We start from the raw sequence: 224,691 nt of genomic DNA, 5'->3' as shown, positions 1-224,691 counted from the left end.
CGGGCGTGCTCGCCACCGCCGTGCCGGTGTGCGGGGTGGTGAGCTCGGCGGTCAGCCGAGCGAGCTGGTCGACGTCGGGGGCAGGCGACGCTGCAGGCACCTGCAGCCGGCGCTGCAACTTTTCCCTCTCCCAGCCGGCGAACGAGGCCGACATTCTTGGCCGCATGGAACGATTCGACGTCATCGACACCTGTGTCAGGATGGCTTGGCACGCCGATCAGCGGCAGTGGGCCGAGCTGGCCGAGGTGTTCGCCGACAAGGTGACCCTGGACTACACCAGCCTCGACGGGGGCGAGCCCGTCACGCTCACCCCGGCGCAGATCATCGACGGCTGGCAGGCCGTGCTCGGCGGCTACGCGGCCACCCAGCACCTGCTGGGCTACCCCCTGGTCGCCCTCGACGGCGACACCGCGTCGTGCACCGCCCCCTTCCAGGCCACCCATCTCAAGAGCGATGACACCTCATGGACGCTGGGCGGCACGTACCGCTTCGAGCTGGCCCGCACCGACGACAGCTGGCGGATCACCGCGGTCGTGATGATCGCGGGCTGGAACGACGGCGTCCGATGAAGACGGGTCTCGCCATCGCAGGTACGGCGGCGGCCGTCCTGGCCGCGGGCGTGATCGTGGTCGTGGCCGGCGGCGGCTTCCCGCGTGCGGGCGCCGGAGCGACCGCGGACGGCGGCGACTTGCCGGCCGCGGACACCACCGGCTCCACCCGGCCACTGCCCCCACCGGCCGCCTCGACCGGTTCGCTGGCCCCGGCGGCGCGGCGCTACCTGGACGCGGCGGCGGCCGGGGACGCCGACGCGCTGGCCGCCGCCTTCGCGCCCGACGGCCTGGTCATCGACGTCGGCAGGGAGATCCGCGGTCGCGACGCCATCCGCCGGTGGGCGGCCGGCGAGGTCATCGGGGGCGTGTACGAGCTGCTCGGCCACACGTCGCGCGCGGGCGGCGTAAGCATGCTGGTCCACTTCCAGCCCGGAGGCGTGGGCGGTTTCCGCGCGAACTACCACTTCGACATCACCGATGGACTGATCACCAGAGCGACCTTGGAGTACGCGTGAACGTGAGTTTCGACAGCGACGGCGTCACCCTCGCGGGCAACCTGTTCCTGCCCGAAGGGGTGGAGCGGGCGCCGGGCGTGGTGGTGGCGGGCACCTGGACCAGCGTCAAGGAGCTGATGGCCGACCGTTACGCCCAACGCCTGGCCGAACGCGGCTTCGCGGCGCTGTCGTTCGACTTCACCGGCTTCGGCGCATCGGGCGGCGAGCCGCGGGAGGTGGAGAACCCGGCGCGCAAGGTCCGCGACATCCGCCACGCGGCCGGCTTCCTGGCCGCCCATCCGGCCGTCGAGGGCGACGGGGTGGGTGCTCTGGGCATCTGCGCGGCCGCGATGTACATGGCCGACGCCGCCGCCCACGATCCCCTCATCACCTCGCTGGCGCTGGTGGCGCCCTGGCTGCACGACGCCGCCATCTGCGAGGCCGCCTACGGGGGCACGGAGGCGGTGGCCGGGAAAATCAAGATCGGGCGGGAGGCTCGTTCACGCTACGACGAGACCGGCGAGATCGACTACGTGCCGGTGGTGAGCGCCACGGACCCCCGCGCGGCCATGCCGTACGCCATCGACTTCTACCTCAACCCCGCCCGCGGGGGCATCCCGGCCTGGCCCAACCGGTTCGCGGTGATGGCCTGGCCGGACTGGCTCACCTACGACTCCATCGCGCTGGCCCCGCGGATCACCCGGCCCACCCTGCTCGTGCACAGCCAGGACGCCGCGATCCCCGACGGCGCGCGCCGCTTCCACGCCGGGCTGGCCGGGCCCAAGGACATCCTGTGGACCCAGGGCACCCAGTTCGACTTCTACGACCAGGAGCCGCAGGTGACGGTCTCGGCCGACACCGTGGCCGCGCACTTCCGCAGGACGCTGCGGTGATTCTCGTCACCGGAGCCACCGGGAACGTCGGCCGCGAGGTGGTCGCGGAGCTCACCGCGGCCGGCGCCCCGTTCGCGCCCTGTCGCGGACCGCCGGAACCGACCTGAACGAACCCGCCTCGCTGCGTCCCGCGCTGGACGGGGTACGAGCGGTGTTCCTGCTGCCCGGCTATCGCGATATGCGAGGGCTGGCCGCCGAGTTCGCCAGGGCCGGCGTCGAGCGGGTGGTGCTGTTGTCCGGTCAGGCCGCCGTGGCCACCGACACCGGCAACGCCATCTCGGCCTACATGATCGACTCTGAGACGGCCGTCCGCGAGTCCGGCCTGGCCTGGACGTTCCTGCCGCCGGCCGCCTTCATGTCCACCACCCTGCGCTGGCTGCCTCAGCTGCGGACGGGCGACGTCGTGCGTGACGCCTTCGGCGACGTGCCGATCGCCGGCATCGACCCGGCCGACATCGCGGCGGTGGGCGCCAGGGCGCTGCTGGAGCCAGGGCACGAGGGACGCGCCTACTCCCTCAGCGGACCCGAGACACTGTTGCCCGCCGACCGCCTCCGTATCCTCGGTCGTGAGGGCGTTCTTCAGCTTCTACCGCGACCACACCATTGGATCGGCAAGACCGGTGGCCGCTTCCTGCAGGAGACCACCGAAGGCACCCTCGGCGGCAAGCCGTACTACCGCCTGGGCGTCCTCGGCTTCTCCAACATCGACCGTCGCTACGAATGGACGACCTTCGACAACGTCACCCCGACCGCCATGACCTACCGAGGCGACCCGATCAAGGGCAAGGCCACGAAACTGTCCATCCCGGGCGAATTCACCGACCCCGGCATCCTGGGCCCGAAATACCAGGGCAAGTCCATCCCGATGCGCACTGTCATCACGAGGTCTGCGTCTCTTGCGCGTCCGGGTGGTTCAGGCCGGCCGGTAGGCCAGGTCGGCGACGCCGGTGGTGAACACGGCGGAGCCGGTGAGTTCGAGGGGGGCACCGGGCCGGTGTCCCCGGCGAAGAGCTGCCGCCCGCTGCTGCTGCTTGAGGCCGGCCAGGGTGTCGACGACGTCGCTCTTGATGAGGGCCGAGTTGTTCCACTTGGCCGGCCGGTTCGCCTGTCTGATGCGGCCAGACTGCGGCGAAGGCCTCATAGGTGGCCCGTCCCAGCAGTACGGACAGTTCTGTGGCCTGCCGCATGAGCGACTTCGCGCTCCGCCCGCAGATCACCGATGGCGCACTCATGGTCGGCATCGGCCCGCACCCCTCCCCCGGCCTCATCATCGAACGGCTGGCTACGGAGCTGAGTCGCCCAAGATGCCGAGCCACCGTCACTCGAACTTCGATGAGAATCGCTCAACCTTCACTGCGATGGGACATCCGAGGTCTTGGGGCCACTGAACGGGCACTCCGTCAGGCCGATCGGCTGCATGATCATCGGCGCCGTAGCTCGGGTCGGGACCGGTGTTCCCGCACCCTTCTCGGGCGGCTGACGCACCCTCAAGGCGTTCGATGTCGTGCCGGCCGTTCAATACCCGCTGCGGCGAGGGGCGGCGGTGGGGCGGCGGGAGGGATTGGTCCGGCCCGTGGGCTTGAGATCGCGCGCCGGGTGTTCGTGCTGGTGCGGCGATCGGGTCTGGCGGCCGTACCTGGCCTGGTTGATCGAGGCTGGGAGTTTGATATGCATGCTTCTCCTTGTGGTTCTACGCCGTGGTTCTACGCCGTGGCTCTAAGCCCTGGTGAGCCAGGTGACCTGGGCGCCGTTGTCGAAGGACTCGCGCCGGGTGGGGGTGAACAGGGTCGGCTGGAACCGCCCGGAGAACATGGGGATGCCCGCGCCCGCCACCACGGGGTAGCTCTTGAGGATGATCTCGTCGATCTCCGGGAGCAGCGAGGCGGCCAGCTTGCCGCCGCCGCACAGGTAGATGTCCATGCCGGTGTCCTCGGCCTTGAGCCGCCGGACGAGCTCGGCCGGGTCGCCGGCCTCCACCCGCACCGTGGGGTCGTCGATGGTCAGCGTGCTGGAGACGACGTACTGGCGCAGGTGGGAGTACGGGCTGGTGGTGGGGACGTCCAGGGCGGGCTCGTAGGTGCCGCGGCCCATCACCAGGGTGTCGAAGACCTGGTTGGGCACGCCGTCGAGGCCCACGAGCTTGCGGATGTGGGTGGGCAGCGTCTCGGGGTAACGCGCGTTGATCCAGGCGGCCATCTGGTCCGACAGGGGGTAGAAGTCGAACTCGGCGTTGGGGCCGGCGATGTAGCCGTCGAGCGAGACACCGACGTAGTAGACAAGCTTTCGCATACGAACTCCTGATGTAGTACTCTGCTTGGAGTGGTCTGAACGTAGTACTACAAGCGGAGTGGTGTCAAGTGCGGAGAAATCCCGAACGGCGGCAGGCGCTGATCGACGCGGCCATCGAGGTGCTGGCCAGGGAAGGAGCCAGAGGGCTGACCTTCCGGGCCGTCGACACGGAGGCGGCCGTGCCCCCGGGCACGGCCTCCAACTACTTTGCCAACCGCGACGACCTGTTCACCCAGGTCGGCGGGCGGATCTACGAGCGGCTGCTGCCCGACGAGGCCACGATCGCCCGCAACCAGGAGGGCGTGCAGGACCAGACCCGCTACGCCGAGCTCATGCACGAGCTGGTGGACCGGGTCTCCTCCTTCAACTCCGGCTACCTGGCCCTGCTGGAGCTGCGGCTCGAATCCACCCGGCGCCCCGAGCTGCGCGCCGTGCTGACCAAGCGCATCCGCCAGGACATCGACGCCAACATCGGCTACCACGCCGCCTCGGGCCTGCCCGGCGACTCGACCTCGGTGGTGCTCCTCTATCTCGCCCTGAACTGGCTCATCGTGGAACGGCTGACGCTGCCCGGCATCTTCACCGAGCAGGAGATGCACGAGCTGGTGGACGCCGCCGTGCAAAGATCGCTGAATGCCTGACGCGTGAGGCCACCCAACGGTTGCAGAAAACGATCACTCGTCGTGCTCGCGGTCGGGCAGTGGCGGTTGCGCACGGCCCGTGCGCCCGGTCAAGGCCGCCAGAGTCGGCGCGGGCAGCGGCCGCAGGTGACCGAGTGGAAGGTGCCCCGCCGGTGTGAGCCGCGGTGGCGCCATCGAGCAACCAATGCCCCACCTCGGTCTATCCGGAGGCGGGCGCAGGCCCTTCAAAAACCGAGAAGCCCCGGCTCAGCACGCTGAGCCGGGGCTTCTCCATGGTGCGCCGCCAGGGACTCGAACCCCGGACCCGCTGATTAAGAGTCAGCTGCTCTGACCAACTGAGCTAGCGGCGCGCCGACAGAGAGGAATATACCGGTGATCCGCATCCTGGTCGAATCGGTATCCGAGGCACATCACCGGCTAGAATAAAGTTCGGCTCACAGGCTCCGGCAGACAGGATCATGCATGTTCGACTCGCCCGCCGACGTGACGGAGCGGCTCGCCGCCGTGGACTACCTCTCCGACGACGCCATCTCCACCTCGGTGTTCCTGGCCGCCGCGCTCGGCAAGCCGCTGCTGGTCGAGGGCCCGGCGGGCGTCGGCAAGACGCAGCTCGCCAAGGCGGTGGCCATGACCACCGGGGCCGAGCTGATCAGGTTGCAGTGTTACGAGGGGCTCGACGAGGCCAGGGCCCTGTACGAGTGGAACTACAAGAAGCAGCTCCTCAGGATCCAGGCCACCAGCGACGACGACGACATCTTCACCGAGGAGTTCCTGCTGGAGCGGCCCCTGCTGAAGGCCATCAGGGCCGATGGGCCGACCGTGCTGCTCATCGACGAGACCGACAAGGCCGACGTCGAGGTGGAAGGGCTGCTGCTGGAGCTGCTGTCCGACTTCCAGGTGACGATCCCCGAGCTGGGCACGATCGCCGCCACGCGCAGGCCGTACGTGGTGCTGACCTCCAACGCCACCCGCGAGCTGTCGGAGGCGCTCAAGCGGCGCTGCCTCTACCTGCACATCGAGTACCCCACCCCGGAACGCGAGCGGGACATCGTGCTGGCCCAGGTGCCCGGCCTCCGGGCCGAGCTGGCCGAGCAGCTCGCCAGGACGGTGGCGACGCTGCGGGCGCTGGAGCTGAAGAAGGCGCCGTCCGTGGCCGAGACCGTCGACTGGGCCAACACGCTGCTGGCGCTGGGGCGGGAGGAGCTGGACGAGGCGACCGTGGCCGGGACGCTGGGCGTGGTGCTCAAGCACGCCTCCGACCACGAGCGGGCGGCCAAGGAGCTGGGGCTCCCGGATGCCTGAGCCGCGGGGGTCGCTCGTCGACCGGCATGTCGGGTTCGTGCACGCGCTGCGGGCGGCCGGGGTGCCGGTGTCGGTCGCCGAGGGTCTGGACGCGGCCGGCGCGATGCGTGTGATCGAGCTGGCCGACCGCGAGTCGCTGCGGGCCGCGTACGCGGCGACGCTGGTGAAGAAGCCGGCGTACCGGCCGGGGTTCGACGTGCTGTTCGACCTGTGGTTCCCGGCCAGCACGACCGGGCTGGCGGCCGTCCGCACGGACAGCCGGATCGATCCGGCGACGGCCGAGCTCAAGGAGCTGCGCGAGCACCTCGCCGGCCTGCTCACCAGCTCCACCGACCAGGAGCTGCGCGAGTTCGCCCAGGCCATGGTGGAGCGGTTCGGCAGGCAGGAGGCGGGGCCCGGCCGGCAGAACTGGTTCTCCTACAGCGTCATGCGCGCGCTGTCGCCCGAGACGCTGATGGCCTCCATCCTGCGCAACGTCCTCCAGGGCCGCGAGCGCGGCGGGCTGGCGGAGAAGACCGTGCGCCAGCAGGTCAACACCGGGATCAGGCGCTTCGAGGACGCCGTGGCCACGGACGTGCGCCGCCGCATCGCCGAGGAGTCGGGGATCGAACGGATCGCCCGTTCCGCCGTGCGCCCGCCGCTCGACCAGATCGACTTCCTGCGCATCACCAAGGCCGACCTGGCCAGGCTGCGCAGGGAGGTGTACCCGCTGGCCAGGCGGCTGGCCGCGCGCCTGACGATCAAGCATCGCAAGGGCAGGCGGGGCAGGCTCGACTTCCGCAAGACCATGCGGGCCTCGCTGCAGAGCGGCGGCGTGCCGCTGACCACCCACTTCAAGCCGCCCCGCCCGCACAAGCCGGAGCTGGTCATCCTCTGCGACACCAGCGACTCGGTCTCGTCGTTCGCGCACTTCACGCTGCTGCTGACGTACGCGCTGCGCGAGCAGTTCACGAAGGTGCGGGCGTTCGGGTTCGTGGACACGGTGGATGAGATCACCCGGTTCTTCCTGCCGGGCTCGGACGTGGTCGAGGCCATGACCAGGCTGGCGAACGAGGCGGACATGGTGCGCTTCGGCCGTACCAACTACGGGCACAGCCTGGAGCGCTTCGCCGAGCGGTACGCCGACGCGCTCGGCCCGAAGACGTCCCTGCTGATCCTGGGCGACGCCCGCTCCAACTACCAGCCACCCGCCCTGGACGTGCTGAAGTCGCTGGTGTCGAGGACCCGCTCCGCCTACTGGCTCAACCCCGAGCCGCGCCAGCAGTGGGACACGGGCGACTCGGTCGCGAGCGAGTACGGCACGGTCGTCCCCATGTCGGAGTGCCGGAACGTCTCCCAGCTCACCGCGTTCATCGAGACCCTGGCCTGACCCTCAGCGCCTGACTCTCAGACGCGCTGGAGCTCCCGCGCCGCGGTGCGGGCCAGCAGCTCGATCTGCGAGTCGTTCAGCACGCCCGCGTCGGCCCCCTTGATCAGGCGGGCCGCCGTGCGCGGCTTGAGCAGGGTGAGGCCCTCGGCGGCCACCACGCCGTTCCTGGGCAGCACCCCGCAGTGGACCGCGATCATGGGGTTGATCGCGACCGGGACGCCGGTCTCCCGCGTGAGCAGGTCGGCGAACGCCTCGGCCTTCTCCACCAGCGCCTTGGCGGTCTTGCTGCCGTACTTCTCGCCGAAGAACAGCCGGCCCACGTAGCACGCGATCTCGACGTCGGGCGCCCAGGACTCGTTGTCGACGATCCACACGCCGCCCGGGCCGATCACGAGATGGTCGATGGAGGCCTGGCCGCGGATGGCCCGGCCGTCGAGCACCTGGTAACCGTGGCGGCGCAGCGACCGGCGCAGGACGCGACCGGTGATCGCCTCGCCGCGCCTGGCACCACGCCACACGGCCGTGCGGTGGAAGGAGTACCAGTCGAGGAACCAGTCCCCGCCGTAGACGAGCCCCGCGAGCAGCAGGCCGGTCAGCGCCGATGCGCCGGAGAGGTCGAACCTCAGGCCGAGCGCCACGCCGATGATGAACCCCACTCCGGCCTTCACATAACGGTACTTACGCCGGTTCGGCGCGTCCTCGCGCCAGAACTTCTCGTACCACCACTGCGGGGAAGATCCTGTGTACTTCTCGTTGGGCTGCACGTAGATAGAGCCACCGGGCACGGCAAACTCCCCGAATGAGTAGATGTTGTGCAGGATCTGCCACGCCGAAGATCCCTCGCCGGTCAAGAGATACCCGCTTCCCAACCAAGGCGAGCCTAAGGTGACGGAATTAGTACCCGCAAGACCATCAACCGACCAGTCGGTATGCTAAGGCGGTGACAAAGGGGGACGATGTGAAAGACGAACCGGTCAGACAGCGGCTGCTGGCCGAGGCGACCAGGCTGTTCGCCGAGCGGGGCTTCGAGAGCACCTCGGTGCAGGAGGTCGTCGTGGCGGCGGGTGTCACCAAGGGCGCCATGTACCACTATTTCGACTCCAAGGATGATCTGCTGCACGAGATCTACGCCCGGGTCCTGCGCATGCAGATGGACCGGCTGACGCAGATCGCCGACGGCCCCGGCACCGTCCAGCAGCGGCTGCACAGGGCCGCGGCCGACGTCGTGGAGACGACGGCCGCCAACCTCGACGACTCGAAGATCTTCTTCAGGTCGAACCACCTGCTCGCGCCCGAGACGCAGAAGACCGTGCGCGCCGAGCGCCGCCGCTACCACGAGCGCTTCCGCGGGCTCGTGGCCGAGGGGCAGCGCACCGGCGTCTTCAGCGACCGGGTGCCGGCGGAGCTGGTCGTGGACTTCTTCTTCGGCTCGGTGCACCACCTGGGCTCCTGGTTCCACGCGGAAGGCCCGCTGACCGGCGCCCAGGTGGGCAGGCACTTCGCCGACCTGCTCCTGACGTCCCTCGACGCCCCGCTGTCAGGAGGGTCCGGGCACGTCGACGAGTGAGGCCAGCGCCTCCCGGTGGTCGCCTGGCGTGCCCAGCGCGAGCTCCGTCGCCTTGGCCCGCTTGAGATACAGGTGCACGGGATGCTCCCAGGTCATCCCGATCCCGCCGTGCAACTGCAGGGCCTCCTCGGCCGCGTGCACGGCCACCCCCGCGTTCCACGACTGTGCCACGGCCACCGAGATCGACGAGGCGTCGGCGACGGCGTTCCTGGCGGCGGCCCTGGCCCGCACCACGTCCAGCCAGAGATCGGCCAGCCGGTGCTTGATCGACTGGAACGAGCCGACCGGCCGGGCGAACTGGTGCCGCTCCTTGACGTAGGCCAGCGTCGTCTCCAGGCACCACTCGGCCACCCCGAGCTGCTCGGAGGCCAGCAGCCCGGCCCCGAACCCGAGCACCGCGGCCAGGTCGCACCCGCCGACGCGCCGCCCCTGCGCCTGCTCGAACGTGACCGTGGCCACCGGCCTGGTCAGGTCCAGCGAGGGCACGACCTCGACCGAGGCGCCCTCCACCGCGTACAGGTCGCCGCCGACGGGCACCAGCAGCACGTCGGCCACCTCCGCCCCGGCCACGCCGGTGACGGTGCCCGACAGCCGCCCGTCGCCGTCCACGGTCACGGACGAGCCGCGCCCGGGCGCGTACGGGGAGGCGGTGAACGACACGGCCAGCGCCGCCGTCTTCCGCCCCTCGGCCAGCTCGCCGAGCAGCGCGTCACGGGTCGGCAGCAGCGCCTGGGTGGCCAGCACCGCGCTGGTGAAGAACGGCACCGGCGCCACCGCCCTGCCCAGCTCCTCCAGCACCACGGCCGCCTCGCTGGCCGACGCGCCCGCGCCGCCCAGCTCCTCGGGGATCAGCAGCCCGGCCACGCCGATCTCGCCGGCCAGCGTCTTCCACAGGTCCAGGTCGTAGGGCTCGGACTCGACGCGCTTGAGCACCGCCGCGGGCGGGCAGCGGTCGGCGAGCAGCCCCCGTACGGAGGACCTGAGCTCCTCCTCGACCTCGGAGTACAGCAGGGTCATCGCGGCAGGTCCTTCCAGGGCACGTCCTTGTCGACACGGGGTTCCGAGGGCAGGCCGAGCACCCGCTCGGAGATGATGTTGCGCAGGATCTCGGAGGTGCCGCCCTCGATGGAGTTGCCCTTGGCCCGCAGGTAGCGGTAGCCGGGGCCGCGGCCGTAGAAGTCGACGTCCTCCGAGCGGCGGAAGGCCCAGTCGTCGTAGCCCAGGTCGCGCCGCAGCTCGACGTCCAGCCCGGTCAGGGCCTGGTTGAGCCGGGCGAACGAGAGCTTCATCCCCGACCCCTCCGGCCCCGGCTGCCCGGCGGCAAGCTGCTCGCGCAGGCGTGCCCCCGACAGGCGGGTGACCTCGGCCTCCACCCACAGCGACAACAAGCGGCCGTGCAGGTCGTGGGTGCGCAGCTCGGGGTGCTCGCGCCAGGCCGACAGCACGGTGGCCATCACGCCGCCCCCGCGCCGCGTGGGCGCCCCGCCGATGGCGACGCGCTCGTTCATCAGCGTGGTCTGCGCGACCCGCCACCCGTCGCCGACCTCGCCCAGCCGCAGGTCGTCGGAGAGCCGCACGCCGGTCAGGAACACCTCGTTGAACTCGGCCTCACCGGTGATCTGCCGCAGCGGCCGCACCTCGACGCCGGGCGCCTGCATGTCGCAGACGAAGTACGTCAGGCCGCGGTGCTTGGGCACGTCCGGGTCGGTACGGGTGACGAGGATGGCCCACCGGGAGTGGTGCGCGCCGGACGTCCACACCTTCTGGCCGTCCACCACCCACTCGTCGCCGTCCCTGACGGCCCGCGTCGCCAGCGTGGCCAGGTCGGAGCCGGCGCCGGGCTCGCTGAAGAGCTGGCACCAGATCTCCTCGCCCGTCCACAGCGGTCGCAGGAACCGGCGCTTCTGCTCCTCCGTCCCGAACGCCAGGATCGTCGGCGCCGCCATGCCCAGGCCGATGCCCTGCTTGCCGCCGTTGATCTGTGGCGTGTCGGCCAGCTCCCGCTCGACCACCTGCTGCAGCTCGCGGGGAGCCGCCAGCCCGCCTAGCCCTTCGGGGAACCACACCCACGCCAGCCCGGCGTCGAACCTGGCCCGCAGGAACTCCAGCCGGTCCCCGCTCGGGTCGTGCTCGCCGAGGAACGCCGCAACGCGCTCCTTGATCTCCGCTTCGTTCACATCCACCTCTTGAGCTCGCGATAGGCCAGCGACCGCTTGTGCACCTCGTCGGGGCCGTCGGCCAGGCGCAGGGAACGCGCCCCCGCCCAGAGGCCGGCCAGGGGGAAGTCCTGGGAGACGCCGCCCGCGCCGTGCACCTGTACGGCCTTGTCGAGGATCCACTCCACGGTGATGGGAGTGGAGATCTTGATGGCCTGGATCTCGGTGTGGGCGCCCTGGTTGCCCACCGTGTCCATGAGCCAGGCCGTCTTCAGCACGAGCAGGCGCGCCTGCTCGATCCTGATCCTGGACTCGGCGATCCAGTCCTGGACCACGCCCTGCTGCGCGACGGGCTTGCCGAACGTCGTCCTGGCCAGGGCCCGCTTGCACATCAGCTCCACCGCGCGCTCGGCCATGCCGATCAGGCGCATGCAGTGGTGGATGCGGCCGGGGCCGAGCCTGGCCTGCGCGATGGCGAAGCCGCCGCCCTCTTCGCCGATGAGGTTGCCCGCCGGGACGCGGACGTCCTCTAACACGATCTCGGCATGGCCCCCGTGGTCGGCGTCGGTGTAGCCGAAGACGTGCATGCCGCGCTTGATGTTCAGGCCCGGGGTGTCGCGGGGCACGAGGATCATGCTCTGCTGGCGGTGCTTGGGCGCGTCCGGGTTCGTCTTGCCCATGACGATGAAGATCTTGCAGTCGGGGTTCATGGCGCCGGAGATGAACCACTTGCGGCCGTTGATGACGTACTCGTCGCCGTCGCGGGTGATGGAGGTGGCGATGTTGGTGGCGTCGGAGGAGGCCACGTCGGGCTCGGTCATCGCGAACGCGGAGCGGATCTCGCCGTCGAGCAGCGGCTGGAGCCACTCCTTGCGCTGCCACTCGTTGCCGAACATGGACAGCACTTCCATGTTGCCCGTGTCGGGGGCCGCGCAGTTGGTGGCGACCGGGGCGATGGAGGGACTCCGGCCCATGATCTCGGCCAGCGGGGCGTACTGGAGGTTCGTCAGGCCGGCGCCGTGCTCGCCCGGCAGGAACAGGTTCCACAGGCCGCGCTTCCTGGCCTCGTCCTTGAGGTCGCTCAGCAGGGGTGGCGGGCTCCACCCGCTGGTCTGGGCCTGTTCCTCGAACGCCGGCTCTGCCGGGTAGACGCATTCGTCCATGAAGCGGAGCAGGCGCTCGCGCAGGTCCTCGGTGACGGTGTCGAAGGCGAAGTCCATGGGCGTGAGCCTACCGACCGGCCGGTATGAGTGTCGACAGGTGGTTCCCCGCAAAAAGGGGCATGTGGCCATAAAAGTGGTACATGGGGTCTCATAGGGTTTCGCCATGACCGCGAAGCTGCCTGCGCCTGTGGTGCTCGAGAACGGCGTCGTCCGCCTCGAGCCCCTCACCATGGATCACGTACCCGACCTGTTCGCCGCCGGTGGCGGTGACGAGGAGCTGTGGCGCTGGCTGCCCATCGACGCCCCGCGTACCGAGGAGGAGCTGGGCAAGGTCGCCAGGAAGCTGATCGACGACGACGTGCACGTGCCGCACGCCGTGGTGCTGAAGGAGAGCGGGCGGGCCGTCGGCTGGACCACCTACGCCGACGTGCCCGGCTTCGACCTGAGCGTCGAGATCGGCTGGACCTGGTACGGCAGGGCCGTCTGGCGCACGGCCGTGAACACGAGCTGCAAGCTGCTCCTCATCGACCACGCCTTCTCCCTGGGCTACAACCGCGTCCTGCTCAAGACGGACAACCTCAACCTCCGCTCGCAGAACGCCATCAAGCGCATCGGCGGCGTGCACGAGGGCACCCTGCGCCGTCACCGCAAGCGATCGGACGGAACCTGGCGCGATACCGTCTGTTTCGGCATCCTCGAAGAGGAGTGGCCGCAGCACCGGGATCGGCTGGCGGCCCGCTTGAACCTTTCGTAGAAGGGCGGCGTCTCACCCCGCATGACCGACCGGCTGGGGGGCTACTGGCTCGGCGCCCGGCTCGACGGCGGCGGGCAGGTCGTCGTGCGCGAGGCGTACGACGAGTCGGGCGCCCGCCACGCGCTGGGCGTGCCGTGGCTGCCCGACGCCGACGCGCGGGCCAGGCTGGCCGCCTCGGCGGAGGCCGCGGAGCACGTCCGCTCGCTGTCGGTGGCCAAGCTGACCGCGGTCTGCCTGGACGGGGAGCCGCCCTACCTGGTCAGCGAGTACATCGAGGGGCCGACGCTGCGCCAGGTCGTGGAGCGGCACGGGCCGTACGCGGGCGACGACCTCTACCGGCTGGCCGCCGCCACCGCCACCGCGCTGGCGGCCGTGCACGAGGCGGGCGCGGTGCACGGGGCGCTCACGCCGGAGAAGGTCGTCCTGGGGGGCGAGGGGCCCCGGCTGGTCGGGCTGGGGCTGGCCGGCGACGGCGGCGGGCCGCCCGCGGACGTGCACGCCTGGGGCCGCCTCCTCGTCTTCGCCGCCTACGGGCCGGACGCCGGTCGATTAGACGGCGGCGTGCGACTAGACGGTGGTGAGCGTTTCGAGCGGCCGTTGCGGGGGCTCGTGGCCGCCGCGCTGCGCCCGGACCCGGAGCGCCGGCCGAGCGCCCGCCAGCTCCTGATGTCCCTCCTGGACGTGCCGCAGTCGCAGCAGGGCCGCCTGCTGCCTCCCGAGCCCATCGACGACCCGCCGCTCGGAGCCCGCGCCGAGGCCGTGTACGCCGCGCTCAGCCCGGCCGAGCAGGACCTGGTGCCGGACGTGTTCCTGCGCCTGGTGGGCCTCGACGCCGAGGGCGCCGACGCGGTCGTGAGCGCCGGCAGGGACGAGCTGGTCGCCGGGCGCGGGCCCGACGAGGTGGCGGCGATCGACGGGGTGCTGGCGGCGTACGGGGAAGCAGGGCTGATCGGAGAGCCCCCGGCGATCACGCACGGCGCGCTGCTGCGGGCCTGGCCGCGGCTGCGGGAGTGGCTGGACGGCGAGCGGGCCGGGCTGGCCGTGCACAGGGAGCTGGCGGAGGCGGCCCGGCGGTGGGAGGCGGGCGGGCGCAGGGAGTCGCAGCTCTTCCAGGGCGAGCCGCTGGACAGGGCGCTGGCGTGGGCGGCCGGCGCGCGGCGGCGGGTGACGCTCAGCGCGGGCGAGCAGACCTTCCTGGACGAGGGGCTCGCGAACACCAGGAGGCGCGCCCGCAGGCGGCGCACGGTCATGGCGGCGCTGCTGTCGGCCGCCATGGCGGCCGTGCTGCTCGCGCTCTGGCAGCGCGGCGTGGCCGACGAGCGGCTGGACGAGACCATGGCCAGGGTGGCGGCCTCGCGGGCCGAGGCGCTGCGGGTGGCCGACCCGGTGACGGCCCGCAAGCTCGGCCTGGCCGCGTGGTCGCTGGCGCCGATCCCCGAGAGCAGGCGGGCGCTGGCGGCGCACGACCCGGCGGTGGAGGTGTTCGCCGACCCGCACGCGGGGCCGCGCACGCTGCACGCCATCACCGCCGACGGGGCCACGCTGGCCGCCCTGGACGAGGGCACGCTGCGGCTGTACGACCTGAACGCCGGCGGCCGCCCGCTGGCCACCACGGGAGGCCCCGCGCAGAGCGTGCGGGCGATGGCCTGGTCACCGGACGGCCGGACGCTGGCGCTGGTCGGGGTGGACCGCTCGTACCTGTACGACCTGCGTACCGGGATCCTGGGCCGTCCCTTCGGCCGGGGGCTGGGCACGCCAGGGGAGCAGTCGGCCTGGTTCAGCCCGGGAGGCGGGCTGCTGTTCGCGGCGGCCAGGCAGTCGGGCGAGCGGTGGGCGTGGGACCTGCGGGCGGGGCGGGCCGCGTACGTGGGCGAGTACGCGGTGATCGGCCCGGGCGACCGGGTGGCGCTGGTGTTCGACGGGAAGGACTCGCAGATCAGGCGGCCCGGCCGCGCGTCGCCCGCGCCGTGGCTAGACAGGATGCCGTGGGAGTACACGACGTTCGCGCCCGACGGCGTGCGGGTGGCCATCGCCGAGGAGACCGGCATCCAGATCTACGGCCTGGACGGCGTGCCCACCCACAACAGCCGTTACCGCCCCTCCCCCGGCCACCTGCGGTTCAGCTGGGACGGGCGGCTGCTGGTCAGCACCGACAGCGACCGCGTGCGGGTCTGGCGGCTCGACCACGGCACCCGGATCGCCGACCGGCAGGTGCCCGCCGCCGCCGACCGGCACGCGCAGGCGGCGATCTCGGCGGACGGCCGCTGGCTGCGCGTGCTGGCCGGGCGCGGCACCGTCCTGACCATCGACCTGGCGGCGCCGTCCGCGCCCGCGCGGCCGGAGTCGTGGGTGTGCGAGCGGTACGGCCCGCTCTCGGCCGCGGAGTGGCGGCGGCACCTGCCCGAGGTGCCCTACCAGGAGACGTGCTGAGGGGCCTACTCCCCGGCCGACTTCATCAGCTTCGCGTAGGCGAGCTGCAGCCAGTCCGACACCGCCACCGCCGTCATCGTCGCCCCCACGAGCCTGGTCACCCGGGGGGCCAGCACGAGCCCGGCCGCGTACGCGGTGGCCACCCACTGGGCCAGGCAGAACGGGCAGGCCAGCAGCTCGCCCAGCGCCCCGCGCGGCTTCTCCTGCACCTCCGACGGGCCGCCCTGCCCCTCGTACTGCGTGAACGGGGCCCGCAGCGGGCTGGTGACGGGGTCCTTGGCCAGGCGACGCGACACCTTGTGCGTGCAGGCCGCCATCAGCGCCAGGTCCATCACGCCGACGTGGTCGGGCGCCTTGCGCCCCGCCAGCATCGCCACGGCGGCGGCCACGCCCACCGTTCCGCCGTACGCGCTGAGGAGTCCGACGTAGCCCCCGAGCGGCCGGTCGTGCCCGTTCTCGTACGCCCGTTCCGTCTTTTCCAGAATGTCGGTCATAGCTTCCCGGGCTACCCGGAGCCCCCGACATCCAACGTCTAGTTGACGATCGTTTGGGTAGCCCGTTCACATGAGTAGCCACGGTCACGCGGTCACCGACGCCATCCTCGACACGCTCAAGCGTGCCAGCTCGGGGCTGAAGGAGGCCGGAGTGAAGTTCGCGCTGGCGGGCGGGTGCGCGGCGTACGCGCGGGGCGCGGCTCCCTCACTGCATGACGTGGACTTCGTCCTCACCGAGCACGACGTGCCGGCCGCGCTGGAGGCCCTGCGCGGGCTGGGGTTCCAGACGGCCAAGCCGCCGGAGGACTGGCTGGTCAAGGCGTACGACGACGGGCGGCTGGTGGACCTGATCTTCCGGGTCTCCGACCTGGCGATCACCGACACGCTGCTCGACCGGGCGGAGCCCCTGAAGGCGTCCGCGGTAATCGTCCCCGTGCTGGAGGCCACCGACCTGGTCATCTCCTGGCTGCTGCCGCTGTCGGAGCACGCCTGCGACTACGGGGCCCTGCTGGCGCAGGTGCGGGCGCTGCGCGAGCAGGTGGACTGGCCGCGGGTGGCCGCCGTGACGGCCGACTCGCCGTACGCGACCACGTTCATCACCCTGCTGGAGCGGCTGGGCGTGCTGAGCGGGCCGGTCGTGCCGTCCGGCGACCCCAAGTGGCCCTGACCCCCGAGCGGCCCTGACCCCCGAGCGGCGCTGATCAGCCCCTTCGGGTGGCCGCCGTGACGCGCTTGAGGATGCGGTCCCATTCGGTGCCGAACGGGTTGTCCTGCACCAGGTACGTCCACGTCGCCGTGGGCCGCTTCAGATCCGGCTCCGGCGCCTCGAACGACTCCAGCGAGCGCTTCTCCACCTCGGCCAGCAGCGACTTGTACTCCGCCACCGCCTCCCGGTGGAACTCGTCGATCGGGCTCATCCGGCCCAGCGCCCGCAGGTGGATGCCCTCGCGCAGGTCCGTCAGGAACGCCAGGTGCTCGGTCCAGCAGCGGTCGATGGCGTGCAGCACGATCTGGCGGGCCGTCTCGTCCCTGGTGTCCTCGGGCATCGACGCCCAGCGCTCGGGGTCGGCCTCGGCCAGCGCCTTCGCGGCGGCGTCGCCGTGCAGCACCTTGTCGCGCCACTCCAGGATGAGCTCGCGCTGGTGCTCCAGCAGCCGGGTGTAGCGCCACGTGTTGCGGTGGATCTCCAGGTTGACGCCCTCGGCGACGCGCTGCGCGTGGCCCACGAGGTACGCGCCGCGCCGGTGGCGTACGATCCCGTCGGCGTCGGCGGCGGGCGGCCGCTCGTCGGGGACGAACTGCGTGATCAGGTCGTCCTTCGTGCTCACGAAGAAGACCGAGCCGCCCGGATCGCCCTGGCGGCCGGCGCGGCCGCGGAGCTGGTCGTCGAGGCGGCTGCTGGCGTGGCGGCCGGAGCCGATCACGTAGAGGCCGCCGAGCTCGGCCACGCCCTCGCCGAGGCGGATGTCGGTGCCGCGGCCGGCCATCTGGGTGGAGACGGTGATGGCGGAGCGCTCGCCCGCCTTGGCGATGATCGCGGCCTCTTCGGCGTCGTTCTTGGCGTTGAGCACGACCGGCTCCAGGCCGCGCCGCTGCAGCAGCTTGGCGAGGTTCTCCGACTCGGCCACGTCGAGCGTGCCGATGAGGATGGGCCGGCCGGTCTCGTGCACCGACTGGATCTCCTCCACCAGCGCCGCGTCCTTGTCGGGCACGGTCGGGTAGATGCGGTCGGGCTCGTCCACCCGCACGCACGGCCGGTTCGGCGGGATGACCGCGACCTTGAGCCCGTAGAACTCGCCGAGCTGCTCGCTGACGGCCACGGCCGTGCCGGTCATGCCGCAGATCTGCGGGTAGCGGCGGATCAGGCCCTGCACGGTGATCGAGTCGAGGATCTCGCCCTTCTCGCTGGGCGCCAGCGCCTCCTTGGCCTCCACGGCCGCCTGCAGGCCGTTGGGCCAGCGCTGGAGCAGCGCCACGCGGCCGCGGGAGGGGTTGATGAGCTGCACCTTGCCGTCGCGCACGATGTAGTCGACGTCGCGGGTCAGCAGCGCGTGGGCGTGCAGGGCCAGGTTGAGCTCGATGAGCGTGCCGGGCTCGTGCTCGTCGTAGAGGTCGACGCTCAGCAGGTTCTCGACGCTGTCGGCGCCCTTGGGGGTGAGGTAGACGTTGCGGGCCTGCTCGTCGATCTCGTAGTGGTAGCCGCGGACGAGCTGCCGCACCAGCGCCGCCATCTCCGGCACCGCGTTGCCGGGGTCGGCCGCCCCCGCCATGACCAGCGGCACGCGGGCCTCGTCCACGAGCACGGAGTCGGCCTCGTCGATCAGGGCCACCTCGGGCGCGGGCACGATGATCTCGCTCGCGTCCGTGCGCAGCCGGTCGCGCAGCACGTCGAAGCCGATCTCGCTGACCGGCCCGTACGTCACGTCCTTCGCGTACGCCTCGCGCCGCTCCTCCGGCGTGGAGTTCTGGTCGATCCAGCCCACGCTGACGCCGAGCGCCTCGTAGAAGGGGCCCATCCACTCGGCGTCGCGCCTGGCCAGGTAGTCGTTGACCGAGATGACGTGTACGCGCTTGCCCTGCAACGCGTACCCGGCCGCCGCCATGGCCCCCGACAGGGTCTTGCCCTCACCGGTGGCCATCTCGGCGATCTTGCCGTCGAGCAGCGCGAGCGTGCCCAGCAGCTGCACGTCGTACGGCCGCAGCCCCAGGGTCCGGTCGGCGGCCTCGCGCGCGACGGCACAGAACTCGGCCAGATCGCTCATGTCCGGCCTGGGCAGCTCGTCGAGCTTGCCGATCCGCTCCGCCCGGCCGTCCGCCGCCTTGACGGTCTTCTGGTAGGGCGTCAGAGGGACACCTCCCGGACGGTCCAGGAGGTTCCTCAGTATTCCCTTAAACGAGGCCACAGTTCCTCCAACGCACGCTTCGCCGACACCGTTCCCTTCATTCGTCGGGGCCCGTCGCTTGGCCTTGGGGCCGGGGAGCGGAGCGACGATTCGGCAAGCGTCGCCGTACCGGACCTTAACTCATCCGGCGGCCAGGACCGTCACATCACGCGGTTTCGGCTCGTGCGGCGAGCACCGCGACCGCCGCCAGCAGCAGCACGCAGCCCGACCAGGCCAGGGGCGTGAGCCGTTCGCCGAAGAGCAACACGCCCAGCAGCGCCGCACCCACCGCCTCGCCCAGCGAGATGATCGACACGGTGGTGGCCCGCAGGGCGGTCAGGGCGCGGAAGAACAGGCCGTAGGCGAGCGCGGTCGGCACCGCGCCCAGGTAGACCAGCAGCGCCACGGAGGACCAGCTCACCTCGGGCACCACCCCTTCCGCCAGCGCGAACGGCGCCAGGCACACCGCGCCGACCACGAACCCGCCGACCGCCGTGGCCCGCGGGTCGTCGTCCCTGCCCTGCCGGGACAGCAGCGTGACCCCGGCGTACCCGGCGGCCGAGACCAGCGCGAAGGCGAGGCCGGCGGACGAGCGGGCCTGCAGCGCGGCCTCGCCGGTGAGCAGGAGCAGCCCGGCCAGCGCGGCGGCCAGGGCGCACAGCGCCAGCCTGCCGAGCCGTTCGCGCAGCAGGAAGCGGCTGCCGAGGGCGGTGAAGATCGGGGTGGCGCCCATCGTGACGACGGTGGCGACGGCCACGCCGGAGTGGGCGATCGCGGCGAAGTACGCGGTCTGGTAGACGGCCATCCCGGCGCCGACGAGCACCGTCCTGCCGTTCCAGGCAATCGTGGTGCCTCTCGGCAGCGGGCCTCGCGACAGCGGGCCTCGCGACAGCAGGCCTCGCGACAGGAAGAGGAGGAAGGCGGCGCCGAGGAGGTAGCGCCACAGGGAGACGCCGACGGGGCCGAGGCCGCCGGTGTCGAAGAGGAGGGATCCGGCTGCGCCGCCGGTGCCCCAGGCGGTCGCGGCCACGGAGACGTACAGGGCGCCCCGCCGGGCGGAGACATGGGTCATGACAGGAGTTCTCCGGGTGGAGTGGTCGGAATGGGCCCGGTGTGCGGGCAGCAACCACCCCCGGATCGGTAGGACCCGGAGATCTCAGAAAACGCCGCCCGCTAGCGGGCGGTGGGCGGGGAGCAGATCAGACGTCTCGGCACGGGTGACAGCTTACGGGCCTGGCGAGCCGGGCTCCCACCGGATTACGGCTTGCGGGCGACGCCACCCAGCAGCACTTCCTCCCAGGACGCGAGCGGGCCGGGGATGCGCTCGTCCGGATGCCACTCGGGGAGGTGCACCACGCCGGGTTCCACCAGCTCCAGGCCGTCGAAGAAGCGCTCGATCGCCGGGCGGTCGCGGAAGTGGCCGGTGCCCATCGTGGCCTGGAGCATCACCTCCAGCGCCTTGGCCTTGGGGTTCTCGGAGGATAGGAAGTTGGAGACGGCCAGGTAGCTGCCGCGCGGCAGCGCGTCCGCGTAGGCCCTGATCAGCGCGTGCGGGTTCTCCCTGTCGGAGAACAGGTGCAGCAGGCCGATCGCGATGACCGCCGTGGGCTGCGACAGGTCGATCAGGCGGCGCACCGCCGGGTGATCGAGCACGCCCGCCACGTCGCGGGCGTCGGCGGTGATGGCGTCGGCGCGGGGGTTGCCGCTGAGTATCGCGCGGGCGTGCGGCTCGACCATGGGGTCGAGGTCCACGTACACCACTCTGGAGTCGGGGGCGGCGAACTGGGCGACCTCGTGGGTGTTCTCCACCGTGGGCAGCCCGGCGCCGAGGTCGATGATCTGCCTGATGCCGGCCTCCCGTACGAGGAAGTCGACGACCCGCCCGATGAAGGCGCGGTTGCACCAGACGAGATCCACCACCTCGGGCACCGCGATCTTGAGCTTGCGCGCCACGGAGCGGTCGGCGGCGAAGTTCTCCATGCCGCCCAGCAGCGCGTCGTGCACCCGTGCCACGCTCGCCTGCTTCGGATCCACCCCTGGAGGCGCCCACTCAACGCTCATCCGACCTCCTCGCGCGGATCGTATCCACACCCGGGGCTCCAGCGCCCCGGCTGGCGGGCGGTTGTCAGGAGAGTCAGACCGGCATGTCGGGCAAGGATCGCCCAAGCCAGTCTCACAGGTTTATCCCGAAAGCGATGGGTAGTTGAGGGCCTGCCCGAGAAGACGGAAGAAGAGAGGAAGAGAGCCCAATGGAGCTCTGGGACTATCGACCTGACGTCTACAACCGCGGGCAGGCTCTGGACTTGGCGGGATACCACGTCCAGGCCACCGACGGCAAGATCGGGTCCGTCGACGAGGCGACGTACGAGGTCGGCGAGAGCTACATCATCGTCGACACCGGTCCGTGGATCTTCGGTAAGAAGGTCATGCTCCCGGCACGAGTGGTCACGCGCATCGATCCCCAGGAACGCAACGTGTACGTGGCCCGCACCAAGGCCGAGATCAAGGACGCGCCCGAGTTCGACGAGGGCACGTTCAAGGAGCCCGAGTACCGGACGCGGCTGGGGGACTACTACGGCCGCCTCCCCGGGTGACTTGACGCCGTAAGCGGAGGGCCGCGCCGCAGAGGTGCGGCCCTCTGGCGTACCTGACAGAAGGTGGCAGGTACGGGTGGGAGGCTCTTTCACATGACGACGAGAGCAAGCCTCATGGCCTTCACCATCGACTGCGACGACCCCAGGGCGCTGGCCGCCTTCTACCACGAGGTGACCGGGATGGAGGTGACGTACGCGGAGGACGAGTACGCCGCCATCTCGGACGGGACCGTCAACATCTACTTCGGCCGCGTCCCCGACCGCAAGCCGGTCTCGTGGCCGAGCCCCGACAAGCAGTTCCACCTCGACCTGCAGGTGCCGGACGTGGAGCGGGCCGCGGAGGAGTACGTCGCGCTGGGGGCCACCAGGCCCGAGTTCCAGCCCGGCATCACCGAGGAGGGCACGCGGTGGATCGTGCTCCAGGATCCGCAGGGGCACCTGTTCTGCGTCTGCCGCAAGTCGTAGGCCGCGGGCCGCGGACTCCCCGCCGCGCGTGTCGCGGGCGTCGTGCTGAGCGTGTCGCGGGCGTTGTGCTGAGCGTGTCGCGAAAGCGCGGACGCCTCGGCGCCGGCCACCGTCGGCTCAAGGATGCGCCACATGTTCGTGCAGGTCGGAAGCAACATATGCGGACTTTTCGGCCGAAAGGATGATTCTGGAGGGTCTGCTGCCTCTTAAGCTGGAGCAATGCTCCTGAAAGGATCCCTGCTCCTGCGCGGGCCGCGATGACCTGGGTCGGCATGCTGATCGCCCTGGCCGGAGCGCTGGGATACGCGCTCGGCGCGGCGATGCAACAGTTCGAGGTCGCGGCCGAGGGCGCCTCGCTCAGCCTGGTGAGACGCCCTCGCTGGTGGGTCGGCGGCATCATCTCCTTCAGCGGTGCCTGCCTGCACGCCGTCGCGCTGAGCTTCGCCCCGCTGGTCGCCGTGCAGCCGATCAGCGTCGCGACGCTGGTGTTCGCCGTGCCGCTGGCCGCGTTCATGTACGGGCGCAGGCCGTACCGGGCCGAGATCCTCGGCTCGATCGCGGTGGCCGTCGGCCTGCTCTGGCTCATGCTGCTGGTGCCGGCGCACAACGTGACACCCGTGCTGAGCGACGGCGCGGCGCTGGCCTTCATCGCCGTGATCGCGGCGATCGCGCTGGTCACGCAGGTCATCGCGAGCCGGGTGCACGGGCCGGCGAAGGCCATGCTGCTCTCCGTGGGAGCGGGGGCCGTGACGGCGAGCGTGTCCACGTTCGTACGGGTGGTCGGCGGCGGGATGCAGGGTGACTGGGGGCGGTTGATCCACTGGTTCAGCCTGGCCGTGCCCGTGCTGCTGGTCTGCGCGGTGGTGCTGCTGCAACGCTCGTACGCCGTGGGCTACTTCGGCATCGCCTACGCCGGAGTGCAGGTCATCGACCCCATCACCTCCGTGCTGGCAGGAGCGATCCTGCTCGGCGAGCCGCTGCCGACCTCGCCCTCGACGGCCGTGCCCGCCATACTGGCCGCCGCGCTGACGATCGGCGGCACGATCACGCTCGGCCGGCTCGCGCCCGACCATCACCCCAAACCGGCACCGGCAGGGTCGCCCAAGCCGCCGGTCCCGCTGGAGCGCCCGGCGGCGGAGCCGGTCAGCGTGCAGGCGAGCCTTCAGACCACCACGCAGGTCACCGTCCAGCCTCCGCCGGTGGACGCCAGCCCAGCACCTCGTCCATCGACCGCAACATCAGATCTGGGCTGAGCCGCGCCGCGGCCGACAGCCCGAAGTCGCGCAGCCCCACCGCCAGCGGATTGCGGAGCTTGCTCATGCGGCACAGGGTCCAGGAGCGCTGGACGATCTTCGCGGTCCGCTCCACGCGCGCGGCGCTGTAGGCCGCCAGCGCGCCCCCGGGCAGCGCGCCGCCCGAGGCGTGACCGGCGTGGTGGCCCGCGTGGTGGGCCAGGACCACCCCGTCCTCGATCGCCTGGCAGGCGCCCTGCCCGAGGTTCGGCGTCATCGCGTGCGCGGCGTCGCCGACCAGGGCGACACTCCCCCGGTGGAAGGCGGGCAGCGGCTCGGCGTTGTAGTGGACGTCGTTGCGGATGATGCGGGCCGGATCGGCCGCCCGCAGCAGGGCCGGGATCGGGTCGTGCCAGTCTCCGAACCTGCGCAGCAGCTCCGCGCGCTCGTCCGCGTGCACGGTGCCGGCGGGCAGCACGTCGGTGGCGTAGAAGTAGACGACGTCGCCGGCCAGCAGGTGGATGCCGAACACCGTGCCCCGGCCCCAGCTCTCGGAGCGCGGGATCTCCAGCCCGCCGCGCGGGACGAGCCCGCGCCAGGCCGTCACCCCCGAGTACACCGGCCCCGGGTGCGCGGGGAAGAGCGTGCGCCGGACGGCCGAGTTGATCCCGTCGGCGCCCACGACGAGGTCGGCGTCCAGATCGCCCGCGTCGGTCCGTACGAGGCCCTTGTCCGGGTCCACCTCGGTGACGGTCGTGCCCAGGTGCAGGTGCTCGCGGCCGAACGCGTCCATGAGCACCTCCATCAGCGTGGCCCGCGACATGAGCACCACCGAGTCGCCGTACTTGGCGTCCGCGACGGCCTCGGTGGTGTGCGTCAGCCACCTCCCGTCCGACCGGCGCAGGCCGAACCGGCCCTCCACGGTGGCCAGCTCCCTGACCCGGTCCCCGACACCGATGACGTCGAGCGCCTTGAGCGCGTTGGCCGCGATCGCCAGCCCCGACCCGACCGGCTCGATCACGGGAGCGCGCTCCAGCACGGTCACCTCCCACCCCTTGCGCCGCAGCGCCGCCCCGGCGGCCAGCCCGCCGACGCCTCCGCCGATCACCACAGCCCTTGCCATCTCGGCCTCTCCTTCACTACGTCTGTAGTGTCACCATACTACGCCTGTAGTTCGGTATCACTACCGCTGTAGTATCGGGTTCCGTGAAGCGCTCCGACCTCGTCGCCGACACGGCCATCACCCTGCTCGCCGAGCGGGGCATGCGCGGGCTCACCCACCGGGCCGTGGACGAGGCGGCGGACCTGCCGCCCGGCTCCACGTCCAACCTCGCCCGCACCCGCGCGGCGCTGCTGGAGCTGACGCTGTCCCGGCTCACCGAGCTGGAGACCCTGGCCCTGGCCGGGGCGTACGGCAGCGGCCCCGACGAGCCGGACCTGCCCGCGCGCATGGCGCAGGCGCTGCACGTCCAGCTCACGGACCGGCGCCGCACGCTGGCCCGCTACGAGCTGGCCCTGGAGGCGACCAGGCGGCCGGAGCTGCGCAGGATCTACGACGAGGCCGGGCGGCGCTTCCGCGACCCGGCCGTCGCCATGCTGGCGGCCCTGGGCTCCACCGACCCGGTACGGCACGCGCGCACCCTGGTGGCGTTCGCGGACGGGCTGCTGTTCGACGCCATCGCCGGGGCGGGCAGCGTGCCCACGCCGGAGGAGCTGGAGGTCGCGCTGAGGGAGCTGCTGGCGGGCATGCTGCGGCCCGGCGGTCAGCGGACCAGCGGCAGGACCTCGCGCCGGTAGAAGTCGAAGAACGCGTCCTGCCCGGTCCCGATCTGGTTGACGTAGACCTCGTCGAACCCGGCGTCCACGTACTCCCTGATGGCCTGGGCGTGCACCTCGGGGTCGGGGCCGACCGGGCTGCCGGCGACGGCCTCGTCCTCCGTCACCATTCCCGCGAGCTGCTCGAAGTGCCGGGGCAGCGGCAGGAGCTGCGACGCCTCGCCCTTGACGCCCTGCGTGGGCCACAGGCGGTGCACGGTCCTGCGGGCCTCGGCCTCGTCGGGGGCGTAGCAGGCCTTGAGCCCGCCGAGCGCGGGCTTGCCGGCGCCGCCCGCGTCGCGGAAGGCGCGTACGGCATGGGCGTCCGGCGCGACCGAGACGTACCCGTCGCCCAGCCGCCCGGCCAGCGACGTGGACTTCTCGCCCAGCCCCGACACCAGGATGGGCGCCGGCTCGTCGGGCAGCGTGTAGAGCCTGGCGGTGTCCACGCGGTAGTGGCGGCCCCGGTGGGTGACCAGCTTCCCCGTGAACAGCTCGCGCATCAGCCCGATCGCCTCCTCCAGCATCTCCAGCCGCTCGCTCAGCGGCGGCCAGCGGGATTCGATCACGTGCTCGTTGAGCGCCTCTCCGGTGCCCACGCCGAGCCGGAACCGGCCGCCGGTGAGCGCGGCCGTGGTGGCGGCGGCGTGGGCGATCACCACCGGATGCGTACGGATCAGGGGGCAGGTCACGGCGGTGGTGATGGGCAGGGACGTGGCCTCGGCCAGCGCGCCGATCACCGACCAGACGAACGGCGCCTCCCCCTGCGCGTCCAGCCAGGGGTGGAAGTGGTCGGAGATCCACAGGGCCTCGAAGCCGGCGCGTTCGGCGGCCTTGGCCTGACGCACCAGCTCTCCGGGGCCGTGTTCCTCGCACGACAGGAAATAACCGAAGGTCGTCATGAACTTTTCCTGCCCTGAACGCTTATGTTATGCGGCGCTTCCTGAGGGCAGATGCCAGCGCATGGCTACTTTGCTCTGGATCATCGCAGTAATTCTCGTCATCTCCGGGATCTATGTGATCCTGGCCCGGCGCGACCTGCTCTGGGGGATCGTGCTCATCGTCCTCGGTTTCCTGGTCGGGCCTGGCGGGGTCAGTATCTTCAATGTCTAGGGGCGCCGTTCGATCCGTTCATCGCCCCTTCTCCGCCGCTGGGCCGATCCCCGAGAACGGTCCAGCGGCCGCTACGTTTTGCTGAAATATCGCCGGTGACGCTCCTCGATTCCCGCCCGCCGGGCATGAGGAGCGTGTGAGTAGATTTCCGCCGTTCAGCCGCTACGAGTCAGGCGCTGTCTCGGCGAGGCTGCGCGACCTGCTCGTACGGCTGCGCCTGCACATGCGTGACGAGGCCATCCTCGACGAGGCCGTCGCCCGGCTCGCCACGGAGCTGAACGTGCGGCCGGGCGAGGCGGCCGAGCGGCTCTCCAGGATGGCCCGGCACAGCGGCCTGGACCTCGTCGAGGTGGCCAAGGGCATCGAGCGCCCCCCTGACGAGCCCAGGCAGCCGCTGCACGTGCCCGGCTGGGTGACCGGCATGCTGGAGGCCGTCCACGCCTCCGCGCTCTACCTCACCCCCGTCAAGGACGCCACGGGCCGCGTCGTGGACTTCCTGATCCTCGCCGCCAACCGGCACGCCAGGACGGTGGCCGGGCGTACCGCCTCCGAGCTGGCCGGGCACCGGCTCCTGGCGGCCAGCCCCGGCATGGCCGGCTCGGGACTGCTGGACGACTACATCGGCGTCTTCGAGTCCGGCGAGCCCATCCACCGGGAGGGGCTGGAGTTCGTGGAGGTGCTCGACTACCTGGTCTGGCCGGCCACGCTCAACGTGCGCGCGGCCCGCGTGGACGAAGGGCTGCTGGTGAGCTGGCGCGCCATGGACGACGAGGAGCTGCTCGTCTCCGGCTGGCAGCGCGCGCAGCGCCTGGCCCAGCTCGGCTGGGGCGAGTGGAACCTGGCCACGCAGCGCGCGTTGTGGACTCCCGAGATGTACGAGATGTTCGGCCGCGAACGCGACGCGGGGCCGATGCCGCTGGAGGAGCTGCCGGCCGTGGTGGTGCCGGACGACCTGCCGATCGTCGAGGACCAGATCCGTTCCCTGCTGGAGCACAGGGAGGCGGTCGAGACGGAGTTCAGGATCCAGCACCGGTACGGGGTGCGGCACCTGTGCGTGTTCGGCGAGCCGATACTCGACGCCGACGGCGTGCCGGTCAAGGTGCGCTGCCTGGCCCAGGACGTGACGAAGAACCGGCGCAGGGAACGCGCCCTGGCGGTGGCGCACGAGCAGGCGACCAGGCAGCGCGAGCGGGCCGAGGAGGAGCACCGGGTCACCGTCCAGCTCCAGAACACGATCCTGCCGATCCGCCGCGGCCTCATCCACCTGCCCGGGCTGACCGTCGGCGTGCGTTACCTGCCCGGCGAGGAGCTGATCCGGCTCGGCGGCGACTGGTTCAAGGCCCGCCTCATCCCCGACGGCAGGGTGCTGCTCGCCATCGGCGACGCCATGGGCCATGGGCTGACCGCCACCGGCATCATGTTGCAGATGCGCTCGGGGCTGGCCGGGCTGGCCTACACGCAGGCCTCCGCCGACCGGCTCGCCACCTGGCTGAACGACCTGATCGTGCACTCCAACGAGGGCATCACCGTGACCGGGACCGCCGTCATCGGCCACTTCGACCCGCAGGACTGCACGTTCCGCTGGACGAACGCCGGCCATCCCGCCCCGCTGCTGATCAGGGACGGCCGGGCGGAGCAGATCGACGGCGCGCAGGGGATGATGCTCGGCGCGTTCGACGTGACCGAGTACCAGCTGACGACCACGCGGCTCCGGTCGGGCGACGTCCTGCTGCTCTACACCGACGGGATCGTCGAGCGGCGCGGGCGGGACCTGGAGGCGGGGGTGGAGGCCCTGGTCCAGGCCACGGACTTCTGCGCCGACGACGACCCGGAGCAGATGATCAACTGCCTGCTCACCCGGCTGGGCGGCGACGCGGCCGAGGACGACGTGTGCGTGCTCGCCGTACGGGTGCTCTAGCGGGGCCCGCGGCTAGTGCTCGTGCAGCAGCATGTCGTCGGAGCAGTTGAGGCAGTACACGCTGTACGCCCTGCCGAGCACCGGCAGCGCCACGTTGCGCACCCGGATGCCGCCGGGCGTCATGCCCTTCTCGCTGCCCTTGTGTGCGTGCCCGTGCAGGATCAGGTCGGCGCCGGCCGTGTCGACCGCCTCCGCCAGCAGGTAGCTGCCGAGGAAGGGGTAGATCTCGTGCGGCTCGCCCTCCAGCGTCTCCTTGATCGGTGAGTAGTGCGACAGCACCACCCGGTGGTCGGCGACGATCTCCTTCAGCGCCACCTTCCACGCCTCGGCGATGTAGCGCGTGTGGGAGACGAAGTTCTTGATCTCGCGCTCGCCGAACTCGCTGGCGCACTTGCCCGCGAACCCGCCGCCGAACCCCTTCCCGCCGACGACGCCCAGCTTCTTGTCGCCGCACTGGACCACGACGCCGTCGTCGTCGAGCACGATGACGCCGGCGTCACGCAGCTCGCCGGCGATCTCGTACTGCAGGTCGGAGTGATAGTCGTGGTTGCCGAGCACCGCGACGACCGGGATCGGCAGCCCGCGCACCTCGTCGGCCACCACCCGGCCCTCCTCCAGCGTGCCGTGCCTGGTGAGGTCCCCCGCCAGCATGAACACGTCCGCGCGGTCCTCGATGCCTTCGAGCTTCTTCCTGTACTGGCCTCTGACGTCCTCGCCGAGGTGGATGTCCCCCACGGCGGCTATGCGCAGGTCAGTCAAGATGCTCATCCTCCCCTGGCGCGGTCGCCTCAACGACGTTGATCTCGTTGTGCACATGGAGCTCGGGCGCGACCTCGTGCGCCACCTGGCCGAGCCGCTCGCGCTGCTCGGCCCCGCTCACCTGTCCGCGCAGGAAAAGCTGGTCGCCTCTGATGTCGACGCGAATTCCGAGCTCGTGCGTGCGTCCGTCCTCGGCCAGCGCCTGCTGGACACGGGCCGCGACGTACTGCGGAGCTTCCATCGCTCGCCTCCTTCTTCTGTCGGCGCATGCCCGGGTTCGAACAGCTCAAACGGCACGAATCAGCTCGATGACCGCCCGTTCGACGGGGCCCGCCGTGGCGAGCTGCCCGAAATCCGCATCCGCCCCGAGCTCCGTCAGGGCCGCCGCGATCGTCCTGTCCTGGTCGTACGCCTCCACCACGCGCGGATCCACGTACGACGCCCGCGCCACCGTCGGCGTGTTGCCGAGATACTCGGACACCTCGCGCATCACCCGCGTGACGGCGCGTTTCTTGCTGGTGACGCCCGCGCGCGCCGGCCGGGACACCGCGAGGCCCACCGCCGCCAGGACGGTGGCGTGCCAGGTGCGGAAGTCCTTGGCCGTGACCTCGTAGCCGATGATCTCGCGCAGATAGTCGTTGATGTCCTCGCTCCTGATGTCGCTCCACCCGCCCTGGTGCCGGTAACGCAGCAGCTCGCCGTCCACGCCCAGCGCCTTGAGCGAGCGCAGCACCTTGCACGCGGCCGGGTCGGCCACCTCCACCTCGCGCGCCACGTCGCCCTTGGCCTGGTAGGAGCAGACGACCAGGCCGCCCGAGCAGGTGACGTGCTCCATCCTGAGCGTGGCCAGGCCGTAGGTGTCGTAGCTCTCGCCGCCGATGCGGAAGAAGCCGATGTCGAGCAGCCTGGCCGCGGCGGCCAGCACCCGCTGCCTGGTCAGCCCGCGGCCCTGGAGCTGGTCGTCCACGGCCTTCCTGAACGCGGGCAGCCGCTCGGCCACCTCCAGCACCCGGTCGAACTTGGCCCGGTCCTGCTGCTCGCGCCACAGGTCGTGGTAGCGGTACTGCCGCCGGCCCGCGGAGTCCGTGCCGACGGCCTGGAGGTGCCCTCTGGGCGACGTGCAGATCCACACGTCCTGCCAGGCAGGGGGGATCGCCAGCGCCCTGATCCGGGCGAGCGTGGCCGCGTCGCGCACCGGGCGCCCGTCGGGGCGCTCGTAACCGAACCCGCGCCCGCGCCGCCGCCGCACGATGCCCGGCTCGCTCTGGTCGCTGGGGTGCAACTCCTCGTCCGTACGTCGATCTCGCTCGGGCACGCAGGCGGGCTACCCCGGACGTTAGGCGGCAAACGGTACGGGCAGGTGAGCCGCATGTCTGACAACGGAGAATGGCGAGAGGAACGGGATCGCAGCGGCCACGCCATGGTGCCCGCCACCCCGCGTGACTACATGCACATCAGGGTGGGCTCCTTCATCCTGGTGTTCCTGTTCGCGTTCGCGGTCCTGGGGCTCCTCACCGGGGCGGTGCTCATGACGGTCATCGCCGTCGGGCTGGCCATCGCCACGGCGGTCGACATCGTCCTGGCCGTACGGCGCCAGAAGCAGCGGCGAGGACCGGACAGAGAGGCGGGCTGATCACGACATGGCACCACTTCGTGGACGCGTGGTAGTGGTGACGGGCGCGAGCGGCGGGGTCGGGCGCGCGGTGGTACGCGAGCTCGGCGCGCAGGGAGCCAAGGTGGCGCTGATCGCCCGCGGCACGGCCGGCCTGGGCGCGGCCGCCGTGGACGTCGGGGTGGAGGGCGGCACGGGGCAGGTGTACGAGGCCGACGTGGCCGACTACGAGCAGGTACGCGCCGCGGCCGAGCGCATCGAGAAGGAGATGGGGCCGATATCCGTCTGGATAAACACCGCCTTCTCCTCTGTCTTCGCCAAATTCACTGATATTTCCCCAGATGAGTACGAACGCACCACCGCTGTGACCTACCTCGGCTACGTCTGGGGCACCAAGGTCGCCCTCGACCTGATGCGGCCGCGCAACGCCGGCGCCATCGTCCAGACCGGATCCGCCCTGTCACAGCGCGGCATCCCCCTGCAATCGGCCTACTGCGGGGCCAAGCACGCCATCAAGGGCTTCACCGAGTCGGTGCGCACCGAGCTCATGTCCGACGGCAGCGGCGTCCGGATCACCCTCGTCCAGCTCCCGGCGGTCAACACCCCCCAGTTCGACTGGGTCCTGAGCAAGCTGCGCCGGCACCCCCAGCCGGTCCCTCCCATCTACCAGCCCGAGGTGGCGGCGCGGGCGATCGTGTACGCCGCCACGCATCCGGAGCGCAAGGAGTACTGGGTCGGCACCAGCACGGTGGCCACCCTGCTCGCCCAGCGCGTCGCGCCCGCCCTGGTGGACCGGTATCTGGCCAGGACGGGCACGCAGTCGCAGGTGACGGACGAGAAGGCGCCCACCGGCGTGGCAAACCTGTGGGAGCCCGCCGACGACAGCTCCGACTACGGGGCGCACGGGTCGTTCGACCACCGCTCGCACGGGCGCAGCCCGCAGGTCTGGCTCTCGCAGCACCGGCTGCCCGTCCTGCTCGGCCTCGCCGGCGGCGCCGCCGCGGCGGCGCTCACCGCCGTACGGCGGGCCCGCCGGGCCTGACCTCCCAGCCCCGCCCGCCCCGGCGCGGCCCGCGTTAAGCGGCTTCGCCGGGGTAGACGGGGCTGAAACCATCTCAGGGGAGGTCATGATGCCTGACCGCGATCTTCAGTACCTGGCCGAACTGGCGGCGCAGTTGCGGGTGGACTCCGTACGGGCGGCGGCGGAAGCAGGTTCCGGCCACCCGACCTCGTCCATGTCCGCGGCCGACCTGATGGCCGTGCTGTTCGCGTGCCACCTCCGCTACGACTTCGACGACCCGGACAACCCGGCCAACGACCACCTGATCTTCTCCAAGGGACACGCCTCGCCTCTGCTCTACTCGCTCTACAAGGCGGCCGGCGTGATCAGCGACGAGGAGCTGCTGTCGTTCAGGCGAAGAGGCAGCCGCCTGGAGGGCCATCCCACGCCCCGGCTGCCCTGGGTGGACGTCGCCACCGGGTCGCTGGGGCAGGGGTTGCCCGTTGGGGTGGGGGTGGCGATGGCCGGGCGGCTGGAACGCATGCCGTACCGGGTCTGGGTGTTGTGCGGCGACAGCGAGCTGGCCGAGGGCTCCATCTGGGAGGCGGCCGAGCACGCGGGCGGCGAGGGGCTGGCGAACCTGACCGCCATCGTGGACGTGAACCGCCTCGGCCAGCGCGGCCCCACCAGGCACGGCTGGGACACCGGGGCGTACGCGCGCAGGTTCGGCGCGTTCGGCTGGCACACGATCGAGATCGACGGGCACGACCCCGGCCAGATCGACTACGCCCTGGGCGACGCCTGCAACACGCGGCGGCGGCCGACCGTGATCCTGGCCAAGACCCGCAAGGGCGAAGGGGTCCTGGAGGTGGAGAACCGCGAGGGCGCCCATGGCAAAGCGCTGAAGGACCCGGGCAAGGCCGTCGAGGAGCTGGGCGGGGCCAGGAGCGTGCGGGTCGAGGTGCACAGGCCGGAGCCGGGCGCGGCGCCGTTCCGGTTCGGGAGCAACGGGATGAAGGCGCCGTCGTACCCGGTGGGTGAGAAGGTGGCGACGCGGACGGCGTACGGGGCGGCGCTGGCGGCGCTCGGCTCGGCGCGCGGGGACGTGGTGGCGCTGGACGGCGAGGTGGCGGACTCGACGAAGACGGAGACGTTCGGCAAGGAGCATCCCGAGCGGTTCTTCGAGATGTACATCGCCGAGCAGCAGCTCGTCGCGGCGGCCGTCGGGCTGCAGGTGCGAGGCTGGAAGCCGTACGCGGCCACGTTCGCGGCGTTCCTGACCAGGGCGCACGACTTCATCAGGATGGCGGGCGTGAGCGGGGCGGACATCCGGCTGGTCGGCTCGCACGCCGGGGTGGCGATCGGCGAGGACGGGCCCTCCCAGATGGGCCTGGAGGACCTGGCGATGATGCGGACGGTGCACGGCAGCACCGTGCTCTACCCGTGCGACGCCAACCAGACGGCGGCCCTGATCGGCGAGATGGCGGACCTGGAGGGCGTGTCCTACCTGCGGACCACGCGGGGCGACACGCCGGTGATCTACCAGCCGGGTGAGCGGTTCTCGGTGGGCGGGTCGCGGGTGCTGCGGCACACGCCCGGCGACCGGGCCACGATCGTGGCGGCGGGCGTCACCGTGCACGAGGCGCTGGCGGCGGCCGACGGTCTCCAGGCGGACGGCATCCCCGTGGGGGTGATCGACCTGTACTCCATCAAGCCCGTCGACACGGCGGCGCTGGTCGAGGCGGCGACCACCACCGGCAACCTGATCACGGTGGAGGACCACCGGATCGAGGGCGGGCTGGGCGACGCGGTGATGGACGCGGTGAGCGAGCTGGGGCCGCGGGTGGTGAAGCTGGCCGTGACCGACCTGCCCGGGTCCGCGACGCCGCAGGAGCAGCTGGCCGACGCCCGGATCGACCGCCACGCCATCGCCGACGCCGTCAAGCGGCTGGTGTGAGGCGGGGGTGGCGGGCATGAGTGAGGGCCGGCGATCCGGATAGATCGGCGGCCCTCTGGTCGGTGGCGGATGTGGCCCCGTCCTGTCAGCGGGACTTCCTCGCCGTGGAGCTCTTCTTGGAAGCGGACTTCGTCCTGGACGCCGATTTGGGCGCCGGCTTCGACTTGGAGGCCGACTTGGGCGCCGACTTCACCTTGGACGTCGTCCTGGTGCCGGACCTCGACGAGGTGGCCGCCCTCGTACCGGACTTGGTACCCGACTTGGTGCCCGACTTGGTGCCCGAAGACTTCGTGCTCGAAGACTTCGTGGCCGTGGACCTGGTGCTCGAAGACCTCGTGCTCGAAGACTTCGCGGCCGAGGACCTCGTGCTCGTGGACTTCGTGCCGTTGGACTTCGTGCCGTTGGACTTCGTGCCGTTGGACTTCGCGCTCGGGCGGGACTTCGCCGTGGCGGTCCTGTTGGCCTTCTTGATGGCGCCGACCAGTTCCTGCTTGGTCATCTTCGACCGGCCGGTCACCCCCAGCTTCGCGGCCACCTTCTGCAGGTGTTCCTTGCTGGCGTTGGCGTCCACGCCCTCGGCCGTCCGGCCGGAGCGGTCGGTGGCGCCCTTGTCGGAAGGGCCCTTGCCGTTCTTCGACTCCCAGTGGTCTCCCACCTTCTCGAAGGAGTGTTTCAGCGCGGCGAACGCGGTCATGTGGGCGCGCCGCCCCTCGCCGTACTCCTTGACGGCCGAGTCGTGCGCCTTGATCCACGTGTTCTGCGCCTTCTTCGGAGAACGCTTGATGGTCGACGGCAGCTCTTCAACAGCTGGCATGTCGGTTCACCTCCTACAGCGGTGGTTCGTCGTAGTGGCGGCGCTCCTCGTAGACCGTGGTCCTACGGGCCTCGGGCTCCTCGTAGACCTCGTGACGGTGCACCGGCTCGTCGATCGGGCCGACCGCCCGGCGCGTGACGGTGATCCTGTATATGCCGAACAGGAGCCCGACCAGGCCACCGAGCATGAGGATGACGCCCACTACGTTGATGTCGAGGCCGGCGAGGTCGAACTCGACGGCCCAGGTGAGGATCGCACCGAGCATGATGAGGATGATGCTTCCGGCGATGGTCATCAGATTTACCTCCTTGACACGAAGGAACCTCTATCCACATGTCGAAAAACAAACCAGTCGTGATGATCGGGCTCATGGGCGCGGGTAAGACGACGTCCGGCCGCTTGATCGCGGAGGCGCTCGGGCTGCCGTTCACCGACAGCGACGGGTACCTCCAGGACAAGTACGGCGCCCCCTCCGCGCCGATCGCCGCCCGCGAGGGCAGGGAAGCGCTGCACCGGTACGAGGCCGAGCACGTGCTGGAGGGGCTGGCGGGCGAGCCGAAGGTGATCGCCGCGGCGGCCAGCGTGATGGAGAACGCCGAGGTGCGCGCGGCGTTGCGCCAGGCGTTCGTGGTCTGGGTGGACGCCGACGACGAGGTGCTGGCCGAGCGCATGCGCACCAGCAAGCACCGGCCCGACTACGACCCGAAGGAGATGCGGGCCCGCCGCGAGGCGTACTTCCGCGAGGCGGCGGACGTCATCTGCGACGTCGGCGTGCTCACCCCGGAGCAGGTACGCGACGCGGTGCTGCGCAAAATGGGTTTGCCCCGCGTTGATCGAGACTGATAGCCAGAAAGGATGTTCGCCGAGAAACCCACACTGAAGGGTGCGCGCGTGACGCTGCGCCCGGTCGGTCCCGAGCACGTCGAGGGACTGCTGGAACTGGTCTCCGACCCTGACGTGCGCCGGCTGACGGGCTCGCACGCCGGGTTCGACCCCGACCAGCTCCGCGTGTGGTACGCCACGCGCGGCGACCACCCCGACCGGCTCGACCTGGCGATCATGGCGGACGACGAGTACGTCGGCGAGGTGGTGCTCAACGAGCTGGACACCGCCAACCTGTCGTGCAACCTGCGCATCGGCCTGATCGGCCCCCGCGTGTTCGGCAAGGGCTACGGCAGCGAGGCGATCGAGCTGGTGCTCCGCCACGCCTTCGAGACCACGCCGCTGCACCGGATCAGGCTGGGCGTCTACGCCTTCAACGAGCGGGCGCGGCACGTCTACAAGAAGCTGGGGTTCGTGGAGGAGGGCGTCGAGCGCGACGCGCTCCTGTGGGACGGGGAGTGGCACGACTGCGTGCTCATGGCCGTGCTCCGGCACGATTGGCGGGCCGCTTCGCGAAGCCTGGCATAATGATCATGACGCGCGGGTCCCCCGAGGCGCGCGGGGGACCTGTGGCGTCCCTCCCGGAAACGTGGTCCCGGACAACCAATGGGCGGTGTCGTGCATCTAAGCTCCAGTGACGATGCGCTTGGTGCCCGGTGACCCAGAAAGGCTTGGCGGCTATTGGCCGGCCGCCAGGCTGGGCGCCGGCGGGCGCGGTGTCGTCTACGACGCCTACGACGACGAGGGCCGCAGGTTCGCGGTCACGGTGCCGCGGGGCGAGGTCGGGCACCGGTACGAGCGGGTGACCTGCCGCCATCTGGCGGAGGTGGTCGCCGTCGGGTCCGACGGAGGCGTCCCGTACGTGGTGAGCGAGTTCGTCGACGGGCCCGACCTGCGGCAGGCCGTCGCGCTGCACGGGCCGTACACGGGTGACGAGCTGGTCGCGCTGGCCGGGGCGCTGGCGGAGGTGCTGCGCGCGCTGCACGAGGCGGGGCTGACCCATCGGGGGCTGAACCCGGAGAGCGTGCTGCTGGCCGACGACGGGCCCAAGGTGATCGAGCTGGGGCTGCCGGTGTCCGGGCCGGTGGGCGCGTACACGTACCAGGCGCCCGAAATGCTGACCGGCCAGGCGGCCGGGTCGGCGGCGGACGTGTTCGCGTGGGGCGCGGTGGTGCTGTTCGCGGCGACCGGGCACGACCCGTTCCGCGGGGAGAGCCTCGGCGGCATCATGCACCGGCTGCTGACCGTCGATCCCGACGTGAGCTGCCTGCCCGACTCCCTGTGCGAGCTGGTCGGGCGGGCGCTGGCCAAGGACCCCGCCGACCGTCCCACGGCGGCCGAGCTGCTGGTGGACGGCGGCGCCGAGCTGCGCCCGCCGCCCGCGTACGTGCGGCAGCGGTCGCTGGGCGAGGTGGCCGAGGAGGTGTACGCGGGGCTCACGCCCGCGCAGCAGCAGGAGGTGCCCGGCCTGCTGCTGCGCCTGCTCGACGGCGACACCCCGCACGACGAGGGCGACGTGCTGCGGCCGCTCATGGAGGCCGGGCTGCTGGTACGCCGCAGCGTACGCGTGCCGGGGGTGGAGACCGCCGTCGGCAGGCTCGTGGCCGTCAGCGACGACCGGGTCGCGCCGGCCAGCGCCGCGCTCTACCGGGCCTGGCCGCGGCTGCGCGGCTGGGTGGCCGACGAGCGCGAGGGCATGCTGGTGCACCGCCGCATCCGCGAGGCCGCCAGGCACTGGTCGGAGCACCGGCGCGGGCGTGGCCACCTGCTGCGCGGGCAGGAGCTCGACACGGCGCTCGGCTGGGCCGCGACCAAGCGCCGCCACGTGCGGCTGAACCAGCTAGAACGCGACTTCGTCAACGAGAGCGTGGCCCTGTCCAAGCAGCGCAGGAAGCTGCTCGTGCCGTCGCTGGCGACGGTGGCGGCGGTGCTGGCGGTGGCGGTCACGATGACCGTCGTGGCCGTTCACGGGCAGAACGACCTGCGCGAGCGCCTTCTCGAGGCCGACGCCCGCGCCGTGGCCGCCAGGGCGGAGTCGCTGCGCACCTCCGACCCGCGTACCGCGATGCGGCTGAGCGTGGCCGCGTGGCGGCTGGCGCCGGTCTTCGAGGCGCGGGCGGCGCTGCAGGCCTCGCTGGTGCAGCCGGAGCTGGCCGTGTTCACCGATCCCGGGGCCGACGCGCGGGCCCGGTACCTGCTGCGCGGCGACACGCTGGTCAGGTGGGACACCGGTGCGCTCACCGTCTGGGACGTGCGGTCGAGGCGGCGGGCGGTGACGTACGCGCTGCCTGCCGGGGTGACGGCGCTGAGCGACGACGGGCTGTACGCGGACGTGAGCGGCGCCGGGCCGATCGACGTGACCACCGGGCGCGCGCCCGCCGCCGGCGTCTACACGATCAGCCGGGGGAACAGGACGCGGGTCTACCAGGGGACGCGCGTGCTGTTCGACGTGACGGACGCGAAGGTGGCGCTGTCGCCCGACGGGACGCGGGCGGCCGTCTCGCGGCCGGCCGGGCGGGTCGAGCTGTGGAACCTGGCTGCGCGCCGCACCAGGACCGGGGTGGTCGAGGTCGAGCCGCTCACGGGCGCTGACGCGGCCGCCCCCGCCGTGGCCTTCAGCCCCGACGGGCGCATGCTGGCGGTGGCGGGGCGCGACGGGGTGACGCTGGTGGGGGCCGGGGGCAGTCGGTCGCGTACGGGGGCCGAGGAGACGTTCGGCGCGGCCGTGGAGCCGGGCCCCGACACCCCCGCCGACCTCGCCGGCAGCCCGGCGCCCGCGCCGACCACCGCCGCGCAGAGCCCGGGCGTGCTCGCGCTCCCCACCCCCGCCCAGACCTCGGCCCCGTCCCCCGCGACTACCGCCTCGCAGGCCCCCGCGGCGGGCACGCCCGAGAGCACGACCGGGCCTGACCGGGTCGAGACCTTCAGCACCGACGGCGGCCGGACCACCGAGCCGCAACCCCGCACGACCGCCCAAACGGGCACCACGCAACCGCAGTCCCGCACGACCGCCCAAACGGGCACCACGCAACCGCAGTCCCGCGCAACCTCCGGGGCGGGCACCGCTCAACCACAGGTCCGCACGACCGCCCAGGCGGGCACCGCTCAACCACAGGCCAGCATGACCGCCGGGGCGGGCACCGCTCAGCCGCAGGCCCGCGCGACCGGAGCGCAGCGGGGGGACGCCGACGAGGCGGGTGCCGGGCGGCCCGGCAGCGGTGATCCGCAGTCAGGGCAAGCCCGTGACGGCGAGGCGACGCGGACCGGCCAGGCTGCCCGGCCGGGCGACGGCACCGGGGACGCGCCGGGCACGGGCCGGGAGCGCGAGGCCGGGCAGCCCGAGGACGGGGCCGGTCCGCCGGAGGACGGGGCGTGGGGTGTCGAGGTCGTGGACGGGCTGGAGACGACCCCGGGCGCGTCGGCGGGCCCGCTGGTCTTCAGCCCCGACGGCCGCCTGCTGGCACTCCCCGGCGACGGCGAGGTACGCGTCTGGAACGTCGCCGAGCGCCGCCTGGCCGGTTCCTACCCCCTCCAGGACCCCGGCCACGGCCTGGCCTTCTCCTCGGACGGCCGCCAGCTGCGCTACCTCAGCGGCACCGGCTCCGTCGTCTCGCTCGACGTGTCCGGCCTGCCGGCGCCGTCCGACGACGGGCACGTCGCCGCGTTCTCCGGCAACGGCCGGGTCGCCGCCAAGGAGGTCGGCAACGCCATCGAGCTCACCGACACCGAGGAACGCAGGAAGCTGGGCCGCATCGCGGCGGCCGGCGACCTGGCGTTCGACGCGGGCGGGCGGCTGCTGGCGGTGGCGGGCGACCCGGTGACCGTATGGGAGGTGGCCGGAGGCAGGCAGGTGTCCGCGATCGACGCGGGCGGCGACGTGCCCGCCGTGGCGCTCTCCCCCGACGGCGGCACCCTGGCCACCGCCCGCAGGACGCTGCTGGAGACGTGGGAGGTGCGCACCGGGCGCCGGATCAAGGCGTACGCGGGCGCGGGCGACCTGGCGCTGGCCTTCAGCCCCGACGGCTCCACGCTGGCCGCCGGCCCGAACCTGCTCGACCTGCCCACCGGCCGGATCACCCCGCTCGACCTGGCCGATGGAGCCGCCCCGACGGCGCTGGCCTTCTCCCCCGACGGCGGCAGGCTGGCGATCGCGCTGGACGCCGGCCGGGTGCTGCTGTGGGACGTGCACGAGCGCGAGCCCATCGGCACGATCGAGACCGGCTCCGCCCCGGTGGACGAGCTGCGCTTCTCCCCCGGCGGCGACCTGCTGGCCGTGGACGCCGGCCGTACCTCGCTCTGGGACACCGCGGCGCTGCGCGAGGTCGGCCAGGTCGGTTCGTGGGCCTCCGGGCCAGCCTTCAGCCAGGACGGCAGGCGGCTGCGCGGGGTCACGCTCGACGGGACCGTACGGGAGGTCGCGGTGGACCCGGGGCTGACGGCGCGCGAGGTGTGCGCGCGGGCGGGCGGTGCGCTGAGCAGGGCGGAGTGGGCGCGCCTCATCCCGGAGAGCGGCTACCAGGAGAGTTGCTGACCCCGATCCGGCTCGCTCAGCTGACGACCTTGAGCACCCGCCCCTGAGGGGAGGCCACCAGGTAACCGCCGCGCCCGTACTCGTCGGAGCCGTAGACCAGCAGGACCTGCTTCGTCGAGGTGAACGAGTAGTTCGGCTCCACGATCAGGTGGTGGGAGATCGGCGGGCGCGCGCCGAGGTCCTGCTTCGCCTTCTTGAGCAGGTTCGGCAGGGCGTTCCAGTTGAACTTGGCCAGGTCCACGAGGGGGGTGTCGAACGTGCTGCCCTTCCTGGGGCCGGTGACCTCGCCGTCGCGGTAGTCGTAGCTGTCGTAGACCTCCGGGTCGTCCTTGCGGGGGACGTCCACGGAGGCGTGGGTGGGATGGATCGTCATTCTGACGATCTTGGTTCCGCCGATGATCCGCTTCAGGTCGACGATCATGCCGCGCATGCCGGTGGGGGTCAGCAGGTCACTCGGGGTGGGCTTCTCCGTGGGCTCCTCCGTGGGCTCCCCTGTGGGCTCTTCGGCCTGGTCGTCGGCCGGTTTCGTGGTGGCGGTGGGATCGTTCCCGAGGCTCAGGGCGGTGGGTCGCGGGTCGCCCTGGGTGGCCGGCGGGAGGAACCGCCACACCAGCACGCCCACCACCACGATCGCCGCCACGGACACCGCCGCCGCCACCGCCGCTCCCCTGGCACCGCGACGGCTGCGGCGCGTGTTCGCGGTGTCCGCGTTCGGAACCGGCCCCGGGCCCCACGGCGGCTGCTGCGGCGCCTTCCCGTACCCGGGCGGGACGGTCTGCCCACCGCCGGGCGGATAGGCGGGCGCGGGCGGCAGGGTCTGCCCACCACCGGGCGGGAAGACGGGCTGCCCGGTGGCGTACCCAGCACCGGGCGGGAAGGCGGGGGCCATGGGCTGGGGGATCGCGGGGCCGCCGGCGTACGGGCCGGGTGGCGGGGGTGTGCGGCCGGCTTCGGCGTCCGCGAACATCCGGTCCAGGGTCTCGGGGTCCGGCCGGGCGGACGGATCGCGGACGAGCAGGGCGCTCAGCACGGGCGTGAGCGCCCCGGCGCGCTCCGCGGGCGGCACGTCCTGGTTGAGCACCGCGGCGAGCGTCGCCAGCGTGGTGCCGCGGCGCAGCGGGTGCCGCCCCTCCACCGCGACGTACAGCAGCATGCCCAGCGACCACAGGTCGGAGGCGGGATCGCCCTCGACCCCGTTGATCCGCTCGGGCGCCATGTACTCGGGCGAGCCGATGAACGACCCGGTGGCCGTGAGGCTCGTGGACTCGCGCATCGCCGCGATGCCGAAGTCCGTCAGCACCGAGCGGCCGTCCTCGCGCAGCAGCACGTTGGCGGGTTTGACGTCGCGGTGCTGGATGCCGACCGCGTGGGCGGCCCGCAGCCCGGACAGCACCTCCCGCCCCAGCCGCGCCGCCTCCCTGACCGGTAAGGGGCCGTGCTGGAGGTGGTCCTGGAGCGAGCCGCCGGTGACCAGCTCCATGACGATCCAGGGATAGCCCTGCTCGCCCGGGTCCACGATGTGGTGGATGGTGGCCACGTGCGGGTGGTTCAGCCGGGCCAGGGCGCGGGCCTCGCGCAGCACCCTGGAGCGCAGCTCGCGGGCGAGGGTGGGGTCGTGCTCCTCGATGGCGGGGTCGGGCGGGCGTACCTCCTTGAGCGCGACCTCCCGGTGCAGGGCCACGTCCCAGGCGCGCCACACCAGGCCCATGCCCCCGCCGCCGAGCCGCTCCACGAGCTCGAAGCGGCCGTCGATCACCCTCTTGTCCATGCGGAGAGCGTAGGGCCGGGCCGCGGGGGCCCGCTACGCGCCCGGCCTGTCCTCCAGGCGCGGGAAGAGGATCGCGCCCTTGGTGATCACCGAGCCGGCCGGGAGCCTGCCCCACTCGCCGGCGTCCTGGACCCGCTGGCCGGCGAGGGCGCCGAGGCCGGGCTCCGCGCCGAGCGACTCCCAGAGCCGCTGGGAGCTCTCGGGCATGAACGGGTTCAGCAGCACCGCGACCGCGCGCAGGGACTCGGCGGCGGTGTAGAGGATGGTCGCCAGGCGGGCCCGGCCCTCCGGGGAGCCGTCCTTGGCCACCTTCCACGGCTCCTGCTCGGAGATGTAGCCGTTGACCTGCTTGACGAAGTCGAAGATGGCCACGATGCCGGCCTGGAAGTCCACGTCGTCGCCGATCTTCCTGTCGGCGTCGGCGACCGTCTTGGCCAGGGCGTCCTGGACGGCCTGCTCGGCCCCGCCGTCGGCGGTCGCCTCGGGCAGGACACCGTCGAAGTACCTGCCGACCATGGCGGCCACGCGGGAGGCGAGGTTGCCGTAGTCGTTGGCCAGCTCCGAGGTGTAGCGGGCGGCGAGGTCCTCCCAGGAGAACGAGCCGTCCTGGCCGTAGGCGATCGCGCGCAGCAGGTACCAGCGGAAGGCGTCCACCCCGAAGTGGGAGGTGATGTCGCGCGGGCTGATGCCGGTCAGGTTCGACTTCGACATCTTCTCGCCGCCGACCAGCAGCCAGCCGTTCGCGACGACGCGGCCGGGCAGCCGCAGCCCGTTGGCCATGAGCAGCGCCGGCCAGATGACCGCGTGGAAGCGGAGGATGTCCTTGCCGATGAGGTGCACGTCGGCCGGGAAGCGGGACTCGAACGTGTCCTGGTTCTGGTTGTAGCCGGCCGCCGTGGCGTAGTTGAGCAGCGCGTCCACCCAGACGTAGATGACGTGCCGGTCGTCCCACGGGACGGGCACGCCCCAGTCGAAGGTCGAGCGGGAGATGGACAGGTCCTGCAGGCCCTGCCGGACGAAGTTGACCACCTCGTTGCGGGCCGACTCGGGCTGGATGAAGTCCGGGTGGGCCTCGTAGTGGGCGAGCAGCCTGTCGCCGTACTCGCTCAGCTTGAAGAAGTAGTTCTCCTCCTTGAGGATCTCCACCGGCCGCTTGTGGATCGGGCAGAGCTGCCTGCCCGCGTACTCGCCCTCGCCGGCGATCAGCTCGCCGGGCAGCTTGTACTCCTCGCAGCCCACGCAGTACGGGCCCTCGTAGCCGCCCTGGTAGATCTCCCCCTTGTCGTAGAGATCCTGGACGAACTCCCGCACCCGGTCGGTGTGCCGCTGCTCCGTGGTGCGGATGAAGTCGTCGTGGGCGATCTCCAGATGCCGCCAGAGGGGCTTCCACGCCTCCTCCACGAGCCTGTCGCACCACTCCTGCGGGCTCACCCCGTTGGCCTCGGCGGTGCGCAGGACCTTCTGGCCGTGCTCGTCGGTGCCCGTCAGGAACCACACCCGCTCGCCGCGCTGCCGGTGCCAGCGCGTGAGCACGTCGCCCGCGACGGTCGTGTAGGCATGGCCCAGGTGCGGCGCGTCGTTGACGTAGTAAATGGGAGTGGTGACGTAGTACGCCTTCCCACTCCCGGATCCGGTGGCCACCATGGGCGAGATCCTACTGGCCTGGTGACAGCCGGTTCACGCGAATAACGGGACGGCGGTCTCACCTCGGGAGAGGGGAGATCCGGCTCTCAGGCGAGCGTGGCCAGCTCCTCCGCCGCCACGCCGTGCGCGAACGGCAGGCCCCGGGCGTACCTGTCCAGCTCGTCCACGGCCAGGTCGGCGATGCGGGCCAGCTCGCCGCCCAGCGAGCCGGCGATGTGCGGGGTGAGCAGGACGTTCGGCAGGTCGTACAGGGGCGAGTCCGCGGGCAGCGGGTCGGGCTCGGTGACGTCGATGACCGCGTACAGCCGCCCGGAGGCCAGCTCGGCGACGAGCGCGTCCTGGTCGACGAGCGAGCCGCGGGCCGTGTTGATCAGCGTGGCGCCGTCGCGCATGCGGGCCAGGCGGGCGGAGCTGACGAGGTGGTGGGTCTCGGGCAGCTCGGGCGCGTGCACGCTGACCACGTCGCACCGCTCGAACAGCTCGTCCAGCCCGACGTGCGGCACGCCGAGGTCATCGGTCAGGTACGGGTCCGCGACCAGCACGTCCAGCTCGAACGGCCGCAGCAGCTCGATCACCCGCCGCCCGATCTTGGACGCGCCGATGATCCCGACCGTGCGCCGGTAGTTGCCGAACCCGGGGAACATCCGGTCGAGGTCGAGCCGCACCCCCCGCTGCTCCCGGTAGAGCCGGGCGATGTCGGTCACCCGCTTGTTGGCGAACAGGATCGCGGCCAGCGTGTACTCGGCGACGGGCTCGGCGTTGGCCGCCGCCGCGGAGGAGACGAGCAGGCCGCGCTCCCAGCACGCCTCGGTGACGTGGTGCTTCACCGAGCCGGCCGCGTGCACGACGGCCCGCAGCCGCGGCGCCGCGGCCAGCACCTCGGCGGTGATGGGCGGGCACCACCAGCTCGTGTAGAGCACCTCCGCCTCGGCCAGCGCCCCGGCCACGGCCGGGTCGGCGAAGTCGGCGGCCACCAGGCCGGGGTCCACGTCGGCGATCGTGACCAGGCGTTCGCGCACCGGGCCCGTGACGAGCCGGGCGGCGATGTGCGGTGCCATCGCGAGCAGGGTCTTCGGCCGCGAAACGGTCATCACGCTCCCCCGAACGACAATACGGTCAATGCGATCATAACGATCACTCACCGAGATCGCTCAGCTTCCCGATCAGCGCCGTGCGGGAGGTGATGCCGAGCTTGGTGTAGATGTGGCTGAGGTGGTACTCGACCGTCTTGACGCTCAGCACCAGCTTGCGTGCCGCCTGCCGGTTGGTCAGCCCCCTGCTGATCAGCACCGCCACCGTGTGCTCCTGAGGTGTCAGGCCGAGCCTGGCGGTGTCCTGCGGGCGCAGCACCGCCCGCCCGCTCGCGGCCAGCTCCAGGTCGCACTGCTCCAGGTACGGCAGCGCGCCCAGTCTGGAGAGCGTGAGCTGGGCCGCTTCGAGCTGCTCCGCGGCGGCCGAGCGGCGGCCCCTGCGGCGCAGGAAAGTTCCGTACGCGAGCTGGATCCTGGCCTCCTCGAACGGCGTCTCGATCTTCGCCGTGTGCTCCAGCGCCACCTGGTAGCAGGCCTCCGCCTCGACCGGCTCGTGCCTGGCGGCGTGCAGCCCCGCCCTGGCGCGCGCGGCGGCGGCCAGCACGCTGCGCCGTTCCCTGTCCAGGGCCAGCAGCTCGCACGGTACGAGCACCTTCTCGGCCTCCTCCGGCCTGCCGGCGTTGACCAGCGCGTCGGCCAGGAGCGTGCGCCAGAGCACGGCGGCCGGCTCGTCGGGCAGGTCCGTCCTGGTGAGCGGGGTGAGCGCGGTGACGACCGCGTCGTGGTCGCCGCGGGCCGTGGCCACCAGGGCCTCGGCGGCGGCCGTGCTGACCTGGGCGGAGACGTTGCCGGGCGCGCAGGCGGCGCGCGCGGCGCGTACGTGGGCGGCGGCCCGCTCCCACTCGCCGCGCGCGGCCGGCACGAGGGCGGCCACGGCGTGCGCGTAGCCGGCCAGCCACGCCTGGCCGAAGTCGTCGGCCGTCGAGGCGCCGAGCTCGGCGTGCCCGGCGGCGTCGTCCCACCTGCCGAGCCGGTACTCCGACTGGGCGAGCGTGCTCGCCACCAGGAGCTGGAACGGCGCCGACCTGCCGGCGCCCACGGCGAGCAGGCCGAGCAGGTCCGCCTGCGCGCCTGCCAGGTCGTCGGCCCACAGGCGCAGGGTGGCGCGGCCGAGCAGCGCGTCCAGCTCGCCCGCCGTGGCCTGCGCCGGGGCCGGCAGCTCCGCGCTCTCCGCCGGCCCTCTCCCGACGTCCCCCGCCAGCCCCGGCCCGACCAGCCGGGCGAACCGCACGAACTCCCGCCCGCCGCCGTCCGGCGCCGTCGTGGCGCGCTCCGCCCAGCGGGCCGCGTCCCCGCCACAGCCGCGCAGCAGGCCCGCCATCGCCTGGCGGGCGGCGACGGCCGAGGCGAGCCATCCGTCGCCACCCCCCTGCCCGCCCGCGTGGGTCCAGGCGTTGTCGAGCAGCCGGGCCGCCTCCGCCACCCGCCCCGCCACCAGCGCCACCGACCCCTGCACGTACCCGTGCACTTCGGGGTCCCCGCCGGGCGACACGCGGGCTGCCAGGGCCCCGGCGTCCCCTGGCCGGCCGGCGGCCAGCAGGGCCTCCACCGCCTCGGCGATCAGCCTGTCCCGGTCCGGCCCTCCCTCCGTGAGCTGCACGGCCCGGGTCAGGCATCCGCACGCCTTGGCCCACTGCCCGGCCGCCGCCTGCCGCCGCCCCATCAGGGCGACCTCGCGGACGAGCTCGTCGTCCACCTGGTCGGCGGCGGCGAGCCGGTGGTGCAGCCGGTGCACCACGTCGTCCACCAGGGACGCGGCCAGCAGGTGCAGCCGCCGCCGGGTGGCGGGCCCGAGGTCGTGGTAGACGGCGGCCCTGACCAGCGGGTTCGGAAAGCCCACCGAGACCCCGGCCCCCGTACGCCACTCCACGAGCAGCCCGGCGGCGGTGAGCTGCTCCAGCGCGGGCAGCGGCTCGGCCAGCTCGGCCATGCGGGCCACGAGGTGCAGCGGCGCGGGCGTGCCGAGCACGGCGGCGGCCGTGAGCAGCCGCTGCGCGGTGGCCTCGCATCCGCCGAGCCGCCCACGCACCAGCGTGGCGTACGCGCGCGGCGCCGGCAGCGGGGCGTCCACGTCGGCCAGGGTCTCGGCGCGCACCTGCTGGAGCAGCGCCCGCGCGTGCAGCGGCACGCCCTTGGTGTGCTCGTGCAGCCGCTCGGCGGCCTGGGGCGTCAGCCGTACGGGACCGAGCCGGGCGCTGAGCGCCTGCAGCTCGCGCGCGCTCAGCCCGCCCAGCGGCAGCCGCAGCGCCGCGCTGCTGCGCAGCAGCCGCCGCAGCCCGTCGGGCAGCCTGGGGTGGTCGCTCTCCCTGACGATCACGATGGCGAGCACCCGGTCGGTACGCAGCCGCCGCAGCGCGAACGTCAGCGCCTGCAACGAGGGCAGGTCCGCCCAGTCCGCCCCGTCGATGGCGACGACCACGGGCGTGCCGAGCTGGAGCTGGGCCAGCAGCTCCAGCAGCGCGGCCCCCACGGCCAGCGGGTCGGGGACGGCCCCGGCGGCCAGCCCGGCGAGCGTCTCCGGCACGTGTTGTGCCTGCGGTCCGAGCTGCGCCAGCACCCCGTACGGCAGCTCGGACTCGCCGTCGTCCCCGCTGACCTCCAGCACGACCGCGTTCTCGATCGCGGACAGGAACTCCCCTGCCAGCGCCGTCTTGCCGATCCCGGCCGGCCCCTCCAGCACGACGAGGCTCGACCGTCCTTCACAGACCCGCCCGAGCTGGGCGTGGAGCACCGCCAGTTCCCGGCACCGGCCGACGAACTGTTCGTCCCGGGAGCGCTCGGGTCCCTTGCGAAGGGCGCGGGCTGCCATCGGACTCACCCCCTCGCCGGATGTTCCCTAGGCCAAAGTTCATCGTGTGCCTTGGCCCGGCGGGCGTCCAGTGTCCTTGACCCGAGTCAGCTCTTTCGGTCATTAGGGAAACGCCCCGGGGTTATCCCCAGGGCGTTCCCTGATGCTCGCGGCAAGACCCGTTCATAGCGTCCAACGTGGACGAATGCCGCAAATAGCCGGGAGAACATCATGCCGTCCTACATCGCAGAGGAGCAGCGGGGAGCGGAGGCACGGATTCTCAACGTGCTGTTCCCCACGATCCTCCAGGGACTACAGCTGACCCACCAGGCAGCGGACCAGTTCGGCGCACGTCCGCAACAGGCTCACCTGCTGCCGATGGGACCGCGCATGGAGCACCGGCCCGTGGAGTACCAGCAGCCACGCCACGCAGGTCCGGAGATCTTCGCCCAGCTCGCCGCCGACCGGTCGTTCATGGACGTGGCCGCCGTCCTCATGCCGGTCGTGCAGGCCATCATCCCGCCGCTGGTGGAGCAGCTCCTGTCCTTCGGCCCCGCCAAGGCCGACACGGACCAGAACGAGGAGGACCGCTTCCTGCAGTTCGTGCCGCAACTGCTCGGCACGGTCACCCCGATCATGATGCAGGTGCTGCCCGGCCTCCTCCAGGCCATGAACGGCACCCGGGCCGAGCATCCCGTACGCGTGACCGACCGTGAGCTCAACCAGCGCTACTTCGGCCCCATCGTGCAGGCCACGCTGCCCGCCATCGTCTCGCAGCTGCCCGAACTGCTGGCCATCGTGCACGGCGACCAGCGCTCCCCCATCCGGTACGAGCGCATGCCGGGCCGCGGCCCGATCCAGCTCATGCGGATCACCAGGACAGAGCTCGTCAACGCCCACCGGCTGCGCGACGGCGACGTCCTGCACCTGACCGAGACCCCGGCCCAGCCCGGCACCACCGAGATCCGCATCTCGACGGCGCCGCACAGCAGCTGGTGGAAGGGCATCCAGGTCACCGACGAGACCGACAGGCAGCTCTGCTTCGTCGAGATCGACGGCGACCGCCACGCCGTCTTCGAGTCCAGGGCCGTGCAGGCCGGCGGCTCGATCGTGCTGTGGAAGGCGCGGATGTTCGGCGAGCACGCGCCGATGTACGTCATCCCGATCGGCGACCTGTCGCCCGACGGCAAGTGCTTCGACTTCCACTGGGCCGCCGACTGATGGCCGGGCCCACGCCGCGGCCCACGTTGCGGCCCACGATGCGGCCCACGTTGCGGCTCGGCAGCAGAGGGGAAGAGGTCAGGCGGCTCCAGGAGCTGCTGCGCGCCCGCGGCCACCGGGTACGGGCCGACGGGTACTTCGGCGGCACCACCTACGGCGCCGTGCTGAGCGTCCAGCAGCGCGCGGGGCTGCCGGCCGACGGCGTGGCGGGCCCTGCCACGTGGCGGGCGCTCGGCCGGACCGGGACGGCCACGGCGGACGAGCCCCGCCCGGACGAGCCGGCCGACTGGAACGTCATGATCTACATGGCGGGCAACAACAACCTGTCCGACGCCGCGGGACGCGACCTGGAGGAGCTGCGCGCGGTCCAGTCGTACAACGGCGTCCGGGTCACCTGCTTCGTCAAGCGGCAGGACGCCGGCGGCCGGGCCCAGCACCTGGAGATCAGGGCGGGCGGCGCGCCCGACGTGGTCGAGGAGCTGCACCCGCCCGTCGACTCCGGCCACCCGCAGACGCTCCTGGACTTCGTCCGCTGGTCCGTCGCCCGCGCGCCCGCCAGGCGGTACGCGCTGGTGATCTGGAACCACGGCGGCGGCTGGACCCCCGACGACCTCGACCAGATCTACACCCAGGTCAGGGGCCGCGCGGTCCGGCGCGACGTGGAGAGCGGCTACGTCCGCAGGGCCCCGCGCGCGTCGATGGCCGACGGCGAGCCGGCCTTCTCCGAGCTGTCCAGGCTGACGGAGTCGCAGGAGATCACCAAGGCGCTGTTCACCACGTCGCTGACCGAGGTGCTCCGCCTGCCGACCGGGCACGACCGGGCGATCGCCAGTGACGACGGCACGCTGCACTCGCTGGACACCATCGAGCTGTGCAACGTCATGCGGGCCGTCCACCAGGACCTGGGCCGGCCGGTCGACCTGCTCGGCATGGACGCCTGCCTGATGAGCAACCTCGAGGTCTGCTACGAACTCCGGGAGCACGCCGGGGTCGTGGTGGGCTCGGAGGAGCTCGAACCCAACGAGGGCTGGCCGTACACCGAGATCCTCACCGCCGTGGCGGCCGACCCGCGCATGGACGCGCGCGAGCTCGGGCGGATCGTGGTGGACGAGTACGTCAAGTCCTACCGCGGCACGCACCAGACCGTCACCCAGTGCGCGGTGGACGCGACGCGCATCGAGGAGTTCATGCGCGAGTTCCAGACGCTGGCCGAAGGCATGCGCCGGCAGGTGCAGGTCAACCGGTCCGTGGTGGACAGCGTGCAGTCGGTCGCGACCCGCTTCCACCTCGACCGGTCGCTGACGGACCTGCGCACGATCTGCCTGGCGCTGGTGGCCGACTCGCGGACCGACCCGACGCTGGCCTCGGTGGCCGACAAGCTGCTGGCCATCCACGGGCCCGGCGGCTTCGTGGTCAACGAGGGGCATCTGGGCGAGAAGGTGGAGGAGTGCGGCGGGCTGAGCGCGTACTTCCCGATGGAGCGCACGATCTCGCGCTACTACGGGGACCTCCAGATCGCCCAGCACACCGAGTGGGACGAATTTCTCAGGGAGTACGCGAAGGCGCGTACCATCAGGCGGTAAGAGGCCACATGCCGGCGTTCCGCCGGCGTCGCTGGGGCTATTGCGGCCCGGGACCGGCCGCAATAGCCCCTACCTTTACTGTCATGGATCCCCTCATCAGCCGCAGGGCGCTCAACCGGGCCACGCTGGAGCGGCAGCACCTGCTGCGCCGCACCGGCCGTACCGTGATCGAGGTCGTCGAGGACCTCGGCGGGCTGCAGGCGCAGACCCCGCACACCTGGTACACCGGCCTGTGGAACCGCATCGCGGGCTTCCAGCCCGCCGACGCGGCGGAGCTGCTGCTCTCGCGCGGGCTCGTCCGCATCGCGCTGCAGCGCTCCACCATCCACCTGGTCTCCGCCCGCGACTGCCTGGCCATGCGGCCGCTGCTGCAGGTGGTGACCGAGCGGATGACCCGCACGACGTTCGGCAAGCGGCTGGCGGGGGTGGACCTCGACGAGCTGGCGGCGGCGGGGCGGGCGCTGCTGGAGGAACGGCCGATGACGTTCGCCGACCTGGGGCGGGCGCTGGCCGAGCGCTGGCCGGGCAACGACCCGCACGCGCTGGGCCAGGGCGTGCGGTGCCTGGTGCCGCTCGTCCAGGTGCCGCCGCGCGGCGTGTGGGGGAAGAGCGGGCCGATCGCCCACACGAGCGCGGAGTCCTGGATCGGGTTCGACGTGCCGCCGATGACGCCGGCGGAGCTGGTGCGGCGTTACCTGGCCGCGTTCGGTCCCGCGTCGGTGCAGGACGTGCAGACGTGGTCGGGGCTGACCCGGCTGGCCGAGGTGGTCGAGCCGATGGACCTGGTCAGGTTCAGGGACGAGGCCGGCAGGACCCTGTACGACCTGCCGGACGCGCCCAGGCCCGGCGAGGACGTGCCCGCCCCGGTACGGCTCATGTACGACTTCGACAACCTCTTCCTCTCCTACGCCGACCGTTCCAGGGCGATCACCGAGACCGGGGCGGCGGCGCTCCAGGGCTTCATGGGCACGAACGTCATGCCCCGCGCGATCCTGGTCGACGGCGTCACGGCCGGCGACTGGACGGTCACCAGGGCCAGGGGCGTCTCCACCCTCAACGTGCACCAGTGGGAGCCGATCAAGGTCCTGGACGAGGTCGAGGAGGAGGGCCGGCGGCTGCTGGAGTTCCTGGCCCCGGGTGACGAGCACGACATCTCAATCCTTGACCGCCCCTCCAAGCCCTGACACCAGCCGCCGCTGCACGGCCACGAAGAAGATCAGCACCGGGATCGTCATCAGCGTCGAGGCGGCCATGATCCCGCCCCAGTCGTTCTCGTCCGGCTTGAAGAAGACGAGCAGCGCCGCGGGCAGGGTCTGGTTGTCCTTGGCGGAGATGATGAAGGTCCTGGCGAAGACGAAGTCGTTCCAGGCGGTGATGAAGGAGAACACGCTGGTCGCCACCAGGCCGGGCGCGACCAGCGGGAACAGGATCCGCCACAGCACGGTCGCCCGCCCGGCCCCGTCGATCATCGCCGCCTCCTCCAGCGCCTCGGGTACGGCGGCGACGAACCCGCGCATCATCCAGATCGCGAACGGCAGCGTGAACGCGAGCTGCACGACGACCAGCGAGGCCAGCGTGTTCAGCAGCCCCAGGTCCCGCACCACGAAGAAGAGCGGGATCGTCAGCGCCTCGACCGGCACCATCTGCGCGATCAGGAACATGATCAGCACGGTCGTCCTGAACCGGAACCGGAACCTGGTCACCGCCACGGCCGCGAGGAACGCCACCGCGGCCGACAGCACGACCACGCTCAGCGCCACGCCCGCGCTGTTGAGCAGGTACCGCCCGAAACCCTCCCCGGTCAGCACCCGGACGAAGTTGTCCAGGGTCGGGTGGAGCGTCCACAGCCTGACGTCCAGCGACTGGATCTCGCCGTCGGGCTTGAGCGCCGACAGCACCATCCAGTACAGCGGGAACGCGGTCAGGAACGCGACCACGCAGGCCACCGTGTTGGGGACGATTCTCCTCATAGCCGTTCCCCTCCGCGATGCAGCGCCCGGATGTAGAGCAGGGTGAACACGAGCAGCACGAGCGTCATGACCACGGCGATGGCCGAGCCGAGCCCGTACTCGGAGGAGCCGAACGCGGTCTGGTAGGCGTAGACGTTCAGCACGGTGTTCTGCCCGGCGACGCCGCCGCCGTTGGTCATCACGTAGATCTGGGTGAACACCTTGAAGTCCCAGATCACCGACTGGATGACGACGATGGTGACCAGGGGCCGCAACATCGGCACGATCACCCTCCAGAACGTGTGCCAGGCCGAGGCTCCGTCGAGCGCCGCCGCCTCCAGCACCGAGCCGGGGATGGCCTGGATGCCCGCGTACAGCGTGAGCATGACCAGCGGGAACGAGTGCCACACGATCGTCGCCCCGACCACCAGGAAGGTGACCCACCGGTCGTAGAACCAGTTGAAGCCGTCCAGCCCGAGCACCTGGTTGACCAGCCCGAGATCGGCGTCGAACAGGAACATCCACACGGTCGAGCCGGTCATCGCGGGCGCCGCCCAGGCGCCCAGCGCGGCCAGCGACAGCGCGGCCCTCGGCAGCGGCCCCGTGCGGGTCAGCAGCACCGCCAGTGCCGCCCCGACCGCCAGCGTGGCCAGCACCAGCGCCGCCGCGAACCCGATGGTCTGCAGCAGCACCTCCCAGAACCGGCCGTCGCCCAGCAGCGTCGCGTAGTTCCCGAACCCGACGAACGTGCTCGGCTGCCCGCCGCTGACCTGGGCCTGCCGGTAGTCGAAGACCGACAGCAGGCCCAGCATGTAGAGCGGGTAGCCGAACAGCGGCACGAGCACGGCCGCGGCGGGCAGCAGGTAGAGCCACGGCCGGCGGCCGGACCGGGCTCTCACGAGCGGCCGAAGGCCGTCTTGACGGCGGCGGCCGCCTCGGTGGTGGCGGCGTCCACGGTGGCCTGGCCGGTGGCGATCTTCTGCAGCATCGTGGGGATGACCTTGCCGTTGTCGATCTTCACCCAGGCGGGGTCGATCGGCACGAACTTCGTGCCCCTGGCGACCGTGTCGAGGAACGGCTTCAGGAACGGGTCCCTGGCCGCCAGCTCGTCCCGCGCGGAAGTGAGCGTCGGCAGGTTGCCCATGGCCTCGTACATCTTGGCCTGGTACGCCTTGCCGCCCAGCAGCTCGACGAACTCCACGGCCAGCGTGCGGTGCCTGGCGTGCCTCATGACGCCCAGGTTGTTGCCCCCGGCGAAGGCCGGCGCGATCGAGCCCTCGGCCGAGCCGGGCAGCGGGACGACCGCGTACTTGCCCGCCGCCGCCCCGGCGTCCACGGCCGAGCGGTTGAAGTTGCCCAGGATGCCCATCGCGGCCTTGCCGCTCGCGAACAGCTCGACGGTCTTGCCTCCGGTGAGCGACACGCAGGACTGGGGCGGGCAGATGTCGTCCTTCAGCAGGTCCGTGTACGCCTTGACGCCCTTGCGCGAGGCCGGGGAGTCGAGGGCGGTGATGTCGCCGCCGGCGTCCCAGACGAAGGGCAGGGCGCCGAAGGTGTACTCGCCGCCGACGGCGATGCCGTACAGGCCGGGCTTCTTCGCGCGGATCGTCCGGGCGGTCTCGGTCAGCTCGGCGATCGACGACGGCGGCTCCAGCTTCAGCTCGTCGAAGACGTCGGTTCGGTAGTACAGGGCGCGGACGCCGATGAACCAGGGCAGGCCGTACTGCTTTCCGTTCACGGTGGCCGACTCGACCAGGTCGGGCGTCAGGTCCTGGGCCGGGAGGGCGAGCTCGGCGAACCCGCCGGCGGCGGCGTACTCGGCCAGGTCGGTGTTGCCGTACTCGGCCACGTCGGGCGAGCTGGCCGGGTCGTTGAAGGCGCCCTTGAACTTCTCGTGCCTGGCCGGCGTGGTCGGGATGTAGGTCACCTCGACCTGGACGCCGGCGTGCGCGGCGGTGAACTCCTTGACGGCCTCGCCGACGACCCGCTCCTTGGGGGCGCGGTTCGGCTCGTCGAAGAGCCAGACGCGCAGCGTGCCGGTCTTCTCGTCGGCGCCGCCGGAAGCGGGGGCGGTCGAGGGGGCGCAGGCGGCCAGCGCGAGCAGGGCGGCGCCGGCGGCAACATAGTTAAGAAACTTCACTATTACCTCCCGAGCGCGACCCTAGAAAGCCCCGCGCGGCACGGAAAGCACTCCCGCACGTTGTTGTGCAATGCACAACAGCATGTTGCAAAAAGGATTCGCCGGTAGGGTGGTCCACGTGCAGGAACGCAACCAGTCCGCCTCGCTCAGGCGTGCGCTGACCGTGCTCGACCACGTACGCGAGCACTCGGGCCTGACGCTCACCCAGCTCGCCGAGGCGGTCGGCCTGTCCAAGAGCACGGTGCTGCGGCTGACCGTGCCGCTCGTCGAGGCCAAGCTGCTCGACCGCGACCGCAGGACGGGCGTCTACCGCCTGGGCCACGGCACGCTCAGGCTCGGGCAGGCCTACCTCGCCACGCTCAACCTGCGCGCCGTGGCGGCCGAGGAGTCGCACCGGCTGATGAGCGAGGTGCGCGAGACCGTGCACCTGGTCGTCCACGACCACCCGCACGTCGTCTACATCGACAAGGTGGAGAACGAGGCGAACGTGCGCATGGCCTCGCGCATCGGCAGCCGCGGCCCCCTGCACTCCACCGCCGTCGGCAAGGCCATCCTGGCCTGGCTGCCCGAGGAGCTGCTGGCCGAGCTGGCCCTGGAGCCCAGGACCAGGCACACGATCATCGACGCCGACCGGCTGCGCGCGGAGCTGGCGCACATCAGGCGCCGCGGCTACGCCGTGGACGACCGCGAGAACGAACCCGAGGTGCGCTGCGTCGCGGCGCCGATCTTCAACCACCACGACGCCGTCGCCGCGGCCATCTCCGTCTCCGGCCTCACCTCGCGCATCACCGCCGCGCGGGTACGGGAGCTGGGGCCGCTGGTGGCCGGGGCGGCGGCGCGCATTTCGAGAAAGCTGGGTAGCACGAGCCGATGACTGAGCTGGTGACCTTCGGCGAGACCATGGCCCTGTTCGCCGCCCGCCGCACGGGCCCGCTGCGCTTCGCCCGCGACTTCGACCTGGGCCTGGGCGGCGCCGAGTCGAACGTCGCGATCGGCGTGGCCCGGCTCGGCCACGACGTGACGTGGATCGGCAGGGTGGGGGCCGACGAGTTCGGCGACCTGATCAGGGCCACGCTGGCGGGCGAGGGCGTGCACGCGCGCGCGATCCCCGATCCGGGCGCGCCCACCGGGCTGATGATCAAGGGCAGGCGCACGGCCGACCTCATCGACGTGCGGTACTACCGCAGGGACAGCGCGGGCTCCCGGCTCACCGCCGCCGATCTCGACCCGGAGCTCATCCGCTCGGCCCGGCTGCTGCACGTCTCCGCCATCACGCCCGCGCTGTCGGAGTCGGCGCGGGAGGCCGTCCACCACGCGATCTCCGTGGCGCGCTCCGCCGGGGTGACCGTCTCGCTCGACGTCAACTACCGGCGCGCGTTGTGGACGCCCGAGGAGGCCGGGGCGTGGCTGCGGGAGGTGGTCGGCGAGGTGGACGTGCTGTTCGCGACCGAGGCGGAGGGCCGGCTGATCGCCGACGTCGAGGGGGCCGAGGCGCTGGCCGGGGCGCTGGCGCGGCTGGGGCCGCGGCACGTGCTGATCAAGTTCGGTGCCGAGGGGGCGATGGAGCTGTCCGGCGGCGTGGTGCTGCGGGCGGAGCCGTACCGGGTGACGGAGGTCGACTCGGTGGGCGCGGGAGACGCCTTCGCGGCCGGCTGGCTGGCCGACTGGCTGGCGGGGGCGGAGCCCGAGCAGCGGCTGGCCACGGCGTGCGCGGCGGGCGCTTTCGCCGTCACCAGCCAGGGCGACTGGGAGAGCCTGCCGCGCCGCGGCGACCTCGACCTGCTCCGCCGCCCCGCCGACGGCGTCAGCCGCTGATCGCCGCACGCCACGCCCTGATATGTCGTAGCCTGCCGGAATGCTTGATCACCATCTCGACGCGCTCTTCCAGGCGGCCGCCGACCGTGACCCCGACCGGCTGTTCGGCCACGCCTCGCAGCTCTACGCCGCCACGGAGGACGCCGACGAGGCGACCCTGTCGGCCGTGGCGGCCCGCTTCGGCGAGGTCTTCGACCTGGTGCCGCCCGGCATCGGCGCCCGCCTGGGCATCGTGGCCGGCGCGCTGGCCGAGCGCGGCGCCGACCCGGCCCCGCTGGCCGAGCCCCTGGTCGGCCAGCTCACCGGGCTGCTGGAGCAGTCGGCCGCGTTCGCCGCGGCCTGGCGGTCCGCCACCGGCGAGGCGCCGCCCGAGCCCGACGACGACGATCCCGACTGGCTGCGGAACACGGCCGGACGCCTGACCGGCCTGCCGGAGCACGAGGCGTTCGAGCTGGCCGACGCGTGGGCGAGCGTCTACATGGCGCACATGCCGATCCTGTCCATCCTGCAGCTCTCCCCGAAGCTGCGGGCCGCACTGCCCGGCCGCGAGCGCCTGGTGGCGGCCCTGTCGGCGGTGTCCGGCGACCGCGACGACCTGGAGTGGCTGGCCGGCCTGCTCGCGGTGCTGGAGGACGAGCACCTGATCGTCCTGCACCGTGAGACCGGCCGCGGCTACGAGGTCGTCATCGGCGGGATCGGCGACAACTTCCAGCTCCACACCCTGCTGGCCGACGTGGTGAGCGGCCCGGAAGACCACGGGCTGATCGAGGGCGTGCAGCCGGACCCCGGCTGGGTCATGGCCGCCTCCGACGGCGACGTGGACCCGGAGGACGGCCCGGTCCACGGCCAGTTCAACCTGGTGGACGCCTACGGCAAGTGGATCTGGAACGAGGGCGTGCCCGCCGACGTCCCCAAGCTGGACGGGGTACGGGTCGTCGTCCTCGACCCGCCGCCGTACGCCCGGTCGTGGAGCCCCGGCAGGCGCTACCCCATGATGCCGGGCACCATCCGGCTGGAACGGATCCTGCCGGCCGGCGAGGCCGCGGCCTGGATGGCCAGGATCGCCCCCGAGGGCGGCTCCGAGTAATCCGCCCCGATCGGCGCAGAGGGCCGGGCGGGGCTCAGCCCTTACCATGTGGGGCATGAAGCGCCCGCTCGGAGAGCTCGAAGCCACGATCATGGACAGGATGTGGTCCTACCGCAGGCCCGCCTCCGTCCGTGACGTGCTCGAGGACCTCCGTACGGAGCGCGAGATCGCCTACACCACGGTCATGACCGTGATGGACAAGCTGCACACCAAGGGCCTGCTGCGGCGCGAGCCGGTCGGCCGGGCCTACGTCTACGAGCCGGTGGCCACGAAGGAGGCGTACACGGCCGAGCTGATGCGGCACGCGCTGGCCGCCAGCGGCAACCAGGCCGCCACCCTGGTCCACTTCCTCGAACGCCTCACCCCGGAGGAGGCCACCGCCCTGGAGGCCGCGCTCCAGGTCGTCCCGCCCGGCAGCCGCCGCCCGTAGGGAGCAACCTTTGCCCGTTTCCGCTCCGGCCTTGAGGGCAGGCGGGGAAGATCTCGTCCGGGGGAAGGAACGGTGCGATGACAGACGTTTCGGGCATGGGTTCGGGTCCTGAGGACCAGCGCGAGGTGCTCACCAACCGGCAGGGGCATCCTGTCTACGACAACCAGAACCAGCGCACGATCGGCCCGCGGGGCCCGGCGACGCTGGAGAACTACCAGTTCCTGGAGAAGATCAGCCACTTCGACCGGGAGCGCATCCCCGAGCGCGTGGTGCACGCCAGGGGCACGCTCAGCTACGGCTACTTCGAGGCGTACGGCAGGCTCGGCGACGAGCCGATCGACCGCTACACCCGCGCCAAGCTCTTCCAGCAGGAGGGCAAGCGCACGGAGGTCGCGGTGCGCTTCTCCACCGTGATCGGCGGCCGCGACTCGGCCGAGACCGCCCGCGACCCGCGCGGCTTCGCCATCAAGTTCTACACCGAGGACGGCAACTGGGACCTGGTCGGCAACAACCTGGCGGTCTTCTTCATCAGGGACGCGATCAAGTTCCCCGACGTCATCCACGCGCTCAAGCCGGACCCGGTCACCTTCCGGCAGGACCCGAACCGGATCTTCGACTTCATGTCGCAGACCCCCGAGTCCCTCCACATGCTGGTCAACCTGTTCAGCCCGCGCGGCATCCCGGCCGACTACCGGCACATGCAGGGCTTCGGGGTGAACACCTACAAGTGGGTCAACAAGGACGGCCAGTCGTTCCTGGTGAAGTACCACTGGATGCCGAAGCAGGGCGTACGCAGCATGACCGAGGCGGACGCGGCGGCCGTGCAGGCGCACGACCTCGGCCACGCCACCAAGGACCTGCACGACGCGATCGAGCGCGGCGACTACCCGGAATGGGAGCTGCTGGTCCAGCTCATGAGCGACGACGAGCACCCCGAGCTGGACTTCGACCCGCTCGACGACACCAAGGTGTGGCCGGAGAACGACTTCCCCGCGCTGCCGGTGGGGCGGCTGGTGCTGAACCGCAACGTGGAGAACCAGTTCGCCGAGAACGAGCAGTCCGCGTTCGGCACCGGCGTGCTGGTGGACGGGCTCGACTTCTCCGACGACAAGATGCTGGTCGGGCGGACGTTCTCCTACAGCGACACGCAGCGTTACCGGGTCGGCCCGAACTACCTGCAGCTGCCGGTCAACCAGACGAAGGCGCCGTGCCGTACCAACCAGCGGGACGGCCAGATGACGTACTTCGTCGACACGGCCGGCGAGAGCCCGCACATCAACTACGAGCCCTCGGTCCGCGACGGGCTGCGGGAGGCCCACTACCCGCACCCGGACGAGGTGGGCCCGGTCGTCACCGGCCGCCTCACCCGCAAGCGCCTTCCGCGTACCAACGACTACGTGCAGGCGGGCCAGCGTTACCTGCTCATGGAGGAGTGGGAGCGCGACGACCTCGTCCACAACCTCGTCACCAACCTCAAGCAGTGCGACCGGGTCATCCAGGAGCGCATGGTGTGGCACTTCCTGCTCGCCGAAGACGACCTGGGGCTGCGCGTCGGCGAGGGGCTGGGCATCACGCCGGACGACGTGGCGGGGCTGGAGCCGCTGCGCAGCCAGGACCTGACGGACGAGGACCGCGGCCGGCTGTCCAAGCTGGGCAGGAACGGCCCCCGCGACGTCGACAATCTCAGGATGACCCACTGCGTGCCGAATGAGCGCGCGGCCCACGGCGACCGCTGACCGCTCACCTTTACGCCGGCCCCTCCGAGAGAGAGGCTGGAGGTAGGGAGGTGGTCGTCATGGAGTACAAGCAGTGGAACGTGCAGATCTGGATCAGCGAGGATGACGACGACGCTCTGACCACGGCCACGGCCGTGCTGTTCACGCCCGACGGTAAACGCCACGAGAGCGTGGCGCACGCCCGCCGCAACCCGGGTGACCGGCCCGTGCCCGGCATCGGGGACGAGCTGGCCGCCGGGCGGGCACTGTCGGACCTGGCCTCGAAACTGATCGAGGACGGCGCCAAGGACGTGGCCGAGCTGGCGAGTCCCGTCTGACCCAGAAGGTCCCGTGGGATCAGAGGAGCCCGGCGGCGGCGAGCAGCTTGCCGATCCGGGCGACCTCGTCCTCGTTCAGCGGGATCTGCGGCAGCGCGGTGATCGGGCAGTCGATGACGCCGCGCAGGTGCAGCGCGGCCTTGAACGCCCCGAGGCCCGACGAGCTGCCGCCCATGCGGCCGCCGCCCACGTGGACGATCTCGAACAGCCTGACCAGGCGCTCCTGCTCGGCCCTGGCCGCCTCCCAGTCGCCCTGGGAGGCGCAGCGGTACAGCTCGGCGTACCCCTGCGGGTCCACGTTGCCCAGCCCGGGGACCACGCCGTCGGCGCCCATCCACAGTGCGGAGTCGACGGTCACCTCGGAGCCGGTGAGCACGCTGAACGGTGCCTCGCGGCCCATGACGACCGCGCGCAGGCCGCCGTCGTCGCCGCTGGAGTCCTTCAGCCCGGCCAGCACCCCCTCTGCGGCCAGCTCCAGCACCAGCCCGGCGCTGAGCTTGGTGTGCACGGACACCGGCAGGTCGTAGGCGTAGACGGGCAGCCCGGCACGCTGGGCGATCGTCCGGAAATGGGTGCGGATCTCGTCGGGATGCGTGCGCGTGTAGAACGGCGCCGTCGCCACCAGCCCGGACGCCCCGGCCTCGGCCGCGACGCGCGCGTGTTCGAGCACCCGGGGCGTGGTCATGTCGATCACCCCGGCCAGCACCGGCACCTGGCCGCCCACGTGCCCGGCCACGGTGTCCAGCACCGTCCGCCGCTGCGCGTCCGTCAGATACGCCACCTCCGACGAGGAGCCCAGCACGAACAGCGCGTCCACCCCGCCATCGATCAGATGATCGACCAGCCGCACCAGTGACGCTGTGTCCACGTCGTATTCGGGGGTCATCGGGGTGCACACCGGTGGGATCACACCGGACAAACTCATACTCGCTCCTGGATCAGTTCGATGTCGGTCGCCCCGGCCGCCACCGGATGGTGGCAGTGGAACAGGTGGTCGCCCTCGACCGTCGCCTCGGGCATCTCGGCCGCGCACACCTCGTCCGCGCGCCAGCACCGCGTGCGGAACGGGCAGCCGCTCGGCGGCCTGGTGGCCGACGGCACGACGCCCACCAGCGGGATCGGGTTGATCGGCGAGATCAGCCCGGGCGTGGCCGAGAACAGCGCCCTGGTGTACGGGTGCCGCGCGCCCAGCGGCACCGACGGCGCGGGCGTGCGCTCCACGATCCTGCCCAGATACATGGTGACCACGCGGTCGCTCATCCGGCGGACCGTCTGGATGTCGTGCGAGACGAACACCAGCGCCAGCCCGAGCCGCTCCTTCAGATCCAGCAGCAGGTTGAGTATCTGCGCCCGCACCGACACGTCGAGCGCGCTGGTCGGCTCGTCGGCCACGACGAGGTCGGGTTCGAGTGCCAGCGCCCTGGCCACGGCCACGCGCTGCCGCTGGCCGCCGGAGAGCTGACCGGGCAGCGCGTCGGCCGCTCCCGCGGGCAGCCCGACCAGGTCGAGCAGCTCCCGTACGCGGGCGTCGCGCTGGGCGGGGGTGCCGCGGCCGTGCACGTTGAGCGGGTCGCGCAGCACCTGCCTGACGGGCAGCCGCCGGTTGAGCGCCGTGGACGGGTCCTGGAAGATCATTCCCACGCTGGAACCGACCAGCTCGCGCCGCTCGGACTCCCTCATCCCCCACAGGTCCCTGCCGCGGAAGGTCACGGTGCCCGCGGTCGGCCTCTGCAGCCCCACGAGCACCTTGGCCAGCGTGGACTTGCCGCATCCCGACTCGCCCACCACGCCGACGGTCTCGCCGGGGCTCACGGTGAGGTTCGCGGCGGTCAGCGCGTACACGCGGTCGCGCCCGAGCAGGCCGCCCGAGCGGGCCTTGTGCACGACGTGCACGTCCTTCAGCTCAAGCATGCTGCTCGCTCCTCACCGGCGTCTGCGCGGGATGGTGGCAGGCCACCTGGTGCGTGGCCGTCCCTTCCAGCACCGGTTTCTCGGTACGGCACACGTCCGTGGCCATCGGGCACCGGTCGGCGAAGCGGCAGCCGGGCGGGAAGTCGGCCGGCGCCGGCACCACGCCGCGGATCTGCGTGAGCCGCTCGGCCCCCGACTCCAGCGACAACACCGAGCCGAGCAGGCCGCGGGCGTAGTGGTGGGCGGGCCTGCCGACCAGGGACGCGGTGACGCCGGTCTCGACGATCTGGCCGCCGTACATGACGACCACGCGATCGGTCACGTCGGCCACCAGCGCCAGGTCGTGCGAGACGAGGATCAGCGCGAACCCCAGCTCCTCGCGCAGCTTCAGCAGCAGCTCGATGACCTGCGCCTGCACGGTCACGTCGAGCGCGGTGGTGGGCTCGTCGGCGACGATCAGCTTGGGGTCGCGCGAGAGCGCCATCGCGATCAGCACGCGCTGCCGCTGCCCGCCCGACAGCTCGTGCGGGTAGGCCGACAGAGTGCGGCGGGCGTCGAGGCCGACGAGTTCGAGCAGCTCGGCGGGGGTGCGCCGGCCGCCTCGCCGGGTGAGCTGCTTGAGCTGGGCCTTGATGGTCATGGCCGGGTTCAGCGAGGAGAGGGCGTCCTGGTAGATCATCGCCATCTCGTGGCCGAGCAGGCGGCGGCGGGCGCGCCTGGACTCGGCGAGCAGCTCCCGCTGGTCGAAGCGGACGTGGCCGCTGACCCGGGCGTCGCGGGGCTGCAGGCCCATGATGGTCAGCGCGGTCAGCGACTTGCCGCAGCCGGACTCGCCGACCAGGCCGAGCACCTCGCCGGGGCGCACCTCGAAGCCGATGCCGTCCACGATGTCCACGCCTTCGGTGAACCCGATCCGCAGCCGCTCGACGGCGAGGATCGGCGGGCCCTGCGGCAGCGGGCGGGCCCGCTCGGCGAGCCTGCGCGCGGCCTCCTCCAGCCCCGGCAGCTCGACGACCTCGCCGGAGCCCGGCTGGGCCTGCTCGAACGCGTCGTCGTCCCTGCGCACCTGCGCCTTGCGCGCCGCCGGGGCGGCCCAGGCGTCGGAGATGCCCTCGGACAGGATGTTGAGCGCCAGCACCGTGATGAGGATGAGCAGGCCGGGGAAGACCGTGGCCCACCAGCCGCCGAGCAGCACCAGATTCTTGCCGTCGGCGATGACGCTGCCCCAGGACGGGTTCGGCGGGCGCACGCCGGCGCCGATGAACGACAGCGACGCCTCGAACACGATCGCGTCGGCCACCATCACCGTGCAGAACACCAGGACGGGCGCGGCGCAGTTGATCGCGACGTGCTTGACGACGATGTGCGGCGTGCGGGCGCCGATGATGCGCTCGGCCGCCACGTAGTCCTCGCCGTACTGCGCGATCACGTTGGCCCGCACGACCCGGGCCACGGACGGCATGTAGAGGAACGCCATGGCCATCACCAGCACCGGGATGCTGCCGCCGAACACGGCCACGAGCACCGCGGCCAGCGCGATGCCGGGGAAGGCCATGATGACGTCGAGCACCCGCATCAGGGTCTCGTCCACGGCCCTGCGCGAGGTCGCCGCGACGGCGCCGATGACCGCGCCGGCCACCAGGGCCAGCCCGGTGGCGCCGAGCCCGATGATGAGCGACCAGCGGGCCCCGTACAGCAGCCGGGACAGGATGTCCCGGTTGGCGCTGTCGAGCCCCATCCAGTGCTCGGCCGAAGGGCCTCCGCCCGCCGCCGTGCCTCCTGTCGCCGGGTCCGCGACGACCTGGTAGTACGGCGAGTGCGGCGCGATCCACGGCGCCAGCAGCGCGGCCACCACGACGACCACGATGATGCCCACCGCGATCCACGACAGCGGCTTCAACCGGCGGAAGCCGAGCCCGGGCCGCGAGAGGCGCTCTGTCAGTCCACGTCTCATGTGGCACTCCTGAGGCGGGGGTTGACCAGCAGGTACAGGATGTCGACGACCAGGTTGACGACCATGAAGCCGATCGCGATGGTCAGCACCACGCCCTGGACGACGGCCGGGTCGCCGTCGCGCACGGCGTTGATCATGAGCTGGCCCATGCCGGGCAGCCCGTAGATCGTCTCGATCACGACCGTGCCGCCGATCAGGTAGCCGATGCGCAGGCCCAGCACGGTCAACGGGTTGATCAGGGCGTTGCGCAGCACGTTCCGGCCGACGACCACGATCATGGGCAGGCCGCTGCCGATCGCGGTGCGTACGTAGTCGCGGTCCAGCTCCTCCACCATCGACGTGCGGATGATCCGGGTGAGCTGGGCGGCGATCGGCAGAGACAGCGACAGGGCGGGCAGCGTCATCGACTGCAGCCAGCCGGCCAGCGAGTCGGCCGGGTTGATGTAGCCGCCGGTCGGGAAGAGCCCCTCGCCGACGGCCAGCCACTGGATCATCAGCAGCGCCAGCCAGAACGCCGGAGCCGCCACCCCGATCAGCGACACCATGCGGATCACCTGGTCGGGCCACCGGTCGCGGAACAGCGCCGCCGTCACGCCGAACACCAGCGACAGCACCACCGCCACGGCCAGGCCGAGGAACGTGAGCTGCAATGTCAGCGGCAGCGCCGTCGTCACGGACTCCAGGACCGGCTTCTTGGTCAGCACGCTGGTGCCCAGGTCCCCCTGCGCCAGGTCGGCGACGAAGCGCACGTAGCGGACGGGCAGCGGGTCCAGCAGGCCGTTCTCGACCTGGAACTGGCGGATCTGCTCGGGGGTCGGGTTCGCGCCCTGGAAGTAGGCGTACTCCGGCTTGACGCCGGAGAAGCGCATCACGATGAACACGAACGCGATCACGCCGAGCACCAGCGGGATCAGGATGAGGAGCCGCCGCAGCAGCATCCGGGCGACGAGCGTCATGTCCTCTTGGCCTGCAGCAGGTTGATGCCGGGGTACGGCTGGGCGCGGATGCCCGAGAGCTTCTTCGGGTCGTAGGCCGTCATCAGCTCGTTGTGCACGACCGGGTAGAGGATCGCCTGCTCGGCCACGAAGTCCAGATATTTGTGGATCAGCTCCGTGCGCCGGGCCTTGTCCGTCTCCTTGGCGGCCTCGTCCATCATCGCGAACAGCTTCTCGGCGTCGTCGGTGCCGTCCCAGTGGGCGTACTTCATCCACAGGCCGCCGGGCACGTAGTTGTAGTGCAGGATCAGGTCGGCGTCCATGCCGAACTGGTTGGGGTTCGAGGCCGCCGCGACGACCTGGTACTCCTGGAACTGGTCCATCTTCGTGAACAGCGCGGCGGTGTCCTGCGGCTCCAGCGTCGTCTTGATGCCGACGGCCTCCCAGGAGGAGGCGATGGTGGGCAGGCAGTCGGCGATCCAGCTCACGTTGACGGCCATGAGGTTGATCGTCAGGTTGCCGACGCCGGCCTCCTTCAGCAGCGCCTTGGCCTTCTCCGGGTCGTAGTCGTAGACGACGGAGGCCCGCTTGTGGTCGGGGTGCCCCTCGTTGAGGAAGGAGCTGGAGGCGGTGCCGTGGCCCTTGAGCGCCACGTCGATCATCTTCTGCTTGTCGATGGCGTAGTGCAGGGCCTGGCGCACCCGTACGTCGTCGAACGGCTTGGTGGCCGTGTTGAACATCAGGAACATGTGGTTCATGCCCTTGCCGCCCTCGACCGTCAGCCCCTGCTGCTTGAGCTGGTCGACGTTGGCGTACGGGATGTTGTCGGCGATCTGCGCCTCGGCGGACCCGCCGGAGATCTTGGCCACGCGGGCGGCGGCGTCCACGATCGTCAGCCAGTTCATCTGCTTGACGGTGGCGGGCCGCGGGCCGTTGTAGCCGTCGAACGCCTCGAACGAGGTGTTGGACTTGGGGTTGTGCGCGGTCAGCTTGTACGGCCCCGACCCCACCGCCTTCCCGCCCTTGGCCTGGTCCCACGCGCCGGCCTGGCTGAAGACGTGCTTCGGCATGATCTTCGCGATCGTCAGGCGGGGCGCCGCGTCCGGGAACGGGAACTTGAACACCAGCTCCACGTTCCTGTCGTCCACCTTCTTCACCTCCTGCAGCCAGGACTTGAAGAAGTTGCCGGTCAGCACGTTGTCGGGGCCCAGGATCCGCTCGAAGGTGAAGACCACGTCGTCGGCCGTGACGGGCTGCCCGTCGTGCCACTTGGCGCCGTCCCTGAGGGTGAACTTCCACGTGGTGGCGTTCGGGTCGGCGGGCAGCGCGGTGGCGAGCGCGGGGTAGGGCTCGCGCGTGATCGGGTCGGTGTCCAGCAGACCCTCGTAGACGTGGTTGATGCCGGCCATGGCGAAGGCCGAGGCGGTCTGCGTCGGGTCCCAGCTCTGGTCGTTGCCGTACCCGATGACGGCGGTGATGAGGTCCTTGTTGGATCCGGCGCCGACCGAGCCCGTCGAGGCCGGGCCTCCGGAGCAAGCGGAGAGCGTGGCCGCGACGAACGCCGCCGCACCGGTCGCCCCGGTGTAACGCAGGAAGTCGCGGCGACTGAACTCAGAGCTCACGGTTGCCTCCTGAAGAGGGGATAGGACGTGGGACATCCCATGTCCTACGATGTGCGTAAAGTGGACGCTAATTGCCACCCCGGCTTGAGGTCAACGGAAGATTTCCGGATTGTTACCTGTGATGAAAGGATTCTTCATGACCACAGTCCCGCGTCCGGCGCGCCCGAGCCGCGCCGTCGAGGCCCAGGAGGGCGTCAAGGACCTCATCGTCAGACGCGGGCTGGTGGCGGGCGACCCCCTGCCCACCGAGTCGGAGCTCATGGAGGAGCTCCAGGTCAGCCGCAACTCGGTCAGGGAGGCGCTGAAGGCCCTCCAGGCGGTGGGCATCGTGGACATCCGCCACGGCTTCGGCATGTTCGTCGGCCGCATGTCCCTGGCCGGGCTGGTGGACGAGCTGACCTTCCACAGCCGCATCACCCTCCAGAACGGCGCGAACCACCTCGCCCACCTCGTCGAGATCCGCGAGATCCTGGAGAGCGGCCTCGTCCAGCGCCTGATCGAGCTGGGCCCCGAGGTGGACCTGGCGCCGGTCGCCGACGTCATGGCCAGGATGGAGAGCGAGGCGCAGGCCGGGCTGGTCTCCCCCGAGACCGACCGGCTCTTCCACGACGTCCTCTACCGCCCGCTGGGCAACCCCCTGGTGAGCCGGCTGCTGGGCGCGTTCTGGGACGTCTACTACCAGCTCCGCGACGCGCTCGGCGCCCCCGACGAGCCGCCCGCCGACGTCGCCAGGCGGCACCGCGACATCTACACCGCCGTGCTCAAGGGCGACGTGGACGCCGCCGTGGCCGCCGTGCACGCCCACTTCGAGGGCGTACGCAACCGGACGGCCAGAATCGGCGGCTGACTCACGACGCCGGCCAGCGCTCGACGCGCCGCCACCGCCCGCGCCACTCGGCGAACCACTCGGCGAACCACGGATGCCCCCCGGCCAGCGGCATGACGTACGCCACGGTCTCCAGGTAGTAGCGCCGCTGGAACCGCCACGCCATCCGGTGCAGCTCCTGCACGTTGCTGACCCGATCCGACAGCTTCACCAGGATGGCCCGCGGCGGCGCCTTGACCAGCGAGGCCAGGTAGTCGGCCTTCGAGCCGCCGCGGGGCTTGGTCACCCACCGCACGAGCGCCGCCACCTCGGGCCCGAAGCGCCGCGCGACCTCGCCCTCGGTGCACGGCGTGTCCTCCAGCACGTCGTGCAGCACGGTCGCCACCAGCACCTCCCTGTCGCTCAGCCCCGCGCCGGACACCGCCACCTCCAGCGCCTCCAGCAGGTGCTCGACGTACGGCCGCCCGGTCGGCCGCTGCTGCGAGCCGTGCATGCGCCGGGCGAAGGCGACCGCGTCGCGCAGGGAGGCCACGGTGGGCGCCGGGAGCGCCCGGGTCAGCGGGCCTTCCGCGTGCGCCCAGGACGGCCAGCTCGTGAAGATCTGCATCCCGCTCCTTCGCATGGGTGGTGCCGCGAGCGTGTCCTAGGCTGAGAATATGGCCGAGATCGCTGTCCCAGACGGGTCATGGACGTTCAATGGGGAAATGCTGCGGATCGTCCCCGGTAGCGACAAGGACATCGACGAGCTGCGCAGGACCCTCGGCGAGGTCCGGGTGCCGCTGGAGGCGATCGCCGGCGTGGCCTTCGAGCCCGCGCGCAAGGGCGGCCACCTCCGCCTGCGGCTGCGCAAGGGGGCCGACGCGCTGTTCGACGTGGCGGCCGGAGCGCTCGGCCCGCCCGCGGACCCGTACCGGCTGGCCGTGCCGAAGGCCCGTACGGGCGCGGCCGAGTACTTCGCCGACGAGATCCGCGACACCATGGCCGTCTACCAGACGCCGAGCGGCCCCTGCGACGGCTACCTCCTGCCCGTCCCCGACGTGCCGATCTCGGCGACGGCCGGCGACGGCGCGGCGCTCTTCGACGGCGAGCGCGTCCGGCTGGAGTGGACCGGATGGGCGAGCACGGAGAAGGAGAAGGCGGGCCCGCAGGAGTTCCCGCTGTCCGACATCTCCGGCGTGGAGTGGAAGCCGCAGTCCGGCATGGGGTACGGCACGCTGCGCTTCCGGATCAAGGGCGAGGCGCCGAGCGCCAGGTCGCCGCAGAAGGACCTGCGCTGCGTGTCCTGGGGCATCCAGCGCTTCGGCGGCGCGACGGCCCTGGTCGCCGCGGCCGTGCTGGCCCGCCTGCCGCGCGAGCAGCCCGAGCTCCCCGCCGCCGCTCCCCCGCCGGTCGCCGACGACGTGCACGACGCGGTCCTGCGCCGCCTGGCCGAGCTGGGCCAGCTGCACCGCAGCGGGGTGCTGACGGACGAGGAGTTCGCCACGGCCAAGCAGGCGATGATCCGCCGGCTCCAGGAGTCGTAATCCGCTTTTCCTGTCGCCACTTCTTGCGTACGCTCGACCACGCAGAGTGACTTCGGGAGGGGCAATGATCGGAAGCTCACACCTCGCGGCGGCCGCGGCAGGGGCGGCCTTCGCACTCACGTCGGCGGGGCTGCCGACCTCGGCGTCGGCGGCGGCCACGGTGCTGCGGTGCGACACCTACGTGCACGCCAACGACAACGACCTCGGCATCGCCGCCTGCAGCAACCCCACGGGCCAGACCTGGATCTTCCGGGCCGTGGTGGTCTGCGGCCGGGCGCCGGACGTGGTGGGCGAGTGGGTGACGCTCCCGCCGGGCGGCTACGGGGAGTCGCAAGGGTACTGCGGCGGCATCTTCACCAGCGGGGTCGGGGCCGTCGGCGTGGACGAGCGGCCCGCCTGAGCGGAAAGACGAAGGGCACCGTCATCGGACGGTGCCCTTGTCATGGATGGTGCGCCGCCAGGGACTCGAACCCCGGACCCGCTGATTAAGAGTCAGCTGCTCTGACCAACTGAGCTAGCGGCGCAACAAGAGAAACTCTATCAGCCGCCGGGCAGTGGTCGCGCCGGGTCATCCGAGCCGGGTGGCCAGCTTCTCGTACGCCCCGATCACCAGGTCCCAGAACGCGGGCACGTCCACGGCCGTCGCCACCAGCGCGTTCGGCTCCCGGCCCGCCACCTTGAAGTCGGTCACGGTCATGCCCCGGGTGAACTCCCCGGCCGTCTCGACGTTCACCACGGCCGGCACGCAGGTGAACAGCGCCGGGTCCAGCACGTACGCCACCGCGCACGCGTCGTGGATGGCCGGGCCGCCCTCCGCCGTCACCGTCCCGTAGAACTGCGCGGCCGGCACCAGCAGGTCGGCCAGCCGGCCGAGCGGCCGCATCCGGTCCAGCACCGCGGAGTTGACCACGGCCTTCAGCGTCACGTCCAGGCCGAGCATCGTGACCGTCCACCCGGCCTCGAACACGATCGCGGCCGCCTCGGGGTCGGCCAGCATGTTGAACTCGGCCGCCGGGTTGTGGTTGCCGCGGGTGTAGGAGCCGCCCATGATGACCAGGTCGCGGGCCCACTCCACGACGCGCGGCTCCCGGCGTACGGCGAGGGCGACGTTCGACAGCGGGCCCACGGCCACCAGCGTGATCTCGCCGGGAGCGGCCTTGAGCGTCTCCACGATGAAGTCGACCGCGTGCCCTTCGGACGGCCCCCGCGCCGGCACGGGCAGCACCACGTCGCCGAGTCCGGTGGTGCCGTGCACGGTGGCCCTGACCGTGCGGCGCAGCAGCGCGCCCGCGCTGCCCGGCGTCACGGGCACGTCCCCTAGCTGGAGGAAGTCGCGCAGGGCCAGCGCGTTCGCGGTGGTCAGCTCCAGGTCGACGTTGCCGCCGACCGTGGTGACGCCGACGAGGTCGAGGGAGTCGGCGGATCCGGCCGCCAGGGCGAGGGCGAGGGCGTCGTCGATGCCGGGGTCGCAGTCGATGAGAACTTTCTTCACGTAACCGGAGGATACGCATGGATCGGGCCGGGCAGTTCCCCCAAAGCTGCCCGGCCCGATCACTGGCGGTCCAGGCCGGCGCTTTCCCCCAAAAGCGCCGGCGGTCCCGCACTTGCGAACCGCGGTCCCCCTCCGCGTCCGCATCGGTGAAGGTCCTTCGGCCAGTAGCAGAGCTCCTGACCTGCTACAACGCTACCGAGACGAATGCAACGCTCGCGTCATAACGGGGTCGAATATCTGTCTTATCCGCCTACGGAAGCTCCAACCGCACCTCAGTGCCCTCCTCCAGCGACCGGCTGACCGTGCAGTACTTCTCGTGCACCCGGCCCGCCACCGCCCTGAACACCTCGTCGGCCTCGTCGGAGGGCAGCTCCACGTCGTACGTGATCGTCACCGGGCCGAGCTTGTTCGGCTCGACCTTCTCCGCCTGCACCGTCATCGCCAGGCGCACGAGGCGATGCCCGCGCTTGGCGGTGAGCGGCTCGACGGTCACGATGTTGCACCCGCCCACCGCCGCCAGCAGCAACTCGACCGGGGTGAACACCCCGTCCTCGTCGCCGCCCCCGATGAGCACCTCGGCGCCACGGGCGTTGGTGGCCCGGAATCCGCCCTCTTCAGTCCGCTCGACACGTACGTTAGCCATGTTTCAGACCTTACTCAGGAAGCTTTAATGTTCGTTCAGGATCGTGAAGTCATGGCTAGCGAGGTGAATGTTCGTCAGGGCCCGATCCTCTTCTGGAGCGGGGTCGCGGTGGCCGAGTTCGGCGCGATCGGGCCTGGTTTCGGTTACCCGTGGTCCCCGGCAGCCCTGGCGGCGGCGGCGCTGCTCGTGGCGCTGGGCTTCCTCAGCGTCAAGGCCGCCGACTACCTGCGCACCGAGGAGGCCAGGCAGCGCCTGCGGCTCGGCGGTTACCTCGCGGGCGCGCTGCTGGTGGCGCACCAGTTCAGCTCCACGGCCCACGTGACCAGCCTGAGCCGGGTGGGCTCGCTGCTGCTGTACGCCATGGCGGCGGTCATGGTCGTCTGGAGCCACCAGGTCCCCCAGGAGACGCGGCCGGCCCTGCTGATCGCGGCCGGGCTGGACCCGGGCTCGCTGCGGGAGCGCCTGGCCGGCGCGACGGACACCGTGGCCGTCTACCGCGCCGAGCGCGTCACCGACGAGCTGCGCGACCTGGAGCGGCACTACGGCGTCATCCTCGTGGTGGGCGACGAGCACGACCCTCGGGCCAAGGAGCGCGTGAGCGCCTCCGGGCTGAGCCGCGAGATCCCCGACATCGCCGAGCGCGAGGTGGTCGTGGCGGGACCGCGGCGGTTCAAGCGGTACGTGGGAGGCGCGTTGTCACGCCTTGCCATCCCCAAGTCACAGATTCATTTCAAATCAGGGCAAAAGGTTTAGGCTCACCATACGCCTCACCTGACAGCGTGGGTCACAGGACAAGGAGGCAAGGTGACGACTACTCAGATCGCCCAGTCCGCGACGACGTTCCCAGGCAGCACCCGGGTCGAGATGATCATGGGCCGGCCTGTCAGCGTGGACATCCGTACGGCGCTGCCTGCTCGTGAGCTCACCCCCCTGCTCGATGACGCGTTCGCCTGGCTGAGGTGGGTGGACGACACCTTCAGCCCGGCCAGGCCCGACAGCCAGATCTCCCGGCTCAACCGCGGCGGGACGATCAGGCAGGTGCCCGAGCTGATCGAGGTCCTGCACCGCTGCGACGAGCTCAGCGAGGCCACCGGCGGCTGGTTCGAGCCCCGCATCGGCGGCGTGATCGACCCGTCGGGCTACATCAAGGGCTGGGCGCTGGAGCGGCTGTCGCGGGCCCTGTCCAACGCCGGCGCCGGCGATCACCGCATCACCGCGGGCAACGACATCAGGGTGCGCGGCTCCTCCGCGCCCGGCAGGCGCTGGCGTGTCGGCATCCGCGACCCGCGCACCGACGCCGTACGCAAGGTCGTCTTCGCCCACGACCTGGGCGTCGCCACCTCGGGCGGCTCGGCCGTCGTCGACCCGCACACGGGGCGGCTCGCCGACGGGCCCGGCTCGGTCACCGTGATCGGCCCCGACCTCGGCCTGGCCGACGGCTACGCCACCGCCATCTACGCCATGGGGCCCGTCCGGGGCCGCCGGTTCGCCGCCGACCTCGCGGGGGCGGGGCCGTACGAGACGATGATCATCACCAGGGACGGGCAGGAGATCACCACGCCCGGCTTCCTCGGCCACAGCGGCACGCAGGCCCGCCTCGCCGGCTGACCTCCGCCCGGCCGGCGCTAGGCGTCGGGATGCTTGCGCAGGTAGTCGATGTAGACCGGCCGCAAGGCCTCGCCCAGCTTGCCCTCGCCCGCCGCGATGGCGTCGCTGAGCAGCGCGGAGACCTTGCTGAGGTCGTTGGCGGTCTCGTTGGTGTGACCGCTGGCGGCCTCGGCCGCCGGGATCACCTTCAGCAGCTCCCACAGGAACCCCAGGTCCCCATGGCGTACGGCGTACCGCACCGCCCGCTCGTGCAACTCGTTGGCCGGCAGCGACTCGAGCCCGTTCGCGTCCATTTCGCTCCCTCCCCTGCACGCCTGTTCCCCCGTTGGCGCGACGATAACCGGGACTACGCACAGTGACGGCCGGGCATCGTTCTGACTGCGCCCTCTATCGAGCGCCGATCTCAAGTGGGAGGATCAACCAGCGTGAGATTCATCATCAGAACCCTCGCCGCCGCGGTGGCACTGTGGGTGGCCGTCCAGTTCATCGAGGGCATCGACGTCGACGCCCCCACCAACTCGGCCAGGTACTGGGGCGTACTGCTGCTCGTGGCGTTGATCTTCGGCATCGTCAACGCCATCGTCAAGCCCATCGTGAAGGCACTCGGCTGCGCGGTCATCGTGCTGACCCTGGGCCTGTTCCTCCTCGTGATCAACGCGGCCATGCTGTACCTGACGAGCTGGATCGCCGGCGAGTTCGACATCCCGTTCCACGTCGACAACTTCTACCCGGCGGCGTTCTGGGGCGCCGTCATCGTCAGCCTGGTGAGCTGGCTGCTCGGCCTGTTCATCCCCGACAAGGACTGACCGTCCCTCCATGGAGCTCGACGGTGCCGGCCTGACCTGCGCGCAGGTCCACGAGGTCGCGTACGGCGGGGCCCGGGTCACGATCGCCTCCCTCGATCGGGCCCGGGCCGCGTGGGCCACCGCCAGGGAGCTGACCGGCCCCGTGTACGGCAGGAGCACCGGCGTGGGCGCCAACCGCGACGTCGTGGTGGCGGGCGCGGGCCTCGACCTCGTGCGCAGCCACGCGATCGCCGCCGGGCCGCCCGTCCCGCCCGCCCGGGCCAGGGCCATGCTGGTGGTCCGGCTCAACCAGCTCCTCGCGGGCGGCTCCGGCGTGGACCCGGCCGTGTGCCTCGCGCTGGCCCGGGCGATCAACGACGGCTGCACCCCGCCCCTGCACACGTACGGCGCCATCGGCACCGGCGACCTGACCGCCCTGGCCACCACGGCGCTGTGCCTCCTGGGCGAGCTGCCCTGGCACCACGAACCCTCCGCCGGACCGCTCCCGCCCGGCCCTCGCCACGCCCTCACCTCGGACGACGCGCTGCCGTTCATCAGCTCGGGCGCCGCCACCCTCGCCGACGCCGCCCTCGCCTGTCACCGCCTGGGCCATCTCCTCGACGCGGCCATGGACGTGGCCGTGCTGTCGTTCACCGCCGTGGACGCCTCGCCCGAGCCGCTGGCCGCCGTCGTCCAGGAGGCCCGCCCGCAACCGGGCCAGGCCGCCGTGGCCGCCCGGCTGCGCGGCCAGCTCGCCCACGAGCCCACCATCCGCATCCAGGACCCGTACGGCTTCCGCGCCTTCGCCCAGGTGCACGGCGCCGCCCTCGACACGCTCGGCAGGGCCGTCACCACGATCGAGACCGACCTCAACGCCGCCACCGAGAACCCGCTCTTCGCCGCCTCCCTCGCCTGGCACAACGGCAACTTCCACTCGGCCCCCGTCGCACTGGCGCTCGACGCGCTGCGGGCCGCGCTCGTGCAGACGGCGCAGCTCAGCACGGCCCGCCTGGCCACGCTCATGGACCCGGCCTACACCGGCCGCCTGCCGTTCCTCGCCGACCGGCCGGGCGCCTCGGGCGCGCTGATCCTCGAGTACGTGGCCCAGGACGCCCTGGCCACCCTGCGCCACCTCGCCAACCCGGTGACCACGGGCACGGCGACGATCTCGCGCGGCGTGGAGGACCACGCGGGTTTCGCCACCCAGGCCGCCCGGCACGCCCTGCGCTGCGTGGAGCCCCTGGAGCTCGTCCTGGCCTGCGAGCGCACCGCCGCCATGCGCTCCCTGCACGACCCGGCCCCCGACCGCCCCCTCACGGCGGACCTGGAGGACTCCCGCGCCGCGCTGTCACCCGGCTAGCGGGGCCTCAGGGGACCCGCGCCACCGAGCCGCGCTCCCTGAGCGTGGGCTTCTGCATGACGCGCCGACGCCGGGCCCCGCCGTCGGCCGCCGCCGAGATGAGCCGCACCGCCGCCCGCACGATCCCGTCGATGTCCCAGTCGACGGTGGTGAGCCCCGGTGACAGCAGCCCCGACATCGGGTGATCGTCGTAGCCCATGACGGACACGTCGCCGGGGATCGACAGCCCCAGCTCCTGCGCCGCCGCGTACACGCCGTAGGCGATCGAGTCGGCGAAGCAGAACACGGCGCTCGGCTTGTCGCCGCTGAGCAGCTCGTGGGCGGCCGCGGTGGCCCCTGCCAGCCCGAGAGGGGCGGTGGTGACCTCGATGTCCAGCTCCAGCCGGTCGGCCTCGGCCGTGACGTACACGTCGGCGGGCCGGTCGGGCGTGCTGGCCTGGGTGGAGGTGAGCACGGCGACGCGGCGGTGGCCGAGCGCGCGCAGGTGCTCCAGGGCGAGCGTCACCCCGCTGCGGTTGTCGAAGACGACCTCGCCGGCCGTGCCCGCGATCGAGTCGCCGATCGCCACCACCGGCAGCGACTCGCACAGCTCGGGCCAGAACGCGGCTGCCGGGTCGATCGGCTGCACGATCATGCCGTCGACCCGCTGGTCGCGGAGCTGCTGGGCCAGGGCCCGCTCCCTGGCGGGGTCGCCGAACGCGTCGAGGATGAGGGCGTAGCGGTCCTTCTCCCGCAGCCCCCTGCTGATGCCGACCGCCAGGGACTGCTGCCAGAGATCCTCCAGCGAGCCGCACAGCAGGCCGATCATGCCGGTGCGCCCGCTGGCCAAGGCCCTGGCGATGGGATCGGCCTCGTAGCCGAGCTCGGCGGCGGCGGCGCGCACCCGCTCCATGGTCTCCTCCGACACCTGCAGGCCGCGTAGCGCGTAGGAGACGGCCGCCGGGGACAGGCCTGTGGCCTGGGCCACCTCACGGATCGTCGCTCTCTTGCGAGGCATTACGCCAGCCTATTGCGTGAGACCGACAGAAGCGGTTTCCCTGTCATCGATTTGTCAGGTTTGCCGTCATAAGAAATCCGCGGGCCGCCGCGCCGCGCCGGCCCGTGGCAGCCCTCCGCGAGCGGCACCCGTTGACAAGGGCGTTGTGAAGCGGTTCACTGAACCGTATCACTGAAACGGTTCACAGCATGAACGTCGCAGCACAGGGCGTTTACATGTATTGTGAGTAGGAAATAGCGGAAGGAGGCGGCCGCCGGTGAGCGTGGACGTGCATCAGCACCTGTGGACGAGCGCGTTCGTCGATGCCCTGCGCGCCCGCGACACGCCTCCGTACCTCGACGGGTGGACGCTGGTCCTCGACGGCGAGCCGCCGTACGAGGTGGATCCCGCCGATCACGAGCGGCGCGACACCACCGGGCTGGAGCTGGCGCTGGTGTCGCTGTCGAGCCCGCTCGGCATCGAGTTCCTGCCGCCCGAGGAGTGCTGGCCGCTGCTCGACGCCTACCACGACGGCGCCCTGGCGCTGGGCGAGCCGTACGGGGCGTGGGCGGCCACCTGCCACAGCGAGCCCGACCCCGACCGCCTGGCCAGGGATCTCGACCGCGGGTTCGCGGGGCTGCAGATCCCGGCCACGGCCGCGCCCGACGACGAGCTGCTGGAGGTGCTGACCGGCCGCGACCTGCCGCTGTTCGTGCATCCCGGCCCGGCCGGGCCCGCGATCGGCACCCCGCCGTTCCCGCGCCACGCGCACGCGCCCGCCACGCCGCCGTGGTGGCCCGCCCTGGTGCCGTACGTGCAGCAGATGCACGCGTCGTGGCACTACTTCCACGCCGTCGTCCGCCCCAGGCACCCGCGCCTGCGGGTCTGCTTCGCGCTGCTCGCGGGGCTGGCGCCGCTGCACTCCGAGCGCCTGATCGCCAGGGGCGGCGGCGGGCGCGGCCTGGTCGACCCGGGCTTCTTCGTCGAGACCTCCTCGTACGGCCCCCGCGCCATCGACGCGATCGTCCGCGAGCTGGGCATCGACGTCGTCGTCAACGGCTCCGACGCCCCCTACGCCACAGCACCGGAACCCGGCCTCGGCGCGGCCGCCGACCACGCCATCAAGGTCGTCAACCCCCGTCGCCTCATCAGCGGAAAGGAGACTCGTACGTGAACACTGAGCAGATCCAGGACGGGGGCACCTGTGCCAGGCTTCCCGAGCGCGTGCTCGACCGGCGCGAGCTGCGCGACCTGGTGAACGAGCTGGCCGCGCACCCCGAGGAGTGGCGCGAGCAGGTGGACTTCCCCGCCGACGGCGGCCGTCACTACGCCTCGCTCTACCGCGACGCGTACGTGGACGTGTGGCTGCTGTGCTGGCGCCCCGAGGACGACACGGGCTGGCACGACCACGACATCTCCTCGGGAGCCGTGCACGTGGTCCAGGGCGCGCTGAAGGAGTGCAACCCGCGCATCGGGGGCGAGCACCTGGAGACGGTGGTTCCCGAGGGGCAGTCGTTCTCGTTCGGGCCCGACCACATCCACCGGCTCACCGGGGCGGTGGAGCACAGCGTGTCGATCCACGCGTACTCGCCGCCGCTGTGGCGGCTGGGCCAGTACTCGATCGACGGCACCGGAGTCATGCGCCGGGTCTCGGTGAGCTACGCCGACGAGCTGCGGCCGATGGACAGCGGCCCCGAGCCGGTCGCCCCCGAGCCGGCGGGCGCGGCGGCGGTCAGCCCCGAGCCGGTCGGGTCCGTGGCCTGAGCACGCAGCAGCTCCCGCAGGGCTCCACGCCGGGCAGGGCGATCCACAGGCAGCAGGTCCTGCGGAAGTAGCCGTCGCCGGCGGGCTCCACCAGCCCGTCGAGCGGCGGCCCGAGCTCCTTCAGCAGCTTCATGTAGTCGCCGGGGACGATCGAGGTCAGCGGCTGCGCGATCGCCTCGGCCGTGGAGCCCCACAGCGTGCGCTCGCCCACCCTGGCCAGCGAGCCGATCACCTCGACCAGCGGCCGCTGCGACTCCTCCAGCGACTCGCGGATCGCGCCCGCGCCGGAGCCCCAGCTCACGCGCGTGGCCGCCAGCGTCACCCCGGCGCCGGACACCTTGAAGTACGTCTCCGCCGGCCGCATGACCGGCACCCGCCCGTCCAGCGCCCACCCGAGCGCCATGGGCAGCGTGTGCCAGTAGCCGTAGGTCTTCCAGAACAGCGCCGCGCCGACGTGCCATGGCGCGTTCCAGCGCGCGGCCGTCTCGTCCACCAGCCGCCGGAGCAGCGCGTACGGCTCCCGCAGCAGCTCGCTCACGGGTGTCCAGCTCTCGTCGGGCTCGATGACGAGGCCGGGCTCCACCCCCAGCACCCCGCCGCGCCCGTCGGCCATCCGCTGGAGCGTCTCGGTCAGCACGCTGCAACTCCTGGAGGATCTAGGGGCCGACTCTGCCCAACGTAGCAGGGCGCCCGGCGAACCAGCCCGCCACGAGCTGCCCGGCGAGCACCCCCAGCCCGGCCAGCAGCGGCACCGTCCACCCGCCCGAGACCTGCCGCAGGAACCCGAACAGCAGCGGCCCGAGTGCCGCGATCACGTATCCCACGGACTGCGCCACGGCCGACAGCGCCGTCACCTCTGCGGGATCGGACGGGCGCAGCGCGATGATCAGCAGCGCCAGCGCGAACGAGGCCCCCTGCCCGATGCCGAGAACGATCATCCACAGCCACGGCAGGGTCGTCGGGGCCAGCAGCATGCCCAGGTAGCCGAGCACGGTCAGCACGCCGGCCCCGACCACGTACGGGACCTGCGAGGCTCGCCGGCCGGCCAGGACGGGGACGGCCAGCGAGGTGCCGACCTGGACCGCGTTCGTCAGGCTGAGCAGGTAGCCGGCCTGGTCGGCGGCCAGTCCGGCCTCCAGGAAGATCGTGGGCAGCCAGGCCAGCATGACGTAGAAGGTCAGGGACTGCAGGCCCATGAGGGCGGTGACGTACCAGGTGACGCGGCTGCGCAGCACGGTGCCGAACGGCCGGGGCCCGTTCTGCCCGGCCGGCTGCCTGCGCAGGGCCTGCGGGAGCCAGAGCAGCGCCGCGAGCAGGGCGGGCACGGCGAGCAGGGCGGAGACGCCGCGCCAGCCGTAGCCGGTGGCGTGCTCGATCGGGATGACCAGGGCGGACGCGGCCGCGGCGCCGGCCACCACGCAGGAGACGTAGACGCCGGTCAGGAGGTTGACCCGGGTGGGGAAGTGCTGCTTGACGACGCCGGGCATGGAGACGTTCATGACGGCGATGGCGGTGGCGGCCAGGGCGGAGCCGAGGTAGAGGACGGGCGCGCCGTCCAGGCCGCGCAGCGCGACGCCCGCGGCGATGACCAGCAGGCCCGCCATCAGCGTGCGGTCGAGCCCGATCCGCCGCGCGAGCAGCGGCGTGACCGGCCCGAACACGCCCAGGCAGACCACCATGACCGTGGTGATCGCGCCGCCGCCCGCGGGCGAGAGGCCGACGTCGCTCATGATCTCGTCGAGGAGGGGGGAGATGCCCGCGATGGCCGGGCGGAGGTTGAGCGCGGCCAGGGCGAACCCGGCCACGAGCAAGGCGGATCTCAACGACATAGGGGACCACTCTCGCACAACGCCTTGACAACGTTGTCTGCCCCTCCCGCATGAGACATGATCCAGGCGTGAGACCGACGATGAAGGACGTCGCCTCGGCGGCGGGCGTGGCGCTCAAGACCGTCTCGCGGGTCGTGAACGGCGAGCCCGGCGTGCACCCCGCCACCGCCGAGCGGGTGCGCGCGGCCATCGACCGGCTGGGTTACAGCCGCAACGAGAGCGCTCGGGTGCTGCGCAGGGGCAGGACCGCCACGATCGGGCTGGTCATCGAGGACGTCGCCGACCCGTTCTACTCCGGGCTGAGCCGGGCCGTGGAGGGCGTGGTCATCGACCACGGCTGCCTGCTGCTGAGCGGCTCGTCCGGGGAGGAGCCCGGCAGGGAGCGGGAGCTGGTCGAGACGTTCTGCGCGCGCCGCGTGGACGGGCTGATCATGGTGCCCGCCGGCGACGACCACACGTACCTGCGGCCGGAGCTGGAGGCGGGCACGCCGGTGGTGTTCGCCGACCGGCCGCCGGGCGCGGGGATCGACGTGGACACCGTGCTCACCGACAACGTGGGCGGGGCCAGGCAGGCGGTCCGCCACCTGATGACGCACGGCCATCGCCGGATCGCCTTCCTCGGCGACGACCCGGCCATCTTCACCGCCGCCCAGCGGCTGCGCGGCTACCGCGAGGAGCTGGGCGGGCTGTTCGACGAGCGGCTGGTGTCGATGCGGCCGCCCGCGATGGAGGCCGGCCGCGAGGACCTGGCGCGCATGTTCGCCCTGGACGACCCGCCGACGGCGCTGTTCACCGGCAACGGCCGCCACACCGTGACCACCCTGCGGGCCCTGGAGGGGCGGCGGGTGGCGCTGGTCGGGTTCGACGACTTCGAGCTGGCCGACCTGCTCAGTCCGGGGGTGAGCGTGGTGGCTCAGGATCCGTCCTGGATGGGGCGGGTCTCGGCCGAGCTGCTGTTCCGCCGCCTGCGCGGCGACGGCGGCCCGTCCGAGCACCTCGAGCTCCCGGTACGGCTCATCCCCCGCGGCTCCGGCGAGCTCCCCCCGGAAGACCGGGGAACGGGCTAGGCCCCGACCCGGTCCGGCGCCGGACGCAGCACGCGGGCCAGCGCGAGCGCGACCAGGATCCCCGCCGCGCCCGACACCGCGATGGCCTGCCCCGGCGCGATCACCTCGCCCAGCCCTCCGATCAGCGCCGCCCCCACCGCCTGCCCGGTCATGAGCCCCGCCGACTGCAGCCCGAAAGCCTGTCCGCGCACGTCCTCGGGCACCGCGTCCACGAACCGCCGCTGCAACCCGAGCTGGTACGCCAGCCCCGCCGCCCCCACCGCCGCCAGCGCGGCCGCCCAGCCGATCCCCGGCGAGACGGCGAACCCCAGCCACGGCACCCCCAGCAGCACCGCCAGCGGCAACGACAGCCGCTCCCGCAGCGCGGGCGCCGCGAACCGCCCCACCACGAACTCGCCGGCCGCCATCCCTCCGGCCGCCGCCGCGAGCACCACCCCGGCCTCCCCCTGCCCGCCCAGGTACGGCACCACCATGGCCTCCGCCCCCGCCAGGCACACGCACGGCAGCCAACCGGCCAGGAGCAGCCCCCGCACCCGCCCGTCGGCCAGCAGCCGCCGGTTGACCTGCAGCGTCTGCCGCACCGCCCCTTGGTCACCGGCCTTCCTGGCCGCCCGGTACGGCAGCCCGAACCGCAGCACCAGCGCCGCCACCACCGACAGCCCGGCCGTGACGGCCAGCGCCCCCGGCGGCCCGGCGAAGGTCAGGAACGTGCCCCCGGCGGCCAGCCCCACGATCTGCGCCCCGGCCGAGGCCACGTTCAGGACCGACCGCCCCAGCACGAACGCGTCACCCGGCAGCACTTCCGGCAACATCGCCGCCCGCGCCGCGAAGAACACCGGCGAGAACAGCCCCGTGGCCACCACCAGCGCCAGCATGCCCCACACGGGCAGCCCGGCATAGGCGAGCAGCAGGCAGGTGACCGCCCTGATCAGCTCCCCCGCGATCATCAGCGCCCGCGGCGACAGCCGGTCGGCCAGGGAGAGCAGGAACAGCCCGCCCAGGAAGAACGGCAGCCACCCGGCCATGTACGCCGCGGCCGACAGCCCCGGCGACCCGGTCCGCTCGTACACCAGCACGGACAGGGCGAGCATCTTGATCCCGTCCCCGGCGATCAGCAGCACGAAGCTGCCGAAGATCACCTTGAACTCCCTGACGGCGAACACCTCGCCGAACGTCGCACCCTTCACGCTCACGATGCTGGGTCCGGCCCCTGCTCCGGAGCGACTTCTTCGGATATAACCGAAAGATGCTGGTGACGATCGACGTCGTGCCGCAGGATCTGATGGCGAGCAGGTTCGCGATCTCGCCCCTGATCGAGACCATGCACGCGCAGTGGGTGCTGACGGGCCGCTACCGGGCGGGCGCGCACGGCCCGTGGGTGGCGCGGTGGCGCGAGACGTACCGGGAGCTGGTGCGGCGCCACCCCGTGCTGCGGGCCGCCGGCGCGGTCAGCGGCAACAGGGGGGACGCGAACGTCGACTTCATCGCGCCACCGCCGACCGCCGTGGACGTGCCGTTCGAGGCGGAGCTGGCGGCCATGCGGGCGACCCCGCCGGCGCAGGCGCACGCGGAGGTCGAGCGGGTGCTGGCCAAGCGGCCCCCGGTGGCCCGCTGGGTCAGGCAGCTGCTGCTGGGGCCCGAGGTGGTGGCGCGGTTCGCCGACGCGTACGAGGCGCTGTGGACGGAGATCCTCGCCCACGACTGGCCGCGCCTGCGGGCGATCCTGCAGCGGGACGTGGCCTACCGGGCCGGGCGGCTGGCCGCGTACGGCTGGCAGGCGGCGCTGGAGGACCTCAGCCCGAAGGTGCACTGGCGGGCCGGCGGCCGGATCGAGATCGAGATGAGCTCCTCGGGCACCCACCGGCTCGGCGGCAAGGGGCTGCTCTTCCTTCCGTCGGCGTTCATGGAGACCATCGGCACCTACCTGGAGGACGACTGGCCGTACGCGATGGTCTATCCCGCCAGGGGCATCGCGGCGGCGCCCGCCCCGCCGCCGCGGGACCTGGCCGCGCTGATCGGCCGCAGCCGGGCCCGCATCCTGGCCGAGCTGGCCGAGCCCGCCACCACCACCCAGCTCGCCGCCCTGCTCGGGCAGAGCGTGGGCACCGCGGGCGAGCACATCGCGGCGCTGCGCAGGACGGGGCTGATCACGGGCACGCGTACGGGCCGCAGCGTGTTGTACGCGCGCACGCCTCTCGGCGACGCCTTGCTCAACGGCTAGCCTGTGCTCCGGGAAGCACGAAGCTATAGTTGTTGCGCATCAGTTCTGCAAAAATGTTCACGCACCGCAACCAGGAGCGCGCGAATGAATGCCGCCGACGTCGCACCCGAGGCTCAGGCCAGGTTCCCGCACGAGCTGATGTACGCGGCGGCCCAGCAGTACTACCTGGAGGACGCCACCCAGGGCGACATCGCCAAACGCCTGGGCGTCAGCAGGGCGACCGTGAGCCGGCTGCTCACCGAGGCCCGCAAGCAGGGCATCGTCGAGATCAGGGTGCACCGCCCGGCCGCGCTCGGCGACGGCCCGCTGGCCGCCGAGGTGGCGCGGGCGCTCGGCCTGGACCGCGTCCACCTGGTCCCCAAGGTCAGCGGCCCCGCGCTGGGCCCGTGGCTGGCCCCAGGGGTGGCCCGCGCGCTGGCCACCGTCGGCCTGGAGTCCGGCGACGTCGTGCTGGTCTCCTCCGGCACCACGGTGTACGAGTGCGCCCGCGAGGGCCTCGGCCACTACCCGGGCGTCACGATCGCGCCCGCCGTGGGCGGCCAGGAGGAGCCGCAGCCCTGGTTCCAGACCAACGAGACCACCCGCATCCTGGCCGAGCGCATCGGCGGCGTGCCCGCCTACCTCTACGCGCCCGCGCTGCCGGGCCCGGAGCTGTTCTACTCGCTCCAGCACGAGCCGTCCGTGCGCCGCGTGATGGACCTGTGGGCGCACGCCAAGTGCGCGGTGGTGGGCGTCGGCTCACCCCCGCTGACCAGGCAGATGGTGCCGTCCCTGATGCCCCGCGACGCCGAGGGCCTGCGCCAGGCGGTGGGCGACGTGTGCATGCGCACCTACGACCGCGACGGCGCCGCCGTCACCTACCCGGGCAGCGAGCGGCTGGTGGCCGCGAAGCCGGAGGAGCTGCGCCGCATCCCGCACACGATCGCCGTGGCGGTCGGCGCGGAGAAGGTGCTCTCGATCGTGGCCGGCGCGAAGGGCGGCTACTTCAACCAGCTCGTCACGGACACGCCGACCGCGGAGGGCCTGCTGGCAGCCGCCCACCAACTCTGAACACTTTTGCTGGACAAAGTTTCTGAACGCGCGCTAACGTGAGCCGCACCACAGGGTGTGCGCTCGCGTGAAGGCGTTCCCTGTGTCGGGGGCAGGTTGCGTTCAGACCCGGCGTAAGTGAGGAAGAAACCCGTGAACAGAGCTCAGATGCGGACCTCCGCGTTCGCCGCAGTGGCAGTGCTCGCAGGCTCCGTGCTGGCGGCCTGCGGCTCAGGCTCGGACGCAGGCGGGGGCACCGCCGGTGGCGACGGCGGCGTGCAGAACGCCAAGGTCGCCTTCCTCATGCCCGACCTCGCCTCCACCCGGTACGAGCTGCAGGACAAGCCGCTGTTCGAGGCCAAAATGAAGCAGCTCTGCCCGACCTGCGAGGTCATCTACCAGAACGCCGACTCCGACGCCGCCAAGCAGCAGCAACAGGCCAACTCCGCGCTCGCCCAGGGCGTCAAGGCCATCGTGATCGACCCGGTCGACTCCGCCGCCGCGGCCACCATCGTCAAGTCCGCGCAGGCGCAGCAGGTGCCGATCATCGCCTACGACCGGCCCATCCCGGCCACCCCGGCCGACTACTACATCTCCTTCGACAACGAGAAGATCGGCTCGCTGATCGCCCAGTCGCTGGTCGACCACCTCAAGGCGGAGAACGCCGAGGGCGGCATCCTCCAGGTCAACGGCTCGCCCACGGACGCGGCGGCCGGGCTGATCAAGAAGGGCATCCACAGCGCGGTGGACCCGAGCGGGTTCAAGCTGCTGGCCGAGTACGACACCCCCGACTGGCAGCCGGAGAAGGCGCAGACCTGGGTCAGCGGCCAGATCACCCAGTTCAAGGACCAGATCGTCGGCGTGGTCGCGGCCAACGACGGCACCGGCGGCGGCACGATCGCCGCGTTCAAGGCCGCCGGGGTGAAGGTGCCGCCGGTCACCGGCAACGACGCCGAGGTGGCCGCCGCCCAGCGCATCGTCTCGGGCGACCAGTACAACACGATCTCCAAGCCCATCAAGATCGTCGCCGAGGCGTCGGCCAACGTGGCCTGGGAGTTCATGCAGGGCAAGAAGCCCGCCGGCAAGACCCAGCTCTACAACACGCCGTCCGAGCTGTTCGTCCCCACGGTCGTGACCAAGGAGAACATCAAGGAAGTGCTGTTCGACAGCGGCATCATGAAGGCCGCCGACGTCTGCACCGGAGAGTACGCCAAGGGCTGCGAAGAGCTCGGGATCAAGTGATGACCGTCCTGTCCCTGCGCGGGATCAGCAAGACCTTCGGCGCCGTGGCCGCGCTCACCGACATCGAGCTCGATGTCGCGGCCGGCCAGGTCGTCGCCATCGTGGGCGACAACGGCGCGGGCAAGTCGACGCTGGTCAAGATCCTCTCCGGGGTGCACCCGCCGGACGGCGGCACGATCACGTTCGAGGGCCGCGAGGTGGACATCCCCACCCCGGCCGCCGCCCACAAGCTGGGCATCGCCACCGTCTTCCAGGACCTGGCGCTCTGCGAGAACCTCAACGTCATCCAGAACCTGTTCCTCGGCCAGGAGATCCGCCCCCTGCGGCTGAACGACGTGGCGATGGAGACCCGCTCGTGGGAGCTGCTCCGCCAGCTCTCCGCCAAGATCCCCAGCGTACGGGTGCCGGTGGCGGCGCTGTCGGGCGGCCAGAGGCAGACGGTGGCCATCGCCAGGTCGCTGCTCGGCGACCCGAAGGTCATCATCCTGGACGAGCCCACCGCCGCGCTCGGCGTGGCGCAGACGGCCGAGGTGCTCAACCTCGTCGAGCGGCTGCGCGAGAACGGCCTGGGCGTCATCATGATCAGCCACAACATGGCGGACGTGAAGGCCGTCGCCGACACCGTCGCGGTGCTGCGGCTCGGCCGCAACAACGGGCTCTTCGACGTGGGCAGCGTCTCCACCGAGGACCTCGTCGCCGCCATCACCGGCGCCACCGACAACGTGGTGTCCCGGCGTGCCCAGAAAGGACCGAGGTCGTGACGACAACGGCGACCGACCGCCAGGACGAGCGGCTGCAGAGCCGGGACGGGCTGCGCGGCGCGCTGACCGACGTGGTCGAGCGGGCCCGCGGCGGCGACCTGGGCGTCATCCCCGTCGTGGTGGGGCTCATCGTCATCTGGTCGGTGTTCCAGATCCTGAACCCGATCTTCCTGTCCAGCGCGAACCTGGTGAACCTCACCCTGGAGTCCGCCGCCGTCGGCGTCATCGCGCTCGGCATCGTCTGCGTGCTGCTCGTCGGCCAGATCGACCTGTCCGTCGGCTCCGTCAGCGGCCTTTCGGGGGCGGTGCTGGCGGTGCTGTTCGTGAGCGAGGGGCTGCCGGTCTGGCTGGCCATCCTGGCGTCGGTGCTCATGGGCGCGGTCGTCGGCTGGCTGTACGGGCAGCTCTTCAACCGGTTCGGCGTGCCCAGCTTCGTCATCACGCTGGCCGGGCTGCTGGCCTTCCTCGGGCTCCAGCTCTACGTGCTGGGCACCAAGGGCTCGATCAACCTGCCGTTCGACTCGGGGCTGGTGAACTTCGCCCAGCTCGACTTCGTACCGGCGTGGCTGTCGTACACGTTCGCCGTGATCGCGGCCGGCTGGCTGTTCGCCAGCGGGTACCTGCACGCGCGGGAGCGGCGCCGCGCCGGGCTGTCGGCCCGCGGCGTCTCCACGCTGGCCGTCAGGAGCGTGGCGCTGCTGGCGGTGCTGGCGTTCGTGGTCTGGTACCTCGGGCAGACGCGCGGCGTGGGCTGGATGTTCGTCTTCTTCGTGGCGCTGGTGCTGATCATGCACTACCTGCTGTCGCGGACGAAGTGGGGCCGCGCCGTCTACGCCGTGGGCGGCAACGTGGAGGCCGCGCGCCGGGCGGGCATCAACGTCAGGGCGATCTACACCTCCGTCTTCGTGCTCTGCTCAACGTTCGCCGCGGTCGGCGGCATCCTGGCCGCGGCCCGGCTGGCGGCGGCCAACCAGAGCAGCGGCGCGGGCGACGTCAACCTCAACGCCATCGCGGCGGCCGTGATCGGCGGCACCAGCCTGTTCGGCGGGCGCGGCACCGCGTTCGGCGCGCTGCTCGGCATCATCGTGATCCAGTCCATCTCCAGCGGCCTGACCCTGCTCAACCTCGACTCCTCGATCCGGTTCGTGGTCACCGGGGCGGTGCTGCTGCTCGCCGTCATCGTCGACTCCGTGTCGCGCCGGTCCAGGACCTCCCACGGCAGGGCCTGATGGCGATCATCTGCGTGGACGCGGGCACCACGGTCATCAAGGCCGTCGGGTACGACTCCACCGGCGCCGAAGCGGCCGTGGCCAGGCGCGGGACCGTCGTCACCAGGCCCGCGCCCGGCCACGCCGAGCAGGACATGCACGCCGTCTGGGACGCCGTCGCCGCCACCGTGCGCGAGGTCGCCGCCCGGGTCGGCGGCGCCGACCTCGTCGCGATCACCGCGCAGGGCGACGGCTGCTGGCTGGTGGACGCCGATGGCGAGCCCACCGGGCCCGCCATCCTCTGGAACGACGCCAGGGCCGCCTCCATCGTGGACAGGTGGACCCGCGACGGGCTGGCCGCCGAGGCGTTCCGGATCAACGGCTCCTCGGCGGCGTCCGGGCTGCCGCATGCCGTACTGGCCTGGCTGGGCGAGCACGGGCCCGGGCGGCTGGCGCGGTCGAGCACCATGCTGACCTGCGGCGGGTGGATCTTCTCCCGGATGACCGGGGAGCAGGTGGCCGACGAGTCCGACGCGTCGGCGCCGTTCATGGACCTGCGGGCGCGGGCGTACGCGCCGGAGCTGCTGTCCATGTTCGGGCTGACCTGGGCCGAGCGGCTGCTGCCCCAGGTCCGGCCCTGCCCCGTCGCCGGGCTCACCGCCGGGGCCGCCGCCGCGCTCGGGCTGGCCGCCGGCACGCCGGTCGTGATGGCCCCGTACGACATCGCCTCGACCGCGCTCGGCGCGGGGGCGGTGCAGCCGGGGCAGGCGTGCGGCATCCTCGGCACGACGCTCTGCACCGAGGTCGTCGTCGGCTCCCCCGACCTGGACGGCGAGCCGATCGGCATCACGATCGCGCTGCCCGGCGGCTACCTGCGGGCGTTCCCGACGTTCGCCGGGACCGAGGTGGTGCAGTGGACGTGCCGGCTGCTGGGGCTCTCGGAGCCCGACGAGCTGGGCGAGCTGGCCAGGTCGAGCCGGCCGGGGGCGGGCGGGCTGGCGTTCCTGCCGTACCTGTCGCCGGCGGGCGAGCGGGCGCCGTTCTCCGACCCGCTGGCCAGCGGGGCGCTGCTGGGCATGTCGTTCGAGCACGGCCGCGCGGACGTGGCCAGGGCGGTGCTCGAAGGGCTCACGATGGTCATCCGCGACTGCCTGGAGGCCACCGGGGCCGCGCCGACCGAGCTGCGCGTCTGCGGCGGCGGCTCGGCCAGCGCCACCTGGCTCGCGCTGATCGCCGACGTCACCGGGCTGCCCGTGCGGCGCCCGGCCGACGCCGAAGTGGGGGCGCGGGGGGCGTACCTGGTGGGGCTGGCCGCCACGGGCGCCGCGCCGTCCGTCGCCGCGGCCGCGGCCGAGCACGTACGACTGCGCGACGCCGTCGAGCCCGACCCCGCCCGCCGGGCCTTCTACGACCGGCTCTACGCGGACTTCCGCACGCTGCGCGGCGACACCGCCCGCTCGTGGCCGCTGCTGGGCGAGCTGCGGAGCCGTACATGAGCGCGTGGGTCGGCATCGATCTCGGGACGCAGAGCGTGCGGGCCATGGCCGTCGCGGGCGACGGCCGGGTGCTCGGCACCGGCAGCCGGCCGCTCACCAGCCACCGCGACGGGCCCCGGCACGAGCAGGACCCCGAGCAGTGGTGGCGCGAGCTGGCCGCCGCCACCCGCGAGGCGGTGAGCTCGGTCTCCGGGCCCGTCGAGGGCGTGGCGGTGGCCGCGACCTCTGGAACGATCCTGCTCGCGGACGCCTCGGGCCGCCCGCTGACGCCCGCCCTCATGTACGACGACCGCCGCGCCGACGCCTCGCTCGCCAACGAGGTGGGCGCGCCGGTGTGGGAGCGTCTCGGCTACCGGCGCATGCAGCCGAACTGGGCGCTGCCGAAGCTGCTGTGGCTGCTGCGCGACGCGCCCGCCGGGGCCCGGCTCGCCCACCAGAGCGACTTCGTCAACCGGCGCCTGACCGGGCACGCCGTCGCGACCGACCTGAGCAACGCGCTCAAGACCGGCGTGGACCTCATCGAGGAGCGCTGGCCGCTGGAGGTGTTCGACGCGCTGGGCGTTCCCGGCGCGATGTTGCCCGAGGTCGTGCGGCCCGGCACCTGGCTGGGCGTGGTGTGCGCCGAGGCGGCCGAGGCGACCGGCCTTCCGGCCGGCACCCCGGTGATCGCCGGCACCACGGACGGCTGCGCGGCCCAGCTCGGCGCCGGAGCCCTGCGGCCGGGGAGCTGGAACTCGGTGCTGGGCACGACGCTCGTGCTGAAGGGCGTGACGAAGGAGCTGATCCACGACCCGCTGGGCGTCGTGTACTCGCACCGCGCTCCGGACGGGTCATGGCTGCCGGGCGGCGCGTCGAGCACGGGGGCCGGCGCGCTGACCCGCGACCTGCCCGGACGCGACCTCGACGCCCTGAGCGCCGAGGCGGCGGCCCGCTACGGCCCCGGCACGCGCCGCCCGCCTGACGCGCTCGCGCCGCTCCCGGATCGCACACCCCCCGTCGTGACCTATCCGCTCGTGTCGCGGGGGGAGCGGTTCCCGTTCGACGCGCCCGGCGCCGAGGGCTTCACGCTCGGCGAGCCGGCCGACGACGTCGAGCGGTACGCCGCCATCCTGCTCGGGGCGGCCTTCGTCGAGCGCCTGTGCTTCGACTACCTCGACCTCCTCGGCGCCCCCGTGGACGGCGAGCTCGTCCTGACCGGTGGCGCCACCCGGAGCGCGTACTGGACCCGGCTCAGGGCCGACGTCCTGGAGCGGCCCGTGACGCTGCGGGAGAACGCCGAGCCCGCGCTGGGCATGGCCGTCCTGGCGGGCGGCGACCCGGCGAGGATGATCAGGACCAGCGCGGTCGTCGAGCCGTCGGGGACCGACCTGCGCGAGCCGTACCTGCGGTTCGTCGCCGAGCTGGAACGGCGCGGCTGGCTCGACGCGACCGCCGCCGCACACGCCCGCGAGAGGACCACCACCCGATGACCGACCTCGTGCTCGTCCGCCACGGCGAGACCGTCTGGCACGCCGAGAACCGCTACGCCGGGATCACCGACGTCGAGCTGACCCCGCGCGGCCTCGCCCAGGCCGCGCGGTTGGCAGACTGGGCGGCGGGAGCGGGCCTGGCGGCGATCTGGGCCTCCCCCCTCAGCCGCGCCCGCATCACCGCCGAAACCGCCGCCGCCAAGGCCGCTCCACCCGCCTCCCGCACCGCGATCCCGACCGCCGCCGAGGCGGGGCCGGCGGTACAGGTCGATGAGCGGCTGCGGGAGCTGGACTTCGGTCAGGGTGACGGCCTCACCTCGGCCGAGATGAAGGCCCGCTTCCCCGAGGCCCGCGCCGCGTTCGAGGCCGACCCCGCCGCCCACCCCCTCCCCGGGGGCGAGGACCCGCACCGGGCCGCCGACCGCTTCGTCGCCGCGCTGCACGACATCGCGGCCGCACACCCCGGCGGCCGCGTGCTGGTGGTGGCGCACACGACCGCCATCAGGCTGGCCCTGTGCCGGCTCATCGGGGTGCCGCTCGGCGAGTACCGCCGGCTGTTCCCGCGCCTGGACAACTGCGCCCTGACCGAGCTGCGCCTCCGCGACGGGCAGGTGGCGATGCTGCAGTACAACTCCCCGATTGGAGCCGTTCGTTGACCATCCGAGTCCTTGCCGCGGGCGATCACTTCGTCCAGAACCGCCTGCTCATCGACGCCATCCGGCACGCGGTCCCCGGAGAGGTGGACATCCGCGAGCTGACGCTGCCGTGGCCGGTGGTGCCGTTCGGCCGGGTGGGCGAGGTGGACGAGGCCTCCGACGTGGAGGAGGAGCTGATCGAGGCGCTGCGCGGCGTCGAGGTGTGCGTGACCCAGATGGCCCCGCTCACCAAGCGTGTCCTGGACGCCTCGCCCGACCTGCGGCTGTTCTGCGTGAGCAGGGGCGGCCCGGTCAACGCCAACCTGGAGGCCGCCGCGCGGGCCGGGGTGGCGGTGACGTTCGCGCCGGGCCGCAACGCGGTGGCGACCGCCGAGCACACCCTGGCCATGCTGCTGGCCGCCACCCGCCGCATCCCCCGCACGCACGCCGACCTGGCGGCGGGCGTGTGGCGCGGCGACTACTACATGTACGACCACGTCGGCCCCGAACTGGAGGGCAACACGGTCGGCTTGGTCGGCTACGGCGCGATCGGCCGCCGCGTGGCCCGCATGCTGGCGGGCTTCGGCGCGAACGTCCTCGTCCACGACCCGTACGTGGACGCGCCGAACGGCGTCGGGCTGCCCGAGCTGCTCGAACGGTCCCTCTTCGTCTCCCTGCACGCCCGCGCCACCCCGGAGACCGCCGGCCTGATCGGCGCCGCCGAGCTCGCCGCCATGCCGGAGGGCTCGGTCCTGGTCAACTGCGCCAGGGGCGCGCTGCTCGACTACGACGCCCTGTGCGACGCGCTCGACTCCGGCCACCTGTTCGGCGCCGCGATGGACGTCTTCCCCGAGGAGCCGATCCCCCAGGGCTCACGCCTGCTCACGACGCCGAACCTGGTCATGACCCCGCACCTGGCGGGCGCCAGCAAGGAGACGGCGATGAAGGCCGCCGCGATCGTGGCCGCCGACGTGGCCCGCTACGTACGCGGCGAGCCCCTGGCACACGTGGCCAATCCGTGAGGGCTACCCCTTGAGTGCTCCGGCCATGAGCCCGCGCATGAAGAACCGGCCCAGCAGGACGTAGATCAGCATCGTCGGGATGGACGCGAGGATCGCCGCCGCCATCTGCTGGCTGTACGGGGTGGCCTGCGCGCCCGCGATGTTGTTCAGCATCACGGTCGTGGGCCAGCTCGTCGGCCCGGTCAGGAAGACGGCGAACAGGAAGTCGTTCCAGAGCGAGGTGAACTGCCAGATGATCACCACGGCGATGGCGGGCCCCGACACGGGCAGCACCACCGACCAGTACGCCCGCAACATCCCCGCCCCGTCCACCCGCGAAGCCTCGATCAGCTCGTCCGGGATCGTCACGTAGTAGTTGCGGAAGATCAGCGTGCAGATCGGGATGCCGTAGACGACGTGCGCCAGCACCAACCCGGGAATGCCGCCGTAGAACACCCCCTGCAACCCGGCGAACTGGTCGATCGACACCAGGAGCTGCACCAGCGGGATCATCACCCCCTGGTACGGGATGAACATCCCGAACAGGAACAGCGTGAACAGCACGTCCGCCCCGGGAAAGCGCCACTTGGACAGCACGTACCCGTTCATGGAGCCCAGCGCGCACGACAGCAGCGACCCGGGGACGGCGAGCAGCACGCTGTTCCACAGGCCGGGGGCGAGCTTCTCCCAGGCCACCCGCCACGCCTCGGTCGTCCAGGTCTGCGGCAGGTTCCACGCCTGGCTCGGGTCGGCCTCGGTGAGCGGCTTGAAGCTGGTGACGAGCAGCACGTAGATGGGGATCAGGAAGACCACCACGAAGAGCACGAGCAGCCCGAACCTGGCCCACCCGAAGACGGCCGCCCTACGCCCCGCCACCGCCGTCATGAGCGCCGCTCCTTACGCACCGACCAGATCAGGTACGGGATCACGAAGATCGCCACACTGAGCACGATGTACGAGGCGATCGTGGCCCCCTTGGCCGGGTCGTTGGAGTCGAACACCGCCACCCACATGAACACCGCCGGCACGTCGGTGATGATCTGCTTGCCGGACACCGCCACGATCAGGTCGAACACCTTGAGCGAGATGTGCCCCAGGATGATCAGCGCGGAGAGGGTGACCGGCCGGAGCAGCGGCAGCACGACGTGCCGGTAGACGCCCCACTCGGTGCAGCCGTCCACCCGCGCGGCCTCCCGCAGCTCCTCGGGCACCCCCCGGAAACCGGCCAGGAAGAGTGCCATGACATATCCGGACATCTGCCAGATAGCCGGCAGCGCCATCGCCGCCATCCCCCAGTCCGGATCCCGGAACCACTGCCACTGCGGCAGCCCGATCCAGTCGAAGAGCCGGTTCAGCCCGACCGCCCGCTCGCCCGTGCCCGAGTTCATCAGCCACCGCCACACGATGCCGGTCGCCACGAACGAGATGGCCATCGGGAAGAGATAGATCGCCCGGAACGTCCCCTCGCCCCTGATCCCCTTCTCCATGAGGAACGCCAGCAACCACCCGAGCACCAGCGCGCCCACCACGAACACGATCGTGAACACGATGGCGTGATTCACCGAGAGGTGCCACCGCTGCTGGTCCCAGATGTCGATGAAGTTCTGCAGCCCGACGAACTCCCCCTCGGACACCGCGTCGTGCTGGTCGGTCATGGCGACCCTGAAGTTCCAGCCGAGCATGCCGTACACGAACACGCCGATCAGGATGATCGACGGCGCGACGAGGAGCAGTCCGGGCAGCCACGTGCGTGCCCGCCTCACAAGCCTTTCCCTCCCGGGGGACGGCCGCGGCCGTCCCCCGTTTGCCGGATTACTGGGCGTTGGCCGTGGCCGCGTCGGCCAGCCCCTGCTGCAAGCCCTTGACGTCCTTGCTGCCGATGTAGAGCCCGACCGCCTCGTTGATCGCGGCCAGCCACGGCTGGTTCACCGCGACGCCGTGCTGGATCGACCCGGCGAGCTTGTTGCTCGACCAGTCCTTCAGCGCGTCGGCCAGGTAGTCGGTGTAGAGCGACTGGTCGGCGTCCTTGCGGGCGGGGATGGAGCCCTTCTTCGGGTTGAAGGCGTCCTGGCCCTCCTTGCTGGCCGCGACCTTCAGCCAGGCCATCGCCCCGTCACGGTTCTTCGCGCCCTTGGGCAGGGTGAAGCTGTCGGACAGCCACAGGTACGTGCCCTCGGTGCCCGGCGCGGGCGCCCAGTCGAAGTCCGTCTTCGACTGCTTGCCCAGGCCGCCCTCCGGCGGGTTGTGGAAGTAGCCGTACGCCCAGTCGCCCATGATGTTGAACGCCGCCTGGCCGTCGGCCACCTGCTTGGCCGCGGGCTGCCAGTCGTCCTGCGGGTCGCCCGCGTACTCCATGATCTTGGCGAAGTTGTTCAGCGCCGTGGTCACCTGCGCGCTGTTCCAGTCGGCGCCCGGCTTGAACAGGGCGTTGTACGCGTCGGCGCCGAGCGTGCCGAGCAGGACGCTCTCCATCAGGTGGGTGACCGTCCACTCCGACCCGATCGACAGCGGGATCTTGCCCTTGGCCTTGACCTTCTCCAGTGCCGCGATGAACTCCTCGATCGTCTTCGGCGCGGCGGCGACCCCGGCCTCCTTGAGCACGGCGGGGTTGAACCACAGAACGTTCGAGCGGTGGATGTTCACCGGCACGGAGTAGATCTTGCCGTCGACGCTGATCTGCTCGACGAGCTGGGCGGGGAAGACGTCCTTGAGCTTGAGCTCGTCGTAGAGCGGGGTGAGGTCCTCCAGGTTGCCTGCCTTGATGTAGCCCTGCAGCTCGGCGCCCGCGTGGCCCTGGAAGGTGTCGGGCGGGGTGTTCGCCTGGAGCTTCGACTGCAACAGCGCCTTGGCCTTGTCGCCGGAGCCGCCGGCCACCGCCGCGTCGAAGAAGGTGAGGTTCGGGTTCTGTTCCTCGAAGATCTTCCTCATCGCCTGCAGGCCGTCGGCCTCACCCGGACCCGTCCACCAGGAGAAGACCTCAACCTGCTGTTTCCCGCCGCCGCTCGCGGCGGGTGCCTGGGTGGCCTGTCCTCCGCCACCGCCTCCGCAGGCCGCAAGGCCGAGCACGCTCGCCATCGTGATCGATACGGCCGCTAACCACCGTCGCATTCCACACCATCCCTTCGAAATCCCCCGAAGTTGGTGATTTGACAACGTTGTCAACAACGGCTATCAACCCACTTCGGGCCGCGCGTCGTCAAGGGATGGGCGGTAACAGCTCCGCATATTCGAGAGAGCGCTCTCGAACGGGCGAGCTCAGCCGACGCGCTCCAGCGTGCCGTCGGCGCCCGTCACGACCGTGACGCCGAAGTCGTGGGCGGTGCCGGCGAGATCGGCGCCGTCCGCGGCCACCACCAGCGCGCCCTTCGACACGCCGAGCCCGACCAGAGCGAGCAGGCCGCAGCCGCCGTCCGGCAGCCACGTGGTCAGCACCACGTCCGTCTCGGCCAGGCGTACCGGGAGGTCGAGCGCCGCCATCCTGGCCATCAGGTCCGCGTGGGACAGGCGGGCGCCGTCGGCGAGCAGCACGGCGAGCTGGCGCTTGGCGTCGAGCGCGGGCAGCGCGGTGGGCTCCAGCGAGAGCAGGCAGCGGAAGTCGATCGTGTCGAGCGCCGGCCCCAGCGACACGACCTGGCGCACCCGCGACTCCTCCGCCGCCAGGGTCGCCGTCTCCGCCAGATCCGGCGTGGTGATCAGGACCCGCGCGTCGCACTCCCGCAGCCACGCCGCCATCTCGTACGCGCCCAGCCCCCGATCGACCGGCGCCGCCACCCCGCCCGCGGCCAGCACCGTGTGCACGGCCAGCGTCTGGGCGCCCACCGTGGACACGTGGACGCCCACCACCTGGTCACGCCGGGCGCCCCTGCGCACGAGCCCGGAAGCCGCCCTGGTCACCTCGGTCACCAGCCGGCGATAGCCGTAGACGTGGCCACCGCGCAGGTCGATGAGGGCGGGACGGTCACCGCGCTCGTAGGCCCGGCGGAACACTTCATGGATCACGGTGCCGGTGGTCGAGGCGGTGGGTCTCATGCCCGCCAACGTACGGCTGCCGGGGCTGCCGGAGCATCCACCGATGTATGTAGGCCGCTGTGCATTCCCCGGCCGGTGCCGTGCACTCCCTTCGCGAGGTGGGCGGGCCCGAGCCCTGCGCGACTCGAGCCCGCTGTCACACGTCCGGAGCAGGACCCCCACCCCTCCGAGAAGGCCCAGCCCCATGCGGACGCGTGACGTCCCCGACCGATCGGCCGTGGCGCCCCCGTCGCGAGGGGCGAGGAACGCGCGGTGCGGTCGATCACGTAACGAACGTTAGGCGTGCACACGGCTCCCGCACATGCGCTGACATGGCCATTCGACGATGTACGCGCGATGTGTAGAAACGCTCAGCGACTGCCGATCACCCATGCGGCGATCTGTGTACGCGTGGCGAACCCCAGCTTCGCCAGGATGTTGGCCACGTGCCTGGCCACGGTCGCCGGGCTGATGACGAGCTCGTCGGCGATCCCCCGGTTGCTGAGCCCCCTGGCGACCAGCTCGGCGATCTCCTGCTCCCTGGCCGTGAGCCTGCTGTCCTGGCGGACCGGCGCGACCGGCACGACCGGCGCCTGGGGCAGGTCACCTTCGAGCGCGCAGGCCACGGCCTGGTCGGCGGTGAACCGGGTGCCCTCCGCCCACAACACGCCGGCGACGGCCTCGCCGAGGCTCTCGCGGGCCGGGCGCAGCACGTCCTCGGTGCGGGCGTCCGGCTGCCGCCCGCCCAGCGTCACCGCCGCCGCCACCAGCAGGACCGCGCGCCGGTGGTCGCCCTCGGCCGTGACCAGCGCGGCCCACGCGTCCAGCCGGCGGGCGATGCCGGCCCGCAGGCCCGCGTCGCGGCTGAGCACCAGCGCCTCGGTCAGCCTGACCCTGGCCTCGGCCAGGTCGCCCTCGTCCAGCGCCACCCGGCCGAGCCCTGCCAGGCAGCTCACGATCTGCTGCCTGGCGTCCACGTGCTTGAGCAGGCTCAGCCCCGACTCGTAGTGCCGCCTGGCGGTGCCGAGGTCGCCCGAGCGCCTGGCCACCTGCGCCAGGCCGATGTGGCCGAAGGTCTGGCCGTAGTGGTTGTCGAGCTCCTCGCTGATCGACAGCACCTCCTGGTAGGCGCGCTGCGCCTCGTGCAGGCGGCCCTGGTGCAGGCCGTAGCGTGCCCTCGTGGCCTGGGCCAGCGACTCCAGGACGAGATCGCCCGACTGCCTGGCCGTGCCGAGCGCCCGGTCGATCGCCGACTGCTCGCCGGTGAGCTGGGCCAGCGCGATCGTGCCGAGGGCGGTGCCGTACACGTCCTCGGCGGCCGAGCACAGCTCCAGCCCGGCGCGTACGTGCCGCAGCGCCGGCTCGAAGTCGCCCGCGGCCAGCGCCAGCTCCCCGCGCACGATCGTGGCCCGCCCGCGCAGCCCCTGCGGCACCTGGGGGGCGTCGAGGGCGAGCAGCCGGTCGAGCCGGTCGGTCGAGTCGAGCTTGCGGCCGCTGCCGATCAGCAGGAAGCGGATGTCGGTCAGCAGGGTGAGCGCGGTGTCCGGCATGCCGATGGCGATCGACCAGTCGCAGGCGGAGTTCACCTCGGCCTTGAGGCCGTCGAAGAGGTTGACGTAGCGCTCGACCACCGGCCACGACGTGCGCACCCCCGGGGCCAGCGACTCCTTGAACCTGGCGGCCAGCCCGGCCAGCGCCGTCAGGTGGCGGCGGCGCAGCTCGGCCTCCTCGCCGGACTCGGCGAGCTGCTCCAGCGCGTACTCGCGGACGGTCTCCAGCAGCCGGTAACGCGCGTGCCCCGCCACCTCGCCGTCGAGCACGACCAGCGACTTGTCCACCAGGTCGCAGAGCCGGGGCAGCACCTCCTCCTCCGCGAGCCCGGGGCCCGCGCAGACCCATTCGGCCAGGTCCAGCGTCCAGGAGGAGCGGAAGGCGGCCGTACGGCGCAGCAGCAGCCGCTCCTGCGGGCTGAGCAGCCGGTAGCTCCAGTCCACCGCCGCCCTGAGCGTACGGTGCCGCGCCGGAGCCGTGCGGGCGCCGCCCGCCAGCAGCCTGAACCGGTCGTCCAGCCGCTCGACGAGCTGCCCCACGGACAACACCCGGACCATGGCGGCGGCCAGCTCGATCGCCAGCGGCAGCCCGTCGAGCGCCCGGCACAGCTCCCCCACCAGCGGCCGCGTCTCCCCGGTCAGCTCGAAGCCGGGCCGCGCCGCCGTGGCCCTGGCCACGAACAGCCGCACCGCCTCGCTCTCGACGCCCTCCACCGGCTCGCCCACCGACAGCGGCGGCACCCGCCACAGCGTCTCGCCCGGCACCCGCAGCGGCTCCCTGCTGGTCGCCAGCACCGTCACTCCCGGGCAGGCCCGCAGCAGGTCGCGGCAGAGCTCGGCGCACTCCCCGATGACCGGCTCGCAGTTGTCGAGCAGCAGCAGCACGCGCCGGTCGCCGATCGTCTCCACCAGGTCGCCCGAGATGCCGAGCGCGGCCGCGACGTGGGCTCTGAGCTGCCCCTTCTCCAGGTCGGCCAGCTCGCTCAGGCACACGCCGCCCGCGTCCGCGCAGGCCAGCCTGACGGCGAGCCGCAGGGCCAGCCGGGTCTTCCCGATGCCGCCCGCCCCGCACAGCGTCACGACCCGGGAGACGCGCATCAGGTGGACGAGCTCGTCGACATCGGCCTCCCGGCCCACGAACGGGTTCGGCTCCGCCGGGAGGCTGCTGAGGTCCGCGAATCGCTGCATCACTGTGAGTGTGTCACCAACCACGCTCCGCGCCCAGACTTAATTGGATGGAGAAGTGCCGCCCCGCGTGGGCACACTCACACCATGGCCGATGAGCCGCTCGAGCTCGGCGAGATGTCCTTCTCCGAGTGGTACGCCCACACCGACAAGATGGCGGAGGTCGGCTTCCTGACCATCGCCAGAAAGCTGCCGTCCCTCATCGGGCAGGCGATGCGGATGGCCTGGCGGGCCAGCCCCCGCGACACGGCGGCCACGATCGTGCTCAACCTGCTCGGCGGCGTCTTCACCGCGTTCGGCCTGCTGGCCACCACCGGCGTGCTGACCGCCCTGTTCAGCGAGGGCCCCACGCCCGACCGCGTCATGGCCGCCCTGCCCAGCCTCGCCCTGGTCGCCGGGGCGGCCGTGCTGCGCACGACCACGCAGGCCGGCGCGGGCTGGGCCCAGTCACGCCTCGACCCGCAGGTCACCCGCCTCACCGAGGAGCGCCTGTACGGCCTGACCAGCCGCGTGAACCTGGTGGCCTACGACGACCCCGACTTCCACGACGCCCTGCAACGCGCCAGGCTGCGCGGGGCGGCCATGGCCGACTCGGTGGTCACCTGCACCATCGACGTGGTCACCGCCGCCGTCGGCATCGCCGCCGTCGCGGGCGTGCTCGGCGTCCTGCACCCCGTCCTCCTGCCGCTCCTCCTCCTGGCCGTCCTGCCCGACGCGTGGGCCGCCGTCCGCAGCGCCCGCATGCAGTACGCCACCATGTACTCCCTCATCCCCGCCAACCGCCGCAAGTGGATCATCGGCCAGCTCCTGGCCGAACGGGAGCCCGCGGCCGAGGTCCGCGCGTTCACCATGCGCGGCTTCCTGCTGCGCATGTACGACGCGGTGGCCAAGGCCGAGCAGGACGTCATGCTGCGCCTGGCCCGCCGCCAGACCATGGCCCGCCTGGCCGGCGAGGCCCTGGGCGGCCTCGGCGCCGCACTCGTCTACGTCGCGCTCGGCGTCCTGCTCGCCGTCGCCGCCATCCCGCTGGCCGTGGCCGGCACCGCCGTCCTGGCCATCCGCTCGGCCCAGGGATCGCTCGGCCGGCTCATGTACGCCACCAACCGCCTCTACGAGGAGGGCCTCTACTTCACCGACTTCCTCGACTTCTGCGCCGACGCCGAAGGCCGCATCCCCGGGCCCCGCCACTCCCCCATCCCGGAGAGCTTCGAACGCATCACCGCCACCGGCGTCACCTTCACCTACCCCGGCGCTCCCGCCCCCGCTCTGCGGGGCGTCTCGATCGAGATCAAGCAGGGCGAGGTGATCGCGTTCGTCGGCGAGAACGGCTCCGGCAAGACCACCCTGGCCAAGATCCTGTCCGGCCTGTACGAACCCGACACCGGCACCGTCCACTGGGACGACACCGACCTGCGCCAGGTCAGCCCCGAAGCCCTCCGCTCCCGCACCGCCGTCATCGCCCAGGACCACACCCGCTGGCCGCTGACCGCCCGCTACAACATCACCATGGGCACCGGCAAGGGCGAACCCGCCCTGCACGCCGCCGCCGCGGTCGCCGGCGCCGACGAGGTCATCGCCGCCCTCCCGCACGGCTACCGCACCCTGCTCGACCGCCGCTTCAAGGACGGCCACGAACTGTCCGGCGGCCAATGGCAGCGCATCGCCGTCGCCCGCGGCTTCCACCGCGACGCCGACCTGCTCATCTGCGACGAACCCACCGCCGCCCTCGACGCCCGCGCCGAACACGCCCTCTTCGAACGCATCCGCCACCACGCCGACGGCCGCACCGTCCTGCTCATCACCCACCGCCTGGCCAGCGTCCGCTACGCCGACCGCATCTACGTCCTCGACCACGGCACCATCACCGAACAGGGCGACCACGACACCCTCATGTCCCTCGACGGCCTCTACGCCGACCTCTACACCCTCCAGGCCACCGCCTACCGCTGAACCGGGCGGGGGGACGGCGCCGTCCCGAGCCCGGCTCACCTCAGGGCGGCCGCGATGACGGCGCGGGCGATGGTGGCCACGGCGTCCACCCGATCCCCCGGCCGTTCCAGCACCACCCCCACAGCCACCTCGGGCGCCTCCGCCGGCGCGAAGGCCGTGATCACGGCGTGCTCCCCCGGCACCCCGTCCGACGCGGCCGTCTTGGCCGCCATCCGCACCCCTGGCACCCCCGTCACGTCGGAGACCCCGGGCGCCTTGGACAACCCAGGAGCCTCCGCCCCCTTCCCCCGATCAGGGGAGACGGCCGTCATCATGGCCGCCAGGTACCGCGCCAGCATGGGCGGCACAGCCGTCCGGTACGGCACGGGCGAGGCCCGGTTGATCACCGCCCCGTCCGGCAGCCGCGCCTCCTCCACCAGGTAAGGCCGCATCAGCACCCCGTTGTTCGCCACGGCCGCCGACAACATGGCCACCATCAGCGGCGTCACCCGGTTGTCGTGGTGCCCGATGGCCGCCAGCGCCATCTGCGTCCTGTCCTCGACCGGCGGATACCGGCTGGGCGTCGCGAGCAGCGGGATCCGCAACTGCCCGGCGTTGAACCCGAACGCCTCCGCCTGCTCCCGCAGCAGGTCCTGCCCGAGCTGCAGCCCGATGGCGGCGAAGGCGGTGTCGCAGGACGCCTGGAACGCGTACGCGAGCGTCGGCCGCCCGTTCCCGCACCGCCCGGTCTCCAGGTACGCCGGCGCCCCTGGCAGCCGCAGCCGGGCGGGCGCGTGCACCGCGCCCGTCGGCGTGTACTCGCCGGACGCGATCGCCGCCGCCGCGGTGACGAGCTTGAACGTGGATCCGGGCGGATAGAGCTGGTTCAGCGCCCGGTTGAGCAGGGGCTGCGAGGGCGTCTGCCGCAACCGCCGGGCGGTGTCGGCCAGCAGCTTCCCGTCGAAGGTGGTCAGCGTGTTCGGATCGTACGTCGGGTACGTGGCCAGCCCCAGGACCGCCCCGGTCGCGGGGTCGAGCGCCACCACCGCTCCCGGAAGGCCCGCCGCCCGCAGCCCCTGGTACGCCGCCCGCTGCACCCGGTCACGGATGGTCAGCCGGAGGTCGGCCCCTTCGACGGTCCCGTCCCCGACCAGCGACCTGACCCTGACCTTGGCGTCGTCGCCGGACAGCACCGCGTCCTGCGCCTGTTCGATGCCGGTCGTGCGGTGCAGCGACACGTGCCCGGTGACGGCCGCGTACTCCTCGCCCCGGGGGTAGGCGCGCCGGTACCGGTACGGGCCGCCGATGGGCAGGCTGGTGGCGATGGGGGTGCCGTCGTAGGTGAGGATGTCGCCGCGCGGGCGGCCGTACCTGTCGATCAGCGTGCGCTCGTTCCTGCGGTCGGCGTTGAGCGCGTGCGAGCCGAACGCCTGGATGAGCGTGACGTGCGCGAGCAGCACGAACAGCATCGCGGCGCACAGTCGGGCGACGCGGCTCAGCGGGACGTCGAGCCACCCCCCTCTCGATCCGGCCATGGATCGAGGTGTAGCAACCGGGCCGCAAAGGCAGGGCTACATGAGGCTGCGGTAGTAGGAAATCTTGTGGTGGATGTAGCTCTGGCGCTCGGCGAGGTTCGCGATCTGGGCCTGGACCTGCCGGTCGTGCTCTTCCAGGAGCTCGATGCGGTCGGGGATCGTGTGGTCGCCCGCGCGTACGAGCTCGGCGAAGCGCAACATCGTGGCGATGGGCATGCCGGTGTCGCGCAGGCAGCGGACCATGCCCAGCCAGCCGACGTCCTCCTGGCTGAACCGGCGCTGCCCGGCCGCGTTGCGGTCGACGCGCTCCAGCAGGCCGATCTTCTCGTAGTAGCGGAGGGTGTCGATGGTGAACCCGGTCTCCTCGACGACTTCCGCGGGTGTGTACACGCTCACGTGTCCCAGAATCTCACCTGGAGTCCACTCCAGGTCAACCGGTTTGACATGGAGTGCGCTCCAGGTTCCAGAGTCTGCGCCATGAACATCGCACTGGGCACGATCCCGTTCGGCACCGCCGTCGATCCGGACACCACGTTCGCCATCCTGGACCGGTTCGTGGAGGCCGGCGGCACCAGGATCGACACGGCCAACAACTACCCGTTCTGGGTGGAAGGCCGCACGGGCGACGAGAGCGAGCTGGCCATCGGCGCGTGGCTGGCCGCGCGGGGCAACCGGGACGAGGTCGTCATCAGCACGAAGGTCGGCGCCCGCCCCACCGTCCCCGGTGCCGTCACCCTGGACTCGGCGGAGGGCCTGTCCGCGGCCGCGATCGCCAAGGGCGCGGAGGGCAGCCTCACGAGGTTGGGGACGGACTACATCGATGTGTATTGGTCGCACATCGAGGATCGTTCCGTCCCGTTCGAGGAGACTTTGCGGGCGTTCGACGAGCTGGCCCAGGCAGGCAAGGTGCGGGCCATCGGAGCCAGCAACATGCCGGCCTGGCGGCTGGAGCGGGCCAGGAACGTCTCCGCGGCCCGCGGCTGGATCCCCTACACCCACGTGCAGCATCGCCACACCTACCTGCGGCCGCGCCCGGGCACCAGGCTCCCCGAGTCGGGGCACACGCTGGTGACGGACGACCTGCTGGGTTACCTGGCCGCCGAGCCGGACCTGACGCTGTGGGCGTACAACACGCTGATGTTCGGTGCCTACACGCGGCCCGACCGGACCATCCCCGAGATCTACGACCACCCGGGTACGACGCGGCGCCTGGAGGTGCTGCGCGAGGTGGCCGCCGAGCTGGGCGCGACCCGGAACCAGGTGGTGCTGGCCTGGCTGATGGCCGACGGGATCGTGCCGATCGTGGGGGTCTCCACGATGGAGCAGCTGGAGGAGGCGATCGGGGCGGCGGAGATCGAGCTGGACGACGAGCTGCGCGCCCGCATGGACGCCGCCGCGTAGGCGAGGGTCAGGGCAGGTGGTCCGCCAGGTAGCGGCGGACCAGCTGCTTGCACTCGGCGATGAGCTCGGGGTCGCCGCCGGGATCGGCGCGGAAGGCCAGCTTGAGCACGGCGTCGGTGGCCTCGACCGCCACCAGCAGCGCCCGGTCGAGCCCGGGGCCGACGGGTGCGTCGAGCAGCTCCGTCGACAGGGCGCGCAGGCGTTCGGCCACGACGACGTTGTTCTCCTGCGTCTCGTCGAGCGAGCGCTTGCCTCCGTCGCCGGGGGCGCCGAGCACCTCGCCGAAGTCCACCACGGCGAAGCCGGGGGTGGTGCGTTTCATGTCGACGAACTCGTCGATGGCCAGATCGACCAGGTCCGTCCAGTGGCCCAGGTCGGCCGCGGGGATGAGCTCGATGATGCGCTGGAGGAACGCCTCGAGGTTGCGCCGCGCCAGCGCCCGCACCAGCCCCTGCTTGTCATGGAAGAACTGGTAGAAGGTGCCGATGGGCACCTCGGCCCGGCGCGCGACCTCTTTCGTGGTCAGCGCCTCGTAGCCGACCTCGTCGAGCAGGAGCGCGCACTCGTCGAGCATCCGCTCCACGCGCTCGACGCTCCGGCGCTGAGCGGGTCGGCGGCGCAGGGTACTGGTCATGCCCCCATCCTTGCGCATTCCCGCCACGATGAGTCAGAGTCTTTGACCTCGGATAAACATGAGCCACCCTCGCGTAGGAGGCGGGAATGTTCTTGTGGGGCACGGCGACGGCGGCCTACCAGATCGAAGGCGCGACAGACGAGGACGGCAGGGGCGCCTCCATCTGGGACACCTTCGCCCACGAGCCCGGCCGCACCAGCCGGGGGCAGACCGGCGACGTGGCGTGCGACCACTACCACCGCTGGCCCGAGGACGTCGCCCTGATGGCGGGGCTCGGCGTGAACGCCTACCGCTTCTCGATCGCGTGGCCGCGCGTGCAGCCCCTGGGCTCGGGCCAGGTGAACGCGCCGGGCCTGGACTTCTACGACCGGCTGGTGGACGCCCTGCTGGGCATCGGGATCCAGCCGGTGCCGACGCTGTTCCACTGGGACCTGCCCCAGGCGCTGGAGGAGCGCGGCGGCTGGCTGGACCGCGACGTCTGCGAGCGGTTCGCCGACTACGCCGCCGTGACCGCCGAACGGCTGGCCGACCGCGTCCCGCTGTGGATCACGCTGAACGAGCCGTTCGTGCACATGGCGTACGGCTACGCGATGGGCGTGCACGCCCCCGGGCGGGCCCTGCTGACCGGCGCCCTGCCCGCCGCCCACCACCAGCTCCTCGGCCACGGGCTGGCCGTCCAGGCGCTCAGGGCGGCCGGCGCGGGCCAGGTGGCGCTCACGAACAACTGCACGCCCGTCTGGCCCGCCTCCCAGGACGAGCCGGACCTGCGGGCCGCCGACGCGTACGACATCCTCCACAACCGCCTGTTCAACGACCCCGTACTTCTCGGGAAATATCCGGACCTGTCGGCGTACACGGCCGAGCTGGACTTCATCCGCGACGGCGACCTGGCGACCATCGCCACCCCGCTGGACGCCCTCGGCGTCAACTACTACAACCCCACCCGCATCGCCGCCCCGACCGGCGACGCGCTCCCGTTCGACGACGCCGGCGTCAGCGGCTACCCGACCACGGCGTTCGGCTGGCCGGTCGTCCCCGACGGCCTGCGCGAGCTGCTCACCGGCCTCAGGTCCCGGTACGGCACCGCGCTCCCCCCGATCCTGATCACCGAGAACGGCTGCTCACAGGAGGACGTCCCGGCCGAGGACGGCACGATCGACGATGCCGCCCGCGTCGACTTCCTCGACCGGCACATCTCGGCCATGCGCGAGGCCATGGCCGAAGGGGTGGACGTGCGCGGCTACTTCGTCTGGTCGCTGCTGGACAACTTCGAGTGGGCCGAGGGTTACGACCAGCGCTTCGGCCTGGTCCACGTGGACTTCGACACCCAGCGCCGCACGCCGAAGCGCTCCTACCACTGGTTCGCGGAGTTCCTCAGGGGTCAGAACACCGACACGTGAACGTGGTCGTAGTGGTTGGCGGTCACCCCGCCGCGGTCCGACATCGGGTCCCAGCCGCCGCCCGAGCGGATGTCGTAGTAACGCTGCTTCCAGATGATGTACATGACGCCCAGCCGGGGGCCGTTCTTGATCAGCCAGGCGGCCAGCGCGTCGCCGTTGGCCGCGTCGGAGCCCCCGGCCATCCTGCCGCCGCTCGACATCATGAAGTCGCAGGCCCGGCCCTTGCCGTGCTCGCCCGGGTCGCCGGGGCGCAGGCAGCCGACGCCGTACTTCATGGGGAAGTTGGCCATGATCTCGGCGCGCACGTTGATCATGCGCGGCGTCAGGCCCTCGGCGCCGCCGGGCTGCTGGAAGCCGTACTTCTGGAGCAGCTTCTGGATGTCGTCCTTCTTGTTCTCGAGAGCCTTGATCTCCTTGCGCAGCTTCTCGATCTTCTCGTTGGCGTTGACCTTGGCGTCGTCGGACCTGTCGATGAGCTTCTGGATGCTCCTGACGCGTTCGGCCCGCTCGTTGGCCATGTAGGTCAGGTTGGCGGCGCCGCCGAGCATCGCGTACGGGTCGCTGCTGGGCGTGAGGAGCCGGACGCCGTCGAGCGGCCCCAGCATGTACGAGCTCTGGGCGATCCTGCTCACCTCGGCCTGGGCGGCCCTGAGCTGTGCCTCCAGGTTGCCCGAGGTGTCGGTGGCCTTCTTGGCCTGGATCCTGATCTCCTCCAGGCTCTGGATCTGGCCGCGGTAGAGCTCGTTCAGCCGGGCGGCCTGCTTGGTGAGCTTGCGCAGCTCGGCTGGGCTGGGGTCGGCCAGGGCCGGTGCGGGTGCAGGCAGTCCGAGCAGCCCGGAGAGTACGGCGACGAGAACGGCGAGCCGCCAGATTCTCACACCCGTCCCCTCCCCTCATAGACGGACCGAAACTATAGAAGATGATCTTGATCTCTGTCATCCGAACGACCGAACTGCTGCACCTTTGGCGAAATTTGTAGCAGTTTGTCCGGAATCAGGGAGACAGTCGGCCCGGCTGCACGGCGCCGTCCGTTCCGGGCCGCCGCGACGGGCGCGAGGACTCTTGCGTGGGCGGACAGAACATGATTCGGTCGCCTTGGGACATGCCGAAGACAAGCAAGCATTCGGTCAAGCAGGAGGCTCACGACATGCGCCAGCACGACAAGCTGTTCATCGGGGGCGAATGGGTGGCCCCAGCGGGCACCGGGACGATAGACGTCATCTCCCCCCACACCGAGGAGATCGTCGGCCGCGTGCCCGACGGCACCGCCGAGGACATGGAGCGCGCGGTCGCCGCCGCCAGGGAGGCCTTCGACCACGGGCCGTGGCCGCGGATGACGTTCGCCGAGCGGGCCGAGGTGATCGGCCGGCTGGCCGCCGTCTACAACGAGCGGCAGGGCGAGATGGCCCAGCTCATCACCGAGGAGATGGGCTCCCCGATCACGTTCTCCAACCTCGCGCAGGCGCCGCAGCCGCTCGGCATGCTGCAGTACTACGCCGAGCTCGGCAAGACGTTCCAGCAGGAGGAGCAGCGGCCGGGGCTGTTCGGCCCGATCACCGTGCGCCGGGAGCCGGTGGGCGTGGTCGCGGCCGTGGTGCCGTGGAACGTGCCCCAGTTCGTGACCATGACCAAGGTCGCGCCCGCGCTGCTGGCGGGCTGCACGATCGTGCTCAAGCCGGCTCCCGAGACGCCGCTGGACGCGTACCTGCTGGCCGAGTGGGCGGCCGAGGCCGGCGTGCCCGCGGGCGTGCTCAACATCGTCGTCGCAGGCCGCGAGGTCGGCGAGCACCTGGTCTCGCACAAGGGTGTGGACAAGGTGGCCTTCACCGGGTCCACCGCCGCCGGCCGGCGCATCGCCGCCGTCTGCGGCGAGCAGCTCAAGCGGGTCAGCCTGGAGCTGGGCGGCAAGTCGGCCGCGATCATCCTGGACGACGCCGACCTGGCCGCCAGCATGGGCTTCCTGTCGATGGCCTCCCTCATGAACAACGGCCAGGCGTGCGTCGCGCAGACCCGCATCCTGGCCTCCCGCAACCGCTACGACGAGGTCGTGGACGCGATCGCGGGCATGGTGAGCTCCCAGGCCGTCGGCGACCCCGCCGACGCCACGACCGGCATCGGCCCGCTGGTGGCCAAGCGGCAGCAGGAGCGGGTGGAGGGCTACATCAAGCTCGGCATGGACGAGGGCGCCAAGATCGTGGTGGGCGGGCTCGACCGGCCGTACGACAGGGGCTGGTACGTCGCGCCCACCGTGTTCTCGGGCGTCAGCAACGACATGCGCATCGCCCGCGAGGAGATCTTCGGCCCCGTCCTGGCCGTGATCCCGTACGAGGACGAGGCCGACGCCGTACGCATCGCCAACGACAGCGACTACGGCCTGGCCGGCACGGTCTGGACGGCCGACACCGAGCACGGCATGGAGGTGGCCCGCCAGGTCCGCACGGGCACGTACGGCGTGAACTGCTTCATGCTGGAGACCAACGCGCCCTTCGGCGGCTACAAGGCCAGCGGCGTCGGCCGCGAGCTGGGCCCCGAGGGCCTCAACTCCTACCTGGAGTACAAGACGATCTCCCGCCTCGGCTGAAGGCGCAGAACGAGAAAGGGCCCCGCCATCCCCGGCGGGGCCCTTCGCGGATGGTCACCCAGCGCGCCCCCGCGACGCTGGGCTACCGCCCGACTACAGCAGTATGTCCCACGTCCACCGCATCGGCGGTTTCCTTCCCCAGGGACTTTCTCCCGGCGGTTTCCTTCCATCCGCCCTAGGTAGACGTGTTTTACTCAGGAAAAGTTCGAGGAGATCCATTTGCCGATCCGGCGGACGAGTTCGGGGGTCGCCGCGGCCTCCGCGTGCCCGAATCCGGGCTCGATCCAGAGCTCCTTCGGCTCGTTGGCTCCGTCGTAGAGTTGCCGAGCGTGATCCAGCGGGAAGAACGCGTCCGCGTCCCCGTGCACGATCAGCAGCGGCGCGGGCGAGACGAGCCCGGCGGCCTCGTGCGGCGGCATCGGGATCGGGTCCCACTTCCCCCGCGCGATCCGCGTCCGCTTGGCCACCCGCGCCGCCCACCGCCCGAACGGCTGCTCGATGGCCCAGTGCACCTGCCGCATCGGCTTGGTCCCCCGGTAGTACCAGCGGGCCGGACCGCTCACCGCGACCACCGCGTCCACCCCGCCGCGCAGCCCGGCGTGCCGAACGGCCACCGCCGCGCCCATGGAGAAGCCGACGACCGCGATCCTGGAGTAGCCGACCACGCGGGCGTGCCTCACCGCGGCCTGCACGTCGAGGATCTCCAGGTCGCCCACCGTGGTCTCGCCGCCGGACCTGCCGTGCCCGCGGAAGTCGAACGCGATCACCCCGCCGTACCCGCTCAGCACGTGCACGATGCGGCGCGCGGCACGATCCCGCCACGACCCGGTGAAGCCGTGCGCCACCACGATGCCCACACCGGTGCCCACGCCGGTGCGGGCTGAGGGGGTGTGCGCGGCGTCGATGCGGACCCCGTCCTCGGTCCTGAGCATGACGGGAAAGCTGGGCGCGAGAGGCATGGACACGAGGTTATGTCCGCCGCACGCCGATCTCGCGCCCGGCCGCCCGCACTCAGGTGCGCTGCGCGTCGATCCCGCGCTCGGCCGCCCACACCGCGATCTGCGAGCGGGCGTCGAAGCCCAGCTTGTCCATGATGTTGGCGATGTGCCGGGCCACGGTGGCCGAGCTGATCACCAGCTCCTCGGCAATCGCCCGGTTGCTCATCCCCCTGGTGAGCATCGCCGCGATCTCCCGCTCCCTCGGCGTCAGCCCGGCGCACCGCGGGCGCGGCCGGGCGGGCAGCGCCTCCTGCCCGGCCGCGCCGCCGAGCACCCGCCTGGCCACCTCGTCGGGCGGCCACTCCATGCCCCTGGCCCACAGCAGGGCCACTCGCCCCTCGCCGAGCCCGTCGCGGGCCACCGCCAGCAGCTCCTGCAGCCGCCCCGGCGTGCCGTACTGCCCGATCGACTCGCGCAGCGCCGTGGCGGCCGCCCCGGCCAGCACCGCGCCTTCCAGGTCCCCCTGCGCCTGCGCCAGCGCCGACAGGGCCGACAGCGCCCGTACGATGCCCCTGCGCTGCCCCGCCTTCCTGCTCAGCTCCAGCCCCGCGGCCACGTGCTTCTTGGCGGCGACGTGATCGCCCAGCCCCGCCGCGACCCGGCCGAGCTGGGCGTGGCAGCGCGCCAGCTCGACCCGGTTGTCCATGCCCTCCAGCAGCGGCAGCGCGCCGGCGTGGCACGACATGGCCGTCTCCAGGTCGCCCGCCGCCTCGGCCACCGCGCCGAGATGGGTCAGCGCCCTGGCCTGGGTCCAGTGGTGACCCGCCTCCCTGCCGAGCGCGAGCGCCTGCTCGCCGTACCGCTGGGCCTGACGGAGCCGGCCCTGGAACAGCGCCAGGTTGAGCTGGGCGATCCGGACCGTGGCCAGGTTGAACAGGTCGTCGTGGGCGGTCGCCGCCGCCTCCAGCTCCTCCAGGTAACGCAGCGCCCGCCCGGTCTGTCCCGTACGGAAGAACACGGTCAGCGCCACGCCGTACGTGATGCCCAGCCAGTGCGTGTACGGGTGCCGCTTCTGCTCCTCCACCCCCTGCACGATCAGCTCCTCGGCGCGTACCAGCTCATCGGCCTGCTCCAGCCCGTACGCCAGCGCGCCCGCGGCCACCGCGACGACGTCGTCGGGCACGTCGGCCAGGTTCAGCGCGAGCAGCCGCTGGTGCCAGCCGATGCTCTCGCCCAGGTCGCCGCGGACGGCCAGGATCGCCAGCGCCGCCCGCGCCAGCCGCAGCCCCACGACCGCCTGGCGCGACTCCACCGCCCAGTCGATCGCGATCCTGCAGTCGTCGAGCAGCGCGCGCCCCCGGGTGAAGTGCGCGAACCGGGCCGGCCACGGCATCCGCGGCTCCAGCGAGCCGCCCTCGTAGCAGCGCTCCATCTCCTCGCAGATCACCCGCAGGTGCCGGTCGCGCAGCCGGGCGACCTCGCCCACCTCCGCCAGCCGGTCGGCGGCGTACTGGCGGATGGTCTCCAGCAGGTGGTACCGCCCCGAGCCGCCCTGGTGCAGCACCAGCGACTTGTCCACCAGGCCGCCGAGCAGGTCGAGCAGCTCGGCCCTGCGCACGATCCCGCCGTCGGCGCACACCCGCTCGGCCAGCCCCAGGTCGAACAGCCCCGCGAACACCGACAGCCGCCGCAGCAGCACCCGCTCCTTGGGCCTGAGCAGGTCGTGGCTCCAGTCGACGGCCGCCAGCAGCGTGCGCTGCCGGGCAGGCGCCGTACGGTGGCCGGTGGTGAGCAGCGTGAACCGGTCGCCGATGCGGTCGGCGATGCGGCCGGGGCTCAGCAGGCTCGTACGAGCCGCCGCCAGCTCCAGCGCCAGCGGCAGGCCGTCGAGCGCCCGGCACAGCCGTACGACGTCGGGCAGGTGCTCCGTCACCCCGCGCGCCCCGGCCGCCAGCGCCCGCTCCACGAACAGCAGCACCGACTCGGCGTCGGGATGCTCCTCGTCGGGCAGCTCCAGCGGCGGCACCCGCCAGACCAGCTCCTCCTGGATGTGCAGCGGCTCCCGGCTGGTGAGCAGGAACCGCAGGCCGCGGCACTCGGCGACGAGCCCGGCCACCAGCTCCGCGCAGCACTCGACCAGGTGCTCGCAGTTGTCGAGCAGGATCAGCGTGCTGGCGTCGCGCAGCCGCACGCGCAGGCCGTCGAGCAGCCGCCCGGGGAGCTCGTCGCGGACCCCGAGCACGCCCGCCAGCTCGCCGGCCACCAGCGCGGGATCACCGACGCGGGCCAGCTCGACCAGCCACACGCCGTCGGCGAACCGGGGCCGCGCCCGCGCCGCCACGCGTAACGACAGCCGGGTCTTGCCGATGCCGCCCACCCCGCACAGCGTGATCACGCGTTCCTCGCGGACCAGCTCGCTCAGCTCGCACACGTCGCGTTCGCGGCCGATGAAGCGGTTGGGCTCTACGGGGAGATTGTGGGGGGTTCGCACGGTCATGTCGAGGCCAAGGGTGGTCGTGGGAGGCACTCCTACGAGCTAAGTCTTCCCCTCACCGGGGCCCTGTGCGATCACTTTGCGTGCAGAGTCAGCAACCGGTCGGATACGAATGTGAGGCGCTCAGGTCTGCGACGCTCATGATGATCCGCACGCGGGACTCGTCGGCCGCGTCGAGCGCCTGGCGGACGTTGGAGATCATCACGCGGGCGCCGCTCTCCTGGATGCGGTCGCGCAGCGTGGTGGTGTCGAGATCGGGCGGCAGCGGCCAGACGACGCCGCCCGCCGCGATCACCGCGTTGGCCGACACCAGCAGGTCGGGCCCGACGGGCAGGCAGATGAGCACGGTGTCTCCAGCGCGCACTCCCCTGCGTCGCAACTGGACGGTCGCGACCGCGGACCTCTCGTCCAGCTGCTCCTCGGTGAGCTTCAGGCCCGTGCCCGAGTCCACCATCACGATGCGCTCATCCATGGGGCCCACCGTAGGGAGGGCATCTCGTGCACACATGGGGCGGAATATGCAGATCCCTATGCAGAACTCGGCGCGGCTACGGGGCGCCCTTCTGACGCTCGGTGGCCCACACCGCGATCTGCGCCCGGGACGTGTAGCCGAGCTTCTCCATGATGTTGGCGATGTGGCGGGCGACCGTCGCGGGGCTGATCACCAGCTCCTCGGCGATGGCCCGGTTGGACAGCCCGCGCGTGAGCAGCCCGGCGATCTCCAGCTCGCGCGAGGTCAGCAGCGAGTGCTTGACCGGCTCTGCCGCGACCGGGGCCCGCGGCGTGAACCGTTCGCCCTCCAGGACGTGGCGGGCGGCGTCGTCGGAGCTCATCGTCCGGCCGCGCGACCACAGCGAGGTGGTCCGGCCCTCGCCCAGCTTGGTGCGGGCCCGGCCGAGCAGCTCCTCGAACCTGGTCGTGGCCGAATGCTGGCCGATCGACTCGCGCAGCCCCGCAGCCGCGGCCGCCGCCAGCACCGCGCCCTCCAGGTCGCCCTGGCACTCGGCCAGCACCGACAGCCCCACCAGGCAGCGGGCGATGCCCTGCCGCTGGCCGGTGGCCCGCGCCAGCTCCAGGCTGGCCGCCAGCTGCTCGCGGGCGGCGCCGAACTCGTGCAGCATCGCCGCCACCCTGCCGATCCTGGCCAGGCACCGGGTCAGCTCGGGGTCGCTGCCCAGCTCGCTCAGCCAGGGCACGGCCATCTCGTACAGGGTCCTGGCGGTCATCAGGTCGCCGCGGGCCTCGGCCACCGAGCCGAGCTGGACCGCCGTCCTGGCCATCAGCCAGCGGTGGCCGTGCTCGCGCGCCCGCGCCAGCGCCTCCTCGCCGTGCCGCTGCGCCTCGCGCAGCCTGCCGCGTACGAGCGCCACCGCCGACAGGCCGAGCAGGCCCGCCGCCTGGTTCCAGGTGTCACCGGTGCGGGCGGCCAGGGCCAGGCCCTCCTCGGCGTGGTGCACCGCGTCGTCGGCGCGCCCCATCCGCAGCAGCACGGTGACGACGAGGCTGTGCATGACGCAGCGCGGGAACACGTCCTCGCGCGACATCCTGGACAGGCTCTCCTCCGCCACCTCCAGTGCCCGGCTCAGCTCGTCGCGCGCCTCCAGCCCGTAGGCGAGGTACGCCCTGGCGTGCGCGAGCTGGCCCTCGGGCACCCCGGCCGGATCGAGCGAGAGCAGCCGCTCCAGCCGGCCGACGATCTCCAGCACGTTCCCGGCCAGGGGCAGCAGCCCCGTGCTGGTCCTGCACAGGCGCAGGCCCGCCGCCACGTTGCCGGACTCGACCGCCCAGTCGAGCGCCACCCGCTGGTCGTCGATGAGGTCGCGGCTGGCGGTCAGCGCCTCCAGCCGCGCCTGCCACGGCGCGTCCGGCCGTACCATCTCGGTCGTGAAGTGGCGCTCCTGCAGCTCGCACAGCACGTCGAGGTGCCGCTCGCGCAGGACCTCGCGCTCGCCGGCCTGTTCGAGGCGTTCGAGGGCGTAACGCTTGATCGTCTCCAGCAGCCAGTAGCGCCTGCGGCTCTCGTCGCACAGCACGAGCGACTTGTCCACCAGCCCGCCGAGCAGATCGACGATCTCCCCTCCGGGGATGGGCCGCTCGGCGCAGACCTGCTCGGCCAGTTCGAGGTCGAAATCACCGGCGAACACCGACAGCCGCCGCAGCAGCACCTGCTCCTTGGCCGAGAGCAGGTCGTAGCTCCACTCGACGGCCGCCAGCAGCGTGCGCTGGCGGGGCGGAGCCGTACGGCCGCCGGTCGTCAGCAGCGAGAACCGGTCGTCGATGCGGTCGGCGATCTGGCCGGGGCTCAGCAGGCTCGTACGGGCCGCCGCCAGCTCCAGCGCCAGCGGCAGGCCGTCGAGCGCCCGGCACAGCCGTACCACGTCGGGCAGGCTCTCCGGCCCCAGCCGGGTGCCCGCGGCCGCCGCGCGGTCCATGAAGAGCTGCACGGACTCGGCGTCGGCCGTGACCCTGTCGGGCAGGTCGAGCGGCGGCACCCGCCAGATCAGCTCGCTGGCGATGCGCAGCGGCTCCCTGCTGGTGGCCAGGACGCGCAGCGACGGGCACGCCGCCACCAGCGCGGCGGCCACCTCGGCGCACCTGTCGACCAGGTGTTCGCAGTTGTCCAGCAGCAGCAGGCAGCGCTGGTCGCGCAGCCGGGCCGTCATGGTGTCGAGCAGCGGCCTGCCGGCCTCCTCGCGCACGCCGAGCACGCCGGCCACCTCCTGCTCGACGAGCTCGGGCCGGCCGAGCCTGGCCAGCTCCACCAGCCACACGCCGTCGGGGAACGACGGCACCAGCCCGGCCGCCACCTGGAGGGCCAGCCGCGTCTTGCCGATGCCGCCGACCCCGCACAGCGTCACCACCCGCGTCTCGCCGAACAGGTCGTGCAGGTCATCGAGGTCGCGCTCGCGTCCGACGAACCGGTTGGGCTCTGCCGGAAGGTTGTGCCGGGGGGTATTTGGCATGTGCTCACCCTGCGTCGCGGAAGGATCACACTCTCCCACAGTGTCGCACTTTTCACAGGCCAAGCGAGCTCACGACCGCCCTTTCATCGACGACACGCAGGATGGGATCCCCGAGCAGCCTCCTGGCCAGGTCGTACGGCGCCACGACCATGGTGGCCCGCCGCTCCTGGGCCAGCACGCGGCAGCCGACCAGGCTCGGCTCGTGGGCGACCACGACGTGGGCGCCGGCCGTCATCGCCAAATCGATCACCCGCAGCCCCCTGAACGGCTCGCTCACCGCGCTGATCACCACGTCGTCCTTGCCGACCACCAGCCGGGTGGCGATCCTGCGCAGGTCGGCCGCCAGCTCGGTGTTGTCGAACACGCGCGCGCCGTCGAGCGTGAGCGCGGGCCCGGCCAGCGGTCCGAACTCGACCGCGCCGGCGGTCAGCAGCTCGGTGAACGACCTGGCCCCCGGCGTGGGCCGGAAGGCGAAGACCTGGTCCACCTTCACGGCGGCGGGGTCGTAGTGGTCCTGGGCGATCATCAGGCGGGCGCTGCCGGTGGCCGAGAGCACCGAAACCCCGCCGGCCCAGGCGACGGCGTGGACGGCCACGGGCATGGTGGCGCCGAGGGGGACGTTGACGAGCACGTGGTCGCCGTACCGCAGGCCCTGGGCGCGCAGCCCCGCGGCGGCGCGGGTGACCCGTCTGGCGAAGGAGGCGTAGGACAGCACCTCTCCGGTCCTGACATCGCTCACCGCCGGCTGCTCGCCCTGCGTCGGTGCCGCCGCCATCACGAGCTCTGTCCAGGTCATGACCACAATCTAGGGACCAGGGCCAAGATTGCCATGCGCACAATTGTGCAAGCCCCTATGTAGGTGCGGCCCGGCCAGCCGGAATGTACCGTCGCTTCACCCGCGCGTACGCTCACCGCCACCTTGTCCCGCTCTTGCCATCAGAGGGGATCAACTAGACTTAGTAGGTCGCGACTTCGCGCGGCCGCCCCCACGACACAGAGCGAGACGTCATCATGCCTTTGAACAGCCGCGACGACCTGCGGAACATCGCGATCATCGCGCACGTCGACCATGGCAAGACCACGCTGGTCGACGCCATGCTCTGGCAGTCCGGGGCATTCCGCGCCAACCAGGACGTCGACGACCGCGTCATGGACTCCAATGACCTGGAGCGCGAGAAGGGGATCACCATTCTCGCGAAGAACACCGCCGTCCAGCACGGCGGCATGACCCTCAACATCATCGACACGCCCGGCCACGCCGACTTCGGCGGCGAGGTCGAGCGCGGCCTGTCGATGGTCGACGGTGTCGTGCTGCTGGTCGACGCCTCGGAGGGCCCGCTGCCGCAGACGCGGTTCGTGCTGCGCAAGGCGTTCGCCGCCAAGATGCCGGTCATCCTGTGCATCAACAAGGTCGACCGGCCCGACGCCCGCATCAAGGAGGTCGTCGACGAGGTCTACGAGCTGTTCATGGACCTCGACGCCACCGAGGAGCAGATCGACTTCCCGATCGTCTACGCCTCGGCGAAGGCGGGCCGGGCCTCCCTGGAGCGCCCCGCCGACGGCGGCATGCCCGACTCGGAGGACCTGGAGCCGCTGTTCGACATCATCAAGTCGACGATCCCGGCGCCCACCTACGACCCCAACGCGCCGCTGCAGGCCCACGTCACCAACCTCGACGCGTCCTCCTACCTGGGCCGCATCGCGCTGTGCCGGATCCACCAGGGCGTGCTGCGCAAGGGCCAGCAGGTGGCCTGGTGCCGTACCGACGGGTCGATCCAGAAGGTCAAGATCACCGAGCTGCTCATGACCGAGGCGCTGGAGCGCAAGCCCGCCGAGGAGGCCGGGCCCGGCGACATCATCGCCATCGCCGGCATCCCCGACATCATGATCGGCGAGACGCTGGCCGACCCCGAGGACCCGCGCCCGCTGCCGCTCATCACGGTCGACGAGCCGGCCATCTCGATGACCATCGGCACCAACACCTCGCCCCTGGTCGGCAAGGCCAAGGGGTCGAAGGTGACCGCCCGCATGGTCAAGGACCGCCTCGACAAGGAGCTGGTCGGCAACGTCTCGCTGCGGGTGCTGCCCACCGACCGGCCCGACGCCTGGGAGGTGCAGGGCCGCGGCGAGCTGGCGCTGGCCATCCTGGTGGAGCAGATGCGCCGCGAGGGCTACGAGCTGACGGTCGGCAAGCCGCAGGTGGTCACCAAGGTCATTGACGGCAAGGTGCACGAGCCGGTCGAGCGGCTGACGGTCGACTGCCCCGAGGAGTACCTCGGCGCGGTCACCCAGCTCCTGGCGGTGCGCAAGGGCCGCATGGAGCACATGACCAACCACGGCACCGGCTGGATCCGGATGGAGTTCGTGGTGCCGGCGCGCGGCCTGATCGGCTTCCGCACCGAGTTCCTGACCGAGACGCGCGGCACGGGCCTGGTGCACCACGTGTTCGACTCCTACGAGCCGTGGTTCGGCGAGCTGCGCACCCGCAACAACGGCTCGCTGGTGGCCGACAGGTCGGGCCCGGTGACCGCGTTCGCCATGCTCAACCTCCAGGAGCGCGGCGTGCTGTTCGTCTCCCCGACGACCGAGGTCTACGAGGGCATGATCATCGGCGAGAACTCCCGCTCCGATGACATGGACGTGAACATCACCAAGGAGAAGAAGCTCACCAACATGCGCTCCTCCACCAGCGAGGAGACGGAGAAGCTGATCCCGCCGCGCGTCCTGTCGCTGGAGCAGGCCCTGGAGTTCATCCGGGAGGACGAGTGCGTGGAGATCACTCCTGAGGCCGTGCGCATCCGCAAGGTCGTGCTCGACGCCGCCACCCGGGGCCGCGCCGCGGCCCGCGCCAAGCGGAGCTGACGGAAATCTTCATACCGGGCCGCGTTTTGCTCGCTTTTCGCGAACAAAGCGCGGCTTTCCGGTTAGTACGGGAAGTAAGCCTCCCGCCCCGGCCACGTGCGATGGATGGAATCTCCCGGGTCACGCCGTAAAGAAAAGTTGTTATGGGAGCAGCTGTAATCACACCGTGACCCTGAGAGATAGAACAAACCCCCATGCCGGAGAATCATCCAAATTGTGGGAAAGCTCCGGATGGCAATCGCGTTCGGGCTGGCGCTGGTGTCGTTGGGGGCGATCGTTTGGTGCACCGTTGCAGCCAGACCGGTAGCGGAGCCTGCTCCGCCGAAAGGCACCGCAGGTCCCAACCCGTGGGTGGCCGCGGCCACCCGCGCCGATCCCGACGTGCGCTGGGCCCGCAGGGCCGAGACCACGGTGATGATCTCCAGGGCGGGCGCCGCCGACCTGGAACCGGTCCCTGACGGCCGGCTCGATCCCCGGCAGCGCCACGTCAAGGTGACCGTCGAGCACCGGCTCCACCTCGCCGGCCGGGACACCCTCATCGAGGCGTTACGCCAGGGCAGCGGCTTCCCCGGCACGCTGCAGCAGGTCACCGACGCCGCGTTCGGCGCGATCAAGGTGGACGGCCCCGCCCTGGCGCCCACCACGCGCCTGGCGCCGGTCCTCACCTCTCAGGGCGGGCGCACCACGGCCCGGTTCACGGTGACGGTGCTGCGCCAGCTGCGGCCCGACCAGCTGCTCAAGCTGGATTTCGAGGCGCCCAGGGCCTTCCCTCTCATCGTGACCGGCCGGTCCATCGCCGTGCTGCCCGCGGAGTGGACCGTGCTGCGGCTGGAGGGCATCACGCCGGAGCAGGAGCAGCCGGAGCGGCTGGCGTTCACCGTCGGGGCGTACCCGGTGAGCATGACGCTGGCCCACGACTCCTTCGGCTTCGCCGACGTGGTCGTCGAGGAGGACTTCTCGTGGGCCACCGCGCTGGGCGTGCTCACCGCGATCGCGCTGATGGTCTTCCTGGTGCGCTCGCTCGGCGAGGGCTGGTGGGCGCGGCTGGCCAACAGGGAGCTGTTCGTCGGGCTGGCGCTGGCCGCGCCCACGCTGCTGATCCCGCTGTTCGCGGAGGACTGGTCGGCGGTGGCGTACGTGATCCTGTTCATCGCGGTGCCCCTGCTCGCGCTGCGGCACGCCGGCCGGGTGCTGCCCACCAGCCCGCCGTGGGACACCCGCGACCTGCTGGTGGTGACCGGCGTGGGGGTGGTGATCGGGCTCGGCATGCTCAGCTGGTCGTGGCTGCACGGGCAGCTGTCCGGGCAGGCCCTGCTGGCGGGCGGGGCGGTGGCGGCCGTCGCGGCGGCGGGCGCGGCCGTGGCGTTCAGCGTGGACCTGGGCGTACGGCCGGTCGTCGTGCGCCTGGCGGTGCTGTCGGCCGAGGCGGCGATCGGGCTGCTGGCGCTGGCGCTGTGGCTGCGGGCGCTGGCCGGCGGCGTGTACCCGCCCGACAGCGTACGGCTGGTGTTCGCGCTGAGCTGGGCGCTGATCCCGATCGCCGCCATGGCCGTGGCGACCAAGCGGTGGAGCCGCCAGGCCGTCGTGGGCGCCGTGTTCATCAGCCTGCTCGTGCAGGGGTGGCCGACCGAGTGGCTGGACGCGGGGTCGTGGAGCCTGGCCGTCACGCAGGAGGAGCCGCGGATCGGCAGCCTCGTGCTGACCCCGATCGTGCGCGGGGTGATGGGGCTGCTGCTGCTCGGGTTCGTGATGCTGGTGCTGCGGCTGCGGCGGCTCGGCGGTCAGCTGTCCGCGGTCGACAGCCCGGTGGCCGAGTCGACGATGATCTGCGTGCTGATGGTGCTCTACATCACGCCCAGCGGCAGCACCACGCTGGCCGACATCGACGTGCCGCTGCCCCTGCTGGCCATCACCTCGCTCGTGGCCTGGGCGACCGCCCAGTGGCTGCTCACGGGCCCGCGCATGGCCATCCCCGAGCCGATGGACCTGGAGGAGCACCGGGCCCTGGTCAGGGCCGCCCTGCACAAGCGGCTGCTGCTCGTCTCCGAGCAGGAGCTGTACCGGATCGGGCGGGGCAGGATCGGCGCGGGCGAGCTGACCATGGCCGACTTCGACCAGCAGCGCGACACGCTGGAAGCGGCTCTGAACCGGCACGGCAGGCACCCGGAGACCGCGTTCGCCACGTCCGCCGGCTGCACGCCCTGGTACAACGGCCTCCACGCGTTCACCGTCAGCCTGCTGCTGAGCCTGCCGTTCGCCCTGGTCTACGGCTGGCCCGAGGGGGTGGACCTGACCAGCTTCATCTTCGACGGGCGTTACCTGATCACGCTGCCCGCCTTCGGGTTCCTGTTCGGCTACTTCTACCCGCGCATCCGGGGCACCCAGCCGATGACCAAGGCCCTGCACCTGACGGCCGCCGCCCTGCTCACGGAGCTGTCGGGCTACCTGTCGACGCTCGCCGAGCCGGACATCGGGGCGATGGACAAGGCGCAGGTCGTGGCCATCGTGGTGGGGCAGGTCATGATGGTGTGCGTCGGGCTCGGGCTGTTCTGGGAGTGGCGCATCATGCACCTGGCCGGGGAGCCGTGGGCGCGGGTGCGCAACCTGCGCAGCGTCCGCAGCCTCGCGGCGCCGACGCTCGCGCTGGTGCTGGCCGCGGGCACCACGGCGGCGTCCTCGGCCGCCGGGCAGACGGTGGACCGCATACTGAAGGGCGACCAGATCGTGACGATCCAGGCGCCGCGCTGAGGTGCCGGCTCGGGCTCAGCGGCGGGGCAGCTCGCTCCCGCGTACGTGCGTGCACAGCCACTCCACCAGCGGCCCGAACGCCCGCCAGGCGTGCTCCACCCGCCCGCGCACCCGCGCCGTGTGCACCCACGCCTGCGGCTCGAACCGTTTCCCGGCGAAGAGCGACCGGTGCCGCAGCAGCCCGATGCGCGGATGGTCCTCCTCGAACCCCCGGGGCCGGGTCTTGAGCCGGTCGCCCAGCAGCTCGTACCCCTCGGCCACCAGCGCCTCCGTGATCGACTCCAGCGGCTTGCCCGACAGGTCCTCGTCGACGGCGGCCCGGTAGCGGGCCACCTGGTCGGAGGCCGTGGAGTAGACGCCGCCCGCGACGAACAGCCCCTCCGCGCTGACCTCCACGTAGAGTCCGATCCCCGGCAGCGCCTCCACGAACGCGCCCTGGTGCGTCTTGTAGGGCGCCTTGTCCTTGGAGAAGCGCACGTCGCGGTAGGGCCGGAAGAGGTGGGCGGGCCCGAACTCGGCGGCCAGCTCGTCGGTCAGCGCCAGCATGGGCGCCCGCACCGCCTCCTCGTAGAGCTGCTTGTGCCGGCCGAAGTACGTCTTGGAGTTGTCCGCCTCGAGCCCTTCGTAGAAGAGGAACGCCTCGTCGGGGAAGCCGCTGAAACCCATGCCGACAAGAGTGCCACGCCGCACCGACAGGTCAGCGGGCGGTGTACGTCAGGCCCGGCGCGGGCGTCTTGCCGTACAGCTCCGACACGGTGACGAACGTGTACCCCTTCTTGCCGAGCGTGTCGAGCATCGCCGGGACGGCGTCCACCGTGCTGCGGTGGATGTCGTGCAGCAGGACGATCGAGCCGGGTTTGGCGGCGCCCGCCCGCTTGGCCACGGTGGCGGCGACCCGGTCCTGCCAGTCGAGGGTGTCGACGTTCCACAGGATCTGGGCCAGGCCCTCGCGGCGCGTCTCGGCCGCGACGTCCTCGTCGGTGGACCCGTACGGCGGCCGCATCACCCGCATCCGCACCCCGGTGAGCCGCTGCACGATGTCCTCGGTGTGCTTGAGCTCCTTCTTGAGCTCCTCGTGCGGCAGCTCGGCGAGCGGCGGGTGGCTCCAGGAGTGGTTGCCGATCTCGTGGCCCTCGTCCACGATGCGCCGGACCGTGTGCCCGCCCTTGTCGGCGGCGACCATCTGCCCGATGACGAAGAACGTGGCCCGCACGTCCCGCCGGCTCAGCATGTCCAGCAGCCGCCCGGTGTGCTCCCCTGGGCCGTCGTCGAAGGTCAGAGCCACGCACTTGAGCCGGGCGCAGTCGAACTTGCGGCTGGCCGGCCAGCCCGGCTGCATCGCTCTCAGCCGTTTGGCGAGCGCCACGGGATCGACGACGACCGGCCTCGGCGGCACGATCTGCACCCTGGCCTGCTGCTGGCGGCGCGGCACCGACTGTGTCACGCAGCTCACCAGGGCGACTAGGGCCAGCGGCAAGGCCCATACGCGCATGCTTCCCCCCGAAACGCCGCATGCGGGGGCCTACGGATAATCCTGGACCGGTACCCCCCGCAGCTCCCTGGCCAGGTCATCCCACCAGAGTGGGATATCCGCCTGCAATTCCTGGTAGCGGCGCGCCACGCGCATGGCACATCCGACCGGATCCGTACCCAGATGCCGACGTTTCACCGGCCCTTCCTGCCACCGGTAAAAACCATCCCTGTAGCGGACGACCAGGCCGATCCATACGGAGATGGTCTCGTCGTCGCCCATCTCGTACGCGCTGGTGACGCCCAGACCATGAAGCTCCGCGTGGAGTTTCTCCGTCGCCGCTCGGGCCTCACTCACCCGCCACCCCCTGCCGACGTGCCGCAGCAACGCGGTGATCGTCGCTGGCGTTCACCGCACACAAGGGATGTACCCAGCAACGGGCATCAGCCGTCCAAGACATGGAGTAATCATGAAACTCCGGGGGGTGATCAGGGGGGCTTTCGCGCTTATTGGTCACGCGACTCCTGCGAGTCCAGAGGATAGCGGGAGTCGTGTGGCTCGCGCGGCTCGGCCACCACCATCACGAACCTGAGCTCGACCTCTCCCCTGTTCGCGTACCGGTGGGGGCGGTCGGCGGTGAAGAGCACGGCATCGTCCTTGCCTATCACGTGACTCTTGCCGTACACCGTGAGCGTCAGCTCCCCCTCCAGCACCGTCAGCATCTCGCGGGTGCCGGCCGGGTGGGCGTCGCCGTCGTGGTGCTCGCCCGGCGCCAGCCGCCAGTCCCACAGCTCCAGGATCATCGGCACGTCCGCGCCGACCAGCAGCCGCGCCTCGCCGTTCCCCTGGCGGAACGCGACCACGTCCGCCTTGTCCACCACCCGCACCATCGGCACGTCGGCCACCTCGACCAGCCTCGCCACGGTGACGCCGAGCGCCGAGGCGATCCGGGTCAGCGTGGAGACGCTGGGGTTCGTCCGCCCCTGCTCGACCTGGACCAGCATGCCCCTGCTCACGCCCGACCTGGCGGCCAGCGCGTCGAGCGTCAGCCCGCGGTGCGCGCGCTGGGCGCGGACGTTGTTCGCGATGGCCTGCGTGATCAGCTCCGGATCTTCCATGGGAGTGCAGTCTAGTGAAATGGATTTGCAGTGGAATGTACTCTTTGTGTTGTACTGGCAGTGCACTCCATTGAACCGAGGGGAGATCAACGGTGACGGTGCTCCTGGCCACCGCCTGCGCGATCGTGTACGGCACGGCGGACTTCTTCGGCGGCCTGGCCACGCGGCGCACGCAGGTGCTCTCCGTCGTCGTGCTCTCGCAGCTCGCCGGCCTGGCCCTGATCCTCGGCCTGCTGCCGCTGCTGCCCGGCGCCTACAGCGACCCGGCGCTGGCCTGGGGCTTGGCCGCGGGGCTGTCGGGGGCCGCCGGCCTGGTGCTGTTCTACCGGTCCCTGGCCACGGGCGTCATGTCGGTGGTGGCCCCGACGACCGCCGTCACCTCGGCCGCGCTGCCCGTGCTGTTCGGGCTGGCGACGGGCGAGCGGCCGCAGGTCTGGGCCCTGGTGGGAGTTCTGCTCGCGCTCGGCGCGGTGCTGCTGATCAGCCAGGACAGCTCGGGCGGCGGGCACGGCTCGCTCTCCTCGGTGCTGACCGCGCTGGCCGCGGGCGCCGGGTTCGGCGGCTTCTACATCCTGCTGGCCATGGCGCCGCACGAGGCGGGCCTGTGGCCGCTGGTCGGCGCGCGGCTGTCGTCGGTGTCCACGGTGGCCCTGCTGGCGCTGCTGACCCGGCGCGCGCTCAAGCCCGGCGCCGGCTCGCTGCGGATCATCGTGGCGGCCGGTGTGCTCGACATGGCGGCGAACGTGCTCTTCCTCCTGGCGCAGCGTGACGGGTTGCTCAGCCTGGTCGCCGTGCTGGTCTCGCTCTACCCCGCCAGCACGCTGCTGCTGGCCAACCGCGTGCTCGGGGAGCGGCTGCGGGCCGTCCAGGTGATCGGCGTGGTATGCGCGCTCGCCGCAGTGGCGCTCATAGCCGTTGCGCAGCACCTCTAGCGCTTGCTACGTTTCGCCCGTGCGCCCTGTGCGGGCACGTTCCGATGGTGAGTCGTTGAAGCACGTGGCCGTGCCGTACGACTCTGATGAGTGCTTTCTGGATCTTGCCGTGCCGCGGGTGCGGGCCGCGCTGGACGAGGGCAGGCGGGTGCTGGTGGTCACCGGCGCCGCCAGGCTGGCCCAGCTGCGCGAGGCGCTCGGGCGCGACTTCGAGGACGTCGACAGCCGGGTGCCCGCCTCCTGGTACGACCATCCGTACCGGATGCTGGCCGCCTACCACGAGTACACCCGCGGCCGCCGCACCCTGGTGATCGGCGAACCGAGCTGGACGGGCATGAGCCGGCGCCAGGTCAGGGAGCTCATCCGCTGCGACTCCGTGATCAACGCCGCGCTCCGCGCGACGGCGGTCGTCATGCTCTGCCTGTACGACCTGCGCCACGTCCCGGAGACCGTGCTCCACTACGGCCCGGTCAACCACCCCGTGCTGCTCGGCTCCGACGGCGAGATGACCAGCAGCCGGTTCGTCGAGCCGCACGAGCTGGTGCTGCACGACGACAGGGCCCCGCTGCCCGAGCCGCCCGGCGACGCCGGCACCTTCCGCTTCACCGCCAGGGAGCTGAAGCGGCTGCGCCAGAGCGTCGGCGACTACGCCAGAGCCGCCGGCATGGACCGCAACCTCATCACCTCGCTGGTGATCAGCGTGTCCGAGATCGCCGCCAACAGCGTCGAGCACGGGGCCGGGTACGGCACGATCACGATGTGGACCGGCGACGGCGAGCTGGTGTGCGAGATCGCCGACCCGGGAGGCGCGCTCGACGACCCGTTACCCGGCTACATACCACCAGAGCCCGAATCCCCACGGGGATACGGGCTCTGGATCAGCAGGCAGCTCTGCGACCTGGTGGAGTTACGGGCGGAGGACGGGCTGCTGCGCGTCCGCCTCCATCTCAGCATGGGGGACTAGGCGGCACGCTGCGCGGGCAGGCGCACGGCGCCCTCCTCGCGGGCGTACTCCTCCAGCATGCCCCTGAGCTGGCGGCGGCCACGGTGCAGCCGCGACATCACGGTGCCGATGGGCGTGCCCATGCGCTCGGCGATCTCCTTGTAGGCGAACCCCTCGACGTCGGCCAGGTAGACGGCCACGCGGAAGTCCTCGGGGAGCGAGCGGAGGGCGTTCATCACGACGCTGTCGGGCAGCCGGTCGAGCGCCTCGGTCTCGGCCGACCGCAGGCCCGTCGAGCTGTGCGACTCGGCGGCGTGCAGCTGCCAGTCCTCGATGTCCTCGGCGGCGGACAGCTTCGGCGAGCGCTGCTTCTTGCGGTAGTCGTTGATGAAGTTGTTGGTCAGGATCCGGTGGAGCCACGCCTTGAGGTTGGTGCCCTCGCGGAACTGGTGGTACGACGTGTAGGCCTTGGCCACCGTCTCCTGCACCAGGTCCTCGGCGTCGGCTGTGTTACGGGTCAGGCGCATGGCGGAGGCGAACAGCTGCGACGTCACGGGCACGACATCGCGCTCGAACCAGTCCTGGCGCTGCTCATCGGTCATAGTGATCAATTCATTCCCCCTTGCGCTATCCCCCGTAATCGGCACAAGCCGCCTGACAGCGGTTCTATCTTCGCAAGTCCCAGGTAAGGGACGCGTTAGAGACTCCGCCTTGGTCAGAAGGGGTTGATCGTCCATCTGCTCGCGGCGTGCGTGGTCACGTCCACGGCCGGACAAGTCTCATTATCATAACACTACCCACCCAATTTTGTAGGAATAGTGGCGAGAGTCACATGGGATAGCGTATGAGGATGAGATTCGTGGACCGGCACCATTCGGGTACACGCCGCTGGGTGGCTGAGGCCATACGCAAGGTCGAGGCCGATGCCAACCGTAGTTGCGACACACATCTGCACGTCTTTCCGCTTCCCTCGCACTGGGGCGTAAACCTCTACTTGAAAGACGAGTCGGTGCACCCAACAGGTTCACTGAAACACCGGCTGGCCCGCTCCCTATTCCTGTACGGTCTCGCGAACGGCTGGATCGGCCCGTCCACGACGATCGTGGAGGCCTCCAGCGGCTCCACGGCCGTCAGCGAGGCGTACTTCGCCCGCCTGCTCGGCCTGCCGTTCATCGCGGTCATGCCGGCGGCCACGTCGCCGGAGAAGATCCACCTCATCGAGTTCTACGGCGGCAAGTGTCACCTGGTCGACGACCCGCGTGCCATCTACGACGAGTCCCACCGCCTGGCCGCCGAGACCGGCGGCCACTTCATGGACCAGTTCACCTACGCCGAGCGGGCCACCGACTGGCGCGGCAACAACAACATCGCCGAGTCCATCTTCTCCCAGCTCTCCCTCGAACCCCACCCGGAACCTGCCTGGATCGTGGTCGGCGCCGGCACCGGCGGCACCTCCTCCACCATCGGCCGCTACATCCGCTACCGCCGCCACGCCACCCGCCTGGCGGTCGTGGATCCGGAAGGCTCGGCCTTCTACCCGGGCTGGACCTCGGGCGACGCCACCGTGACCGCGCGCGGCTCGCGGATCGAGGGCATCGGCCGCCCCCGCGTGGAGCCCTCGTTCCAGCCCATGGTCATCGACCGCATGATCGCCGTGCCGGACGCCCGCTCGATCGCCGCCATGCACTGGGCCCGCGAGGTGACCGGCCTGGACGTCGGCGGCTCCACGGGCACGAACCTGGCGGCCTGCGTGGACCTCGTCCAGGAGCTGCGCGAGGCGGGCGAGCAGGGCAGCATCGTGACCCTGGTGTGCGACAGCGGCGACCGGTACAGGGGCACGTACGGCAACCCCCAGTGGCTGGCGGACCAGGGCCTGGACATCGAGCCCCACCTGGCGGACCTGCGCAGTTTCCTGCACTCGAATTAGGTAAGGCGAGCCTAAGCTGTCATACTTCAGCGGAACGAGGCACAGCTGAGGAGGACCTGGGTGAGCGCAACCGCCGTCGCCCCTCGTCTGCATGGCCTCCGTCACCGCCGCGTCACCGTGCTGCTCGCGCTGCTCGCCTGCGTGGCGGTGGCGATCGTGCTGAGCGTCACGATCGGCTCCAAGTCCGTGCCGCTCGCCGACGCCTGGCACGCGCTCACCTCCCCCACCGGCACCGAGAACGACCTCGTCATCCGCTCCCTGCGCCTGCCCAGGACCGCCCTGGGCGTCCTGGCGGGGATCGCGCTCGGCGTGGCGGGCGCGCTCATGCAGGGCCACACGCGCAACCCGCTCGCCGACCCCGGCCTGCTCGGCGTCACGCAGGGGGCGGCGTTCGCGATGGTGGCCTCGATCATCCTGCTCGGCGCCTCCAGCCTGCTCGCCTACATCTGGTACGGCCTGGCGGGCGCCCTGGTCGCCAGCGTGGCCGTGTTCGCGCTCGGCATGGTAGGCGGCAGGAGCGGCCCCACCCCGGTCACCCTCGCGCTCGCGGGCACCGCCGTCAGCGCCCTGCTCTACGCCCTGACCTCGACCATCGTGCTGCTGGACGAGCAGGCGATGGACGTGTTCCGCTTCTGGCAGGCCGGCTCGATCGCCTCCAGGGGCGCCGACGTGGTCTGGCAGGTGCTCCCCTTCGTGCTCGCCGGGCTGGTGCTCGCGCTGGTGAACGCCCCCGGGCTCAACGCGCTCTCCCTCGGCGAGGACGTGGCCCGCAGCCTCGGCCAGAACATCGCCAGGACCAGGACCATCGGCGTCGCCGCCGTCACGCTGCTGTCGGGCGCGGCCGTCGCCGCGTGCGGCTCGCTGGCGTTCGTCGGGCTCATCGTGCCGCACCTGGCGCGCCCCCTGTCGGGCAACGACCACCGGTGGCTGCTGCCGTACTCGGGGCTGGTCGGCGCGGGTCTGCTGCTGATCGCCGACGTCATCGGCCGCGTCGTCGCCCCGCCGGGCGAGCTGGAGGTCGGCGTGGTGCTCGCGCTGCTCGGCGCCCCGTTCTTCGTCGCCCTGGTCCGCCGCAGAAAGCCCGTACGCCTGTGACGACCCTACGGATGTCCGCCGTCTCCTGGCGGGTACGGCCACGCGGTGTCACGCTCACCGTGGCGGGGCTCGCCCTGCTGGTCCTGCTCATGGCCCTGAACATGCGCATCGGCGAGATCGAGCTGACGCTGCCCGAGGTGCTCTCCGGCACGTTCGACGCCGACGCCGCCGCCCACTTCGTCATCATGGAGCTGCGCCTGCCCCGCGCGCTCACCGGCGCCCTGGTCGGCGCCGCGCTCGCGCTGTCGGGCGCGATCATCCAGTCGATCGCCCGCAACCCGCTGGCCAGCCCCGAGATCCTCGGCGTCACCACCGGCGCCTCCGTCACCGTGGTGGCCGGGCTGGTGGCCGCCGGCACCGCGTACGGCACCGCCGGCGGCCTGCTGGCCACCCTCGGCATCCCGCTGCTCGCCCTGCTCGGCGGCCTGGCCGGCGCCGCGATCGTGTACGGCCTGGCGTGGCGGCGCGGCCTGGACGGCTACCGCCTGGTGCTGGTCGGCATCGGCGTGGCCGCCGTGTTCACCAACGTCAAGTTCTGGCTGCTGACCATCGGCGACGTCAACGACACCGCCAGGGCCATGGTCTGGATCAGCGGCTCGCTCAACGGGCGCGGCTGGGAGCACGTGACGCCCACGGCGCTGGCCCTGGCCGTCCTGGTGCCGCTGACCCTGCTCGGCACCCGCTCGCTCGACGCCCTGCGCTTCGGCGACGACACGGTCACCGGGCTCGGCATCCGCCTGAACCTGTCCCGCGCCCTGCTGATCCTGGCCGCCGTGCTGCTGGCCGCCGTGGCCGTCGCGTCCGCCGGGCCGGTCGCGTTCGTGGCCCTGGCCTCGCCGCAGATCGCGCTGCGCCTGGTGCGCTCGGGCCGGCCGCCGCTGCTGAGCTCGGCGGTCGTCGGCGCCGTGCTGACCACGGCCGCCGACCTGATCGCCAGGACCGCCTTCTCCCCCATCGAGCTGCCCGTCGGCATCGTCACGGCCGTGCTGGGCGCCCCGTACCTGATCCACCTGATCTGGAGGTCGCGAAAGTGAGACTGCAGGCAGCCGGCGTCAAGCTCGGGTACGGCGACCGCGTCATCGTGGACGGGCTCGACCTCGGCATCGAGGCCGGCACGGTGACCACCATCATCGGCCCGAACGGCTGCGGCAAGTCCACGCTGCTGCGCGCCCTCGGCCGGCTGCTCAAGCCCCAGGGCGGCGAGGTGCTGCTGGACGGCAAGCGCATCGACAGGATCCCCACCCGTGAGGTGGCCAAGATCCTCGGCGTGCTCCCGCAGTCGCCCTCCGCGCCCGAGGGCCTGACCGTCGCCGACCTGGTCGCGCGCGGGCGGCACCCGCACCAGACGTGGTACCGGCAGTGGTCCTCCGACGACGAGGGCGCGGTCGCGGCGGCGCTCGACATGACGGGCCTGTCCGACCTGGCCGAGCGGCCGCTGGAGGAGCTGTCGGGCGGGCAGCGGCAGCGGGCGTGGATCTCCATGGCCCTGGCCCAGGGCACGGACCTGCTGCTGCTCGACGAGCCGACCACGTTCCTGGACCTGGCGCACCAGGTGGAGGTGCTGGAGCTCGTCCGGCATCTGCACGAGGAGGCCGGCCGTACGGTGGTCATGGTCCTGCACGACCTCAACCTGGCCGCGCGCTACGCCGACCGCCTGGTCGCCATGCGCGACGGCCGGGTGATCGCCTCCGGCACCCCGCACGAGGTGCTCACCGAGAACCTGCTGCGGGAGGTGTTCGAGCTGGACGCCAAGGTCATCGCCGACCCGGTGGCCGGCACGCCGCTGGTCGTCCCGATCGGCCCGCTCCACGCCTCCCGCGCCCACGGCTAGGACGGGCCGCGCTGGGAGAGGGCCCGCCGGACGTCCTCGTCCTCGGGAGCCAGCTCCGCGGCCCTCAGCAGGTCCTCCCGCTCCTGCGCCTCCAGGCCGGCCGCCCGGTACACCAGCGACCGGTTGAACAGCAGCTCCGCCGACTCCTCCAGCTTCAGCGCCCGCGTCAGGTCCGCCAGCGCCGCCTCGTGGTCACCCCGCTCGAACGCCAGCTCTGCCCGGCCCGCCCAGGCGGGCACCAGCTCGGGATCGAGCTCCAGCGCCTGGTCGAAGGCCATGCGCGCCTCCGGGTAACACTCCTCGGCCAGCTCCACCTGGCCGAGCACGCACAGCAGGTACGCGTCGCCGGGCGTCAGCGCCAGGCCACGCTCCACGTCCCGCCTGGCCCTGGCGTAGTCGCCGGCCGCCGCGTGGATGCCGCAGCGGTTGACGTACGCGGGGGCGAAGCCCGGATCCAGCTCCAGCGTGTGGTCCAGGTCCGCGAGGGCCCCTTCGAGGTCGCCGGCGGCGTACCGCACCTCCGACCGGTTGTAGTACGCCTCAGGGAAGGGCGGGCTGAGCCGCATGACCGCCTCGTAGTCGGCCAGCGCCTCCTCGTCGCGGCCCAGCTCGTGCAGCAGGTTCCCCCGGTCGAGGTAGTAGTCGGGGTAGCCGGGGTCGGCCTCGACGGCGCGCGTGTAGTCGGCCAGCGCCGCCTCCCGCAGCCCGGCCATGGCCAGGAGCTGGGCCCGGTTGGCGTACAGCACGAGCCGGTGGATCGGGTGCTCGTCCGCCAGGTGCGTCTCGGCCAGCTCGATGGCCTGCCCCACCAGCTCCATGGCGGCGTCCCTGCGGCCCCTGCGCAGCTCGACCAGGGCCTTGCCGTTGAGGTCGAACCCCAGGTGGAAGGCGCGTTCTCCCGGGTCGGGCAGCAGCGAGGTGATCGTGACCGCCTCGTTGATCCAGGCCATCGCCTGCTCGGGGTCGCGCCGGGCGGGGTCGTGGTGGCGTACCAGGATCATGGCCGTGGCGTACGCGGCCGTGGCGCGATGCTTGGGGTCGGTGCTCAGGCGCCTGGTGCGGTCGTAGAGCTCGCGGGCCTCCTCCTCGCGCCCGACGGCCTCCAGGGCCGCGGCGACCCGCTGCAGCAGCCGCTGCCAGCGTTCGGGGTCGTCCTCGTACGCCAGCCCGCGCAGCACCTCCAGGCCCGACTCGGCCATGGCGTGGTGGAAGCCCTCGTCGCGGTAGCGGTCGAAGTCGGCGGGCAGCGGCCCGGAGCCGGGTCGGGACGGCCCCTCCTCGATGGTCAGCAGGCCGGGTTCGAGCCTGCGCCGCAGCACGGTCACCAGCTCGGTGTCGGTGTGGTCGGCCTCGCCGAGGTTCGTCACGTACGCGGTGAGCGGCCCTGAGCGGCTCAGGCAGCCGCGGACGAACTCCGCCAGCCCGTTCGCGATCCGCAGGCTCCGGCGCACCCCCGGCACCAGCACCCGCTGCTCCCTGGGCAGCTCGCCGGCCAGCGACCGCCGCCGGACGGGCACCACGCCGCGCAACCGCGGCGCCGCCGTCCTGATCTCGATGTCGTGTGCCGCGACCAGCTCAGGCCGGTGCTCCAGCTCTGCCGGGACCAGGTGCCCGAGCAGCGCGGCGGCAAGCGTGTACGGTCCGCCGATGCGGCGATCGGCGTCGATGAAGATCGTGTCCAAGCGGTCCTTCTCCCGTGGTCCGACCCGGCCGTCGCCCCCTCGCGGCCCACCCCTCCGCGCCCGGCCGTGGCCACGGCCGGCGCCCTGTCACGGCACCAGCTTGAACCCATGACCCCGCCACGGCCATCCCCCGGCAGGCCACGTCCCTCCCCGAGGACCCCCGCCCGAGCACGGCGGGCAGGGGCGGGGAGGGACGCGGGCCCGCACGGCGGGCTACGAGCGGATCAGGCGCTGTGCCTGGGCGCGGCTCCGGCAGTCGGCTTCACGGTGCCGGGCTTGTGAACAACGATCTTCTTCATGGACGGCCTTTCACGTTCCCACGGGACCGAACGATCAAATGACCGATACATGTCAACACATTGAAAAGTCGCCGATCAAGGTTTTATCTGGTAAAGGGCCGTTTCGGAGAGATTTTGGACGAACCCGAAAGCTCACTCCGCGCCGAGGATCGCGTCCACGAACACCTCGGGATCGAACGGCGCCAGATCGTCGGGCCCCTCGCCCAGCCCCGCGAGCTTGACCGGGACCCCCAGCTCCCGCTGCACCGAGATCACGATGCCGCCCTTGGCGGTGCCGTCGAGCTTGGTCAGCGCGATGCCTGTGATGTTCACCACTTCGGCGAACACCTGCGCCTGCCGCATCCCGTTCTGCCCCGTGGTCGCGTCGAGGACCAGCAGCACCTCGTCGACCGTGGCCTTCTTCTCGATGACCCGCTTGACCTTGCCCAGCTCGTCCATGAGCCCGGTCTTGGTGTGCAGCCGCCCGGCGGTGTCGACGATCACGACGTCGACCTTCTCCTCGATGCCCTTGGCCACCGCGTCGAACGCCACGGACGCCGGGTCGCCGCCCTCGGGCCCGCGCACCGTGTCGGCGCCCACCCGCTCGCCCCACGTCTGGAGCTGGTCGGCGGCGGCGGCGCGGAAGGTGTCGGCCGCGCCGAGCACCACCTTCTTGCCGTCGCCGATCAGGGAGCGGGCCAGCTTGCCTGTGGTGGTGGTCTTGCCGGTGCCGTTCACGCCCACGACGAGCACGACCGCGGGCCGCTCGCCGTGCTTGTGCACATGCAGCGTGCGGTCGAGGTCGGGGTTGACCTGGGCCAGGAGCTGCTCCCTGAGCAGGCCGCGGACCTCGGCCTGGGTGCGGCTGCCCAGCACCTTCACCTTGGTGCGCAGCTCCTCCACCATCGCGCGGGTCGGCGCGACCCCCACGTCGGCGGTGATCAGGCTCTCCTCGATCTCGTCCCACACCTCGTCGTCGAGCCGGTCGCGGGACAGCAGCTCCAGCAGCCCGCGCCCGAGCGCGTTCTGCGAGCGGGCCAGGCGCGAGCGCAGCCGCACCATCCGGCCCGCGGACGGCGGCGGAACCTCGACCTCCGGCACGACCACCATCGGCTCGGCGGGCTTGACCGGCGGCGGCAGCGTGGTGGTCGCGCCCTCGGCCTCCTCACCCGGGCCGGCGGGCCGCTTCTGCTCCTCGGGAAGCACGGGGGCCTCTGGCGGCTTGACCGGCGGTGCCGCCTTGCGACCCGGCCTGAACAGCAGGAAGAGACCGCCGGCCGCCAGCAGGGCGACGACGGCCACGATCACGATGACGCCGAGGTAACCATCCACAAGATGTCAGTTTTCCAGATCGACCACCATGGTCACGCCCAAGGCCACACCGATCAGGCCGATTCGCGTTCCCTGAGCCGCTGGCTGACGACCTGTGTCACGCCGTCACCGCGCATGGACACGCCGTAGAGCGCGTCGGCGATCTCCATCGTGCGCTTGTTGTGGGTGATGACGATGAGCTGTGAGCTCTGTCTCAGCTCCTCGAACAGCATGAGCAGCCGCTGCGTGTTCGTGTCGTCGAGTGCCGCCTCGACCTCGTCCATCACGTAGAACGGCGACGGCCGCGCCTTGAAGATCGAGATCAGGAACGCCACCGCCGTCAGCGACCGCTCGCCGCCCGACAGCAGCGACAGCCGCTTGACCTTCTTGCCCGGCGGCCTGGCCTCGACCTCGATGCCGGTGGTCAGCATGTCGTTGGGATCGGTCAGCACCAGCCGGCCGTCGCCGCCGGGGAACACCCGGCCGAAGATCTGCTCGAACTCGCGGGCCACGTCCTCGTACGCCGAGGCGAACATCTGCTCCACCCGGTCGTCGACCTCCTTGACCACGGTCAGCAGGTCGCGCCTGGTCTTCTTGAGGTCCTCGAGCTGGGAGTTGAGGAAGGAGTGCCGCTCCTCCAGGGCCGCGAACTCCTCCAGCGCGAGCGGGTTGACCTTGCCGAGCTGGTTCATCTGCCGCTCGGCCGCCCTGGCCCGCTTCTCCTGCTCCTCGCGCACGTACGGCACGGGCGGCTCGCCCGGCACCGGCGCCTCGGGGCCGTACTCGGCGACCAGCGACTCGGCCTCGACCCCGAACTCCTCCAGCGCCCGCTGCTCCATCTGCTCCAGCCGCAGCCGCTGCTCGGTACGCGCCACCTCGTTGCCGTGCACCCGGTTGACCAGCTTGTCCAGCTCCTGGCCCAGCTCGCGGACGCGCAGGCGCACCTGCTTGAGCTCGGCGTCCACGGCCACCCTGGTCAGGTCGGCCTCGTCGCGCTCCCTGGAGGCCAGCTCGACGGAGGCGGCGAGCGCTCGCAGCACCTGCTTGGCGCCCTTGCTGACGGCCTCGGCCAGCGCGGCCTGGCGCCTGCGCCTGGCGCGCTGAGCGGCCGCCTGGGCGCGTTCCTCGCGCTCCCGCCTGGCCGCCCGCAGCAGGCCGTCGGCGCGGCCCTCGATGCCCTTGACGCGCTCCTCGGCGGTGCGCACCTGGAGGCGGGTCTCCATCTCGCGCTGCCTGGCGGTCTCCACGGTGGCCGCCAGCTCGTCGCGCAGGTCGGTGGTGGGCTCGGACTCCAGCTCCTGGGCGTACTCAGCCTCGGCCAGGCGGATCTCCAGCTCCGCCAGCTCCTCCTGGCGCTCGGTGCGGGCCTCCTCCGCCTTGGCCACGCTCCTGGCCAGGCGCTCGGCCTCGTCGCGGGCCGCGTTGGCGGCGGCCTCGATCTGGGCCAGCCGCTTCGCCGCCGCGGCGTTGCGCTGGTCGGACTCCCGCTGGCGGGCCCTGACCTGGTCGAGGCCGCCCTGGGCCGCGCTCACCCCTGCCTGGGCGGTGGTGACGGCGGTCTGGGCCTCGCTGACGTGCGCCTGGGCCGCCTCCAGGGCGGCCTGTGCCGCCTGCTCGGCCTCGGCCGCCGCGTCCAGGGCTACGGCGCTGGCCTCCGCCCTGGCCTCGGCCTCCTCCAGGTCCCTGACGGCCTCGTCGAGCGCGGCGCGTACCTGGAGGACGGACGTGCCGCCCTCGGCGCCGCCCGCGGCCAGGTGGGCGCTGACGAGGTCGCCGGCCTCGGTGACCGCTCTGAGGTGGGGGTGGCGTTCGGCGACGGCGCGGGCGCTCTCCAGGTCGTCCACGAGCACGACGTCCGCCAGCACGTGCTCCAGGGCGGGGCGGAGGTGGTCGGGCACGGTCACGAGGTCGGCCACCCACCGGCCGCCGCCGGGAGCCGCCGCCCGCGCACCCCGGGCCCCACCGTGCTCCTCGCCGCCCGCGTCGTGGTTGAAGCCGTTGCCCGTCACCAGCAGCGTCGCCTGGCCCGACCCCTGCGAGCGCAGCAGCTCCAGCGCCTCGACGGCCGTGTCCAGGGTCTTGACCGCGATCGCCTCGGCGGCCGGGCCCAGCACGGCGACCACGGCCGACTCGGCGCCGGGCGTCACCTGCATCGACGCGGCCAGCGGCCCCAGCACCCCGGCCAGGTCGGCGTCGAGCACCGCCGTGCCGCCGTCGCCCTTGGCCAGGCCCAGCTCCAGGGCATCGCGGCGGGCGGCGAGGGCGGCGACGGAGCGCTGCGCCTCCTGGTCGGCGGCCCGGGCCGTGCCCACGCCCGACCTGGCGGCCTGCAGCGCCGCGCGCGGCGCGTCGAGACCGGACTTGGCCTCTTCGAGTACGGCACGCGCCTCGTCGGCCACCGCCCCGGCCTCCTCGACCATGGCCTGCGCGGCGGCCAGCTCCTCGGCCAGCCCGGGATCGGCGGCGGGCTCCTCCAGCCGCTGGGCCTCCAGGTCCTCCCTGGCCTGCCGCTCGCGCTCGCCGGCGTCGGCCACGGCCTGCTGGAGGCGCCCGATCTCCTCCCCGGCGGCCCGGGCGCGGCTGCGTACGGAGTCGACCTGGCCGCGCAGCTTGGCCAGGCCCTCGCGGCGGTCGGCGGCGGCCCTGGCGGCCAGCGCGAGCCGCTGCTCCTCGGCGCTCAGCCCGGCCTCGGCCTCGGCGCGCCGCTGGACGGCGTCCTCCAGCAGCTCCTGGGCCTGCTCCAGCTCGGCCTTGAGGATGAGCTCCCGCTCGCGCACCTCGGCGGCCTCGCGTTCGAGGTCTTCCGGGTCGCGGCCGCGGCGCTCGATGGCGGCGGCGTCGAGGGCGTGGCGGTGACGCTCGGCGGCGAGCTGCTCCAGGCCGGTGATGCGCTCGCGCAGCGAGGACAGCCTGAAGTAGGTCTCCTGGGCGGCGGCCAGCCGGGGCTGGGCCTCGGCCTCGGCGGCCTCCAGCGCGCCCTCGCGCTGCTGCGCCTGGGCCAGCTCGGTCTCCACCTGCTGCCGCCTGGCCGTGATCGCGGCCTCGTCGGCGGCCTCGCGCTCCAGCGTGGCCCGCAGGATGCACACGTCGTCGGCCAGCAGCCGGAGCCGGGCGTCGCGCAGGTCGGCCTGGATGACGGCGGCCTTGCGGGCGATCTCGGCCTGGCGGCCCAGCGGCTTGAGCTGGCGGCGCAGCTCGGTGGCGAGGTCCTGGACGCGGGTCAGGTTGGCCTGCATCGCGTCGAGCTTGCGCAGCGCCTTCTCCTTGCGCTTGCGGTGCTTGAGCACGCCCGCGGCCTCTTCGATGAAGGCCCGCCGGTCCTCGGGGCCCGCGTGCAGCACGGCGTCGAGCTGGCCCTGCCCGACGATCACGTGCATCTCGCGGCCGATGCCCGAGTCGGACAGCAGTTCCTGGATGTCGAGGAGGCGGCAGGTGTCGCCGTTGATCGCGTACTCGCTCTGCCCCGACCTGAACATCAGCCGGCTGATCGTGACCTCGGTGTAGTCGATCGGCAGCGCGCCGTCGGAGTTGTCGATGGTCAGCGTCACCTCGGCGCGGCCCAGCGGGGGCCGGGAGGAGGTGCCGGCGAAGATGACGTCCTCCATCTTGCCGCCGCGCAGCGACTTGGCGCTGTGCTCGCCCATGACCCAGGCGAGAGCGTCGACGACGTTGGACTTGCCGGAACCGTTGGGGCCGACCACGCAGGTGATGCCGGGCTCGAAGCGCAGTGCGGTGGCCGAGGCGAAGGACTTGAAGCCGCGCAGGGTGAGGGTCTTCAGGTACAAGCGCGACCCCCTTCTCCTGAACGGACCTTGAACAGACCTCGGAAAAGCCTACTGGTCCTAGCTGCCCCAGGTGGGCATCTACAGTCGGGTCCGCGCCCTGCCAGGAGTTTCAGGGCAAATAACAAGGGACGCCTCTCCGAGACGTCCCTGGGTCTTGCGCTCCGATCACTCTCAGGTGAGTGCCGGCTCGCGCTCCTGCACGCGGCTTAGCGCCTCGTCGCGGGTTTGCGCTGCAAGAGCGTCATTCGTGGCCTGAAGTCGGATGAGTTCTGCCTCCAGATCCCGGATACGCTGCTGCAGGCGGCGCATCTCCGAGACCATCCGAGGGTCAGGACCGCCGACGTGGCCGAGTAGAGCCTTCGCCATGGTAAAGGGTCCTCCACGCTGAGTGACCAGACTGGTTCGCGCACTTCTATTCCGCGGGAGGGGTGCGCGTGGTACCTAACAAGAGTCGCACCGGCAGTGTGGGCGGTCAAGTCGAACGAACCGCTGAGCCCTACTGATGGGCACTCCCGACATACAACTATACCCTATTTGGGCGGTTTGACGAAACGCCCTACCTCTCGACGAATCCGCCCAAACTACCTCGGGGTTCGCTCCAGCGTTCCACTACTCCATCCACCCTGCCCGGCGTGTCGCAACCTCTGAGCAGCTCCAGGAGCTTGACGCACGCCTCGCGCTCCCCCTCCGCGACCACCTCGACGCGGCCGTCATCGGTGTTGCGCGCCCAGCCCACCAGGCCGAGCTCCAGCGCACGCGCCCGGGTCCACCAGCGGAAGCCCACCCCCTGGACCCTGCCCCGCACCCAGGCCGTCAGCCGGACGTTCTCGCCGCTCTCCGACATCCCATTCCCCTCACGCGACCAGTGCCATGGCCGACTCGCGGACCGCCGCCTCGTTGAACGCCCTGATCGCGGCCGTCTCCCTGGCGCGTACCCAGGCCAGGCCCAAGATCGACGCGGGCAGCCCGGTGACGGGCACGAAACTGAGATCGGGGCGGGCGAGCTGGAGCGCCGTGGGCGTGCAGAACAACATGCCGCCCCTGTTGAGCGCCACCTGAGTCAGGCCCTCCTGCGTGGTCGCCACCTTACCGGCCCGGGGAATCGGACGTCCGGAAGGGGTTACGGAGGGTGCGATCCGCTCGTGCCACGAGCGCGGCGCCGGCCCGTCGAGACCGATCAGCGGAACGGAGGCCAGCTCCTCCACCCCCATGCCCGTCCGGCCCGCCAGCGGGTGCCTGACGGAGACGCCGAGCAGGTGGGAGACGTGGTTCAGCCCCTCACCGGTCACCAGGTCCGGCTCGTCCACCGGCAGCAGCGTGAACGCGATGTCCACCAGCCCCGCCCGCAGCTTGCTGAAGGGGTCGGAGAGCGGGATCTCCACCAGCTCGACCGCGCACCCGGGGTTGCGGCGCTCGAAGGCGCGCACGCTGCCCGTCACGACGTCCGTCGGCGTGGCCAGGAACCCGACCCTGATCACCCCGGTCACCTCGCGCGCCGCCGCCCTGGCCCTGGTCACGGCCTGCGCCATGCCGTCGTAGGCGGGCCGCAGGTCGGCCAGGAAACGTTCGCCGAGCGGCGTCAGCCGCACGCGCCTGCTCGTCCGGTCGAAGAGGCGGCCGCCGATCCTGGTCTCCAGGGAGCGCATGAGCTGGCTCACCCGGCCGGGCGACAGGTAGAGCCGCTCCGCCGTACGGGCGAAGTGCAGCTCCTCGCTGAGCACGATGAAGCACTCCAGCTCCCTGAACTCCATGCCCCGCCCCCGGCTCGATCGCTTAGCCCACCTAAACCAAGCCTTCGGGCTTCGTCATTGTTCCCGCTCGCGGGCGGCAAGAGGCTGGGCCGCATGACTGTGACAGCTGTTTCCGTACAGGCGCGCTGGCTCGCCGTGACCTCGGTGGCGGTGGGCACGTTCACCGTGGTGACCAGCGAGATGTTACCGGTGGGCCTGCTCACCTCGATGGCCGTCGACCTGGGGGTCTCGGCGGGCACGGCCGGGTTGACGATGACGGCGCCCGGGCTGGTGGCCGCGGCGGCCGCGCCCCTCCTGGCGATCGCCGCGCGCCGGGCCGACCGGCGGCACGTCCTGCTGGGGCTGATGGCGCTGCTGGCGGTGGCGAACCTGATGGCAGCGGCGGCGCCCGCCTATCCCGTCCTGCTGGCCGCCAGGGTGCTGACCGGGGTGAGCATCGGCGGGTTCTGGGCGTTCGCGGCTGGGCTGGGGCCCCGGCTGGTCCCGGAACGGGCCGTCGGGCGGGCCACGTCGATCATCCTGGGCGGGGTCTCCGTGGCGTCGGTGCTGGGGGTGCCCGCGGCGACGTTCGTCTCGTCGTTCGCGGGGTGGCGCAGCGCGTTCGCCGCCGCGGGGGTGCTGGCGCTGGCCCTGCTCGCGTTGCTGGCCGCGTCGCTGCCGCCGCTGAAGCCCCTGCCGGAGCCTGAGCCGCTGCCGGGCCCTGAATCGTCACCCGTGCCGGAAAAGCGCTCCTCGTGGCTCTCAGGGCCGCTCAAGCTCGTCCTGGTCCTGACGGCCCTGACCGTCTCCGGCCACTTCGTGGCCTACACCTACGTCCGCCCGTTTCTGGAGGAGGTCCCGCACGCCGGCCCCGCCCTCGTGAGCACCGCACTCCTCCTGTACGGCGCCGCGGGCGTCGCGGGCAACTTCGCCGCCGGCGCCCGCGCGGCCAGGAACCCCCGGCTGACCCTGATCACGCTGGTCACACTCATGGCGGCGGCCATGGCGGCGCTGGTGCTGACCGGCGTGCCCGCGCTGATCCCGCTCGTGGTCTGGGGTGTGGGCTACGGCGGTGTCGGGGTGACGCTGCAGCTGTGGATCATGCGCTCGGGCGGCGGCGAGCTGGGCACGGCGCTGTTCGTCGGCGCCTTCAACGTCTCGATCGCGCTCGGCGCGCTGGCCGGCGGCCGGATCGCCGACGGGCTGTCGGTCTCGGCGGTGATGGGGGCGGGAGCGGCGCTCGCCGTGATCAGCGCGGCCGTCGCTGGCATCGGGGGCAGGAGTAGGACGAGCGGTTCATGAACGCCTCGCGCCTGATGGCGGTGCCGCAGCGGGAACAGGGCAGGTCGCGCCGCCCGTACACCTCCAGCGAGCGCTCGAAGTAGCCGCTCTCGCCGTTGACGTCCACGTACAGGCTGTCGAACGAGGTGCCGCCCTGTTCGAGGGCGGCCCCCATGACGGTGCGCACGGCCGTCAGCAGCTCGGCCACCTTGGGCCTGGTCAGCGTCTCCGTCGGCCGGGCCCAGTGCAGCCTGGCGATCCACAGGGCCTCGTCGGCGTAGATGTTGCCGACGCCGCTGATCAGCGACTGGTCGAGCAGCGCCCGCTTGATCTCGGTGCGCTTGGCCCTGAGCCTGCGGGTGAACTCGGCCTCGTCGAACGCCGCCTCGAACGGGTCGGGGGCGATGTGCGCGATCGGCTCCGGCACGCCGCCCGCCAGAGGGCTGAGCATGACGTGGCCGAACGTGCGCTGGTCCACGAAGCGCAGGTCGGGGCCGCCGTCCTCGAAGCGCAGGCGTACCCGCAGGTGCTTCTCCAGTGGCGAGTCGGGCTGCACGACCAGGAGCTGGCCGCTCATCCCCAGGTGGGCCATGAGCGCCTCGCCCGCGCCCGACAGCGGCAGCCACAGGTACTTGCCGCGGCGTTCGGCCGACAGCACCGTGCGGCCCTTGAGGCGCGCGGCGAACTCGTCGGCCCCGGGCACGTGCCGCCTGATCGCGCGGGGGTGCAGCACCTCCGCCGAGGCGATCTCGCGCCCGGTCACCCATTGCGCGAGGCCGCGCCTGACGACCTCGACCTCCGGCAGCTCAGGCACCTCTGACCTCTTCCGAACGGGGTTACACAACTCTCACCCTGCGGTCAACGCCGGGAGGCCTGCGTGCCTTCCCCGGCGGGCTCAGCCCGCGGGCTGGCTCTCGCGCTGGTCGCGGCGGGCCCTGATGCGGGTCCACGCCGCCTCGGCCGCCTGCTGCTCGGCCTCCTTCTTGCTGCGCCCGGTGCCCGACCCGTACGACTCGCCGCCGACCCGCACCATGGCCGTGAACGACTTGGCGTGGTCGGGCCCGCTCTCCTCGACGTGGTACTCGGGCACCCCGAGCGCCTCGGAGGCGGTCAGCTCCTGCAGCGAGGTCTTCCAGTCGAGCCCGGCGCCGAGTGAGGCCGAGCGGACGATCAGCGGGTCGAACAGCAGGTGCACCACCCGGAACGCCTCGTCGAGGCCCTTGTCGACGTAGATCGCGCCGATCAGCGCCTCGAGGGTGTCGGCCAGGATGGAGGACTTGTCGCGCCCGCCGGTGCCCTCCTCGCCCCTGCCGAGCCGCAGGAACCGGCCCAGGCCGAGGCCCCTGGCCACGTCGGCCAGCGCACGCATGTTGACCACCGCGGCACGCAGCTTCGCGAGCTGGCCTTCCGGCAGGTCGGGGTGGTTGCGGTAGAGGGTGTCGGTGACCACCAGGCCCAGCACCGAGTCGCCGAGGAACTCCAGGCGCTCGTTGGTGGGCAGGCCGCCGTTCTCGTACGCGTAGGAGCGGTGCGTCAGCGCCCGCTCCAGGATGTCGGGGTCCAGGCCGACCGAAAGGACCCGCTCCAGTTCGTCTCTGGCGACCTCGACGGCCACCGGCTTAGGACCTGCGCCCACGTGCTTCCTCCTCGGACATCTTCCTATGGCGCGCCGGCTGCGGAAGATGCCCGAAAACGTGGTGGGCGTCGGGGTAACGCGTTAGCCCCGGCGTCCACCACGGCCGCGGGCGAACCGCCGCCGCACGCATCTGAGACGTTAACGCCGACCGAGGCACTTTGGCACCCGGTCGGCATCACGTCAACTGCTACGAGATCAGGCGGACGGCTCGATGACCTGACGACGGTTGTAGGTGCCGCAGGTGGGGCACGCGATGTGCGGCTGCTTGGGCGAACGGCACTGCGGGCAGCTCACCAGGGCGACAGCAGTCGTCTTCCACTGGGAGCGACGGGCGCGGGTGTTGCTCCGCGACATCTTTCGCTTCGGGACGGCCACGTCACTTCTCCTGATCGTTATCTTTGTCGGTAATCAGACCTTGCAACGACGCCCACCGGGCGTCGATCTTCTCGTGCCGGTGATCGTCGCCGGCCTCGGCCAGCTTGATCCCGCACTCCGTGCAGAGCCCCTCGCAGTCCTCGCGGCACACGGGGCTCAACGGCAGTGCGAGCACCACCGCGTCGCGGAACGTCGGCTCGAGATCGAACAGCTCGCCGTCGAGCAGCGAGTCCTCCTCCGAGGCGTCCTCGTCGGAGTAGAAGAACAGCTCCTGCATGCCGACCTCGATCTCCGAGGAGACCGGGTCGAGGCACCGCGCGCACTCCCCGGCGAGCGGGGCCTGCGCCGTGCCTGAGACGAGCACGCCTTCCATCACTGCTTCGAGCCGGAGATCCAGCTCGACTTCGGCGTCTTTGGGGACACCGATCATGTCGACGCCGAGGTCCGCCGGAGCCGGGAGCGTCAGGGTCATCTGGCGCATCGTCCCCGGTCGCTTACCCAGGTCATGAGTGGAGATCACCCACGGGGAGCGGGGGTCGAGGTGCTGAGTCATCCTGCTCTCGCTAGGCATGGCGAAAACAATCGCCGTCGTACAAGGCCGAAATGAAAGGATAGCAGCTCGCGGTCAGCCTCTGAGCCGCTCGATGAGCAGCTTGTGCACCAGATCGGGCACCAGACCCGAGACGTCCCCACCATATCGGGCGATCTCCTTCACCCGGGAGGAGGACAGGAACGAGTACTCGGGGTTCGTGGGCATGAACAGGGTCTCGACCCCCGACAGTCGGTAGTTGAGCTGCGCCATCTGCAGCTCGTAGTCGAAGTCGCTGACCACCCTGATGCCCTTGACGATGGCGGGGATGTCCTGCTGCCTGCAGAAGTCGACCAGCAGGCCGTGGAACTTCTGCACCTTGACGTTCGGGTACTCCTTGGTCACGGTCTGCAGGATCTCGATCCGTTCGTCAACCGTGAACAGGCTGCTCTTCTCGACGTTGATGAGGACTGCCACGGTCACCTCGTCGTACAGCCGTGCGGAACGGCCGATGATGTCGAGGTGGCCATTGGTGATGGGGTCGAACGACCCCGGGCAGACTACGCGGCGCAAGACGCCTCCCAGGTCTACGGGTTCCCGGCGGCGCGACCGTACCAAACGGACGCTTCGCCATAACGACGGACCCTCTCCTCAACGTAACCTTCCGGCCACATCAAGGGCTTTCCCCTGGTTTCCCTCTCGAACGCCACCAAAGCCTCGTCCGCCAGCCAGCCGTTGTCCCGCAGCAGCGCCAGCACCGTCTGGACCTCCTCGTCCGGCACCGCGTAGGGCGGATCGGCGAACACGATCCCGAACGGCGCCTCCGGAGGCTTGCCCAGCAGCCGCTCCACCTTGTCGGCCACAACCCGGGCACCCTCCAGGCCGATCGCGGCGACGTTCGCCCTGATCGTGCGGACCGCCTTCGGGTCGGACTCGACCAGCACCGCCTCGGCCGCGCCCCGCGACAGGGACTCCAGGCCGATCGCGCCCGAGCCGGCGTACAGGTCGAGGACGCGGGCGTCGCGCAGCCCGTACAGTGAATCGAGCGTCAAGAAGATCCCTTCTCGAGCCCTGTCGCTGGTCGGCCTCGTGCCGCGCCCCGGCGGCACGGCCAACCGCCGCCCACCTGCCACGCCTGCGATGATCCGCGTCATGTGACCCATTGTTCCGCATGTTCACGCAGGTCAAGAGTGGACAAGTGTCTGCCTCGAGTGCGCAAGGGTGATTGGCATCGGGGGGCCTGGCCCGCAAGATGATGACTGCGGCCTTCAAGGTGACCCACGTGAAGGCCGACCGGCGTGATCGTGAGCCCTTCCGCACGCCGGTTCCCTCGGCACCTGACCCGAGGGTGGGCCCAGCCGGGGACGGCATTCGGGGGGAGGCCGTCCCCGCGGCTGGGTGTTCTTCTTTCTTGATCTTTTACGGCACGGCCTCACTTGGCCGCCACCCGCCGCACGTGGCTGAGGGCCTCCAGGGGGACGCTTCTAGACCCGCACCTGGCCGGCCGCCGCTACGGCGCCCGCTCGACCGTCCTCGTGGCCCGCCGCCTCCCCTGGCTCACGGCTCTCCGCCCGGCCGGCGCGACTCCCCGCTCGGCCGCCGCACACCTTGCGCCGAGCCCTGCCGTACACCGACCCGCCGCACCGGCGCCCGAACACCCGCTGCGCCCCGCACCCCGTGGAGCGGCGGGTCAGGTCTTTTCCAGGTACTCCGCGCGCTCGTCCGCCAGCAGTCGTTCGATCTCCGCTCGCAGCCCCTCGTGCCGCACCAGCTCCGGGTCCGAGTCCAGCAGGGCGGCCGCCTCGTCCCGGGCCGTGGCGATCACGTCCTCGTCGCGCAGCAACTGCAGCAGCTTGAGCGACGAGCGCTTGCCCGACTGGGCCGCCCCGAGCACGTCGCCCTCGCGCCGCTGCTCCAGGTCCACCCGCGACAGCTCGAAGCCGTCCAGAGTGGCCGCCACCGCGTCCAGGCGGGCGCGGGCGGGGGTGCCCTCGGGGAAGTCGGAGACCAGGAGGCAGAGGCCGGGCAGGCCGCCGCGGCCGACGCGGCCGCGGAGCTGGTGGAGCTGGGAGACGCCGAAGCGGTCGGCGTCCATGATGATCATGACGGAGGAGTTGGGCACGTCGACTCCGACCTCGATGACGGTCGTGGCCACCAGGACGTCGAGCTCGCCGCGGGTGAACGCGCGCATGATCGCGTCCTTCTCCTCCGGCGGGAGCTTGCCGTGCAGGGTGGCGACGCGCAGGTCGTGGAAGGGGCCCTGGGTGAGCAGGTCGGCCACGTCCAGGACGGCCAGCGGCGGCCGGCGCTCGTCGTCGGTGGCCGCGCCCGCCAGGTCACCCTCGTCGCCCTCCAGGTCGCCGATGCGGGGGCACACGATGTACGCCTGCCGGCCCAGCGCCACCTCCTCCCTGACCCGCTGCCAGGTGCGCTCCAGGTAGTGGGGCTTCTCGGCGGCCGGCACGACGTGGGTGGTGATCGGCGCGCGGCCCGACGGGAGCTGGGAGAGCGTGGAGACCTCCAGGTCGCCGAAGACGGTCATGGCGACCGTGCGCGGGATCGGGGTCGCGGTCATGACCAGGACGTGCGGCCGCCCGCCGCCCGCCTTCTCGCGCAGCGCGTCCCGCTGCTCCACCCCGAACCTGTGCTGCTCGTCCACCACGACCAGCCCCAGATCGGCGAACTGCACGTGCTCCTGCAGCAGCGCGTGCGTGCCGACGACGATGCCCGCCGTACCCGAGGCCGCGTCGAGCAGGGCCGAACGGCGGGCGGCGGCGCCCATCGAGCCGGTCAGCAGCGTGACCGCGGTGCCGCCGAACATGCCGCCCTGCGCCAGGTCGCCCAGCATGTTCGTGATCGAGCGGTGGTGCTGCTGGGCCAGCACCTCCGTGGGCGCCAGCAGGGCCGCCTGGCCGCCGGCGTCCACGACCTGGAGCATCGCCCGCAGCGCCACGACCGTCTTGCCCGCGCCGACCTCGCCCTGCAGCAGCCGGTGCATGGGGTGCTCGCGCGCCAGGTCGTCGGCGATCTCCTCGCCGACCTGCGCCTGCCCCTCGGTCAGCGAGAACGGCAGCCGCGCGTCGAAGTCGGCCAGCATCCCGTCGGCGCGCCGCGGCCTCGGCTTGGCCGGCCAGGCGGTGGCCGCCTGGCGCCGCTGGAGCAGCACGGCCTGCAGCACGAACGCCTCGTCGAACTTCAGCCGGTTGCGCGCCCGCCCCACCTCCGCGAAGTCCTTCGGCCGGTGGATGGCCACCAGCGCCTCCCCGAGGTCCTGCAGCTTGTGGCGGGCCCGCAGGCTCGCCGGCAGCGGGTCGTCGAGGGGACCGAGCGTGTCGAGCACCATGCCGATCGCCCGCCTGATCGCCCACGGTGTCAGGTCCTTGCCCGCCGGGTAGATCGGCACCGGCGCCGCCGCGAACTCCTCCGCGCTCGCCTCGCTCTCCTCGAACAGCTCGAACTCCGGGTGCGCGAGCTGCCAGCGCGGGGTCGCCCGGGCTCCGAACAGCCCCACCTTGCCGGCGAACATCCCGCGCCTGCCCGGCTTGAGCCGCGACTCCGCCACGTGGGAGCCCTTGCCGAAGAACGACAGGTAGATCTTGCTGCCGTTGCCGTCGACGACCTCGACCTCCAGCCAGGTGCCGCCGCGGTTGCGCATGGGTTTGCGCATGAGCCTGGTCACCTCGCCCACCACGGTGACGTGCTCGTCGACCTCCAGCGCGTCCAGCGAGGTCAGCTCGCCGCGCTCGGCGTAGCGTCGCGGGTAGTGGCGCAGCAGGTCGCCGACCGTCTCCAGGCCGAGCACGCTGTGCAGCAGCTTGGCGGTCTTCGGGTCGAGCGCCTTCGTCAGAGGCTCGTCGAAACGGCTCACGGCAATAAGTTCTACCGCCTGGGGCCGACAGGAATCCCCGATGACGCCCTTCATGAAGGGTCCGGGGTCACTCCACGCCGATCAGGAGCGGGTAGCCGCCCTGCTCCCCGTCGTACACCACCAGGTCCACGTCCGGCCGCGCACGCCGCAGGTGCTCCTCCAGCCCGCCCGCCAGCCCTTCCGGCGCCTGCGCGCCCGTGACCAGCGTGACCAGCTCGCCGCCGCCCGCCAGCATCCGGTCCACGACGACGGTGGCCACGCCGTCAACCGAGCCGCCGATCACCGCCACGTCCCCGTCGATCAGGCCGAGCACGTCACCCGGCCGGCACACCCCGGCGCTCGTGAACGCCGCCCTGTCCGCCACCGTCACGTGCCCGTACCGGGTGTGCCCGGCCGCGTCCGTCATCGCCACCACGTCGTCGTCGAAGCGGCGCAGCGGGTCGTGCACGGCCAGCGCCGCCAGCCCCTGCACGGTCGCCTTCGTGGGCAGCACGCTGACCGTCACGCCGTCCTCGCGGGCGATCTCGGCCGCCGCGGCGGCGACGGAACGCACGCCGTCGTCGTTCGGCAGGACGGCGACCTCGCTGCCCGCCTCCCTGATCGCTGCCAGCATCGCGGGGAGCGAGGGCCGGGTGCCCGGCGCGCGCCGCACCACGACCGCACCGCACTCCTCGAACAGCGCCGCGATCCCGTCGCCCGCCGCGACCGCCACGACGCCCCGCCCCGCCTGGCCGCGGTGGACGCGCTCGGCCAGGTACGTGATCCGGATCCGGTGCGGCCTGCCCGCGCGGATCCCCGCCTCGACGGCGGGCCCTGCCTCGGGAACGTGGACGTGCACGTTCCACAGCCCGTCACCGCCGACGACGACCAGCGAGTCGCCCATGGCGTCGAGCTCCCCGCGCAGCCACGCCACCGCCCCGTCGTCGGCCTCCAGCAGGTACATCACCTCGTACCCGGCCCCCACCTCCGTCATCGGCGACACCCTGGAGGTGGGCGCGGGCACGTCGTAGTGGCCCGTGGAAGAGCCGCTGATCACCTCGGCGAGGGTCTCCAGCACGATCGCCGCTCCCGCGCCGCCCGCGTCCACGACGCCGCTGCGGGCCAGCACCTCGAGCTGGCCTGGCGTGCGGCGCAGCGCCGCCCGCGCCTCCCCGGCCGCCTGCGTGGCCACCTCGCACAGATCGCCTTCCACGTCCTGTACGGCCCGCGCCGCCGACTCCAGCACGCTCAGCACCGTGCCCTCGACCGGCCTGGCCACGGCCTCCCTGGCGAGCACGGCCGCCCTGAGCAGCCCGGCCCGCAGGTCGGGACCGTCCTTCAGCACCTCGGCGAGCCCGCGCAGCGCCTGGCTGACGATCACCCCCGAGTTGCCGCGCGCGCCGACCAGCGCGCCGTACGAGAGCGTCTGCCACACCACGGCCACGTCCACGTCGTCGGGCAGCGACTCCACGGCCTCGGCGGCGGACAGCATGGTCAGGTGCAGGTTCGTGCCGGTGTCGCCGTCGGCGACGGGGAACACGTTGAGCGCGTCGATCTCCGTCCTGGCCTGGCCGAGCGCGTCGGCGGCCAGGCGGGCCCAGCGCCGCACGGCGGGTGGTTCGAGGATCTTCATACGACCTCCCACCCAGCCAGGATGCGCTACCGTTGTCCGTGGAGAATATCGCCGCCCGGAATCCGGTCCAGCTGCTCTGGTTCGCGTCCATCGGCGTGGATCAGATATTCTCGTCTGGCTGGCCGGTTGTCCCGGCATGCCCTCCGCCCGGAAAGCATCAGCGGACAGGGCTACATCGACTGTTTTAAGGAGCGATACCGTGGCTTCCGTCTGCGATGTCTGCCGCAAGGGGCCGACCTTCGGCAACAACGTGTCCCACTCGCACCGCCGCACCCGCCGTCGTTGGAACCCCAACATCCAGACGGTCCGCGCGGTCGTGGGCGGCACGCCCAAGAAGCTGAACGTGTGCACGTCGTGCATCAAGGCGGGCAAGGTCACCCGCTAGTTCGTACTGCGACGAAGGCCCGCGCCTCCTGTTCGAGGGGGTGGCGGGCCTTCGTCATGCCCTGAGGGGGACGATGTACGGGGCTCGGCACGCACGCATGCGGACGCCTGCGCCCACACACGCGCCTCCGGCGCGGCGCAGCCCTGGGGGCACCCGGCGCCCCGGCATGAGGCCCTTCAACGCCTGTACGAGGCTCTCAGCGCATGCGGGCGGCCGTCAGCGCACGACTGCGTGGCCGCGCACAACTGTGGACACGCACGACTGTGCGGCTCAGGCTCAGGTGACGACGCACTCCCCCGCGACCAGGCCGCAGTTCTGCGCCTCCGAGCCCCTGCCCGTGGCCGTGAACGTGACCTCCACCGAGGCCCCGGCCTCGATCGACGCCGTCAGGTCGAGGATCAGCAGGTCGCCGTCCTGCGTCCACTCGGCGGCCCCGTCCACGTCCGTGACGCGGCCGTCCACCGGGACGGAGATGGTGGGGTTCTGGAGCGTCTCGGGAGAGGTGTTCGAGAGCGTCAGGTCGGCCGAGTAGGTGGCGATGCGCTGCTTGATCGTCTGCTTCACGTTGACCGAGCTGCCCGCGCCCGACGAGCTCACCGTGCCCGAGGAGGTGGGTGCGGGGGTGTTGCCGCTGGGCGAGCCCTCGCCCGTGTCGGTGTGGGAGTCGTCCAGCGTCGAGACCTCCTCGCTCGGGGTCTCCGACACGCTCTCCTCGACCGGCGGCTGCTCCGTCTCCTCGTCCGCGGGCTCCGCCGGCTTCTTCGTCTTGCTCTTGCTCGGCGTGGGCGTCGGGGAGCTGGTCGTACGGGGCGGCGTGCGGACGTTGTAGGAGGCGGTCGGCGTCGGCGTCTCGGCGGGCCCGCTCTCCTCGGCGGCCTCCTCCGCGGGCTCGTCCTCTACCGGGGCCTCGGACTCCTCGTCGGCGGGCTCGGACACCGACGGGCCCGGATTGCTGCTGGTGACCTGTACGGCCGCGCACGTCGTGCCCTCGCACTTGGCCGGGTCGCCCGACGAGCTCATGAACTTGACGCCCGCCACGGTCCCCCCGAGCACGACCGCCACGGCGGCCACGGACAGCAGGGCCACCCGGCCCTTGCCCGCGCCCGAGGGGGCGGCCGGCACGTCGTCGCCGCCACCGCCACCGCCGCGGCCCGACTTGCGGCGTCCCCGGCGGCCACGGGGCTCGTCGTCCGGCGCGTCGGAGTCGTTCGACCAGCCGGAGCCGAGGAAGCCGGTCTCGGCGCTCGCCCAGGCCGGGGCCATCGCGGCTGTCGGCTCGCCGGCCACCTTGACGTCACCGGGCTCGGGCGGGCCGCCGTAGACGCTGTTGGGACCCGACGGCGAGTCGAACCTGGCCGTGCGCTCGGGGTCGTCACCGACCTGACCGAACGGACCCGAGCCGTCACCGGCCTGACCGAACGGACCCGAGCCGTCGCCAGGCCCGCCGAAGGAACCCGTCCCGTCACCAGGCCGGCCGAAAGGCCCGTCACCAGGCGGACCGAAGGGCCCTTCACCAGGCTGACCGAAAGGACTGGGCCCGCCTGTGGGCTGGCCGAAGGGGCCGGGCGCCTCGCCGGGCCCATCGAACGGCCCAGGACGCCCAGGAGGCGGGCCGTCGAACTGCCCGGGCGGCGGCCCGTCGGGCGTGCCCATGCGGTCGGCGGGCCCGTCGAAGAACGCGGTGCGCTCGGCGGGCATGTCGAAGAAGCTGGTGCGTTCGGCGGCGGCGTCGAGCGGGCTCGGCCGGTCGAAGGGCCCCTGCGCCGTCTGCTCGGGCCCGCGGAAGGGCGGCTCGCCAGGCCCGTTCGGGCCCGCGGGGAAGTCACCGGTAGAGGGGCCGGAGAAGTGGCCGGCAGGCTGGTCCCACTCGGCCGGCCGGGCGAAGGCGCCCGTCGTCTCGAACGGGCCCACCTCGTCCTCCCTGGGCCCCCTGTGCGGCGGGAGGGCACCCGCAGGGTCGTTGGCAGGGGGGAAGCCGCCGGCGAGGTCGTTGGGCAGCGCGAAGGCCCCGGTGGTCTCGAACGGTTCCGGCTGCGGCCCACGCGGCGGCGGCGCGTCGGTGCGCCGCGGCATGGGGGCCCACTGCCCCGTCACCTCCGGTCGGTCCGGCAGCGATGGCCAGCCTGGCGGCTCGGCCTGCTCGTCAGGACCCCAAAAAGCGCTGTCCCCCCGTTCGTCCCCGTCGTCGGATCCACCTGTGCCGTGGCGGCCCATGGCTGCCCTTTCTTCCGGTTACAGTGGCCGCCAATCTTCATAACACCTTTGCTACGCCGTTGTCACAGCAATCCCACGAGTCATACCCCAAACACGGAAAATATCACTTAAATCGGGACAGATCATCACCCAAAGTGATCCCATCCACGACGCCCGATTTCTCGCCCATACACCACCACGCCCTCCCCTTCGACCACCCGGCCCACCACGTGCCATTCGGCCGGCAGCCGTACGTCCGGAGGGAACATGGCCGCCAGGGCGTGATCCTCACCACCCGACAGCACCCACTCCAGCGGATCGGCCCCCAGCTCCTTGGCCGCCGCCGCGACGGGATCCCCCACGGGGAACGCCCCGGGGTCCAGCTCCACGCGTACGCCACTGGCCTCGGCGACGTGCCCCAGGTCCTGCAGCAGCCCGTCGCTGACGTCCAGCATCGCGCTCGCCCCCAGCCCGGCCGCCACGGGCCCCATCGCGTACGGCGGGCACGGCGCGCGATGGCCGGCCACGGCCTCCCGCAGGGCACCGCTGTCCGCCGGCACGCCCGCCTCCAGCAGCGCCCATCCGGCGGCGGCGTACCCGAGCCGGCCCGCCACCGCCACCACGTGCCCCGGCCGGGCTCCCGAGCGCAGCACGGGAGCCCGGCCGCCGAGGTCGCCCAGCGCGGTCACCCCGATGACGACCAGGTCGCACCGGGTCACGTCACCTCCCGCCACGCTGGCGCCGATCGTCGCGCACTCGTCGGCGAGGCCGTCGGTCAGCGCGTCGAGCCAGCTCAGCGGCAGGTCGGCGGGCAGGCCGAGGCCGACCACGAGCGAGGTCGGGGTCGCGCCCATGGCGGCGACGTCGGCCAGGTTCTGGGCGGCGGCCTTGCGGCCCACGTCGTAGCCGGTGGACCAGTCGCGGCGGAAGTGCCTGCCTTCGAGCAGCAGGTCGGTCGAGACGACCACGCGACCGTCGGGCGCGCCGATGATGGCGGCGTCGTCACCCGGGCCGAGCATTACCGCCTCACCTTGGGGCAGACGAGCGGTAATACGATTTACCACACCGAATTCGCCGAGATCTCCGACTGTGATGACGCACCTCCTGACGCACACAGGGTACGGTGGGCGTTCGGCGTGATCCAATCGCCCGGGAGGACGTGATGGTGCAGGCCTACATCCTTATCCAGACCGAGGTCGGCAAGGCCGCAGCCGTGGCCCGCGAGATCTCCGGGATTCCGGGGGTCACTCAAGCGGAGGACGTCACGGGGCCTTACGACGTGATCGTTCGCGCGGAGGCGAGGAACGTCGATGAGCTGGGCAAGCTCGTCGTCGCGCAGATTCAGGCGGTGAACGGGATCACGCGTACGCTTACCTGTCCGATCGTTCATATCTAGAGGTAGTCGTCGCATGCGTGCCGCCGCCGTCCTGCTCGTTCTCCTAGCACTCGCCGGTTGCGGCGGCACCGTACAGGTCGAACCGCCCGTCCCCGAAGGGGAGGCGGTCGCGGCCTGCGACAAGCTCGCCACCCTGCTGCCGCAGACCGTCGGCGGCGACGAGCGCGGCACGTCCACGCCCGAGTCGCCGTACGTCGCCGTCTGGGGCTCGGGGGCCGTCGCGCTGCGCTGCGGCGTGCCCCGGCCCGCCAGGATGGCGCCCACCGACACGCTCCAGGAGATCGGCGGGGTGGGCTGGTTCCCCGATCCCGACAGGCCCGCGCTGTTCACGGCGGTGACCGGCGTCGCCTACGTGGAGGTCACGGTCGGCGGCGAGCACGTGGCCGCCGAGGTCCTGTCGGACCTCTCGAAGCCGATCGGGCAGCTCGCACCCCAGGCCGGGTGAGCACCGCAGGCCGGGTGAGCACCGCAGGCCGGGTGAGCACCGCAGGCCGGTTGGGCACGCCCGATGGGCCCCGCAGCCTCACCGCAGGCCGGGTGAGCGTGACAGGGCGAGCTGGATGAGCCGGTCCACCAGCGCCGGGTAGGACAGGCCCGAGGCAGCCCAGAGCTGCGGCGCCACCGACAACGACGTGAACCCGGGCATGGTGTTGATCTCGTTGAAGACCAGCTTGCCGTCGGGCGTGTAGAAGAAGTCCACCCGGGCGAGCCCCTCGCACTCCAGCGCCTCGAACGCGCGCACGGCCATCGCCCGCAGCTCCTCGGCCGTCTCCTGCGGGATGTCGGCGGGCACGGTCAGCGACATCTGGTCGGGGTAGTACTTGGCCTCGAAGTCGAAGAACTCCTGCCCGCCCTCGACCTTCACCTCTCCCGGCATCGACGCGGCCGCCGGCTCGTCGCCGAGCGACTGCAGCACCGCGCACTCGATCTCGCGCCCGGCGATCGCCGCCTCGACGAGCACCTTGGGGTCGTGCTGCCTGGCGAACTCGACCGCCGCCTCCAGCTCGGCCCTGTCGGAGGCCTTGGAGATGCCCTGGGACGAGCCCGCCCTGGCCGGCTTGACGAAGACCGGGTAGCCGAGCTCCTCGGCCTCCTTGAGCACCTGCTCGCGGTTGAGCCGCCAGTCGCGGTCGCGGATGACCGCGTAGGGGCCGGTCGGCAGCCCGGCGGCGGCGATCACGGTCTTCATGTACGCCTTGTCCATGCCGACGGCGCTGGCCAGCACGCCGGAGCCGACGTACCGCACCCCCGCCATCTCCAGCAGCCCCTGGATCGTGCCGTCCTCGGCGAAGGGCCCGTGCATGACGGGGAACACCACGTCCACCGAGCCGAGCTCGACGGGGATGCTGCCGGGGTCGTAGGCGACCAGCGAGCCGGAGCCCGAGGGCAGCGCCAGCGCCGCGCCGGTGGTGTCGACGACCGGCAGCTCCCCGGCCTCGATGGCGAACCGCTGGTCGGAAGCGGCCAGCACCCACCTGCCGTCCTGGGCGATCCCGATCGGGACCACTTCGTACTTGCTCCTGTCGATCGCATCCAGCACGCTGCCCGCGCCCATCAGGGACACGGCGTGCTCGGAATTGCGGCCTCCGAAAACGACGGCGACGCGTGGCTTGCTCATGGTGTCCGAATCTACCGGGGTGTCCCTGTCACAGCGAGTCGAGCACGCCGTATTCAGGTCATCTCACACTCCGTAACGCTCCGGCTTGGGCGAGCGGGACATGAGCAGCATGCCCGCCTCCGACGGGGACATGCCGTCGTGCACGACGCCCACGACCACTTCGGTGATCGGCATCTCGACGTCGTGCTTCCTGGCCAGCTCCAGCACGGACTCGCAGGACTTCACGCCCTCCGCGGTCTGCTTGGTGACCGCGACGACCTCCGCCAGCGTCATGCCGCGGCCCAGGTTCTCGCCGAACGTGCGGTTGCGCGACAGCGGGGACGTGCACGTGGCCACCAGGTCGCCCATGCCGGCCAGGCCCGCGAACGTGTGCGCGTCGGCCCCGAGCGCCGCCCCCAGGCGGGAGATCTCGGCCAGGCCCCTGGTGATGAGCATGGCGCTGACGTTGTCGCCCATGCCCATGCCGGCGGAGACGCCGACGGCCAGGGCGATCACGTTCTTCACCGCGCCGCCCAGCTCGACCCCGACCACGTCCGGGTTGGTGTACGGGCGGAACCACGGCGGCAGGTGGCAGATCGCCTGCAGCCGCTCGGCCACCGACAGGTCGGCGGAGGCCACGACGGTGGCGGCGGGCTGGCGCGCGGCGATCTCGGGCACCAGGTTCGGCCCGGAGACGACGGCGACCCGTTCCGCCGGGACCTCGGCCACCTCGCGGATGACCTCGCTCATCCGCTTGGTGGTGCCGGCCTCGATGCCCTTCATCAGGCTGACGAGCACCGCCCCGTCAGGGATCAGCCCGCGCCAGCCCGTCAGGTTGGCGCGCAGCGTCTGCGACGGCACGGCGAGCACCACGAACTCGGCCCCGTCCAGGGCCTCGGCGGGATCCGTCGTCGCCCGCAGCCCGGCGGGCAGCGTCACGCCGGGCAGGTAGTCGGCGTTGGCGTGGTCGCGGTTGATCGCGTCGACCACCTCCTGCCTGCGGCCCCACAGCGTCGTGCGGCTGCCGGCCTCCGCCAGGATCATCGCGAACGTGGTGCCCCACGAACCCGCGCCGAAAACGGCCACCTTCGTCATTCCATCACCGTCCGGCCGGGTCGTAGGGAGTCGCAGGCGCCGTCTCGCCGCGCAGCTCGGCCAGCTGCTCGGTGATCGCGGCCATGATGTCGGCTGTGGCGTCGCGCAGCACGTCGCCGTGCGCCGGCTTGCCCGCGTACTTGGACAGGTCCACCGGCGGCCCCACGCTCACGTGGAACGTCTTGCGCGGGAACAACCTGGGTTTCTTCTCACCGTACGGCAGCAGCTCCTGCGCCCCCCAGTGGGCCACCGGGATGACCGGCGCACCGCTCTCCAGCGCCAGCCGGGCCGCGCCCGTCTTGCCCACCATGGGCCACAGGTCGGGATCGCGGGTGCAGGTGCCCTCGGGGTAGAACAGGATCGCGCACCCGTCGCCGAGCCGCTCGGCGGACAGGCGCAGCGACCTGGCCGCCTCGCTGCTGCCCCGCTCGACCGGGATCGCCAGCAGCGCGGTCACCGCCCGCCCCAGGAACGGCACCTTGAACAACCCCGACTTCGCGAGAATCACCGGCCACCGGCCGTTGTTGTAGAGGAAGTGCGACAGCAGGACGGGGTCGGTCCACGACAGGTGGTTGGCGGCGATGATCACGCCACCGGTCCTCGGGATGCGGTCACCCTTGCGCCAGTCGCGCTTCACCAGGAGCCGCGACAACGGCTTGACCACGACGACGGCGAAGGTCTCCCAGAAACGCGACGGTCGCGTGGGGCGGCTCATGGTCTCCTCCAACACGTACGGGATGAAGCCCCAAGTCTCCCGGTTGGCCGCTCGGGATGTCGAGGCACGATGTTGCGGGGTGCGTTGACATCCCGGTCGTGCACCGTACCGCAGGCTGGGGCCCGCTCCCGCACGTGCGAGGGCCTGGGACGGGCCGGCGTCGCCGTGCCGTGGCTCTCGTGGCTCCTGGTCGCGGACCCGGCCGAACTTCCGGGCCGCCTCGCGGGCTCGCTCGCGGGTCGGGTAGAAGCGGTAGGTGTACGCCCGCTTCACAAGCAACGCCACCAACACATTCTAGTGCACGATCGATCACGTTTCGTGCACACGTTCGATCCCGCCGCGCCGCTTTCGCCGCTCCCCCGCCCTGAGGCTGAAGGACGGGTTCCACGCTCAAGGAGACTTGATGAGCATCCGCTGGTCCCTGGTCATTCCGGTGAAGACGCTGGTCGCGGCGAAGACCCGGCTGGCCGCCGCGACGGGCCCGCACCGCACCCGCCTGGCCGTGGCCGTGGCCAGTGACACCGTGGCGGCGGCGCTCTCGTGCCCGCCGGTCGCGCGGGTGATCGTCGTGACGGCCGATCCCGCCGCCGCGGGGCCGCTCGCCGCGCTCGGTGCCGACGTGGTGCCCGACCCCGACCGCGGGCTGAACACGGCGCTGCGTACGGGGGCCGCGCATGCCGTACGCGTGGCGCCGGGGGACGCGGTGGGCGCGCTCCAGGCCGACCTGCCCACCCTGCGGCCGGCCGAGCTGGCGGTGGCGCTGGAGGCGGCGGCCGAGTTCGACCAGGCGTTCGTGCCCGACGCGCTGGACGTCGGCACGACGTTCTACGGGGTACGGCCCGGCAGGCCGTTCGCGCCCAGGTTCGGCGGGGAGTCGCGGGCCAAGCACCTGGCCGGCGGGGCCAAAGAGCTGGGCGTGCCCGGGATCGACTCGGTCAGGCGGGACGTGGACACTCCGGACGACCTGCGCGCGGCCATCGCCCTGGGCCTGGGCCGCCACACGGCCGCGGTCGTCGCGGACCTGTGGCCGGACGCCGGCGTCACCGCGCCTCCGAATCGGCCCGCCTGATCACGAGGACGAGCGCGCCGCGCGCTTGGCCGCGAGACAAGCGTCACCTCGCCTCCGCACCCGCCCGCCTGATGGCGGGGGTGGTGACGATCGCGAGGTACGACAGGCCGAGCAGGGCCACGCCGGCGGCGAAGACGCCGTAACCGCCCAGCCACTCCCCCAGCACGCCGCCCGCCAGGCCGCCCAGCGGGGTCGTGCCCCACATGAGGAAGCGCATGCTGGCGTTCACGCGGCCCAGGAGGTGCTCGGGCGTGATGCGCTGGCGGTAGCTGAGCTGCGCCACGTTGAAGATCACCCCGGCGACGGCGGCCAGGGCCGAGGCGACGGGGAAGATCAGCAGCCGCCACCCGGGGCCGGTGGCCAGGGCGGGAAGCTGGAAGAGCAGGACGAGCGCCGCGGAGCCGTACAGGGTGGGGCCGACGCCGTGGCGGAGCGTCACCCTGGCCACCAGCGGCGCGCCCACGAGGGCGCCGACGGCCGGGGCCGACAGCAGCAGGCCGTAGGCGGTGGCGCCGACGCCCAGGTCGACGACGAGGTAGAGCGGGTAGCCGACGGCGCAGACGCCGAGGGCGATCCGGGTGAGCGCGCCGCCGAGCGCGACCCGGTTCAGCACCGGCTCCCTGATCACGAACGTGAGGCCCTCGCGTACGTCCGCCCACAGCCGCCGCCGCTCCGGCGGGCGGGGCCGCTCCTCCACCCGCACCCCCGACAGCAGCAGCCCCGACACGAGGTAGCCGATGGCGTCGGCCAGCAGCGCGAACGGCGCCGTCAGCACGCTCACCAGCCAGCCGCCCGCCCCCGGCCCCGCCAGCACGGACACCTGCCGGGTGACCTCCAGGCGCCCGTTGGCCTGCTCCAGCCGTTCCTTGGGCACGACCGCCGGCAGGAAGCTCATGTGGGCCACGTCGGAGAACACGGCCCCCACGCCGAGCACGAGCGCGACGGCGTACAGGTGCGGCAGCGTGAGCACGCCCAGCCAGGCGGCGGCGGGCACGGTGAGCAGCAGCGCGCCCCTGACCAGGTCGGCGCGGACGAGGATCGGGCGGCGGCGCAGCCGGTCCACCCACACCCCCGCGGGCAGGCCGATCAGCAGGAACGCTGCCGACTGCACGGCCGACAGCAGGCCGAGCTCGAAGGCGCCGGCCTGCAGGGTGAGCACGGCGGTCAGCGGCAGGGCGACGGTCGTGACCTGGGTGCCGAAGCTGGAGATCCCGTTGGACCACACCAGGCGCCCGAAGTTCCCCCGAGGACCCATGCCGCGATCGTGCGTGCTCGTCCGCCCGGAGGGCAACCGATTACTCTGGACGCGTGCAGGCGACAGTACGGAGTTTCGACGAGACCACGCGCTCGGGCACGGTGTTCCTCGACGACGGGACCGTGCTGGAGTTCGGCACCTCCGCCTTCGACGCGGGGCCGCTGCGGCTGCTGCGCTCCGGTCAGCGGGTCAACCTCGGCATGTCGGGCGAGCGGATCGCCTACGTCACGCTGTCCACATTTCCCGTTCCCGGGGATTTCCAGGGGGCGTGACAAACGTCACGCCCGGGCCGGGGCCCGGGCGTGCTGGTCAGCCGTCGGCCGGATTACTTCCTCTTGCCGATTTTCTTGCCGCCCTCGTTCACGAGGTCTTTGAAATCGGATCCGGGACGGAACTTCGGTGCCCAGCTCTCCGCGACGTTGATTTCCGCGCCGGTCGACGGGTTGCGGGCCGTGCGAGCGGGCTTGTTCACCATCTCGAACGCGCCGAAGCCCGTGATCGAGACCTTGTCGCCGCCGGCCACGGCCTTCTGGATGGCGTCGATGACGGCGTTGACGGCCTCGGTGGCCGTCTTCCTGTCGCCCACCCGATCCGCGATGGCCTCGACGAGTTCACGCTTGTTCATGAAAGTCCTGCTCCCCCAGTTACGGCGCGGGGTTCCAGCTCACGACTTCGACGTAGAAACCCCTTACGCGCTCGAAAGTAGGCGGGATCGCGGGGGAACTCAATCACCCAGCGTGTTTTCCCCCTCGCGTGGCGTGTCGAACGGCCCTGGAAGGAGCTCGTCAAGGGCCGCCAGAAACACCTCCAGGCGGGCGGCGGCCCTTTCCGGATCGCGCTTCGCCAGATCGCAGATCGTGAGAAAGCGGCGCGCGCTGCGTTCCTTGTCGGCGGCGGGGAGCATGCGGACGCGGCGGTGCGCATCGCGCAACCGCCGCGCCAGTTCGTCGTCTTCTAGACGGTCGTCGGCAGCCATGGCTGCCGACCATTCTCGTACGAGGCCACCTCGGCGGCGTGACGCAGGGTCAGCCCGATGTCGTCGAGGCCCTCCATCAGCCGCCAGCGGGTGTAGTCGTCGATCTCGAAGGGCACGACCTCATCGGCCCACCTGACCTGGCGTTCGACCAGGTCGACGGTGACTTCCAGCTTCGGGTCCGCCTCGACGGCCGACTGCAGGGCCTCGACCCTGTCGTCCGGCAGGATCACCGGCAGCAGGCCCATCTTCGTGGAGTTGTTGCGGAAGATGTCGCCGAAGCGGGCGGCGATCACGACGCGGAACCCGTACTGCTGCAGCGCCCACACGGCGTGCTCGCGGGAGGAGCCGGTGCCGAAGTCGGGGCCGGAGATCAGGATCGAGCCGCCCTCGTAGGCCGGGTCGTTCAGCACGAACGCCGGGTCCTCGCGCCAGGCGGCGAACAGGCCCTTCTCGAAGCCGGTGCGGCTGACCTGCTTGAGCCAGACGGCCGGGATGATCTGGTCGGTGTCGACGTTGCTGCGGCGCAGCGGCACCGCCGTACCGGTGTGGGTGGTGAAGGCTTCCATGGAACGTGGTCTCCCTTACAGGTCGGCGGGCGCGGTCAGGCGGCCGGTGACGGCGGTCGCGGCGGCGACCTGCGGCGACACCAGGTGGGTGCGGCCACCCTTGCCCTGGCGGCCCTCGAAGTTGCGGTTGGAGGTGGAGGCGCTGCGCTCGCCGGGCTGGAGCGTGTCGGGGTTCATGCCCAGGCACATCGAGCAGCCGGCCTCGCGCCACTCGGCGCCGGCGGCCTTGAACACCTCGTGCAGGCCCTCCTCCTCGGCCTGTTTCTTGACCATCATCGAGCCGGGCACGATGAGCGTGCGGGTCCTGACCTGGCGGCCGCGCAGGATCTCGGCGGCGGAGCGCAGGTCCTCGATGCGGCCGTTGGTGCACGAGCCGACGAACACCGTGTCGACCTCGATCTCGCGCAGCGGCGTGCCGGCGGTCAGGCCCATGTACTCCAGCGCGCGCTCGGCGGCGGAGCGGGCGACCGGGTCGTCGAACGACTCGGGGCTCGGGACGGACTCGCCCAGCGGCAGGCCCTGGCCCGGGTTGGTGCCCCACGTGACGAACGGGGTCAGCGTCGAGGCGTCGATCTCCACGACCTTGTCGAACACGGCGTCGTCGTCGGTGCGCAGCGACTTCCAGTACTCGACCGCCTGGTCCCACGCCTCGCCCTCGGGGGCGTGCTTGCGGCCCTTGAGGTAGGCGAACGTGGTCTCGTCCGGCGCGATCATGCCCGCGCGGGCGCCGGCCTCGATCGACATGTTGCAGATCGTCATGCGGCCCTCCATGGAGAGCTTGCGCACGGCCTCGCCGCGGTACTCGACGATGTACCCCTGGCCGCCGCCGGTGCCGATCTTGGCGATGATGGCCAGGATCAGGTCCTTGGCCGTGACGCCGACCGGCAGCTCGCCGGAGACCTCGATGGCCATCGTCTTGGGCCGGTAGGCGGGCAGCGTCTGCGTGGCCAGCACGTGCTCGACCTCGGAGGTGCCGATGCCGAACGCGATGCCGCCGAACGCGCCGTGCGTGGAGGTGTGAGAGTCGCCACACACGATGGTCATGCCCGGCTGGGTCAGGCCGAACTGCGGGCCGATGATGTGGACCACGCCCTGACCGGCGTCGCCCATCGGATGCAGCCGGATGCCGAACTCGGCGGCGTTCTTGCGCAGCGTCTCGACCTGCGTCTTCGACACCGGGTCGGCGATCGGGCCGAGCACGGTCGGGACGTTGTGGTCCTCGGTGGCGATGGTGAGATCGGGCCGCCGCACCTTCCGGCCGGCGAGACGGAGCCCGTCGAACGCCTGCGGGCTGGTCACCTCGTGGATGAGGTGCAGGTCGATATAGAGCAGGTCCGGCTCGCCCTCCGCGCGACGGACTACGTGTTGCTCCCAGACCTTCTCGGCCAGTGTGCGGCCCATGATCTCCTCCTTGAGAATCCTCCGACTTGCTTTCTCATATGTCGAGACTGCAGTATCGGTGTATGGACAACTCTAGCGGAGTCGGAGTACTCGACAAGGCAGTTCTTGTACTCAATGCCCTGGAAGCGGGCCCCGCTTCACTGGCTCAGCTCGTTCAGGCCACCGGCCTGGCCCGACCCACTGCCCACCGGCTGGCCGTCGCTCTGGAGCATCACCGCATCGTGAGCCGTGACACGCAGGGCCGGTTCGTGCTCGGCCCGCGGCTGTCCGAGTTGTCCACCGCGGCCGGCGAGGACCGGCTGCTGGCGGTGGCCGCACCGGTTTTGATGCAGCTCAGGGACCTCACCGGGGAGAGTGCGCAACTCTACCGCCGCCAGGGTGACGAACGGGTCTGCGTGGCCGCGGCCGAACGGGCCAGCGGCCTGCGTGACACCGTTCCCGTGGGCTCCGCGCTGCCCATGACGGCCGGTTCGGCGGCGCAGATATTGCTGGCCTGGGAGGAGCCCGACAGGCTGCACCGCGGGTTGCGCGGCGCCAAGTTCACCGCCGCCACGCTCGCCTCCGTGCGCCGCCGCGGTTGGGCTCACAGCGTGGGCGAGCGGGAGCAGGGGGTGGCGAGCGTCTCGGCGCCGATAAGGGGCAGCGGTGGCAAGGTGATCGCGGCCGTGTCCGTCTCCGGGCCCATCGAACGGCTCACGCGGGCGCCTGGAAGGCTCCACGCCGTACCCGTCATGGCGGCCGCAGAACGCATCACCGAGGCGATGCGCCGCACGTCATGATCGGGAAAAGGATGTATTTGGGGAGCCGAGTGCCTCCCCGGCGCACTAGCCTGAGTGCGTGACAGATCGCATCGAGGTAGCCGCCACTGAGCTGCGACCCCTGCTCGAAGAGTTCATCATGTGGGCGCGCGCGAACGCCCCTGGGAGCGACCCCGAGCTCGTGGGGCCGGCCGCACTGTGGCACCGTCTCGCCTTCTCGCAGGACCTCGGCACGTGGAAGCGCGCCGACCTGCGTAACCTGCTGCTCGACCGCATGCCCAAGGTCGTGGAGGATCCCGACGCCGCCGCCGACGGGATGCTCCCGGCCGTGGACGCGTACCTGACGTTCCTCTCCCAGACCGGCCGGCTGAACAAGGGCTCGGACAGCCTCTCCGATCTGCAGGCAGAGCTGGACGACGTCGAGGACGAGTTCGTCGATCTCATGGAGGAGCTGCTCGACGACACCGAGGGCGACGACGAGGAGGGCGAGGCCGGCGACCTGGGCGACTTCGAGCTTTTCGCCGACGAGCTGGCCGAGCTCGACACGATCAGGCTGCGGCCCGACTCCGAGCTGGCCGAGGCGGCTCGCCGGGCGCCGCTGATCGCCAAGGCCCGCGATCTGGCCGTGTGGGTGGGTTCAGGGCGCAAGGTGGGCGAGGACACCCTGCTCACCGACGCCGAGGTCGAGGAGGCGCTGACGGCCGTCGGCCTGCCCCGGCCGGAGACCGAAGGCCCCATCGCCGAGGCCGTCCCCCAGCTCTGGAACATCTGGAACCTCGCCGTGGACCTCGAGTTCCTCGAACCGGGCGAGGCCGGCACGGTGGCCGTCCAGGACGACACCGCCGAGTGGCCGTTCGACGACGACGAGGACGTGCTCGACGCCTGGATGCTCGGGCTCCACTCGGTCGACTACGGCGACCCCGAGCTGGAGGACGACGACCTCACGATGGCCCTGGCGGGCCTGACGCGGGGGATGCTCATCCGGCTGCTGCTGGCGGGCGGCTCGCGCGAGCGCGCCGACCTGGCACGCGACCTCTCCGAGGCCGCGTCCGACCTCGACGAGCTGGGCTCCGACGCGTGGGAGGCGGCGGGCGACCCGCTCGCGCCCGCGATCGACTGGCTGATCGGGTACGGCATGGTCGAGCTCGACGGCGACACCGTGCGCCTCACCCCGCTCGGCACCGAGGGCGTCGTCCACCTCATCGACGACGCCGACATCGAGGTCGACGCGCGGCCCGCCATCGAGTCCATGAGCGCCCACGAGCTGCTCGCGCTCAGCGCCGAGCTGCCCGAGGAGGAGGCCGACGCCGAGTTCGCCGCCTGGATGCAGCTCCGCGAGCCCGGCAAGGCCGCCGAGGAGCTGCTGGACGCGGCGGCGGAGGACGACAGCGACGCGCTGATCAGGGTGCAGGCGGCCAGCGTCGTCGGCACGCTCGGCGAGGCCGCCGTCCCGGCCTGGCAGGCGGCGCTCAAGCAGCCGTCGCTGCGCCCGTACGCGGCCACGCACCTGAGCCAGCTGGAGGTGGAGGGCGCGCCGGAGCCGACGCAGGACGACACGCACTGGCTCATCCTCGACATGTGGACGATCTCGGCGGGCCTGGGCCGCTCGGAGTTCGTCAGCAGCCTGCGCGACATCGGCCCCGAGATGGTCAACAACCTGCTGGAAGTGATCTGGAAGATCCCCCACGCCCACGTGGAGGAGCTGCTGGACCTCATCTCCCAGGTCCACCCCGACAAGCAGGTCGCCAAGGCCGCCCGCAGGGCCCTGTTCAAGGCCCGCTCGGTCTGACACGTGACACGCGCCCCCTCCGGCAACGGCGGGGGCGCGCTCGTCCGGTCAACAGCGCGCACGTAACGGCGGTCGGCTCGGGAACCGGAGGAGCGTTCCCCTGGACAGGCCCCGGCCACGTGCGGCGGGTGGGGTCGCCCATCGCTTGCCGTAAAAACGAAAAAGGCCCGCACCCGAAGGCACGAGCCACAGAGCAGAAAAGCAGGCAAAAACATAGAAGGCGTAGTCCCGACCGGATTCGAACCGGCGCTACCGCCTTGAGAGGGCGGCGTCCTGGGCCACTAGACGACGGGACCTTCGCGGGCTTGTGGCAGTGGTAGTCCCGACCGGATTCGAACCGGCGCTACCGCCTTGAGAGGGCGGCGTCCTGGGCCACTAGACGACGGGACCTTGCCCACAAGCTGCTCTGCCGGGTCTCCCCGGCAACGCACGTAACTCTACCGCACCCGGAAGACCACACCAAACCGCTTATCCGCCGATGAGATCGGCCCTGTAGTGCCGCACCCAGTCGCCCATGGGGCCGCGCTGCCACTGCGGGTCCAGCTCCCCGAGCGGGATCGTCACCTCGGGCCGCCCCGTGGCCGGATCCACGGGCACGCGGGCCAGGCGCTCGCGCATCCAGCCGGGGATGCGCGGCGGCACCGTACGCTCGCCCCAGCCGACGAGCCCCGGCCGACGAGCCCCGGCGAGCGCAGCGGCCCCACCCTGGCCCGCGCCCCTCCCGGGCGGCCGACGCGGCGCGGGGCGGCGAGCTGGGTCTCGACCACGTCGATCCTGGTGATGTCGGGCCAGCGCAGCCGGACGCGGAAGCCGAGCGCGTCGGACAGCTCGACCCCGTCGGCGGAGAAGCGCACGACGGTGCCCGTGGCCAGGCGGCGGTGCTTGACGGCGAGGACGGCGACCAGCACGCCGGTGGCCGCCGCGGCGATGACGGCGCCCAGCGGGGTGCTGTTGGTGAGGATGGCGCCGAGCAGGAGCATGACGGCGAAGAACAGGACGAGCGGGGCGAGGAACGGGGCGAGGAAGCGCGGGAATCCACCCGCGCGCATGCGAAATTCAGCCATAGATGGGGTCGGACACTACCCGATGCCCCGCTGACCTCGCATTACTCTGCGGGCCCGGCCGCCGCCGGCACCAAGACCACGCCAAGACGGCACCAATCACCCCGTGAGCAACCCCCTGCGGAAGGCCTCGGCGACGGCGGCGGCGCGGTCGCGCACGTCGAGCTTGGCGTAGATGTGCAGCAGGTGCGTCTTCACGCTGGCCTCGCTGATGAACAGGCTCGCCGCCGCCTGTTTGTTCGTCGCTCCGCCGGCCACCAGGCGCAGCACCTCCAGCTCCCGCTTGCTCAGCTTCCCCCTGGCGGGCCTGCGCAGGTGCTCGGCCAGCCGCCCCGCCACGGCCGGGGCGAGCACGGTCTCTCCGCGGTGGGTGGCCCTCACGGCGCGGACCAGTTCCTCCGGCGGGGCGTCCTTGAGCAGGTAGCCGCTGGCCCCCGCTTCGAGCGCCGGCAGCACGTCGGTGTCGAACGTGGTCAGCACCAGCACCCGCGGCCCGGTGCCGCGCAGCAGGCGGATGGCGCTGACCCCGTCGAGGCCCGGCATGCGCAGGTCCATGAGGACGACGTCGGGGGCCAGCTCCGCGGCCAGGCGCACGGCCTCCGCCCCGTCGGCCGCCTCGCCGACGATCTCCAGGTCGGGCTCGCCGCCGAGCGCCGCCCGCAGGCCGTCACGCACGATCGGGTGGTCGTCGGCGATCAGCAAGCGCAGTGGCATCAGTCCAGCCTCTCATCGTCCGGGATGGCGGGCACGGCGACGGCGACGGTGGTGCCCTGGCCAGGCTCCGACTCGACGTCCAGGGTGCCGCCCACGCCGCGGGCCCGCTGCCGCATGCCGTCCAGCCCGAAGCCGTCAGCGGGCCGCTGCGGGTCGAAGCCGGTCCCGTCGTCCCGGACGTCGAGGAGCACCGTTTCGTCCGTGTACGACAGGGTGAGGGCCGTCCTGGTGGCCCCGGCGTGCTTCGCCACGTTCGCCAGGGCCTCCTGAGCCACGCGGAACAGCGCCGCCTCCACCTCGGCGGCCAGGGCGACCGGGGTGCCGGTGACCTCGAACCTGAGCTCCACGCCGGCCGCCTCCGCCCACGACCTGGCCATGTGGCCGATCGCGTCCGGCAGCTCCGCGTCCTCCAGCGGCCCGGGCCGCAGGGCCCGTACGGATCTGCGGGTCTCGGACAGGCCGCGGCGGGCCAGCTCGGCCGCCCGGTCGAGGTGGCGGCGGCGGGAGTCCTCGTGCGGGGCGCGGTCGGCGGCGGAGAGCTGGCCGATCAGCGCGACGAGGTCCTGCGCGAGCGTGTCGTGGATCTCTCCGGCCACGCGGTGCCTCTCGTCCAGCACGCCCGCCCGCCTGGCCTGGTCGAGGAGCCTGGCGTTGAGCTCGGCGTTCTCCTCCATGGCGGCGCGCAGGCGCTCGACGAGCCGGCGGCGCCTGTCGTGCTCGGCGGAGACGTACCAGCCGGCCACGACCAGCGGCACGGCCACGCCGGCGATGACCGTGAGCAGGGTCGTCCCGGCGCCGGGGCCCGCCTGGGTGGTCACGTTGACGAGCGCGGTGAGCGTGACGCCGGCCAGGACGAGGCGGCCCGGGAGCATCGCGATGGCCAGCGGGTAACCGGCCGAGACGAACAGCACGAAGGGCAGGCTCGTGGCGGCCAGGGCCGCGGCGAGGGCCATGAGGAGGAGGTAGTGGGCCACGACGAGCGTCCTGTGCGTGTCGCGGCGCGGGTAGAGCCAGGGGACGGGGGCCAGCCAGCCGGCCGCCACCAGGGCCGCCACCGGCCACGGCACCCCGGCCAGGAGCGCGGCGGCCCACGCGCTGCCCGGCCCCGCGCCCACGCCGGCGCCCGCGCCCTGCCAGGCCGCCGTGATCGCGGAGATCGCGAGCAGCGCGTACGCCAGCGCCGCGTAGACCCACCTCTCGCGCCCGTCGATCCAGCTCATGCCCCCAAGCCTGGCATGACGTCAACCGATCGGTGGATGGCCGCCGTCAACCGCTTCTCCGCCCGGCCGGGCGATGTGGCCCGCATGCGGCCTCGGCGAGCATCGAGGCATGACCGATCTGACTCGCAGAACCGCCTTCCAGCTCGCCACTGCCGCCGGTGCGGGAGCCGCCGCCACGTCCATGACCAAGCGGAAGGAGGTCGCCACGTTCGTCTTCGTGACCGGCTCGAACGGCGTGGCGAGCGGCGACGCCGAGCTGGTGCTGCGCGGCCACCGCACCGTGGGCGTGAGCCTGCCCGGGCACGGCCCCGAGGACCAGCTCCACCTGGCCTACCAGGCTCCCCAGGACCTGGCGAAGCTGGCCGTGCTCCCCTCCCCCATGGCCGGCGTGACGCTGGACGACTACGTCGAGGCCACGGTGGACGTCGTGCGCCGGGTCTCCCGGTACGGCCCGGTGATCCTCGTCGGCGGCAGCCTGGGCGGCTCGACCATCACCAAGGCCGCCGACGCGGTGCCCCACCTGATCGACCGCCTCGTCTACATCGGCGCCTACTGCTGCACGAAGCTGCGCTCCCCCGCCGAGTACCTGGAGACGCCGGAGGGTAAGACGAGCCTGGGCGCCGCCATCCTGCCGGGGGTCGTCGGGGATCCGCGGGTGCTCAAGGCGATCCGGGTCAACTGGCGGACGAACGACAGGAAGTTCCTGGACGCGGCCAAGGCGGCGTTCATGGCCGAGGGGACCGAGGGGGAGTTCCTGGCGCTGCTCAACTCGTCGCTGCCGGACGAGAGCCTCCAGGTGTCGAGCGCCGACGCCCGCGGCCGCAAGGACGCCTGGGGCCGGGTACGGCGCGTGTACGTGAGGCAGTCGCTGGACCGGGTGATCCCGCCCGCGCTGCAGGATCGCATGATCAGGGAGGCGGACGAGGCGACGCCGGGCAACCGGTTCGAGGTCTTCACGGTGAAGACGCCGCACGCGCCGACGCGCGGGGCCTACCGGGAGATCACGAAAATCCTCGACGGGCTCGCGAAATGAAAAAACGGACATCTCCCGTGGAGACATCCGTTTGAGAATGGCTGGGGTACCAGGACTCGAACCTAGACTAACTGAACCAGAATCAGTCGTGCTGCCAATTACACCATACCCCACCGCTGCGATCTCCTCGCGGAGCGCTTTGGCGACGTCCGAAAGAATAGCCCAGCTCCGGGGCTAAGACCAAAACGATTAGCCCGGCCGCCCTCCGAAGCCCCCACCACGTGCCCGGTCGTGCCAAGCTGAAGGGGACAAAACACCACGTGGAGGAGCCCGAGCGTTGGCCGAGAATCCGTTCTTCGCCCCAAGCGACCTGCCGTACGAGCTGCCGCCCTTCGCGGACGTCCGTGAGGAGCACTACCTGCCGGCGTTCGAGCGCGGCATGGCGGAGCAGCTCGCCGAGGTCGAGGCGATCGCGAGCAGCACCGAGACCCCGACGTTCGAGAACACGATCATCGCGCTCGAACGGTCGGGCCGGATCCTCGACCGCACGGCCACCGTCTTCTTCAGCGTCGCCGCGTCGAACACGACCGACACGATCATGGAGATCGAGAAGGAGATCTCCCCCCAGCTCACCCGGCACGGCGACGCCATCCGCCTGAACCGGGCGCTGTGGGCCAGGATCAAGCAGGTCGGCACGGCGGACGCCGAGGAGTCCTGGCTGCTGGAGAAGTACCGCGACGACTTCATCAGGGCCGGCGCCGACCTGTCCGAGCCGGACCAGGACCGGCTGCGCGAGCTGAACGAGGAGCTGTCGAAGCTCTCCACGCAGTTCGCGCAGAGCCTGCTGAAGGCCTCCACCGAGTCGGCGCTGGTGGTGACCGACCCGAAGGAGCTCGACGGCTTCGACGAGGCCAAGATCGAGTCGCTGCGCCAGGACGACGGCACGTACGTCCTGCCGCTGCTCAACTTCACCTGCCAGCCCGGCCTGGCCCAGCTCACCGACCGCGAGGTGCGCCGCCGCCTGTACGAGCTGAGCGTCGGCCGGGCCCCCGGCAACTTCGAGGTGGCGGCCAGGATGGCGGCGCTGCGGGCCGAGCGGGCGGCGCTGCTCGGGTTCCCCACGCACGCGGCGTACACGGTGGCCGACCAGACGGCCAAGACCGTCGAGGCGGTCGAGGAGATGCTCGGCCAGCTCGTCGGCCCCGCCGTCCGCAACGCCCGGCGGGAGGCCGAGGCGCTGGCGGAGCAGGCCGGGTTCCCGATCGAGCCGTGGGACTGGTCGTACTACTCCGAGAAGGTGCGCCAGGCCCGCTACGACTTCGACGGCGCCGCCATGCGGCCCTACTTCGAGCTCGGCCGGGTCTACCGCGACGGCATCTTCTTCGCGGCCACCAAGCTGTACGGGATCACCTTCACCGAGCGGCCCGAGCTGGGCGGCTACCACCCCGACCTCACCGTGTTCGAGGTGTTCAACGAGGACGGGAGCCCGCTGGGGCTGTTCGTGCTCGACCCCTACGCCAGGTCCGGCAAGCGCGGCGGCGCGTGGATGAACCACCTGGTCGACCAGTCGTTGCTGTTCGGGCAGCGGCCGGTGGTGATGAACAACCTCAACGTCACCAAGCCCGCCTCGGGGCCGACGCTGCTGACGTACGACGAGGTGAACACGGCCTTCCACGAGTTCGGGCACGCGCTGCACGGGCTCTTCTCCAGCGTGCGCTTCCCGCGCGTCTCCGGCACCAAGGTGCCGCGCGACTTCGTCGAGTACCCGTCGCAGGTCAACGAGATGTGGGTGACCTGGCCCGAGGTGCTGGCCAACTACGCCAAGCACCACGAGACGGGCGAGCCGATGCCGGCCGAGCTGGTGGAGAAGCTGCAGGCGGCCGAGAAGTTCAACCAGGGCTTCCAGACCGTCGAGTACCTCGCCGCCACGCTGCTCGACTGGGCCTGGCACAAGCTGGCCCCCGGCGAGACCGTGGCCGACCCCGAGGCGTTCGAGGCGGCCGCGCTGGACGCCGCCGGGATCGCGTTCCCGCTGGTCCGGCCGCGTTACCGGACGAACTACTTCGCGCACATCTTCGCCGGCGGCTACAGCGCGGGCTACTACTCCTACATCTGGAGCGAGGTGCTCGACGCCGAGAGCGTGGAGTGGTTCAAGGAGAACGGCGGGCTCACCCGGGCCAACGGCGACCACTTCCGCCGGGAGCTGCTGTCCAGGGGCGGCAGCCTCGACCCGCTGACCGCCTTCCGCAACTTCCGCGGGCGCGAGCCCAGCATCCAGCCGCTGCTCAAGCGCCGCGGCCTGGACTGAACGCCCCGGCGTGCTCCGCGGCCCACCGCGCGAACGTGCGCGGTGGCCGCCCCGTCACCTGCTCGACCGTGGGCGTGACCTGGTAGGCGCCCTCCGGCACGTTGCCGAAGACCTCGATCTGGAACTCGATCATGTGCTCCGGCACGCCCTGGGCCCGGTAGCGTTCGCGCATCTCGTCCACGGTCAGCTCCCTGAAGGCGATCTCGCGGCCGATCGCCTCCGACAGGATCCGCACCTTGGCGGGTACGTCGAGCAGCTCCGGGCCGGTGAGGCCGTAGGAGTGGCCCTCGTGCCCGTCCTCGGTGAGCGCGGTGGCGATGACGGCGCCGATGTCGGCCTCGTGCACCATGGCCGTCCTGGTGGCCGCGAACGGCTCCTCGATCACGCCCCTCGTCCGTACGGGCTCGGCCCACGCCAGCGCGTTGGCCATGAACTCGGTCGGCTGCACGTGCGTCCAGGCCAGGTCGCTGCCGGTGACGGCGGCCTCCAGCGTGCCCGGCGACCAGCCGCTGAGCAGCGTCACCCTGCGCACCCCCGCGTCCCGGAGCGCCGCGACGATCTCGGCGCCGTTCTGGAGCGGCGCGTACGCGGAGTCGGCGGCGTCGATGAGGTGCACGCCCTCGACGCCCTCCAGGGCGGGCACCAGGCTCTCGGCGCGGCTGAGGTCCCCCTGGACGACCTCGGCCCCTTCGGGCAGCCTGGCCCTCGATGGATCCCGGGTGAGGGCGCGGACGCGGTGGCCCGCTTCGAGGAGGTGCGCGACGACGTGCCTGCCTACGGAGCCCGTGGCTCCCGTCACCAAGAAGGTCATGGAGGCGACGTTAGGCATTATTGCGGAACGTTCAGTTCCGCGATGCGCTGGCGGAGCCACTCTTTCTCCGCCCGGCTGGAGGCGCGGGCGATCAGCAGCATGCCGCGGCGGTACGGGTCCGGCTCGTCCCGTGCCCTGACCGGCCTGCCGTCCTCGTAGAAGAAGCTCGCGGGCGCCTCCAGGAAGGCCAGCCTGCGGCTGAGCACCTTCACCTGGTCGGCCGGGTCGGGCAGCGCCGACAGGAACGTCAGCAGCGCGAAGAACCTGGTCTGGTCGCTGATGTCGAGGTCGGCGGGGTCACGCAGGCGCCGCAGCAGCTCCTCGCGGCCGGCCTCGGTGAGCGTCAGCACCTGCCGGCGCGCGGCCGCCGCGCCCGCCTCCTCGTGCCGCTCCACCAGGCCCTTGGCCTCCAGCCTGGCGATCGCCGGGTAGAGCGCGCCGTCGCTGACCGGGCGCAGGTGGCCGGTCAGCGCGGCGAGGCGGGACTTGAGCTCGTAGCCGTGCATGGGGTGCTCGTTGAGGAAGCCCAGGATCGTGAGAGCGAGGTCGCCGCCGCTTGCCATGGGATGCATCGTAACGCTATACCTCGTTTAGATGTATAGCGAAAAGAGGTATCGATGATCAGGCTGGCGCTGCCGATCTACGTGGAACTGCTCACCGCGGTGGTCGCGGTCGGCGTGATCGACCTGCTCTGGGTGTCCGGGCTGGGCGAGGCGGCGATCGCGGCTGTCACCGTGGGCACGACGGCCGAGTACCTGGCCTACGGGCTGTTCCTGGCGGTGCCGACGGGGGTGACCGTGCTGGTCGGGCGGCGTGACGGGCACGCGCCGCTGGGGCCGGTCGTCAGGGCGGGATGGGTGTGGTGGGCGGTCTTCTCGGTGGCCGTCGCGGTGCCCGGGGTGCTGCTGCGGGAGCCGCTGGCGGCGCTGTTCACCGACTCGCCCGGGCTGACGGCGGAGTTCTTCCTGGTCTCGCTGGGCGGGCTGCCGGTGTACTTCGCGCAGACGGTGGTGGACGGGGCGCTGAAGGGGCTGGGGGATACGAGGCGGCCGATGCGGCACGCGATCATCTGCAACGTGCTCGTGGTGGGGCTGGATCCGCTGTTCATCTACGGGGCCGGGATGGGGGTGCAGGGGGCGGCGCTGGCCACGGTGATCGCGCGGGCGATCACGCTGGCGGTGGCGCTCCGGTCCCTGACCCGCCTGCGCGACGCGTCCGGGGCACGGTTGGGCGACGGTCGTGCGGCAGCGAGCGGGCCCGGTGACCGCGGCGCGGGCGGCGGTCGTGCGGCGGCGAGCGGGCCCGGTGACGGCGAGCCGGGCCGCGGCGGCCGTGGGCGGGTGGCCGGTGAAGTGATCCTTACCGGGCTGCCCATGTCCGGAGATTTCCTGGCACGGGCGCTGGTGGGGATGGCGCTGGTGGAGATCGTGGCCGGGTTCGGGACGGCGGCGGTGGCGGGTTACGGGATCGGGCAGAAGATCATGCTGGCCGGCGTGATGGTGTTCTACGCGCTGCGGCAGGCGGCGATGATCCGCACCGCCCGGTCCGAGGCCGTGAGGTCGCCTCTGGCCCTCGGGCTCGGGGCGGGTGCGGTGATCGCGGTGGTGCTGAACGTGCCGGCCGTGCCGGTCGCCGGGCTGTTCACCGGCGATCCGGCGGTGGCCGTGGAGTTCCTGCGGTGGATGACGCTCTACCTGGTGCCGTTCGGCGGGCTGATCGCCGTGGGCGGGGTGTTGCAGGCGAGCGGGAGGGGCAGCCGGCTGCTCGCCGCCACGCTGGCGGGGTTCGCGGTGCAGCTGCCCCTCGCGTACGGGCTGAGCGCGTGGCTCGGCATCACGGGCGTGTGGCTGTCGATGGCCGCGGGAGCCGCGATCAGCCTCACCGGCGCGCTGGTGGTGCAGCGCGCCGGCGGTCACAGCCCGGCGGCCACGCCGGCGCCCGGCCCCGCGGACACGCCGGCGGAAGCAGCGGCGCCGGCTGTGGGGCTCAGCCCTTCAGGCGGGTCAGGGCGGCGCGGAGGCGGTCCTGGGCGCGTTCCCGGCCCAGCACCTCGATCGACTCGAACAGCGGCAGACCCACCGTCCGGCCCGTGATCGCCACCCGCACCGGTGCCTGGGCCTTGCCGAGCTTGAGCCCGTGGGCCGTGCCGACCTCCTCCAGCGCCTGCTTGAGCGACTCAGGGTCCCAGCTCACGGTCTCCAGGCGCTCCAGGAAGCCGGTGAGGATCTCCTCGGGGGCGTTCTTCATGGCCTTGTCCCACGACACCTGGTCGAAGACCGGCTCCTCCAGGAAGAGGAAGTCGACGTTCTGCCGGATCTCCGACAGCACCGCGATGCGCGTCTGGGCCAGCACCGCGACCTTGCTGAACAGCTCGCGGTCCCAGGCGGCGTCGAGGTAGGGCGCGCAGCGCTCCTCGAACGTCTCCAGCGGCAGCGCCCGGATGTACTCGCCGTTGAAGGCCCGCAGCTTCTTCTCGTCGAAGAACGCGTTGGAGGCGTTGACGTCCTCGAACCGGAACAGCGGCACCATCTCCGACCACGGCATGAGCTCGCGGTCCTCGCCGGGCCCCCAGCCGAGCAGCATGAGGTAGTTGACGATCGCCTCGGGCAGGTAGCCCTCCGCGCGGTAGTCCTCCAGCGCCACCTTGTCGCGGCGCTTGGACAGCTTCTTGCGCTGCTCGTTGACGATCACCGGGAGGTGCGCCCAGACCGGCGGCGTGGCGCCCAGCGCGGGCCAGAGCAGCTCCTGCCTGGCGGCGTTGGGCAGGTGCTCCTCGCCGCGGGCCACGTGGGTGATGCCCTGGGTGATGTCGTCCACGGCGTTGGCCAGCACGTACAGGGGCGAGCCGTCGCTGCGGGCGATGACGAAGTCCTCCTGCGCGTTGTTGGGGAACTCCACCCGGCCGCGCACCAGGTCGTCGACCACCGTGACGCCCTCGTCGGGCGTGCGGAAGCGCACCGCGCCCGCCGTCAGCCCGCGCTCGCGGCAGTAGCCGTCGTAGCCCTTGTCCTTGGAGCCGGTGCGCTCCTGGACCTGCTCGCGGGTGCAGTCGCAGTAGTACGCCTTGCCGTCGGCCAGCAGCTTGGCCACGGCCTCGCGGTGCTGCGGCTCGTACGCCGACTGGAAGTAGGGGCCCTCGAACACCGGGTTGGTGCCGTTGATGCCGATCCAGTCGAGCGCCGAGATGATGCCCTCGGTCCATTCGGGCCGGTTGCGGGTGGCATCGGTGTCCTCGATGCGCAGGATGAACCGCCCCTTGGACTGCTCCGCCACAGCCCAGTTGAACAGCGCGGCGCGGGCGCTGCCCACGTGGAACATGCCGGTTGGAGACGGGGCGAACCGCACCCGTACGTCAGTCACGGGAGACCACCTTGTTCGTGAGTGTGCCGATGCCTTCGATGCCGACGCTGACCTCGTCACCGATCTCGAGCGGGCCGACGCCCGCCGGCGTGCCGGTCAGGATGACGTCGCCGGGGATCAGCGTCATGACCGCGCTGACGTACGCCACCAGCGCGGGGATGTCGTTGATGAGCTGGCTCGTGCGCCCGCTCTGCCGGATCTCGCCGTTGACCGTGGTCGTCAGCGCCAGGTCGCTCGCGTCGAGATCGGTCTGGATCCACGGGCCGAGCGGGCAGAACGTGTCGAACCCCTTGGCCCGGGTGAACTGCACGTCCTTCTTCTGCAGGTCGCGTGCGGTCACGTCGTTGGCGCAGGTGTAGCCGAAGATGACGTCCTTCACCCGCTCGACCGGGACCTCCCGGCAGAGCCTGCCGATCACCACGGCCAGCTCGCCCTCGTAGTCGACGCGGTCGGACAGCGACGTGGGGTAGGCGATGCTCTCGCCGTGGCCGATCACCGTGGTGGACGGCTTCATGAAGATGAGGGGCTCTTCCGGCACCTCGTTGCCCATCTCGGCGGCGTGCTCCGCGTAGTTCCTGCCGATGGCGATCACCTTGCTCGGCAGCATCGGGGCCAGCAGCTTCACCTGGGACAGCGGGAGGCGCTCGCCGGTGAACTGCACCTGGCCGAACGGGTGGCCGGAGATCGCGGAGATGAACTCCTCGCCGGGCCCGCCCTCGACCACGCCGAACGAGACGCCTTCGCCTGTGGAGAACCTCGCTATACGCACCTGACAAGGCTATCGCCGCCGCCGGAGGGGTCCGTCACCTTTTTCGCGCGCCACCCCGCACGAGTCAGGGGCTGTCCATTTTTGTACCCAGAGTCCGTTTTGCAGTGCTTCGAGGGTGTAACAGCGGTTATCTCTGCCCTGGGAGAAGACACCTAAGGGGGTGACGGATCGTGTCGGACACGATGTCCAATCGGCCCACGGGGGCCGGCGCGACGGGAACCGTGCCGCGGGCCAGGACCCAGGAGAGCACGACCGCGCTGGTCACGGAGAAGGGCACCACGAGCATCGACGACGGGGTCGTCGCCAAGATAGCCGGGCTGGCTGCCAGCGAGGTCTCCGGCGTGTACGCCATGGGCGGAGGCGCGGCACGGGCACTCGGGAGCATGCGCGGCATCGTCGGCGGGGACAGGAACGTGGCCCAGGGCGTATCGGTCGAGGTGGGCGAGCGGCAGGCGGCCGTGGACCTGGACCTGGTGGCCGAGTACGGCACCGCGATCCCCGACCTGGCGGCGGCCGTCAGGAAGAACGTGATCGGCGCGGTCGAGCGGATGTGCGGGCTCGAGGTGACCGAGGTCAACATCCGGGTGGACGACGTGCACCTGCCGGACCAGGACCGCGGCGACCGTGACCGGCAGAGCGACGGGCAGCGCGGGGACATGCAGCCGGAGCCCCGGGTCCAATGACCGCCGCCGCCCCGACCGGCCCTGGCGGCCCGCCGAACTCCGGCGGCCCGGCCACCTCTCGCGGCCCGACCGGCCCCGGCAGCCCGACGAGCCCTGGTGGGGCGGCGGTGTCCGGTGGCGCGGCGAGCGTCGGCGGTGGGGCGGGTTCCGGTGCGGCCACCGAGGAGCGGCTGATCGCGGATCGGGCGCTGGGCTGCCGTGGTGTGGCCCGGTTGTCCGGTGGGCCGTTCGGGACGGTGGCCACGTATCTGCCCGGTGAGCGCCTCACGGGCGTGTCCGCGGACGAGCGCGCGGTGGAGATCGCCATCGTCGCCACGCTGGAGCGCCCGCTGCCGCAGACCGCCGACGAGGTGCGCGGCGCCGTGGCGGACCTGGCCGGGGACCGTCCGGTGCACGTGCGCATCGACGACATCATCGTGGAGGGATCATGAACAACATCCAGTGGATGCCGGTCATCGGCATGGCCGTCGGCATCGTGCTCGGGCTGGCCGGGGCGTTCGGAGGGCTGGGCGCGTTCCTGCTCGTGCTGGTCCTGGGCGCGGTCGGTTTCCTGGTCGGGCGGATCGCCGAGACCGGCGAGATCAACCTGTCCGGGCTGTCCGTGAGGCGTAAATGACCATGACGGTGCCCGCCCAGCGGCGCGCTCCCCTGCCCTCGCCCGAGCGGCGCGGGCGCACGGAGATCGCCGACCGGGTGGTCAGCAAGATCGCCTGCGTGGCCGCCGCGGAGGTGCCCGAGGTGCGCGACGTGCAGCCGCGCGGCCTGCCGTGGACGCCGTCGGCCGGCGAGGTGCACGGTGACCAGGCCGTCGTGCGGCTCAACGTGAGCGTGGCCTACCCGTCTCCGCTGCCCGCCGTGGCGGCGCGGCTGCGGGAGCACGTGATCCGCCGCGTCGCCGCCCAGACGGGCCTGCACGTCACCCGCCTGGACATCACCATGACCGACGTGGGCGGAGACCTGCCATGACAACGCACGAGACCACACAGCACGGTGCGGACGAGCCGTCGGGCGCGCATCGGGCGCCCGTGCCGCCGCAGCGGTCCAGAGCCGCCGAGAGGGCCGCCGACCGGGCCGCGGTGCGGGCCTTCCGGCCGTCGCGGCGGATCCCGGCCGTCGTGGTCGCCGCGCTGCTCGCGCTGCTGAGCCTGCTCGTGCTCGCCGAGACGATCTCGGCGCTGGCCGGGCGGCCGCTGCGCTGGATCCCGTACGACCGCATGCTGGCCTGGGCGGGCTCGACGTGGTGGTCGGACCCGCGGGTGCTGATCGGCGCGGCGGTCGTGACGCTGGCCGGGCTGGGGTTGCTGGCCGTCGCGCTGGTGCCGGGGCGGCCGAGGATGGTGCCCGTACGCAGCGGCGATCCCGACCTGATCATCGGGCTGCGCCCCAGGAGCGTCACCAGGGCCCTGGCGCACGCGGCCGAGCAGGTGCCGGGCGTGCGCTCGGCCCGGGCCACGAGGCGGGGGCACACGTTCGCCGTCACGCCGACGACGTGCGGGCGGGACGTGGACGGGTTCGGCCAGGACGTGCGCGGCGCCGTGCTCTCCAGGCTGGCCGCGCTGGACCTCGTGGAGCCGTACCGGGTGTCCGTGAACGTCAGGGAGCAGCGGTGAGCGGGGAAACGCACGTCAGGGGGCAGCGGTGAACGAGGGAACGCGCGTCAGGGGGCAGCGGTGAGCAGGAAGACGGGGCGGGGCAACCGGTGGGGGCTGGCGCTGGTCGGGCTGGCGCTGACCCTCCTGGGCGGGTCGGCGCTGGCCCGGGGGCTGGGCGCGTTCTCGCCGGACTGGGCCTCCGCGCGCACGACGCTCGTGGACGGCAACGTGGTCACCTTCTTCACGCGGACCAGCCCGTGGATCTGGTGGCTGATCGCGCTGGCCGCGCTGGTCGTGGCGGTGCTGGCGTTGCGGTGGCTGCTGGTGCAGGGGCGCAGGGACGCGCGGCACGTGCTGCGCATCGAGGACGGCCCGACCGGGGTCACGGAGGTGTCGGAGTCGGGGATGGCGCACGCGGTGGCCGCCGACGTGGAGTCGAGCCCGGCCGTGTTCCACGCCGCGGCGCACCTGGTGGGGCCGCGCCCCGAGGTACGGCTGCGCGTGGTCGCCGACGAGTCGGTGCCCATGGGCGAGCTGAGCCGGCACCTCTCGACGGTGGCGCTGCCGCACGTGCGGGACGCGCTGGACCGGGATCGGGTGCCGGCGGTGGCCCGCGTTAGCCTGGAGCCCTCACCTTCGCCGCACCGAGTCGTGCGCTGACGAGAGGGGTTCCTCCGGTGTCCGTCGTGAAGATCAACGTGCTGACCGTGCCGGCCGAGATGCGGGAAGAGCTCGAACGGCGCTTCTCCAACCGCGCCGGGATGGTGGAGTCGGCCGACGGGTTCGAGTGGTTCGAGCTGCTGCGGCCGGTGGAGGGCACGGAGCGGTACCTCGTCTACACGCGCTGGCGCTCGGAGGAGGACTTCCAGAAGTGGCAGCAGGGCCAGGCGTTCCAGCGCGGCCACGCCCAGGCGGCAGCTCAGGGAGGGCAGGGTCACGGGCAGGGTCACGAGCAGGGTCACGGGCACGGGCAGGGGCCCGCGGCGACGGGGTCCGAGGTGTGGACGTTCGAGGTCGCCGAGAGCACCGGCCCCAAGGCCTGACCAGGAGCAGGACCGGTCAGCCGTCCAGCGGGTTGCGGATGATACGGTCGACGATGCCGTTGCGCACGAACCGCGCCGCGAAGCTCGACGGCTTGCGCGCGCCCTGGTCGGCGATGCAGACGCTGAACTCCTTGGCGATCTCCAGCCGCGGGTGCCGCTCCAGCACCTCCCGCCGCACCTCGGCGGGGATCTCGTCCGTGCGGCGGCCCGAGATGTCCATGCCGGTCGACAGCTCCAGCAGGTGTCCCTCGGGGTCCTCCTCCAGGGGCACCTCCTCCCACATGTGCCGGATGATCACTTCGCAGGCGCGGGCGCGGCGCTCGGGCGACCAGCCGGCCCCGGCGCAGAAGGCCCAGGCGACGTGCCCGCCGGCCTCCTCGTACGGCACCGTGTGGCTGTCGAACTCGGCCGCCAGCCCGATGTCGTGCAGCATGGCCGAGACGTACAGCAGCTCCGCGTCGAAGGCGATGCCGTTGTCCTGCGCGTAGGCGGCGGCCCACAGGTAGGCGCGCAGCGAGTGGTTGAGCAGCGAAGGCGTGTGGTACTGGGCTGCCACCTCCAGCGCGCCGCGGGCGGCGGGCGTGTCGGGGATCACCAGGTCGTCGTATCTCACAGGCACCAGCATCTCATCGGGCGGCTAACGAATCGGGCACTCAACTTGACCAGTTGATCGAGATTCCGAAAGCATGTCCCGCCTTCACCTTTTTGTCCCGAAAGGAACCCGGCGTGCGCCGCCTCGCGATCCCTCTTGCCCTCATGCTCGCCACCGGTGCCATCGCGGGGCCCGCGCAGGCGGCCGACAAGGTGACGCGCACCGCCGAGTGCCAGGGCGACTGGCTGCCCGGCACGCCGACGGCCGAGGACGTCATGAAAGGTGAGATCTCGCTGGTCGGGCTGCCCGCGTACAAGCTGGGCAAGACCATCAACTGGGACGCCAGCCCGTACAAGAACCGGTCGTGGGAGTTCGTCTTCCAGTCGCTGCGCTGGATGGGCACGCTCGTCGTCGAGTACGAGAACACCGGCGAGCAGCGCTACCTGGACCGCGCCACCGAGATCACCAAGGACTGGGTGGAGCACAACAAGTACGGCGCCAGGGGCACCCAGCCGTACGTCTGGAAGGACCACCCGGTCTCGCTGCGCACCCAGCCGCTGCTCTGCCTCAGCAGGCACGTGAACGCGAGCTGGCTGAAGGACAGCCTGGCCGCGCACGCCAAGCTGCTGTCGAACCCGAGCCTGTACAAGAAGGGCCACAACCACGGCATCGACCAGGACATCGCGCTCATGGGCATCGGCTGCAGGTACGGCCGCAAGGACTGGGCGAACCTGGCCTCCAGCCGCCTGACGAGCACGGTGAAGCTGGACGTGGACTCCCAGGGCGCGCTCATGGAGCAGGCGCCGAGGTACGCGGTCTACGTGTACGGCCGCCTCCAGGTCGCCATGACGAACATGAAGGCGTGCGACCGCAAGGTGCCCGGCGCGATCTCCGAGCGGGCCGAGGCGCTGAAGACCTTCATCGCCCACTCGACCATGCCCAACGGCTACATGGTGCCCATCGGCGACGGCAGCGCCGAGACCGAGCCCAAGATGGAGACGGGCACGCCGAAGGAGGAGGTCAAGGCGTACCGGGCCGGCTACGTCTTCGGCCGCACCGCCTGGGGCAAGCCGGAGTCGGCGTACTACTCGATCAGGTTCGGGCCCGGCATGAAGTTCCACGGCCACGAGGACCACCTGGGCGTGACGTACTACGCCGAGGGCCGCGACATCCTGGTGGACGGCGGGTTCCACTCCTACGAGAAGAGCTCCTACCGCTACTGGACGCTCTCGCCCGAGGCGCACAACGTACCGACCGTGGTGGGGGCGAAGTTCCGGCCGAGGACGGCCAGCAAGCTCGTCGAGACCGAGTACGGCAAGGGCCGGCAGGCGTTCAAGGTGACCGACAAGGCGTACGGGGTCAGCCGTACCAGGTCGGTGCTGGTCAACCACGGTGACGACGTGATGGCGGTGCTGGACAAGGCGTCGGGCGGCAAGAAGGTCAGGAACATCTGGCGGTTCGCGCCGTCGCTCAAGGTCGTCTCCAGCGGAGGCGGCAAGGTCGTGCTGGGCGACGGCAAGTTCAAGGTCACCCTGCTGCAGTTCTCGTCGTGCGACAGGATCGGCGGGCAGAAGGTGGAGCGGGGCGGCAAGCTGGGCTGGGTCTCCCCCACGTACCTGTCGAAGCAGGCCACGAACGTGGTGGTGTCCCCGGCGGCGACGTCGCTGCTGACGGTGATCGTGCCGGGGACGGACTCGCCCGAGGTGTCGTGCTCCGGCGGGAAGGTCACCGTGGACGGCGTGTCCTTCTCCGCCGGGCTGATCTGAGCCGGCTGGTCCGGGCTAGTTGCAGTCGCGGCCCGCGCGGAGCAGGCCGTACGTGACCGCCTGCTCCAGCGCCTGCCAGGAGGCGTCGATGATGTTCTCGGCCACCCCGACCGTGGCCCACTCGGCCGTGTCGTCGCTGGAGGTGATGAGCACCCGGGTGATGGCTCCGGTGCCGTGGGTGCCTTCGAGGATGCGGACCTTGTAGTCGACCAGCTCCAGCTTGGCCAGCTCGGGGTAGAGCTTCTCCAGCGCCTGGCGGACGGCCTTGTCGAGGGCGTTGACCGGGCCGTTGCCCTCGCCGGTGGCCACGATGCGCTCGCCCTTGGCGTGCAGCTTGACCGTGGCCTCGCTGACCAGCTCGCCGCCCTTGGTGCGCTCGACGATCACGCGCCAGGACTCGACCTCGAAGTGGCGCCTGCGCTCCCCGTGCACGGTGTCGCGCAGCAGCAGCTCGAACGAGGCGTCGGCGGCCTCGAAGGTGAAGCCCCTGGACTCCAGGTCCTTGACCCGCTCGACCAGCGACTTGGTGTGCTCGGGGGTCAGCTCGTAGCCGAGCTCGCGGCCCTTGAGCTCCACCGACGCGCGGCCCGCCATGTCGGAGACGAGCATGCGCATGTCGTTGCCCACCTGGGCGGGGTCGATGTGCTGGTAGAGGTTGGGGTCGACCTTGATGGCGCTGGCGTGCAGCCCGGCCTTGTGCGCGAAGGCGGACATGCCGACGTAGGGCGCGTGGGAGTTGGGGGTGACGTTGGTGACCTCGGTGATCGCGTGGGCGATGCGGGTCATCTCGGCCAGCGACTCCTGGGGCACGAGGTCGTAGCCGCGCTTGAGCTGGAGGTTGGCCACGACGGTGAAGAGGTTGGCGTTGCCGGAGCGCTCGCCGTAGCCGTTGGCGCAGCCCTGGACGTGGGTGGCGCCGGCCTTGACGGCCGCCAGGGTGTTGGCCACGGCGCAGCCGGTGTCGTCGTGGCAGTGGATGCCGACGCGGGCGCTGGTGCGTACGGCGTCCTGGACGATCTCGGCGAGCTCGTCGGGCAGCATGCCGCCGTTGGTGTCGCACAGGGCGATGACGTCGGCCCCGGCCTCGGCGGCGGTCCTGACGACCTCCAGCGCGTAGGCTGGGTTGGACTTGTAGCCGTCGAAGAAGTGCTCGGCGTCGAGGAAGACTCGCTGTCCCTCCGCACGAAGATGAGAGACCGTGTCGCGGATCATCGCGAGGTTCTCCTGGAGAGTCGTGCGGAGGGCCAGCTCCACGTGCCGGTCGTGACTCTTGGCGACAAGGGTCACGACCGGCGCGCCGGATTCGCGCAAGGCGGCCACCAGTGGGTCGTCGGCGGCCTGCACACCGGCCCGGCGGGTCGCGCCGAACGCGGCTAGTCGCGCGTGCTTCAGGTCGAGCTCTGTTCGAGCGCGCCTGAAGAACTCTGTGTCCTTGGGGTTGGCGCCCGGCCAGCCCCCTTCGATGAAACCGACGCCCAGACCGTCCAGGTGCCGCGCGACGGCGAGCTTGTCGGCGACGGTGAGGTTGAGCCCCTCCTGTTGTGCGCCGTCACGCAGCGTCGTGTCGTAGACGTGGAAGCGGTCGTCGGCCATGAGTCTCTCTTCTCTGCGGAAGTCCGGATGCGTTCGGGAAAACAAAAAGACCCCTCACGGACGTGAGAGGTCTGCGCGCTGGCGGTGTCCCTGCGTCAGCCAGCGCGCCTGCCGATAATGAGCAGACCGTAGAACATGGTGCCGCCCAGTCTGCCATACGCATTCACCATTCGGCACACCGGTCTCACCACCTGGGACACCGCAGCTCACACCTGCACGCCGACACCTCCGGTGATGAGGCGCTCCAGCGCGGCCGGGTCGAACGCCTCGTTGCCCAGCAGTTGCCCGTCGAGCACCACGGTCGGGGTGCCCTGCAGCGGGATCTTGGCCGTCTCCGCCAGGTGCGCCTCGGCGTACGTCTGCGACGTGACGCACGAGTCGACCGCCGCGCCCGCCTTGCGCGCGGCCCCGGCCAGCTCCTCGACGGTGAACCCGGAGGCCGTGCCGTGCGGCGCGGGCTGCATGGCGTACACCTCGTCCCTGAACGCCAGCCAGTTCGCCGCCGGCACGCAGCGGGCGGCCGCGGCGGCACGGATGGAGTTGGAGCGCATGGGCTCGTCCCCGAAGATCGTCACGGTGTGGAAGACGACCTTGACCTTGCCCTCCTGCGCGAGTTTCCTGATCGTGGCGTCCACCTTGGAGTGCATGTCCTTGCAGACGGGACAGTCGAAGTCCTCGTACACGTCCAGCACGGGAGCGTCGCCCCCCAGGTCGGCCAGGACCATCGAGCCGTCCGCCTGCCGGGTGAGGGTCACCTCGCCGGACGACGACGCGCCCGCCTGGGTGAACGCCAGCACCCCGAGTACGGCGATCGCCACGCACGCCAGCGCGACCGCCACCAACCGCTTCTTCATCAGCCCACTCTCACCTCATTGATCGCGCAGACCCTACCTGAAACGGAAACAATGGCCGCATGAAGGCATACCTCCTCGACGCCGCCGTCGCGCGGTACGTATCCGAGCACACCACCGCGCCCGACGCCCTGCTCGCGGCCCTGGAGCGGGAGACCGCCGAGGTCGCGGGCGAGGACGCGGCCATGCAGATCTCGTTCGACCAGGGCCGGCTGCTGACGATGATCACGCAGCTGATGGCGCCGCGGGTGGCCGTGGAGGTGGGAACGTTCACCGGATATTCGTCCATCTGCATCGCGCGCGGGCTGTCCGGCGGCACGTTGCACTGCTTCGACGTGAGCGAGAAGTGGACGGCGATCGCCCGCCGCTACTGGCACGAGGCGGGCCTGGACCACAGCGTGACGCTCACCATCGGGCCGGCCGCCGACACCCTCGCCACCTTCGACGAGCAGATCGACCTGGCCTTCCTGGACGCCGACAAGCACAACTACCCGGTCTACTACGAGCTGCTGATGGACCGGCTGCGGCCGGGCGGGCTGATCCTGGTGGACAACACGCTGCGCCGGGGCTGGGTGGCCGATCCCGCGCACGACGAGCCGGTGACCGTGGCGATGCGGCAGTTCAACGACCTGGTGATGGAGGATCCCCGGGTGACCGTCGTGACCCTGCCCGTGGCCGACGGGATGATGCTCGTCAGAAAGAACTAGCGCCGCACGCCCTGTATTCACACCCCCGTTCCGGCATACGCTCGGTCACTCCGCCGCCAGAAAGGACGGAGTGCATGGCCGCGCCCCTCGAAGAGCGATTCCGTACCGTGCGTGAATTGCACCCCGAATATCGGGTGGAAACGATGAGCGGCCGGATCGTGGTGAACGAGGCGGGCACCTGGCAGCACAACACCTGCCTTTTCCGGGTGCTGCGCGGGCTGCTCGCCCCGGCGGTCGAGCGGGGCTGGCAGATCTGGCCGAACATCACCGTCTACCTGGGCCGTCAGGCCGATCGGTACGTGCCCGACCTGACGGTGGTGCCGCGCGCGCCGCGGTTTCACAAGGATTACGCGGTGCACGGGGATTCGACGCTGCTGCTCGTCGACATCGTTTCTTCGGGCAGTTCCTACGACGACCACTACGTCAAGCCGCGCAGTTACTCGCCGGCCGGGGTGCCGCTTTATCTGCTGGTGGATCCGGCACAGCGGACGGTGCGGCTCTTCAGCGAGCCGGAGGGCCGCGCGTACGGCCGGGAAACGGTCGCGGCGCTCGACGGGCCGCTGTTCCTGCCGGCGCCGTGGGAATTGTCGCTGAATACCGGGGAATGGTGGTGAGCCCTCCCCGGAGCGCTCACCACCAACGGGTTCAGCCGATCTTGTGGATCCAGTTGTGGGTGTCGGGGCGGGCGCCGTACTGGATGCCGACGAGCTCCTCGCGCACCCGCATCGTCACCGGGCCCGGCGTGCCGTCGGCCACGGTCCACGAGCGGTCGGCGCCCTTGACGGTGCCGACCGGCGTGACCACGGCCGCGGTGCCGCACGCGAACACCTCGGTGAGGTCGCCGGACGCGCTCGCCTCCTGCCACTCGTCCACCGTGATGAGCCGCTCCTCGGTCTCCAGCCCCAGGTCGCCGGCCAGCTCCAGGATCGACTCCCGGGTGATGCCGGGCAGCAGGGTGCCGGTGAGGGCGGGGGTGACGAGCTTGTCGCCGAAAACGAAGAACAGGTTCATCCCGCCCATCTCCTCGACGTACCGGTGCTCCTGCGCGTCCAGCCAGACGACCTGGTCGCAGCCGTTCTCCACCGCCTGCCGCTGCGCCACGAACGCGGCGGCGTAGTTGCCGCCGCACTTGGCGAAGCCGGTGCCGCCGGGGGCCGCGCGCGTGTACTCGGTGGACAGCCAGACGGAGACGGGCTTGATGCCGCCGGTGAAGTAGGAGGCCGCCGGCGAGGCGATGACCATGTACTTGTAGGTCTTCGACGGGTAGTTGACCCCGAGCCCCGCCTGGGTGGCGATCATGAAGGGGCGCAGGTAAAGGCTGTGGCCCTCGGTGGTGGGCACCCACTCCTTGTCGGTCTGGACGAGCAGCTCCAGCGACTCGACGAACGTCTCCTCCGGCAGCTCGGGCATGGCCATGCGCGCGGCCGAGCGGTTGAAGCGGCCGGCGTTGGCGTACGGGCGGAAGGTGACGATCGAGCCGCCGATCTGCCGGTAGGCCTTCAGGCCCTCGAACAGCTCCTGCGCGTAGTGGAAGACCGAGGTGGCGGGGTCGAGCGAGAGCGGACCGTACGGCATGAGCCTGGCGTCGTGCCAGCCCTCGCCCTCGGTGTAGTCGATCGAGATCATGTGATCGGTGAACGTCTGCCCGAATCCCGGGTTCGCCAGTACCTGCTCCCGCTCGGCTGCGGTGCGAGCGTGGTCGGATAGCTGCACGTCGAAGCTGAGCTTCTGAGCGATGGTCATGACGGCGGTCCTTCTCTCTACGGTCTACCGAAATCTACCGGAACCCGGTCACCCCTCCGGGAGCTGTCACGCTCGCGAGGGCGGTCCGTACTTCCTATTGTCTCGCTATATGGGATGGCAAGCGGTTGATGGGCGGTTAGACCCGGTTACCGCCGCGACCTGGGTACACGAAAACGCGCCTGGCGGTCCTTTCGGACCGCCAGGCGCGTACGGGGCTAGGCGGTCCTAGCCGGATACTCGCGCGGTGATGTCGTCACCGATCTCGCTGGTGCCGCGGCCGGCGCCACGCTCGGCGATGTCGGCGGCGACCGCCTGCTCGACCCTGGCGGCCTCGTCGTGCAGGCCGAGGTGGTCGAGGAGCATGGAGACCGACAGGATGGTCGCGGTGGGGTCGGCCTTGCCCTGGCCGGCGATGTCGGGGGCGCTGCCGTGCACCGGCTCGAACATGCTGGGCGCCGCACCCTCGGGGTTGATGTTGCCGCTGGCGGCCAGGCCGATGCCGCCGGCGATGGCCGCGCCGAGGTCGGTGATGATGTCGCCGAACAGGTTGTCGGTGACGACCACGTCGAAGCGCTCGGGCTGGGTGACGAAGAACATCGAGGCCGCGTCGATGTGGCAGTAGTCGGTGGTGACCTCGGGGTACTCCTCGGCCACCCGGTTGACCGTGCGCTGCCACAGGTCGCCGGCGAAGGTGAGCACGTTCGTCTTGTGGACGAGGGTCAGCTTCCTGCGCGGGCGGGACCTGGCCTTCTCGAACGCGTAACGCACCACGCGCTCGACGCCGTGGGCGGTGTTGAGCGACTCCTGGGTGGCGATCTCGTGCGGCGTGCCGCGCCGCATGACGCCGCCCGTGCCGGCGTAGAGGCCCTCGGTGCCCTCCCGCACGACGATCATGTCGATGTTCTCCGTCGGCGTGCCGGCCAGCGGGGTGGCCACGCCGGGGAACAGCTTCACCGGCCGCAGGTTGACGTAGTGGTCGAAGGCGAAGCGGAGCCGCAGCAGGAGGTCGCGCTCCAGGATGCCGGGCGGCACGCTCGGGTCGCCGATGGCGCCGAGCAGGATCGCGTCGTAGCCGCGCAGCTCGTCGAGCACCGAGTCGGGGAGCGTCTCGCCGGTACGGTGGTAGCGTGCGGCTCCCAGGTCGTAGTGCGTGGGCTCGATCTTCGTGCCCACTGCCTCCAGGACCTTGAGCCCTTCGGCGACGACCTCGGTGCCGATGCCATCCCCAGGGATGACGGCCAGGCGGATGTTACGCGACTCCATGACGGCAACCATACCGGCTCGTCTCGTCTGACGAACACACCATCTCATTTTCCGGACGTCCGGTTTGGGGGGATTGCGACCTTTTGACCGTTTCGTTAGAGTCCGTCGAGCCTAATCCACGCAGCCGCTGCGTGGAGCCGGGGACCCACTTTCCCCCCAGGGGCGAATCGGCGGTCATCGCCGTAGGGCTGTCTTCCAGGCCCGAGCCCGTCAGCTAACCCGGTCGGCCGCATGGAAGGACAGTCCCCTGTCTCGCATCGCCATCGTCCTGGCAGCGGCTTCTGCCGGACTCATCCTGGCCACCCCCGCCGCCCAGGCCGCCACCGCCGCCCGGGCCACCCCCGCCGCCACCGGCGACGACGTCGCCACCCGGTCCGTCACCGACACGGACACCACCACCCTCACCGGCGCCGAGATCCGGCGCATCAGACTGGCCCAGGCACCCAGGCCCGCCTGGAAGATCGCTCTCAACTTCGCCATGAACAAACGCGGCATCCCGTACGTCTGGGGCGGAACCAGCGATCGAGGGTACGACTGCTCGGGGCTCATGCTCAGGGCGTACGAGAAGGCGGGCATCGACCTGCCGCGAACCGCCCGCGAACAGTACGGGGCCTTCTCCAGGAAGATCTCCTGGAACGATCTAGAGCCCGGCGACCTGGTGTTCTTCAGCAACCTGGGCCATGTCGGGATGATCTCCAAGCCCGGTTACATGGTGCACGCGCCGCACTCGGGCGACGTGGTGAAGGAGGAGAAGCTGTCCGACTGGCGCAGGCAGGCCTTCGTCGGCGCCGTCCGGCCGGACCCCAAGGGCGTACGCCAGTGGGAGAAGCAGCTCGAACAGCGCCGCGAGCCCATCTCCGCCAATCTGACCGCCACCCTCTGAAGAAGCCAGGGCGGCCCCGCTTTCCCCCGCGGGGCCGCCCGTCCCTCCTCAGCGGGCCGTCAGGGCACGATCGGGGCGGCGAGCTGTGCCACGAAGCACGGGTTCGGGTAGTCCTCGGCGAAGTCCTTCGGCTCGCCCCGGTAGTCGCCGGAGATCTCGACGTGCACCGGGTCGAAGATCCTCGGGCAGGGCACGTCCGGCCGGAACCTGATCTGGTCCAGGTCGCCGCCGATCTCGTCCAGCCTGTCGCAGGCGGCGACCGGATCGGGATGGATGCCGCCGTCCGGACGGCAGGTCAGGAACCACTGCGCGGTGTCGCCACCGTGGTAGGTGGTGATGCGCAGGTAGGACTCCTGCGCCTGGGCGGGGGCGGCGAGCAGCGCCGCCGTGGTCAGAGCGGGCAGGGCGATGGTCGCGGCACGACGGATCACAGCGCGCATGGGGGAACCTCCTGCTTGGATGAATACGCAGAGCGACGTTACCAACACTCTCCGTATCCGAAAGGGCAGGTGTTCGTACCACCGGCGTAGCGTGTCGGATATGCCATCCGAGAAGGTGCATCTGACCGAGGAGAAGGCGACCCTCCTCGCCACCCTGTACGGCAGAGCGCTCGACGCGAACTCCCCGCACCCGATTCTCGGCGACCGGATGGCGGCGGAGACGATCGAGCGGATCGACCACGATTTCCGCACGACCGGGCTGGACGCCAGGATGGCCAGGGCCGTGGCCCTGCGGGCCCGCTTCATCGACAGGTGGGCGGGCGAGTTCCTCGGCGCCCATCCGGGGGCGACCGTGCTGCACCTGGGCTGCGGCCTGGACACTCGCGTCTACCGCATGGACCCGCCACCGGAGGCACGCTGGTACGACGTGGACTACCCGGAGGTCGTCGAGCTGCGCCGGCGGCTGTTCCCCGAGCGGCCGGGCCACGACCTGATCGGCACCTCGGTCACCGACCTCGGCTGGCTGGAGCGGGTGCCCGCGGACGCTCCCGCACTGGTCGTCGCGGAGGGCCTGCTCTACTACCTCGACGCGAGCGGGGGGCCCGCACTGCTGCGGGCGATCGTGGACCGCTTCCCGGGCGGCGGGTTCGTCTTCGACGCCCTGAGCCCGCTCGGGCTGCGGCTCCAGCGGCTCAACAAACCCGTGCAGAAGGCGGGGGCCACGATGCACTGGGCGATCGACGGCCCCGCCGCACTGCCGGCCGTCCATCCGGGGCTGCGCGTGCTGGAGGCGGTGAGCGCGTTCGACCTCGACGGGTTCGACCGTCTGTCGGCCGTGCACCGGATGGTGGCCTCGATCGTCAAGCTGGTGCCCGCCATGAGGCGGACGGCCGTGTTCTACCGGCTGGAGTTCTGAGGGGCGCCGCCGTTGTCGCGGCGGTCCAGCGCGGTCTGCAGGGCCTCGGCGGCCTCGTCCTGCTGCTCTTCGGTGCGGTTCCAGGCGTACATGTCGTACATGTGACTCAGCTCATTTCGCGGACGTGTTCCAGTGGGAAGCCGGACTCCGGTCGCGAATCCGACCGGGCCTGATCTCGTGGCCCGGGTCACGGACCGGACGAATGGGACTTACTGGCCGACACAACGCCGCTCACCGCGGCGGGTCGTCGACCTGCCCTAACAGGCCCCGCCGCGGCAGGCAATGAGTACGAACACCTGGCGCATTAGCAGCCACAGTACCCGAGGATCTGCTCGGAAGTCCTAGTATCTTGCATGCTGAGACAAGAAGGGCCGCCACCCGGACGGGTGACGGCCCTTCAGGCGTACGCGGAGTGTCAGTCCTCCAGGTCCACCGAGCGGCCGCTCTCGGCGCCGATCTCGGACCCGATCTGCTCGACGACCTCGGCGGGGATGGCGGAGTCGACGGTCAGGGCGATCAGCGCCTTGCCGCCCTTGACGTCACGGGCCACCTGCATCGAGGCGATGTTGATGCTGTGCTCGCCGAGCAGCCTGCCCACCACGCCGACGATGCCGGGGCGGTCGGTGTAGGTGTAGAAGCACAGGTGGGCCGTCGGCTCGATCTCCATCTCGTAGCCGTTGACCTCGACGATCTTGGTGATCTGGCGGGGGCCGGAGAGCGTGCCGGAGACCGACACGGTGCGGCCGTCGGCGAGCACGCCGCGCACGGTCACCACGTTGCGCCAGTCGGGGCTCTCGGAGCTGGTGACCAGCTCGACGGTGATGCCGCGGTCCTTGGCCAGCAGCGGCGCGTTGACGTAGGTGACCTGCTCCTCGACCACGTCGGCGAAGACGCCCTTGAGCGCGGCCAGCTCGACCACCCGGACGTCCTGGGCGGCGATCTCGCCGCGCACCTCGACGTCGAGCTTGGTGGCCACCTCGCCGGCCAGCGCGGTGAAGACGCGGCCCAGCTTCTCGGCCAGCGGCAGGCCCGGCTTGACGTCCTCGGCCACGGCGCCGCCCTGGACGTTGACCGCGTCCGGCACGAACTCGCCCGCCAGCGCCAGCTTCACGCTCCGCGCGACCTGGGTGCCTGCCTTCTCCTGGGCCTCGTGCGTGGAGGCGCCGAGGTGCGGCGTGACGACGACCTGGTCCAGCTCGAACAGCGGGCTGTCGGTGCACGGCTCCTTGGAGAAGACGTCCAGGCCGGCTCCCGCGACCCGGCCCTCCTTGATCGCCGAGTAGAGCGCGCTCTCGTCCACGATGCCGCCTCGGGCCACGTTGACGATGCGGACGCTCGGCTTGACCTGGTGCAGCTCCTTGTCACCGATGAGCCCGATCGTCTCCTTGGACTTGGGCAGGTGCACGGTGAGGAAGTCGGCCTGCTTGAGCACCTCTTCGAGGCTGAGCAGCTTGACGCCCATCTGCGCGGCGCGGGCCGGCGGCAGGTAGGGGTCGTAGGCGATCAGCTCGACGCCGAAGGGCTGCAGGCGCTGCGCCACGAGCTGGCCGATCTTGCCCAGGCCGAGGATGCCGATGACCTTCTCGTCGAGCTCGACGCCGGTGTACTTCGAGCGCTTCCACTCACCGTTCTTCAGCGCGGCGTGAGCCTGGGCCGTGTTGCGCGCGCTGGCCAGGATGAGGGCGATCGTCTGCTCGGCGGCGCTGGTGATGTTGGAGGTCGGGGCGTTCACGACCATGACACCCGCCTTGGTGGCCGCATCGACGTCGACGTTGTCGAGCCCGACGCCGGCGCGGGCGACCACGCGCAGCTTCGGGGCCGCGGCGATGGCCTCGGCGTCGACCTGGGTGGCGGAGCGCACGATGAGCGCGTCCACGTCGGCGAGAGCGGGCAGGAACTGGGAACGGTCGGCGCCGTCGGTGTGGCGGACCTCGAAATCAGCACCGAGTACGGCGAGGCCAGCCTCGGACAGCTCCTCTGCGACCAGAACGACGGGCTTGTTCACGTCTGTGCATCCTTAAGGCACGGCGGAGGGGGGTCACCGTCCACGGAACCCCCCAGCGGTCCCACCGAGTGTATCCGCAGCTTGTGAACGCATTCACGAGGGGCCAGCATGTGAGACGGGTTCCGGCGTACCCAGCCGGCCGCAAACTCATCCACTCCGCGCACATCTTTGTCTTGATCGGGAGATTTATTCGCCATTAGCCTGATAAGCCGTGGCCGACTACCTATGGTTCGTCATATGAGCATCGGGAATCCTGCGCTTGCCGACGTGCTCGCACAGCATGGCACGCCCCATCGCCTGCTGGGCGCTCTTGCCGACGGTGGAGTCCTGGTGGCAGTGCGACCAGATCGTTCCGTCGTCCTGGGGACGACACAGGCGGGTGACCGGGTTCTGCTCGGGTACACCAGCCCTGCGACCTATGCCAGACACCGGGGCAGCCATTCCCTGTCGGCCTGCGACGCCGACACCATCCTGGACATCCAGCGCGTCACCGGGGTGCGCGAGATCGTCATCGACGCGGCCGGACCAGCCGCCGCGGCCGTGCCCATCGACGATCTCCAGCACTTCATGACCACGACACGCAGCGGGCACACGCCCGTCCTGTCGGGGGCGGTTCCGGCCGCCTACGCCACGGGCGCGATGGCCACCGTGTCGCGGGGTGCCGCGCTGGCCCAGGTGGCCCCGCCGAGCCCGCAGGCCCCCTCGCTGCCCTGGGTGCCCGCGCCCCGGCCGCACCTGTCGGGGCCGATGCAGCAGGTGGATCCGGGCTACCGCCGGTGCACGCACCCGATCCTGCCCGCGCTGCGGCAGGCGATCGCGTACCTGCTCATGGACTTCCCGCTGGTGCACCACGTCTGGATCTCCGAGGCCGGGACCGCGTCGGGGGCGACCGGGATCATGCTGCACGTGAAGGTGCACATGTCGGCCGCCGAGGACGTCGTACGCGACCTGCACCGCCTGGTACGCGCCCGGCTGCCGCAGTTCGCCGCCTCCGGGGCGCCGATCCTCATGGCCAGGGTGGCCGACGCGCGCAGCGAGCGGCGCATGATCGAGATCGGCGCGCACGTGGTCTGCGCGAACGTCTCCGACTAGGCCGGGACCAGCCCAGTGGCGGAGGGCCCGGGAAAACTGGGCCCTCCCAAACAAGCCCTCGCTCAGTTGTAATGAGGGGATGATCACACCGGTGGGCACGGCCACCGTCCCGAAGGGCGTGCGCCTCGGTTACGGGGTGGGCTCGTTCTGCACCGCCACCTTCAACGGCGTGCCCGGGCTGCTGCTGCTGTTCTACATGACGAACTTCCTGGCCGTGCCCGCGTGGCTGGCCGGTGTCGTGGTCGCGGCGCCGAAGGTCTGGGACCTGGTCCTCAACCCCCTGGTCGGGCGCTGGTCCGACCGGACGGTCTCGCGCTGGGGGCCGCGCAGGCCCTGGCTGCTGGCCGGGGCGTGCACGCTGCCGATCGCGTTCTTCCTGGTGTTCGCGGGGCCGCCGCTGACCGGGGTGCCGGCGGCGCTGTACGTGGGGGGCTGCTTCCTGGCCGCGGCGACGGCGTACGCGCTGTTCGAGGTGCCGTACAAGGCGATGCCCGGCGAGATGACGCACGACTACCACGAGCGCACGTCGCTGCTGCAGTGGCGGATGGTGTTCGTCGGGGCGGCCACCGCCATCAGCGGCATCCTGGCGCCGGTCCTGGCCACGAGCGAGGGCGGGGAGGGCACGCTGGGCAGTTACCGGGTGATGGCGATCACGATCGCGGGCATCCTGCTGCTCTCCATGCTGGGCTCGTTCTTCGGCACCGCCCGCGCGCCCATGACGGGCGCCCCCGAGCCGGACCGCGGCGGGTGGCGCGAGCAGTTCGCCGCGATCAAGGGCAACTCGGCGTTCCTGTGGCTGACGGTGCTGGCCTGCGTGCAGATGCTGGCCGTCAGCATGATGCTGGCCGCGGCGCCGTACTTCGCCACGTACACGCTGGGCTCGGCCGCGGCCACGCAGACGCTCTTCGCCGTGCTGGTCGGCCCGATCCTGCTGACGATGCCGCTGTGGGTGCGGGTGGCCAGGCGCTTCGACAAGCGCGGCGCTATGATCCTGGCGGTGGTGCTGTTCGGCGGCGGCACGACGGCCGCCATGGCCACGCCGCTGTTCGGCCCGCTGTGGGCGCACGCGATGATCCTGCTGGTCGGCGTCGGGTACGCCGGGCTGCAGCTCATGCAGTTCTCCATGCTCGCGGACGTGATCGCGGCGGACGCGGCCACGACGGGCAAGCGGCGGGCCGGGGTGCTGACCGGCCTGTGGACGGCCATCGAGAGCGGGGTCAGCTCGTTCGGCGCGCTGTTCTTCGGGATCATCCTGTCGATCGGCGGCTTCATCGAGTCCGAGCCGAGCACGCCCGTGCAGCAGCCGGACAGCGCGGTGACCGCGGTCCTGATCGGTCAGACCGCGATCCCCGCACTGATCATCTTCGCTTCCGCGCTGATCACGCTGAAGTACCGGCTCACGCCACCCGTCGTGCCAGCTCCATCCGCGTCCGGGTGAACAGGCCCGACAGCAGCGCCGCCAGCAGCGGCAGGCCGAGCACGAGCAGGGCCAGGAACGCCCACGGCACGACGATCGGGCTGTCGCCCCACCTCGACGCCATGGACTGCGACAGCGCGCTCCCGGTGACCGCCCCCGCGACCAGGCCGATCACGGCGCCCAGCCCGGCGATGTAGCCGGCCTGGGCCGCCACCACCAGCTTGCGGGTTCGCGGCCTGCCGCCCACGGCCGACAGGGTGTCGAGGTCGCGGCGCATGTCGGCGACGGCCAGCCCCGTCGCGGCGAACGTGCCGCCGAGCACGAGGACCACCGCCGCGGCCAGCGCCACCGCCAGCAGGACCGTGAGCTTGAAACCGGTGCGGTCCTCGGCCACGTAGGCGTACGCGGAGCTCGTCACCGTCTGCAGCTCACGGGTGAAGCGCTCCACGTCCAGGTCCACGCCGTCCGGGACGGACCGGAGGAAGAGCCGGCGCTCGGCCGTCCCGAACCCGGCCGCCGTCAGCACCGAGGCGGGCAGCACGGCGCCGCCCTGGTCGGGCTGGGCTCCCCGCGCCACCACGGCCGGCACCCGGAACGTCCGCGGGGCCGTCCCGTCGCCGGTCCTGTTCCGCACCGTCACGCTCACGGTGCCGTCGACGACCAGCCGGGCGTCGAACACCACGGCCTTGCCGGCCGCGAGAGCGGCCGCCGCCTGCGGATCACCGCGTCCCTGGAGCAGGGCGAGCAGCCGGGCGTCCCCGATCGGCACGTCGAAGTAGGACAGGCCGAACATCGTGCAGGCACCGGGACAGCTCTGTTCGAGCTGGATCATGGTGTCCAGGCTTCGCCCGTCACCGTCCTGGACCCCCAGCCCCGGCACGAGCTGCGCGCCGGGCAGCCTCTCCTGCGTGACGGCGCGGACCCTGGCCCAGGTCTCGTCGTTCACCCCGAAGGCGGTCACGGACAGGGTGCCTTCCGGGGCGTCGAGCCGGTTCCTCTCCTGCTCGGCGGTGTAGGCGCTGGTGTAGGCCATGCCGGCGGTGACCGCGCCCATGGTGGCGGCCATGACGGCGGCCACCGCCGAGACGGTGCGGGCCCGATGGCGGACGGCGTCCCTGACCGACAGGCGGGCCGGCAGCGGCAGGCGCCCGGCCAGCGGCGCGGTACGCCGGACCAGCCAGGGCATCAGCACGATCAGCCCGAACAGGACCACGGTGGACGCCGCCACCACGCCCAGCTCGCTCCCCGGCGAGAAGAGGATCGCGGCGCCCAGGCCGAGCACGAGCAGCACGAGGCCGATCAGCGGGCGGCTGGCCCGGTCGCGTACCTCGTCGGGGCGGTTGGCGAGCACCCGCGCGGGGCTCTGCCGGGCCGCCTGGATCGCCGGGACCACGGCCGCGGCCAGCGCGCTGAGGAGGCCGAGCGCGGCGACGCCGAGCACCTGCGCCCACGGCACGTCGACCGGGCCGCTGCGCCAGTCCAGCAACCGCGCCGCGATCGACTCCGCCAGCGCTCCCGCGCCGATGCCCAGCGCGGTGCCGAGCAGAGCCGCCACGCCGCCCAGCACCAGGCCGTCGGCCAGCACGATCGCCCGCAGGTGCGCGGGAGAGCCGCCCTGCGCGGCGATGGTGGCCAGCTCCCGCCTGCGCCGGCGCAGGCCGACGGCGAACGCGGGGCCCGCCAGCAGAACCGTCTCGGTGACGACGAGGAGCACGGCGATGGCGAGCCAGAGCACCTGGTCGGTCCGGCTGGGCACGTCGTTCAGGTTCGCCGCGCGCGGGCCCTCGATCACGGCGCGGGAGGCCACGCGGAGCCCCGCCTGGTTCAGCTCGCGCACCTTCTTCCAGGTGACCGGCGACGGGGTGTCGACCAGCCAGCCGTTGCCCTGCGGGTCGTGCTTGTCGCCCACGACCGCGCCGTACAGGCCGACCACCTCCTGGACGCCCGGCCGGGTCGGGTCCACGACGACGCCGACCACGCGCCTCGGCTCGGCGCGCTTGGTGAGCTGGAGCGTGCCGCCGACGCTCACCCCCCGGTCGAGCAGCGCGGGCGTGACCGCGATCTCCTGCGGCGAGGCCGGGAGCCGGCCCTCGGCCAGCGTCCTCAGGCCGGCGCCGAGCGGGTCGCGCAGGTCGGTCTCCAGCAGGTCCACCCGGTCGGAGCCGTCCTGGAACCGGGCGTCGGTGGAGTAGTCGTAGAACGGGATCGCCCTGCCGCCGATCAGCCTGGCCACCTCCGCGGTCGTCCATCGGGGCGGTTGACCGGTCTTGTCCGGGTCCTGGCTGCCGAACCGGCCCGCCGGATCCTGGTCGATGGGGAGCGTGGTCACGTGGGCGTAGACGGCCGCGTCGGCCACCGAGCCCAGCCGGGAGGGCAGCTCCTCGCGCACCGTCAGGTTCGTGGTCTCCGACAGCGTCAGGAGCGCGGTGATGACGAGCACGGGCAGGCCGATCATGACCATGACGAGGGCGGTGCGGCCCCTGGCGCGCACGGCGTCCCTGCGGGAGATGCGCAGCGCGGCGCGGAAGGCGCTCATCTGGCACTCTCCAGCCGCACGGCGCTCGACTCGGCGACGAGCCCGTCGCGCAGGTAGATCACCCGGTCGGCCCAGGCGGCGTAGCGCGGCTCGTGGGTGACGAGCAGCACCGCCGCGCCGGCGTCGCAGCGGGCGCGCAGCAGCTCCAGGATCTCGTCGCCGGTGGCCGTGTCGAGCGCGCCTGTCGGCTCGTCGGCCAGCAGCAGCCGCCGCTCGCCGACCAGGGCCCTGGCGATGGCGACGCGCTGGCGCTGCCCTCCGGACAGCTCCTCGGGGAAGCGGCCGGCGATCTCCTCGACGCCGACCTCCGCCAGCACGGCCAGCGCCTCGGTACGGGCCTGCCCGGTGCGTACGCCGTCGAGCTCCCTCGGCAGCATGACGTTCTCGGCGGCGGTCAGGGACGGGATCAGGTTCAGGTCCTGGAAGACGTACCCGACGTGGCCGCGCCTGAGTGCGGCCACGTCCTTGACCCTGGACAGGTCCTCGCCCTCGATCGTCACCACGCCCGAGGTGGGCCGGTCGAGGCCGCCCGCCAGGTTGAGCAGCGTGGACTTGCCCGAGCCCGACGGCCCCATGACCGCGACCAGCTCGCCCGCCGAGACCTCCAGGCTCACCCCCCTCAGCGCGTGCACCTGCCCGTGCTCGCGGGTGACGTCCCGCAGCTCCACCACACTCATCGGTTCTTCTCCTTGGAAACGGCCTCGCAGTGGTCCAGCCAGCGCTGTTCCGCCTCGGCCTTGAAGATCAACGAATCCAGGACCAGCCGCTGGGCGAGCCCGCCGGCGGCGGCTCGTTTGGCCCTCGTGAGCTCCTGCAGGGCGCGCATGGTCGCGGCGCGCTGCGTGTGGATGACCTCGGCGACGTCCACGCCGCCCGCCACGGCCATCGCGATCTTGATCGCGAGCTCGTCCCGGGGCCGGTCGGTCTGGGCGACGGGGGTGCTGAACCATCGCCCCAGTTCCTCCCGACCGGCCTCGGTGATCGTGTAGACCGCGCGGCCCTGCTCGTCGGCGCCGCCGGGCGCGACGAACCCGTCGCGCTCCAGGCGGGAGAGCGTCGTGTAGACCTGGCCGATGTTCAACGGCCAGGTCGCCCCCGTGGACGCCTCGAACTCCACCCGTAGCTGATAGCCGTACCGCGGTCCGCTGCTCAGCAGTGCCAGCAGCCCGTGCCTGATCGACATGGATACTGAGTATGCATACTGAGTATGCCTAGGGCAACCTGATCCGCGTATTCTGGACACAAGCCGAGGTTGAGGCCGATACTCGCTCTATGAGCTCCACGCATCCGCCCTTTCGCGCCTCAGATGGGGAACGTGACCGTGCGATCGACGAGCTCAGGGAACGCGCCGTAGAGGGCCGGATCTCGCACGACACCTTCGTGGGCCGGGTGGACCAGGCGTTGCGGGCGCGCAACAGGGGCGAGCTCGACGAACTGGTCGCGGACCTGCCGCGGCGGCCCACGTTCCGGCAGCGGCTGACCGACGCCGTCTCCTCGGTCTCGGAGTTCACCACCAAGCTGCAGTCCGCCTGGCGGCGGCCCCGGTTGCCCCGGCTGGCGCTGCCCGACGACGACCGCCTGCGTTACGTGGTGGGCCGCGGGTCGGCCTGCGACCTCGTGCTGTCGGACCTGACGGTCTCCCGCGTCCACGCCGAGCTGCGCCGCGAGGGCGACGGCGGGTGGATGCTGGTCGATCTCGGCTCGCTGAACGGCACCCGGCTCAACGGCTGGCGGCTGGTGGGCCCGGCCCGGGTGAAGTCGGGCGACGAGGTCTCGTTCGGCGACTGCGGGTTCATGGTGACGTCGCAGCAGCCGACCTAACCCGCCCCACAAATACGGATATTTGCGGATTACAGGCTGACTGCGGTGATCCATGCTCTCATGCGATCCCCCAGTCACCTGGAGACCCCATGCGGCGCACCTCAGCCTCCCTCGTCGCGGGCACGCTCGTCGCGGCCCTCGCGTGGGCGTCCGGACCCTCCACTCCCGCCGTCGCGCTCGACCCCTCCGTGGGCGTGGCGGACCTGACCCAGGACATCAACCAGATCCTCAGCGACTCGCGGCTCACGATCGCCAGGGCGGGCGTCGTGGTCAAGAGCGCCCAGACCGGCGAGGAGCTGTACGCCACCGACGCCGGCAAGCTCCTCATCCCGGCCTCCAACACCAAGCTGTTCACCTCGGCCGCCGCGGCGGAGACGCTCGGCCTCGACTACCGCTTCCCCACCACCGTGCTCGGCACCGGCCGCAAGGCCGGCTCCCTGCTGACCGGCGACCTGGTGCTGCGCGGCACCGGCGACCCGACCATGCTGGCCGAGGACTACGACGCGCTGGCGGCCAAGGTGGCAGGCGCGGGTGTCAAGGTCGTCACCGGCAAGCTGGTGGCCGACGACACCTGGTTCGACTCCCAGCGGCTCGGCAACGACTGGGCCTGGGACGACGAGACCGCCTACTACGCGGCGCCGATCTCGGCACTGACGGCCTCGCCCGACAGGGACTACGACGCCGGCTCGGTGATCGTGTCCGTGGCGGCCGACGGGGACAAGGTCAAGGTCTCCACCACGCCCGAGACCGACTACCTGAAGATCGTGAACAGGGCCACGGTGGGCGCCGAGACGGACGTGCTCATCGAGCGGCAGCACGGCACGCGCACGGTGGTGATCACCGGCACGGTCGCGGACCCGTACCAGGAGTGGGTGGCGGTGGACGACCCCACCGCGTACGTCTCCTCGCTGTTCCGCAAGTCGCTGGCCAAGCACGGCGTCAAGGTGCTCGGGCCGACGACCACCGGCGGCGCGCCCTCGGGGGCCAGGGAGCTGGCCAGGCACGAGTCGATGACGCTGGGCGAGCTGCTGGTGCCGTTCATGAAGCTGAGCAACAACATCCACGCCGAGATCCTCACCAAGGCCATGGGCCGCAAGGTGTCGGACCAGGGCACGTGGTCGGCCGGGCTCAAGGTCAGCACCGACTTCGCCAGGGCCAACGGCGTCCAGGTGATCAACATGCGGGACGGCTCCGGCCTGTCGCGCCGCGACGGCTTCTCGCCGGGCTCGATCGTGCAGCTCCTGTCGGCCGTACGCGGCAAGCCGTGGTTCTCCACCTGGTACGACTCCCTGCCCATCGCGGGCAACGCGGACCGGTTCACCGGCGGCACCCTGCGCAGCCGGATGCGCGGCACGCCCGCCGAGAACAACGTGCACGCCAAGACCGGCTCGCTCACCGGCGTCACCTCGCTGTCCGGCTACGTCACGAGCGCCGACGGCGAGCCGCTGATCTTCTCGATCATGCTCAACCAGTACCTGTCGGCCTCGCCGAAGGACATCGAGGACAAGATCGCCGTACGGCTCGCGCAGTTCTCGCGGTCGGCGGCCGCGGGGGACGCCGCCGGGCTCCGCGCGGCGACCGGGGGCGCGACGGGCGACCTGGAGTGCTCGTGGCTCAAGCCCGCCCAGTGCTAGCCACCGGCTGAGGTAAAGATCTCGCGGCCCCCTGACGCTCAGGGGGCCGCTGTGGTTTACCGAGATCAGAGCGGGTGATATTACAATTCAGCCACTTGGAGCTCCAAGTTAGGTCGCTAATTTCCGTACATAGCCGACTTGGGGGGACCAGAATGCGGGTTCGACGCACAGTCAAACCCCTCATCGGAGGACGGTATGCGTAGAGAGCTCCAGGCGATGGCCTGTGTCGGATGTCTGACGGCACTGAGCCTCCCCGCGCCCGCCGCCTCCGCCCAGCAGACGGCGGACCGGCAGGCGTGCCGCGTGCTCGCGCCCAAGCCGTCCGCCGGCCACGGCACGGTCCGCGCGCGCCCGGTGAAGCCGTCGTGCGCGCGCCCGGCCGCCTCCAGGGGCTTCGCCTCCGCCGCCGAGACCGCGGTCGTCACGCTCACCAACCGGGCCAGGGCCGCGAACGGCTGCCGTCCCCTCACCCACGACTCCAGGCTGCACCGCGCCGCCACGCGCCATTCAGCGGACATGGCGCGCGGGAACTACTTCTCGCACACCTCGCGCGACGGCCGCACGTTCGGCCAGCGGATCAAGGCCACCGGCTTCGCCTACCGCCGGGCCGGCGAGAACATCGCCAAGGGCCAGGGCACCGCCTCCGCCGTGGTCAAGGGCTGGCTCGACAGCCCGGGGCACCGGGCCAACATGCTGGACTGCGCGTTCACCCACGTCGGGGTCGGGCACCACGCCAGGGGCCCCCACTGGACACAGGACTTCGCCTCCCGCTAGAGCACCACTCCCCCGACCAAGGGAGCGTCGGGCTTTCGCCGGCCCCACCCCGAGCCGGTTCCCACCGCACGCCCAAGCGCTCCCCTCCGGGCGGACCCGGCCGCGCCTCCCCCCGCACACAGGACCGCGGCCGGGTCCGCACAACCAGCCTTCTCAAGACCGCGACCGGCTCCGCACGACCAGCCTTTCAGGACCGCTGTCCAGCGGCTAGCAGGGCCGCGCGCAGCCGGTCGTAGCCGGGCGCGAGCCGACGCAGCCCCGCCGCCGCGGCCTCGTCGTCGCCCGTGGCCAGCGGATGTTGCAGGGCCCCGAGCACCCGCGCCTGCTCCCACGCGACCGCCGCCGGCTCCGGCAGGCCCAGCCTCTCCAGCCAGGCCGCGGCGTCGGCCAGCCGCCGCACGCCCACCCGTACGGCGAAGTACACGAGCATCCCGCGCACCCCCTCCGCGAGCCCGCTTTCCACCTGCTCGGCCAGCCGCAGCGCCGCCGTGCCCCCGCCCAGTGTCCCCGGCGGCACCGGCACGTCGTCCCGCCCCTCCAGCCAGCGCACGGCGGCGGGCAGCGAGTCGCGCAACGCCTGCTCCACCGGCGTCTCACGCACCCGTACGAAGCCGGTGCGCATGACGTACGACGTGTCGAGGTACTCCACCGCCTCGGCCCGCCAGGCGGCCACGAAGTCGGCGGCGGGCAGCGTGGCGAAGGGATGCCCGTGCGGGTCGTGCAGCACGACGGTGTCGCCCTCCACGGCGAGCACCACCACGTAGTGATCGCCGTCCCCACCCGGCGAGTACGGCAGCAGCGCGAAGTCCACGGGCCCCACCAGGGCGGGGCAGGCGGCCCGCAGCCGCTCCAGCGCCTCCTCCGGCGTCCCCCCGTGGCTGCGCTCGCACCGCCAGCCGAGCAGGTGGACGGCGGCGTCGAGCCCCAGCTCGGGATCCCACCCGAGAGGGTCGAAGAACGGCTGGGCACCGCCGGCGAGCTGCATCCCGAACGGCGAGCCCGTCAGCGTCTCGATCGCCCCCGCCTCGGGCGCGGCGGGGCCGAGCATCATGGCCAGCGAGTTGGCGTAACAGTAGGGTCCTGAACCGGTGTAGGCCAGCATGGCGCCCAGCGAAGCGCCTGACACGGTGTCAGGCGCAAGTCAGTGCGGCCGCTGGTCCGAGAAGCGGGCCAGGACGAGCGACTCGACGACGCCGACCACCGCGTACGCCAGGATCGACACGCCCGTGACGACCACGATGTCCGCCCACACCTCGTCGTAGCGGAACCCGCCGATCGCCCGCAGGATCTCGGCGCCGATGCCCTCGCCGGTGGCCAGCCACTCGGCGATCAGCGCCCCGATGATGGAGGCGGGCACGGAGATCCTGGCCGAGGCGAACACCGAGGGCATCGCCGTCGGCACCGCCACCTTGCGCAGGACGGTGAGGCGGGTGCCGCCGTACGCCATGATCAGGTCGGTGGCCTGCGGCGAGGCGGAGCGCAGGCCGAAGACGATGTTCACCAGCGCGGGGAAGAACACCACGATGCCGCCGATGACGGCCACGCCGACGAGGTCGCGGCCGAAGACCAGCGTGATCAGCGGGGTCATCACCACGAGCGGCACCGAGCGCAGCAGCATGGCGACCGGCATGAACGTCTGCTCGACGGTCCGCATCAGCACGAACGCGACGGCGACGGCGATCGCGGCCGCCATGCCCGCGACGAAGCCGATGGCCGCGTCCCTGATCGTGATGCCCAGCGCGCCGAACACGGCCTCGCGGTGCGCCTGCGACGACACCAGGTACTCCCAGACCTGCGGCGGGCGCTTGCCGACGAGCGGGCTGATCCCGAACGCCTCCAGCGCCAGCCACCACGCGGCCACGACGATGACGACGGAGGGCACCAGCGGCCCCACGATCCGCAGCACGGTACGGCCGATCACTGGGCCTCCCCTCTCGACCACGGCGTGACCACGCGGGCGACGAGCGCGACGATCGCGTACCCGAGGCCCGCGATCAGGCCGGACACCAGCGCGAGCCCCCACGTGCGCGGCACCTGGAACTGCTGCTGGGAGATCATCAGAGAGACGCCGAGCCCCTGGTCGTTGCTGCCGAGGTACTCGCCGATGATGGCGCCGAGCAGCGCCGACGGGGCCGAGATCTTCAGGCCGGCGAACGTGCTGGGCAGGGCGGAGATGATCTGGACGTAGCGGAGCCTGGCCAGGCGGCCGCCGCCGTACACGGTGACGAGGTCGAGGCTGGCGCGGTCGGCGGAGCGCAGCCCGAGCAGGGCGCCGATGAGCGTGGTGAAGAAGACCGAGATGGCCGCCAGGAACACCACGGTGGCGTCGCCGCCGAAGACGACCAGCACGATCGGCCCGATGGCCAGCAGCGGGATGCAGTAGCTGATCACCGCGAGCTGCGTGGCGACGGCTTCCAGCCGGGGCACGAGCAGCACCAGCAGCGCCACGCCGATGGCCAGCCCGTTGCCCCACAGGAAACCCTGGACGGCGGCGGACAGCGTGGCGGAGGCGTTGGGGCCGTAGAAGGCCCAGCCGTCGGAGCCCATCGACCGCAGCACGGCCACCGGGGTGGGCACCGCGCCGCCGTCGGCGAACACCGTCGCCGCCAGCAGCCACCAGATCGCCACGAGCGCGACGACCCCGGCCAGGCCCTGCAGCCGTCTCATGAGCCGTGCCCGAACAGCAGGTCGCTGAGGTGGTCGTGGAGGGCGTGGAACTCGGGCGTACGCATCATCTCCGGCGTACGCGGGCGGGGCAGGTCGATCTCCACCAGCTCCACCACCCGGCCGGGGCGCGGGCTCATCACGGCGACCAGGTCGGAGAGGAAGATGGCCTCGCCGATGCCGTGGGTGACCATGAGGGTGGTGGCGGGCTTCTCCGTCCAGATGCGCAGCAGCTCCAGGTTGAGCCGCTGGCGGGTCATGTCGTCCAGGGCGCCGAACGGCTCGTCGAGCAGCAGCACGCTGGGCTTGACCACCAGGGCGCGGGCGATCGAGACCCGCTGGCGCATGCCGCCGGACAGCTCGGCCGGGCGGGCCTTCTCGAATCCCTCCAGGCCGACCAGCTTGATCAGGTCCTCGATCACGCCGGGCTCCGGCCTGATGCCGGCCACCTCCAGCGGCAGCCGGATGTTGGCCGCGACGCTGCGCCAGGCCAGCAGCGCCGAGTCCTGGAAGGCGATGCCGAGGTGGTGGCTCCTGCGCAGCTCCTGCGGCGTCTCGCCGTTGACCAGGATCTCGCCGGTGGTGGGCTCCTCCAGGCCGGCCAGGATGCGCAGCACCGTGGACTTGCCGCAGCCGGACGGACCGAGCAGCGACAGGAACGAGCCCTTCGGCGTGCTCAGGTCCACGTTCTCGACGGCGGTCAGGCCCTTGCCGAAGGTCTTGCTCAGCCCGGAGATGCCGATCCCGCTCATGAGAGCTTCAGGCTCGGGTCGGCCTGGTAGATCTCGTTCAGGATCGACAGGTCGAAGAGCTGCTCGGCCTTGATGCTCAGCCCGGCCTTGGCCAGCGACTCGATGTTCTGCTGGATCAGCTCGGGCGTCATCGTGAACAGGCCGTTGGCCCTGGCGTCGTCGGTGACGACGAGCTCGTTCTGCATCTTGGCCTCCTCGGTCTGCTCCTTGACGTCGAGGTTCTGGTCCTTGCCGTAGACGGTGGCGGCCAGCTCGGCGGCCTTGGCCGGGTCGGCCACGGCGTCCTTCCAGCCCTTGATCTCGGCGGTCAGGAACGCCTTGAGCTTGTCGCGCTCGTTGTCGATGGTCTCCTGCGTGACCGTGAACGTCTCGGCGACCAGCGGCAGGCCGGCGTCGGCGAGCAGCAGGTACGCCGGGTCGTGCCCCTTCATGCGCAGGTTGACCGGGCCGCTGGTGACGAAGCCCACGTAGCCGTCGAGCTGCCCGGAGGTGAGCATCGACGGGTCCGACTGGAACGGCACCCTGGTCACCTGGGCGGCGTCGAGGCCGTTGGCCTTGAGCAGCGCGTTCCAGACCAGCTCGTTGGAGTCCTGGACGCCGATCTTCTTGCCGGCCAGGTCCTCGGCCTTCTCGATCGGGTTCTTGCTCAGGGAGATGATGGCGAACGGGTTCTTCTGGAACGTGGCTCCGACGATCTTCAGTGGCGCGCCCTGGAGCACGGCCGGCGCGGTGATGGTCGGCGCCGACAGGCCCGCCCAGCAACGCCCGGTGGCCAGGCCCGACTCGACCGAGGTGCCGGAGCCGCCGCCGGACAGCAGCTCGACCTGCGAGAACCCGGCGGCCTTGAAGTACCCGTTGGTGTCGGCGAAGTACTCGCCGGCGAACTCGACGTTCTTCTTCCAGGAGAGCTGCAGCTTGACCGACCCGAACCCGCCGCCGCTGCCACCGCCGGAAGTCGTCGTGCCGCCGTCGCCACAGGCGGCCAGACCGAGCGCCAGACCGGCCAGACCGGTCGTCCGCAGGAACGCGCGACGGTCGAGGGTAGCCATTAATTCTCCTTGAACGGCCGAGAATGTGCAGGTCAGGACGGTATCCCTCGATTATTACCATCGTGTGACGATGGTTTCGGACAGTGCGGCCCGGGGAACGGCCGCATGCCGGGAAACCGGGAAAACCGCTGGCGGCCCCTGTAGGTCCCTACGAGAGCGCCGCGCGAGGACCGTAGATCCCTCCAGCCGCCCAGGGGCTCCGGTAGCGTCGAGCGGGAGATGAGACTCGACGGAATCCCCCTATGGGACGGTACCGAATTCCGCGGCCCGGTCGATCTGGCCTGGGAGCCCGACCGGATCACCGGCGTCACCCCGGCCGCCCAGGACGGGCACGACGGCCTGTGCGTGCTGCCCGGCCTGGTGGACACGCACGTGCACCTGGTCGGCTACGCGGGGCCCGGCGACCCGCCCGACTTCGCGACCTGGCCGCTGACCACCACCCGCGACGAGCAGGTGCTGCACGGCGCCGCGCACGCCCAGCGGGCCATGCGGCACGGCGTCACGACGCTGCGCGACCTGGCCGGCGACGAGGCGCAGATCGCGCTGCGCCGCGTCTTCGACGCCGGGGTGCTGCCGGGGCCGCGCATCCAGGTGCACGGCGTGGTGGGGATGACGGCCGGGCACAACGACCTGTTCGTGCCGCCCGCGTTCCCGGTCAGGAAGCCCACGGCCGACGGGCCGGACGAGTGCCGCAAGCTCGTACGCACCTGGGCCAGGGCCGGCATGGACGGCATCAAGCTCACGACCAGCGGCGGCGTGCTGTCCATCGGCGACAAGAACGTCTGGCGCAACTACACCCGCGACGAGATCAGGGCGGTCGTGGACGAGGCGCACGCGCTCGGCATGCTCGTCGCCTCCCACGCGCACTCCGAGGACGGCATCCGCGTCGCCGTCGAGGAGGGCGTCGACTCCATCGAGCACGGCACGCTGATGAGCCGGGACCTGGCCGAGACGCTGGCCGCCCGCCGCACGCCCGTCGCGCCGACCCTGCTGATCAACGAGGCCATCGCGCAGGGCCGCGTCCCCGTCACGGCCGAGGCGATGGCCAAGGCCGCCGAGCTGGTCGCCACCCGCGACGTGCTGCTGGCCCAGGCCGCGGCGCTGGGCGTGCGGTTCGTGCTGGGCACCGACGCCAACGGCCACCACGTGCAGTTCGGCGACCAGCTCGCCGAGGTCGTGCACATGACGCGGATCCTCGGCCTGGACGCCGAGTCGGCGCTGCGCGCGGCCACCTCCGACGCGGCCGACTCGATCGGCATGCCCGTGGGCCGCGTCGCCGTCGGGCTGGGCGCCGACCTGGTCGTGCTGCGCGGCCGCCCGTGGGAACGCATCGAGGACCTGGCCACGGAGAACATCGTGGCCGTCGTCTCACGTGGCCGGCTCGTCGCGGGCCGCCTGCCCTGACCTGAGCGCCAGGTAGAGGTCCGTACGGTCGCGCATCGACGACATCCGGCGGCCGGTGAGCTCCTCGATGCGCTGCATCCGGTAGCGCAACGTGTTGACGTGCACGTACAGCTCGTCGGCCGTGCGCTGCCAGGAGCCGCACGTCTCCAGGAACGTGTCGAGCGTGCGCAGCAGCTCGGAGCCGTGCCGCGCGTCGTACTCCTCCACGGGGCCGAGCAGGTGGTCGCGGAAGGAGCGGCGCATGCTCGACGGGAGCGAGGCCAGCAGCAGGTCGAAGCTGTCGATGTCGGCCACCGACATGATCGACACGGGCCCGGGGCCGCCGCGCGCCGACTCCATGCCGCGCCTGGCCGTCTCCAGGGCCTCGCCGAGCTGCGACACGCTGGCCACCATCTCGCTGATCCCGGCCGCGATGCTCAACCCGCGCCTGCCGGCGGCGCTCACAGCCTGCGGTCCCGCGGCGTCCGTCGCGCGGTGCCCCGCGATCAGCGCGCGCAGCTCGTCGGCCAGGCTCTTGCGTGAGGCGCGGCCGTTGACCAGCACGGTCGCCTCGGCGGGCGTGCCGCCCACGATCAGGTGGCGGCCCTTCCTCGCCAGGCCCTCGTGCAGCAGCTCGGGCAGGTCGAGCTCGGGCCCGCCGGTCCGGGCGACCGCCATCGCGGCGGTCGGCAGGCCGGGGTCGGCGCCGAGCAGCCGCAGGTGCGCCGACACCTCGCCGGGCGGGATCTGGCCGAGCACGTCGAGCAGCGTCTGCGCCCTGACCCGCTCGGCCCTGCGCTGCTCGGCGGCGAAGCCCTCGGCGGTCACCACCTCGCTGATCGCGCCGAACGCCTGGTCGGGCGCGGCCAGCAGCAGCGGCAGCCGCCTGCGCTCGCACGCCTGGACCAGCTCCGCCGGCAGCTCGCCGAGCACGATCAGGCCGACCACGAGACCCGCGACGTCCGCCGCCCACAACGCGTCGGCGAACCGCTCGCAGTCGGACGGCCGGCCGTACCAGACGCCGCTGGTCAGCACGAGGTCGCCGGAGCGCAGGTAGCGGCGGGGGTCGGGCAGGTCCGTCGGGTACGCCCGCAGCACCTCCCGGTCCAGGGCCTCGGCACCCGTCACCAGCGTCAGCCGTAGGTCGTCGCGGGCGAGCAGATCCGACAGCCTCATGAAATCTGATGTTATGCCAGCTCAGAGCATGCGAGTTCAGAGGTTCGCACGATACCTCCACTCGCCGGGGTCCGGTTTACTTCATGCATGCGTCCCAAAGCGGAACTCCACCTGCACATCGAGGGCACCCTGGAGCCCGAGCTCGTCGTCGAGCTGGCCCGGCGTAACCGGATCGACCTGCCCACCCTCGACGTGGAGGCCATCCGCGCGCGCTACTCCTTCGCGAACCTGCAGTCGTTCCTGGACGTGTACTACGAGAACATGGCCGTCCTGCGCACCGAGGCGGACTTCTACGACCTGGCCACCGCGTACCTGCGGCGGGCCGCCGGGCAGGGGGTGCGGCACGCGGAGATCTTCTTCGACCCGCAGGCGCACCTGAGCAGGGGCGTGCCGTTGCAGGTGGTGTTCGACGGGCTGTCGGCGGCGCTGAAGGAGAGCGGGCTGTCGGCCGCGCTGATCCTGTGCTTCCTGCGTGACCGGGGCGCCGAGGAGGCCGAGCAGGTGCTGCGGGCGGCGCTGCCGTTCCGGGATCGCTTCATCGGGGTGGGCCTGGACTCGGCGGAGGTGGGGTATCCGCCGTCGTTGTTCCGGCGGGTCTTCGAGATGGCCGCCGCCGAAGGGCTGCACCGGGTGGCGCACGCCGGCGAGGAGGGCGGGCCCGACTACGTGTGGGAGGCGCTGGACATCCTGCGCGTCGAGCGGGTGGACCACGGCATCAGGGCGATGGAAGATCCGCAGCTCGTGGCCCGGCTGCGGGCCGAGCGGATCCCGCTGACCGTGTGCCCGCTGTCGAACGTGCGGCTGCGCGCGGTGCCGTCCCTGCGTGACCACATCCTGCCCGCGATGCTGGACGAGGGCCTGGTCGTGACCGTCAACTCCGACGACCCCGCCTACTTCGGCGGCTACGTGGACGACAACTACGAGGCGCTGCGGCGCGAGCTGGGGATGACGGACGAGCAGCTCGACCGGATCGCGCGGCACTCGTTCGACGCGTCCTTCGCCTACGACCCGGCCTGACACGAGCCCGGACAGGCGGATGGGGCCCGCCCTCACCGGGCGGGCCCCATCAGGACGTCTCGTCAGCCGCTCAGGACACTGCTGAGCAGCTCGTTCAGGAGGTCCAGGTCGAGGATGTCGTTGTCCTCACCGAAGTTGTTCCACTCACCGAAGTCCCACTTCGTCTCGTCGTCCTTGCCGTGGTTGGGGCCGGGAAGGATGTGCGACTCGGCAGTGACGGTGGGCGCCGCGGCGAGAGCGGTGCCACCGAACATGACCATCCCGCCGACGAGCCCGGCGAGGACGAGTCCGCTTCTGTACATTGTGTTCTCCCTGATACCTCTCGACTACTCTCCGTAGCTATCGGTGGGAAATCTCCCCCTCGCCTCAGGCAGACAAACACCGACATTTTCGCCCTTGACCTGCAAAAATGCTGGGTCTAAGCAAACGGTGACGAAGATCGTGCTACTTGACGCATATGTGTCCGCCAGTGCACAACGACCGACCTTTTCCTGCCCGTCCCATGACCATGGGTCGCGGCCTACGGCAGGGTCAGGATGACCGGTCCGTCCTCGGTGATGGCCACGGTGTGCTCGACGTGCACGCTCCTGCTGCCGTCGCCCGAGCACACCGACCAGCCGTCGGAGGACATGTAGTACCGGTCGCCGCCACCGGCCATCAGGCTGGGCTCGATGGCGATCACCAGACCGGGCCGCAGCCGCAGCCCGCGCCCGGCGCGCGCCTCGTTGGGCACGAACGGCTCCTCGTGCATGGCCCGCCCGATGCCGTGGCCGCCGAAGTCGTTCTGCATGCCGTAGCCGGCGCCGCGCCCGACGGTGGACATCGCGTGCCCGATGTCACCCATCCGGCCCCCGGGCAGGGCCGCCTCGATGCCCGCCGCGAGCGTCTCCTCCGCGACCCTGATCAGCTTGAGGTCCTCCGCGCGGGGCTCCCCGACGGTGAAGCTGACCGTGCCGTCGGCGTGCCACCCGTCGATGTACGCCGCACAGTCGACGCTGATCAGGTCACCGCCCCGCAGCCGGTACGGCGACGGCAACCCGTGCAACATGACGCCGTTGACCGAGGTGCAGATCACGCCAGGGTACGGCATGGCCCCGAACGACGGGTGGTACCCGAGGAACGACGCGTTCGCCTTCGCCTCCGCGATGACGGTCCTGGCCACCTCGTCCAGTTCCTTGAGCGACACCCCGATGGCCGCCTGCTCCCGCACGGCGGCGTGGACGGCGGCGACGACCTTGCCGGACTCCCGCATCGCGGCGATCTCCCCGGCTGACTTGTACTCGAGCACAGGCCCCTCCTTGCCGATAACTATACCGGTATTATTATCACGGATCATGGGGCGCATGGAGGGGCCCCTACCCGGCTCAGTCCATCCCTTTCCTTCCCGGGGTCCAGAACGGCTTCGTCCGCACGTCCCTGCGCTGCCAGCCGCGCTCGCCGACCAGATGGGCGCGCACGGCCTGGATCGTCCGCGCCTCCCCCGCCAGGTAGGCCACCCCGGGCCCGTCGGGCAGCTCCAGCTCCCTGACCGCGTCCACCAGCACCTCCGACCCGGCCGCGGACGCGCCGCCCCGGCACACCCGCACCAGGCCGCCGGGCAGGTCCAGGTGGTCCTCCGGCGAGCCGGCCTCCACCGCGCCGTACACGCTCGCGCCCTCGGGCAGCGCGCCCAGCATCGCGCCGAAGGCCACCGACGCCGTCTCCTCACCCGCGAACAGGTGGTAGGGCGCCTCCCGCGACAGCACGAAGCTCCCCTCGGGCCGCATGAAGGAGACCTCCTGGCCGGGCCGCGCGCCCCTGATCCACGAGACGCCGGGCGAGTCGCCGCCGTGGTCGAACCCGATCACGTCCAGGGCCTCCCACGCGGGGTCGTACCGCCAGACCGAGTACGTACGCAGGACACCGCCGCGTTTCGGGGCTGGTCCGTCCTGAGGCCGCCCGGTTCCGGTGCCGGACACAGCCGCAGCTCGGCCACCAGGCGCGTCGCCACGGGACCGTCGAGCACGGCCTCACCCTCGTTCGCCTTCCTGATGCCCGCCACCAGTCCTCGGGGCACCTCCGCGTGCAGCCCGAACCCCGCCGCCGCCTCCTCAGTGTCCGCCGCCTCCTCAGTGTCCGTCGCGCCCGCTGGGGTCCGGCGCTCCCCGGCCGTCGTCGCCGATGGCCAGGGCCAGGCCTGCAGCACCTGTTCTCGCAGAGCGCCGCGTCGGGACCGGCGAGAGGGCGCTGTTCATCGTTGCAGGCGATCGCGCTCTTCCTGCCGTGCGGGGCCACCAGGGAGCGTACGGGGGCGATCTGGACGGCGGTCGGCGTGCACACCGCGGTCTACCTGGGCCGGCTCATCCCGATCAAGCCCACCGACTACGGCGTGCAGCTCGCCTTCCAGACCGTCACGCTGGCACTGGCCGCCGCCCTGGTCCTCGCCGCCCCCAGGCTCGGATCCGCCCCCCGAGCGGCCAGCCCGGATCTCAGACAGTGATCACGACCTTACCCTTCGCGTGGCCCCGCTCCACGTGCGCGATGGCCTCGGGCACCTCGCTCAGCGGGTGCGTACGCGAGACGACCGGGGACAGCTTGCCCGCCTCGATCAGCTCGCGCAGCGTGTCGAGGTCGTCGGCGTTCTCGCGGGTGACGAAGGACGGGAGCGTGTGCCGGACGAACAGGTTCAGCACGTTCAGCTTGATGATGCGGCCCATCGGCCCCAGCCAGCGGCCGCCCGCGCCGCTGTTGTGGAGGTAGGTCCCCGCAGGCGTCAGCAGGCGCCGGCAGTCGGCCACCGAGCGGTTGCCCACGTTGTCGAGGACGACGTCGTAGTGGCGGCCGGTGCGGGTGAAGTCCTCCCGGGTGTAGTCGATCACGTGGTCGGCCCCGATCGAGCGCACCAGGTCCACGTTCGCGCTGCCGCACACGCCGGTGACCTCGGCGCCGTACGCCTTGGCGAGCTGCACCGCGAACGTGCCGATCCCGCCCGCCGCCCCGTTGATCAGCACCCGCTGCCCGGGCTTCAGCCGCGCCCGGTCGCGTAAGGCCTGTAGCGCGGTCAGCGCCGAGGTCGGCACGGCCGCGGCCTGCTCGAACGTCAGCCCGGCCGGTTTCCCGGCCAGTGGGCTGGTCTCGGGGACGACGACGTACTCGGCGAACGCGCCGGGGGCGCAGCCGTACACCTCGTCGCCGGGCGCGAACCGGCTGACGCCCTTGCCCACCGCCTCGACGACCCCGGCGAGGTCGGCCCCCAGCCCGTGCGCCTTCGGCCGGATCGGCCCCGCCACGGCGCGGAAGAGGTACGGGCTGCCCCGCAGCAGGTGCCAGTCGCCCGGGTTGACCGCGGCCGCCCGTACGCGGACGAGCACGCCGTCGTCGCCGGGCTCGGGCTTGGCGGTCTCCTCCAGCTCGATGACGTCAGGCGAGCCGTAAGCGTAGTACCGGATGGCTTTCATCGCAGCTCCTCTGACACGTGAAAGAAAATGCTGACATATGAAAACCATACCTCGCGCTACCCTTCCGCGAGCACCCCGGCGAAGGGATCCCCGCCCTCGCCCGCGAACGAGTACGCCCCGCCCTCGATCCGCTCGATCAGCCCCCGCGTCCACTCGGCGCCGGCCTCGGCCGAGTGCACCCACAGGCGCATGATCTCGCCGAGGTGGCCCTCGGGAGTGCCGTAATCGGTCACGGACTCCCGCCAGCCGCGCAGGTGCTCGATCCGCTGCCGCAGCAGGGCCAGCACCTCCGCGCGCGGCAGGTCCGCCATGAAGCCGAGGCCGGCCGACAGCAGGTCCAGCCGGTCGTGCGTGGTGAGCGCGCCGCGCAGCAGCGAGAAGTACTCGGCCGTGCCCTTCTCCGTGAGCTCGTACTCGGTGCGCGGCGGGCCGCCGACCGTGCTCGGCGCGATGTCGTAGGCGTGCAGGAAGCCCTGCTTGGCCAGTTGTTTCAGCGCGTGGTAGATCGAGCCGGGCTTGGTGTTGGACCACTCGTCCGCGCCCCAGAACTCCAGGTCGTTGCGTACCTGGTAGCCGTGGGCGCGCCCGTGCCGCCGTACCGCGCCGAGGACCAGCAAGCGAATCGCCGACAATCTATTCAACCTTGACTAGTTGGGGAAAGGCGGCGGGCGGGGAGCAGGCCCCGCCCGCCGGTCGGACTGGTCAGGCCTTGAGCCAGCTCATCATCGGGCGGAGCTTGGCGCCGGTCTTCTCGATCGGGTTCTCGGCCAGCTCCTCGCGGTAGCGCTGGAACTCCTTCTGGCCGCTGTCGAACTCCTCGACGAGCTGGCGGGCGAAGGTGCCGTCCTGGACCTCGGCGAGGATGCGGCGCATCTCCTGGCGCGACTCCTCGTTGATGACGCGCGGGCCGCGGGTGTAGCCGCCGTACTCGGCCGTGTCGGAGACCGACCAGTACATCTTCGAGATGCCGCCCTCGTACATGAGGTCGACGATGAGCTTCATCTCGTGCAGGCACTCGAAGTAGGCGACCTCGGGCTGGTAGCCGGCCTCGATCAGGGTCTCGAAGCCCGCCTTGATCAGCTCGGAGACGCCGCCGCACAGCACGGCCTGCTCACCGAACAGGTCGGTCTCCGTCTCCTCCTTGAACGTGGTGCGCAGCGCGCCGGCGCGGGTGCCGCCGATGCCCTTGGCGTAGGAGAGCGCGAGGTCGAGCGCCTTGCCCGAGGCGTCCTTCTCGACGGCCACGAGACACGGCACGCCGCGGCCGGCCTCGAACTGGCGGCGGACGAGGTGGCCCGGGCCCTTGGGGGCGACCATGCAGACGTCCACGCCCTCCGGGGCCTCGATGAGGCCGTAGCGGATGTTCAGGCCGTGGCCGAAGAAGAGCGCGTCGCCCTCGACGAGGTTCGGGGCCACGTGCTCGGCGTACAGGTGGCGCTGGATGTGGTCCGGCGCCAGGATCATCGTGAGGTTGGCCTCCTCCACCGCCTCGGACGGGGTGAGCACGCGCAGGCCGTCGTTCTCGGCCTTCTCACGGCTCTTGGAGCCCTCGGGCAGGCCGACGCGCACGTCCACGCCGGAGTCACGCAGGGAGAGCGCATGGGCGTGGCCCTGGCTGCCGTACCCCAGCACGGCCACGTGGCGTCCCTGAATGATCGACAGGTCGGCCTGGTCGTCGTAGTAGATCTCGGTCACTTGCTCAAAACCTTTCAGGCGGTACGGTCCAGTGCCCTGAGGGACCGGTCGGTGATGGAGCGGGCACCGCGGCCGATGGCCACCATGCCCGACTGGACGAGTTCCTTGATCCCGAACGGCTCGAGGACCTTGACGAAGGCCTCCAGCTTGTCGGGGGTGCCGGTGACCTCGATGGTCACGGCGTCGGCCGCCACGTCGACGCAGCGGGCGCGGAAGAGGTTGACGAGCTCCAGCACGTGGGAGCGGCTCTCGGCGTCGGCCTTGACCTTGATCAGCATCAGCTCGCGCTGCACCGACTGGGACGGGTCCAGCTCGACGATCTTGAGCACGTTCACCAGCTTGTTGAGCTGCTTGGTGACCTGCTCCAGCGGCAGCTCCTCGACGCTGACCACGATCGTCATGCGGGAGATGTCGTCGTGCTCGGTGGGCCCGACGGCCAGCGAGTCGATGTTGAACCCGCGGCGGCTGAACAGCGCCGACACGCGTGCGAGGACACCCGGCTTGTTCTCGACAAGCACGGACAACGTGTGTCTACTCATCCTCGTTCTCCCACCTCGGCGCCATGTCACGGGCGATCTTGATGTCGTCGTTGCTGGTGCCCGCCGCGACCATGGGCCAGACCATGGCGTCCTCGTGGACGACGAAGTCGACCACGACAGGCACGTCGTTGATCTCCATGGCCTTCTTGATCACGGCATCCACGTCCTCGGGACGCTCGCACCGCAGGCCCACACAACCATAGGCCTCCGCGAGCTTGACGAAGTCAGGGATGCGGCGGGGGGCCTGCAGGTTGGTGTTGGAGTAGCGCTCCTCGTAGAACAGCGTCTGCCACTGGCGGACCATGCCGAGGTTACCGTTGTTGATGACGGCGATCTTGATCGGCACGCCCTCCAGGGCGCAGGTGGCCAGCTCCTGGTTGGTCATCTGGAAGCAGCCGTCGCCGTCGATGGCCCACACGGTGGCCTCGGGGCAGCCCATCTTGGCGCCCATCGCGGCCGGCACGGCGAAGCCCATCGTGCCCGCGCCGCCGGAGTTGATGAACGTGCCCGGGTTCTCGTAGTCGATGAACTGCGAGGCCCACATCTGGTGCTGCCCGACCCCGGCCACGTAGTAGGCGTCGGGGCCGGCGATCGCGCTCAGCCGCTCCATGACGTACTGCGGGGCCAGCGAGCCGTCGTCGAACGTCTCGTACCCGAGCGGGTAGGTCTGCTTGTAGCCGTTGAGGGTCGTCCACCACTCGTCGTAGTCGCCCTTCTGGCCGGACGCCTGGACGGCGGCGACGAGGTCGGTGATGACCTCCTTGCAGTCGCCCACGATCGGCACGTCGGCGTGGCGGTTCTTGGAGATCTCGGCCGGGTCGATGTCGGCGTGCACGACCTTCGCGTACGGGGCGAACGACGACAGGTCACCGGTCACCCGGTCGTCGAAGCGCACGCCCAGGCCGATGATCAGGTCCGACTGCTGCAGCGCGCCCACGGCGGAGACGCTGCCGTGCATGCCGGGCATGCCCATGTGCTGCGGGTGGCTGTCGGGGAACGTGCCGCGGGCCATCAGGGTGGTGATGACCGGGATGTTCGTCAGCTCGGCGAGCTGCAGCAGCTCGGCGGAGGCGTGCGCCTTGTGGACGCCGCCGCCGACGTACAGGACCGGCCGCCTGGACTCGGCGATCAGCTTGGCGGCCTCGCGGATCTGCTTGGAGTGCGGCCTGGTGACCGGGCGGTAGCCCGGGAGCTGCATGGTGGGCGGCCAGCTGAACGTGGTCTCGGCCTGCAGCGCGTCCTTCGAGATGTCCACCAGGACCGGCCCGGGACGGCCGGTGGAGGCGATGTGGAACGCCTCCATGATCGTACGGGCGATGTCACCGGCGTCGGTGACCAGGAAGTTGTGCTTCGTGATCGGCATGGTGATGCCGGAGATGTCGGCCTCCTGGAAGGCGTCCGTGCCGATCATCGGCGAGGCCACCTGCCCGGTGATCGCCACGATCGGCACCGAGTCCATGAAGGCGTCGGCAATCGGGGTCACCAGGTTGGTGGCGCCGGGACCGCTGGTCGCCATGCACACCCCGACCTTGCCCGTGGCCTGCGCGTAGCCCTCGGCCGCGTGACCTGCGCCCTGCTCGTGCCGTACGAGCACGTGCCGGACCTTGGTCGAGTCGTAGAGAGGATCGTAGGCCGGCAGAATGGCACCGCCCGGGATCCCGAACACTGTGTCGACTCCAACGTGCTCCAGCGCCCTGACCAGGGCCTGTGCACCTGTCATCCGTTCGGTCATCGGCTCGTTCCTTGCGTGGCTACTCGCTTAAGGACATAAAAAAGGCCCCTTCCCACCAGGCGGCGGGTCTGGGGCGGCGCGCAGGTCGTCGTGCTTCGCTATCGGCCTGCGCGCCGGCGAAGTACTACGAGAATCTCACTGCGAAGCATGGCCTACACCATAGCCGCTCCGAACGCCATCGCGCCAACTTCGTGGACACAAGTCTCAAACCGTGAGACTCGTACGCATCAGCGAGTCGACCCCGCGCGCCGCCATCGGCCGCGCCACCAGGAAGCCCTGCCCCCTCGTGCAGCCCATCTGCTTGAGCAGTTCGAGCTGCTCGGGACGCTCGATCCCCTCGGCCACCACGATAAGCCCGAGGTCGTGCCCGAGTCGCACGATCGTGCGCGTGAGCAGGGTCAGCGTGTCGTCCTTGCCGAGCCCCGAGACGAACGACGGATCGATCTTGATCATGTCCACGGGCAGCTGCCTGAGGAAGGCCAGCGAGGCGTAACCGGTGCCGAAGTCGTCGATCGCCAGCCGCACGCCGAGCGCCCGCAGCTCCGACAGCCGCTTGATCGTCTCCTCGGCGTCCTCGACCAGCATCTCCTCGATCACTTCGAGGGTGAGCACGGAGGCGGGCAGCCCGCTCTCGGTCAGCGCCTCCTCGACCGTCTCGACGAACCTGGGCGCCATGATCTGGCGTGCCGACAGGTTCAGCGACAGCCCGATGTCCCAGGACGAGGCCCGCCAGGCGGCCACCTCGCGGCACGCCTCGCGCAGGATCCACTCGCTCAGCGGCACGATCAGCCCGGTGTCCTCGGCCGCGCCGAGGAACTGCTCCGGCGGCACGAACACCGACCCGCGCCACCACCGCACCAGCGCCTCCACCGCGGTCACCCGGGAGGTCGCCAGGTCCACCACCGGCTGGTACTCGATCGCGAACTGCTGCTCGATCAGCGCCCGCTGCAGGTCGGCCGCCAGCTCCAGGCGGCGCATCACGTCGGCGTGCATCTGCGCGGCGAACACCTCCACGCGCCGCCCGCCCAGCTCCTTGGAGCGCGCCATGGCCACGTCGGCGTTGCGCATGAGGTCGCCCGCCGGCACGTCGTCCTCGGCGAAGGCGACGCCCACGCTCGCGGTCAGCGCCACGTCGCGGTCGGCGACCCGGAACGGCTCCTGCGAGACCGCGCGCACCAGCCGCTCGGCCAGGTCCACCGCGAGCTGCGCGTCGCCGCCGGTCTCCACGAGCACCGCGAACTCGTCGCCGCCCCACCGGGCCAGCGTGTCGTCGGCGCGTACGGCGCCGCGCAGCCGGCGGGCCGCCTGCCCGAGCAGGTAGTCGCCGCTGGCGTGCCCGACCGAGTCGTTGACCGAGGTGAACCCGTCGAGATCGAGGAAGATCACCGCGACGTTCGCCGTGCGGCCCGACAGCACCTCGCGGGTGCGCTCCTCGAAGTAGGCGCGGTTGGGCAGCCCGGTGACGCCGTCGTGGAAGGTCAGGTGGGCGACCTGGTTGCGCAGCGCCTCCTCGTCGCTGACGTCCCTGGTCGTCACGAGCATCAGGTCCTCGCCACCGGCCCGGCGGGTGGCCACGGACTCGGTGGGGCGCCAGGTGCCGTCGGCCGCGCGGACGCGGCAGGCGATCAGGCAGGCTCCGGGCGCGGTGTTGTCCTCCTCGAGGTTCATCGCGCGCATGGCCACCTGGATGCCCGGCACGTCCTCGGGGTGGATGTAGTCGAAGATCGACCCGCCGACCAGCTCCTCCTGGCTGTAGCCGTACGTGACCTCGACGCCCGCGCCGATCTCGCGTACGACACCCTCGTAGTCGCAGGTGAACACCACGTCGCCGGTGCTCTCCGCCAGGTCCCTGAGCTGGCGCTCGCTCAGCTTGACCAGGCCGCGCAGGCGCGCGTTCGTCGCCGAGACCACGAACAGCCGCACCAGCAGGAGCAGCACCACGGAGACCCCGAGCACCACGACGCCGGTGACGGGCGGCCCGGTGCGCCCGCCCGCCTGGTGCACGAGCAGCGTGCCGGCGGCCACGGCCACCAGCGCCAGGGGCACGAGCGCGACCACGTGGCCGACCGCCGGCCGGTTCGCCGGCTTGACCCGCGGCCCCCACGGGACCGCGGCCAGCAGCAGGAACGCGACAGGCGCGAGCATCACGCCCCAGAGCTGCGGCTCGGCGTCCATCAGCCGGGCCACCGCCGTGGACATCCCGGCCACGGTCATCGCGGCCAGCGCGCCCACGCCCGCCAGGCCGAGCAGCCAGGACGACGACCTGCTGGTCAGCACCGACGGGATCACGGCGAACGTCACCAGCAGCCCCACCAGCGGCGGCAGCATGACCAGCGTGAACACGGCCGCGTCGGCCGTCTCGGCGTAGACGTGGCGCAACGCCACCATCCAGCCGATCAGGAAGAGCGAGGCCGCGCACAGGTAGGCGTCGGTGAGATGCCGTAAAGCGGCCCTGGCCGGGAACCTGCGGTCGGCGGCCACCAGCGCGCCGCTCGCCGTGATGACCGTGCCGAGCAGCATGAACATGTCCGCGAAGCTGTCGACGAAGCTCTCGGTGAACGGCCGCAGCGCCACCCCGGCGGTCCAGATGATGGCGCCGCCGCCCATCCAGCGCGCGCCCATCGCGGCCGGGCGGTGCGTGGCCGCCTGCTTCACCGAGGCGATCAGCAAGGAGGCGGCGGCGATCAGCGCCGCGATCCCTCCGGCGACCGCTCCGGTGACCAAGGCCGGGCTCTCCGTCAGGAGGGCGGCGGCGAACGCCATCGCGCCGGCCGCCGCGGCGGCGGCCGGCGGCACCCGGGGATCACGCCAGCGGATCACAGTCGTTGCCCATCCCGTCTAGAACTCTGCACCCATGACCGCCGAAGCCCGGTCGATCACCTCGCCAGTGTGTGCCGTCGTGGGTGCGCGGGTGGTGACAACGCCGATGTCGTCACCGATCTGATAACCAGACAGACCAATTGCCGCCAAGAATTCCTTGACAGTGAGTCAGGAACTCCCTGCAAACGTAACCGTACGCACCGAAGGTCACGGACCAGCCACGTTCCGGGATCCTCTCAGTACGAGTCGGTGATGACGTTCTCCAACGGCGCGCCGGCCAGGTATCTCTCCACCTGGGCGCGGACGAGCCGGAGCGTGCGCCGTACGGAGGCGGGGGTGCTGCCGGCCACGTGCGGGGTGATCAGCACGCCCGGCGCGCTCCACAGAGGGTGACCTTCGGGCAGCGGCTCGGGGGCGGTCACGTCGAGGGCGGCGCGCAGCCGGCCGGTCTTGAGCTCGGCGACCAGCGCGTCGGTGTCGACGACCCCGCCCCTGGCGGCGTTCACCAGCACGGCGCCGTCCTTCATCCGGGCCAGGAACGCGGCGTCGACCATCCCTGCCGTGGCGGCGGTGGCGGGCACGAGCAGCACGACCACGTCCGCCTCCGGCAGCAGCGCGGGCAGCTCGTCCATGGCGTGCACGCCGTCGCGGGCGCTCCTGGCCACGCGGACGATCTCCACCTCGAACCCGTCGAGGCGCCGCTCCAGCGCGGTGCCGATGGAGCCGTACCCGACGATCAGCACGGTCGAGTCGGCCAGCACGCCGGTGTGGTGGTAGGTCCACTCACCCCTGCGCTGCGCGTCCACGAATCCCGGGAACTCCCTGAGCACCGCGATCATGGCGCCCACCGCCCACTCGGCGGTGCCCGCCTCGTGCACGCCGCGCGCGTTGCACAACACCGCGCCCTCGGGCACGTGCGGCCGGTACGGCTCCACGCCCGCGGTCACGGTCTGCAGCAGCCGCAGCGAGCTCATCCTGGCCAGGGTCCCCGGCACGTCGGGCACGGTGACCAACGGGGGGATCCACACCTCCACATCCTCCACCCCATCCGGCATCGCGGACGTGCCGTCATAGACGGCACATTCGACGCCGGGAAGCTCGGACAGTACATCGGCCACCGAATCGGACGGAACCCAGGTCTTCATGCCGAGAACCTTACGACTACGGGGGAAGTATGGAACACATGAGGAAGCTCTGGACGATCATGCTACTGACCGCACTCACGGCATGCTCCGGGCTCACGGCCTGCTCCAGCCGCGGCGGAGAGGTGCGCCCCACGGCGGCCGTGTCGGTGGGCGACGCCCCGAGTGCCCCCGAGGACGTGGCGACCGGGCTGGCCGTGCCGTGGGGGATCGCGTTCCTGCCCGGCGGGGACGCCGTGGTCACCGAACGCGACACGGCCCGGGTGCTCCGGGTCACCCCGACCGGCCAGGTGACCGAACTGGCCAAGATCGAGGACGCCAGGCCCGACGGCGAGGGCGGCCTCATGGGCGTGGCCACCAAGGAGGACCAGGTCTTCCTCTACTACACCGCCGAGCAGGACAACCGGATCGTCCGCTACCGGCTCACCGACGGCGGCCTCACCGACCAGCAGCTCCTGGTGCAGAGCATCCCCAAGGGCGGCATCCACAACGGCGGCCGGCTCGCCTTCGGCCCCGACGGCTTCCTGTACGCCACCACCGGCGAGACCGGTGACCGCGACCTGGCCCAGCGGCGCGACTCGCTCGGGGGCAAGATCCTGCGCATGACCGTGGACGGGGCGCCCGCGCCCGGCAACCCGTTCGGCACGCTGGTCTACAGCTACGGCCACCGCAACGTCCAGGGCCTGGCCTGGGACGGCTCAGGCCGCCTGTACGCCTCGGAGTTCGGCGCGAACACCTACGACGAGGTCAACCGGATCGAGCCGGGAGGCAACTACGGGTGGCCGGACGTCGAGGGCCGGGGCAGCGACCAGAGCTACATCAACCCCATCCTCACCTGGCCCACGGAGGACGCCTCACCGTCGGGCCTGGCGTACGCGAACGGGTCCCTGTGGATGGCGGCCCTGAGGGGGGCGCGCCTGTGGCAGATCCCGCTGGGCGAGGACGGCTCCGCCGGCACCCCGGTGGCCCACTTCGCCGACCGCTACGGCCGGCTCCGCGCGGTCGCCACCGCCCCGGACGGCAAGCTGTGGATCGGCACCAGCAACAAGGACGGCCGCGGCAACCCCCGGCCAGGCGACGACCGCCTCATGTCCCTGACCCCGTCCTGACCACCGCGCCCGGGGCACTTACTGGGACACGGCGGTGCAGGTCGTCTGGGTCTGCGGCCGGTACTTGGTGGTCAGCTTCTTGTCCTTCTTGACCACCTTGCCGTCCTGGTGGAACACCCGGGTCACATCGATCGTGAACCCCTGCTCCCCCACCGTCGGCAGGCAACCGGCCGCCGCGCTGGTCTCCCGCCGGAACGGGGTCAGGTCCCGCCGCTCCGACTCCACGGCCTCCACCCGGTCGTACCGCTTGGTGCCCCACAGCGCCACCGTCACCGTCGTGCCGGTGACCGTGGTCTTGATCAGCACCCCGGTCTCGGAGTCGTTGCGCCACTTCAGGTCCAGGTCCGGGTACAGCAGCGCGACGTCCCTGCCTGCCGGGTAGCGCGGCGCGTAGTAGTCCATCGGCTGGTGCTCCACGTCGTCGAACCCGCCGAAGAACGCCGCGTTGTACATGGTGGTCGCGAACTGCGAGCCGCCGCCGCCGACGATGTTCACCATCCGGCCGCCGACGATCTGCCCGGCCTCGACGTACCCGTCCTCGACCGTCCGCTCGCCGACCACCTCGTTGATGGAGAACGTCTCCCCCGGCTTGACGAGGTACCCGTCGACCTCCTGCGCCATCCGCTCGATGTTCTTCACCCGGGGCTGGCAGCAGTCGAACGTCGTGGTGAACTCGCTGACCAGCTCCTTGATGCCGAGGCCCTGGATCTGCGTGGTGTCCACGGCGGGCGCGACGGTGCCGAGCCGGACCGGGATCGTGCGCTCCCCGCCCTCGGCGAACACCTTCTCCGCGTCCCTGGCCAGCAGCTTGTCGTTGACCCCACGGCCTGCGCGGGCTGCCACCAGGACGGGCTTGCCGTTCACGATCTCGTACGAGGCGTCCCGCGGCTGCTGCGCCGCGTCAACCAGGCCGCTCTCGACGGAGGCCAGCACCCGCTCGGCGTCGAACTGGGGCACGAGCGCGCCGTCCCCGTCGGCGTTGAAGGTGAGGTTCGCCGCGATCATGGCCGGCGGGATCTGCACCTGCTTGTCGTCGAGCGTCAGCGTCAGGGGGGCGGCCACGGCGGCCTTGGCCTTGGCCACCGCCGCGGTGACGGCCTCGGGGGTGGTGGTGGGCTTGGCGGGCCTGAGCGTGAGGACGACGGGGCCGCCGCCGTTCAGGAAGGTCTGGCTGACCCTGCGTACGGCGTCGTCCCGGTCGAGCAGCACCCCGTCCTCGGGGCGGCGGGCCCTGGGCTGCAGCCCCGAGAAGGTCACCCGGCCCTCGACGGCGGGCTTGTCGATGCTCTCCGCCAGCCCCTCGACGGTCCTGGTGAGCTGGGAGGAGTCGACGCTGATCCTGGGCTGGAGCTCGGTCGTGCCGACCAGCCCCCGCCACACCTCCGCCGGGCTGGGGAACCCGCTGGGCGCCTGCCCGATGGTGGCGACCACGTCGAGCTCGAGCCCGGCCTCGTCGGGCTGGATGGTGTCCTTCTTCCCGCCGATGTCGGCCACGACGGGCTTGCTGAGCTTGGCGCCCAGTTCGCTGCGGAGCTTGTCGGCCGCCTGCGTCACGGTCAGCCCGCCGATGTCCACGCCGGCCACGCGCGTGCCGCGCAGGACGGAGCCGGACATGAGCACGGCCGGCACCACGTACGCCAGAGCCGCCAGCACCAGCACGAACACGATGAGGCCCGGCAGCAGCCGGCGGCGCCGGGGCGGCTCTGGCTCGAACGGCGAGGGCCGTTCCGGCGTGCCGAACGCGGTGGCGGGCCGGCCCGCCGGCTCCTTCTCCGCGGCCATGGGCCAGGGCTGCGCGGGCGGCACCGGTGGCAGCGTGCCCTTGCCCGACGGACCGCCCGGGGCGCTCGGACCCTGGGCCGGCTGTGGCTCCTGCTTCTCCGGCGGGCCGAAGATCTCCCGGGAGACGCCCGGAGGCAGTCCTTCGATCCGCGGTCTTCTGGTGACAGCCGACGTCGGTAAGGGCACCGAGGCGAACGGGTCGGTCGGTGATTCGATCGGTCCGGCGTTTCGCACGCCTCAATCTCCTCCCGGTCCGCAGCCAAGTCTCAGGCAACAGTAAGGCACGCGGATCCGCATATGTCACGGGAAATGGCTACGGAAATGTGTCAACCTAGCCACCGGTAGCGATGTTCCGGCCGACCGGCCGTGCCGTAACGCGGCCGGAACTCGGCCTGCCCCGCCGCGCACAGGTGTTCCAGATAGCGGCGGGCGCTGACCCGCGACAGGCCCGTGAGCTCGGCAGCCTCGGCGGCTGACAGGTCGCGGCCCGCTTCCCGGAGGGTATCGGCGACCAGCGCGCAGGTGGCCGCCGACAACCCTTTCGGCATGGGGACGGCGGTCTTGGGCGTGCCGAAGAGCCGGTCCACGTCGTCCTGGCGGGCCTCGGGGCCGATGGAGGTCAGGCGGTTGCGGGTGTCGGCGTACTGCCGGAGGCGCTCGGCCAGGGCGGCGGCGGTGAACGGCTTGATGAGGTAGTTGACCGCGCCGCCCCGCATGGCCTCCCTGACGGTGGGCACGTCGCGGGCGGCGCTGACCATGAGGACGTCCACGTCGTGCAGCGCCTTGAGCACGTCCAGGCCGGACATGTCGGGCAGGTAGATGTCGAGCAGCACGAGGTCGGGCCGCAGCACGGCGGCCGCCGCCAGCGCGTCGGCGCCGCTGTGCGCGACGGAGACCACGCTGAAGCCCGGCACCCTGCTCACGTAGCCGCTGTGGATGCGGGCGACCATGAAGTCGTCGTCGACGACCAGCACGCGGATCACGAGGTGCCCGCCCGCACCGGGAGCAGCGCGGTGAAGACCGCCCCGCCCGCGTTCCGCACGCGCACCCAGCCGCCCCTGCGCAGGCACACCTGCCGGGTCAGCGCCAGCCCGAGCCCGCGCGGCCCCGCCTTCGCGGCCTTCGTCGTGAACCCCTCCCTGAAGACCTCCTCCACCAGGTCGGGCGCGATGCCGGGCCCGGAGTCGCCGACCCGTACGCGCAGCCCGCGCGCGTCGGCCTGCACCGAGACCTCGATCGTGCCCTGCGCGCCGTCGAGCGCGTCGATGGCGTTGGCGACCAGGTTGCCGACCACGAGGACCGCGTCGCGGGGATCGCCGAGCAGGCCCTCGGGCACCGAGGAGTCCTCGGCGAGCACGAGCTCGGCCCCGCGCTCGGCCGCCTCGGCGGACTTGGCCAGCAGCAGGGCGGCGAGCGTGGGGTCCTGGATGCGCTCGCGCAGGCCGGTGGCGTAGGCGCCGTGGGTGGTGCGGGTGATGAAGCCGATGGCCGCCTCGTGCTCGCCCAGCTCCAGCAGGCCGACCACGGTGTGCATGCGGTTGGCGAACTCGTGCGCCTGGGCCCGCAGCGCGTCGGTGGCGCTGCTGGCGTCGTCCAGCTCGCGGGCCAGCCGGATCAGCTCGGTGCGGTCCCGCAGGGTGACCACCCAGCCGCGGTGGCGCCCGCGTACCCAGACGGGGGTGCGGTTGAGCACCAGCACGCGGTCGCCGTGCAGCACGATGCGGTCCTCACCGGGGTCGGCGCCGCCGAGCACGTCGCGCATGCGCTCGGAGACCGGCATCCGCGTCAGGTCCGCGCCCACGTCCCCGAGCAGCTCGCGGGCGGCGTCGTTGACCAGGGTCACCCTGCCTTCCAGGTCGAGCGCGAGCACGCCCTCCTTGACGCCGTGCAGCACCCCCTCGCGCTGCTCCAGCAGCGCGGCGATCTCGCGCGGCTCCAGCCCGAACGTCTGCCTGCGCACCCGCGCGGTGATCAGCACGGCCAGCGCGAGCCCGGCCAGCAGCACGGCCAGCGCGGTCCAGACGAGCGGCGGCAGCGCCTGGAAGACCTGGCTGATGACCGTCGTCTCCAGCACGCCGACCGAGACGAGGCCGATGACCGTGCCGTACTCGTCGCGGATGGGGGCCTTGCCCCTGACCGTGGTGCCGATGGTGCCGGTCTCGGTGCCGACCCAGCTGCGGCCCGTACGCAGGACCGTGCTGCCGTCGGTGGACAGCCGCTTGCCGATCAGGGAGGCGTTGGGATGGGCGTAGCGCTCCTGCTCGGTGTTGGCGATCACCACGTAGTCGGCGCCGGTCTCCTGCTGCACGCTCATGGCCAGCGGCTGCAGCACGCTCTCGGGCCGTGCCAGCCCGAATGCCCGCCTGACCTCGGGCAGCCCGGCCACCGACTGCGCGATGGCCAGCGCCCGCTGCTGGTGCAGCTCGTCGAGCTGGTCGCGCGTGTGCTCGGCCCACACGCCTCCGGTGCCGCCGACGGCGAGCAGCACGATCACCATCTGGAGGACGAACAGCTGCGTCCCCAGGGAGGCGTCCCGAACCCGTCTCACCCGGCCCATGGAAACAAACCCAGGTCACGTCCGGGTCGCGACCAATACGACCACTACGACGGCAAGCGTGCAAAGGCTCGACGGGCCGCGCCCCGGACTTCACGATGCCAGTTCCATAACGGTGAAAATCCCCCTGGAGTGATCATGCGCTTGCGCGTACTCGCCGCTCTCGCGGCACTCTCCCTCGGCGCGCTGACGGCGTGCGGCCAGTCCGGCGGCGGCACCTCCGCCGCCGGACCCCTGCGGATCATGGCCCCGGCTGCGCCCGGCGGCGGCTGGGACCAGACCTCCCGCACGGCGGAGCAGGCGTTCAAGGCGGCCGACCCGCAGCGCAAGGTCGAGGTGTACAACGTGCCCGGCGCCGGCGGCACGATCGGCCTCGCGCAGCTCGCCGGCGAGAAGGGCAACGGCAACCTGCTGATGACCATGGGCCTGGTCATGGTGGGCGCCATCGAGCAGAACAAGTCGAAGGTCACGCTGGCCGAGACCACGCCCATCGCCAAGCTGACCGAGGAGTACGAGCTGGTCGTGGTGCCGGCGGCGTCCCCGTTCAAGTCGGTGGCCGATCTCGTGGCGGCCTGGAAGGCCGACCCGGCGAAGGTGTCGATCTCGGGCGGCTCCGCGGGCGGCACCGACCACATCGTGGCCGGCCTGATGGCCAAGGCCGCGGGCGTGGACCCCAAGCAGGTCAACTACATCGCGCACTCGGGCGGCGGCGAGGCGCTGAACGAGCTGCTCGGCAACAAGGTCAGCGCGGGCATCTCGGGCGTGGCCGAGTTCGCCGAGCACGTGAAGTCCGGCAAGCTTCGCGCCCTGGGCGTGACCTCCGCCGAGCGGCTGCCCGGCCTGGACGCCCCCACGCTCAAGGAGGCCGGGCTGGACGTCGTGCTGGCCAACTGGCGCGGCTTCGTCGCCCCCGGCGGGCTCTCCGAGGCCGACAAGAAGGCCCTGACGGACGCGGTCACCAAGATGCACGACTCGCAGCCGTGGAAGGACGCGGTCGCCAAGAACGGCTGGATCGACTCCTTCCAGACCGGGCAGCAGTTCGCCGACTACCTCAACTCCGAGCAGACCCGGGTCAAGGCCATCATCGCCGAGATGGGGCTCGTCTCCTGATGAACCGCCGTTCGTGGTCGTGGCGGCCCGAGCTCGGGCTGGCGCTCGTGGTGCTGGTGCTGGGCGTGCTCGTCGTGGTCGGCACGCTCGACGTGTCGGCGGCGGCCTCCCAGCTCGGCATCGGGCCGCGCTTCTTCCCCGTGCTGGTGGGCGGCGCCATGGTGCTCATCGGCCTGTTCTACGTGGCCGACGTGCTGCGCGGTGGCCACGGCGACCCCGAGGAGAGCGAGGACGTGGACGCCGAGGCGCCCACGGACTGGCGCAGCCTCGGCCTGGTCAGCGGCATCTTCCTGGCCTTCGCCGCGCTGCTCGACCTGCTCGGCTGGATCGTCGGCGCGAGCCTGCTGTTCTTCGGCCTGTCGGTGGCGCTCGGGGCCGGGAACAAGCTGCAGGCCGCCGTGATCGCCGTGGTCATGGGCGTGGCGACGTACCTGCTGTTCGTCAACGGGCTGGGCGTGCGCCTGCCGGGCGGGGTGCTTCCGCTGTGACCTCCTTCCAGCTCCTGCTCGACGGCTTCGCCGCCGCGCTCACCCCCGTCAACCTCCTGTACGCGCTCATCGGCGTCACGCTCGGCACCCTCGTCGGCGTGCTGCCCGGCATCGGGCCCGCGATGACCGTGGCGCTGCTGCTGCCGATCACGTTCACGGTGCCGCCGGCCAGCGCGTTCATCATGTTCGCCGGGATCTACTACGGCGGCATGTACGGCGGCTCCACCACCTCCATCCTGCTCAAC

Annotated in this window: 214 protein-coding genes, 5 tRNA genes, 1 pseudogene and 1 riboswitch (2 of these 221 cut by a window edge); of the genes and pseudogenes, 98 read left to right on the top strand and 122 right to left on the bottom strand. The window is 71.6% G+C overall.

Annotated elements, in window-relative coordinates; all coding sequences use genetic code 11:
• Positions 1 to 166, bottom strand: partial view of a hypothetical protein gene (locus HD593_RS07450; protein ID WP_185101460.1) — the beginning only. 185 nt of this gene lie to the left of the window's left edge; only the first 166 of its 351 coding nucleotides appear in the window; the start codon lies at positions 164 to 166; its stop codon lies off the left edge, out of view.
• On the opposite strand from HD593_RS07450, the gene HD593_RS07445 reads away from it, so the two are divergent.
• The 4 genes from HD593_RS07445 (at position 165) to HD593_RS60145 (ending at position 3,127) form a co-directional block, all read left to right on the top strand.
• Positions 165 to 569, top strand: a complete 405-nt coding sequence (locus HD593_RS07445) for a nuclear transport factor 2 family protein (protein ID WP_185101459.1) — start codon at positions 165 to 167, stop codon at positions 567 to 569. The genes HD593_RS07450 and HD593_RS07445 overlap by 2 nt on opposite strands.
• Positions 566 to 1,066 carry a nuclear transport factor 2 family protein gene (locus HD593_RS60150; protein WP_221524644.1) on the top strand — a complete coding sequence of 167 codons (501 nt, stop codon included), beginning with the start codon at positions 566 to 568 and terminating at the stop codon, positions 1,064 to 1,066. Before HD593_RS07445 ends, HD593_RS60150 begins: the two co-directional genes overlap by 4 nt.
• Positions 1,063 to 1,938: an alpha/beta hydrolase gene (locus HD593_RS07435; RefSeq protein ID WP_185101458.1), complete on the top strand. Its 876-nt coding sequence runs from the start codon at positions 1,063 to 1,065 to the stop codon at positions 1,936 to 1,938. The genes HD593_RS60150 and HD593_RS07435 overlap by 4 nt, the downstream gene beginning before the upstream one ends.
• 79 nt (positions 1,939 to 2,017) lie before the next feature.
• Positions 2,018 to 3,127 carry an NAD(P)H-binding protein gene (locus HD593_RS60145; protein WP_312904430.1) on the top strand — a complete coding sequence of 370 codons (1,110 nt, stop codon included), beginning with the start codon at positions 2,018 to 2,020 and terminating at the stop codon, positions 3,125 to 3,127.
• 527 nt (positions 3,128 to 3,654) lie between these two features.
• Here the strand turns inward: HD593_RS60145 and HD593_RS07425 are convergent.
• Positions 3,655 to 4,227: a dihydrofolate reductase family protein gene (locus HD593_RS07425; protein WP_185101457.1), complete on the bottom strand. Its 573-nt coding sequence runs from the start codon at positions 4,225 to 4,227 to the stop codon at positions 3,655 to 3,657.
• Between the two features lie 68 nt (positions 4,228 to 4,295).
• Here HD593_RS07425 and HD593_RS07420 point away from each other — a divergent pair, with 68 nt between their 5' ends.
• On the top strand, positions 4,296 to 4,868 hold the full coding sequence (locus tag HD593_RS07420; protein WP_185101456.1) for a TetR/AcrR family transcriptional regulator: 573 nt from the start codon (positions 4,296 to 4,298) through the stop codon (positions 4,866 to 4,868).
• Between the two features lie 273 nt (positions 4,869 to 5,141).
• Here the strand turns inward: HD593_RS07420 and HD593_RS07415 are convergent.
• A tRNA-Lys gene (locus HD593_RS07415) sits at positions 5,142 to 5,218 on the bottom strand.
• A gap of 112 nt (positions 5,219 to 5,330) precedes the next feature.
• Here HD593_RS07415 and HD593_RS07410 point away from each other — a divergent pair.
• Positions 5,331 to 6,170 carry an AAA family ATPase gene (locus HD593_RS07410; protein WP_185101455.1) on the top strand — a complete coding sequence of 280 codons (840 nt, stop codon included), beginning with the start codon at positions 5,331 to 5,333 and terminating at the stop codon, positions 6,168 to 6,170.
• Positions 6,163 to 7,539, top strand: coding sequence for a vWA domain-containing protein (locus tag HD593_RS07405; protein WP_185101454.1), 1,377 nt, complete (start codon positions 6,163 to 6,165; stop codon positions 7,537 to 7,539). Before HD593_RS07410 ends, HD593_RS07405 begins: the two co-directional genes overlap by 8 nt.
• Positions 7,540 to 7,556: 17 nt before the next feature.
• Here HD593_RS07405 and HD593_RS07400 read toward each other — a convergent pair whose 3' ends face one another.
• A complete protein-coding gene (locus HD593_RS07400) occupies positions 7,557 to 8,324 on the bottom strand; it encodes a nuclease-related domain-containing protein (protein ID WP_185101453.1) in 768 nt (255 codons plus the stop codon).
• A gap of 173 nt (positions 8,325 to 8,497) precedes the next feature.
• Here HD593_RS07400 and HD593_RS07395 point away from each other — a divergent pair, with 173 nt between their 5' ends.
• Positions 8,498 to 9,106: a TetR/AcrR family transcriptional regulator gene (locus HD593_RS07395; protein ID WP_312903387.1), complete on the top strand. Its 609-nt coding sequence runs from the start codon at positions 8,498 to 8,500 to the stop codon at positions 9,104 to 9,106.
• Here the strand turns inward: HD593_RS07395 and HD593_RS07390 are convergent.
• The 3 genes from HD593_RS07390 to HD593_RS07380 are packed head-to-tail and all read right to left on the bottom strand — an operon-like array spanning position 9,077 to position 12,482.
• On the bottom strand, positions 9,077 to 10,123 hold the full coding sequence (locus HD593_RS07390) for an acyl-CoA dehydrogenase family protein (RefSeq protein WP_185101451.1): 1,047 nt from the start codon (positions 10,121 to 10,123) through the stop codon (positions 9,077 to 9,079). The two genes, HD593_RS07395 and HD593_RS07390, sit on opposite strands and share 30 nt — an antisense overlap.
• Positions 10,120 to 11,283, bottom strand: a complete 1,164-nt coding sequence (locus HD593_RS07385; RefSeq protein ID WP_185101450.1) for an acyl-CoA dehydrogenase family protein — start codon at positions 11,281 to 11,283, stop codon at positions 10,120 to 10,122. The genes HD593_RS07390 and HD593_RS07385 overlap by 4 nt, the downstream gene beginning before the upstream one ends.
• On the bottom strand, positions 11,280 to 12,482 hold the full coding sequence (locus HD593_RS07380; protein WP_185101449.1) for an acyl-CoA dehydrogenase family protein: 1,203 nt from the start codon (positions 12,480 to 12,482) through the stop codon (positions 11,280 to 11,282). Before HD593_RS07380 ends, HD593_RS07385 begins: the two co-directional genes overlap by 4 nt.
• Positions 12,483 to 12,588: 106 nt before the next feature.
• Between HD593_RS07380 and HD593_RS07375 the strand changes: the two genes are divergently transcribed.
• Positions 12,589 to 13,179, top strand: a complete 591-nt coding sequence (locus HD593_RS07375; RefSeq protein WP_185101448.1) for a GNAT family N-acetyltransferase — start codon at positions 12,589 to 12,591, stop codon at positions 13,177 to 13,179.
• Between the two features lie 21 nt (positions 13,180 to 13,200).
• Positions 13,201 to 15,609, top strand: a complete 2,409-nt coding sequence (locus HD593_RS07370; RefSeq protein ID WP_185101447.1) for an nSTAND1 domain-containing NTPase — start codon at positions 13,201 to 13,203, stop codon at positions 15,607 to 15,609.
• A 5-nt stretch (positions 15,610 to 15,614) separates the two neighbouring features.
• Here HD593_RS07370 and HD593_RS07365 read toward each other — a convergent pair whose 3' ends face one another.
• Complete coding sequence (locus HD593_RS07365; RefSeq protein ID WP_185101446.1) at positions 15,615 to 16,103, bottom strand: DUF1360 domain-containing protein; 489 nt, start codon at positions 16,101 to 16,103, stop codon at positions 15,615 to 15,617.
• A gap of 70 nt (positions 16,104 to 16,173) precedes the next feature.
• On the opposite strand from HD593_RS07365, the gene HD593_RS07360 reads away from it, so the two are divergent.
• Positions 16,174 to 16,770 carry a nucleotidyltransferase gene (locus HD593_RS07360; protein ID WP_185101445.1) on the top strand — a complete coding sequence of 199 codons (597 nt, stop codon included), beginning with the start codon at positions 16,174 to 16,176 and terminating at the stop codon, positions 16,768 to 16,770.
• Between the two features lie 34 nt (positions 16,771 to 16,804).
• On the opposite strand, the gene secA2 is transcribed toward HD593_RS07360, so the two are convergent.
• The 3 genes from secA2 to HD593_RS07345 form a co-directional block, all read right to left on the bottom strand.
• A complete protein-coding gene (gene secA2 / locus HD593_RS07355) occupies positions 16,805 to 19,006 on the bottom strand; it encodes an accessory Sec system translocase SecA2 (protein ID WP_185101444.1) in 2,202 nt (733 codons plus the stop codon).
• A gap of 145 nt (positions 19,007 to 19,151) precedes the next feature.
• The gene (locus tag HD593_RS07350; RefSeq protein WP_185101443.1) at positions 19,152 to 20,057 is read right to left on the bottom strand and encodes a DMT family transporter; all 906 of its coding nucleotides are present in this window, start codon (positions 20,055 to 20,057) and stop codon (positions 19,152 to 19,154) included.
• A 185-nt stretch (positions 20,058 to 20,242) separates the two neighbouring features.
• Complete coding sequence (locus tag HD593_RS07345) at positions 20,243 to 21,046, bottom strand: SAM-dependent methyltransferase (protein WP_185101442.1); 804 nt, start codon at positions 21,044 to 21,046, stop codon at positions 20,243 to 20,245.
• A gap of 188 nt (positions 21,047 to 21,234) precedes the next feature.
• Here HD593_RS07345 and HD593_RS07340 point away from each other — a divergent pair, with 188 nt between their 5' ends.
• The 3 genes from HD593_RS07340 to HD593_RS07330 all read left to right on the top strand — a co-directional run bounded on the left by HD593_RS07340 (position 21,235) and on the right by HD593_RS07330 (position 23,297).
• Entirely contained in the window at positions 21,235 to 21,579 is a 345-nt protein-coding gene (locus HD593_RS07340; RefSeq protein ID WP_185101441.1) for a PRC-barrel domain containing protein, read from the top strand.
• A 93-nt stretch (positions 21,580 to 21,672) separates the two neighbouring features.
• Positions 21,673 to 22,044: a VOC family protein gene (locus HD593_RS07335; protein ID WP_185101440.1), complete on the top strand. Its 372-nt coding sequence runs from the start codon at positions 21,673 to 21,675 to the stop codon at positions 22,042 to 22,044.
• A gap of 257 nt (positions 22,045 to 22,301) precedes the next feature.
• Positions 22,302 to 23,297: a DMT family transporter gene (locus tag HD593_RS07330; protein WP_185101439.1), complete on the top strand. Its 996-nt coding sequence runs from the start codon at positions 22,302 to 22,304 to the stop codon at positions 23,295 to 23,297.
• Here HD593_RS07330 and HD593_RS07325 read toward each other — a convergent pair.
• Entirely contained in the window at positions 23,224 to 24,399 is a 1,176-nt protein-coding gene (locus HD593_RS07325; protein WP_185101438.1) for an FAD-dependent monooxygenase, read from the bottom strand. The two genes, HD593_RS07330 and HD593_RS07325, sit on opposite strands and share 74 nt — an antisense overlap.
• A gap of 83 nt (positions 24,400 to 24,482) precedes the next feature.
• Here HD593_RS07325 and HD593_RS07320 point away from each other — a divergent pair, with 83 nt between their 5' ends.
• Complete coding sequence (locus HD593_RS07320) at positions 24,483 to 25,073, top strand: TetR/AcrR family transcriptional regulator (protein WP_312903386.1); 591 nt, start codon at positions 24,483 to 24,485, stop codon at positions 25,071 to 25,073.
• Here the strand turns inward: HD593_RS07320 and HD593_RS07315 are convergent.
• Entirely contained in the window at positions 25,040 to 25,993 is a 954-nt protein-coding gene (locus tag HD593_RS07315) for a TIGR03557 family F420-dependent LLM class oxidoreductase (RefSeq protein WP_185101437.1), read from the bottom strand. The two genes, HD593_RS07320 and HD593_RS07315, sit on opposite strands and share 34 nt — an antisense overlap.
• 61 nt (positions 25,994 to 26,054) lie before the next feature.
• On the opposite strand from HD593_RS07315, the gene HD593_RS07310 reads away from it, so the two are divergent.
• Positions 26,055 to 26,204, top strand: coding sequence for a GPGG-motif small membrane protein (locus tag HD593_RS07310; RefSeq protein WP_165959640.1), 150 nt, complete (start codon positions 26,055 to 26,057; stop codon positions 26,202 to 26,204).
• A 136-nt stretch (positions 26,205 to 26,340) separates the two neighbouring features.
• Positions 26,341 to 28,122, top strand: a complete 1,782-nt coding sequence (locus HD593_RS64240; RefSeq protein ID WP_185101436.1) for a PP2C family protein-serine/threonine phosphatase — start codon at positions 26,341 to 26,343, stop codon at positions 28,120 to 28,122.
• Positions 28,123 to 28,134: 12 nt separating this feature from the next.
• Here the strand turns inward: HD593_RS64240 and HD593_RS07300 are convergent, their stop codons facing one another.
• The 3 genes from HD593_RS07300 to HD593_RS07290 are packed head-to-tail and all read right to left on the bottom strand — an operon-like array spanning position 28,135 to position 30,196.
• Complete coding sequence (locus HD593_RS07300; protein ID WP_185101435.1) at positions 28,135 to 28,890, bottom strand: metallophosphoesterase family protein; 756 nt, start codon at positions 28,888 to 28,890, stop codon at positions 28,135 to 28,137.
• Positions 28,874 to 29,122, bottom strand: coding sequence for a BON domain-containing protein (locus HD593_RS07295; RefSeq protein ID WP_080045658.1), 249 nt, complete (start codon positions 29,120 to 29,122; stop codon positions 28,874 to 28,876). Before HD593_RS07295 ends, HD593_RS07300 begins: the two co-directional genes overlap by 17 nt.
• A 45-nt stretch (positions 29,123 to 29,167) precedes the next feature.
• The gene (locus HD593_RS07290; RefSeq protein WP_312903385.1) at positions 29,168 to 30,196 is read right to left on the bottom strand and encodes a DNA topoisomerase IB; all 1,029 of its coding nucleotides are present in this window, start codon (positions 30,194 to 30,196) and stop codon (positions 29,168 to 29,170) included.
• Between the two features lie 54 nt (positions 30,197 to 30,250).
• Here HD593_RS07290 and HD593_RS07285 point away from each other — a divergent pair, with 54 nt between their 5' ends.
• The 3 genes from HD593_RS07285 to HD593_RS07275 all read left to right on the top strand — a co-directional run bounded on the left by HD593_RS07285 (position 30,251) and on the right by HD593_RS07275 (position 33,450).
• Positions 30,251 to 30,514, top strand: coding sequence for a hypothetical protein (locus tag HD593_RS07285; protein ID WP_185101434.1), 264 nt, complete (start codon positions 30,251 to 30,253; stop codon positions 30,512 to 30,514).
• A 7-nt stretch (positions 30,515 to 30,521) separates the two neighbouring features.
• Positions 30,522 to 31,535, top strand: a complete 1,014-nt coding sequence (locus HD593_RS07280) for an SDR family oxidoreductase (RefSeq protein WP_185101433.1) — start codon at positions 30,522 to 30,524, stop codon at positions 31,533 to 31,535.
• An 85-nt stretch (positions 31,536 to 31,620) separates the two neighbouring features.
• Positions 31,621 to 33,450 carry a transketolase gene (locus tag HD593_RS07275; protein WP_246546370.1) on the top strand — a complete coding sequence of 610 codons (1,830 nt, stop codon included), beginning with the start codon at positions 31,621 to 31,623 and terminating at the stop codon, positions 33,448 to 33,450.
• Positions 33,451 to 33,883: 433 nt separating this feature from the next.
• Here the strand turns inward: HD593_RS07275 and HD593_RS07270 are convergent.
• A pseudogene (locus tag HD593_RS07270) lies at positions 33,884 to 34,264 on the bottom strand (ChaB family protein); the annotation flags it as partial.
• A 13-nt stretch (positions 34,265 to 34,277) separates the two neighbouring features.
• Entirely contained in the window at positions 34,278 to 34,559 is a 282-nt protein-coding gene (locus HD593_RS07265) for a hypothetical protein (protein WP_185101432.1), read from the bottom strand.
• A gap of 38 nt (positions 34,560 to 34,597) precedes the next feature.
• On the opposite strand from HD593_RS07265, the gene HD593_RS07260 reads away from it, so the two are divergent.
• The 3 genes from HD593_RS07260 to HD593_RS07250 all read left to right on the top strand — a co-directional run bounded on the left by HD593_RS07260 (position 34,598) and on the right by HD593_RS07250 (position 39,677).
• Positions 34,598 to 35,107: a shikimate kinase gene (locus tag HD593_RS07260; protein ID WP_221524642.1), complete on the top strand. Its 510-nt coding sequence runs from the start codon at positions 34,598 to 34,600 to the stop codon at positions 35,105 to 35,107.
• Between the two features lie 48 nt (positions 35,108 to 35,155).
• On the top strand, positions 35,156 to 35,674 hold the full coding sequence (locus HD593_RS07255) for a GNAT family N-acetyltransferase (protein WP_312903384.1): 519 nt from the start codon (positions 35,156 to 35,158) through the stop codon (positions 35,672 to 35,674).
• Positions 35,675 to 35,795: 121 nt separating this feature from the next.
• The gene (locus HD593_RS07250; protein ID WP_185101430.1) at positions 35,796 to 39,677 is read left to right on the top strand and encodes a protein kinase domain-containing protein; all 3,882 of its coding nucleotides are present in this window, start codon (positions 35,796 to 35,798) and stop codon (positions 39,675 to 39,677) included.
• Positions 39,678 to 39,693: 16 nt separating this feature from the next.
• Here HD593_RS07250 and HD593_RS07245 read toward each other — a convergent pair whose 3' ends face one another.
• The 4 genes from HD593_RS07245 to HD593_RS07230 all read right to left on the bottom strand — a co-directional run bounded on the left by HD593_RS07245 (position 39,694) and on the right by HD593_RS07230 (position 46,989).
• A complete protein-coding gene (locus tag HD593_RS07245) occupies positions 39,694 to 41,445 on the bottom strand; it encodes a serine/threonine-protein kinase (RefSeq protein ID WP_221524641.1) in 1,752 nt (583 codons plus the stop codon).
• A gap of 33 nt (positions 41,446 to 41,478) precedes the next feature.
• On the bottom strand, positions 41,479 to 43,089 hold the full coding sequence (gene metG / locus HD593_RS07240; protein ID WP_185101429.1) for a methionine--tRNA ligase: 1,611 nt from the start codon (positions 43,087 to 43,089) through the stop codon (positions 41,479 to 41,481).
• Positions 43,090 to 43,175: 86 nt separating this feature from the next.
• A complete protein-coding gene (locus HD593_RS07235) occupies positions 43,176 to 44,180 on the bottom strand; it encodes a hydroxyacid dehydrogenase (protein WP_185101428.1) in 1,005 nt (334 codons plus the stop codon).
• 43 nt (positions 44,181 to 44,223) lie between these two features.
• A complete protein-coding gene (locus HD593_RS07230) occupies positions 44,224 to 46,989 on the bottom strand; it encodes a helix-turn-helix transcriptional regulator (protein ID WP_185101427.1) in 2,766 nt (921 codons plus the stop codon).
• 210 nt (positions 46,990 to 47,199) lie between these two features.
• On the opposite strand from HD593_RS07230, the gene HD593_RS07225 reads away from it, so the two are divergent.
• The 3 genes from HD593_RS07225 (at position 47,200) to HD593_RS07215 (ending at position 50,956) form a co-directional block, all read left to right on the top strand.
• Positions 47,200 to 48,189 carry a hypothetical protein gene (locus tag HD593_RS07225; protein ID WP_185101426.1) on the top strand — a complete coding sequence of 330 codons (990 nt, stop codon included), beginning with the start codon at positions 47,200 to 47,202 and terminating at the stop codon, positions 48,187 to 48,189.
• Between the two features lie 38 nt (positions 48,190 to 48,227).
• Positions 48,228 to 49,772, top strand: coding sequence for a clostripain-related cysteine peptidase (locus HD593_RS07220; RefSeq protein ID WP_185101425.1), 1,545 nt, complete (start codon positions 48,228 to 48,230; stop codon positions 49,770 to 49,772).
• A gap of 83 nt (positions 49,773 to 49,855) precedes the next feature.
• Entirely contained in the window at positions 49,856 to 50,956 is a 1,101-nt protein-coding gene (locus HD593_RS07215; protein ID WP_185101424.1) for a winged helix DNA-binding domain-containing protein, read from the top strand.
• Here the strand turns inward: HD593_RS07215 and HD593_RS07210 are convergent.
• The 3 genes from HD593_RS07210 to HD593_RS07200 are packed head-to-tail and all read right to left on the bottom strand — an operon-like array spanning position 50,927 to position 53,861.
• Positions 50,927 to 51,742 (bottom strand): carbohydrate ABC transporter permease, encoded by an 816-nt coding sequence (locus HD593_RS07210; RefSeq protein ID WP_185101423.1) that lies wholly within the window; start codon positions 51,740 to 51,742, stop codon positions 50,927 to 50,929. The two genes, HD593_RS07215 and HD593_RS07210, sit on opposite strands and share 30 nt — an antisense overlap.
• Positions 51,739 to 52,620: a carbohydrate ABC transporter permease gene (locus HD593_RS07205; protein ID WP_185101422.1), complete on the bottom strand. Its 882-nt coding sequence runs from the start codon at positions 52,618 to 52,620 to the stop codon at positions 51,739 to 51,741. The genes HD593_RS07210 and HD593_RS07205 overlap by 4 nt, the downstream gene beginning before the upstream one ends.
• A complete protein-coding gene (locus HD593_RS07200) occupies positions 52,617 to 53,861 on the bottom strand; it encodes an extracellular solute-binding protein (RefSeq protein ID WP_185101421.1) in 1,245 nt (414 codons plus the stop codon). The genes HD593_RS07205 and HD593_RS07200 overlap by 4 nt, the downstream gene beginning before the upstream one ends.
• 118 nt (positions 53,862 to 53,979) lie before the next feature.
• Between HD593_RS07200 and HD593_RS07195 the strand changes: the two genes are divergently transcribed.
• From HD593_RS07195 to HD593_RS07170, 6 genes are all read left to right on the top strand, one after another.
• On the top strand, positions 53,980 to 54,735 hold the full coding sequence (locus HD593_RS07195) for an IclR family transcriptional regulator (RefSeq protein WP_312903383.1): 756 nt from the start codon (positions 53,980 to 53,982) through the stop codon (positions 54,733 to 54,735).
• A complete protein-coding gene (locus HD593_RS07190) occupies positions 54,732 to 55,676 on the top strand; it encodes a sugar kinase (RefSeq protein ID WP_185101419.1) in 945 nt (314 codons plus the stop codon). Before HD593_RS07195 ends, HD593_RS07190 begins: the two co-directional genes overlap by 4 nt.
• 40 nt (positions 55,677 to 55,716) lie before the next feature.
• On the top strand, positions 55,717 to 56,763 hold the full coding sequence (locus HD593_RS07185) for a hypothetical protein (RefSeq protein ID WP_185101418.1): 1,047 nt from the start codon (positions 55,717 to 55,719) through the stop codon (positions 56,761 to 56,763).
• 55 nt (positions 56,764 to 56,818) lie between these two features.
• Positions 56,819 to 57,193: a BlaI/MecI/CopY family transcriptional regulator gene (locus tag HD593_RS07180; RefSeq protein WP_185101417.1), complete on the top strand. Its 375-nt coding sequence runs from the start codon at positions 56,819 to 56,821 to the stop codon at positions 57,191 to 57,193.
• 77 nt (positions 57,194 to 57,270) lie between these two features.
• The gene (locus HD593_RS07175) at positions 57,271 to 58,929 is read left to right on the top strand and encodes a catalase (RefSeq protein ID WP_185101416.1); all 1,659 of its coding nucleotides are present in this window, start codon (positions 57,271 to 57,273) and stop codon (positions 58,927 to 58,929) included.
• A gap of 59 nt (positions 58,930 to 58,988) precedes the next feature.
• Positions 58,989 to 59,246 (top strand): DUF1876 domain-containing protein, encoded by a 258-nt coding sequence (locus HD593_RS07170; protein WP_185101415.1) that lies wholly within the window; start codon positions 58,989 to 58,991, stop codon positions 59,244 to 59,246.
• A gap of 19 nt (positions 59,247 to 59,265) precedes the next feature.
• Here HD593_RS07170 and HD593_RS07165 read toward each other — a convergent pair whose 3' ends face one another.
• Genes HD593_RS07165 through HD593_RS07145 form a run of 5 tightly spaced genes read right to left on the bottom strand, consistent with a single transcriptional unit; the run spans position 59,266 to position 65,668 of the window.
• Positions 59,266 to 60,171, bottom strand: coding sequence for a dihydrodipicolinate synthase family protein (locus HD593_RS07165; protein ID WP_185101414.1), 906 nt, complete (start codon positions 60,169 to 60,171; stop codon positions 59,266 to 59,268).
• The gene (locus HD593_RS07160; RefSeq protein ID WP_185101413.1) at positions 60,168 to 61,157 is read right to left on the bottom strand and encodes an oligopeptide/dipeptide ABC transporter ATP-binding protein; all 990 of its coding nucleotides are present in this window, start codon (positions 61,155 to 61,157) and stop codon (positions 60,168 to 60,170) included. Before HD593_RS07160 ends, HD593_RS07165 begins: the two co-directional genes overlap by 4 nt.
• On the bottom strand, positions 61,150 to 63,111 hold the full coding sequence (locus HD593_RS07155; RefSeq protein WP_185101412.1) for a dipeptide/oligopeptide/nickel ABC transporter permease/ATP-binding protein: 1,962 nt from the start codon (positions 63,109 to 63,111) through the stop codon (positions 61,150 to 61,152). The genes HD593_RS07160 and HD593_RS07155 overlap by 8 nt, the downstream gene beginning before the upstream one ends.
• On the bottom strand, positions 63,108 to 64,067 hold the full coding sequence (locus HD593_RS07150) for an ABC transporter permease (protein WP_185101411.1): 960 nt from the start codon (positions 64,065 to 64,067) through the stop codon (positions 63,108 to 63,110). The genes HD593_RS07155 and HD593_RS07150 overlap by 4 nt, the downstream gene beginning before the upstream one ends.
• Complete coding sequence (locus HD593_RS07145) at positions 64,064 to 65,668, bottom strand: ABC transporter substrate-binding protein (RefSeq protein ID WP_221524640.1); 1,605 nt, start codon at positions 65,666 to 65,668, stop codon at positions 64,064 to 64,066. Before HD593_RS07145 ends, HD593_RS07150 begins: the two co-directional genes overlap by 4 nt.
• 136 nt (positions 65,669 to 65,804) lie before the next feature.
• Between HD593_RS07145 and HD593_RS07140 the strand changes: the two genes are divergently transcribed.
• The gene (locus HD593_RS07140) at positions 65,805 to 66,515 is read left to right on the top strand and encodes a FadR/GntR family transcriptional regulator (RefSeq protein ID WP_185101409.1); all 711 of its coding nucleotides are present in this window, start codon (positions 65,805 to 65,807) and stop codon (positions 66,513 to 66,515) included.
• A gap of 1 nt (position 66,516) precedes the next feature.
• Here the strand turns inward: HD593_RS07140 and HD593_RS07135 are convergent, their stop codons facing one another.
• The gene (locus HD593_RS07135) at positions 66,517 to 67,101 is read right to left on the bottom strand and encodes an HD domain-containing protein (RefSeq protein WP_185101408.1); all 585 of its coding nucleotides are present in this window, start codon (positions 67,099 to 67,101) and stop codon (positions 66,517 to 66,519) included.
• A 49-nt stretch (positions 67,102 to 67,150) separates the two neighbouring features.
• Here HD593_RS07135 and HD593_RS07130 point away from each other — a divergent pair, with 49 nt between their 5' ends.
• Positions 67,151 to 68,017 carry a DUF4429 domain-containing protein gene (locus tag HD593_RS07130; protein ID WP_185101407.1) on the top strand — a complete coding sequence of 289 codons (867 nt, stop codon included), beginning with the start codon at positions 67,151 to 67,153 and terminating at the stop codon, positions 68,015 to 68,017.
• 64 nt (positions 68,018 to 68,081) lie between these two features.
• Positions 68,082 to 68,417: a hypothetical protein gene (locus tag HD593_RS07125; RefSeq protein WP_185101406.1), complete on the top strand. Its 336-nt coding sequence runs from the start codon at positions 68,082 to 68,084 to the stop codon at positions 68,415 to 68,417.
• Between the two features lie 47 nt (positions 68,418 to 68,464).
• Here HD593_RS07125 and HD593_RS07120 read toward each other — a convergent pair.
• The 3 genes from HD593_RS07120 to HD593_RS07110 all read right to left on the bottom strand — a co-directional run bounded on the left by HD593_RS07120 (position 68,465) and on the right by HD593_RS07110 (position 70,152).
• Positions 68,465 to 68,541, bottom strand: a tRNA-Lys gene (locus HD593_RS07120).
• Positions 68,542 to 68,585: 44 nt separating this feature from the next.
• Positions 68,586 to 69,509 carry a nucleoside hydrolase gene (locus HD593_RS07115; RefSeq protein WP_221524639.1) on the bottom strand — a complete coding sequence of 308 codons (924 nt, stop codon included), beginning with the start codon at positions 69,507 to 69,509 and terminating at the stop codon, positions 68,586 to 68,588.
• Between the two features lie 250 nt (positions 69,510 to 69,759).
• The gene (locus tag HD593_RS07110) at positions 69,760 to 70,152 is read right to left on the bottom strand and encodes an OsmC family protein (protein WP_185101404.1); all 393 of its coding nucleotides are present in this window, start codon (positions 70,150 to 70,152) and stop codon (positions 69,760 to 69,762) included.
• A 51-nt stretch (positions 70,153 to 70,203) separates the two neighbouring features.
• Between HD593_RS07110 and HD593_RS07105 the strand changes: the two genes are divergently transcribed.
• Together HD593_RS07105 and HD593_RS07100 are read left to right on the top strand one after the other, a co-directional pair.
• Positions 70,204 to 70,905 (top strand): ferredoxin reductase domain-containing protein, encoded by a 702-nt coding sequence (locus HD593_RS07105; RefSeq protein WP_185101403.1) that lies wholly within the window; start codon positions 70,204 to 70,206, stop codon positions 70,903 to 70,905.
• Positions 70,906 to 70,956: 51 nt separating this feature from the next.
• A complete protein-coding gene (locus tag HD593_RS07100) occupies positions 70,957 to 71,760 on the top strand; it encodes an FAD:protein FMN transferase (RefSeq protein WP_185101402.1) in 804 nt (267 codons plus the stop codon).
• 17 nt (positions 71,761 to 71,777) lie between these two features.
• Here HD593_RS07100 and HD593_RS07095 read toward each other — a convergent pair whose 3' ends face one another.
• Complete coding sequence (locus HD593_RS07095; protein ID WP_185101401.1) at positions 71,778 to 72,053, bottom strand: hypothetical protein; 276 nt, start codon at positions 72,051 to 72,053, stop codon at positions 71,778 to 71,780.
• Positions 72,054 to 72,185: 132 nt separating this feature from the next.
• Here HD593_RS07095 and HD593_RS07090 point away from each other — a divergent pair, with 132 nt between their 5' ends.
• Positions 72,186 to 72,566, top strand: a complete 381-nt coding sequence (locus HD593_RS07090; RefSeq protein WP_185101400.1) for a phage holin family protein — start codon at positions 72,186 to 72,188, stop codon at positions 72,564 to 72,566.
• 10 nt (positions 72,567 to 72,576) lie between these two features.
• Positions 72,577 to 73,905, top strand: a complete 1,329-nt coding sequence (locus tag HD593_RS07085) for an aromatic amino acid lyase (protein WP_185101399.1) — start codon at positions 72,577 to 72,579, stop codon at positions 73,903 to 73,905.
• Positions 73,906 to 73,912: 7 nt separating this feature from the next.
• On the opposite strand, the gene HD593_RS07080 is transcribed toward HD593_RS07085, so the two are convergent.
• Positions 73,913 to 74,902 (bottom strand): LacI family DNA-binding transcriptional regulator, encoded by a 990-nt coding sequence (locus HD593_RS07080; protein WP_185101398.1) that lies wholly within the window; start codon positions 74,900 to 74,902, stop codon positions 73,913 to 73,915.
• A 256-nt stretch (positions 74,903 to 75,158) separates the two neighbouring features.
• On the opposite strand from HD593_RS07080, the gene HD593_RS07075 reads away from it, so the two are divergent.
• Both HD593_RS07075 and HD593_RS07070 read left to right on the top strand, forming a co-directional pair.
• Positions 75,159 to 76,055, top strand: coding sequence for an amidohydrolase family protein (locus HD593_RS07075; protein ID WP_185101397.1), 897 nt, complete (start codon positions 75,159 to 75,161; stop codon positions 76,053 to 76,055).
• The gene (locus HD593_RS07070) at positions 76,052 to 76,645 is read left to right on the top strand and encodes a cysteine dioxygenase (protein WP_185101396.1); all 594 of its coding nucleotides are present in this window, start codon (positions 76,052 to 76,054) and stop codon (positions 76,643 to 76,645) included. Before HD593_RS07075 ends, HD593_RS07070 begins: the two co-directional genes overlap by 4 nt.
• Here the strand turns inward: HD593_RS07070 and HD593_RS07065 are convergent.
• Positions 76,614 to 77,282 (bottom strand): (2Fe-2S)-binding protein, encoded by a 669-nt coding sequence (locus tag HD593_RS07065; RefSeq protein ID WP_185101395.1) that lies wholly within the window; start codon positions 77,280 to 77,282, stop codon positions 76,614 to 76,616. The two genes, HD593_RS07070 and HD593_RS07065, sit on opposite strands and share 32 nt — an antisense overlap.
• Positions 77,283 to 77,301: 19 nt before the next feature.
• The gene (locus HD593_RS07060) at positions 77,302 to 78,468 is read right to left on the bottom strand and encodes a CynX/NimT family MFS transporter (RefSeq protein ID WP_379478786.1); all 1,167 of its coding nucleotides are present in this window, start codon (positions 78,466 to 78,468) and stop codon (positions 77,302 to 77,304) included.
• Positions 78,469 to 78,542: 74 nt separating this feature from the next.
• Here HD593_RS07060 and HD593_RS07055 point away from each other — a divergent pair, with 74 nt between their 5' ends.
• Positions 78,543 to 79,541 (top strand): LacI family DNA-binding transcriptional regulator, encoded by a 999-nt coding sequence (locus HD593_RS07055; protein WP_379478787.1) that lies wholly within the window; start codon positions 78,543 to 78,545, stop codon positions 79,539 to 79,541.
• Here HD593_RS07055 and HD593_RS07050 read toward each other — a convergent pair.
• Positions 79,538 to 80,728, bottom strand: coding sequence for an MFS transporter (locus HD593_RS07050; RefSeq protein WP_312903382.1), 1,191 nt, complete (start codon positions 80,726 to 80,728; stop codon positions 79,538 to 79,540). The genes HD593_RS07055 and HD593_RS07050 overlap by 4 nt on opposite strands.
• A 59-nt stretch (positions 80,729 to 80,787) precedes the next feature.
• Between HD593_RS07050 and HD593_RS07045 the strand changes: the two genes are divergently transcribed.
• The 9 genes from HD593_RS07045 to HD593_RS07005 all read left to right on the top strand — a co-directional run bounded on the left by HD593_RS07045 (position 80,788) and on the right by HD593_RS07005 (position 90,624).
• Entirely contained in the window at positions 80,788 to 81,762 is a 975-nt protein-coding gene (locus tag HD593_RS07045) for a DUF5937 family protein (RefSeq protein WP_221524638.1), read from the top strand.
• Positions 81,763 to 81,846: 84 nt separating this feature from the next.
• The gene (locus HD593_RS07040) at positions 81,847 to 82,812 is read left to right on the top strand and encodes a sugar-binding transcriptional regulator (protein WP_185101393.1); all 966 of its coding nucleotides are present in this window, start codon (positions 81,847 to 81,849) and stop codon (positions 82,810 to 82,812) included.
• 132 nt (positions 82,813 to 82,944) lie between these two features.
• Entirely contained in the window at positions 82,945 to 84,033 is a 1,089-nt protein-coding gene (locus HD593_RS07035; RefSeq protein ID WP_221524637.1) for an ABC transporter substrate-binding protein, read from the top strand.
• Positions 84,033 to 84,794 carry an ATP-binding cassette domain-containing protein gene (locus HD593_RS07030; RefSeq protein WP_185101392.1) on the top strand — a complete coding sequence of 254 codons (762 nt, stop codon included), beginning with the start codon at positions 84,033 to 84,035 and terminating at the stop codon, positions 84,792 to 84,794. The genes HD593_RS07035 and HD593_RS07030 overlap by 1 nt, the downstream gene beginning before the upstream one ends.
• Positions 84,791 to 86,023: a sugar ABC transporter permease gene (locus HD593_RS07025; protein ID WP_312903381.1), complete on the top strand. Its 1,233-nt coding sequence runs from the start codon at positions 84,791 to 84,793 to the stop codon at positions 86,021 to 86,023. Before HD593_RS07030 ends, HD593_RS07025 begins: the two co-directional genes overlap by 4 nt.
• The gene (locus tag HD593_RS07020; RefSeq protein ID WP_185101391.1) at positions 86,023 to 87,498 is read left to right on the top strand and encodes an FGGY-family carbohydrate kinase; all 1,476 of its coding nucleotides are present in this window, start codon (positions 86,023 to 86,025) and stop codon (positions 87,496 to 87,498) included. Before HD593_RS07025 ends, HD593_RS07020 begins: the two co-directional genes overlap by 1 nt.
• Positions 87,495 to 88,967 carry an FGGY-family carbohydrate kinase gene (locus HD593_RS07015; protein WP_185101390.1) on the top strand — a complete coding sequence of 491 codons (1,473 nt, stop codon included), beginning with the start codon at positions 87,495 to 87,497 and terminating at the stop codon, positions 88,965 to 88,967. The genes HD593_RS07020 and HD593_RS07015 overlap by 4 nt, the downstream gene beginning before the upstream one ends.
• Positions 88,964 to 89,623, top strand: a complete 660-nt coding sequence (locus HD593_RS07010; RefSeq protein ID WP_185101389.1) for a histidine phosphatase family protein — start codon at positions 88,964 to 88,966, stop codon at positions 89,621 to 89,623. The genes HD593_RS07015 and HD593_RS07010 overlap by 4 nt, the downstream gene beginning before the upstream one ends.
• Entirely contained in the window at positions 89,620 to 90,624 is a 1,005-nt protein-coding gene (locus HD593_RS07005) for a 2-hydroxyacid dehydrogenase (protein WP_185101388.1), read from the top strand. The genes HD593_RS07010 and HD593_RS07005 overlap by 4 nt, the downstream gene beginning before the upstream one ends.
• Positions 90,625 to 90,627: 3 nt before the next feature.
• Here the strand turns inward: HD593_RS07005 and HD593_RS07000 are convergent, their stop codons facing one another.
• From HD593_RS07000 to HD593_RS06980, 5 genes are all read right to left on the bottom strand, one after another.
• Positions 90,628 to 91,488 (bottom strand): carbohydrate ABC transporter permease, encoded by an 861-nt coding sequence (locus tag HD593_RS07000; protein ID WP_185101387.1) that lies wholly within the window; start codon positions 91,486 to 91,488, stop codon positions 90,628 to 90,630.
• Complete coding sequence (locus HD593_RS06995; protein WP_185101386.1) at positions 91,485 to 92,366, bottom strand: carbohydrate ABC transporter permease; 882 nt, start codon at positions 92,364 to 92,366, stop codon at positions 91,485 to 91,487. Before HD593_RS06995 ends, HD593_RS07000 begins: the two co-directional genes overlap by 4 nt.
• A gap of 49 nt (positions 92,367 to 92,415) precedes the next feature.
• A complete protein-coding gene (locus tag HD593_RS06990; protein ID WP_185101385.1) occupies positions 92,416 to 93,711 on the bottom strand; it encodes an ABC transporter substrate-binding protein in 1,296 nt (431 codons plus the stop codon).
• A 147-nt stretch (positions 93,712 to 93,858) separates the two neighbouring features.
• Complete coding sequence (locus HD593_RS06985; RefSeq protein ID WP_185101384.1) at positions 93,859 to 94,632, bottom strand: AMP-binding protein; 774 nt, start codon at positions 94,630 to 94,632, stop codon at positions 93,859 to 93,861.
• 350 nt (positions 94,633 to 94,982) lie between these two features.
• A complete protein-coding gene (locus HD593_RS06980) occupies positions 94,983 to 97,349 on the bottom strand; it encodes an ATP-binding protein (protein WP_185101383.1) in 2,367 nt (788 codons plus the stop codon).
• A gap of 84 nt (positions 97,350 to 97,433) precedes the next feature.
• Here HD593_RS06980 and HD593_RS06975 point away from each other — a divergent pair, with 84 nt between their 5' ends.
• Positions 97,434 to 99,296 carry an ABC transporter ATP-binding protein gene (locus HD593_RS06975; RefSeq protein ID WP_185101382.1) on the top strand — a complete coding sequence of 621 codons (1,863 nt, stop codon included), beginning with the start codon at positions 97,434 to 97,436 and terminating at the stop codon, positions 99,294 to 99,296.
• Between the two features lie 35 nt (positions 99,297 to 99,331).
• Here the strand turns inward: HD593_RS06975 and HD593_RS06970 are convergent, their stop codons facing one another.
• Together HD593_RS06970 and HD593_RS06965 are read right to left on the bottom strand one after the other, a co-directional pair.
• The gene (locus tag HD593_RS06970) at positions 99,332 to 100,810 is read right to left on the bottom strand and encodes a penicillin-binding transpeptidase domain-containing protein (RefSeq protein WP_185101381.1); all 1,479 of its coding nucleotides are present in this window, start codon (positions 100,808 to 100,810) and stop codon (positions 99,332 to 99,334) included.
• Positions 100,811 to 100,846: 36 nt separating this feature from the next.
• A complete protein-coding gene (locus tag HD593_RS06965; protein WP_185101380.1) occupies positions 100,847 to 101,206 on the bottom strand; it encodes a MerR family transcriptional regulator in 360 nt (119 codons plus the stop codon).
• Between the two features lie 81 nt (positions 101,207 to 101,287).
• Here HD593_RS06965 and HD593_RS06960 point away from each other — a divergent pair, with 81 nt between their 5' ends.
• Positions 101,288 to 102,211 carry an aldo/keto reductase gene (locus HD593_RS06960; RefSeq protein ID WP_185101379.1) on the top strand — a complete coding sequence of 308 codons (924 nt, stop codon included), beginning with the start codon at positions 101,288 to 101,290 and terminating at the stop codon, positions 102,209 to 102,211.
• Between the two features lie 7 nt (positions 102,212 to 102,218).
• On the opposite strand, the gene HD593_RS06955 is transcribed toward HD593_RS06960, so the two are convergent.
• A complete protein-coding gene (locus HD593_RS06955; protein ID WP_185101378.1) occupies positions 102,219 to 102,845 on the bottom strand; it encodes a TetR/AcrR family transcriptional regulator in 627 nt (208 codons plus the stop codon).
• A gap of 86 nt (positions 102,846 to 102,931) precedes the next feature.
• Between HD593_RS06955 and HD593_RS06950 the strand changes: the two genes are divergently transcribed.
• The gene (locus tag HD593_RS06950) at positions 102,932 to 104,245 is read left to right on the top strand and encodes a GH1 family beta-glucosidase (protein ID WP_185101377.1); all 1,314 of its coding nucleotides are present in this window, start codon (positions 102,932 to 102,934) and stop codon (positions 104,243 to 104,245) included.
• Here HD593_RS06950 and HD593_RS06945 read toward each other — a convergent pair.
• Positions 104,227 to 105,123, bottom strand: a complete 897-nt coding sequence (locus HD593_RS06945) for a VldE C-terminal domain-containing protein (protein WP_185101376.1) — start codon at positions 105,121 to 105,123, stop codon at positions 104,227 to 104,229. The genes HD593_RS06950 and HD593_RS06945 overlap by 19 nt on opposite strands.
• 269 nt (positions 105,124 to 105,392) lie before the next feature.
• Here HD593_RS06945 and HD593_RS06940 point away from each other — a divergent pair, with 269 nt between their 5' ends.
• Complete coding sequence (locus HD593_RS06940) at positions 105,393 to 106,826, top strand: aldehyde dehydrogenase (protein ID WP_185111704.1); 1,434 nt, start codon at positions 105,393 to 105,395, stop codon at positions 106,824 to 106,826.
• Positions 106,827 to 107,020: 194 nt separating this feature from the next.
• Here HD593_RS06940 and HD593_RS06935 read toward each other — a convergent pair whose 3' ends face one another.
• The 5 genes from HD593_RS06935 to HD593_RS06915 all read right to left on the bottom strand — a co-directional run bounded on the left by HD593_RS06935 (position 107,021) and on the right by HD593_RS06915 (position 114,017).
• A complete protein-coding gene (locus HD593_RS06935) occupies positions 107,021 to 107,785 on the bottom strand; it encodes an alpha/beta hydrolase (protein WP_246546365.1) in 765 nt (254 codons plus the stop codon).
• Between the two features lie 52 nt (positions 107,786 to 107,837).
• Positions 107,838 to 110,261, bottom strand: a complete 2,424-nt coding sequence (locus tag HD593_RS06930; protein ID WP_185101375.1) for an ATP-binding protein — start codon at positions 110,259 to 110,261, stop codon at positions 107,838 to 107,840.
• Between the two features lie 88 nt (positions 110,262 to 110,349).
• Positions 110,350 to 110,730 (bottom strand): AMP-binding protein, encoded by a 381-nt coding sequence (locus HD593_RS06925; RefSeq protein WP_185101374.1) that lies wholly within the window; start codon positions 110,728 to 110,730, stop codon positions 110,350 to 110,352.
• Between the two features lie 76 nt (positions 110,731 to 110,806).
• A complete protein-coding gene (locus HD593_RS06920; protein ID WP_185101373.1) occupies positions 110,807 to 113,221 on the bottom strand; it encodes a LuxR C-terminal-related transcriptional regulator in 2,415 nt (804 codons plus the stop codon).
• A gap of 52 nt (positions 113,222 to 113,273) precedes the next feature.
• Positions 113,274 to 114,017, bottom strand: coding sequence for an AMP-binding protein (locus HD593_RS06915; RefSeq protein WP_185101372.1), 744 nt, complete (start codon positions 114,015 to 114,017; stop codon positions 113,274 to 113,276).
• Positions 114,018 to 114,232: 215 nt separating this feature from the next.
• Between HD593_RS06915 and typA the strand changes: the two genes are divergently transcribed.
• Together typA and HD593_RS06905 are read left to right on the top strand one after the other, a co-directional pair.
• Positions 114,233 to 116,083 carry a translational GTPase TypA gene (gene typA, locus HD593_RS06910; RefSeq protein ID WP_185101371.1) on the top strand — a complete coding sequence of 617 codons (1,851 nt, stop codon included), beginning with the start codon at positions 114,233 to 114,235 and terminating at the stop codon, positions 116,081 to 116,083.
• A gap of 351 nt (positions 116,084 to 116,434) precedes the next feature.
• Positions 116,435 to 118,831 carry a hypothetical protein gene (locus HD593_RS06905; protein WP_185101370.1) on the top strand — a complete coding sequence of 799 codons (2,397 nt, stop codon included), beginning with the start codon at positions 116,435 to 116,437 and terminating at the stop codon, positions 118,829 to 118,831.
• A 15-nt stretch (positions 118,832 to 118,846) separates the two neighbouring features.
• On the opposite strand, the gene HD593_RS06900 is transcribed toward HD593_RS06905, so the two are convergent.
• The 4 genes from HD593_RS06900 to HD593_RS06885 all read right to left on the bottom strand — a co-directional run bounded on the left by HD593_RS06900 (position 118,847) and on the right by HD593_RS06885 (position 121,420).
• A complete protein-coding gene (locus HD593_RS06900) occupies positions 118,847 to 119,497 on the bottom strand; it encodes a DUF2461 domain-containing protein (RefSeq protein WP_185101369.1) in 651 nt (216 codons plus the stop codon).
• Positions 119,498 to 119,528: 31 nt separating this feature from the next.
• A complete protein-coding gene (locus HD593_RS06895) occupies positions 119,529 to 120,275 on the bottom strand; it encodes a polysaccharide deacetylase family protein (protein WP_312903380.1) in 747 nt (248 codons plus the stop codon).
• 78 nt (positions 120,276 to 120,353) lie between these two features.
• Positions 120,354 to 120,659, bottom strand: a complete 306-nt coding sequence (locus HD593_RS06890) for a hypothetical protein (protein ID WP_185101367.1) — start codon at positions 120,657 to 120,659, stop codon at positions 120,354 to 120,356.
• A gap of 149 nt (positions 120,660 to 120,808) precedes the next feature.
• Positions 120,809 to 121,420, bottom strand: a complete 612-nt coding sequence (locus HD593_RS06885; RefSeq protein WP_185101366.1) for a helix-turn-helix domain-containing protein — start codon at positions 121,418 to 121,420, stop codon at positions 120,809 to 120,811.
• Between the two features lie 92 nt (positions 121,421 to 121,512).
• Between HD593_RS06885 and HD593_RS06880 the strand changes: the two genes are divergently transcribed.
• A complete protein-coding gene (locus HD593_RS06880) occupies positions 121,513 to 122,352 on the top strand; it encodes an EamA family transporter (protein WP_185101365.1) in 840 nt (279 codons plus the stop codon).
• 64 nt (positions 122,353 to 122,416) lie between these two features.
• Complete coding sequence (locus HD593_RS06875; protein WP_312904429.1) at positions 122,417 to 123,316, top strand: anti-sigma factor RsbA family regulatory protein; 900 nt, start codon at positions 122,417 to 122,419, stop codon at positions 123,314 to 123,316.
• Here the strand turns inward: HD593_RS06875 and HD593_RS06870 are convergent.
• A complete protein-coding gene (locus tag HD593_RS06870) occupies positions 123,313 to 123,897 on the bottom strand; it encodes a sigma-70 family RNA polymerase sigma factor (protein ID WP_043618296.1) in 585 nt (194 codons plus the stop codon). The two genes, HD593_RS06875 and HD593_RS06870, sit on opposite strands and share 4 nt — an antisense overlap.
• A gap of 248 nt (positions 123,898 to 124,145) precedes the next feature.
• On the opposite strand from HD593_RS06870, the gene HD593_RS06865 reads away from it, so the two are divergent.
• Genes HD593_RS06865 through HD593_RS06850 form a run of 4 tightly spaced genes read left to right on the top strand, consistent with a single transcriptional unit; the run spans position 124,146 to position 128,148 of the window.
• A complete protein-coding gene (locus HD593_RS06865) occupies positions 124,146 to 125,222 on the top strand; it encodes a PLP-dependent cysteine synthase family protein (protein ID WP_185101363.1) in 1,077 nt (358 codons plus the stop codon).
• 60 nt (positions 125,223 to 125,282) lie between these two features.
• Positions 125,283 to 126,317, top strand: coding sequence for a FecCD family ABC transporter permease (locus HD593_RS06860; protein ID WP_185101362.1), 1,035 nt, complete (start codon positions 125,283 to 125,285; stop codon positions 126,315 to 126,317).
• Positions 126,314 to 127,351 carry a FecCD family ABC transporter permease gene (locus HD593_RS06855; RefSeq protein WP_312903379.1) on the top strand — a complete coding sequence of 346 codons (1,038 nt, stop codon included), beginning with the start codon at positions 126,314 to 126,316 and terminating at the stop codon, positions 127,349 to 127,351. Before HD593_RS06860 ends, HD593_RS06855 begins: the two co-directional genes overlap by 4 nt.
• The gene (locus HD593_RS06850) at positions 127,348 to 128,148 is read left to right on the top strand and encodes an ABC transporter ATP-binding protein (RefSeq protein ID WP_185101361.1); all 801 of its coding nucleotides are present in this window, start codon (positions 127,348 to 127,350) and stop codon (positions 128,146 to 128,148) included. Before HD593_RS06855 ends, HD593_RS06850 begins: the two co-directional genes overlap by 4 nt.
• Here the strand turns inward: HD593_RS06850 and HD593_RS06845 are convergent.
• The 6 genes from HD593_RS06845 to HD593_RS06820 all read right to left on the bottom strand — a co-directional run bounded on the left by HD593_RS06845 (position 128,145) and on the right by HD593_RS06820 (position 136,955).
• The gene (locus HD593_RS06845) at positions 128,145 to 129,830 is read right to left on the bottom strand and encodes a tetratricopeptide repeat protein (protein ID WP_185101360.1); all 1,686 of its coding nucleotides are present in this window, start codon (positions 129,828 to 129,830) and stop codon (positions 128,145 to 128,147) included. The genes HD593_RS06850 and HD593_RS06845 overlap by 4 nt on opposite strands.
• Before the next feature lie 431 nt (positions 129,831 to 130,261).
• Positions 130,262 to 131,440, bottom strand: coding sequence for a signal recognition particle-docking protein FtsY (ftsY, locus tag HD593_RS06840; protein ID WP_185101359.1), 1,179 nt, complete (start codon positions 131,438 to 131,440; stop codon positions 130,262 to 130,264).
• Between the two features lie 53 nt (positions 131,441 to 131,493).
• Positions 131,494 to 135,204, bottom strand: coding sequence for a chromosome segregation protein SMC (gene smc, locus HD593_RS06835; protein WP_185101358.1), 3,711 nt, complete (start codon positions 135,202 to 135,204; stop codon positions 131,494 to 131,496).
• 171 nt (positions 135,205 to 135,375) lie between these two features.
• Positions 135,376 to 135,570, bottom strand: coding sequence for a hypothetical protein (locus HD593_RS06830; RefSeq protein WP_043618321.1), 195 nt, complete (start codon positions 135,568 to 135,570; stop codon positions 135,376 to 135,378).
• Between the two features lie 190 nt (positions 135,571 to 135,760).
• A complete protein-coding gene (locus tag HD593_RS06825) occupies positions 135,761 to 136,048 on the bottom strand; it encodes an acylphosphatase (protein WP_185101357.1) in 288 nt (95 codons plus the stop codon).
• A gap of 10 nt (positions 136,049 to 136,058) precedes the next feature.
• Positions 136,059 to 136,955 carry a LysR family transcriptional regulator gene (locus HD593_RS06820; RefSeq protein ID WP_185101356.1) on the bottom strand — a complete coding sequence of 299 codons (897 nt, stop codon included), beginning with the start codon at positions 136,953 to 136,955 and terminating at the stop codon, positions 136,059 to 136,061.
• Between the two features lie 93 nt (positions 136,956 to 137,048).
• Between HD593_RS06820 and HD593_RS06815 the strand changes: the two genes are divergently transcribed.
• A complete protein-coding gene (locus HD593_RS06815) occupies positions 137,049 to 138,236 on the top strand; it encodes an MFS transporter (RefSeq protein WP_185101355.1) in 1,188 nt (395 codons plus the stop codon).
• Here the strand turns inward: HD593_RS06815 and mutM are convergent.
• The 8 genes from mutM to HD593_RS06775 form a co-directional block, all read right to left on the bottom strand.
• Positions 138,184 to 139,029 carry a bifunctional DNA-formamidopyrimidine glycosylase/DNA-(apurinic or apyrimidinic site) lyase gene (gene mutM / locus HD593_RS06810; RefSeq protein WP_185101354.1) on the bottom strand — a complete coding sequence of 282 codons (846 nt, stop codon included), beginning with the start codon at positions 139,027 to 139,029 and terminating at the stop codon, positions 138,184 to 138,186. The genes HD593_RS06815 and mutM overlap by 53 nt on opposite strands.
• Before the next feature lie 81 nt (positions 139,030 to 139,110).
• Complete coding sequence (gene rnc / locus HD593_RS06805) at positions 139,111 to 139,830, bottom strand: ribonuclease III (protein ID WP_185111701.1); 720 nt, start codon at positions 139,828 to 139,830, stop codon at positions 139,111 to 139,113.
• Between the two features lie 216 nt (positions 139,831 to 140,046).
• On the bottom strand, positions 140,047 to 140,226 hold the full coding sequence (gene rpmF, locus HD593_RS06800; RefSeq protein ID WP_033409409.1) for a 50S ribosomal protein L32: 180 nt from the start codon (positions 140,224 to 140,226) through the stop codon (positions 140,047 to 140,049).
• 1 nt (position 140,227) lies between these two features.
• Positions 140,228 to 140,797 carry a YceD family protein gene (locus HD593_RS06795; RefSeq protein WP_185101353.1) on the bottom strand — a complete coding sequence of 190 codons (570 nt, stop codon included), beginning with the start codon at positions 140,795 to 140,797 and terminating at the stop codon, positions 140,228 to 140,230.
• A 54-nt stretch (positions 140,798 to 140,851) separates the two neighbouring features.
• The gene (gene coaD / locus HD593_RS06790) at positions 140,852 to 141,328 is read right to left on the bottom strand and encodes a pantetheine-phosphate adenylyltransferase (protein ID WP_185101352.1); all 477 of its coding nucleotides are present in this window, start codon (positions 141,326 to 141,328) and stop codon (positions 140,852 to 140,854) included.
• 14 nt (positions 141,329 to 141,342) lie between these two features.
• The gene (gene rsmD / locus HD593_RS06785) at positions 141,343 to 141,909 is read right to left on the bottom strand and encodes a 16S rRNA (guanine(966)-N(2))-methyltransferase RsmD (protein ID WP_185101351.1); all 567 of its coding nucleotides are present in this window, start codon (positions 141,907 to 141,909) and stop codon (positions 141,343 to 141,345) included.
• Between the two features lie 536 nt (positions 141,910 to 142,445).
• Complete coding sequence (gene recG / locus HD593_RS06780) at positions 142,446 to 144,623, bottom strand: ATP-dependent DNA helicase RecG (RefSeq protein WP_185101350.1); 2,178 nt, start codon at positions 144,621 to 144,623, stop codon at positions 142,446 to 142,448.
• Between the two features lie 67 nt (positions 144,624 to 144,690).
• Entirely contained in the window at positions 144,691 to 146,235 is a 1,545-nt protein-coding gene (locus HD593_RS06775) for a DAK2 domain-containing protein (RefSeq protein ID WP_185101349.1), read from the bottom strand.
• A 199-nt stretch (positions 146,236 to 146,434) separates the two neighbouring features.
• Here HD593_RS06775 and rpmB point away from each other — a divergent pair, with 199 nt between their 5' ends.
• On the top strand, positions 146,435 to 146,620 hold the full coding sequence (rpmB, locus tag HD593_RS06770) for a 50S ribosomal protein L28 (RefSeq protein WP_043618345.1): 186 nt from the start codon (positions 146,435 to 146,437) through the stop codon (positions 146,618 to 146,620).
• A 276-nt stretch (positions 146,621 to 146,896) separates the two neighbouring features.
• On the opposite strand, the gene HD593_RS06765 is transcribed toward rpmB, so the two are convergent.
• Complete coding sequence (locus HD593_RS06765; RefSeq protein ID WP_185101348.1) at positions 146,897 to 148,693, bottom strand: hypothetical protein; 1,797 nt, start codon at positions 148,691 to 148,693, stop codon at positions 146,897 to 146,899.
• A 266-nt stretch (positions 148,694 to 148,959) separates the two neighbouring features.
• Entirely contained in the window at positions 148,960 to 149,928 is a 969-nt protein-coding gene (locus tag HD593_RS06760) for a thiamine-phosphate kinase (RefSeq protein ID WP_312903378.1), read from the bottom strand.
• 47 nt (positions 149,929 to 149,975) lie between these two features.
• Here HD593_RS06760 and HD593_RS06755 point away from each other — a divergent pair, with 47 nt between their 5' ends.
• Together HD593_RS06755 and HD593_RS06750 are read left to right on the top strand one after the other, a co-directional pair.
• Complete coding sequence (locus HD593_RS06755; RefSeq protein WP_185101347.1) at positions 149,976 to 150,209, top strand: Lrp/AsnC family transcriptional regulator; 234 nt, start codon at positions 149,976 to 149,978, stop codon at positions 150,207 to 150,209.
• A 13-nt stretch (positions 150,210 to 150,222) separates the two neighbouring features.
• Positions 150,223 to 150,654: a DUF3515 family protein gene (locus HD593_RS06750; RefSeq protein WP_185101346.1), complete on the top strand. Its 432-nt coding sequence runs from the start codon at positions 150,223 to 150,225 to the stop codon at positions 150,652 to 150,654.
• Between the two features lie 78 nt (positions 150,655 to 150,732).
• Here the strand turns inward: HD593_RS06750 and HD593_RS06745 are convergent, their stop codons facing one another.
• From HD593_RS06745 to HD593_RS06735, 3 genes are all read right to left on the bottom strand, one after another.
• Complete coding sequence (locus HD593_RS06745) at positions 150,733 to 151,827, bottom strand: D-alanine--D-alanine ligase family protein (protein WP_185101345.1); 1,095 nt, start codon at positions 151,825 to 151,827, stop codon at positions 150,733 to 150,735.
• Between the two features lie 63 nt (positions 151,828 to 151,890).
• Positions 151,891 to 152,901, bottom strand: a complete 1,011-nt coding sequence (locus HD593_RS06740) for an NAD(P)H-dependent glycerol-3-phosphate dehydrogenase (RefSeq protein ID WP_185101344.1) — start codon at positions 152,899 to 152,901, stop codon at positions 151,891 to 151,893.
• A gap of 4 nt (positions 152,902 to 152,905) precedes the next feature.
• A complete protein-coding gene (locus HD593_RS06735; protein WP_246546358.1) occupies positions 152,906 to 153,616 on the bottom strand; it encodes a lysophospholipid acyltransferase family protein in 711 nt (236 codons plus the stop codon).
• Positions 153,617 to 154,019: 403 nt separating this feature from the next.
• On the opposite strand from HD593_RS06735, the gene cofC reads away from it, so the two are divergent.
• Entirely contained in the window at positions 154,020 to 154,685 is a 666-nt protein-coding gene (gene cofC / locus HD593_RS06730) for a 2-phospho-L-lactate guanylyltransferase (RefSeq protein ID WP_185101342.1), read from the top strand.
• A gap of 43 nt (positions 154,686 to 154,728) precedes the next feature.
• Here cofC and HD593_RS06725 read toward each other — a convergent pair whose 3' ends face one another.
• Positions 154,729 to 155,940, bottom strand: coding sequence for an MFS transporter (locus tag HD593_RS06725; protein ID WP_185101341.1), 1,212 nt, complete (start codon positions 155,938 to 155,940; stop codon positions 154,729 to 154,731).
• 53 nt (positions 155,941 to 155,993) lie between these two features.
• Here HD593_RS06725 and HD593_RS06720 point away from each other — a divergent pair, with 53 nt between their 5' ends.
• The gene (locus HD593_RS06720; RefSeq protein WP_185101340.1) at positions 155,994 to 156,212 is read left to right on the top strand and encodes a hypothetical protein; all 219 of its coding nucleotides are present in this window, start codon (positions 155,994 to 155,996) and stop codon (positions 156,210 to 156,212) included.
• A gap of 53 nt (positions 156,213 to 156,265) precedes the next feature.
• On the opposite strand, the gene HD593_RS06715 is transcribed toward HD593_RS06720, so the two are convergent.
• The 4 genes from HD593_RS06715 to leuC all read right to left on the bottom strand — a co-directional run bounded on the left by HD593_RS06715 (position 156,266) and on the right by leuC (position 158,883).
• On the bottom strand, positions 156,266 to 156,565 hold the full coding sequence (locus HD593_RS06715) for an HU family DNA-binding protein (protein WP_185101339.1): 300 nt from the start codon (positions 156,563 to 156,565) through the stop codon (positions 156,266 to 156,268).
• A 99-nt stretch (positions 156,566 to 156,664) separates the two neighbouring features.
• A complete protein-coding gene (locus tag HD593_RS06710) occupies positions 156,665 to 156,916 on the bottom strand; it encodes an SCO5555 family protein (RefSeq protein WP_185101338.1) in 252 nt (83 codons plus the stop codon).
• A complete protein-coding gene (gene leuD / locus HD593_RS06705; protein WP_185101337.1) occupies positions 156,895 to 157,482 on the bottom strand; it encodes a 3-isopropylmalate dehydratase small subunit in 588 nt (195 codons plus the stop codon). Before leuD ends, HD593_RS06710 begins: the two co-directional genes overlap by 22 nt.
• 15 nt (positions 157,483 to 157,497) lie before the next feature.
• A complete protein-coding gene (gene leuC / locus HD593_RS06700; protein ID WP_185101336.1) occupies positions 157,498 to 158,883 on the bottom strand; it encodes a 3-isopropylmalate dehydratase large subunit in 1,386 nt (461 codons plus the stop codon).
• Positions 158,884 to 158,945: 62 nt separating this feature from the next.
• Between leuC and HD593_RS06695 the strand changes: the two genes are divergently transcribed.
• Both HD593_RS06695 and HD593_RS06690 read left to right on the top strand, forming a co-directional pair.
• On the top strand, positions 158,946 to 159,662 hold the full coding sequence (locus HD593_RS06695) for an IclR family transcriptional regulator (RefSeq protein WP_043618626.1): 717 nt from the start codon (positions 158,946 to 158,948) through the stop codon (positions 159,660 to 159,662).
• Positions 159,663 to 159,720: 58 nt separating this feature from the next.
• Positions 159,721 to 161,430 (top strand): hypothetical protein, encoded by a 1,710-nt coding sequence (locus HD593_RS06690; protein WP_185101335.1) that lies wholly within the window; start codon positions 159,721 to 159,723, stop codon positions 161,428 to 161,430.
• 223 nt (positions 161,431 to 161,653) lie between these two features.
• Here HD593_RS06690 and HD593_RS06685 read toward each other — a convergent pair.
• From HD593_RS06685 to HD593_RS06665, 5 genes are all read right to left on the bottom strand, one after another.
• Positions 161,654 to 161,726 (bottom strand) — tRNA-Glu (locus HD593_RS06685).
• Positions 161,727 to 161,744: 18 nt separating this feature from the next.
• Positions 161,745 to 161,820: transfer RNA gene (locus HD593_RS06680), tRNA-Glu, on the bottom strand.
• A gap of 170 nt (positions 161,821 to 161,990) precedes the next feature.
• On the bottom strand, positions 161,991 to 162,494 hold the full coding sequence (locus HD593_RS06675) for a hypothetical protein (protein ID WP_185101334.1): 504 nt from the start codon (positions 162,492 to 162,494) through the stop codon (positions 161,991 to 161,993).
• Between the two features lie 96 nt (positions 162,495 to 162,590).
• Positions 162,591 to 163,205 carry a response regulator gene (locus HD593_RS06670; protein ID WP_185101333.1) on the bottom strand — a complete coding sequence of 205 codons (615 nt, stop codon included), beginning with the start codon at positions 163,203 to 163,205 and terminating at the stop codon, positions 162,591 to 162,593.
• Positions 163,205 to 164,425: a sensor histidine kinase gene (locus HD593_RS06665; protein WP_185101332.1), complete on the bottom strand. Its 1,221-nt coding sequence runs from the start codon at positions 164,423 to 164,425 to the stop codon at positions 163,205 to 163,207. Before HD593_RS06665 ends, HD593_RS06670 begins: the two co-directional genes overlap by 1 nt.
• Positions 164,426 to 164,534: 109 nt before the next feature.
• Here HD593_RS06665 and HD593_RS06660 point away from each other — a divergent pair, with 109 nt between their 5' ends.
• Positions 164,535 to 165,458: an alpha/beta fold hydrolase gene (locus HD593_RS06660; RefSeq protein WP_246546355.1), complete on the top strand. Its 924-nt coding sequence runs from the start codon at positions 164,535 to 164,537 to the stop codon at positions 165,456 to 165,458.
• Positions 165,459 to 165,496: 38 nt separating this feature from the next.
• Here the strand turns inward: HD593_RS06660 and HD593_RS06655 are convergent.
• Positions 165,497 to 165,571: transfer RNA gene (locus HD593_RS06655), tRNA-Gln, on the bottom strand.
• Positions 165,572 to 165,735: 164 nt separating this feature from the next.
• Between HD593_RS06655 and HD593_RS06650 the strand changes: the two genes are divergently transcribed.
• On the top strand, positions 165,736 to 167,706 hold the full coding sequence (locus tag HD593_RS06650) for a M3 family metallopeptidase (protein ID WP_185101331.1): 1,971 nt from the start codon (positions 165,736 to 165,738) through the stop codon (positions 167,704 to 167,706).
• Here HD593_RS06650 and HD593_RS06645 read toward each other — a convergent pair.
• Both HD593_RS06645 and HD593_RS06640 read right to left on the bottom strand, forming a co-directional pair.
• Entirely contained in the window at positions 167,684 to 168,517 is an 834-nt protein-coding gene (locus tag HD593_RS06645) for an NmrA family NAD(P)-binding protein (protein WP_185101330.1), read from the bottom strand. The two genes, HD593_RS06650 and HD593_RS06645, sit on opposite strands and share 23 nt — an antisense overlap.
• A gap of 17 nt (positions 168,518 to 168,534) precedes the next feature.
• The gene (locus tag HD593_RS06640; RefSeq protein ID WP_185101329.1) at positions 168,535 to 169,080 is read right to left on the bottom strand and encodes a PadR family transcriptional regulator; all 546 of its coding nucleotides are present in this window, start codon (positions 169,078 to 169,080) and stop codon (positions 168,535 to 168,537) included.
• Between the two features lie 54 nt (positions 169,081 to 169,134).
• Here HD593_RS06640 and HD593_RS06635 point away from each other — a divergent pair, with 54 nt between their 5' ends.
• Complete coding sequence (locus HD593_RS06635) at positions 169,135 to 170,610, top strand: MATE family efflux transporter (protein WP_185101328.1); 1,476 nt, start codon at positions 169,135 to 169,137, stop codon at positions 170,608 to 170,610.
• Here HD593_RS06635 and gltX read toward each other — a convergent pair.
• Together gltX and HD593_RS06625 are read right to left on the bottom strand one after the other, a co-directional pair.
• On the bottom strand, positions 170,504 to 171,877 hold the full coding sequence (gene gltX, locus HD593_RS06630; RefSeq protein ID WP_185101327.1) for a glutamate--tRNA ligase: 1,374 nt from the start codon (positions 171,875 to 171,877) through the stop codon (positions 170,504 to 170,506). The two genes, HD593_RS06635 and gltX, sit on opposite strands and share 107 nt — an antisense overlap.
• On the bottom strand, positions 171,870 to 172,646 hold the full coding sequence (locus tag HD593_RS06625; RefSeq protein WP_185101326.1) for a fumarylacetoacetate hydrolase family protein: 777 nt from the start codon (positions 172,644 to 172,646) through the stop codon (positions 171,870 to 171,872). Before HD593_RS06625 ends, gltX begins: the two co-directional genes overlap by 8 nt.
• 182 nt (positions 172,647 to 172,828) lie before the next feature.
• Between HD593_RS06625 and HD593_RS06620 the strand changes: the two genes are divergently transcribed.
• The 7 genes from HD593_RS06620 to HD593_RS06590 are packed head-to-tail and all read left to right on the top strand — an operon-like array spanning position 172,829 to position 175,964.
• A complete protein-coding gene (locus HD593_RS06620; RefSeq protein WP_185101325.1) occupies positions 172,829 to 173,329 on the top strand; it encodes an Asp23/Gls24 family envelope stress response protein in 501 nt (166 codons plus the stop codon).
• Positions 173,326 to 173,760 (top strand): hypothetical protein, encoded by a 435-nt coding sequence (locus tag HD593_RS61140; RefSeq protein ID WP_246546351.1) that lies wholly within the window; start codon positions 173,326 to 173,328, stop codon positions 173,758 to 173,760. Before HD593_RS06620 ends, HD593_RS61140 begins: the two co-directional genes overlap by 4 nt.
• Positions 173,757 to 173,945, top strand: a complete 189-nt coding sequence (locus tag HD593_RS06610) for a hypothetical protein (protein WP_185101324.1) — start codon at positions 173,757 to 173,759, stop codon at positions 173,943 to 173,945. The genes HD593_RS61140 and HD593_RS06610 overlap by 4 nt, the downstream gene beginning before the upstream one ends.
• A complete protein-coding gene (locus HD593_RS06605) occupies positions 173,942 to 174,295 on the top strand; it encodes an Asp23/Gls24 family envelope stress response protein (protein ID WP_185101323.1) in 354 nt (117 codons plus the stop codon). Before HD593_RS06610 ends, HD593_RS06605 begins: the two co-directional genes overlap by 4 nt.
• Positions 174,292 to 174,939 (top strand): DUF6286 domain-containing protein, encoded by a 648-nt coding sequence (locus tag HD593_RS06600; RefSeq protein WP_185101322.1) that lies wholly within the window; start codon positions 174,292 to 174,294, stop codon positions 174,937 to 174,939. Before HD593_RS06605 ends, HD593_RS06600 begins: the two co-directional genes overlap by 4 nt.
• A gap of 60 nt (positions 174,940 to 174,999) precedes the next feature.
• On the top strand, positions 175,000 to 175,581 hold the full coding sequence (locus HD593_RS06595; protein WP_185101321.1) for a hypothetical protein: 582 nt from the start codon (positions 175,000 to 175,002) through the stop codon (positions 175,579 to 175,581).
• Between the two features lie 17 nt (positions 175,582 to 175,598).
• Complete coding sequence (locus HD593_RS06590; RefSeq protein WP_185101320.1) at positions 175,599 to 175,964, top strand: antibiotic biosynthesis monooxygenase family protein; 366 nt, start codon at positions 175,599 to 175,601, stop codon at positions 175,962 to 175,964.
• A 16-nt stretch (positions 175,965 to 175,980) separates the two neighbouring features.
• On the opposite strand, the gene HD593_RS63255 is transcribed toward HD593_RS06590, so the two are convergent.
• On the bottom strand, positions 175,981 to 176,577 hold the full coding sequence (locus tag HD593_RS63255) for an HD domain-containing protein (protein WP_312903377.1): 597 nt from the start codon (positions 176,575 to 176,577) through the stop codon (positions 175,981 to 175,983).
• Positions 176,578 to 176,690: 113 nt separating this feature from the next.
• On the opposite strand from HD593_RS63255, the gene HD593_RS06580 reads away from it, so the two are divergent.
• Positions 176,691 to 178,322: a heparinase II/III family protein gene (locus tag HD593_RS06580; RefSeq protein ID WP_312903376.1), complete on the top strand. Its 1,632-nt coding sequence runs from the start codon at positions 176,691 to 176,693 to the stop codon at positions 178,320 to 178,322.
• 15 nt (positions 178,323 to 178,337) lie between these two features.
• Here HD593_RS06580 and cimA read toward each other — a convergent pair whose 3' ends face one another.
• Positions 178,338 to 179,915, bottom strand: coding sequence for a citramalate synthase (gene cimA, locus HD593_RS06575; RefSeq protein ID WP_185101318.1), 1,578 nt, complete (start codon positions 179,913 to 179,915; stop codon positions 178,338 to 178,340).
• 206 nt (positions 179,916 to 180,121) lie between these two features.
• Entirely contained in the window at positions 180,122 to 180,769 is a 648-nt protein-coding gene (locus HD593_RS06570; protein ID WP_185101317.1) for a DsbA family protein, read from the bottom strand.
• Positions 180,770 to 180,828: 59 nt separating this feature from the next.
• Here HD593_RS06570 and HD593_RS06565 point away from each other — a divergent pair, with 59 nt between their 5' ends.
• Complete coding sequence (locus HD593_RS06565) at positions 180,829 to 181,473, top strand: O-methyltransferase (RefSeq protein WP_185101316.1); 645 nt, start codon at positions 180,829 to 180,831, stop codon at positions 181,471 to 181,473.
• A gap of 74 nt (positions 181,474 to 181,547) precedes the next feature.
• Entirely contained in the window at positions 181,548 to 182,087 is a 540-nt protein-coding gene (locus tag HD593_RS06560) for a Uma2 family endonuclease (RefSeq protein ID WP_185101314.1), read from the top strand.
• 31 nt (positions 182,088 to 182,118) lie between these two features.
• On the opposite strand, the gene HD593_RS06555 is transcribed toward HD593_RS06560, so the two are convergent.
• From HD593_RS06555 to HD593_RS06545, 3 genes are all read right to left on the bottom strand, one after another.
• On the bottom strand, positions 182,119 to 183,216 hold the full coding sequence (locus HD593_RS06555; RefSeq protein ID WP_185101312.1) for a branched-chain amino acid aminotransferase: 1,098 nt from the start codon (positions 183,214 to 183,216) through the stop codon (positions 182,119 to 182,121).
• A gap of 225 nt (positions 183,217 to 183,441) precedes the next feature.
• Positions 183,442 to 184,479: a 3-isopropylmalate dehydrogenase gene (locus HD593_RS06550; protein WP_185101311.1), complete on the bottom strand. Its 1,038-nt coding sequence runs from the start codon at positions 184,477 to 184,479 to the stop codon at positions 183,442 to 183,444.
• 98 nt (positions 184,480 to 184,577) lie between these two features.
• A riboswitch (cyclic di-AMP (ydaO/yuaA leader) is annotated at positions 184,578 to 184,723 on the top strand.
• Positions 184,690 to 184,959: a hypothetical protein gene (locus tag HD593_RS06545; RefSeq protein WP_185101309.1), complete on the bottom strand. Its 270-nt coding sequence runs from the start codon at positions 184,957 to 184,959 to the stop codon at positions 184,690 to 184,692. Its footprint overlaps the riboswitch before it by 34 nt.
• On the opposite strand from HD593_RS06545, the gene HD593_RS06540 reads away from it, so the two are divergent.
• On the top strand, positions 184,958 to 185,362 hold the full coding sequence (locus HD593_RS06540) for a C40 family peptidase (RefSeq protein ID WP_185101307.1): 405 nt from the start codon (positions 184,958 to 184,960) through the stop codon (positions 185,360 to 185,362). The two genes, HD593_RS06545 and HD593_RS06540, sit on opposite strands and share 2 nt — an antisense overlap.
• A 59-nt stretch (positions 185,363 to 185,421) precedes the next feature.
• Here HD593_RS06540 and HD593_RS06535 read toward each other — a convergent pair whose 3' ends face one another.
• The gene (locus HD593_RS06535; RefSeq protein WP_185101305.1) at positions 185,422 to 185,802 is read right to left on the bottom strand and encodes an SSI family serine proteinase inhibitor; all 381 of its coding nucleotides are present in this window, start codon (positions 185,800 to 185,802) and stop codon (positions 185,422 to 185,424) included.
• 100 nt (positions 185,803 to 185,902) lie between these two features.
• Here HD593_RS06535 and HD593_RS06530 point away from each other — a divergent pair, with 100 nt between their 5' ends.
• Positions 185,903 to 186,718, top strand: coding sequence for a class I SAM-dependent methyltransferase (locus tag HD593_RS06530; RefSeq protein WP_185101303.1), 816 nt, complete (start codon positions 185,903 to 185,905; stop codon positions 186,716 to 186,718).
• A gap of 415 nt (positions 186,719 to 187,133) precedes the next feature.
• Here HD593_RS06530 and serA read toward each other — a convergent pair whose 3' ends face one another.
• Positions 187,134 to 188,723: a phosphoglycerate dehydrogenase gene (gene serA / locus HD593_RS06525; RefSeq protein WP_185101301.1), complete on the bottom strand. Its 1,590-nt coding sequence runs from the start codon at positions 188,721 to 188,723 to the stop codon at positions 187,134 to 187,136.
• 330 nt (positions 188,724 to 189,053) lie between these two features.
• Here serA and HD593_RS06520 point away from each other — a divergent pair, with 330 nt between their 5' ends.
• Both HD593_RS06520 and HD593_RS06515 read left to right on the top strand, forming a co-directional pair.
• Positions 189,054 to 189,815, top strand: coding sequence for a hypothetical protein (locus HD593_RS06520; protein WP_312903375.1), 762 nt, complete (start codon positions 189,054 to 189,056; stop codon positions 189,813 to 189,815).
• 79 nt (positions 189,816 to 189,894) lie between these two features.
• Positions 189,895 to 191,253 carry an MFS transporter gene (locus HD593_RS06515; protein WP_185101298.1) on the top strand — a complete coding sequence of 453 codons (1,359 nt, stop codon included), beginning with the start codon at positions 189,895 to 189,897 and terminating at the stop codon, positions 191,251 to 191,253.
• Here the strand turns inward: HD593_RS06515 and HD593_RS06510 are convergent.
• From HD593_RS06510 to HD593_RS06500, 3 genes are read right to left on the bottom strand one after another with little or no spacing between them, the layout of a single operon-like run.
• The gene (locus HD593_RS06510; RefSeq protein WP_185101296.1) at positions 191,213 to 193,768 is read right to left on the bottom strand and encodes an FtsX-like permease family protein; all 2,556 of its coding nucleotides are present in this window, start codon (positions 193,766 to 193,768) and stop codon (positions 191,213 to 191,215) included. The two genes, HD593_RS06515 and HD593_RS06510, sit on opposite strands and share 41 nt — an antisense overlap.
• Complete coding sequence (locus HD593_RS06505) at positions 193,765 to 194,445, bottom strand: ABC transporter ATP-binding protein (RefSeq protein ID WP_185101294.1); 681 nt, start codon at positions 194,443 to 194,445, stop codon at positions 193,765 to 193,767. The genes HD593_RS06510 and HD593_RS06505 overlap by 4 nt, the downstream gene beginning before the upstream one ends.
• Complete coding sequence (locus HD593_RS06500) at positions 194,442 to 194,951, bottom strand: PadR family transcriptional regulator (RefSeq protein WP_185101293.1); 510 nt, start codon at positions 194,949 to 194,951, stop codon at positions 194,442 to 194,444. Before HD593_RS06500 ends, HD593_RS06505 begins: the two co-directional genes overlap by 4 nt.
• An 89-nt stretch (positions 194,952 to 195,040) precedes the next feature.
• Here HD593_RS06500 and HD593_RS06495 point away from each other — a divergent pair, with 89 nt between their 5' ends.
• The 3 genes from HD593_RS06495 to HD593_RS06485 all read left to right on the top strand — a co-directional run bounded on the left by HD593_RS06495 (position 195,041) and on the right by HD593_RS06485 (position 197,997).
• On the top strand, positions 195,041 to 195,589 hold the full coding sequence (locus HD593_RS06495; RefSeq protein WP_185101292.1) for a DUF1707 and FHA domain-containing protein: 549 nt from the start codon (positions 195,041 to 195,043) through the stop codon (positions 195,587 to 195,589).
• Positions 195,590 to 195,678: 89 nt separating this feature from the next.
• On the top strand, positions 195,679 to 197,223 hold the full coding sequence (dacB, locus tag HD593_RS06490) for a D-alanyl-D-alanine carboxypeptidase/D-alanyl-D-alanine endopeptidase (protein ID WP_185101290.1): 1,545 nt from the start codon (positions 195,679 to 195,681) through the stop codon (positions 197,221 to 197,223).
• Positions 197,224 to 197,418: 195 nt separating this feature from the next.
• A complete protein-coding gene (locus tag HD593_RS06485; RefSeq protein ID WP_185101288.1) occupies positions 197,419 to 197,997 on the top strand; it encodes a CAP domain-containing protein in 579 nt (192 codons plus the stop codon).
• 187 nt (positions 197,998 to 198,184) lie between these two features.
• Here the strand turns inward: HD593_RS06485 and HD593_RS06480 are convergent, their stop codons facing one another.
• Genes HD593_RS06480 through HD593_RS06460 form a run of 5 tightly spaced genes read right to left on the bottom strand, consistent with a single transcriptional unit; the run spans position 198,185 to position 202,462 of the window.
• A complete protein-coding gene (locus HD593_RS06480; RefSeq protein WP_312903374.1) occupies positions 198,185 to 199,123 on the bottom strand; it encodes a cysteine peptidase family C39 domain-containing protein in 939 nt (312 codons plus the stop codon).
• Positions 199,124 to 199,138: 15 nt separating this feature from the next.
• Complete coding sequence (locus HD593_RS06475; protein ID WP_185101286.1) at positions 199,139 to 199,918, bottom strand: ABC transporter permease; 780 nt, start codon at positions 199,916 to 199,918, stop codon at positions 199,139 to 199,141.
• Positions 199,915 to 200,664: an ABC transporter permease gene (locus tag HD593_RS06470; RefSeq protein ID WP_185101284.1), complete on the bottom strand. Its 750-nt coding sequence runs from the start codon at positions 200,662 to 200,664 to the stop codon at positions 199,915 to 199,917. Before HD593_RS06470 ends, HD593_RS06475 begins: the two co-directional genes overlap by 4 nt.
• Positions 200,661 to 201,413, bottom strand: a complete 753-nt coding sequence (locus HD593_RS06465) for an ABC transporter ATP-binding protein (protein WP_185101282.1) — start codon at positions 201,411 to 201,413, stop codon at positions 200,661 to 200,663. Before HD593_RS06465 ends, HD593_RS06470 begins: the two co-directional genes overlap by 4 nt.
• On the bottom strand, positions 201,410 to 202,462 hold the full coding sequence (locus tag HD593_RS06460; RefSeq protein ID WP_185101280.1) for an ABC transporter substrate-binding protein: 1,053 nt from the start codon (positions 202,460 to 202,462) through the stop codon (positions 201,410 to 201,412). The genes HD593_RS06465 and HD593_RS06460 overlap by 4 nt, the downstream gene beginning before the upstream one ends.
• Positions 202,463 to 202,681: 219 nt before the next feature.
• On the opposite strand from HD593_RS06460, the gene HD593_RS06455 reads away from it, so the two are divergent.
• The gene (locus HD593_RS06455; RefSeq protein ID WP_185101278.1) at positions 202,682 to 203,866 is read left to right on the top strand and encodes a metal-dependent hydrolase family protein; all 1,185 of its coding nucleotides are present in this window, start codon (positions 202,682 to 202,684) and stop codon (positions 203,864 to 203,866) included.
• On the opposite strand, the gene HD593_RS06450 is transcribed toward HD593_RS06455, so the two are convergent.
• Complete coding sequence (locus tag HD593_RS06450; RefSeq protein WP_185101276.1) at positions 203,831 to 205,021, bottom strand: PucR family transcriptional regulator; 1,191 nt, start codon at positions 205,019 to 205,021, stop codon at positions 203,831 to 203,833. The genes HD593_RS06455 and HD593_RS06450 overlap by 36 nt on opposite strands.
• 87 nt (positions 205,022 to 205,108) lie before the next feature.
• Between HD593_RS06450 and HD593_RS06445 the strand changes: the two genes are divergently transcribed.
• On the top strand, positions 205,109 to 206,038 hold the full coding sequence (locus HD593_RS06445) for an adenosine deaminase (RefSeq protein WP_185101274.1): 930 nt from the start codon (positions 205,109 to 205,111) through the stop codon (positions 206,036 to 206,038).
• Positions 206,039 to 206,100: 62 nt separating this feature from the next.
• Here HD593_RS06445 and HD593_RS06440 read toward each other — a convergent pair whose 3' ends face one another.
• The 3 genes from HD593_RS06440 to HD593_RS06430 form a co-directional block, all read right to left on the bottom strand.
• Positions 206,101 to 206,340, bottom strand: a complete 240-nt coding sequence (locus HD593_RS06440; RefSeq protein WP_185101272.1) for a hypothetical protein — start codon at positions 206,338 to 206,340, stop codon at positions 206,101 to 206,103.
• 218 nt (positions 206,341 to 206,558) lie between these two features.
• Positions 206,559 to 207,326 carry a type I methionyl aminopeptidase gene (gene map / locus HD593_RS06435; RefSeq protein ID WP_185101270.1) on the bottom strand — a complete coding sequence of 256 codons (768 nt, stop codon included), beginning with the start codon at positions 207,324 to 207,326 and terminating at the stop codon, positions 206,559 to 206,561.
• Positions 207,327 to 207,402: 76 nt separating this feature from the next.
• Complete coding sequence (locus HD593_RS06430; protein ID WP_185101268.1) at positions 207,403 to 207,996, bottom strand: siderophore-interacting protein; 594 nt, start codon at positions 207,994 to 207,996, stop codon at positions 207,403 to 207,405.
• Positions 207,997 to 208,274: 278 nt separating this feature from the next.
• On the opposite strand from HD593_RS06430, the gene HD593_RS06425 reads away from it, so the two are divergent.
• The gene (locus HD593_RS06425) at positions 208,275 to 208,517 is read left to right on the top strand and encodes a hypothetical protein (RefSeq protein ID WP_185101266.1); all 243 of its coding nucleotides are present in this window, start codon (positions 208,275 to 208,277) and stop codon (positions 208,515 to 208,517) included.
• Here HD593_RS06425 and HD593_RS06420 read toward each other — a convergent pair.
• The 7 genes from HD593_RS06420 to HD593_RS06390 form a co-directional block, all read right to left on the bottom strand.
• Positions 208,507 to 209,475, bottom strand: a complete 969-nt coding sequence (locus tag HD593_RS06420; RefSeq protein WP_185101264.1) for an NAD(P)-dependent alcohol dehydrogenase — start codon at positions 209,473 to 209,475, stop codon at positions 208,507 to 208,509. The two genes, HD593_RS06425 and HD593_RS06420, sit on opposite strands and share 11 nt — an antisense overlap.
• 56 nt (positions 209,476 to 209,531) lie before the next feature.
• Positions 209,532 to 210,107 (bottom strand): PadR family transcriptional regulator, encoded by a 576-nt coding sequence (locus HD593_RS06415; RefSeq protein ID WP_185101262.1) that lies wholly within the window; start codon positions 210,105 to 210,107, stop codon positions 209,532 to 209,534.
• 70 nt (positions 210,108 to 210,177) lie between these two features.
• On the bottom strand, positions 210,178 to 211,161 hold the full coding sequence (ilvC, locus tag HD593_RS06410) for a ketol-acid reductoisomerase (RefSeq protein WP_185111695.1): 984 nt from the start codon (positions 211,159 to 211,161) through the stop codon (positions 210,178 to 210,180).
• Positions 211,162 to 211,184: 23 nt separating this feature from the next.
• On the bottom strand, positions 211,185 to 211,709 hold the full coding sequence (ilvN, locus tag HD593_RS06405; protein WP_185101261.1) for an acetolactate synthase small subunit: 525 nt from the start codon (positions 211,707 to 211,709) through the stop codon (positions 211,185 to 211,187).
• Positions 211,702 to 213,441: an acetolactate synthase large subunit gene (locus tag HD593_RS06400; protein WP_185101259.1), complete on the bottom strand. Its 1,740-nt coding sequence runs from the start codon at positions 213,439 to 213,441 to the stop codon at positions 211,702 to 211,704. The genes ilvN and HD593_RS06400 overlap by 8 nt, the downstream gene beginning before the upstream one ends.
• A gap of 204 nt (positions 213,442 to 213,645) precedes the next feature.
• Entirely contained in the window at positions 213,646 to 216,261 is a 2,616-nt protein-coding gene (locus tag HD593_RS06395; RefSeq protein ID WP_312903373.1) for a putative bifunctional diguanylate cyclase/phosphodiesterase, read from the bottom strand.
• Positions 216,262 to 216,497: 236 nt separating this feature from the next.
• Positions 216,498 to 217,406, bottom strand: a complete 909-nt coding sequence (locus HD593_RS06390) for a 2-hydroxyacid dehydrogenase (RefSeq protein ID WP_185101257.1) — start codon at positions 217,404 to 217,406, stop codon at positions 216,498 to 216,500.
• 38 nt (positions 217,407 to 217,444) lie between these two features.
• On the opposite strand from HD593_RS06390, the gene HD593_RS06385 reads away from it, so the two are divergent.
• Entirely contained in the window at positions 217,445 to 218,512 is a 1,068-nt protein-coding gene (locus tag HD593_RS06385) for a PQQ-dependent sugar dehydrogenase (RefSeq protein ID WP_185101256.1), read from the top strand.
• A gap of 18 nt (positions 218,513 to 218,530) precedes the next feature.
• Here HD593_RS06385 and HD593_RS06380 read toward each other — a convergent pair whose 3' ends face one another.
• The 3 genes from HD593_RS06380 to HD593_RS06370 all read right to left on the bottom strand — a co-directional run bounded on the left by HD593_RS06380 (position 218,531) and on the right by HD593_RS06370 (position 222,851).
• Positions 218,531 to 220,528: a VanW family protein gene (locus HD593_RS06380; RefSeq protein ID WP_185101255.1), complete on the bottom strand. Its 1,998-nt coding sequence runs from the start codon at positions 220,526 to 220,528 to the stop codon at positions 218,531 to 218,533.
• 92 nt (positions 220,529 to 220,620) lie between these two features.
• Complete coding sequence (locus HD593_RS06375; protein ID WP_185101253.1) at positions 220,621 to 221,277, bottom strand: response regulator; 657 nt, start codon at positions 221,275 to 221,277, stop codon at positions 220,621 to 220,623.
• Entirely contained in the window at positions 221,274 to 222,851 is a 1,578-nt protein-coding gene (locus tag HD593_RS06370; RefSeq protein ID WP_185101252.1) for an ATP-binding protein, read from the bottom strand. Before HD593_RS06370 ends, HD593_RS06375 begins: the two co-directional genes overlap by 4 nt.
• Positions 222,852 to 222,986: 135 nt before the next feature.
• On the opposite strand from HD593_RS06370, the gene HD593_RS06365 reads away from it, so the two are divergent.
• The 3 genes in view from HD593_RS06365 to HD593_RS06355 are tightly spaced (each overlapping or abutting the next) and all read left to right on the top strand, a layout consistent with a single transcriptional unit that may run on beyond the window.
• Entirely contained in the window at positions 222,987 to 223,958 is a 972-nt protein-coding gene (locus HD593_RS06365; protein ID WP_185101250.1) for a tripartite tricarboxylate transporter substrate binding protein, read from the top strand.
• On the top strand, positions 223,958 to 224,446 hold the full coding sequence (locus HD593_RS06360) for a tripartite tricarboxylate transporter TctB family protein (RefSeq protein ID WP_246546347.1): 489 nt from the start codon (positions 223,958 to 223,960) through the stop codon (positions 224,444 to 224,446). Before HD593_RS06365 ends, HD593_RS06360 begins: the two co-directional genes overlap by 1 nt.
• Positions 224,443 to 224,691 carry the start of a tripartite tricarboxylate transporter permease gene (locus HD593_RS06355; protein WP_185101248.1) on the top strand. It continues 1,266 nt past the right edge of the window, so only the first 249 of its 1,515 coding nucleotides appear in the window; its start codon is at positions 224,443 to 224,445; the stop codon falls past the right edge of the window. Before HD593_RS06360 ends, HD593_RS06355 begins: the two co-directional genes overlap by 4 nt.

This window comes from Nonomuraea rubra, assembly GCF_014207985.1.
GTDB lineage: Bacteria > Actinomycetota > Actinomycetes > Streptosporangiales > Streptosporangiaceae > Nonomuraea > Nonomuraea rubra.
The sequence above is the reverse complement of the archived record's forward strand: the minus strand, read 5'-3'. Positions and strand labels throughout refer to the sequence as shown.

Bases quoted from the DNA above. Each gene is read 5' to 3' on its own strand.
- HD593_RS06450 (WP_185101276.1), bottom strand. From the start codon at position 205,021: ATGAGGCTGTCGGATCTGCTCGCCCGCGACGACCTACGGCTGACGCTG.
- HD593_RS06370 (WP_185101252.1), bottom strand. From the start codon at position 222,851: ATGGGCCGGGTGAGACGGGTTCGGGACGCCTCCCTGGGGACGCAGCTG.
- HD593_RS06540 (WP_185101307.1), top strand. From the start codon at position 184,958: ATGAACAAACGCGGCATCCCGTACGTCTGGGGCGGAACCAGCGATCGA.
- HD593_RS06940 (WP_185111704.1), top strand. From the start codon at position 105,393: ATGCGCCAGCACGACAAGCTGTTCATCGGGGGCGAATGGGTGGCCCCA.
- HD593_RS07245 (WP_221524641.1), bottom strand. From the start codon at position 41,445: ATGGACAAGAGGGTGATCGACGGCCGCTTCGAGCTCGTGGAGCGGCTC.
- HD593_RS07105 (WP_185101403.1), top strand. From the start codon at position 70,204: ATGGCTAGCGAGGTGAATGTTCGTCAGGGCCCGATCCTCTTCTGGAGC.
- HD593_RS07360 (WP_185101445.1), top strand. From the start codon at position 16,174: ATGAGTAGCCACGGTCACGCGGTCACCGACGCCATCCTCGACACGCTC.
- HD593_RS06505 (WP_185101294.1), bottom strand. From the start codon at position 194,445: ATGAGTGTGGTGGAGCTGCGGGACGTCACCCGCGAGCACGGGCAGGTG.
- HD593_RS07330 (WP_185101439.1), top strand. From the start codon at position 22,302: ATGACCTGGGTCGGCATGCTGATCGCCCTGGCCGGAGCGCTGGGATAC.
- HD593_RS07085 (WP_185101399.1), top strand. From the start codon at position 72,577: ATGGAGCTCGACGGTGCCGGCCTGACCTGCGCGCAGGTCCACGAGGTC.
- HD593_RS06670 (WP_185101333.1), bottom strand. From the start codon at position 163,205: ATGCCACTGCGCTTGCTGATCGCCGACGACCACCCGATCGTGCGTGAC.
- HD593_RS07260 (WP_221524642.1), top strand. From the start codon at position 34,598: ATGTCGAAAAACAAACCAGTCGTGATGATCGGGCTCATGGGCGCGGGT.
- HD593_RS06985 (WP_185101384.1), bottom strand. From the start codon at position 94,632: ATGAGACCCACCGCCTCGACCACCGGCACCGTGATCCATGAAGTGTTC.
- HD593_RS06695 (WP_043618626.1), top strand. From the start codon at position 158,946: ATGGACAACTCTAGCGGAGTCGGAGTACTCGACAAGGCAGTTCTTGTA.
- leuC (WP_185101336.1), bottom strand. From the start codon at position 158,883: ATGGGCCGCACACTGGCCGAGAAGGTCTGGGAGCAACACGTAGTCCGT.
- HD593_RS07370 (WP_185101447.1), top strand. From the start codon at position 13,201: ATGACCGACCGGCTGGGGGGCTACTGGCTCGGCGCCCGGCTCGACGGC.
- HD593_RS06715 (WP_185101339.1), bottom strand. From the start codon at position 156,565: ATGAACAAGCGTGAACTCGTCGAGGCCATCGCGGATCGGGTGGGCGAC.
- HD593_RS06950 (WP_185101377.1), top strand. From the start codon at position 102,932: ATGTTCTTGTGGGGCACGGCGACGGCGGCCTACCAGATCGAAGGCGCG.
- HD593_RS07215 (WP_185101424.1), top strand. From the start codon at position 49,856: ATGGATCCCCTCATCAGCCGCAGGGCGCTCAACCGGGCCACGCTGGAG.
- HD593_RS07015 (WP_185101390.1), top strand. From the start codon at position 87,495: ATGAGCGCGTGGGTCGGCATCGATCTCGGGACGCAGAGCGTGCGGGCC.
- HD593_RS07040 (WP_185101393.1), top strand. From the start codon at position 81,847: ATGAATGCCGCCGACGTCGCACCCGAGGCTCAGGCCAGGTTCCCGCAC.
- HD593_RS06925 (WP_185101374.1), bottom strand. From the start codon at position 110,730: ATGGATGAGCGCATCGTGATGGTGGACTCGGGCACGGGCCTGAAGCTC.
- HD593_RS06980 (WP_185101383.1), bottom strand. From the start codon at position 97,349: ATGCAGCGATTCGCGGACCTCAGCAGCCTCCCGGCGGAGCCGAACCCG.
- HD593_RS06740 (WP_185101344.1), bottom strand. From the start codon at position 152,901: ATGACGAAGGTGGCCGTTTTCGGCGCGGGTTCGTGGGGCACCACGTTC.
- HD593_RS06675 (WP_185101334.1), bottom strand. From the start codon at position 162,494: ATGGCTGAATTTCGCATGCGCGCGGGTGGATTCCCGCGCTTCCTCGCC.
- HD593_RS06470 (WP_185101284.1), bottom strand. From the start codon at position 200,664: ATGAGACGGCTGCAGGGCCTGGCCGGGGTCGTCGCGCTCGTGGCGATC.
- HD593_RS07030 (WP_185101392.1), top strand. From the start codon at position 84,033: ATGACCGTCCTGTCCCTGCGCGGGATCAGCAAGACCTTCGGCGCCGTG.
- HD593_RS07335 (WP_185101440.1), top strand. From the start codon at position 21,673: ATGACGACGAGAGCAAGCCTCATGGCCTTCACCATCGACTGCGACGAC.
- HD593_RS07190 (WP_185101419.1), top strand. From the start codon at position 54,732: ATGACTGAGCTGGTGACCTTCGGCGAGACCATGGCCCTGTTCGCCGCC.
- HD593_RS61140 (WP_246546351.1), top strand. From the start codon at position 173,326: ATGACCGCCGCCGCCCCGACCGGCCCTGGCGGCCCGCCGAACTCCGGC.
- HD593_RS06445 (WP_185101274.1), top strand. From the start codon at position 205,109: ATGCGTCCCAAAGCGGAACTCCACCTGCACATCGAGGGCACCCTGGAG.
- HD593_RS06640 (WP_185101329.1), bottom strand. From the start codon at position 169,080: ATGGCAAGCGGCGGCGACCTCGCTCTCACGATCCTGGGCTTCCTCAAC.
- HD593_RS07000 (WP_185101387.1), bottom strand. From the start codon at position 91,488: ATGACGGCGGTGGCGGGGCGTAGGGCGGCCGTCTTCGGGTGGGCCAGG.
- HD593_RS07300 (WP_185101435.1), bottom strand. From the start codon at position 28,890: ATGAGCATCTTGACTGACCTGCGCATAGCCGCCGTGGGGGACATCCAC.
- HD593_RS06555 (WP_185101312.1), bottom strand. From the start codon at position 183,216: ATGACCATCGCTCAGAAGCTCAGCTTCGACGTGCAGCTATCCGACCAC.
- HD593_RS06360 (WP_246546347.1), top strand. From the start codon at position 223,958: ATGAACCGCCGTTCGTGGTCGTGGCGGCCCGAGCTCGGGCTGGCGCTC.
- HD593_RS06365 (WP_185101250.1), top strand. From the start codon at position 222,987: ATGCGCTTGCGCGTACTCGCCGCTCTCGCGGCACTCTCCCTCGGCGCG.
- HD593_RS06460 (WP_185101280.1), bottom strand. From the start codon at position 202,462: ATGGCTACCCTCGACCGTCGCGCGTTCCTGCGGACGACCGGTCTGGCC.
- HD593_RS06420 (WP_185101264.1), bottom strand. From the start codon at position 209,475: ATGAAAGCCATCCGGTACTACGCTTACGGCTCGCCTGACGTCATCGAG.
- HD593_RS07095 (WP_185101401.1), bottom strand. From the start codon at position 72,053: ATGGACGCGAACGGGCTCGAGTCGCTGCCGGCCAACGAGTTGCACGAG.
- HD593_RS06975 (WP_185101382.1), top strand. From the start codon at position 97,434: ATGGCCGATGAGCCGCTCGAGCTCGGCGAGATGTCCTTCTCCGAGTGG.
- HD593_RS06765 (WP_185101348.1), bottom strand. From the start codon at position 148,693: ATGCCGCGGCGCACCGACGCGCCGCCGCCGCGTGGGCCGCAGCCGGAA.
- HD593_RS06605 (WP_185101323.1), top strand. From the start codon at position 173,942: ATGACCATGACGGTGCCCGCCCAGCGGCGCGCTCCCCTGCCCTCGCCC.
- HD593_RS07130 (WP_185101407.1), top strand. From the start codon at position 67,151: ATGGCCGAGATCGCTGTCCCAGACGGGTCATGGACGTTCAATGGGGAA.
- cimA (WP_185101318.1), bottom strand. From the start codon at position 179,915: ATGGCCGACGACCGCTTCCACGTCTACGACACGACGCTGCGTGACGGC.
- HD593_RS06820 (WP_185101356.1), bottom strand. From the start codon at position 136,955: ATGGAGTTCAGGGAGCTGGAGTGCTTCATCGTGCTCAGCGAGGAGCTG.
- HD593_RS07235 (WP_185101428.1), bottom strand. From the start codon at position 44,180: ATGACCGTTTCGCGGCCGAAGACCCTGCTCGCGATGGCACCGCACATC.
- leuD (WP_185101337.1), bottom strand. From the start codon at position 157,482: ATGGAAGCCTTCACCACCCACACCGGTACGGCGGTGCCGCTGCGCCGC.
- HD593_RS07285 (WP_185101434.1), top strand. From the start codon at position 30,251: ATGTCTGACAACGGAGAATGGCGAGAGGAACGGGATCGCAGCGGCCAC.
- HD593_RS06440 (WP_185101272.1), bottom strand. From the start codon at position 206,340: ATGTACAGAAGCGGACTCGTCCTCGCCGGGCTCGTCGGCGGGATGGTC.
- HD593_RS06545 (WP_185101309.1), bottom strand. From the start codon at position 184,959: ATGGCGAAGTTGAGAGCGATCTTCCAGGCGGGCCTGGGTGCCTGGGCC.
- HD593_RS06990 (WP_185101385.1), bottom strand. From the start codon at position 93,711: ATGCGACGGTGGTTAGCGGCCGTATCGATCACGATGGCGAGCGTGCTC.
- HD593_RS07275 (WP_246546370.1), top strand. From the start codon at position 31,621: ATGATGCCTGACCGCGATCTTCAGTACCTGGCCGAACTGGCGGCGCAG.
- HD593_RS07140 (WP_185101409.1), top strand. From the start codon at position 65,805: ATGACCACAGTCCCGCGTCCGGCGCGCCCGAGCCGCGCCGTCGAGGCC.
- HD593_RS06865 (WP_185101363.1), top strand. From the start codon at position 124,146: ATGAGATTCGTGGACCGGCACCATTCGGGTACACGCCGCTGGGTGGCT.
- HD593_RS07315 (WP_185101437.1), bottom strand. From the start codon at position 25,993: ATGACGACCTTCGGTTATTTCCTGTCGTGCGAGGAACACGGCCCCGGA.
- HD593_RS06710 (WP_185101338.1), bottom strand. From the start codon at position 156,916: ATGGCTGCCGACGACCGTCTAGAAGACGACGAACTGGCGCGGCGGTTG.
- HD593_RS06550 (WP_185101311.1), bottom strand. From the start codon at position 184,479: ATGGAGTCGCGTAACATCCGCCTGGCCGTCATCCCTGGGGATGGCATC.
- HD593_RS07135 (WP_185101408.1), bottom strand. From the start codon at position 67,101: ATGCAGATCTTCACGAGCTGGCCGTCCTGGGCGCACGCGGAAGGCCCG.
- HD593_RS07045 (WP_221524638.1), top strand. From the start codon at position 80,788: ATGCTGGTGACGATCGACGTCGTGCCGCAGGATCTGATGGCGAGCAGG.
- HD593_RS06955 (WP_185101378.1), bottom strand. From the start codon at position 102,845: ATGACCAGTACCCTGCGCCGCCGACCCGCTCAGCGCCGGAGCGTCGAG.
- HD593_RS07180 (WP_185101417.1), top strand. From the start codon at position 56,819: ATGAAGCGCCCGCTCGGAGAGCTCGAAGCCACGATCATGGACAGGATG.
- HD593_RS06495 (WP_185101292.1), top strand. From the start codon at position 195,041: ATGAGCTCCACGCATCCGCCCTTTCGCGCCTCAGATGGGGAACGTGAC.
- HD593_RS06920 (WP_185101373.1), bottom strand. From the start codon at position 113,221: ATGCCAAATACCCCCCGGCACAACCTTCCGGCAGAGCCCAACCGGTTC.
- HD593_RS06485 (WP_185101288.1), top strand. From the start codon at position 197,419: ATGCGTAGAGAGCTCCAGGCGATGGCCTGTGTCGGATGTCTGACGGCA.
- HD593_RS07150 (WP_185101411.1), bottom strand. From the start codon at position 64,067: ATGACGCTCGTCGCCCGGATGCTGCTGCGGCGGCTCCTCATCCTGATC.
- HD593_RS06565 (WP_185101316.1), top strand. From the start codon at position 180,829: ATGAAGGCATACCTCCTCGACGCCGCCGTCGCGCGGTACGTATCCGAG.
- HD593_RS07110 (WP_185101404.1), bottom strand. From the start codon at position 70,152: ATGGCTAACGTACGTGTCGAGCGGACTGAAGAGGGCGGATTCCGGGCC.
- HD593_RS06500 (WP_185101293.1), bottom strand. From the start codon at position 194,951: ATGTCGATCAGGCACGGGCTGCTGGCACTGCTGAGCAGCGGACCGCGG.
- HD593_RS06755 (WP_185101347.1), top strand. From the start codon at position 149,976: ATGGTGCAGGCCTACATCCTTATCCAGACCGAGGTCGGCAAGGCCGCA.
- HD593_RS06635 (WP_185101328.1), top strand. From the start codon at position 169,135: ATGATCAGGCTGGCGCTGCCGATCTACGTGGAACTGCTCACCGCGGTG.
- HD593_RS07080 (WP_185101398.1), bottom strand. From the start codon at position 74,902: ATGCCTCGCAAGAGAGCGACGATCCGTGAGGTGGCCCAGGCCACAGGC.
- dacB (WP_185101290.1), top strand. From the start codon at position 195,679: ATGCGGCGCACCTCAGCCTCCCTCGTCGCGGGCACGCTCGTCGCGGCC.
- HD593_RS07010 (WP_185101389.1), top strand. From the start codon at position 88,964: ATGACCGACCTCGTGCTCGTCCGCCACGGCGAGACCGTCTGGCACGCC.
- HD593_RS07210 (WP_185101423.1), bottom strand. From the start codon at position 51,742: ATGAGGAGAATCGTCCCCAACACGGTGGCCTGCGTGGTCGCGTTCCTG.
- HD593_RS06735 (WP_246546358.1), bottom strand. From the start codon at position 153,616: ATGAGCCGCCCCACGCGACCGTCGCGTTTCTGGGAGACCTTCGCCGTC.
- HD593_RS06570 (WP_185101317.1), bottom strand. From the start codon at position 180,769: ATGAAGAAGCGGTTGGTGGCGGTCGCGCTGGCGTGCGTGGCGATCGCC.
- HD593_RS06465 (WP_185101282.1), bottom strand. From the start codon at position 201,413: ATGAGCGGGATCGGCATCTCCGGGCTGAGCAAGACCTTCGGCAAGGGC.
- HD593_RS07280 (WP_185101433.1), top strand. From the start codon at position 30,522: ATGGCACCACTTCGTGGACGCGTGGTAGTGGTGACGGGCGCGAGCGGC.
- HD593_RS06455 (WP_185101278.1), top strand. From the start codon at position 202,682: ATGAGACTCGACGGAATCCCCCTATGGGACGGTACCGAATTCCGCGGC.
- HD593_RS07165 (WP_185101414.1), bottom strand. From the start codon at position 60,171: ATGAGTTTGTCCGGTGTGATCCCACCGGTGTGCACCCCGATGACCCCC.
- HD593_RS07175 (WP_185101416.1), top strand. From the start codon at position 57,271: ATGACAGACGTTTCGGGCATGGGTTCGGGTCCTGAGGACCAGCGCGAG.
- HD593_RS06560 (WP_185101314.1), top strand. From the start codon at position 181,548: ATGGCCGCGCCCCTCGAAGAGCGATTCCGTACCGTGCGTGAATTGCAC.
- HD593_RS06600 (WP_185101322.1), top strand. From the start codon at position 174,292: ATGACAACGCACGAGACCACACAGCACGGTGCGGACGAGCCGTCGGGC.
- HD593_RS06515 (WP_185101298.1), top strand. From the start codon at position 189,895: ATGATCACACCGGTGGGCACGGCCACCGTCCCGAAGGGCGTGCGCCTC.
- HD593_RS07445 (WP_185101459.1), top strand. From the start codon at position 165: ATGGAACGATTCGACGTCATCGACACCTGTGTCAGGATGGCTTGGCAC.
- HD593_RS06660 (WP_246546355.1), top strand. From the start codon at position 164,535: ATGACCGATCTGACTCGCAGAACCGCCTTCCAGCTCGCCACTGCCGCC.
- HD593_RS06645 (WP_185101330.1), bottom strand. From the start codon at position 168,517: ATGACCTTCTTGGTGACGGGAGCCACGGGCTCCGTAGGCAGGCACGTC.
- HD593_RS06930 (WP_185101375.1), bottom strand. From the start codon at position 110,261: ATGACCGTGCGAACCCCCCACAATCTCCCCGTAGAGCCCAACCGCTTC.
- HD593_RS06815 (WP_185101355.1), top strand. From the start codon at position 137,049: ATGACTGTGACAGCTGTTTCCGTACAGGCGCGCTGGCTCGCCGTGACC.
- HD593_RS07405 (WP_185101454.1), top strand. From the start codon at position 6,163: ATGCCTGAGCCGCGGGGGTCGCTCGTCGACCGGCATGTCGGGTTCGTG.
- HD593_RS07265 (WP_185101432.1), bottom strand. From the start codon at position 34,559: ATGACCATCGCCGGAAGCATCATCCTCATCATGCTCGGTGCGATCCTC.
- metG (WP_185101429.1), bottom strand. From the start codon at position 43,089: ATGGTGGCCACCGGATCCGGGAGTGGGAAGGCGTACTACGTCACCACT.
- HD593_RS06620 (WP_185101325.1), top strand. From the start codon at position 172,829: ATGTCCAATCGGCCCACGGGGGCCGGCGCGACGGGAACCGTGCCGCGG.
- HD593_RS06745 (WP_185101345.1), bottom strand. From the start codon at position 151,827: ATGAGCAAGCCACGCGTCGCCGTCGTTTTCGGAGGCCGCAATTCCGAG.
- HD593_RS06970 (WP_185101381.1), bottom strand. From the start codon at position 100,810: ATGGCCGGATCGAGAGGGGGGTGGCTCGACGTCCCGCTGAGCCGCGTC.
- HD593_RS06830 (WP_043618321.1), bottom strand. From the start codon at position 135,570: ATGGCGAAGGCTCTACTCGGCCACGTCGGCGGTCCTGACCCTCGGATG.
- HD593_RS07350 (WP_185101443.1), bottom strand. From the start codon at position 20,057: ATGACCCATGTCTCCGCCCGGCGGGGCGCCCTGTACGTCTCCGTGGCC.
- HD593_RS07020 (WP_185101391.1), top strand. From the start codon at position 86,023: ATGGCGATCATCTGCGTGGACGCGGGCACCACGGTCATCAAGGCCGTC.
- HD593_RS06825 (WP_185101357.1), bottom strand. From the start codon at position 136,048: ATGTCGGAGAGCGGCGAGAACGTCCGGCTGACGGCCTGGGTGCGGGGC.
- HD593_RS06530 (WP_185101303.1), top strand. From the start codon at position 185,903: ATGCCATCCGAGAAGGTGCATCTGACCGAGGAGAAGGCGACCCTCCTC.
- HD593_RS07375 (WP_185101448.1), top strand. From the start codon at position 12,589: ATGACCGCGAAGCTGCCTGCGCCTGTGGTGCTCGAGAACGGCGTCGTC.
- HD593_RS07340 (WP_185101441.1), top strand. From the start codon at position 21,235: ATGGAGCTCTGGGACTATCGACCTGACGTCTACAACCGCGGGCAGGCT.
- HD593_RS06750 (WP_185101346.1), top strand. From the start codon at position 150,223: ATGCGTGCCGCCGCCGTCCTGCTCGTTCTCCTAGCACTCGCCGGTTGC.
- HD593_RS06915 (WP_185101372.1), bottom strand. From the start codon at position 114,017: ATGACCTGGACAGAGCTCGTGATGGCGGCGGCACCGACGCAGGGCGAG.
- HD593_RS07230 (WP_185101427.1), bottom strand. From the start codon at position 46,989: ATGGCAGCCCGCGCCCTTCGCAAGGGACCCGAGCGCTCCCGGGACGAA.
- HD593_RS07310 (WP_165959640.1), top strand. From the start codon at position 26,055: ATGGCTACTTTGCTCTGGATCATCGCAGTAATTCTCGTCATCTCCGGG.
- HD593_RS07410 (WP_185101455.1), top strand. From the start codon at position 5,331: ATGTTCGACTCGCCCGCCGACGTGACGGAGCGGCTCGCCGCCGTGGAC.
- HD593_RS06900 (WP_185101369.1), bottom strand. From the start codon at position 119,497: ATGGGTTTCAGCGGCTTCCCCGACGAGGCGTTCCTCTTCTACGAAGGG.
- HD593_RS06390 (WP_185101257.1), bottom strand. From the start codon at position 217,406: ATGAAGACCTGGGTTCCGTCCGATTCGGTGGCCGATGTACTGTCCGAG.
- HD593_RS06385 (WP_185101256.1), top strand. From the start codon at position 217,445: ATGAGGAAGCTCTGGACGATCATGCTACTGACCGCACTCACGGCATGC.
- HD593_RS07160 (WP_185101413.1), bottom strand. From the start codon at position 61,157: ATGCTTGAGCTGAAGGACGTGCACGTCGTGCACAAGGCCCGCTCGGGC.
- HD593_RS06535 (WP_185101305.1), bottom strand. From the start codon at position 185,802: ATGCGCGCTGTGATCCGTCGTGCCGCGACCATCGCCCTGCCCGCTCTG.
- HD593_RS07380 (WP_185101449.1), bottom strand. From the start codon at position 12,482: ATGGACTTCGCCTTCGACACCGTCACCGAGGACCTGCGCGAGCGCCTG.
- HD593_RS06935 (WP_246546365.1), bottom strand. From the start codon at position 107,785: ATGCCTCTCGCGCCCAGCTTTCCCGTCATGCTCAGGACCGAGGACGGG.
- HD593_RS06610 (WP_185101324.1), top strand. From the start codon at position 173,757: ATGAACAACATCCAGTGGATGCCGGTCATCGGCATGGCCGTCGGCATC.
- HD593_RS07225 (WP_185101426.1), top strand. From the start codon at position 47,200: ATGCCGTCCTACATCGCAGAGGAGCAGCGGGGAGCGGAGGCACGGATT.
- ilvN (WP_185101261.1), bottom strand. From the start codon at position 211,709: ATGAGTAGACACACGTTGTCCGTGCTTGTCGAGAACAAGCCGGGTGTC.
- HD593_RS07185 (WP_185101418.1), top strand. From the start codon at position 55,717: ATGCTTGATCACCATCTCGACGCGCTCTTCCAGGCGGCCGCCGACCGT.
- HD593_RS06775 (WP_185101349.1), bottom strand. From the start codon at position 146,235: ATGAAGATCCTCGAACCACCCGCCGTGCGGCGCTGGGCCCGCCTGGCC.
- HD593_RS07425 (WP_185101457.1), bottom strand. From the start codon at position 4,227: ATGCGAAAGCTTGTCTACTACGTCGGTGTCTCGCTCGACGGCTACATC.
- HD593_RS06400 (WP_185101259.1), bottom strand. From the start codon at position 213,441: ATGACCGAACGGATGACAGGTGCACAGGCCCTGGTCAGGGCGCTGGAG.
- HD593_RS06665 (WP_185101332.1), bottom strand. From the start codon at position 164,425: ATGAGCTGGATCGACGGGCGCGAGAGGTGGGTCTACGCGGCGCTGGCG.
- HD593_RS06725 (WP_185101341.1), bottom strand. From the start codon at position 155,940: ATGGGTCCTCGGGGGAACTTCGGGCGCCTGGTGTGGTCCAACGGGATC.
- HD593_RS06795 (WP_185101353.1), bottom strand. From the start codon at position 140,797: ATGCCTAGCGAGAGCAGGATGACTCAGCACCTCGACCCCCGCTCCCCG.
- HD593_RS60150 (WP_221524644.1), top strand. From the start codon at position 566: ATGAAGACGGGTCTCGCCATCGCAGGTACGGCGGCGGCCGTCCTGGCC.
- HD593_RS06510 (WP_185101296.1), bottom strand. From the start codon at position 193,768: ATGAGCGCCTTCCGCGCCGCGCTGCGCATCTCCCGCAGGGACGCCGTG.
- cofC (WP_185101342.1), top strand. From the start codon at position 154,020: ATGAGCATCCGCTGGTCCCTGGTCATTCCGGTGAAGACGCTGGTCGCG.
- HD593_RS07365 (WP_185101446.1), bottom strand. From the start codon at position 16,103: ATGACCGACATTCTGGAAAAGACGGAACGGGCGTACGAGAACGGGCAC.
- HD593_RS07155 (WP_185101412.1), bottom strand. From the start codon at position 63,111: ATGAGACGTGGACTGACAGAGCGCCTCTCGCGGCCCGGGCTCGGCTTC.
- HD593_RS07390 (WP_185101451.1), bottom strand. From the start codon at position 10,123: ATGACCCTGCTGTACTCCGAGGTCGAGGAGGAGCTCAGGTCCTCCGTA.
- HD593_RS06885 (WP_185101366.1), bottom strand. From the start codon at position 121,420: ATGGAAGATCCGGAGCTGATCACGCAGGCCATCGCGAACAACGTCCGC.
- HD593_RS06870 (WP_043618296.1), bottom strand. From the start codon at position 123,897: ATGACCGATGAGCAGCGCCAGGACTGGTTCGAGCGCGATGTCGTGCCC.
- HD593_RS06960 (WP_185101379.1), top strand. From the start codon at position 101,288: ATGAACATCGCACTGGGCACGATCCCGTTCGGCACCGCCGTCGATCCG.
- HD593_RS07125 (WP_185101406.1), top strand. From the start codon at position 68,082: ATGATCGGAAGCTCACACCTCGCGGCGGCCGCGGCAGGGGCGGCCTTC.
- rsmD (WP_185101351.1), bottom strand. From the start codon at position 141,909: ATGACGCGGATCATCGCAGGCGTGGCAGGTGGGCGGCGGTTGGCCGTG.
- HD593_RS07325 (WP_185101438.1), bottom strand. From the start codon at position 24,399: ATGGCAAGGGCTGTGGTGATCGGCGGAGGCGTCGGCGGGCTGGCCGCC.
- typA (WP_185101371.1), top strand. From the start codon at position 114,233: ATGCCTTTGAACAGCCGCGACGACCTGCGGAACATCGCGATCATCGCG.
- HD593_RS07295 (WP_080045658.1), bottom strand. From the start codon at position 29,122: ATGGAAGCTCCGCAGTACGTCGCGGCCCGTGTCCAGCAGGCGCTGGCC.
- HD593_RS07220 (WP_185101425.1), top strand. From the start codon at position 48,228: ATGCGGCCCACGTTGCGGCTCGGCAGCAGAGGGGAAGAGGTCAGGCGG.
- HD593_RS07345 (WP_185101442.1), bottom strand. From the start codon at position 21,046: ATGAGCGTTGAGTGGGCGCCTCCAGGGGTGGATCCGAAGCAGGCGAGC.
- HD593_RS07170 (WP_185101415.1), top strand. From the start codon at position 58,989: ATGGAGTACAAGCAGTGGAACGTGCAGATCTGGATCAGCGAGGATGAC.